At 65.7% G+C, this 230686-nt stretch carries 216 protein-coding genes and 2 pseudogenes (1 of these 218 running past the window's edge); 102 read left to right on the forward strand and 116 right to left on the reverse strand.

What is annotated here, in order from left to right:
- Positions 1 to 155 precede the first annotated feature (155 nt).
- Positions 156 to 1103, forward strand: a complete 948-nt coding sequence (locus tag OIE68_RS32945; protein WP_327094870.1) for a DNA-3-methyladenine glycosylase 2 family protein — start codon at positions 156 to 158, stop codon at positions 1101 to 1103.
- 152 nt (positions 1104 to 1255) lie between these two features.
- Here OIE68_RS32945 and OIE68_RS32950 read toward each other — a convergent pair whose 3' ends face one another.
- Together OIE68_RS32950 and OIE68_RS32955 are read right to left on the reverse strand one after the other, a co-directional pair.
- A complete protein-coding gene (locus tag OIE68_RS32950; RefSeq protein ID WP_327094871.1) occupies positions 1256 to 1462 on the reverse strand; it encodes a hypothetical protein in 207 nt (68 codons plus the stop codon).
- Positions 1462 to 1752 carry a hypothetical protein gene (locus tag OIE68_RS32955; RefSeq protein WP_327094872.1) on the reverse strand — a complete coding sequence of 97 codons (291 nt, stop codon included), beginning with the start codon at positions 1750 to 1752 and terminating at the stop codon, positions 1462 to 1464. The genes OIE68_RS32950 and OIE68_RS32955 overlap by 1 nt, the downstream gene beginning before the upstream one ends.
- A gap of 570 nt (positions 1753 to 2322) precedes the next feature.
- On the opposite strand from OIE68_RS32955, the gene OIE68_RS32960 reads away from it, so the two are divergent.
- From OIE68_RS32960 to OIE68_RS32975, 4 genes are all read left to right on the forward strand, one after another.
- Positions 2323 to 3231, forward strand: a complete 909-nt coding sequence (locus OIE68_RS32960; protein WP_327101904.1) for a helix-turn-helix transcriptional regulator — start codon at positions 2323 to 2325, stop codon at positions 3229 to 3231.
- Entirely contained in the window at positions 3228 to 3425 is a 198-nt protein-coding gene (locus OIE68_RS32965) for a DUF397 domain-containing protein (RefSeq protein ID WP_327094873.1), read from the forward strand. The genes OIE68_RS32960 and OIE68_RS32965 overlap by 4 nt, the downstream gene beginning before the upstream one ends.
- Before the next feature lie 12 nt (positions 3426 to 3437).
- Complete coding sequence (locus OIE68_RS32970; protein ID WP_327094874.1) at positions 3438 to 3665, forward strand: DUF397 domain-containing protein; 228 nt, start codon at positions 3438 to 3440, stop codon at positions 3663 to 3665.
- Between the two features lie 239 nt (positions 3666 to 3904).
- On the forward strand, positions 3905 to 4027 hold the full coding sequence (locus OIE68_RS32975) for a hypothetical protein (protein ID WP_281005320.1): 123 nt from the start codon (positions 3905 to 3907) through the stop codon (positions 4025 to 4027).
- 56 nt (positions 4028 to 4083) lie between these two features.
- Here the strand turns inward: OIE68_RS32975 and OIE68_RS32980 are convergent, their stop codons facing one another.
- The 6 genes from OIE68_RS32980 to OIE68_RS33005 all read right to left on the reverse strand — a co-directional run bounded on the left by OIE68_RS32980 (position 4084) and on the right by OIE68_RS33005 (position 11906).
- Entirely contained in the window at positions 4084 to 4830 is a 747-nt protein-coding gene (locus OIE68_RS32980) for a succinate dehydrogenase/fumarate reductase iron-sulfur subunit (protein WP_327094875.1), read from the reverse strand.
- A 2-nt stretch (positions 4831 to 4832) separates the two neighbouring features.
- Positions 4833 to 6773, reverse strand: coding sequence for a fumarate reductase/succinate dehydrogenase flavoprotein subunit (locus OIE68_RS32985; protein ID WP_327094876.1), 1941 nt, complete (start codon positions 6771 to 6773; stop codon positions 4833 to 4835).
- Positions 6774 to 6803: 30 nt separating this feature from the next.
- Complete coding sequence (locus OIE68_RS32990) at positions 6804 to 7634, reverse strand: hypothetical protein (protein ID WP_327094877.1); 831 nt, start codon at positions 7632 to 7634, stop codon at positions 6804 to 6806.
- A 377-nt stretch (positions 7635 to 8011) separates the two neighbouring features.
- Complete coding sequence (locus OIE68_RS32995; protein ID WP_327094878.1) at positions 8012 to 8299, reverse strand: hypothetical protein; 288 nt, start codon at positions 8297 to 8299, stop codon at positions 8012 to 8014.
- 233 nt (positions 8300 to 8532) lie between these two features.
- Positions 8533 to 9540 (reverse strand): alpha/beta hydrolase, encoded by a 1008-nt coding sequence (locus OIE68_RS33000; protein ID WP_327094879.1) that lies wholly within the window; start codon positions 9538 to 9540, stop codon positions 8533 to 8535.
- A 425-nt stretch (positions 9541 to 9965) separates the two neighbouring features.
- Entirely contained in the window at positions 9966 to 11906 is a 1941-nt protein-coding gene (locus OIE68_RS33005) for an acyl-CoA dehydrogenase family protein (protein WP_327094880.1), read from the reverse strand.
- A 275-nt stretch (positions 11907 to 12181) separates the two neighbouring features.
- Between OIE68_RS33005 and OIE68_RS33010 the strand changes: the two genes are divergently transcribed.
- The 3 genes from OIE68_RS33010 (at position 12182) to OIE68_RS33020 (ending at position 15202) form a co-directional block, all read left to right on the forward strand.
- Entirely contained in the window at positions 12182 to 13552 is a 1371-nt protein-coding gene (locus OIE68_RS33010) for a serine/threonine-protein kinase (RefSeq protein WP_327094881.1), read from the forward strand.
- Positions 13549 to 14679 carry a BTAD domain-containing putative transcriptional regulator gene (locus OIE68_RS33015; protein ID WP_327094882.1) on the forward strand — a complete coding sequence of 377 codons (1131 nt, stop codon included), beginning with the start codon at positions 13549 to 13551 and terminating at the stop codon, positions 14677 to 14679. The genes OIE68_RS33010 and OIE68_RS33015 overlap by 4 nt, the downstream gene beginning before the upstream one ends.
- A 106-nt stretch (positions 14680 to 14785) precedes the next feature.
- Positions 14786 to 15202, forward strand: coding sequence for a peptidoglycan-binding domain-containing protein (locus OIE68_RS33020; RefSeq protein ID WP_327094883.1), 417 nt, complete (start codon positions 14786 to 14788; stop codon positions 15200 to 15202).
- Positions 15203 to 15210: 8 nt separating this feature from the next.
- Here OIE68_RS33020 and OIE68_RS33025 read toward each other — a convergent pair whose 3' ends face one another.
- Positions 15211 to 16392, reverse strand: a complete 1182-nt coding sequence (locus tag OIE68_RS33025) for an ATP-binding protein (RefSeq protein WP_327094884.1) — start codon at positions 16390 to 16392, stop codon at positions 15211 to 15213.
- 93 nt (positions 16393 to 16485) lie between these two features.
- Here OIE68_RS33025 and OIE68_RS33030 point away from each other — a divergent pair, with 93 nt between their 5' ends.
- The 3 genes from OIE68_RS33030 to OIE68_RS33040 all read left to right on the forward strand — a co-directional run bounded on the left by OIE68_RS33030 (position 16486) and on the right by OIE68_RS33040 (position 18226).
- Positions 16486 to 16752 (forward strand): hypothetical protein, encoded by a 267-nt coding sequence (locus tag OIE68_RS33030; RefSeq protein ID WP_327094885.1) that lies wholly within the window; start codon positions 16486 to 16488, stop codon positions 16750 to 16752.
- Positions 16753 to 17150: 398 nt separating this feature from the next.
- Positions 17151 to 17816, forward strand: a complete 666-nt coding sequence (locus OIE68_RS33035; protein ID WP_327094886.1) for a C40 family peptidase — start codon at positions 17151 to 17153, stop codon at positions 17814 to 17816.
- A 2-nt stretch (positions 17817 to 17818) separates the two neighbouring features.
- Positions 17819 to 18226 carry an RNA-binding S4 domain-containing protein gene (locus OIE68_RS33040; protein WP_327094887.1) on the forward strand — a complete coding sequence of 136 codons (408 nt, stop codon included), beginning with the start codon at positions 17819 to 17821 and terminating at the stop codon, positions 18224 to 18226.
- 4 nt (positions 18227 to 18230) lie between these two features.
- On the opposite strand, the gene OIE68_RS33045 is transcribed toward OIE68_RS33040, so the two are convergent.
- From OIE68_RS33045 to OIE68_RS33060, 4 genes are all read right to left on the reverse strand, one after another.
- On the reverse strand, positions 18231 to 19373 hold the full coding sequence (locus OIE68_RS33045; RefSeq protein ID WP_327094888.1) for a cation:proton antiporter: 1143 nt from the start codon (positions 19371 to 19373) through the stop codon (positions 18231 to 18233).
- Between the two features lie 157 nt (positions 19374 to 19530).
- The gene (locus tag OIE68_RS33050; RefSeq protein ID WP_327094889.1) at positions 19531 to 21210 is read right to left on the reverse strand and encodes a fatty acyl-AMP ligase; all 1680 of its coding nucleotides are present in this window, start codon (positions 21208 to 21210) and stop codon (positions 19531 to 19533) included.
- On the reverse strand, positions 21207 to 27122 hold the full coding sequence (locus OIE68_RS33055; RefSeq protein WP_327094890.1) for an SDR family NAD(P)-dependent oxidoreductase: 5916 nt from the start codon (positions 27120 to 27122) through the stop codon (positions 21207 to 21209). The genes OIE68_RS33050 and OIE68_RS33055 overlap by 4 nt, the downstream gene beginning before the upstream one ends.
- Before the next feature lie 5 nt (positions 27123 to 27127).
- The gene (locus tag OIE68_RS33060) at positions 27128 to 27445 is read right to left on the reverse strand and encodes an acyl carrier protein (protein ID WP_327094891.1); all 318 of its coding nucleotides are present in this window, start codon (positions 27443 to 27445) and stop codon (positions 27128 to 27130) included.
- Between the two features lie 172 nt (positions 27446 to 27617).
- Here OIE68_RS33060 and OIE68_RS33065 point away from each other — a divergent pair, with 172 nt between their 5' ends.
- The gene (locus tag OIE68_RS33065; RefSeq protein ID WP_327094892.1) at positions 27618 to 28577 is read left to right on the forward strand and encodes an MBL fold metallo-hydrolase; all 960 of its coding nucleotides are present in this window, start codon (positions 27618 to 27620) and stop codon (positions 28575 to 28577) included.
- Between the two features lie 119 nt (positions 28578 to 28696).
- Here OIE68_RS33065 and OIE68_RS33070 read toward each other — a convergent pair whose 3' ends face one another.
- The gene (locus OIE68_RS33070; RefSeq protein ID WP_327094893.1) at positions 28697 to 29671 is read right to left on the reverse strand and encodes a nitronate monooxygenase; all 975 of its coding nucleotides are present in this window, start codon (positions 29669 to 29671) and stop codon (positions 28697 to 28699) included.
- Positions 29672 to 30007: 336 nt separating this feature from the next.
- On the opposite strand from OIE68_RS33070, the gene fadD5 reads away from it, so the two are divergent.
- Positions 30008 to 31579 (forward strand): fatty-acid--CoA ligase FadD5, encoded by a 1572-nt coding sequence (fadD5, locus tag OIE68_RS33075; protein WP_327094894.1) that lies wholly within the window; start codon positions 30008 to 30010, stop codon positions 31577 to 31579.
- A gap of 51 nt (positions 31580 to 31630) precedes the next feature.
- Positions 31631 to 32239, forward strand: coding sequence for a cysteine hydrolase (locus tag OIE68_RS33080; RefSeq protein ID WP_327094895.1), 609 nt, complete (start codon positions 31631 to 31633; stop codon positions 32237 to 32239).
- Between the two features lie 30 nt (positions 32240 to 32269).
- Here the strand turns inward: OIE68_RS33080 and OIE68_RS33085 are convergent, their stop codons facing one another.
- A complete protein-coding gene (locus OIE68_RS33085; RefSeq protein WP_327094896.1) occupies positions 32270 to 32878 on the reverse strand; it encodes a TetR/AcrR family transcriptional regulator in 609 nt (202 codons plus the stop codon).
- Between the two features lie 121 nt (positions 32879 to 32999).
- Between OIE68_RS33085 and OIE68_RS33090 the strand changes: the two genes are divergently transcribed.
- Positions 33000 to 33704, forward strand: a complete 705-nt coding sequence (locus OIE68_RS33090; RefSeq protein WP_327094897.1) for a methyltransferase domain-containing protein — start codon at positions 33000 to 33002, stop codon at positions 33702 to 33704.
- A 1-nt stretch (position 33705) separates the two neighbouring features.
- On the opposite strand, the gene OIE68_RS33095 is transcribed toward OIE68_RS33090, so the two are convergent.
- A complete protein-coding gene (locus OIE68_RS33095) occupies positions 33706 to 36078 on the reverse strand; it encodes a lysylphosphatidylglycerol synthase transmembrane domain-containing protein (protein WP_327094898.1) in 2373 nt (790 codons plus the stop codon).
- A 266-nt stretch (positions 36079 to 36344) separates the two neighbouring features.
- Between OIE68_RS33095 and OIE68_RS33100 the strand changes: the two genes are divergently transcribed.
- Complete coding sequence (locus tag OIE68_RS33100; RefSeq protein WP_327094899.1) at positions 36345 to 37181, forward strand: SDR family NAD(P)-dependent oxidoreductase; 837 nt, start codon at positions 36345 to 36347, stop codon at positions 37179 to 37181.
- 1 nt (position 37182) lies between these two features.
- On the opposite strand, the gene OIE68_RS33105 is transcribed toward OIE68_RS33100, so the two are convergent.
- Positions 37183 to 37950, reverse strand: coding sequence for an SDR family oxidoreductase (locus OIE68_RS33105; protein ID WP_327094900.1), 768 nt, complete (start codon positions 37948 to 37950; stop codon positions 37183 to 37185).
- Complete coding sequence (locus OIE68_RS33110) at positions 37934 to 38722, reverse strand: 2OG-Fe(II) oxygenase (RefSeq protein WP_327094901.1); 789 nt, start codon at positions 38720 to 38722, stop codon at positions 37934 to 37936. Before OIE68_RS33110 ends, OIE68_RS33105 begins: the two co-directional genes overlap by 17 nt.
- Positions 38723 to 38830: 108 nt before the next feature.
- On the opposite strand from OIE68_RS33110, the gene OIE68_RS33115 reads away from it, so the two are divergent.
- Entirely contained in the window at positions 38831 to 39424 is a 594-nt protein-coding gene (locus OIE68_RS33115; protein ID WP_327094902.1) for a GDSL-type esterase/lipase family protein, read from the forward strand.
- Between the two features lie 235 nt (positions 39425 to 39659).
- Here the strand turns inward: OIE68_RS33115 and OIE68_RS33120 are convergent, their stop codons facing one another.
- Positions 39660 to 41075 carry an AarF/ABC1/UbiB kinase family protein gene (locus tag OIE68_RS33120; RefSeq protein WP_327094903.1) on the reverse strand — a complete coding sequence of 472 codons (1416 nt, stop codon included), beginning with the start codon at positions 41073 to 41075 and terminating at the stop codon, positions 39660 to 39662.
- A 178-nt stretch (positions 41076 to 41253) separates the two neighbouring features.
- Here OIE68_RS33120 and OIE68_RS33125 point away from each other — a divergent pair, with 178 nt between their 5' ends.
- From OIE68_RS33125 to OIE68_RS33135, 3 genes are all read left to right on the forward strand, one after another.
- On the forward strand, positions 41254 to 42033 hold the full coding sequence (locus OIE68_RS33125) for a GntR family transcriptional regulator (RefSeq protein ID WP_327094904.1): 780 nt from the start codon (positions 41254 to 41256) through the stop codon (positions 42031 to 42033).
- A 188-nt stretch (positions 42034 to 42221) separates the two neighbouring features.
- A complete protein-coding gene (locus OIE68_RS33130; protein WP_327094905.1) occupies positions 42222 to 42599 on the forward strand; it encodes a hypothetical protein in 378 nt (125 codons plus the stop codon).
- Positions 42600 to 42613: 14 nt separating this feature from the next.
- Positions 42614 to 43564: an oxidoreductase gene (locus tag OIE68_RS33135; RefSeq protein WP_419150597.1), complete on the forward strand. Its 951-nt coding sequence runs from the start codon at positions 42614 to 42616 to the stop codon at positions 43562 to 43564.
- A gap of 7 nt (positions 43565 to 43571) precedes the next feature.
- Here OIE68_RS33135 and OIE68_RS33140 read toward each other — a convergent pair whose 3' ends face one another.
- From OIE68_RS33140 to OIE68_RS33170, 7 genes are all read right to left on the reverse strand, one after another.
- Positions 43572 to 43745 carry a hypothetical protein gene (locus OIE68_RS33140; RefSeq protein ID WP_327094908.1) on the reverse strand — a complete coding sequence of 58 codons (174 nt, stop codon included), beginning with the start codon at positions 43743 to 43745 and terminating at the stop codon, positions 43572 to 43574.
- A 142-nt stretch (positions 43746 to 43887) separates the two neighbouring features.
- On the reverse strand, positions 43888 to 45012 hold the full coding sequence (locus OIE68_RS33145) for a nitronate monooxygenase family protein (RefSeq protein ID WP_327094909.1): 1125 nt from the start codon (positions 45010 to 45012) through the stop codon (positions 43888 to 43890).
- Positions 45013 to 45193: 181 nt separating this feature from the next.
- A complete protein-coding gene (locus OIE68_RS33150) occupies positions 45194 to 45970 on the reverse strand; it encodes a class I SAM-dependent methyltransferase (protein ID WP_327094910.1) in 777 nt (258 codons plus the stop codon).
- Positions 45971 to 46034: 64 nt separating this feature from the next.
- A complete protein-coding gene (locus OIE68_RS33155; RefSeq protein ID WP_327094911.1) occupies positions 46035 to 47390 on the reverse strand; it encodes a wax ester/triacylglycerol synthase family O-acyltransferase in 1356 nt (451 codons plus the stop codon).
- Between the two features lie 145 nt (positions 47391 to 47535).
- Entirely contained in the window at positions 47536 to 48183 is a 648-nt protein-coding gene (locus tag OIE68_RS33160; protein ID WP_327094912.1) for a class I SAM-dependent DNA methyltransferase, read from the reverse strand.
- Positions 48184 to 48286: 103 nt separating this feature from the next.
- Positions 48287 to 48466 carry a hypothetical protein gene (locus tag OIE68_RS33165; RefSeq protein WP_327094913.1) on the reverse strand — a complete coding sequence of 60 codons (180 nt, stop codon included), beginning with the start codon at positions 48464 to 48466 and terminating at the stop codon, positions 48287 to 48289.
- A gap of 127 nt (positions 48467 to 48593) precedes the next feature.
- On the reverse strand, positions 48594 to 49523 hold the full coding sequence (locus OIE68_RS33170; RefSeq protein WP_327094914.1) for a DMT family transporter: 930 nt from the start codon (positions 49521 to 49523) through the stop codon (positions 48594 to 48596).
- Positions 49524 to 49677: 154 nt separating this feature from the next.
- Between OIE68_RS33170 and OIE68_RS33175 the strand changes: the two genes are divergently transcribed.
- Entirely contained in the window at positions 49678 to 50094 is a 417-nt protein-coding gene (locus tag OIE68_RS33175; RefSeq protein ID WP_327094915.1) for a DoxX family protein, read from the forward strand.
- A 99-nt stretch (positions 50095 to 50193) separates the two neighbouring features.
- Here the strand turns inward: OIE68_RS33175 and OIE68_RS33180 are convergent, their stop codons facing one another.
- Positions 50194 to 51840 (reverse strand): cutinase family protein, encoded by a 1647-nt coding sequence (locus tag OIE68_RS33180; RefSeq protein WP_327094916.1) that lies wholly within the window; start codon positions 51838 to 51840, stop codon positions 50194 to 50196.
- 194 nt (positions 51841 to 52034) lie between these two features.
- On the opposite strand from OIE68_RS33180, the gene OIE68_RS33185 reads away from it, so the two are divergent.
- Positions 52035 to 52160: a hypothetical protein gene (locus tag OIE68_RS33185; RefSeq protein WP_327094917.1), complete on the forward strand. Its 126-nt coding sequence runs from the start codon at positions 52035 to 52037 to the stop codon at positions 52158 to 52160.
- 13 nt (positions 52161 to 52173) lie between these two features.
- Here OIE68_RS33185 and OIE68_RS33190 read toward each other — a convergent pair whose 3' ends face one another.
- From OIE68_RS33190 to OIE68_RS33200, 3 genes are all read right to left on the reverse strand, one after another.
- The gene (locus OIE68_RS33190) at positions 52174 to 53985 is read right to left on the reverse strand and encodes an alpha/beta fold hydrolase (protein WP_327094918.1); all 1812 of its coding nucleotides are present in this window, start codon (positions 53983 to 53985) and stop codon (positions 52174 to 52176) included.
- Positions 53985 to 54575: a TetR/AcrR family transcriptional regulator gene (locus tag OIE68_RS33195; RefSeq protein WP_327094919.1), complete on the reverse strand. Its 591-nt coding sequence runs from the start codon at positions 54573 to 54575 to the stop codon at positions 53985 to 53987. Before OIE68_RS33195 ends, OIE68_RS33190 begins: the two co-directional genes overlap by 1 nt.
- Positions 54576 to 54698: 123 nt before the next feature.
- Positions 54699 to 55964, reverse strand: coding sequence for an MFS transporter (locus tag OIE68_RS33200; RefSeq protein ID WP_327094920.1), 1266 nt, complete (start codon positions 55962 to 55964; stop codon positions 54699 to 54701).
- A 111-nt stretch (positions 55965 to 56075) separates the two neighbouring features.
- Here OIE68_RS33200 and OIE68_RS33205 point away from each other — a divergent pair, with 111 nt between their 5' ends.
- On the forward strand, positions 56076 to 57023 hold the full coding sequence (locus OIE68_RS33205) for a LysR family transcriptional regulator (RefSeq protein ID WP_327094921.1): 948 nt from the start codon (positions 56076 to 56078) through the stop codon (positions 57021 to 57023).
- Positions 57024 to 57068: 45 nt separating this feature from the next.
- On the opposite strand, the gene OIE68_RS33210 is transcribed toward OIE68_RS33205, so the two are convergent.
- The 6 genes and pseudogenes from OIE68_RS33210 to OIE68_RS33235 all read right to left on the reverse strand — a co-directional run bounded on the left by OIE68_RS33210 (position 57069) and on the right by OIE68_RS33235 (position 61031).
- The gene (locus OIE68_RS33210; RefSeq protein ID WP_327094922.1) at positions 57069 to 58211 is read right to left on the reverse strand and encodes a DUF2306 domain-containing protein; all 1143 of its coding nucleotides are present in this window, start codon (positions 58209 to 58211) and stop codon (positions 57069 to 57071) included.
- A 239-nt stretch (positions 58212 to 58450) separates the two neighbouring features.
- A complete protein-coding gene (locus OIE68_RS33215; protein WP_327094923.1) occupies positions 58451 to 58591 on the reverse strand; it encodes a hypothetical protein in 141 nt (46 codons plus the stop codon).
- Between the two features lie 112 nt (positions 58592 to 58703).
- Positions 58704 to 58925, reverse strand: a complete 222-nt coding sequence (locus OIE68_RS33220; RefSeq protein ID WP_327094924.1) for a hypothetical protein — start codon at positions 58923 to 58925, stop codon at positions 58704 to 58706.
- 124 nt (positions 58926 to 59049) lie between these two features.
- A pseudogene (locus tag OIE68_RS33225) lies at positions 59050 to 59253 on the reverse strand (histidine phosphatase family protein); the annotation flags it as partial.
- A 55-nt stretch (positions 59254 to 59308) separates the two neighbouring features.
- Complete coding sequence (locus OIE68_RS33230; protein WP_327094925.1) at positions 59309 to 60232, reverse strand: NADP-dependent oxidoreductase; 924 nt, start codon at positions 60230 to 60232, stop codon at positions 59309 to 59311.
- Between the two features lie 73 nt (positions 60233 to 60305).
- Positions 60306 to 61031, reverse strand: coding sequence for an SDR family oxidoreductase (locus OIE68_RS33235; protein WP_327094926.1), 726 nt, complete (start codon positions 61029 to 61031; stop codon positions 60306 to 60308).
- A gap of 105 nt (positions 61032 to 61136) precedes the next feature.
- Here OIE68_RS33235 and OIE68_RS33240 point away from each other — a divergent pair, with 105 nt between their 5' ends.
- From OIE68_RS33240 to OIE68_RS33250, 3 genes are all read left to right on the forward strand, one after another.
- Complete coding sequence (locus OIE68_RS33240; protein ID WP_327094927.1) at positions 61137 to 61976, forward strand: LysR family transcriptional regulator; 840 nt, start codon at positions 61137 to 61139, stop codon at positions 61974 to 61976.
- Positions 61977 to 62490: 514 nt separating this feature from the next.
- Entirely contained in the window at positions 62491 to 62883 is a 393-nt protein-coding gene (locus tag OIE68_RS33245) for a VOC family protein (RefSeq protein ID WP_327094928.1), read from the forward strand.
- Positions 62880 to 63752 (forward strand): sigma-70 family RNA polymerase sigma factor, encoded by an 873-nt coding sequence (locus OIE68_RS33250; RefSeq protein ID WP_327094929.1) that lies wholly within the window; start codon positions 62880 to 62882, stop codon positions 63750 to 63752. The genes OIE68_RS33245 and OIE68_RS33250 overlap by 4 nt, the downstream gene beginning before the upstream one ends.
- Before the next feature lie 188 nt (positions 63753 to 63940).
- Here OIE68_RS33250 and dnaB read toward each other — a convergent pair whose 3' ends face one another.
- The 5 genes from dnaB to rpsF form a co-directional block, all read right to left on the reverse strand.
- Entirely contained in the window at positions 63941 to 65680 is a 1740-nt protein-coding gene (gene dnaB / locus OIE68_RS33255) for a replicative DNA helicase (protein WP_419150829.1), read from the reverse strand.
- 788 nt (positions 65681 to 66468) lie between these two features.
- On the reverse strand, positions 66469 to 66921 hold the full coding sequence (gene rplI / locus OIE68_RS33260) for a 50S ribosomal protein L9 (RefSeq protein ID WP_327094931.1): 453 nt from the start codon (positions 66919 to 66921) through the stop codon (positions 66469 to 66471).
- Between the two features lie 16 nt (positions 66922 to 66937).
- Positions 66938 to 67189 (reverse strand): 30S ribosomal protein S18, encoded by a 252-nt coding sequence (gene rpsR, locus OIE68_RS33265; protein WP_040697505.1) that lies wholly within the window; start codon positions 67187 to 67189, stop codon positions 66938 to 66940.
- Between the two features lie 89 nt (positions 67190 to 67278).
- Positions 67279 to 67815, reverse strand: coding sequence for a single-stranded DNA-binding protein (locus tag OIE68_RS33270; RefSeq protein WP_327094932.1), 537 nt, complete (start codon positions 67813 to 67815; stop codon positions 67279 to 67281).
- 83 nt (positions 67816 to 67898) lie between these two features.
- Positions 67899 to 68186: a 30S ribosomal protein S6 gene (gene rpsF / locus OIE68_RS33275; protein WP_040697500.1), complete on the reverse strand. Its 288-nt coding sequence runs from the start codon at positions 68184 to 68186 to the stop codon at positions 67899 to 67901.
- A gap of 193 nt (positions 68187 to 68379) precedes the next feature.
- Between rpsF and OIE68_RS33280 the strand changes: the two genes are divergently transcribed.
- Positions 68380 to 69771 (forward strand): hypothetical protein, encoded by a 1392-nt coding sequence (locus tag OIE68_RS33280; protein ID WP_327094933.1) that lies wholly within the window; start codon positions 68380 to 68382, stop codon positions 69769 to 69771.
- 12 nt (positions 69772 to 69783) lie between these two features.
- Here the strand turns inward: OIE68_RS33280 and OIE68_RS33285 are convergent, their stop codons facing one another.
- Positions 69784 to 70320 carry a CGNR zinc finger domain-containing protein gene (locus tag OIE68_RS33285; protein WP_327094934.1) on the reverse strand — a complete coding sequence of 179 codons (537 nt, stop codon included), beginning with the start codon at positions 70318 to 70320 and terminating at the stop codon, positions 69784 to 69786.
- A gap of 101 nt (positions 70321 to 70421) precedes the next feature.
- Here OIE68_RS33285 and OIE68_RS33290 point away from each other — a divergent pair, with 101 nt between their 5' ends.
- Positions 70422 to 71351, forward strand: a complete 930-nt coding sequence (locus OIE68_RS33290; protein ID WP_327094935.1) for a DMT family transporter — start codon at positions 70422 to 70424, stop codon at positions 71349 to 71351.
- 97 nt (positions 71352 to 71448) lie between these two features.
- Here the strand turns inward: OIE68_RS33290 and OIE68_RS33295 are convergent, their stop codons facing one another.
- Both OIE68_RS33295 and OIE68_RS33300 read right to left on the reverse strand, forming a co-directional pair.
- Positions 71449 to 72558, reverse strand: coding sequence for a DUF475 domain-containing protein (locus tag OIE68_RS33295; protein WP_327094936.1), 1110 nt, complete (start codon positions 72556 to 72558; stop codon positions 71449 to 71451).
- A 209-nt stretch (positions 72559 to 72767) separates the two neighbouring features.
- Positions 72768 to 73343, reverse strand: a complete 576-nt coding sequence (locus tag OIE68_RS33300) for a TerD family protein (protein WP_327094937.1) — start codon at positions 73341 to 73343, stop codon at positions 72768 to 72770.
- Between the two features lie 179 nt (positions 73344 to 73522).
- Between OIE68_RS33300 and OIE68_RS33305 the strand changes: the two genes are divergently transcribed.
- The 7 genes from OIE68_RS33305 (at position 73523) to OIE68_RS33335 (ending at position 80897) form a co-directional block, all read left to right on the forward strand.
- Entirely contained in the window at positions 73523 to 74740 is a 1218-nt protein-coding gene (locus tag OIE68_RS33305; protein ID WP_327094938.1) for a hypothetical protein, read from the forward strand.
- A gap of 49 nt (positions 74741 to 74789) precedes the next feature.
- Entirely contained in the window at positions 74790 to 76001 is a 1212-nt protein-coding gene (locus tag OIE68_RS33310; RefSeq protein ID WP_327094939.1) for an HpcH/HpaI aldolase/citrate lyase family protein, read from the forward strand.
- A complete protein-coding gene (locus OIE68_RS33315; RefSeq protein ID WP_327094940.1) occupies positions 75998 to 77614 on the forward strand; it encodes a phosphoribosyltransferase family protein in 1617 nt (538 codons plus the stop codon). Before OIE68_RS33310 ends, OIE68_RS33315 begins: the two co-directional genes overlap by 4 nt.
- Positions 77611 to 78774, forward strand: coding sequence for a cysteine protease StiP family protein (locus tag OIE68_RS33320; RefSeq protein WP_327094941.1), 1164 nt, complete (start codon positions 77611 to 77613; stop codon positions 78772 to 78774). The genes OIE68_RS33315 and OIE68_RS33320 overlap by 4 nt, the downstream gene beginning before the upstream one ends.
- Entirely contained in the window at positions 78774 to 79616 is an 843-nt protein-coding gene (locus tag OIE68_RS33325; RefSeq protein WP_327094942.1) for an HAD family hydrolase, read from the forward strand. The genes OIE68_RS33320 and OIE68_RS33325 overlap by 1 nt, the downstream gene beginning before the upstream one ends.
- A 64-nt stretch (positions 79617 to 79680) precedes the next feature.
- Positions 79681 to 80037 (forward strand): MerR family transcriptional regulator, encoded by a 357-nt coding sequence (locus OIE68_RS33330; RefSeq protein WP_327094943.1) that lies wholly within the window; start codon positions 79681 to 79683, stop codon positions 80035 to 80037.
- Positions 80034 to 80897: an LLM class F420-dependent oxidoreductase gene (locus OIE68_RS33335; protein ID WP_327094944.1), complete on the forward strand. Its 864-nt coding sequence runs from the start codon at positions 80034 to 80036 to the stop codon at positions 80895 to 80897. The genes OIE68_RS33330 and OIE68_RS33335 overlap by 4 nt, the downstream gene beginning before the upstream one ends.
- A 193-nt stretch (positions 80898 to 81090) precedes the next feature.
- On the opposite strand, the gene OIE68_RS33340 is transcribed toward OIE68_RS33335, so the two are convergent.
- The 3 genes from OIE68_RS33340 to OIE68_RS33350 are packed head-to-tail and all read right to left on the reverse strand — an operon-like array spanning position 81091 to position 83196.
- Positions 81091 to 81858, reverse strand: coding sequence for an AIM24 family protein (locus tag OIE68_RS33340; RefSeq protein ID WP_327094945.1), 768 nt, complete (start codon positions 81856 to 81858; stop codon positions 81091 to 81093).
- A gap of 4 nt (positions 81859 to 81862) precedes the next feature.
- Positions 81863 to 82561: an AIM24 family protein gene (locus OIE68_RS33345; protein ID WP_040697472.1), complete on the reverse strand. Its 699-nt coding sequence runs from the start codon at positions 82559 to 82561 to the stop codon at positions 81863 to 81865.
- 11 nt (positions 82562 to 82572) lie between these two features.
- Complete coding sequence (locus OIE68_RS33350) at positions 82573 to 83196, reverse strand: AIM24 family protein (RefSeq protein WP_327101905.1); 624 nt, start codon at positions 83194 to 83196, stop codon at positions 82573 to 82575.
- A 182-nt stretch (positions 83197 to 83378) separates the two neighbouring features.
- On the opposite strand from OIE68_RS33350, the gene OIE68_RS33355 reads away from it, so the two are divergent.
- Together OIE68_RS33355 and OIE68_RS33360 are read left to right on the forward strand one after the other, a co-directional pair.
- On the forward strand, positions 83379 to 84779 hold the full coding sequence (locus OIE68_RS33355; RefSeq protein ID WP_327094946.1) for a TerD family protein: 1401 nt from the start codon (positions 83379 to 83381) through the stop codon (positions 84777 to 84779).
- A gap of 214 nt (positions 84780 to 84993) precedes the next feature.
- A complete protein-coding gene (locus OIE68_RS33360) occupies positions 84994 to 86610 on the forward strand; it encodes a TerD family protein (protein WP_327094947.1) in 1617 nt (538 codons plus the stop codon).
- 32 nt (positions 86611 to 86642) lie between these two features.
- On the opposite strand, the gene OIE68_RS33365 is transcribed toward OIE68_RS33360, so the two are convergent.
- The 3 genes from OIE68_RS33365 to OIE68_RS33375 form a co-directional block, all read right to left on the reverse strand.
- Entirely contained in the window at positions 86643 to 88334 is a 1692-nt protein-coding gene (locus OIE68_RS33365) for a glycosyltransferase family 87 protein (protein WP_327101906.1), read from the reverse strand.
- A gap of 71 nt (positions 88335 to 88405) precedes the next feature.
- The gene (locus tag OIE68_RS33370; protein WP_419150830.1) at positions 88406 to 90550 is read right to left on the reverse strand and encodes a transglycosylase domain-containing protein; all 2145 of its coding nucleotides are present in this window, start codon (positions 90548 to 90550) and stop codon (positions 88406 to 88408) included.
- Between the two features lie 730 nt (positions 90551 to 91280).
- A complete protein-coding gene (locus tag OIE68_RS33375; protein WP_327094948.1) occupies positions 91281 to 91697 on the reverse strand; it encodes a DUF5318 domain-containing protein in 417 nt (138 codons plus the stop codon).
- Positions 91698 to 91856: 159 nt separating this feature from the next.
- Between OIE68_RS33375 and OIE68_RS33380 the strand changes: the two genes are divergently transcribed.
- The 5 genes from OIE68_RS33380 (at position 91857) to OIE68_RS33400 (ending at position 96500) form a co-directional block, all read left to right on the forward strand.
- Positions 91857 to 92951 (forward strand): DUF1707 domain-containing protein, encoded by a 1095-nt coding sequence (locus OIE68_RS33380; protein ID WP_327094949.1) that lies wholly within the window; start codon positions 91857 to 91859, stop codon positions 92949 to 92951.
- A 6-nt stretch (positions 92952 to 92957) separates the two neighbouring features.
- Positions 92958 to 93764 (forward strand): DUF1707 domain-containing protein, encoded by an 807-nt coding sequence (locus OIE68_RS33385; protein WP_327094950.1) that lies wholly within the window; start codon positions 92958 to 92960, stop codon positions 93762 to 93764.
- A 282-nt stretch (positions 93765 to 94046) separates the two neighbouring features.
- Positions 94047 to 94565 (forward strand): N-acetyltransferase, encoded by a 519-nt coding sequence (locus OIE68_RS33390; protein WP_327101908.1) that lies wholly within the window; start codon positions 94047 to 94049, stop codon positions 94563 to 94565.
- Positions 94566 to 94852: 287 nt separating this feature from the next.
- Entirely contained in the window at positions 94853 to 95407 is a 555-nt protein-coding gene (locus OIE68_RS33395; protein ID WP_327094951.1) for a PadR family transcriptional regulator, read from the forward strand.
- Positions 95400 to 96500, forward strand: a complete 1101-nt coding sequence (locus OIE68_RS33400) for an inositol-3-phosphate synthase (RefSeq protein ID WP_327094952.1) — start codon at positions 95400 to 95402, stop codon at positions 96498 to 96500. The genes OIE68_RS33395 and OIE68_RS33400 overlap by 8 nt, the downstream gene beginning before the upstream one ends.
- A 126-nt stretch (positions 96501 to 96626) precedes the next feature.
- On the opposite strand, the gene OIE68_RS33405 is transcribed toward OIE68_RS33400, so the two are convergent.
- The 6 genes from OIE68_RS33405 to OIE68_RS33430 all read right to left on the reverse strand — a co-directional run bounded on the left by OIE68_RS33405 (position 96627) and on the right by OIE68_RS33430 (position 103507).
- A complete protein-coding gene (locus OIE68_RS33405; protein ID WP_040697421.1) occupies positions 96627 to 97052 on the reverse strand; it encodes a GyrI-like domain-containing protein in 426 nt (141 codons plus the stop codon).
- Positions 97053 to 97060: 8 nt separating this feature from the next.
- Positions 97061 to 97519 (reverse strand): GyrI-like domain-containing protein, encoded by a 459-nt coding sequence (locus OIE68_RS33410; protein WP_327094953.1) that lies wholly within the window; start codon positions 97517 to 97519, stop codon positions 97061 to 97063.
- Positions 97520 to 97887: 368 nt separating this feature from the next.
- Complete coding sequence (locus OIE68_RS33415; protein ID WP_327094954.1) at positions 97888 to 100149, reverse strand: transglycosylase domain-containing protein; 2262 nt, start codon at positions 100147 to 100149, stop codon at positions 97888 to 97890.
- Positions 100150 to 100263: 114 nt separating this feature from the next.
- The gene (locus tag OIE68_RS33420; protein ID WP_327094955.1) at positions 100264 to 101139 is read right to left on the reverse strand and encodes a carbohydrate ABC transporter permease; all 876 of its coding nucleotides are present in this window, start codon (positions 101137 to 101139) and stop codon (positions 100264 to 100266) included.
- A complete protein-coding gene (locus OIE68_RS33425) occupies positions 101139 to 102161 on the reverse strand; it encodes a carbohydrate ABC transporter permease (protein WP_419150598.1) in 1023 nt (340 codons plus the stop codon). The genes OIE68_RS33420 and OIE68_RS33425 overlap by 1 nt, the downstream gene beginning before the upstream one ends.
- A gap of 44 nt (positions 102162 to 102205) precedes the next feature.
- Entirely contained in the window at positions 102206 to 103507 is a 1302-nt protein-coding gene (locus OIE68_RS33430; RefSeq protein ID WP_327094956.1) for an ABC transporter substrate-binding protein, read from the reverse strand.
- A 171-nt stretch (positions 103508 to 103678) separates the two neighbouring features.
- On the opposite strand from OIE68_RS33430, the gene OIE68_RS33435 reads away from it, so the two are divergent.
- Both OIE68_RS33435 and OIE68_RS33440 read left to right on the forward strand, forming a co-directional pair.
- Complete coding sequence (locus tag OIE68_RS33435; RefSeq protein ID WP_327094957.1) at positions 103679 to 104521, forward strand: DUF2786 domain-containing protein; 843 nt, start codon at positions 103679 to 103681, stop codon at positions 104519 to 104521.
- 130 nt (positions 104522 to 104651) lie between these two features.
- Entirely contained in the window at positions 104652 to 105164 is a 513-nt protein-coding gene (locus tag OIE68_RS33440; protein ID WP_327094958.1) for a TIGR04338 family metallohydrolase, read from the forward strand.
- A 319-nt stretch (positions 105165 to 105483) separates the two neighbouring features.
- On the opposite strand, the gene OIE68_RS33445 is transcribed toward OIE68_RS33440, so the two are convergent.
- Both OIE68_RS33445 and OIE68_RS33450 read right to left on the reverse strand, forming a co-directional pair.
- The gene (locus OIE68_RS33445) at positions 105484 to 106446 is read right to left on the reverse strand and encodes an o-succinylbenzoate synthase (protein ID WP_327094959.1); all 963 of its coding nucleotides are present in this window, start codon (positions 106444 to 106446) and stop codon (positions 105484 to 105486) included.
- A gap of 59 nt (positions 106447 to 106505) precedes the next feature.
- Entirely contained in the window at positions 106506 to 106985 is a 480-nt protein-coding gene (locus OIE68_RS33450; RefSeq protein WP_327094960.1) for a MarR family winged helix-turn-helix transcriptional regulator, read from the reverse strand.
- A 93-nt stretch (positions 106986 to 107078) separates the two neighbouring features.
- On the opposite strand from OIE68_RS33450, the gene OIE68_RS33455 reads away from it, so the two are divergent.
- Positions 107079 to 107975 carry an alpha/beta fold hydrolase gene (locus tag OIE68_RS33455; RefSeq protein WP_327094961.1) on the forward strand — a complete coding sequence of 299 codons (897 nt, stop codon included), beginning with the start codon at positions 107079 to 107081 and terminating at the stop codon, positions 107973 to 107975.
- Positions 107976 to 108130: 155 nt separating this feature from the next.
- On the opposite strand, the gene OIE68_RS33460 is transcribed toward OIE68_RS33455, so the two are convergent.
- The gene (locus OIE68_RS33460; RefSeq protein ID WP_327094962.1) at positions 108131 to 109300 is read right to left on the reverse strand and encodes a thiolase family protein; all 1170 of its coding nucleotides are present in this window, start codon (positions 109298 to 109300) and stop codon (positions 108131 to 108133) included.
- 101 nt (positions 109301 to 109401) lie between these two features.
- On the opposite strand from OIE68_RS33460, the gene OIE68_RS33465 reads away from it, so the two are divergent.
- A complete protein-coding gene (locus tag OIE68_RS33465) occupies positions 109402 to 109914 on the forward strand; it encodes a helix-turn-helix domain-containing protein (protein ID WP_327094963.1) in 513 nt (170 codons plus the stop codon).
- A 149-nt stretch (positions 109915 to 110063) separates the two neighbouring features.
- Positions 110064 to 110666, forward strand: a complete 603-nt coding sequence (locus OIE68_RS33470; protein WP_327094964.1) for a hypothetical protein — start codon at positions 110064 to 110066, stop codon at positions 110664 to 110666.
- Between the two features lie 85 nt (positions 110667 to 110751).
- Here OIE68_RS33470 and OIE68_RS33475 read toward each other — a convergent pair whose 3' ends face one another.
- On the reverse strand, positions 110752 to 111846 hold the full coding sequence (locus OIE68_RS33475; RefSeq protein WP_327094965.1) for a sn-glycerol-3-phosphate ABC transporter ATP-binding protein UgpC: 1095 nt from the start codon (positions 111844 to 111846) through the stop codon (positions 110752 to 110754).
- A 183-nt stretch (positions 111847 to 112029) separates the two neighbouring features.
- Between OIE68_RS33475 and OIE68_RS33480 the strand changes: the two genes are divergently transcribed.
- From OIE68_RS33480 to OIE68_RS33520, 9 genes are all read left to right on the forward strand, one after another.
- The gene (locus OIE68_RS33480) at positions 112030 to 112824 is read left to right on the forward strand and encodes an LLM class F420-dependent oxidoreductase (RefSeq protein WP_327094966.1); all 795 of its coding nucleotides are present in this window, start codon (positions 112030 to 112032) and stop codon (positions 112822 to 112824) included.
- A 226-nt stretch (positions 112825 to 113050) separates the two neighbouring features.
- On the forward strand, positions 113051 to 114841 hold the full coding sequence (locus OIE68_RS33485) for an ABC transporter substrate-binding protein/permease (RefSeq protein WP_327094967.1): 1791 nt from the start codon (positions 113051 to 113053) through the stop codon (positions 114839 to 114841).
- 3 nt (positions 114842 to 114844) lie between these two features.
- Positions 114845 to 115570, forward strand: coding sequence for an amino acid ABC transporter ATP-binding protein (locus tag OIE68_RS33490; RefSeq protein WP_327094968.1), 726 nt, complete (start codon positions 114845 to 114847; stop codon positions 115568 to 115570).
- 98 nt (positions 115571 to 115668) lie between these two features.
- Positions 115669 to 115965 carry a hypothetical protein gene (locus OIE68_RS33495; RefSeq protein WP_327094969.1) on the forward strand — a complete coding sequence of 99 codons (297 nt, stop codon included), beginning with the start codon at positions 115669 to 115671 and terminating at the stop codon, positions 115963 to 115965.
- Between the two features lie 249 nt (positions 115966 to 116214).
- Entirely contained in the window at positions 116215 to 117573 is a 1359-nt protein-coding gene (locus OIE68_RS33500) for an IS110 family transposase (RefSeq protein WP_327094970.1), read from the forward strand.
- Positions 117574 to 117839: 266 nt separating this feature from the next.
- Positions 117840 to 118217: a GNAT family N-acetyltransferase gene (locus OIE68_RS33505; RefSeq protein WP_327101910.1), complete on the forward strand. Its 378-nt coding sequence runs from the start codon at positions 117840 to 117842 to the stop codon at positions 118215 to 118217.
- 155 nt (positions 118218 to 118372) lie between these two features.
- Complete coding sequence (locus OIE68_RS33510) at positions 118373 to 118729, forward strand: nuclear transport factor 2 family protein (RefSeq protein ID WP_327094971.1); 357 nt, start codon at positions 118373 to 118375, stop codon at positions 118727 to 118729.
- Between the two features lie 97 nt (positions 118730 to 118826).
- On the forward strand, positions 118827 to 119246 hold the full coding sequence (locus tag OIE68_RS33515; protein ID WP_327094972.1) for a hypothetical protein: 420 nt from the start codon (positions 118827 to 118829) through the stop codon (positions 119244 to 119246).
- 140 nt (positions 119247 to 119386) lie between these two features.
- Positions 119387 to 120226, forward strand: a complete 840-nt coding sequence (locus OIE68_RS33520) for an alpha/beta hydrolase (RefSeq protein WP_327094973.1) — start codon at positions 119387 to 119389, stop codon at positions 120224 to 120226.
- A 90-nt stretch (positions 120227 to 120316) separates the two neighbouring features.
- Here OIE68_RS33520 and OIE68_RS33525 read toward each other — a convergent pair whose 3' ends face one another.
- Positions 120317 to 120571, reverse strand: coding sequence for a MerR family transcriptional regulator (locus tag OIE68_RS33525; RefSeq protein WP_327094974.1), 255 nt, complete (start codon positions 120569 to 120571; stop codon positions 120317 to 120319).
- A gap of 480 nt (positions 120572 to 121051) precedes the next feature.
- Here OIE68_RS33525 and OIE68_RS47230 point away from each other — a divergent pair.
- Positions 121052 to 121138: pseudogene (locus OIE68_RS47230) on the forward strand (cold shock domain-containing protein); the annotation flags it as partial.
- A 66-nt stretch (positions 121139 to 121204) separates the two neighbouring features.
- Here OIE68_RS47230 and OIE68_RS33530 read toward each other — a convergent pair.
- From OIE68_RS33530 to OIE68_RS33545, 4 genes are read right to left on the reverse strand one after another with little or no spacing between them, the layout of a single operon-like run.
- Complete coding sequence (locus tag OIE68_RS33530; RefSeq protein ID WP_327094975.1) at positions 121205 to 122470, reverse strand: CHAT domain-containing protein; 1266 nt, start codon at positions 122468 to 122470, stop codon at positions 121205 to 121207.
- Entirely contained in the window at positions 122467 to 124002 is a 1536-nt protein-coding gene (locus OIE68_RS33535; RefSeq protein WP_327094976.1) for a tetratricopeptide repeat protein, read from the reverse strand. The genes OIE68_RS33530 and OIE68_RS33535 overlap by 4 nt, the downstream gene beginning before the upstream one ends.
- Positions 124002 to 125051, reverse strand: a complete 1050-nt coding sequence (locus tag OIE68_RS33540) for a hypothetical protein (RefSeq protein WP_327094977.1) — start codon at positions 125049 to 125051, stop codon at positions 124002 to 124004. Before OIE68_RS33540 ends, OIE68_RS33535 begins: the two co-directional genes overlap by 1 nt.
- Positions 125051 to 126370 (reverse strand): hypothetical protein, encoded by a 1320-nt coding sequence (locus OIE68_RS33545; protein WP_327101911.1) that lies wholly within the window; start codon positions 126368 to 126370, stop codon positions 125051 to 125053. Before OIE68_RS33545 ends, OIE68_RS33540 begins: the two co-directional genes overlap by 1 nt.
- Before the next feature lie 145 nt (positions 126371 to 126515).
- Here OIE68_RS33545 and OIE68_RS33550 point away from each other — a divergent pair, with 145 nt between their 5' ends.
- Complete coding sequence (locus tag OIE68_RS33550) at positions 126516 to 127058, forward strand: lipoprotein LpqH (RefSeq protein ID WP_327094978.1); 543 nt, start codon at positions 126516 to 126518, stop codon at positions 127056 to 127058.
- 90 nt (positions 127059 to 127148) lie between these two features.
- The gene (locus OIE68_RS33555; protein ID WP_327094979.1) at positions 127149 to 127952 is read left to right on the forward strand and encodes a hypothetical protein; all 804 of its coding nucleotides are present in this window, start codon (positions 127149 to 127151) and stop codon (positions 127950 to 127952) included.
- Between the two features lie 58 nt (positions 127953 to 128010).
- Here OIE68_RS33555 and OIE68_RS33560 read toward each other — a convergent pair whose 3' ends face one another.
- Positions 128011 to 128256, reverse strand: coding sequence for a hypothetical protein (locus OIE68_RS33560; RefSeq protein ID WP_327094980.1), 246 nt, complete (start codon positions 128254 to 128256; stop codon positions 128011 to 128013).
- A 360-nt stretch (positions 128257 to 128616) separates the two neighbouring features.
- Here OIE68_RS33560 and OIE68_RS33565 point away from each other — a divergent pair, with 360 nt between their 5' ends.
- A complete protein-coding gene (locus tag OIE68_RS33565; protein WP_327094981.1) occupies positions 128617 to 130677 on the forward strand; it encodes a PhoX family phosphatase in 2061 nt (686 codons plus the stop codon).
- An 86-nt stretch (positions 130678 to 130763) separates the two neighbouring features.
- On the opposite strand, the gene OIE68_RS33570 is transcribed toward OIE68_RS33565, so the two are convergent.
- Together OIE68_RS33570 and ggh are read right to left on the reverse strand one after the other, a co-directional pair.
- Positions 130764 to 131420 (reverse strand): glycoside hydrolase family 25 protein, encoded by a 657-nt coding sequence (locus OIE68_RS33570; protein WP_327094982.1) that lies wholly within the window; start codon positions 131418 to 131420, stop codon positions 130764 to 130766.
- 203 nt (positions 131421 to 131623) lie between these two features.
- The gene (ggh, locus tag OIE68_RS33575; RefSeq protein ID WP_327094983.1) at positions 131624 to 132961 is read right to left on the reverse strand and encodes a glucosylglycerate hydrolase; all 1338 of its coding nucleotides are present in this window, start codon (positions 132959 to 132961) and stop codon (positions 131624 to 131626) included.
- Between the two features lie 202 nt (positions 132962 to 133163).
- On the opposite strand from ggh, the gene OIE68_RS33580 reads away from it, so the two are divergent.
- Together OIE68_RS33580 and OIE68_RS33585 are read left to right on the forward strand one after the other, a co-directional pair.
- Positions 133164 to 133859, forward strand: coding sequence for an SDR family oxidoreductase (locus OIE68_RS33580; RefSeq protein WP_327094984.1), 696 nt, complete (start codon positions 133164 to 133166; stop codon positions 133857 to 133859).
- A 46-nt stretch (positions 133860 to 133905) separates the two neighbouring features.
- Positions 133906 to 134097, forward strand: a complete 192-nt coding sequence (locus tag OIE68_RS33585) for a hypothetical protein (RefSeq protein ID WP_327094985.1) — start codon at positions 133906 to 133908, stop codon at positions 134095 to 134097.
- A gap of 154 nt (positions 134098 to 134251) precedes the next feature.
- Here the strand turns inward: OIE68_RS33585 and leuS are convergent, their stop codons facing one another.
- The gene (gene leuS, locus OIE68_RS33590; RefSeq protein ID WP_327094986.1) at positions 134252 to 137101 is read right to left on the reverse strand and encodes a leucine--tRNA ligase; all 2850 of its coding nucleotides are present in this window, start codon (positions 137099 to 137101) and stop codon (positions 134252 to 134254) included.
- 128 nt (positions 137102 to 137229) lie between these two features.
- Between leuS and OIE68_RS33595 the strand changes: the two genes are divergently transcribed.
- On the forward strand, positions 137230 to 137637 hold the full coding sequence (locus OIE68_RS33595; protein WP_327094987.1) for an SdpI family protein: 408 nt from the start codon (positions 137230 to 137232) through the stop codon (positions 137635 to 137637).
- 43 nt (positions 137638 to 137680) lie between these two features.
- Here OIE68_RS33595 and OIE68_RS33600 read toward each other — a convergent pair whose 3' ends face one another.
- From OIE68_RS33600 to OIE68_RS33630, 7 genes are all read right to left on the reverse strand, one after another.
- Complete coding sequence (locus OIE68_RS33600) at positions 137681 to 138052, reverse strand: type II toxin-antitoxin system death-on-curing family toxin (RefSeq protein ID WP_327094988.1); 372 nt, start codon at positions 138050 to 138052, stop codon at positions 137681 to 137683.
- Positions 138049 to 138237 carry a CopG family transcriptional regulator gene (locus OIE68_RS33605; protein WP_327094989.1) on the reverse strand — a complete coding sequence of 63 codons (189 nt, stop codon included), beginning with the start codon at positions 138235 to 138237 and terminating at the stop codon, positions 138049 to 138051. The genes OIE68_RS33600 and OIE68_RS33605 overlap by 4 nt, the downstream gene beginning before the upstream one ends.
- A 102-nt stretch (positions 138238 to 138339) precedes the next feature.
- On the reverse strand, positions 138340 to 138612 hold the full coding sequence (locus OIE68_RS33610) for a cupin domain-containing protein (RefSeq protein ID WP_327094990.1): 273 nt from the start codon (positions 138610 to 138612) through the stop codon (positions 138340 to 138342).
- A 317-nt stretch (positions 138613 to 138929) separates the two neighbouring features.
- Entirely contained in the window at positions 138930 to 139964 is a 1035-nt protein-coding gene (locus tag OIE68_RS33615; RefSeq protein WP_327094991.1) for an aminotransferase class I/II-fold pyridoxal phosphate-dependent enzyme, read from the reverse strand.
- Complete coding sequence (locus OIE68_RS33620; RefSeq protein ID WP_327094992.1) at positions 139961 to 141019, reverse strand: 3-oxoacyl-ACP synthase III family protein; 1059 nt, start codon at positions 141017 to 141019, stop codon at positions 139961 to 139963. Before OIE68_RS33620 ends, OIE68_RS33615 begins: the two co-directional genes overlap by 4 nt.
- Before the next feature lie 9 nt (positions 141020 to 141028).
- Entirely contained in the window at positions 141029 to 141688 is a 660-nt protein-coding gene (locus OIE68_RS33625; protein ID WP_327094993.1) for an SRPBCC family protein, read from the reverse strand.
- Positions 141685 to 143361 carry a thiamine pyrophosphate-binding protein gene (locus tag OIE68_RS33630; protein ID WP_327094994.1) on the reverse strand — a complete coding sequence of 559 codons (1677 nt, stop codon included), beginning with the start codon at positions 143359 to 143361 and terminating at the stop codon, positions 141685 to 141687. Before OIE68_RS33630 ends, OIE68_RS33625 begins: the two co-directional genes overlap by 4 nt.
- Positions 143362 to 143562: 201 nt before the next feature.
- On the opposite strand from OIE68_RS33630, the gene OIE68_RS33635 reads away from it, so the two are divergent.
- The 3 genes from OIE68_RS33635 (at position 143563) to OIE68_RS33645 (ending at position 145960) form a co-directional block, all read left to right on the forward strand.
- A complete protein-coding gene (locus OIE68_RS33635; RefSeq protein WP_327094995.1) occupies positions 143563 to 144078 on the forward strand; it encodes an EXLDI protein in 516 nt (171 codons plus the stop codon).
- Positions 144079 to 144212: 134 nt separating this feature from the next.
- A complete protein-coding gene (locus OIE68_RS33640; RefSeq protein ID WP_327094996.1) occupies positions 144213 to 145190 on the forward strand; it encodes an ATP-binding cassette domain-containing protein in 978 nt (325 codons plus the stop codon).
- Positions 145187 to 145960, forward strand: a complete 774-nt coding sequence (locus tag OIE68_RS33645) for an ABC transporter permease (protein ID WP_327094997.1) — start codon at positions 145187 to 145189, stop codon at positions 145958 to 145960. The genes OIE68_RS33640 and OIE68_RS33645 overlap by 4 nt, the downstream gene beginning before the upstream one ends.
- A gap of 53 nt (positions 145961 to 146013) precedes the next feature.
- On the opposite strand, the gene OIE68_RS33650 is transcribed toward OIE68_RS33645, so the two are convergent.
- From OIE68_RS33650 to OIE68_RS33660, 3 genes are all read right to left on the reverse strand, one after another.
- Positions 146014 to 146721 (reverse strand): zf-HC2 domain-containing protein, encoded by a 708-nt coding sequence (locus tag OIE68_RS33650; RefSeq protein WP_327094998.1) that lies wholly within the window; start codon positions 146719 to 146721, stop codon positions 146014 to 146016.
- On the reverse strand, positions 146718 to 147227 hold the full coding sequence (locus OIE68_RS33655) for a sigma-70 family RNA polymerase sigma factor (protein WP_327094999.1): 510 nt from the start codon (positions 147225 to 147227) through the stop codon (positions 146718 to 146720). The genes OIE68_RS33650 and OIE68_RS33655 overlap by 4 nt, the downstream gene beginning before the upstream one ends.
- A 62-nt stretch (positions 147228 to 147289) precedes the next feature.
- On the reverse strand, positions 147290 to 147934 hold the full coding sequence (locus OIE68_RS33660; RefSeq protein WP_327095000.1) for a YqgE/AlgH family protein: 645 nt from the start codon (positions 147932 to 147934) through the stop codon (positions 147290 to 147292).
- A gap of 149 nt (positions 147935 to 148083) precedes the next feature.
- Between OIE68_RS33660 and OIE68_RS33665 the strand changes: the two genes are divergently transcribed.
- Positions 148084 to 148845 (forward strand): 1-acyl-sn-glycerol-3-phosphate acyltransferase, encoded by a 762-nt coding sequence (locus OIE68_RS33665; RefSeq protein ID WP_327095001.1) that lies wholly within the window; start codon positions 148084 to 148086, stop codon positions 148843 to 148845.
- Between the two features lies 1 nt (position 148846).
- Here OIE68_RS33665 and OIE68_RS33670 read toward each other — a convergent pair whose 3' ends face one another.
- A complete protein-coding gene (locus OIE68_RS33670) occupies positions 148847 to 149158 on the reverse strand; it encodes a GNAT family N-acetyltransferase (RefSeq protein WP_327095002.1) in 312 nt (103 codons plus the stop codon).
- A 150-nt stretch (positions 149159 to 149308) separates the two neighbouring features.
- On the opposite strand from OIE68_RS33670, the gene OIE68_RS33675 reads away from it, so the two are divergent.
- The gene (locus OIE68_RS33675; RefSeq protein ID WP_327095003.1) at positions 149309 to 150907 is read left to right on the forward strand and encodes an alpha/beta hydrolase; all 1599 of its coding nucleotides are present in this window, start codon (positions 149309 to 149311) and stop codon (positions 150905 to 150907) included.
- 56 nt (positions 150908 to 150963) lie between these two features.
- Positions 150964 to 152079, forward strand: coding sequence for a glycerate kinase (locus OIE68_RS33680; protein WP_327095004.1), 1116 nt, complete (start codon positions 150964 to 150966; stop codon positions 152077 to 152079).
- Positions 152080 to 152086: 7 nt separating this feature from the next.
- On the opposite strand, the gene OIE68_RS33685 is transcribed toward OIE68_RS33680, so the two are convergent.
- Positions 152087 to 152437, reverse strand: coding sequence for a winged helix-turn-helix transcriptional regulator (locus OIE68_RS33685; protein WP_419150599.1), 351 nt, complete (start codon positions 152435 to 152437; stop codon positions 152087 to 152089).
- A 180-nt stretch (positions 152438 to 152617) separates the two neighbouring features.
- On the opposite strand from OIE68_RS33685, the gene OIE68_RS33690 reads away from it, so the two are divergent.
- Positions 152618 to 153499, forward strand: coding sequence for an NAD(P)-dependent oxidoreductase (locus tag OIE68_RS33690; protein ID WP_327095006.1), 882 nt, complete (start codon positions 152618 to 152620; stop codon positions 153497 to 153499).
- Between the two features lie 219 nt (positions 153500 to 153718).
- Here OIE68_RS33690 and OIE68_RS33695 read toward each other — a convergent pair whose 3' ends face one another.
- Both OIE68_RS33695 and OIE68_RS33700 read right to left on the reverse strand, forming a co-directional pair.
- A complete protein-coding gene (locus tag OIE68_RS33695; protein ID WP_327095007.1) occupies positions 153719 to 153973 on the reverse strand; it encodes a helix-turn-helix transcriptional regulator in 255 nt (84 codons plus the stop codon).
- Positions 153963 to 154271 (reverse strand): ABC transporter permease, encoded by a 309-nt coding sequence (locus tag OIE68_RS33700; RefSeq protein ID WP_327095008.1) that lies wholly within the window; start codon positions 154269 to 154271, stop codon positions 153963 to 153965. The genes OIE68_RS33695 and OIE68_RS33700 overlap by 11 nt, the downstream gene beginning before the upstream one ends.
- A 102-nt stretch (positions 154272 to 154373) precedes the next feature.
- Between OIE68_RS33700 and OIE68_RS33705 the strand changes: the two genes are divergently transcribed.
- Entirely contained in the window at positions 154374 to 155168 is a 795-nt protein-coding gene (locus OIE68_RS33705; RefSeq protein WP_327095009.1) for a metalloregulator ArsR/SmtB family transcription factor, read from the forward strand.
- Positions 155169 to 155309: 141 nt separating this feature from the next.
- Here the strand turns inward: OIE68_RS33705 and OIE68_RS33710 are convergent, their stop codons facing one another.
- Positions 155310 to 155897: a TetR/AcrR family transcriptional regulator gene (locus tag OIE68_RS33710; RefSeq protein WP_327095010.1), complete on the reverse strand. Its 588-nt coding sequence runs from the start codon at positions 155895 to 155897 to the stop codon at positions 155310 to 155312.
- A 141-nt stretch (positions 155898 to 156038) separates the two neighbouring features.
- Here OIE68_RS33710 and OIE68_RS33715 point away from each other — a divergent pair, with 141 nt between their 5' ends.
- The gene (locus OIE68_RS33715) at positions 156039 to 157088 is read left to right on the forward strand and encodes an aldo/keto reductase (RefSeq protein WP_327095011.1); all 1050 of its coding nucleotides are present in this window, start codon (positions 156039 to 156041) and stop codon (positions 157086 to 157088) included.
- Positions 157089 to 157234: 146 nt separating this feature from the next.
- On the opposite strand, the gene OIE68_RS33720 is transcribed toward OIE68_RS33715, so the two are convergent.
- The 4 genes from OIE68_RS33720 to OIE68_RS33735 form a co-directional block, all read right to left on the reverse strand.
- Positions 157235 to 157648, reverse strand: coding sequence for an arsenate reductase ArsC (locus OIE68_RS33720; RefSeq protein WP_327095012.1), 414 nt, complete (start codon positions 157646 to 157648; stop codon positions 157235 to 157237).
- A gap of 16 nt (positions 157649 to 157664) precedes the next feature.
- Complete coding sequence (locus tag OIE68_RS33725) at positions 157665 to 158390, reverse strand: MIP/aquaporin family protein (protein WP_327095013.1); 726 nt, start codon at positions 158388 to 158390, stop codon at positions 157665 to 157667.
- A complete protein-coding gene (locus tag OIE68_RS33730) occupies positions 158387 to 158764 on the reverse strand; it encodes a metalloregulator ArsR/SmtB family transcription factor (protein WP_327095014.1) in 378 nt (125 codons plus the stop codon). Before OIE68_RS33730 ends, OIE68_RS33725 begins: the two co-directional genes overlap by 4 nt.
- 66 nt (positions 158765 to 158830) lie before the next feature.
- Complete coding sequence (locus OIE68_RS33735) at positions 158831 to 159361, reverse strand: ArsI/CadI family heavy metal resistance metalloenzyme (RefSeq protein ID WP_327095015.1); 531 nt, start codon at positions 159359 to 159361, stop codon at positions 158831 to 158833.
- A 100-nt stretch (positions 159362 to 159461) separates the two neighbouring features.
- On the opposite strand from OIE68_RS33735, the gene OIE68_RS33740 reads away from it, so the two are divergent.
- Complete coding sequence (locus OIE68_RS33740) at positions 159462 to 159821, forward strand: Rv2640c family ArsR-like transcriptional regulator (protein ID WP_040697241.1); 360 nt, start codon at positions 159462 to 159464, stop codon at positions 159819 to 159821.
- 176 nt (positions 159822 to 159997) lie between these two features.
- Complete coding sequence (locus OIE68_RS33745) at positions 159998 to 160444, forward strand: nitroreductase family deazaflavin-dependent oxidoreductase (protein ID WP_327095016.1); 447 nt, start codon at positions 159998 to 160000, stop codon at positions 160442 to 160444.
- 88 nt (positions 160445 to 160532) lie between these two features.
- Here OIE68_RS33745 and aroQ read toward each other — a convergent pair whose 3' ends face one another.
- Together aroQ and OIE68_RS33755 are read right to left on the reverse strand one after the other, a co-directional pair.
- Entirely contained in the window at positions 160533 to 160970 is a 438-nt protein-coding gene (aroQ, locus tag OIE68_RS33750; RefSeq protein ID WP_327095017.1) for a type II 3-dehydroquinate dehydratase, read from the reverse strand.
- Positions 160971 to 160994: 24 nt separating this feature from the next.
- On the reverse strand, positions 160995 to 161576 hold the full coding sequence (locus OIE68_RS33755) for a hypothetical protein (RefSeq protein WP_327095018.1): 582 nt from the start codon (positions 161574 to 161576) through the stop codon (positions 160995 to 160997).
- Between the two features lie 415 nt (positions 161577 to 161991).
- Here OIE68_RS33755 and OIE68_RS33760 point away from each other — a divergent pair, with 415 nt between their 5' ends.
- Positions 161992 to 163671: an NTF2-like N-terminal transpeptidase domain-containing protein gene (locus OIE68_RS33760; protein ID WP_327095019.1), complete on the forward strand. Its 1680-nt coding sequence runs from the start codon at positions 161992 to 161994 to the stop codon at positions 163669 to 163671.
- Here the strand turns inward: OIE68_RS33760 and OIE68_RS33765 are convergent, their stop codons facing one another.
- From OIE68_RS33765 to OIE68_RS33775, 3 genes are all read right to left on the reverse strand, one after another.
- Positions 163672 to 164049, reverse strand: a complete 378-nt coding sequence (locus OIE68_RS33765; RefSeq protein ID WP_327095020.1) for a DUF3054 domain-containing protein — start codon at positions 164047 to 164049, stop codon at positions 163672 to 163674.
- Between the two features lie 419 nt (positions 164050 to 164468).
- A complete protein-coding gene (locus OIE68_RS33770; protein ID WP_327095021.1) occupies positions 164469 to 165581 on the reverse strand; it encodes a YbhN family protein in 1113 nt (370 codons plus the stop codon).
- A 121-nt stretch (positions 165582 to 165702) separates the two neighbouring features.
- Complete coding sequence (locus OIE68_RS33775; protein WP_327101912.1) at positions 165703 to 167220, reverse strand: adenylate/guanylate cyclase domain-containing protein; 1518 nt, start codon at positions 167218 to 167220, stop codon at positions 165703 to 165705.
- A 102-nt stretch (positions 167221 to 167322) separates the two neighbouring features.
- Between OIE68_RS33775 and OIE68_RS33780 the strand changes: the two genes are divergently transcribed.
- The 4 genes from OIE68_RS33780 to OIE68_RS33795 all read left to right on the forward strand — a co-directional run bounded on the left by OIE68_RS33780 (position 167323) and on the right by OIE68_RS33795 (position 172128).
- Positions 167323 to 168567, forward strand: coding sequence for an AI-2E family transporter (locus tag OIE68_RS33780; protein WP_327095022.1), 1245 nt, complete (start codon positions 167323 to 167325; stop codon positions 168565 to 168567).
- Complete coding sequence (gene macS / locus OIE68_RS33785) at positions 168545 to 169750, forward strand: MacS family sensor histidine kinase (protein WP_327095023.1); 1206 nt, start codon at positions 168545 to 168547, stop codon at positions 169748 to 169750. The genes OIE68_RS33780 and macS overlap by 23 nt, the downstream gene beginning before the upstream one ends.
- A 341-nt stretch (positions 169751 to 170091) precedes the next feature.
- Positions 170092 to 170724, forward strand: a complete 633-nt coding sequence (locus OIE68_RS33790; RefSeq protein ID WP_327101913.1) for a response regulator transcription factor — start codon at positions 170092 to 170094, stop codon at positions 170722 to 170724.
- Between the two features lie 705 nt (positions 170725 to 171429).
- On the forward strand, positions 171430 to 172128 hold the full coding sequence (locus OIE68_RS33795; protein WP_327095024.1) for a DUF1707 domain-containing protein: 699 nt from the start codon (positions 171430 to 171432) through the stop codon (positions 172126 to 172128).
- A gap of 288 nt (positions 172129 to 172416) precedes the next feature.
- On the opposite strand, the gene OIE68_RS33800 is transcribed toward OIE68_RS33795, so the two are convergent.
- Positions 172417 to 173607: a helix-turn-helix transcriptional regulator gene (locus OIE68_RS33800; RefSeq protein WP_327095025.1), complete on the reverse strand. Its 1191-nt coding sequence runs from the start codon at positions 173605 to 173607 to the stop codon at positions 172417 to 172419.
- Positions 173608 to 173924: 317 nt separating this feature from the next.
- Between OIE68_RS33800 and OIE68_RS33805 the strand changes: the two genes are divergently transcribed.
- Positions 173925 to 174383, forward strand: coding sequence for a hypothetical protein (locus OIE68_RS33805; protein ID WP_327095026.1), 459 nt, complete (start codon positions 173925 to 173927; stop codon positions 174381 to 174383).
- Between the two features lie 1132 nt (positions 174384 to 175515).
- A complete protein-coding gene (locus OIE68_RS33810) occupies positions 175516 to 177093 on the forward strand; it encodes a DUF2339 domain-containing protein (RefSeq protein ID WP_327095027.1) in 1578 nt (525 codons plus the stop codon).
- A 297-nt stretch (positions 177094 to 177390) separates the two neighbouring features.
- Here OIE68_RS33810 and OIE68_RS33815 read toward each other — a convergent pair whose 3' ends face one another.
- Positions 177391 to 177987 carry a TetR/AcrR family transcriptional regulator gene (locus OIE68_RS33815; protein ID WP_327095028.1) on the reverse strand — a complete coding sequence of 199 codons (597 nt, stop codon included), beginning with the start codon at positions 177985 to 177987 and terminating at the stop codon, positions 177391 to 177393.
- Between the two features lie 88 nt (positions 177988 to 178075).
- On the opposite strand from OIE68_RS33815, the gene OIE68_RS33820 reads away from it, so the two are divergent.
- The gene (locus tag OIE68_RS33820; RefSeq protein WP_327095029.1) at positions 178076 to 179281 is read left to right on the forward strand and encodes an alpha/beta fold hydrolase; all 1206 of its coding nucleotides are present in this window, start codon (positions 178076 to 178078) and stop codon (positions 179279 to 179281) included.
- Between the two features lie 292 nt (positions 179282 to 179573).
- Here the strand turns inward: OIE68_RS33820 and OIE68_RS33825 are convergent, their stop codons facing one another.
- The 4 genes from OIE68_RS33825 to OIE68_RS33840 form a co-directional block, all read right to left on the reverse strand.
- Entirely contained in the window at positions 179574 to 182426 is a 2853-nt protein-coding gene (locus OIE68_RS33825; protein WP_327095030.1) for an MMPL family transporter, read from the reverse strand.
- Positions 182426 to 183154: an NYN domain-containing protein gene (locus OIE68_RS33830; protein ID WP_327095031.1), complete on the reverse strand. Its 729-nt coding sequence runs from the start codon at positions 183152 to 183154 to the stop codon at positions 182426 to 182428. Before OIE68_RS33830 ends, OIE68_RS33825 begins: the two co-directional genes overlap by 1 nt.
- On the reverse strand, positions 183154 to 183963 hold the full coding sequence (gene trmB / locus OIE68_RS33835; RefSeq protein ID WP_327095032.1) for a tRNA (guanosine(46)-N7)-methyltransferase TrmB: 810 nt from the start codon (positions 183961 to 183963) through the stop codon (positions 183154 to 183156). The genes OIE68_RS33830 and trmB overlap by 1 nt, the downstream gene beginning before the upstream one ends.
- 71 nt (positions 183964 to 184034) lie before the next feature.
- Positions 184035 to 185372, reverse strand: coding sequence for a lipase family protein (locus OIE68_RS33840; protein ID WP_327095033.1), 1338 nt, complete (start codon positions 185370 to 185372; stop codon positions 184035 to 184037).
- Positions 185373 to 185543: 171 nt separating this feature from the next.
- Here OIE68_RS33840 and OIE68_RS33845 point away from each other — a divergent pair, with 171 nt between their 5' ends.
- From OIE68_RS33845 to OIE68_RS33860, 4 genes are all read left to right on the forward strand, one after another.
- A complete protein-coding gene (locus OIE68_RS33845) occupies positions 185544 to 186326 on the forward strand; it encodes an SDR family oxidoreductase (RefSeq protein ID WP_327095034.1) in 783 nt (260 codons plus the stop codon).
- Positions 186327 to 186449: 123 nt separating this feature from the next.
- The gene (locus OIE68_RS33850; RefSeq protein ID WP_327095035.1) at positions 186450 to 187583 is read left to right on the forward strand and encodes a hypothetical protein; all 1134 of its coding nucleotides are present in this window, start codon (positions 186450 to 186452) and stop codon (positions 187581 to 187583) included.
- The gene (locus tag OIE68_RS33855; RefSeq protein ID WP_327095036.1) at positions 187570 to 189306 is read left to right on the forward strand and encodes a hypothetical protein; all 1737 of its coding nucleotides are present in this window, start codon (positions 187570 to 187572) and stop codon (positions 189304 to 189306) included. The genes OIE68_RS33850 and OIE68_RS33855 overlap by 14 nt, the downstream gene beginning before the upstream one ends.
- A 274-nt stretch (positions 189307 to 189580) precedes the next feature.
- On the forward strand, positions 189581 to 191419 hold the full coding sequence (locus OIE68_RS33860; protein ID WP_327095037.1) for a phosphoenolpyruvate carboxykinase (GTP): 1839 nt from the start codon (positions 189581 to 189583) through the stop codon (positions 191417 to 191419).
- Positions 191420 to 191949: 530 nt separating this feature from the next.
- On the opposite strand, the gene OIE68_RS33865 is transcribed toward OIE68_RS33860, so the two are convergent.
- Positions 191950 to 192735: a phosphohydrolase gene (locus OIE68_RS33865; RefSeq protein ID WP_327095038.1), complete on the reverse strand. Its 786-nt coding sequence runs from the start codon at positions 192733 to 192735 to the stop codon at positions 191950 to 191952.
- 169 nt (positions 192736 to 192904) lie between these two features.
- Positions 192905 to 193744, reverse strand: a complete 840-nt coding sequence (locus OIE68_RS33870) for an SDR family oxidoreductase (protein ID WP_327095039.1) — start codon at positions 193742 to 193744, stop codon at positions 192905 to 192907.
- Between the two features lie 63 nt (positions 193745 to 193807).
- Here OIE68_RS33870 and OIE68_RS33875 point away from each other — a divergent pair, with 63 nt between their 5' ends.
- The 3 genes from OIE68_RS33875 to OIE68_RS33885 all read left to right on the forward strand — a co-directional run bounded on the left by OIE68_RS33875 (position 193808) and on the right by OIE68_RS33885 (position 195867).
- Entirely contained in the window at positions 193808 to 194206 is a 399-nt protein-coding gene (locus OIE68_RS33875; RefSeq protein ID WP_327095040.1) for a helix-turn-helix domain-containing protein, read from the forward strand.
- Between the two features lie 210 nt (positions 194207 to 194416).
- On the forward strand, positions 194417 to 195367 hold the full coding sequence (locus OIE68_RS33880) for a GlxA family transcriptional regulator (protein ID WP_327095041.1): 951 nt from the start codon (positions 194417 to 194419) through the stop codon (positions 195365 to 195367).
- A 296-nt stretch (positions 195368 to 195663) separates the two neighbouring features.
- Positions 195664 to 195867, forward strand: a complete 204-nt coding sequence (locus OIE68_RS33885; RefSeq protein ID WP_327095042.1) for a hypothetical protein — start codon at positions 195664 to 195666, stop codon at positions 195865 to 195867.
- Here OIE68_RS33885 and OIE68_RS33890 read toward each other — a convergent pair whose 3' ends face one another.
- Complete coding sequence (locus OIE68_RS33890; protein ID WP_327095043.1) at positions 195868 to 197310, reverse strand: aldehyde dehydrogenase; 1443 nt, start codon at positions 197308 to 197310, stop codon at positions 195868 to 195870.
- 208 nt (positions 197311 to 197518) lie between these two features.
- Between OIE68_RS33890 and OIE68_RS33895 the strand changes: the two genes are divergently transcribed.
- A complete protein-coding gene (locus OIE68_RS33895; RefSeq protein ID WP_327095044.1) occupies positions 197519 to 197818 on the forward strand; it encodes a hypothetical protein in 300 nt (99 codons plus the stop codon).
- A 2-nt stretch (positions 197819 to 197820) separates the two neighbouring features.
- On the opposite strand, the gene OIE68_RS33900 is transcribed toward OIE68_RS33895, so the two are convergent.
- On the reverse strand, positions 197821 to 198570 hold the full coding sequence (locus OIE68_RS33900) for a class I SAM-dependent methyltransferase (RefSeq protein ID WP_327095045.1): 750 nt from the start codon (positions 198568 to 198570) through the stop codon (positions 197821 to 197823).
- Between the two features lie 216 nt (positions 198571 to 198786).
- On the opposite strand from OIE68_RS33900, the gene OIE68_RS33905 reads away from it, so the two are divergent.
- A complete protein-coding gene (locus tag OIE68_RS33905) occupies positions 198787 to 199953 on the forward strand; it encodes a glycosyltransferase family 4 protein (protein WP_327101914.1) in 1167 nt (388 codons plus the stop codon).
- 277 nt (positions 199954 to 200230) lie between these two features.
- Here OIE68_RS33905 and OIE68_RS33910 read toward each other — a convergent pair whose 3' ends face one another.
- Together OIE68_RS33910 and OIE68_RS33915 are read right to left on the reverse strand one after the other, a co-directional pair.
- Positions 200231 to 202402 carry a hypothetical protein gene (locus OIE68_RS33910; protein WP_327095046.1) on the reverse strand — a complete coding sequence of 724 codons (2172 nt, stop codon included), beginning with the start codon at positions 202400 to 202402 and terminating at the stop codon, positions 200231 to 200233.
- An 82-nt stretch (positions 202403 to 202484) separates the two neighbouring features.
- Positions 202485 to 202730, reverse strand: coding sequence for a hypothetical protein (locus OIE68_RS33915; protein ID WP_327095047.1), 246 nt, complete (start codon positions 202728 to 202730; stop codon positions 202485 to 202487).
- 222 nt (positions 202731 to 202952) lie between these two features.
- Here OIE68_RS33915 and OIE68_RS33920 point away from each other — a divergent pair, with 222 nt between their 5' ends.
- Together OIE68_RS33920 and OIE68_RS33925 are read left to right on the forward strand one after the other, a co-directional pair.
- Complete coding sequence (locus OIE68_RS33920) at positions 202953 to 204227, forward strand: polysaccharide biosynthesis protein (RefSeq protein WP_327101915.1); 1275 nt, start codon at positions 202953 to 202955, stop codon at positions 204225 to 204227.
- Positions 204224 to 204589: a VOC family protein gene (locus tag OIE68_RS33925; RefSeq protein WP_327095048.1), complete on the forward strand. Its 366-nt coding sequence runs from the start codon at positions 204224 to 204226 to the stop codon at positions 204587 to 204589. Before OIE68_RS33920 ends, OIE68_RS33925 begins: the two co-directional genes overlap by 4 nt.
- 69 nt (positions 204590 to 204658) lie before the next feature.
- Here OIE68_RS33925 and OIE68_RS33930 read toward each other — a convergent pair whose 3' ends face one another.
- Positions 204659 to 205765: a DUF3068 domain-containing protein gene (locus OIE68_RS33930; RefSeq protein ID WP_327095049.1), complete on the reverse strand. Its 1107-nt coding sequence runs from the start codon at positions 205763 to 205765 to the stop codon at positions 204659 to 204661.
- Between the two features lie 238 nt (positions 205766 to 206003).
- Between OIE68_RS33930 and OIE68_RS33935 the strand changes: the two genes are divergently transcribed.
- The gene (locus tag OIE68_RS33935; protein WP_327095050.1) at positions 206004 to 207218 is read left to right on the forward strand and encodes an acyltransferase; all 1215 of its coding nucleotides are present in this window, start codon (positions 206004 to 206006) and stop codon (positions 207216 to 207218) included.
- 165 nt (positions 207219 to 207383) lie between these two features.
- Here the strand turns inward: OIE68_RS33935 and OIE68_RS33940 are convergent, their stop codons facing one another.
- From OIE68_RS33940 to OIE68_RS33960, 5 genes are all read right to left on the reverse strand, one after another.
- Positions 207384 to 207884 (reverse strand): DinB family protein, encoded by a 501-nt coding sequence (locus OIE68_RS33940; protein WP_419150600.1) that lies wholly within the window; start codon positions 207882 to 207884, stop codon positions 207384 to 207386.
- Positions 207885 to 207902: 18 nt separating this feature from the next.
- On the reverse strand, positions 207903 to 212342 hold the full coding sequence (locus OIE68_RS33945; protein ID WP_419150601.1) for an alpha-(1->3)-arabinofuranosyltransferase: 4440 nt from the start codon (positions 212340 to 212342) through the stop codon (positions 207903 to 207905).
- Between the two features lie 59 nt (positions 212343 to 212401).
- On the reverse strand, positions 212402 to 212569 hold the full coding sequence (locus tag OIE68_RS33950; RefSeq protein WP_327095051.1) for a DUF2613 domain-containing protein: 168 nt from the start codon (positions 212567 to 212569) through the stop codon (positions 212402 to 212404).
- A gap of 114 nt (positions 212570 to 212683) precedes the next feature.
- The gene (locus tag OIE68_RS33955; RefSeq protein WP_327095052.1) at positions 212684 to 213775 is read right to left on the reverse strand and encodes an isochorismate synthase; all 1092 of its coding nucleotides are present in this window, start codon (positions 213773 to 213775) and stop codon (positions 212684 to 212686) included.
- A 57-nt stretch (positions 213776 to 213832) separates the two neighbouring features.
- Positions 213833 to 214312, reverse strand: a complete 480-nt coding sequence (locus tag OIE68_RS33960; RefSeq protein WP_040697136.1) for a universal stress protein — start codon at positions 214310 to 214312, stop codon at positions 213833 to 213835.
- Positions 214313 to 214460: 148 nt separating this feature from the next.
- On the opposite strand from OIE68_RS33960, the gene OIE68_RS33965 reads away from it, so the two are divergent.
- The 4 genes from OIE68_RS33965 to OIE68_RS33980 all read left to right on the forward strand — a co-directional run bounded on the left by OIE68_RS33965 (position 214461) and on the right by OIE68_RS33980 (position 219446).
- The gene (locus OIE68_RS33965) at positions 214461 to 215789 is read left to right on the forward strand and encodes an ADP-ribosylglycohydrolase family protein (RefSeq protein ID WP_327095053.1); all 1329 of its coding nucleotides are present in this window, start codon (positions 214461 to 214463) and stop codon (positions 215787 to 215789) included.
- A 39-nt stretch (positions 215790 to 215828) separates the two neighbouring features.
- On the forward strand, positions 215829 to 216989 hold the full coding sequence (locus OIE68_RS33970) for a glycoside hydrolase family 3 N-terminal domain-containing protein (protein ID WP_327095054.1): 1161 nt from the start codon (positions 215829 to 215831) through the stop codon (positions 216987 to 216989).
- A gap of 252 nt (positions 216990 to 217241) precedes the next feature.
- A complete protein-coding gene (locus OIE68_RS33975; protein WP_062992537.1) occupies positions 217242 to 217841 on the forward strand; it encodes a TetR/AcrR family transcriptional regulator in 600 nt (199 codons plus the stop codon).
- 324 nt (positions 217842 to 218165) lie between these two features.
- Positions 218166 to 219446 (forward strand): DUF5685 family protein, encoded by a 1281-nt coding sequence (locus OIE68_RS33980; RefSeq protein ID WP_419150602.1) that lies wholly within the window; start codon positions 218166 to 218168, stop codon positions 219444 to 219446.
- A 255-nt stretch (positions 219447 to 219701) separates the two neighbouring features.
- On the opposite strand, the gene OIE68_RS33985 is transcribed toward OIE68_RS33980, so the two are convergent.
- The gene (locus tag OIE68_RS33985) at positions 219702 to 220568 is read right to left on the reverse strand and encodes a MaoC/PaaZ C-terminal domain-containing protein (protein WP_327095056.1); all 867 of its coding nucleotides are present in this window, start codon (positions 220566 to 220568) and stop codon (positions 219702 to 219704) included.
- Positions 220568 to 221926 (reverse strand): 3-oxoacyl-ACP reductase, encoded by a 1359-nt coding sequence (locus OIE68_RS33990; protein ID WP_327095057.1) that lies wholly within the window; start codon positions 221924 to 221926, stop codon positions 220568 to 220570. The genes OIE68_RS33985 and OIE68_RS33990 overlap by 1 nt, the downstream gene beginning before the upstream one ends.
- A gap of 229 nt (positions 221927 to 222155) precedes the next feature.
- Here OIE68_RS33990 and OIE68_RS33995 point away from each other — a divergent pair, with 229 nt between their 5' ends.
- Together OIE68_RS33995 and OIE68_RS34000 are read left to right on the forward strand one after the other, a co-directional pair.
- Positions 222156 to 223472: an acetyl-CoA C-acetyltransferase gene (locus OIE68_RS33995; protein ID WP_327095058.1), complete on the forward strand. Its 1317-nt coding sequence runs from the start codon at positions 222156 to 222158 to the stop codon at positions 223470 to 223472.
- Positions 223473 to 223658: 186 nt separating this feature from the next.
- Entirely contained in the window at positions 223659 to 224204 is a 546-nt protein-coding gene (locus OIE68_RS34000) for a hypothetical protein (protein ID WP_327095059.1), read from the forward strand.
- Between the two features lie 4 nt (positions 224205 to 224208).
- Here the strand turns inward: OIE68_RS34000 and prcB are convergent, their stop codons facing one another.
- Both prcB and gnd read right to left on the reverse strand, forming a co-directional pair.
- On the reverse strand, positions 224209 to 225009 hold the full coding sequence (prcB, locus tag OIE68_RS34005) for a proteasome subunit beta (protein WP_327095060.1): 801 nt from the start codon (positions 225007 to 225009) through the stop codon (positions 224209 to 224211).
- A gap of 111 nt (positions 225010 to 225120) precedes the next feature.
- Positions 225121 to 226152, reverse strand: coding sequence for a phosphogluconate dehydrogenase (NAD(+)-dependent, decarboxylating) (gene gnd / locus OIE68_RS34010; RefSeq protein ID WP_327095061.1), 1032 nt, complete (start codon positions 226150 to 226152; stop codon positions 225121 to 225123).
- Between the two features lie 583 nt (positions 226153 to 226735).
- Here gnd and OIE68_RS34015 point away from each other — a divergent pair.
- Complete coding sequence (locus OIE68_RS34015) at positions 226736 to 228511, forward strand: VanW family protein (protein WP_327095062.1); 1776 nt, start codon at positions 226736 to 226738, stop codon at positions 228509 to 228511.
- A gap of 7 nt (positions 228512 to 228518) precedes the next feature.
- On the opposite strand, the gene OIE68_RS34020 is transcribed toward OIE68_RS34015, so the two are convergent.
- A complete protein-coding gene (locus tag OIE68_RS34020) occupies positions 228519 to 229622 on the reverse strand; it encodes a DUF4185 domain-containing protein (RefSeq protein ID WP_327095063.1) in 1104 nt (367 codons plus the stop codon).
- 232 nt (positions 229623 to 229854) lie between these two features.
- On the opposite strand from OIE68_RS34020, the gene OIE68_RS34025 reads away from it, so the two are divergent.
- A protein-coding gene (locus tag OIE68_RS34025; protein ID WP_327095064.1) for a GGDEF domain-containing protein crosses the window boundary here: on the forward strand, positions 229855 to 230686 show its 5' portion. Its footprint extends 293 nt past the window's final position; 832 of the gene's 1125 nt are visible here — the first part of the coding sequence; the start codon lies at positions 229855 to 229857; its stop codon lies off the right edge, out of view.

Below are 230686 nucleotides of genomic sequence, written 5' to 3' on the forward strand. Positions count from 1 at the left end.
TCGCCACACTAATTCTTCGCGTTACAAAATAGCGGCGATCTGCGGTTATGCCGAATCTGTATGGCAAATCGCGCATTCGGACCGAAACAATTGTGAGCCGGGCAACATTCGAGACCCGCGCGCCCGCCGCCCACCTACCGGGGCACAATGAGGCGGTGCGCAATCAGACGGCCGCGCCGGACCTGAACCGGACCGGCCTGACCAGGACGATCACGGCCGCGCGGCCGATCGATCTCGCGATCACCCTCGCGCCACTGTCCCGCGGCCGCGGCGACCCGTGTCACCAGGTCACCCATGACCGCGCGCACTGGCACGCCTCTCGAATGCCGACCGGCCCGGTCACCTACCGCCTTATCCAAGCCGATCGCCAAACCGTCGACGCCCGCGCCTGGGGCCCAGGAGCGGCCGAATTCCTCGGCGGCCTCGACCACATGCTGTGCCTGGACGAGGACGTTTCCGACTTCGCCCCCGAACATCCGAAGATCGTCGACGCGCACCGCCGCTTTCCCGGACTGCGCATGCTGCGCACGGGTCTGGTCTTCGAGGCATTGGTTCCCGCCGTGCTGGAACAGAAGGTGCACACCGTCTCCGCCCGCGCGTCCTGGCGAAAGCTGTTGCGACAGTTCGGCTCTCCCGCACCCGGCCCAGCACCCGCCGGACTGCTGCTGCCACCCGACGCCGATACCTGGCGCAAGATCCCGTCCTGGACCTGGCACCGCGCCAATGTCGGGCCGCAGCGCGCGCAGACCATCGTGCGCGCGGCCCGGGTGGCGGACGCACTGGAGCGGGCGGCGGCCGAAAGTCCGGCCGAAGCCGCCCGCCGCCTGCGCACGGTGCCCGGTATCGGGGTGTGGACCGCCGCCGAGATCGGGCAGCGCGCCTTCGGTGACGCGGATGCCCTCTCGGTCGGCGACTACCACCTGGCGGCCATCGTCGGCTGGACGCTGCTCGGTGAACCCATCGACGACGACGCGATGGTCGAATATCTGGAACCGCTACGGCCACATCGCTATCGGGCCGTCCGCCTGCTGGAGATCAGCGGTTACGCGCACAAGCCGAAGTTCGGCCCGCGCACCCCGCTCACCGATCACACCTGGCACTGAGCGGATCCGCCGGACAATTCGTTTCGGCAGGCCGTATTTCGTCTGCGCGACAGCGTGACGTCGATGTGTCAGGGACTCGGCGGTCACCCAGCGCAGCACCCGAATGCAGTCGGCAAGCACCTCCGGGACACCCGGTGGCTCGGCAGCGGGCCTCATAACGGCAGGGCGCGCTCGTCCAGCACACATTTGCCCGCCTCGACCAGCGTGGTCCGCGCCGCACGGCGGACCCGGCACCGGTCGACGGTGCAGTCGATATGCAACTGCATTGCGGCGTGGGCTTGTTCGATTGTCAGCACACCAGGGTCGTTTCCGCAGGCCAATAGGGATGCGACCGGCATGTGCAGGTTGGTGAGTTGCATCAGGCGACCTCCGCCCGGCGGCGCACCGCCCGGACTTGTCGGGTGTACCGAGAGATCGGTCCCTGGTCCCACGGGGCCTGTCGAACCGCCATACCCAGCGCCTCGAGTACGGTCAGGCCGACCTCGTCCGCGAGATCGCCGACCGCGGCGAACAGCGATGGCACCACCTCAGCAACCTTCAGCGCGGCAACCGCCTGGTCGCAGGTCAGCGTGCGTCCGGGCAAATAAGAAACCACCCAGTTCTCCTGCCCGACGCTGCGGGCACGATGCGGGGTCAAATCGCTGGTCATCAAGGACGACGCTATGACACTTACAGCCATGACTCCTCGTTCCTACGTGCGATTCCTGCGACGTTCGGAGGCGGTAGCTTGCGTGACCACGGAGGGCGCCGCGAGCGCCGCCATCGAATACTGTGCGCGCCCGGAGGTTTCACAGGAGGAGGGAAAGGCGCCTGTTCCGCTCCGGGCACACTCCCAGCACACCATCGCGGCAGGTCGCGAACAGTGTCCTTCGTGGATATCCAAAGATTTGAGGCGAATTCCCAGCACAAAACCCAGCAGGGAAGGGAGGATTCTCCATAGTGGACGAAAAAGCCCTCTGCCCAAGCGAAGTGCCGGGGAACCGAGCTTGTGGGGTCGCCCCGGAGCAACCGTTGGGTTTGCATCCGAGCCCGCGGCGTGAGCGAGCGCAGCGAGCGAACCATGTCTCAGGGCGCATCGCGCACGCCGGAGCCGAGCGTCAGCGAGGCGTAGGCGTGAGCGACGGGCACTGAGGCGGAAGCCTGCGTAGCCATGTAGGGACCCGAGAATGTCGCAATTGAATACAGAACGGAGCGTGCTGTGTCAGCGAATTCGGTAAGAGTGTCGGAAACCCCGGACCGGCTATCCCCTGAGAACGCCGCCTCCACTCTACCCAGACGCCAGCTCGGCAGGTATCTCCGGGACTGGCGCACCCAGTCGGGTCTCACCATCGCGGAGGCATCCCGGCTGATGGAGTGGGGCGCAAGCACGTTGCAGCGCTTGGAAAAAGGCCAGGCCGACCGCATCCGAACGATCGATATCCAAGAACTTTGTCGTATCTACGGCATACCGGACGAATTGTCCGATGGTCTGAAGGGCCTGGCCCAACAAGCCGCCGTCAAGAGTTGGTGGCATGCCTACGGCGATCTCATCCCCGAAAACTTCGACGTCTATGTCGGTTTGGAGGCATCGGCTCAGAAACTCACCTCCTACCAATCCGAAATCGTACTCGGCCTACTTCAGATTGCGGACTACGCCAGGGCGCTCAATCGTCTTGGCTACCCGGATGATTCGGACGCGGAGATCGAGCGCCGGGTCCAATTGCGTATGCAGCGGCAGGCTTTGATCACCCGCAAGGTCGCACCGGCGACGGTGAACGTGATCCTGCACGAGTCGGTTTTGCGCCGGGTAGTCGGTGGCGCCAAAGTGATGGCGGCGCAGCTACGTCATCTTGCCGATATCAGCACCCAACCCAATATCTCCCTGCGTATTCTGCCGTTCGCGGCCGGTGTTCCGCTCGGAGTGTCCACCGGACCGTTCACAGTTCTCGAATTCGGTATCGATAGCAAAGGCCAGCCGGTCGAGCCGCCGGTGGTGTACGCAGAGGGCTTCACGGGGGATCTCTACCTCGAAAGACATGCTGATGTACGGCGGTACGATCGTGCGCACGAGTGCCTCCAGCGCTGCGCGCTGGATATTCAACCCAGTAGACATCTGCTCCGGCAGATAGCGAAGGAGTATGTGGCATGAGTATGGATTTGGTTGGCGCGCAATGGTTCAAGAGCACGCGCAGCGGTGCGGGCAAGGACTGCGTCGAGGTCGCCTTTCTCGCGGGCAGCCGGGTCGGCGTACGCGACAGCAAAAATCCCGGTGGACCTGCCCTCGTCTTCGGTACGGGCGCATGGGACGCTTTCACCGCAGGTGTTGCGGGCGGCGAGTTCTGAGGAGTTGCGGGCGTGAGCATCAATGAGGGCGCGAAAGTCGATTTGACCGGTGCGGTCTGGCGTAAAGCCGGCGAGGGCGCGGGTAAGGACAGCGTCGAGGTGGCGCTATTGGATGCCGGGCATGTGGCGCTGCGCGACGGTAAGGACCCGGACGGGCCGGTTCTGGTCTTCACTCCCGGTGAATGGTCCGCCTTCACAGCGGGTGTGCACGATGGTGAGTTCGACCGGCCCGAGTCGTAGGGCGACGGACCCGGCGGGCGTTGTGCCGGCCGCCGGGTCCAGTCATGTGACGTCAGACTGGGTCCCGCCGTATTGATCGGATGTGCTCGGGAAGATCACGAAATAGCGCAGATTCGACAACGAAATCGCGTTTGCCGAGGGTCATTACGGGTAGCCCACATCTTGTGGACCGTGGGCTCAAGAGTTCCCATCCCCGGTACAAGAAATTGCGGCCGGGCGATTGGGTTGAATGGCTGATCGTGGCACTGCTTTTCGCGGTGTCCGCGGTCGGCGTATTTGTCCTGACCGGCTCGTTCCTCTCGGCACTCTTCGTCGGGGTGCTGGTATGGGTCGTCGCCGTCGGGGTTGTCGCGTTGTTATAAGGGTGCGCCGACCGGCCGGGTATTCCTACCCCGGCCGGTGGTCCAGTATCGGTTGATCAGCGCCGGAAGAGCTTGTTGCCCAACCAGACCAGCGGATCGTACTTCTTGTCCGCCACCCGCTCCTTCATCGGAATCAGAGCATTATCGGTGATCTTGATGTGCTCGGGGCAGACCTCGGTACAGCATTTGGTGATATTGCAGAGCCCGAGCCCCTGCTCTTCCTGAGCCAGATCGCGACGATCGGCCACATCGAGCGGATGCATCTCCAATTCGGCGATTCGCATCAGGAAGCGCGGACCGGCGAACGACTCCTTGTTCTCCTCGTGGTCGCGGACCACATGACAAGTGTCCTGGCACAGGAAACATTCGATGCACTTGCGGAACTCCTGGGAACGCTCCACATCGACCTGCTGCATCCGGTAGTCGCCCGGCTTCAGATCCTCCGGCGGCGTGAAAGACGGTATCTCCCTTGCCTTCTGGTAGTTGAACGACACATCGGTCACCAGATCGCGGATCACCGGGAAGGTGCGCATCGGCGTGACGGTGATCAGCTCGTCCGGCTGGAAGGTCGACATCCGGGTCATGCACAGCAGCCGCGGCCGTCCGTTCACCTCGGCCGAACACGAACCGCATTTGCCCGCTTTGCAATTCCACCGCACCGCGAGATCCGGCGCCTGGGTGGCCTGCAGCCGGTGGATGATGTCGAGCACCACCTCGCCCTCGTTCACCTGGACGGTGAAGTCGTGCAGTTCCCCGCCGTCGATATCACCGCGCCACACGCGGAATTTGGCGTCGTAACCCATTCTTACGCCTCGCCTTCCGTGGCCGAAACCGAACCTGCCGGATGGGAGGCGAGATCGGCTGAGTTGTAATACTTTTCGAGCTCACCCAGATCGAAGAGCGCGAGCAGATCGTCCCGCATCGGGATCTGGTCCTCCGGGGTGACCCGCACGCCGGGCACCGGTCCGTCCGCATCGGCGGAATCGATCGCGCACACCAGCAGCTTGTTGCGCCACTCCGGATCCATCGCGGGGAAGTCGTCGCGGGTGTGTCCACCACGACTCTCGGTGCGCAGTAGTGCCGCTTGGGCGACACATTCGCTGATCAGCAGCATATTGCGCAGGTCGAGGGCGAGATGCCAGCCCGGGTTGAACTGCCGATGCCCCTCGACGGTCACACTGTTGAAGCGGGTCCGCAATTCGGCGAGGCGCTCGATGGCCTCCTGCAACTCGTGTTCCTTGCGGATGATGCCGACCAGATCGTTCATGGCCTGCTGCAGATCGGTGTGCAGGGTGTACGGGTTCTCCCCGGTACCTTCGGCGGGCGGATCGAACGGTGCCACAGCGGCTTTCGCGGCCGCGTCGATATCGGCATCGGCCACGGCTGGTCGCGCGGAAAGCTGTTCGACGTAGGTCGCGGCGCCGAGCCCGGCCCGCCGGCCGAATACCAGCAGATCGGACAGCGAATTGCCGCCGAGCCGGTTCGAGCCGTGCATACCACCGGAACACTCACCCGCGGCGAACAAGCCGGGCACGGTCGCCGCGCCGGTATCCGGATCGACCTCGATTCCGCCCATCACGTAGTGGCACGTCGGGCCGACCTCCATCGGCTCTTTCGTAATGTCCACGTCCGCGAGCTCTTTGAACTGATGGTGCATCGAGGGCAGCCGCCGCCGGATCTCCTCGGCGGGCAGTCGCGAGGCGATATCCAGGTACACACCACCGTGTTCGGTGCCGCGTCCCGCCTTCACCTCCGAGTTGATGGCGCGGGCGACTTCGTCGCGCGGCAGCAGATCCGGTGTTCGGCGCGCGGAGTCGTTATCGCGCAACCACTGATCGGCCTCTTCCTCGGTCTCGGCATACTGCCCCTTGAAGACCGGCGGAATGTACTCGAACATGAACCGCTTGCCTTCGGTGTTCTTGAGCACCCCACCGTCACCGCGCACACCCTCGGTGACCAGAATGCCCTTCACACTGGGCGGCCAGACCATGCCGGTCGGATGGAACTGCAGGAACTCCATATTGATCAGCGTCGCGCCGGCCCGCAGGGCCAGCGCGTGGCCGTCACCGGTGTACTCCCACGAGTTCGAGGTGACCTTGTAGGACTTGCCGATGCCGCCGGTCGCGACCACCACGGCGGGCGCCTCGAACAGCACGAACCGGCCGGACTCGCGCCAGTATCCGAACGCACCGGCGATCCGGTCGCCGTCCTTGAGCAATTCGGTGATGGTGCATTCGGCGAAAACCTTGATGCGTGACTCGTAGTCGCCGGTCTCCGCGAAATCCTCCTGCTGCAGCGAAACGATCTTCTGCTGCATGGTCCGGATGATCTCGAGTCCGGTGCGGTCGCCGACGTGCGCCAGGCGTGGGTAGGTGTGGCCACCGAAGTTGCGCTGGCTGATCCGGCCGTCGGCGGTCCGATCGAACAGCGCCCCATAGGTTTCCAGTTCCCACACCCGGTCGGGCGCCTCCTGGGCGTGCAGTTCGGCCATACGCCAGTTGTTGAGGAACTTGCCACCGCGCATGGTGTCCTTGAAATGGACTTGCCAGTTGTCCTTTTCATTGGCATTACCCATCGAGGCGGCGCATCCGCCCTCGGCCATCACGGTGTGCGCCTTGCCGAACAACGACTTGCACACCACCGCGACGGAAAGACCGTGTTCGCGTGCTTCGATCACCGCGCGCAGTCCGGCGCCCCCGGCACCGATGACGACGACGTCGTACTTGTGCCGTTCCACTTCTGGCATGGCCGCGAAACTCCTGGTTTGTGAGGGCGGTTAGTTGATGAACCGCAGGTCCGAAATCGTGTCGCTGGCAACCAACATCACGTAGAAGTCGGTCAACGCCAGCGTGCCGAGGGTGGTCCAGGCCAGCGCCATATGGCGGGTATTGAGCTTGGAGATCTGGGTCCAGAACCAGTACCGCACCGGGTGGGCGGAGAAGTGCTTGAGCTTGCCGCCCATGATGTGCCGGCAGGAATGGCACGACAGCGTGTAGGCCCACAGCAGCACCACATTGCCGACCAACACGATATTGCCGAGACCGAAGCCGAAGCCGCCGGTCTTGCCGTGGAACGCGGTGATCGCGTCATAGGTGTTGATCAGCGAAACCAGCACGGCCACATAGAAGAAGTAGCGGTGCGCGTTCTGGATGATCAGCGGCAGTTTGGTCTCGCCGGTGTATTTGGCGTGCGGTTCGGCGACCGCGCACGCGGGCGGGGAGAACCACACCGCGCGGTAGTAGGCCTTGCGGTAGTAGTAGCAGGTGAGCCGGAATCCGAGCAGGAACGGCAGCACCAGGAAGCCCAGCGGCAGGATCGCCGGGATGTGTCCGAACCACGCGCCGAAATGGCTGGAGCCCTCGACGCAGTCGCTGCTCACGCACGGTGAGTAGAACGGGGTCAGGTAGTGGTACTCCGGAACCCAATATGCCGTTCGCACATACGATCTGATCGTCGCGTATATGACGAAAGCGGCTAGTCCGACGGCGGTTACTAGCGGTGGGACCCACCACCGGTCGGTGCGCAGTGTGCGCGCGGAGATGGCGGCCCTGGTCTTGCTGAAGACGCCGGTGCCCGTTTCCGGGGCGGCGGTCGGTGCGGCACTCACAGGTGGATGCCTCGCTGATCTGCTGTGCGGATGGTCCCCGTGACCTCCGCAATCGAATGTGATGCTGAGCACCATACGACACCCCCGCTATGGCTCGAGCGGGGTCCCGGCAAAGCCGACCCGCCTAGGGGGCCGTGATTTCTGCCACATTCGATCCAGGTTTGGTCGCCACACAGGGTGGTCGATCCCGACCTTTGCGCAGGTCAGCTCAGAGCTGCGCTCGACGTAACGACTGATTTCGCAAGGACATGGGTACTCGTCGGGCACGCCCAAGGGTCACCATGTGCTCGACCGCTGGCCCGGTCGCGAACTCCCCACGCACTTACGACCGGCAAAAGGCGCGGAGAGGCGGAGGAGCGCCGGGTCCGCGAACCGGATTACTTTGTGCGCGGGCGGGAATGGAAGCCGAGACCCTCGTCCTGTGCGCCCATCCACGCAGCTTCGTCGGATTTGCTGTCCGGTACGTAGATGGTCTCTTGCGGACGGCGCGTGATCTCCTGCGGCGGCGACTGCTCCAGTTCGTCGGCATCGATGGCGAGCCGCTCGAGGTCGTTTTCCAGTCGTCGCACCGAATTGGCGTCGCCGTAGTGGGAGCGCAGTGCGCCGATGGATTGCCGGAGCTGGCCGACCGCGTAGCGCAGGTCCGCAATGTCGCTGCGTGTCATCGATACCTCCTGTGTTCCTTGGCGGGCAGACGAACTCGATGGGTAGCGATTGATTCCCTGGTCTGCCTGGAAACGCGCTCTACCGAGTCGTGTGACTCACCACACAACGTGATCTTTAACACAGTACGTGAGAAATTCGATTTTGGCTCGTGGTGCCCGCAAATTTCGGTGGTTCGCCCGAATGTTGCCGAGGGTTGGCTACCCGGACTGTTGTGAGTTCCGACGAACGGTCGTCAGCTGGCGGTGGCGTATTCGGGGCCGTGCCCGTGCATGGCGGTGATGGCCCGGTCGACCAGCGCGACGATGGACAACGCCACCTCCTCGGCCCGCTCCAGATGCACGCTGTGCCCCGCACCCTCGAGCCGGACCAACTCCGAGCCCGCCAGTTGCGAGGCGAGTACCACCGAATGTGCGAAGGGCACAACGATGTCGGCCGAACCGGCCAGCACCAGCGCCGGAATGCCGCCGAGGTGGTGCAGCGACGCGGACTCGTCGAAGGTCATCAGCGAGGCAAGGAAGCTCGACATAGTGAGCAGCGGGGTGTCGTTCATCATCGCCGCGGCCACCGCCACCATGCGCGGATTCGTCCGCCTGGTGCCCATATTCGCCTCGCGGGCGATCGGTTCGAAGATCCGGCGGGAAAGACGCTTCGAGGCCTGCATGAATCGGGGCGCCCGCAGCACCGCGAGCTGCAACGAGTTCACCGCTCGCCGATTCAGGAAACGGCCGAGCCCGACCTCGGTGATGCCATTGGCCGCACCTGCGATGAGGCCGACGCCGACCACTCGGGTGCCGATGGTCGCCGGGAACAGCCGGGCATAGGCGAGGGTGACCATCGCGCCCATCGAATGTCCGATGAGGATGATCGGGCCGGTCGGCACGACCGACCGCAGCACGGCGTCGAGGTCGTGGCCGAGTTGATCGATGGTGTAGGTCGAGGGATGGGCAACACCGGATTCACCATGTCCGCGGTGGTCGTAAAAAACCATCCGTATGTCCGAGCTGCTGTACTTACCCGGTCCGCCGGCTTCGTCGGCCGCCATCCCCAATTGCCGCAACAGCTGATCGCGCAGGAATGACCAGGACTCGGCCCGCAGGCAGTGACCGTGCGCGAAAACGACGGTCAGTTGAGCATCGTCGGCGCCGAAGGTGCGGACCGCGATCGAGGTGCCGTCGTCGGCCGATACCGTGATCCGGTGGCCGTCGTAGTCGGCGGCTCGGCGGGCAGTCGTCGTGGACATGACGATTCTCCTGTGTCTGGTAGGACACCCGGTTCGGAGCGTTCTTGCCCGGTTGTCGGGCGGAATTCCCGACCCGTTAGCGCGCCATACCGTCCGTTATGTACGCGTTGTCCAACTGACGCCGCTGATCGACCTGTCCCGGGCGCGCGAGCCCGTGGATCGGTAAATCTATGAATGGATAGGTCAGGCGCTAGATTCCGGTAGACGTCCATGATCAACCCGTGGCATTGCCGTCTATCGGGTAATCGATCGGATCTCCTAGAGTCCGCTATAAATAGTTATAGGACCGTTACCGTACGCCGAGTATCGGAATTATGTCTATATCTAGAAATTTTCCGAGATATGTGGATACTCCTCACGGAACGAGCCGCCACCCACACATGAGTGACGGCTCGTAGCGGCGCCGCGCCTAGCTGCCCGCGTGGCTACCGGGTCGACGGGAGGAACGGTCGCAGCAGGTTGGCCTCGGTCGACGGACCCGTCTGCCATTCGGCGATCCACGGTCCGGTGCCCTCGCTCGGATCGAAGATGCCATCCTCGAGCCACTCGTAGCGGCCGTCGAGGACGTGGCGGGTGAGGGTGCGATCGTCGTCATCGGTGTTGTCCCACAGCGCGTCGAACAACTTCTTCACCCGGATCCGCGACTGCCTGCTGAAGGTATCGGCTAGTTCCTCGGCGGCCTTGGCCTCCGGCGCGCCCGCGGTCCGCAGTGCTTGCGCGCGCACGCAGGCGGCCGAGATCGCGAACAACTCCGCGCCGATATCGACGATGCGACCGAGGAAGTTCTGCCGGTATTCCAGCCCGGCCTGCCAGCGCGCCATTGCGTACATCAGCGATCTGGCCTGCTTGCGGGCGCTGCGCTCGACGAAGCGCAAATGCCGTGCCAGCGGCCCGAATTCGGCATAGGTCGCGGGCACCGTGCCCGCGCCGACCGCCAGTTGCGGGAACCACTTGGCATAGAAACCACCCGCGCCGACCGCGGCCTTGGCCTTGTCCTTGAACTCCGCATTCCGATCGACCAGCGCACCGGCGGCCGCCATGTGGGCATCGGCCATCTCCCTGGCGACCAGCAGCCGCATGATTTCGCTGGACCCCTCGAAAATGCGGTTGATCCGTAGATCGCGGACCAGTTGTTCGGCCCCGACCGCGCGCTCACCGCGGGCCCGCAGCGACGCCGCCGTCTCGTATCCCCGACCGCCGCGGATCTGCACGAGTTCGTCGGCGATCTGGCAGCTCATTTCGCTGGCCCAGAGCTTGGCCAGGGCAGCTTCGATGCGGATATCGTTGCGGGCCTCGTCGCACATGGTGGCCGAAAGGTCGAGCGCGGCCTCGAGTGCGTAGGTGGTGGCCGCGATGAAGGAGATCTTCTCCCCGACCGCCGCGTGCTCGCCGACCGGTCGACCCCACTGCACCCGCTGGGTGCACCACTGCCTGGCGATCTTCAGCGACCATTTCGATGCGGCCGTACACAGCGCCGGGATGGCGAGGCGGCCGGCATTCAGCGTGGTCAGCGCGATTTTCAGGCCGTCGCCCTCGCGACCGACCAGATTGCGCTTGGGTACCCGGACGTTGTGCAGCCGCGTGACACCGTTCTCGATGCCGCGCAGGCCCATGAACGAATTGCGCCGCTCCACCGTGATGCCGGGCGAATCGGCCTCCACGATGAAGGCCGAGATGCCGCCGCGGTGGCCCTCGCTCTTGGGAATCCGGGCCATGACCACCAGCAGTTCGGCGACCACGCCATTGGTGGTCCACAGCTTCACACCGTTGATCTCATAGGCCTCGCCGTCCGCGGTCGGAATCGCGGTGCTGGCCATGCGGGCCGGGTCGGAGCCGACATCGGGCTCGGTGAGCAGGAACGCGCTGACCGCGCCCGCCGCGCAGCGGGGCAGGAATTCGGCCTTCTGCTCCGGGGTGCCCGCCAGCTTCAGCGGTTCGGGCACGCCGATCGACTGGTGTGCCGAAAGCAAGACCCCGAGGCTCGGGTGCGCGGACCCGACCAGCATCAGGGCCCGGTTGTAGCCGACCTGGGACAGGCCTTGGCCGCCGTACTCTTCCGGGATCTTCAGGCCGAAGCAGCCGAGTTCGGCCAGACCCTTGACGTACTCGTCCGGAATCTTGGACTCCGCCTCGATGATGCTGCCGTCGAGCGATTCGCAGAACGGCCGCAGCCGGGCCAGATAGGCCTCGGTGCGCGCGGCGTCCTCGTCGTTGGGCTGGGGATAGGGGTGGATCAGATCGAGCCGGAATCGTCCCAGAAACATCTCCTTGGCGAACGATGGTTTGACCCAACTGGTTTCGCGGGACTCCTCGACCAGTGCGCGGGCCTGTTCTTCGGTGGCGTCGACTTTCGCGGTAGTCGCCATGATGTCCTCCTCGGACGTGATCAGGATCACATAAGAGTGTAGGAGGGTTTGTTACCAGCCGGTAGATGTCGAGGTAGAGCGTTATCTACCAATCTCTAATGATCTTGATAGGCAGGCAAATGGGCGTAGCGATTGCTTGCAGGTCGCTCGAAAGGGTCAGCTAGCCCTTGCCGTGCGCCGGGGTGCCGGAGTTTTCTTGAAACCGAGCCGCGGATGTGGCGCAGTGGGCTGGAACGCGCCAGACGACGTGGCCTGTATTCCCTTGGAGGGGAGGGGTGTTGTTACGGCCCGGGCAGGTGTTCGCGGAGTATTCGATCGTGCGGCCACTCGGTTCCGGTGGGATGGGCGCGGTCTATCTCGCCGAGGATCCGGTATTGCCGCGGCAGGTGGCGCTGAAGGTGCTGGCCGAGCAACTCGGCGCCAACCATCGTTATCGGAGCATTTTCCGGCGTGAGGCCGATCTGGTGTGTCGCCTGGACCATCCGAATGTCGTCTCAGTCTACAACCGGGGCGAGGAGAGCGAAGCCCTGTGGATGGCGATGCAGTACGTCGACGGCACCGATGCGGGCGAACTCATGCACAAAGAACCCGGCGGATTGGCGCCGAACCGGGCGGCGCACATCGTGTGCGAGGCCGCGAAGGGGCTGCATCACGCGCATGAGCAGAATCTGCTGCACCGCGATGTCAAACCGTCGAACATCCTGGTCGCCGACGGTGCCGACGGTGAACGCGTGCTGGTGGCCGATTTCGGGCTTGCCCGCACCGTCGAGGATGCCGCGACGGTCACCGAAACGGGTTGGCGCGCTTGCACTCCCGCATTCGCCGCACCGGAGGTGCTGCGCGGTCTCGCGGTCGATCGTCGGGCGGACATCTATTCCCTCGGCGCCACCCTGTTGGCGCTGCTGACCGGCGCGAATCCGAATGGGGGTGCACCGTCGCCCGCAGGCACCCGAACGGTGCGGGATACGCTCGCGCCGACTCGAGTGCGTCCGGATGTGCCGCCGGCGCTGGAAGAGGTCATCGCGCGGGCGATGGCGGTGGAGCCGGAGCGGCGGTATCAGACCTGTGTGGAATTCGCGCGGGCCGTCGAACTGGCGGTCAGCGATACCGAACGCTGGTCATACCGGTGGGGGTTGTCCGGCCTGGTTCGTCGTCCGCGCAGTCGCATCGCCGCGCTCGGAGCGATCGCTGTCGTTGTCGTGGCAGCAGTGATGACCGCTGTCTGGCCGACTCCGCATCGATCCGATGGCGCGAACCCCACGACAGTGCCGCAGACGAGCGCTGCGAAGCCGGGCCTGCTGCGGTGCTATTGGCGCGTTCGGGTACCGATCGGCACCGACTTCTATCTCGAATTACCCAGCGGGGCAGCCGATCACGACGATTCGCGCTGCGCGCTCAATGACGGCGATCGGGGCGATTCAGTGCTGGCCTTGCGGCAGGGGCTGACGATGTGCCACGGCATCGAACTGGATGCGACGACGGTGTACGACACCCCGATGATGCGCGCCATTCGGCATCTGCAGGTCGACCACGGCGCCGCGGTCGACGGCATCTACGGACCGGAGACGAGGGCAAAAGCCATCCAGTGGCCGGTATTTCGGGTCGCCGACGGTGCCTTCGACGGCCGATGCGTACCGGCGCCATGACACCCGGAGCCGGCACGCCGGTGGATGTGCGCATCCTCGGTCCGGTCCGGTGGTACGTCGCGGGTCGCCCGCTCGCCGTCGGCGGACCGCTGACCAGGGTGATGCTCGCGGTTCTGGTCGTCAACCGGCGCAATGCCATCTCGCCGACGCGGTTGGCGAACACCATCTGGGATGGTGATCCGCCGCCCAGTTTTCGCGCGAACCTGCACAATCGCATCGCCGAACTGCGGGCCACGCTGCAGGCCGCGGATCTGGTCGCGACCGCGATATTGCGCACCGACAGTTCCGGCAACTACTGCCTCGACATTCACGACGAGCAATGCGATCTCGGCCGTTTCGAACAGGCCAGGACCTCGGCGATGGCCGCATTCGACAGCGGTGATCACGAGCACGCGGCCGAGGACTTCCTACAGGCACTCGGGGAATGGAGCGGAGCGGCGCTGGACGGTTTGCCGATGTCCACCTTCGTCGAGGCGTTCTGCGCACATATGGACGAGGAACGACAGCGCACGCTGGAGGCGCGGCTGGATCTGGAGATCGCCGCCGGCCGTGCCGCCGAGGTCATCGGGGAGCTGCGCGCGCTGACCGCACGTCATCCGCTGCGCGAAACCCTATGGGCCCAACTGATCACGGCGCTGTACGAAGCGGGGCGCGACGGCGATGCGCTCGAAGCATGTCGGGCCGTGCGCCGAATATTGCGGGATCAGGGCATGGATCCGAGTGACCGGTTGACCGGGCTCGAACAGCGGATCCTGCGCCGTGAGCCGGTGCCGAGCCGAGGCCGAATTCGCTTGCGTCTCAATGTGGATACCGATGGATCGACGCTGCTGGATACGCTCGGCCATGTGCTGTTGTGTGTCGATGACGGCAGGCGCTTCGAGGTGACCGGGGCGGGTATGACGATCGGTCGCAGTGCGGATAACGACATCCGGCTCGAGGATGCGAAGACCAGTCGGCATCACGCGAGCGTTGTGTTGGACGGTGATGCGGTCCGGATCGAGGATTGTGGGTCGGCCAATGGCGTGTACGTCAATGACCAGCGCATTCGGGGTCGGGTCGCGCTGGTGCACGGGGACCGCATCCGGATCGGGTCGGTGACACTCGAGGTGCGGCGGCCGCTGGCCTGAGCTGTGTCGTGAGTACTTCGTTGGTCGGTCGTTGGTCGCGGTTCCTAACTTGGCGCTACCAGCTTCGCCAGCAGGGGTGAAGCTTTCGCGCACCACGAGGAACATCATGTACGCAGCACAGCTTTCCGGCGCTCATCGGATTCGCCGGGCGATTGCCGCAGCGGCCATCGGGGTCGCCGTGGTCGCCGGAACCGCCGCCATCGCGACGCCCGCACATGCCGAGGTCCAGTACCCGGCGTCGATCGATCAGTGTTTGGCGGCCAGGCCGACACTGCAGGAGGGGGTGCGCAACCAGGGGCCGTGTGTCGCGGCAGTCCAGGCCTTTCTGACCTTCAGCTATGGCAACGGCAAGGTCGATGTCGACGGTAAGTTCGGGCCGAAGACCAAGGCTGCGGTGCGCAACTTCCAACGGGCCGTTGGCATTTACGACGACGGGGTGGTCGGCCCGGCTACTTGGCGGTCGCTGCAGAATGCGTGTACGTCGCAGGGAAATTGCGACTACCGCTATCCCCTGCCGTTCTGAGCTTTCGACTACACGCTGCGCAGATAGCGACCGAAGTGCGGCACCGTGAACCCGATGGTGCCGCGCTCGGCCGAATAGATCAGTCCCTTCTTGATCAAACCGTCGCGGGCCGGTGACAGTGAGGCGGGTTTGCGGCCGAGTTCATTGGCCACCGCCGCGGTCGGCACCGGACCGTCATCGCCCGCCAAATCGGCCATGGCGCGCATATATTCGCGTTCGGCGGGGGTGGCTCGCTCGTATCGGGAGCCGAAGAATCCGACGGCCAGTTCCTCTTCGGCGCTCGGTGCCGCCACCTCGACATCCTCAGCCGTGATCGGGCTCTCCGGCGCCTGATCCCAGGCGGCCTTGCCGTAGGCCTGCACGAAATACGGATAGCCATCCGCCCTCTGGTACAGGGCATCCAGCGCTTCCTCGGTGAACTTCACCTCTTCGCGCTCGGCCGGTGCGATGAGGGCTTGATCCGCCGATTCGCGGTCCAGCCGGTCGATGCGGTGGTAGCTGAACAGTCGCTCGGAGTAGCTCTTCGAGGCGGACAGCACTGCGGGCAGGTGCGGTAGCCCGGCGCCGACCACGATCAAAGGTGCGGTGTCCTGGCTCAATTCGTGACAGGCGCCGCAGATCGCGGAGATATCGGCGGGACCGAGATCCTGCATTTCGTCGATGAAGACCGCGATGCCGACGTTGATATCGCTGGCCAGTGCGGCCGCCTCCTTGAGCAGTTCGATCAGATCGATCTCGATATCGCCGGAGTCGGCGCGACCGGTGACCGCGGGCACGTCGATACCGGGCTGCCAGCGCTCCCGCATGCCCTTATCGGCGGTGGAGCGCAGCGCGAAAGCCTTGAGTATGCCGAGGAAGTCGTCGACGCGCTCCTGGTTGCGGTGTGCCATGGCGATGGCGCGGACGGCCATATGCAGTGCGGACGACAGCGGGCGGCGCAGTTCCTGATCCGGGCGGGCCTCGATTTTGCCTGTGCCCCAACCGCGCGAGCCCGCGGCAGAGCGAAGTTGGTTGAGCAGCACGGTTTTTCCGACACCGCGCAATCCGGTGAGCATGACGCTGCGTTCCGGCCGACCGCGCGCGATCCGCTCCAGCACAATGTCGAAGGCCTTGAGTTGCTTATCGCGCCCGGCCAATTCGGGTGGGCGCTGTCCGGCTCCGGGAGCATACGGATTCCGCACGGGGTCCATGCCCAGACACCGTAGCGCGTTTCGTCAGCCGAATCTGGCCATATATACGGCGTGTCCTAGATATTGCTAGCAAACTATCGCATGCTGAGGGGCATGCCGACGGAACCACTCCCCACCCTCGCCGAGTTGGTCGAATCCTGGAAAGTCCCCGCCGAAGCCCCTGTGGCCGGCCACATCCGGTCCAACATTCTGGAGGCGATCGAAGGCGGTCTCGACGATCCGCAACTCGTCGCGGATCTCGCGGTGGGGCCGCTGGTGGTGGCGCTCGGTCGGCTGGAAGTCGGCTTGGCCGATGCGTGGCGGCGGATCGATGAGCTGGAGCGGGCACTCGGTCAGCGGAGTGCCGGATCCGACGGGTAGCAGTCGGTGGATGGCGAATCCGGTGGGCGCAGTGTTACTCCCGATTGGGACTTCGATTCGATAACACGCGGTGCGCCGCCGATACCGTGTCGTGACCATCTGGGCGTGTCGCAATTGCGCCGCTCGTCCTGGGATTTTTCGATCATCCGCGAAGAGGCTGGTCTGTGCGCTGGACAACACCGCGTCCTGGCCGTAATCTCTTCGTGACCCAGTGGAGTCTGTCGGTTCGGAAGAGAAGCGGCGCCACTGAGTTACCGCCAAAACGGCTGTCGGGGCCACCAATTCCGACCGCCGTGCCGGGACCCAGAGATTCAACTGGGAGTTGGGGCCGTTCTGCCGGTCCGAACCGACAGCTGACCCGGTCGGCGGGAGAGCAGAAAGATCGGAGACTCGGCTCGGTGGGTAAACACAGCTTGCAGCGGGAATCGCGGCTACCGAATTCCGTCAAGGGTGCGCTCGTCATGGGCGCGGTCGCCGCATCTACTGGTGCGATGCCCGCGATCCCCGCGATGGCAGCCACCATCAATATTCCGGGAATCGGCGATTTCGACGTCCCGGTTCCGCAGGAATTCGACCAGCAGGCCCAGGATCTGGGTCAGCAGCTCACCCAGGCACTCGCCTCGATGCCCGCCGCGCCCGCCCCGGAGGCCGTTGCCCCGCAGGCCGCGCCGTCGCTCCCCGGCTTGTTCGCCCCGGCCATGCCGCAGATGTTCCACAACACCGCCAGTGACATCGCGCTGGACGCCGCCAAGTCCAAGGTCGGCGCGCAGTACTCCTGGGGTGCCTCCGGACCGTTCAGCTTCGACTGCTCGGGTCTGGTCCAGTGGGCCTACAAGCAGGCCGGAGTCGAACTGCCGCGCACCAGCTTCGAACAGTCGCACGTCGGCGCTCCGGTCGCCTTCGAGGACCTGCAGCCCGGCGATATCGTGGTGACCAACGGTGGCGGCCACGTCGGCCTCTACGCGGGCGACGGCAAGCTGCTCAATGCGGTCCAGTCCGGTCAGCCGGTCTCCTACACCACCCTGCGCCCCGACATGGTTGTGACGGCACGCCGTATGGTCTAAGGGTGGCACCCGCCCAACCGACCACCAAGAACACCGCCCCGAACCAGGCCCGCGTGGACTCCTGGACGTGGGCGGTGCGTCTTTTCAAGACCAGGTCCGCGGCTGCGGAAGCCTGCCGCGGCGGACACGTCCGGGTGAATGGTGTTGCGGCCAAACCGGCCCAACCGGTTCGCCCCGGTGACGAGGTCCGTGTCCGAGCCGGTGGCATCGAACGCATTGTCATCGTTGAGCGCGTTATCACCAAGCGTGTCGGCCCTCCGATCGCCGCACAGTGTTTGATCGACCGCAGCCCTCCGCCGCCGCCTCAGGAGATTCTGGTGGCCGCGCCGCGCCGCGACCGCGGCTCTGGTCGACCCACCAAGCGGGAACGTCGCGAGACGGACCGTCTACTCGGCCGCACCGATAACTGAGGCGCTAATTCACGCCGGATTTTGTGGTGCGGGTTGCGATTCGGCCGGCCGCTAGTGCGGCGGCGGCGATGGTGCACAGGGCGCCGAGCATCATCGCGGATGCTTCGCCGGGCACCAGGACGTGTAGCTGCGAGCCGACGGTGACGGCAGCGACCGGGACGCCGACCTGGGCCGCCGCGAGGGTGCCGAAGGCGATCGGCTGTCCCGCGACACGGGTGCTCAGGTGCACCAGCACCGCGCCGATGCCGAGTGCGATACCGAGTCCGATCAGCCGTGGGTGGTCGCCGAATTCACGCAGGTTGAGTCGGGCGCCCAGCCAGACGAAGAATAGCGGGCCGAGGAAGCCGTCATTGATCGCGAAGAGTTGCCGGGCCACGCGCCGCGGCTCCCCGATTCCGGCGACCGCGAGTCCGGCGGCGAATCCGGCGAGCATGATCGACACCCGGGTCTGGGTTGCCAATGCGCACAAGGCGAACAGCACCGCGAGACTGACCCGCAGTTCCAGGGCGAATGCGCGCTTCTCGGACAGTCGATGCACTCGCCGCCGCCGACCCGACAGCTCCAGCTTGCGCAGCATCAGGAACAGCACAGTGGCGGCGGCCGCCACCGCGACGGCGCCGAGTGCCGCGCGGCCAGCATTCGACGGATCGATCACCAGCGGCAGCGCCACCACGCAGGCGGTATCGGCTATCGCGACCTGGGCGGTGAGGGCAAGTACCGGCTTTCCCCGCAGACCGAGCGAGTCGATGATCGGCAGCACCAGCGCCGCCGATGAGGACGCCATCAGCACCGCATAGATCGCACCGTGTCCGGTTCCGAACCCGCGGGCCAGCCCGAATCCGGCCGCGACGGAAAGCAATCCGACCAGGACGGCCCGGACCGCGCCCTTACCGAGTGCGGAGCGAACCGCCGGATCACGCACCGGGACATGGGTGCCCGCGACGAACATGACGACCGCGAAACCCATATCGGCGAGAAAGGTGAAGATCGGGTCGGCGGGGTGCAGGAAGCCGAATCCGGTGGTGCCGAAGACAATGCCCGCGGCCAGTTCACCCAGGATCACCGGGATGTGCCAGTTCTGCCGCAGTGCGAGCAGCGGTCCGCACAGTCCGAGCATGATGACCAAGGCGAGGGTTGCGAAGGTCATTGCGGCATGGCGGCTATCTTCGCCGGGATGGCGATATTCTCATCGGCCCAGTGGACTTCCGGCTGATCTTTCCATGTCACGGGGATGATTGCGGTCGCCATTCGCCCATCATCGCGCCCGATGTCGGCGAGCTGCGGGAGGTCGGCAGGTGTTTCCGCTATGGCTGGGTAAGGTGGCCCGCGCGGTAGAGCGCTCGGCATTCGCCGCGGCGCAGTTTGCCACTCGAGGTCTTGGGGATCCGGCCCGGTTCGACCAGGACGACGGCCCCCGGTGTCACCTCGTGGGCGGCCGCGACGGCATTGCGGATGCGGCGGGCCAGTTCCGCTGATCCGGTGGCCGCCGTGTCGGCGAGTTCGGCGACGACCACCAGATCCTCGCGGTGGCCGTCATCGTGGCCGAATGCGGTTACGTGGCCGACGCGCAGCTCGGGCGCGCAGTCCGAAACCGTGGATTCGATATCGGCCGGATAGTGGTTGCGGCCGTCGATGACGATGAGGTCCTCGAGCCTGCCCGCGATATAGAGCTGGCCCTCGTGCCAGAAGCCGAGATCGCCGGTGCGCAGCCAGGATTCGTCACTTCCGGACAGGGTGGCCCAGAACGTCGCCGCGGTGGCGATCGGATTGTTGTAGTAACCGGCGCAGACGTTGGGGCCACAGACCCAGATCTCGCCGACGGTGCCCGCCGCGACCTCGGTGTGCTCGTCGGGCTCCACCACCGCAACTCGCTGGCCCGCGGGTACGCCGCAGCCGACGAGTGGAACACCCTCCTGTGCGGTCTGTGCGCGGCCCTGTGCCAAGGCTGTTCGGTCGAATCGATGTGTGACGGGTTCGGTCGACTGATCGCATACGGTGACCGAGAGTGTGGCCTCGGCCAGGCCGAAACCCGGTGTGTGGGCGTGGTGTCGGAATCCGTAAGGGGCAAAGGTTTCGGTGAAGGCTCTCAGGGCCTCGGTGCGGATCGGTTCGGCTCCGTTGAGTAGTGCGTCGAGGTGGGACAGGTCCAGGCCCGCGCGTTCGTCGCGGGTGGTTGCCGAGACCGCGAGGGTCAGGCCGAAATTGGGGCTTCCGGTGGTGCCGGCACGGTAGTCGCTGAGGGCACGCAGCCAGCGGATGGGGCGTTTCACGAATTCGGCCGGCGCCATGGTCACGCCGTGCACGCCGGAGTAGAGCGGTAGTGAAAGGGCCAGGAGCAGGCCCATATCGTGGAAAAACGGGAGCCAGGAGACGATGGGTTCGGCGCGAACCGCGGGCACTGCGGTCCACAATTGGTCCAGTGCCGCAGCGAGATTCGCGTGGGTTACTTCGACACCGGCCGGGGTCTTGGTCGATCCGGACGTGTACTGGAGATAGGCCGTCTCTGTTCGATCGATAATCGGGTCGGCTGCTGGGGTGGTTTCCGGTGCCGGTATCAGCACTCGGCCCAGGGCTGGACCGAAGATCTCGCTGGTAGTGGTGTCGGTCGCCGAGATCAGGCTCAACGCGGGTCGAGCATCGGCGAGTACACCTTCGAGTCGGATGCGGTTTGTATTGCTTGTCGGCGGAAATAATGGCACCGCAATGCGATTGCTGTAGAGGCAGGCGAGAAAGGCTATGACGTAGTCGATTCCGTGGGCACACAGGATCGCCACGCGATCACCGGGATCGGTTGTTGCCCTGAGTCTTTCAGCCTGGGCGCCTGCCGCGTCGTGCAGTTGTTCGTAGGTCAGTGTGACCGGAGTGCAATCCTGTCCGCGATAACGCAATTCGGTGTACGCGTTGTCGTTGGGCTTGGTTCGTGCCCACTCGGCAACCCGGGCGGCCAGTGCATTGGTCCACCGCGTCGTGTTCGGAGAAGTCACAGCACCCCATCGGATTTCGCGGCGACTCGGTCGGCCAGGACTGCGCCGAGTGCGGTGATGGTGGGGTGTTGGAACAGTTCGGCGGTCGAGATGCGGATATTCAGGCGGGTTTCGAGGTATCGGCGCATTTCTATGCCGAGCAGGGAGGTCAGGCCCAATTCGTTGAAATCGGCGTCCGGATCGACGTGGTCGGAGGTCAGGTCGAGGGTGGCGGCGAGAGCGGTGCGGATGGTCGTGGTGAGTGGTTCGGTCGGATGCGGCGATATCGGGATCGGCGGCGCGGGGACTGTTGCCGCTTGGTCGGTGAGCAGGTTCCGCAGGCGGGTGGCGACCGGGTCGGGATCAGTGGTCGGCGTGTAGTCCAAGGCGAGCAGGTAGGGCTCGTTGTAATACATGGTCTGGGCGATTAATTCGGTGCCGCGTGGAATATCGAATGCGGAAATTCCCGCACGCCGCAGATGTACCGCATCACCCGCGCTCTCGGCGAGGCCCGAATCCCACACGCCCCAGCCGATGCTCAGTACCCGCCGACCCGGGTGTCTGCGGGCGAGTGCGTCCATTGCGGCATTCGCGCTGGCGTAGGCGGCCTGTCCGGGTGCGCCCAGTGCACCGGTGGCCGAGGAGAACAGCAGCACGAAGTCGGTGGGATCGGTGGCGGTGAGTTCGATGAGGTTGTTCGCGGCGATCGGTTTCGGCGCGAACATGCGGGAGAGTTGGCGGGCGGTTACGGCTTCGAAGGTGGCGTCTTCGAGTGCGCCCGCTGCATGGACGACGCCCCGGATGGTGGAACCGCATTCGCGAACATCGTCGAGCGCGTTGGCGAGATCGCTGCGGTCGGCGGCGTCGCAGCGCACCACGACGATCCGGTCCTCGAGTCCGTCCAGGAGTGCGGGCACCGGTCTGGGTGCGCGGGTGAGCACCACGACATCGTGGGCACCGGCATCGAGCAGCCAGCGCACCGCGACCGAACCGAGCGCACCCAAGCCGCCGGTAACCACATAGGTGCCGTTGGGGTCGATCGGCGTTGGGGTGGTCGATCGGGGACGGGTGGGGATGAAACGGCGTGCCGTGATGGCGTCGGCGGAGATGCGGAGCTCATCGGGGAGTGTGTGGGTGGTGGCGATGAGTTCTTGCAGTCGGGACACTGCGGACGGTGATGCATCGGTCCAAACGAGCCGCACTTCGCGGCCCGATTCGAGTTGCATAGATCGCACCAAACCGGCTACCGCCATCGGCGTGATCGTTTTGTCCGGTGCGCTGTGCTGTCGACTCCTAGCGGACGGTTGGCCATCGGTCGCAGTGGGTTCTGGGAGGACGATCGTAAAAGATGCTGTGGTGTCCTCGGATTGGACGCGTTGAAGCAGATCCAGCACGCGTCCGGTTGTGGCGGTGGCACTGATCGCGGACTCGGTGTCGTGGCCGGTGTGAATCGCGCCGGATTCGGTGGGCCAGACCACGACGACTGCCGTGTTCCCGGTGCCGGTGCGACCGGCGAGTACGGCGGAGACGATCGGACCGGCGGCATCCGGTTCGCGGGCGACGCGTTCGGTGGGCAGGGTGCGGTCGAGTTCTCTGGCGAGCCGGATGGCGAGCTGGGACTCGCCGATAACCAAGGCGCGCTGCGGATTCGTGGTTCTGTTGCGCTGGCCGTTGCTCTCGGCGTGGCGAAGGTACGGGATCCATGTTTCACGGCGGAAAGGGCCGACCTGCGTTGTGGATTCGACCGTCGCGAAACGTATGCGGACACCCGACAGCGCGAGCACGGGGACGCCGTGCTGATCGGTGCCGATGATGTCACCGGTCAATCCGGTCATCGATCGATTGCGCACGAGCGCATGGGCTTCCAACAGAACCAGGTCCGGTTCGGCGGACAGCCAGGCGGATTCGATGCCGATCGGCAGCGGAATGGCATCGGCGGGCAGGTGGTCCCAACTCGCGGCGGCGAGCAGATGCAGGCAGCTGTCGAGCGTCGCCGAGCGCTGCAGCGGGGCGGAATCGAACGACCCCACCGCACAATCGGGTCCGGCCTCGATATCGCGCAGCGCGCGGAAGCCGGGACCGTAGTCGAGTTGCCGCACACGCAACGAGTCGTAGAAAACACCTGGCATGAGCACTCGCATCCGCCGACGCGCGGCCCGATTTGCATCGACCACCCGCATCCATGCAACGATATCCCCGGGTGTGGGGTCACCGGCCAACCGTGCCGAAGCCAGCGTCCCGGCGCCTGTGACCTCCGCCTGCAACCTTCCAGCACCACCGGCTCGATAAGTGACAGCGGACAGCGCGGCAAGCCCGGTTCGCTCATTCACTACGAAATCGGCGATCGCCTGCCCCGCCCCAGCCAGGTCGATGAGCCTGAGCAGCCAGAAGACCGCGGGGACAGTCGGGACACCCTGCACCACATGATCGTGGAGATCGTCTGCGGGGAATTCGGATTCAGCGATGAAGACGCTGGATGCGCTCGAATCGACGGCATCTCGGCTGCGACTGATGTTGAAACCGCTGGTTGTGTTCGCGTCCTGGGCATTTCGGCCGCGCGGAGCCTCGAACTGGGTGGCGGCGTTCAGGTCGTGCGTCTCTCGACCGCTGCGGACGACATCGACTCCGATCCCTGTGCCGAATTCGGAGACCGAGGAGTCGTTGACAGTGTGGCCGTTGATAGCGGGATCGGCAGCACTGCGATGGGTGGTACCTGGTTCGGTTGCAGCGCCGTGGGTGGTGTCGGGTTCGGTGGCAGCGACGTGAATGGCGCCGGGATCGAGGGTGGTGATCAGGGGGAACCGGCGGTGGGACCATTGGCGTGCGGGCGGGGGTGCGTTGAAGGGGCCGTTTGCGGCCCAATTCAACGGGCGGCCTTCGAGGTAGAGCTTGGCGAGGCAGGTCAGGAAGGTTCCGGCCTCGTTGTCGCGGGTGGTCACCGTGTGGGTGGCGTCGGCGAATTCGGGGAACTCACGGATCGCGGGTGTCAGGACCGGATGGGGTGCGATTTCGAGCACCGTCGCGAATCCGTCGTCGGCGGCTTGTTGGAGTGCAGCGGCTAGTTCGACGGTTCTCGAGGCATTTTCGGCCCAGTAGTCGGCATCCATCGCGGCCGTGGTGATCGTTTCGCGTCGACGCGCCGTGGAGTACACCGGGACACGCGGCATCTGCGCGGTGAGTCCGCCGAGCCTGTCGACGAATTCGGGGAGGAGCGCGCCTACCTGTGGACTGTGTGCGGCGAAGTCGACGGCGATCCGTTGCGCGAATATCTGCCTGCGTTTGGCCCGGCGGACGAGCGCATCGATGTAGCGCGGCGCACCGGAGATCACCACCGAACGCGGTCCATTGATCGCCGCGACCGCTACCGTGGCGTGCAGTGGCTCGACCAGCCGTGCCGCCTCATCCGCTGTCGCCTCCAGCACTGCCATCGCACCGTGCCCGTCGAGGCGCGCCAGAATCCGGCTGCGCTGCACCACGACTCGGGCCGCGTCGGAAAGCGACAATGCACCGCTCACCGCGGCCCCGGCCACCTCGCCGAGACTGTGCCCCACCACCGCATCCGGTTCGATCCCCCACGCGGCGAGCAGTTCGGCGAGCGCCACCTGGAATGCGAAGATTGCCGGTTGCACGAGTTCCGTCGCACTGCTTCCGTTGTGCGCCGCACCGCTGAGCGTGAACCCGTTGCGCGGCGTCCATACTCGCCCGCCACCCGCCGCCGCAATCGCATCCGCGGCAGCGGTCACCGCCTGCGCGAATACCGGATAACGAGCCGCCAGACCTCGCCCCATCTTGGAATACTGCCCACCCTGCCCAGAAAACAGGAACAGCACACCACCCCGCCGCCGCACCGAACCAGCGCCGATCACTCCACTCCCGGACTCCCCACCCGCCAACGCCCGCAACTGATCCACCGCATCGTCCAGATCCCGCGCAACCACTGCGGCCCGGGCATTCTCAGGTATCAACCGCGCCGCAGCAGCCGCGAATTGCCGAAGAATTTCGCGATCGCCACCTTCCGCGCCCGAGTAGCTCGTCACAATCGCGTCGGTCGCTGCGCCCATGTCCGCGCATGAACCGCCACTAGCGCCCTCACCCGAAGTGCCGCTCGTTCGCTCGCGTGAATCACCACTAGAACCCTGGTGGGAACCACGACTCGTGCCCTCGCGCCGAGGGTTACCGGTGTCGTCATGCGAGGCGCTGCTTGCGCCGCTACCCAAAGCGGTGCCCATGCGCTCGCGCGTGCCGCTGTTGGACATGCCGTGGGAATCGCCGCTCGTGCCCTCGCCCGCTTCGCTCGTGCCCTCGCGCGAAATGCGCCCGGTGCCCTCGCGCCGAAGGTTTCCGGTGTCATCTCGCGAGGCGCTGCTTGCGCCGGTGTACGAAGGGGCACTGATGTTGTCGCGCGATGCGCAGCTGGTGTCGTTGCCCGAAGCGGTGCTCATGCCATCGTGCGACGGGCTGCTGGTGCTGCCGCGTGAGGCGCTGATCATGCCATCGCGCGTGCCGCTGTTGGGCATGCCGTGGGAATCGGCGCTCGTGCCGTCTGACGACATGCCGACATCCTCGAGCAGCCCGGCCCACCGCGACGCGTGCGACCGCAGCTCCGCAATGTCGCGACCGGTGACCGGAAGCAATACGGGCGGTTCGTAACTCCGGTGCTGCGCGGCCTCGAGACCGCGCAGCACCACGTGCGCATTCGTCCCGCCGAATCCGAATGAGCTGACGCCGGCACGTCGCGCACCCACCGGTGTATCGGTCCAGTCAACAGGCTCGGTCGGTACCCGCAGTCCGTGTTCGGTGAGCTTCAGCAGCGGGTTCTCGGTGTGGAAATTGATGGTCGGCGGGATTACACCGTGTCGAATGGACAGCGCCGCCTTGACCATTCCGGTGATTCCGGCGGCCGCCTCCAGATGTCCGATATTGGATTTGAGGGAGCCGATCCAGGTTGGTTCGGCATTGCTTCCGACTACCGCGGCGAGCGCACCCACCTCCACCGCATCACCCAATGGCGTTCCGGTGCCGTGGCATTCGACGTACTCGACATCATGTGGATCGAGTCCGGCCCGTACCCAGGCAGTACGAATAATCTCCTGCTGGGCCCGGCCGTTCGGCGCGTACAGGCCATTGGACCGCCCGTCCGAACCGACTGCCGTGCCGAGGATTTCCGCGTACACCCGATGCCCGTCGCGCAGCGCATCGGTGGTGCGCCGCAGCACCACCACGGTGCATCCGTCACCGCGGGCATATCCATCGGCAGCGGCATCGAACGGTTTGCACCGCCCGTCGGGCGCGAGGAAACCTCCCTCGGCCAGGTACTCCGAGGTATGCGGCAGCAGCGTGAGATTCACCCCGCCGACGATCGCGAACGGCACCGCCTCATCGGCCAGCAGCCGCACCGCGAGATCCACCGCGGCCAGCGACGACGAGCAGGCGCTGTCCACCACCAGACTCGGTCCGTGCAGGTCGAGGACATAGGACAGCCGGTTGGCGATGATGCTGAGCGCCGATCCGGTGACCGCGTACGGCGCATCGTGCCCGTCGCGGCCCAACACCGCGATGCCGTGATCGTAGGCGCACGCACCGAATACCACCGCCGCCCCGGAACCCCTGGTGCGATAGCCGATTCCGGCATCGTCGAGCGCCTCGACCGCGACCTCGAGTGCCAGCCGCTGCTGCGGATCCATCAGCGCGGCCTCGCGACCGGAGATCGCGAACCAGTCGTTGTCGAACGCGTCGACATCGGTGAGATATCCGGCGTGGCGCGTGCCCGGTCGACCAGGCGGCGGTGCACCGGTGGCATCGCGGCCATCGCACAGCATCCGCCAGAACTCGGATACATTCGGCGCGCCGGGTACCCGGCAGCCGATGCCCACGATCGATACCGGCAAATTCGGCCGGACGGAGGCGGGCTGGCCCTTCCTCTTGGTGGTCAAGGTGCTCATCGCATCGCGAGATACTCGACAAGCTGCTCGATGTCCGGATGGTCGTAGAGGGTGGAGAGCGAAACCTCGACTCCCATGGCATCTTCCAGATGCGCCGTCAGCCGTGCCAGTTGCAGCGAGCTGAGGCCGAGATCGCTGAACGGCGCATCGGTCGAAACCTTTGCGGCATCGACATTCAGCAGGTCGGCGACGGCGGCGGTGGCAGCGCTCAGTAGCGCGGCACGTCGCGAACCGGTTTTGTTCGAAACACCGTCGGCGACTGTTCGCAGGTCGCTCGAGACAACACCCTGCCCGTCCGGAAGATCAGGCCCCATCCGTCCTCCTCCCGTCGCCGGAGGGCTGGTGCCCCCACGCCGGTACCCCCTGCGATTATGCCGTAGATATCGGCGCGATCAAGGTGTCCCTGAGGCGGGTGGATTGTCCGGAATTGTCCTGCATACCCGGCTCTTTCGTCGTTTACCGTGATCGATCGCCTACGGTGGCACCGTGCCCGAATCCGGAACCGAGCGGACGCCCACCCTGCCGACCGTGCTGCGATGCTGCGCCGCACTGGCGGCCACGCCTGGTCGATTGCTGCGCCCGCGTCGCCCCGATACCGCGTTGCTGGCCGGTCTGGAGCCGGTCCCGCTGCCGCAGACCAAGGCGACGGTCGGGCTCACTGTCCTGATGCAGGCCCGTATGGCCGCGCCGACCACGATCGTCGCGGAGGGCGTGCGCAGCCTGCGCGAACTGCCGATGACCATGTCGGCCTATCTGATCGAACATCCCAAGGCGCGCTTCCTGGTCGATCCGGCCCTGTGCGCGGGTGTGCACGATCGGGTGCTGCCCGAGCTGCCGTTCCCGATTCCGCTCCTGGTCGCGCCGGATAAGCCGGTGCTCGGGCTCTCCGACGCGCTGGCCGCCCGCGATATCGCCGTCGACGCGATCGATTTCGTCTTGCCGACCCACCTGCACTGGGATCACATCTCCGGCATGCTGGAACTGCCCGATTCCGTGACCATCCGACTACCCGCCGTCGAACGCGCCTGGGCCCTCGACGGCCCACACGCCCCGGTCGGCGTTGCCCGAGGCCCACTGCGCGGGCGCGCCTTCGACACCTTCGAACTCGACGGCCCGCCGGTGCTCACCTTCCCGCGCAGCCTGGACCTGTTCGGTGACGGTTCGGTGCTACTCGTCGACCTCGCCGGACATACCCCGGGCAGCATCGGCGTCCTGCTCGCGGTCGACGATGGCACCCGGGTACTACTCGCGGGCGACGCGGTGTGGAACAAACTCCAGGTCGAGCTGATCCGCGAGAAGGCACCCATGCCGGGCCAACTCTTCGATGCCGACCGCGACGCCACCTTCGCCACCATCCACCGCCTACACGCCCTACCCGACGGCATCGAAATCGTCGCCGCCCACGACTACGCGGCCGTCGAGGCGCTCGCAGCCCGGAAGCGGTAACCCGCCTTATCGGGTCAGAATTCAGTCGATGCCCTCGTCGAGCTGCTGCCAAGTGGCGTGCACCTCGAACGGCACCAGCGAATCGATCGCACTGGCAGAACGGGGCTCACAACGAATCGCTAGGCGACCACTTTCTCCGCGAGTCGCGCGGTGATGAGCTCCTCCGCCTCGGCGACCATCCGGCCGATCAGTTCGGCGCAGGACGGAATGTCGTGGATGAGCCCCTGGGCCAGGCCGGCCGACCAGATGCCCGCGTCGAGATCGCCCTCGTCGAAGACGCGTCGTCCGCGCGCACCCGCGACCAGATCGCGGACATCGTCGAAAGTGCCGCCGGCCTTTTCGATTTCGACGACCTTGCGGCTGATCTCGTTATCCGCGACGCGCGCGGTATTGCGCATGGTCCGGAAGATCAGCTGGGTGTCGAGTTCGGAATTGGCGACGATCTGTTCCTTGACCTTCTGGTCGATCGCCGATTCCTGCGTGCACAGGAAGCGGGTGCCCATGTTCACACCGTCGGCACCGAGTGCGAGCGCGGCCACCAGACCGCGGGCATCGGCGATGCCGCCCGAAGCGACCATCGGAATGTCGAGCACCCGTGCGGCGGCGGGGATCAGGATCAGGCCGGGAATGTCGTCCTCACCGGGATGTCCCGCGCATTCGAAACCATCGATGCTGACGCCGTCGACGCCGATCCTCTGCGCCTTCAAGGCATGCCGCACGCTGGTGCACTTGTGCAGCACCTTGATACCGGCCTCGCGGTAGTACGGCAGGAAGGGTTCCGGATTGCTGCCAGCGGTCTCGACGATCTTGATACCGCTGTCGATGATCGCCTGCACGTATTCGGCGTACGGCGGCGGATTGATCGAGGGCAGGATCGTGACGTTCACGCCGAACGGCTTATCGGTCAGCTCCCTGGTGCGCGCGATCTCCTTGCGCAGGTCGTCGGGGGTTGGCTGGGTCAGCGCGGTGATGAAGCCGAGGCCGCCCGCGTTGGCGACGGCCGCGACGAGCCCGGCACGGCCGACATGCATCATGCCGCCCTGCACGATCGGGTGTTCGACGCCGAATGTCTCGGTGAACCTGGTACGCAGCATTGCGCTACTCCTATGCGTTGCGGGGCGTGCCAGTGGCGCCCTTATTCAGTGATGGTGACACGGGGGCGGTCCGCTGTTCAACTTGTAAGTGAGCGGTGATTCGCATCGTATTGCCCTCTGAACATGCGCGCAGATTCGAAGCAACTTCCGAGACGCTCGATGAACATGCAGCTAGAAACATTTTCTGGTCCAAGATTGGTATGGTTAAGCGCTTAACAGCAACCTCTGTAGCGCGCCCTTGCTGGCACAAGAAGTTAGTTGTTATTCTGCTCTCAGTTCAGCCCGTCGACGCCGTCGGATACACCGGCGCACGGTTGGCGGTTCGAGAGGAGTGGCATGACCACCGGTGCACAGGCGCTCGACGAGCCGATCAGGTCGCGGCGCAACCACTGGAATAACCAGATCGCATCACATGCGCAGATGCGCCCGGACGCGGTCGCCGTGCGGTTCCGTGGTGTGGACACCACCTGGCGGCAGTTGCACGAGCGTTCGCTGAAGTTCGCCGACGCGCTCGCCCGACGTGGCATCGGCTTCGGCGACCGGGTGCTGATCCTGGCGCTGAACTATCCCGAATACCTCGAGGCCGTCTTCGGTATCAACGCACTCGGCGCCATCGCGGTCCCGGTGAACTTCCGGCTCACCCCGCCCGAGGTCGCCTATATCGTCAGTGACTCCGGCGCCAAGGCGATCGTCACCGATGCCATGCTGCAGCCGTTGGCCACCGCCGTGCAGGGACAGGCGCCCGAGTTGGCGACCTGCGTCGTGATCGGCGGCCAGACCACCGATTCGGTACTCGGCTATGACGATGTGCTGGCCGAGGGCGGCGAACCGCATACGCCGCTGGACATTCCCGAGGACACCCCCTCGCTGATCATGTACACCTCGGGCACCACCGGCAGCCCGAAGGGCGCGGTGCTTTCCCACGCGAATATGAATGCCCAAGCGGTGACCAGTATTCGGGCCACGGATATCGGTCCCGATTCGGTCGGCTTCTGCACCTCACCGCTGTTCCATATCGCCGGACTCGGCAGTCTCGCACCGTATTTCATGCTCGGCGGCAAAATCGTGCTGCATCCGCTCGGTGCCTTCGATCCCACCGAATTCCTCGATGCCGTCGAGCGTGAGCAGGCCACCACCGCCTTCTGTGTGCCCGCGCAGTGGCAGCTGATCTGCGAGGAGCCGACGGTCGAACAGCGCAAGCTCGCGCTGAAGGTGCTCAGCTGGGGTGCGGCTCCGGCCTCCGATTCCGTGCTGCGGGCCATGGCCGACTGCTTCCCGGACGCGGTCAATGTCGCGGTCTTCGGCCAGACCGAGATGTCGCCCATCACCTGTGTGCTCGACGGTAAGGACGCGATCCGCAAGCTCGGTTCCGTCGGCAAGCCCATTCCGACCATCCAGGCCCGCGTCGTCGACGATGAGATGAACGATGTCGCGCCCGGTGAGATCGGCGAAATCGTCTATCGCGGACCAAATCTCATGCAGGGCTACTGGAACAAGCCGGAGGCGACCGCCGAAGCCTTCGCCGGTGGCTGGTTCCACTCCGGTGACCTGGTCCGCGCGGACGAGGAGGGCTTCCTCTGGGTGGTCGACCGCAAGAAGGACATGATCATTTCCGGCGGCGAGAACATCTACTGCGCCGAGGTGGAGAATGTGCTCTTCGCACATCCGAAGATCCGCGAGGCCGCGGTGGTCGGGCGGGCGCACGAGAAGTGGGGCGAGGTGCCGGTTGCCGTTGTCGCTCTCGCCGATCCGGACGCCGAGCTCACCCTCGACGAGCTGGCACCGTTCCTCAACGAGAACCTGGCGCGCTACAAGCACCCCAAGGATCTGGTGATCGTGGCCGAGCTGCCGCGCAATGCCAGCGGCAAGGTCGTGAAAGTACAGCTGCGCAAGGACTATTCGTCCTGAGCATTCGCTGAATCGAAGACATCGGCGGCGCCGATGCGTCACGATCACCGCATGGCGATCCCACGCATCCGCGCCGCCGTGTTGGCGGTGCACTGGCAGGTGAATGTCATTCGGCCCGAGGGGTTCTTCGGGCCGATGCTGGCCGGTCCGGTCGCGGCGAGCGGGGTGGTGCCGCGGGCGGTGCGCTTCCACGACGCGGTGGCACGATCCGGATTACCGGTTGTCTTCGTGCGGTTCGTCATTCCGGTCGGTGACGGCGGGTTGGTCCGCAATACCGGATTCATGCGCTCGGTGGCCGCGGCGCAAACCGAATTTCGGCCCGAAGCGCCTGGCTCCAGGCTGATTCCGGAGATGGTCGAACAGCCGACCATGGTGTTCGACAATCAGAAGCTCTCCGCGCTCGCGGGCTGTGCCTTGTCCGAATGGTTCGACGAACAGGGCGTCGATACCTTGTTCGTCACCGGTGTCGCGACCAATCTGGCGGTTGAACAAACCGCCAGGAACGGAACGGATCTCAGCTTCACCGTATATCCGATCGCGGACTGCGTCACCGCGGCCGACCCGCAAGCCCACGCTGCCTCGCTGGCGAATCTCGAACTGACCACGGCAGGCTGCCGCACCGCCGAGCAGGCGCTGGAGCTGATCGGCACATCGGTGTGAAGGTTATGCCCTCAGGCCGACCTGCGTGGATCATCGGCCCGCGCGGCTGACCCGTTCGGTGTGCGACACCCTGCTCGTCAGTCCGGGCCCGACCAGAACTTCGAGCCGACGGTAGGTTTCGGCCGCGGGCAGCGGCGGCTCCGCATCCGCGATCGAGCCGAGCAGGCCGACGACGCCCCAGGACAGAAACGTCATCGTCACCGCGAATTCGTCGTCGTCCATCTCCAGGCGACCCGAAAGTTGTTCGGTGAGAATCTCTTCCACCATACGACGCGTCGAGCGCAACAGCACTCCGGTCGCCCTGCGACCCAGCAGCGCTCGGTAGACCTCCGGATTCGCCGATGCCAGCCGGAACAGCGCGTACAGCGGTGCGAGCGGTTCCGAATGTTCCGGTGCATCAGGGTCATTCGCGGCCGATTCGACATCGGCGACGGCCGCGCGCAGGTACTCGGTACTGCTGACCAGTAGCAGATCGTCCTTGTCGCGGAAGTGCGCGTAGAAGGTGGAGCGTCCGACGTCGGCGCGATTCAGAATGTCCTGCAATGTGATCCGGTCATAGCCGCATTCGATCATCAGCTCGATCAACGCACGGTGCAGCAGGCTCTTGGTGCGCCGCACCCGGCGATCGGTGCTGGTCATCGGCATCCCTCCGAACGCGAATACCGCGTTTCCGTACAGATAGTGCGAATCCGTTCGGAATGGCACGATATCCGCACTTTTGCTTCTGGTCGATCCGGTCATCTGGTCCGATTATGAACTCATGACCGGAAACACACAACAGTCCACTAACACACATGGTGACCGGAACTCCGAGATCGGCATTCTCATCACCAAACCGCGCGGCTATCTCGCCGTGAAATCAGCCTTCTTGCTCGGCCGGGTCGGCAGCCTGAACACTCGACTCGTCGAGCTGACCGGTGCGGCTGCGGGCGATCATGTCGTCGATATCGGTTGCGGCCCAGGCCAACTTGTCGGGGCATTCGCCGATCGAGTCGGACCGGCCGGTCGAGTAATCGGTATCGACCCGTCCCGGGCGATGATCGACTACGCGACCGGCCGTGCCGCCGCCAACTGCCGTTTCGAAGTCGGCGCCGCACAGTCGCTGACCCTGCCCGATGCGTCGGTCGATGTGGTCACCTCGACCTTCGTCATGCATCACATTCCGGAGGCGCAGCGCACAGCGGCGCTCGGACAAATGTTCCGGGTGCTCCGCCCCGGTGGGAGATTGCTGCTCGCCGATACCCACCCAACCGGAAGGGTGCTACCCGCGGCGGTTCGCATCATGTCCCGGTTCGCCGCGCGCCGCACCGACGACCCGCACGCGCCAGGTCACCACCCGGACCCATTGGCGGCCATCGATATTCGCCGCTATCGAGAAGCGTTGCGGGCAGCCGGATTCGGGACGGTGGACTTCACCACGATCCCACCGACCACCGGCGTACTGCTGGCGACCAAGGACGTGTGACTCAGATCATGTCCTTCGATGTCATCCAGCGCATGGTGAACCAGCCGCAGAACACCGGCAGCCAGCAGGTGAGCACGCGGTAGAGCAGTACCGACGGCACGGCGATGGTCGCGGGCAGGCCGAAGGCGGCGAGACCACCGATCAGCGCGGCCTCGACCGCCCCGACGCCACCGGGTGTCGGCGCGGCCGAGGCCAGCGTGCCGCCGATCATGGTGACGATGGTGACGGTGATGAATGACGCGCCACCGCCGAACGCCTCGACGCTGGCCCACAGCGCAAGCGCCTGGCCGATCGTGATGGCGCCACAGCCGAGCACGATCACCAGGAAGCGCTTCGGATCCCGGGCCAGTTCGCCGAGTTCGCCGAGCACCTCCTGCAACTGCGGGCGCACCGAATTGTTCAGCCAGCGACGCAGTTTCGGCACGAACATAAAGGTGCCGATAATGCCGACACCCACGCCGGCGGCCAGATAGAGCACGGTGGCGTCGGGTACGAAATGCGAAAGATTCGCCGAGGTGCCCGCCGCCACGCTGAACAGGATCAACAGGCTGATATGGGTGATCACCTGCACGGCCTGCTGCAATGCGACGGCGGCGGTGGCGCGCACCGCGCCGAGGCCGCCCTTCTGCAGGAAGCGCACGCTCAAGGCCAGTCCGCCGACCCGTGCCGGGGTGGTCGTGGCGGCGAAGGTATTGGCGATCTGCATGATCACCAGATTGCGGAAGCTGACCAGGCGCGTGGCGCAGGCCCAGAGTGCCGCCGCCGCACCGACATACGTCAGCCCCGAGACCGCCAGCCCGAGCAGCGCCCACCACCAGTTGGCGGTCCGCAGCTGTGAGAAGAAGGTCGGCACCGCGCTGATGAACGGATAGGCGACATAGACCAACCCGATCAGCAGCACCAGCTGGATGATCTGATTGCGGCTGAACCGGGTGATCTGCTCGGCCTCGATCTTGTCCTGCCCGGTCTGCTTGCGCACCTCGTCGCGGGCCGCGGCGACCACCTCGCCCCATTCCGGAATCGACTTCTTGATGCCGGCGGGCATGGCGGACTTGGTGAGTCGGCTCGCCGCGGTCAGTACCGTCTGCTCGCCGAGCGTTTCGATGGCGGTGCGCACCGCGGCTTCCTTGCCGAAGACCGCGGTGGTCGCGACCAGCAACTGCGCGACATCGGACTGTCGCTGCTTATCGGACGCGCCGAATTCCGCGTTGACGAATCCGCTGAACAGCGTGGCGCCGTTCTCGATTCGGATCTCGGCGGGCCGCAGATCGCCGTGCGAGATCTGGCCGCAGTGCAGTGCGGCGAGCGATTTCCATACGCCGGCAAGGTCGTCATCGGAGGTTTCGTCGAGCGGCTTACCCCGAGGCATGGTGTGCGCGTACAGCATCCAGCCGCGTTCCAGCGCCGCGACGGCGACCTGCTGCACGGCGGCCAGCCCCATTTCGCCGACGGCGATGGCCACCAGCGCTCGGTGCTCGACGGCGCGGTGCATGGAGCCGTGCAGTGCCGCGGTTTCGCTGCTGCGGAAGGTGAGCCAGCGCCACAGCTGGCGCAGCGCACCGAAGCTGCGCTGATTCTTGCCGAACAGCTCGATGGTCAACTCGCGCTCCGGACCGTCGATGGCCGCGGCGAGCACCAGCGGACCGCGTCCGGCCGGATGCACCACGGTGAACGCGGTGACGGTATGTCCGCGCCTGGCCAGCACCCGCACCGCCGCATCCAGCGGCACCTCCAGCGCCGGTGTGCCGACAACCAGCACGATCACCGCGCCGACCAACCAGCCGACCGCGAGCCCGAACATGGCCCGCGCGGGCACCACCGTGCTGACCACCAGGTGGATCGGTGCGAAGGCCAGCAACAGCAACCACAGCCAGCGCCGCGGCCGGGTCGGCAGCCACGGACTGGATACGGTCAGCACCGCAGCCAGCATGGCGATCCAGCGCGGATCGTCCAGGAACTGCGACAGGAAGGTATCGAGCCGATCCGGTACCTGCAGATGCCATTGTGGCGCGGACAATCCCGTGCCGGTGATCGATAGCAACAGGCCCGCGACCAATCCCGCGGCCGCGTAGCCCGCGAGCAGCTTCCACTGCCTGCTGATGATCAATTCGATGAGTATCGCGAACGGCAGGGCCAGAATCGCCGTGCCGTAGACCAGGTACACCAGATTGGACTGGTCCGGATTGAGGAAGCCGACGATATTCGAGACCGAACGTTCCAGCGCCAGCCACTCCGGCCGGGTGATCAGCGAGGCGGCGACGACCACGCCGACCCATAGTGCCGCGAGGACGACACGGATGATGTCACTGGTCCGCCGGATCAGCGGTTGCAGCAGGCTCCCCGTGACCGGGATATCCCGCCCATCAACTCGCATCTCGTGGCCCTCCGCTCCTCCGCCTCCCCGGGCCTTTTGCCGGTCGTAGGTGGGTCCTAACGTACCGTCGCGGGCCGGAGGTTCCCGGAGTGGCTGAGCTCTGGGCGTCCCCGGCGAGTTACCCGTGTTCGTACTAGATCAACTGTTGCGTTGGCAGCACGATACACAGCAGTCGGTTCCCGCCGACCTACCGGTCAGTAGGCGGTCTTGCCGAATCTGTCCCGGCCGATGAGGATCAGGACGAATCAGCTGACGGAAGGCAGGACATGGCAGCACAGGATCTAACCGGGAAGACGGTGGTGGTAACCGGCGCCAGCTCCGGCATCGGCGCCGAGGCGGCGGCGAAGCTGGTGGCGCGCGGCGCGAGCGTCGCGGTGGTCGGGCGCTCGCCGGAGCGCACCGCCGAGGTAGCGACGCGGGTCGGCGCGGAGCCGTTCATCGCCGATTTCGCCCGCTTCGACGAGGTGCGCAAACTCGCCGATCAGCTCCTCGATCGCTATCCGCGCATCGATGTGCTCGCCAATAACGCCGGTGGCGCGTGGGCGAAACGCACCGTCACCGATGACGGTAATGAGCTGACCTTCCAGGTCAATCACCTGTCGCCGTTCCTGCTGACCGCCCTGCTGCTGGATCGGCTGGTGCAGTCGCAGGCCAGGGTGGTCAATACCGCGAGCATGACCTACCGGATGGCGAAGCTGGACCTCGACACCGTCAACGCTTCGACCGGCTCGTTCAACCAGCTGGGCGCCTACGGCACCTCCAAGCTCGCCAACATCATCTTCACCAGGGAACTGGCCCGCCGCACCGAGGGCACCGGGCTGGTCACCGCCGCATTCCATCCGGGCGCGGTCGCCACCCACGTCTACGACAATGCTCCGCTCGGGCTCGGCGCGTTCATCCGCTCGCCGCTATCGCGGCCCTTCTTCATCAGGGCAGACAAAGGCGCGGATCCGTTGGTGCACTTGGCGGCAACGTCGGACGAGATCAACGGCAAGTACTTCCACCGGTTCGAGGTGGAGGAGCCGCGGAACAAGCAGGCGGTGGATGCCGAACTCGCGCAACGGCTCTGGAGGATGTCCGAAGCGGTCACCGGAACGGCGTAGGTCAATGGGCGTCAGCACCCAGTGCGTGACGCCCACCCTCGGCCGCCACTCCGACGGTGAACACTTCGCCGCTCATCGCGCCTCGATCGAGTTCGACAATGGCCCGCACCACCTGTTCGGTGGACACTGTCGCGGGAAAACCATTGGGCGCGATGGCATTAGCCCGCACCCCGAACTCCTCGAATTCGGCCGCGATATGCCTGGTCAGGTGGTTGAGCGCCGCCTTGGACGACGCGTAGAGCGCCTGTCCGCCGGGGTATACCCGCGAGCCCGAAATGCTGGAGACATTCACGATATTGCGATTGCGGGCCCGGTTCTCGTCCCCGGCGTGCACCCAGCTCCGCTGCGCCAGGCGCGCCGACAATCGCAGCGGCACACCGACATTGACCGCGAAATGCGGATCGAATTCGTCGAGCGCGGTATCGCCGTCGACGATGCCGCGCGGCTGGAATCGGCTGTGCGCGGCATTGTTGACCAGCAGATCGATCTGCCCGAAGCGGGCAAGTGCGATATCGACGACGCGCTCGACTTCACCCGCTTCGGCCAGGTCGGCCTTGATCACGAAGATCCGCGAATCGTTCTCCGGCACCGGCATTTCCGGTTCGAAAGGATCGACGAACCATTCGAGCTGTGACGGTGCGGCCGGGGTGCGATTGCGGCAGACCGCGATGATGTCGTAGTCGGTGTACAGACCCCGGCAGAAGGTGTCGCCGAGGACACCTCCGGCTCCGGTGAGCAGACATACCCGGCGTTCAGTGCCACTGCGCAATGCTGTCTCCTCCCCAGCGCCGCACCACATCTTCCTTCGGCCGGTGCAGCCACATCACCAGGCTGTTGCGCGCGGCGGCTGTATTGCCGACGAACGTATGCCATGAGCGCGGTGTGCACTCGAACAGCAGCAGCGAATTGTCCAGTGGCGGAACCGTCAGTGCGGGAACCGGATTCGCGCCGATATGCGCATACAGGGCAGTCTCGCCGCCATCGCCCGGCCGCCAGTCCGGATTGCCGAAATAGAACAGCACCGCGACGGCGCGCACCGTCTCCCGCGCGAAGACCTCGGGCGTCCGCGGGCCGGACTTCAGATCAACCTCCGGATCCACGGTCCTGACCTCGCCCGGTCCGGGCACCGAACCCTTGAACCAGGCCGGATTCAGATCATTGTGCGGTGACCCCGACGGACTACCCGGCGGATGATGGTGCACCGACCCCTCGACATCACCGGTCGTCGCCACCCCCGCGACCCGTGCGATCAGGTCATGCCATTCCCGCGAGAGGAACAGCGCCAACGGACCGTCCCGCAGCCCCGCCAGCGAGGCCCCGACCGCACCGTAATCCGCCGCCACCGCTCCGAAGGCCTCCGGCCGCTCCCGGCGCACTCGCGTCAGCTCATCGGCCAGGCGCCCGTAGAACTCTGGCACGAACACATCTCTGGCATAGATATGCGGAAACGGTTCGACCCGGCGAATCCAGCGCCGATGCGCGAACAAATCCGTGAACCACGGCGGCGCCGCGGTCACCGCGGATTCGGCTACCCCTGTCAACTTCAATCCCTCCCGAATGACCACAGCGATCCTAACGGGCACGACCGGAATCCGTGCCCGCCGGTAGCCGGGCCCTGATCCACTGCGAGCAGTTGCGAAGATCGCCGGGTGTGGAACGACCTACGTGTGTGCTTCATCGGTGATTCCTTTGTCGCGGGTGTCGGTGACCCGCAGTGTCTCGGCTGGGTCGGCCGCCTGGCCGCCCAGATGTACGCGAACGGCCAGCCGCTCACCGCATACAACCTGGGTGTGCGGATGCAGACCTCGACCGAGATCCTCGGCCGCTGGCAGACCGAATGCGCGCCACGATTTCCGGACGGCTCCGATGCTCGTTTGGTCGTCTCGTTCGGCGTCAACGACACCACGTTCATCGATGGACGGCCCCGAGTCGCGCCCGAGCAGTCGGCGGCCAATCTGTCCGAACTGCTCACACAGGCCGCCGAGATTCCGGTCCTGGTCGTCGCGCCGCCGCCCATCGATGACGCCGAGCAGAATGCCAGGACCGCCGCGCTCGACGAACACTTCGCCGAAATCTGCGCTGCCGCAGCGGTCCACTATGTGCGTGTCCATCAACCGCTGCGCGACAACGCGGTATGGATGCGCGAGGTGCGCGCGGGTGACGGCGCACATCCCGGCGCGGCTGGTTACGACGAATTGGCCGCGCTCATCCACCCGTACTGGCGAGAGTGGTTGGCGCGCTGATCAATCCGGGCGAATGGCCGACAGTCGAGTGGCGATGAGCTGATCGAGCGGCGCGATGATCGGCATCCACCCACCGCCGAGAAGTCGAAATCGTCGGAGGTGCACAGGTGCGCCGCGAACTCAGGGAGCGCCGGAAGTTCATCGACGCCGGCCGCGAGCTACGGCCACACTGTCTGAGACATGATGTCTCGGGTAGTCCCGTCTGCGGTGTCCGAGCAGGCCAGCGCAGTTGTGCTCAGCCGACAGACATCCGGCGCGCATCCGCTTCGGCACGCTTGTGCCGAGCCACCGCCAGATCGACCGGCACCGCGCCGTCCTCGACGGGCCGAGTCACCAACTCGTGCAGCGTCGGATGCCAGCGTCCGACCTCGTCGCGGAACGAACCCTCGGTCTCCAACTGACCGATCGCACCGATCAGCGTCAGCATCGATCGCGCGAACGGTGTGAAGCGCGCGGGCATGGTGCCCTGACGCAGGGCATTCGACAGCCGCGGATTCGTCACTCGCAGTACCTGTTTGCGCAGCCAGCGCATGGTGAACCGGTAATTCGCGTGCCGGAAGGGTTCGACGCACGGCGCGACCACATGGAACAGATCCTCGGCATCGAGTACCCGGCCCGGTTCGCAGAAGCCGTGCCGGCGTGCCGCCGCCTCCAATTCCGCAGGGCCGCCGTTGAACAGCGCATCGCAGTAGTCGAAGGCGAATTCCTCGAAACCCTCGGTCGGCCACGGTGTGCAGGCCCCGAAGTCGACAACGCCGAGTCGCCCATCCGGCAGCACCCGGAAATTGCCCGGATGCGGATCGCCGTAGAGCAGACCGCTACGGATCCAACTGGAGGCCATGAAGCGAACCAACTGCATGCCGACCCGATCCCGTTCGGCGCGCGTACCGGCGGCGATGACACGCGGCAGCGGCGTACCGTCCAGCCATTCGGTGACGAGCACATCGCCGCGCTGTTCGATCACCCGCGGAATGTAGAAATCCGGATCGTCGGCATAGGCCGCCGCGAAGATCCGCTGAGATTCCGCCTCGGCCGCGTAGTCGAGTTCGTCGAGCACACAGGCGCAAATCGCCTCCGTTACGCCCTTGACGTCCGCGCCCGGCACGAAAACCGTTGCCAGCATGGAGATCCGGCGCAGCTGATCCAGCTCGTTCGCGACCGCCTGTTTACCGCCGGGATACATCACCTTCACCGCGACGGGCGTACCGTCGCGCCATACCGCGCGATGCACTTGGCCGAGCGAGGCCGCGGCCGCGCGCCGATCGTCGAATTCCCGGAAATGCCAACGCCAGTTCTCCCCCATGCTGGCGGCCATCGCCGCGTGCACCGAGCGCGGGAGCATCGCGGGCGCGGAATCCTGTAGCCGACTCAGCGCGATCTTGTACGGCTCGGCGAGATCCGGCGGAAGTGCGAGTTCGTAAATGGCAAGCAGCTGACCGAGTTTGACGGCACAGCCCTTCAGCTCGCCGAGTACCTCGAAGATGTGCTGTGCGGTGCGCATCTGGATTTCGCGATTGACCTCACCGGCCGGTCGGCCCAGCGCGCGCTTACCCACGCCCGCGGCCTGACGGCCCGCGAAGGCGACCGGCAGCGCCGCTAATTTCGCATTGCGAACCGCCGTGCGAACTGGAGGTTTACCGTTCGACCTCATCGCGAAAATGCGTGCACGTCTAGGTGTCGAACTCTCGGCTGATCGACCCTCGCCACGCGGAATTGTCATGACTCACCTCACACTGCACGCGGACCAGTGTTACACAGGTGCAGTCTCGCACAGGAGGGCATAGACTGTCTGGGACGTATTCGGAACCGAGTCGAAAGGTGGCATCTCGATGGGATCCCAAACGGTAGTCGCCGACGTTGCCGATGAGCTGGCACGCCGGGTTGCCGCAGGGGAATATCAGCCGGGGGATTTGATGCCGTCGGTCCGTCAGGTCGCGGAGGAGTTCGATATGAACCGCGCGACCGCGCAGTTGACCCTGGGTCGGCTGGAATCGTACGGATTCGTCGAGGCGCGTCGCGGCAAGGGGTTCACGATCCGCGATGTCCGTGAGGCGGGCGGCATCGATGTGTATCGGCACCTGTTCCGGTTCTCGGTTCCGATGCCGGATGTGGCCATCGAGATGTTCCACGACATCGTCGAGGTGGAGCGCGGCATCGTCATGGAGGCGCTGCTCGCCTACACCAGCAGCGAGCAGGAGATCGACCCGGCCGAACTCAAGGCCGAAATCGATGAACTGGAATCGCTTGCCCGACAGGATGTTCCCGACTTCCGGCAGATCCTCGCCATCGAGATCGGGCTGGTCCGCCGACTGCTCACCGCACTCGGGCTGAGCATGCAGCGCGCGATCATGAACTCCATCGGCGAGATGGTGCTCGAGGTCCCCGAGGCCATCGAGGCCTTCTTCGCGGGCGCGGCGGATCTGCATGTTCTGGTATGGCGTGCGCTGGTCGCGGTGTGGGATTCCGGTTCCGGCCCGTCCGATGCGCAGCTCGCGCTGTTCGAGGATCTGTTCGGGCTGTATCACGACAAGGTGATCGCCCGGTTCGAGGAATTGCTCGATGCCGGGGCCGAGGGCCATGAGGATGCGGAGCACGCGGCGACCGCCTGATCGCTCCTCGATTCTTCCGAATTCACTGTCTGGGCCATCAATGACTCCGTGCTGCTCAACATTGCCCGAGAGGTGCGGTGTTGCGGTCGTCGGACAAGATCGCGCCGATTGACCAGCTGACTGGGACACTTTGTGGGTAGACGGCATGCGCCCAATGACCAGCGCGGCTCCGCAGACAGGGGAACACCATGGCCGGTAGCAGGCGCAAGGAATTGGCGCGCTCGGCGAAGCTCGCCGGTCTGCCGATGGGCATCATGGCGCGCCGGGCTACCGCGACCGGGCGGGCCATCGTGACCGGCGTGCCGCGGGATGAACTCGACGACGCGGTGATCGACCGGGCCGCCGACGAGGTGTTCGCAGTACTCGGCGAATTCGAGGGCGGCACCATGCAGCTCGGGCGAGCGCTGAGCGTCGCCGAAGGGGCTCCCAGAGCTGGCCATGCACGGCCGGGTAGTTCGGTGGCATCGTCGGGGTCTGCGCGCAGCTCGATGCGGAAGGGTCGTTCGTCGAGTGGGTCGAGGGATGGCTGCCCGGCTTCGCGCGCGATGACGAAGCGGCCTAGATGAACCAGGAGTTCTCTGTGAAATCGGTACCAATCCTGCCGCGCCGCTGGACCATTGCGGATATCGCGGATCAATCCGGCAAGACCGTCGTGGTCACCGGCGCCAATAGCGGCCTCGGCCTGCGCACCGCCGAGGCATTGGCGAGCAAAGGCGCGCACCTGCTGCTGGCCTGCCGCAATCCGCAGAAGGCCGCGACGGCACTGGATGCGGTCACCGTGGTGGCCACGGGGCCGAAACCCGAAGTGCTGCAGCTGGATCTGGCCGATCTGGCCTCGGTCGGCCGAGCGGCCGAACAGATCAACGACACCGTTGGGCGGATCGATCTGCTGATCAATAATGCGGGCGTGATGGCGGTGCCGCGCTCACGCACGGCCGACGGGTTCGATGCCCAATTCGGCACGAATCACCTCGGGCACTTCGCATTCACCGGCGGTGTGCTGCCCGCACTCCTGCGCGCCGAACGGCCGAGAGTGGTGACCGTATCGTCGGTGGCCGCGTGGGTTGGCGTGATCAACTGGCTCGACCCGAATTGGCAGCGGCTCTATCTGCGCTGGCCCGCCTACAGTCAGTCCAAGTTGGCCAATCTGCTGTTCACCGCCGAACTCGAGCGCCGGTCCCGCGCGGCCGGTTCGGATCTGCGCGCGGTGGCCGCGCATCCCGGAGTGTCGGCGACCCATCTCTACGACCGCAACGGTGAGAAGGGTGTGAGTGGCGTCTTGGCGGCGATCCCGCAGGCGATCCTGTTCGCGCTGGCCCAGTCCGACCGCATGGGTGCGTTGCCGCAGCTGTACGCCGCCACGGTTCCGGAGGTGCGCGGAAACTCCTATGTGGGACCGGGTTTCGAGTTCGCCGGATATCCGCGGCGGACACTGCGCAATCCGCTCGCCTACCGTCGCTCCACCGCGCGCAAACTGTGGGAGCTCAGCGAGCAGCTGACCGGTGTGCGTTACGACTTCTCGGTGACCTAGATAGATATCAATGCGGTGCCGCGGCGAAAGCGGCGAGCACGAGCGAGCTGACGATCGTGACGGCAAGTACGGCCAGCACCACCAGATTTCGCCGCTGCGGCAGATCGGCATGTACCAGATTCGGACATCCCGGCTCATTATGTCCGCGACTTCCGCACCGAGGGTTGGTGCAGGGATACATGCCGACCTCCCAAAACTGACGCGAGCGCTCGCACTGTAGCAATGCGAATCATCTGTATACCGCGTGCGCCGACGAACGGCTACCCAGCCACGGGAGGACGAAAACGCCGCCCCGACCGGTCGGGGCGGCGTAGAAGAGCCTGCTACAGGGCACTATTGAGCTTGTTCAGGCGGTCGCACGCCTCCACGTACTCGTTGATCAGCCGGGCGATCACATCGGCGGAGCGCTCCACCTTGTTCATCATGCCGACGACCTGACCGACCGGATTGAAGTTCACATCCTTGGCGGCTTCCGGATAGCGGTGCCCGCGCTTGACGCCGTCCAGGGCCACCATCATCTGTAGCGGCATGGGCAGCGGATCCGGATTCTCCGGCGCCTCCCAGGCCTCGGTCCAGTCGTTCTTCAGCATGCGGCACGGCTTACCGGTCCAGGACCGCGAGCGCACGGTGTCCTGGCTGGTGGCGTCGATGTAGGTCTGCATCTGCGCGGGGGGCACATTCGCCTCCTCGACGGTGAGCCACAGTGAGCCGGTCCACGCACCCGCCGCGCCCATCGCCATGGCCGCGGCGACCTGCCGACCGTTGCCGATACCGCCGGCGGCCAGCAGCGGCATATCGCCGATGGCATCGACCACCTGCGGCCACAGCACCATCGAGGAGATCTCACCGCAGTGCCCGCCGCCCTCGGTGCCTTGGCAGACAACGAAATCCAGGCCCGCGCGCTTGTGGTTGAGCGCATGCTTCACCGAACCGCACAGCGCGCCGATGAGCCGACCGGAGCTCTGGATCTGCTCGACCACATCCGGCGGCGGGGTGCCGAGGGCATTGGCGACCAGCTTGGCCTTGGGATGGCGCAGGATCACCTCGATCTGCGGTGCGACAGTGGTCGCGGTCCAGCCGAGAAGTTGGTTGTGGTGCTCACCGTCGGGCAGATGCGGGACATTGTGGTCTTCGAGGAGCTTCTCCGCGAAGTCCCGGTGCCCCTGCGGAACCAGTTCCGCCAGTTTGGCTTCCAGCTGTTCGGGGGTCAGGTCATCGATTCCCTTGCCCTCGTACTTCGACGGAATGACGAGGTCGACGCCGTACACGCCGTGCACATGGTCGTCGAGCCAGGCCAGTTCGACCTCCAATTCCTCGGGGGTGAAGCCCACCGCACCGAGCACGCCGAGTCCGCCGGCATTGCTGACCGCGGCCGCCACATCGCGGCAATGGGTGAAGGCGAAGATGGGGAATTCGATCCCCAGCCGGTCGCAGATTTCGGTACGCATGGCGTGCTGGTCTCCCTACTTGCTCAGCAGCCGGATCACAACGGCTGACGAGTGCTGGAACGGGTTGCATATTTGGTCACCGGCCCGCGCTGCCGATTCGGCCGACTGCCGCAGATATCGCCATGACGCGGCGGTAGCTTCGTCGACAGGCGCGGACGCCTGACTTCGAATGTAACACGTTCTAGTTTTCTCGGGGTAGCCGTTTCCGCCGACCGGATCGGAGTTCCGCCGTGACGAGCCGGTAGCCCAGGTCGAGGTGGGATTTGTCGAGCAGCTCGGCATGCCGTGTGGACCACGCGTCGGTGGCGAGATCGTCGCGGAGTCGGTTCAGTCCGTCCGGTAGTAAGGCCGCCGGTGTCATCGCCAGCATCGACATTCCCGCGCGCACGGTTTCGTCCAGATAGGCCTCGGGTCGCCGCCAGTACGCGCCGCCGAAGCCGTCGACGCAATCATGCGGGACCGGGATCGGGGTGATCGATACCTCGCCGAGTAGGGCGGTGAGGCGCGGGAGGGGGACGGCAAGGCGCGCATCAGTTACGGCCGCGGCGGGCAGATAGTCACGGACCAGCCAGAATTCGCGGTAGACGGTGTGGTCCCAGGTGAGGATGACGATGCGGCGGCGGGCGATCCGCTTCAGTTCGGCGATGCCGCGATCGAGGTCGTACCAGTGGTGCACGGTCAGGATGGCCAGGGCGGCATCGACAGCATCGGTGTGGATCGGCAGCTGCTCGGCGACCGCCTGTACCACGGGTGCGGCGGCGGGTGGGCGTTGCGCGATCATCACCTCGCTCGGCTCGACCGCGATCACGGTGTCGGTCGGCTCGTACGATCCGCTGCCGGCGCCGATATTGGCGACGGAGTCCATACCGCGCACCGCGTCATCGATGACCGCGGCGATGCGCGGATCCGGTTGCCTGGTCCGGGCGTACGTCTGTCCGGTGTGGTCGTAAAGAGCCATCGTCGCCCGCCCGTCGCCAGTCGATCGTCTCAGCTTATCGACCGGCGGGCGGGCTATTCGAGGGTCAGCTGGCGGACTGCTCCAACTCGGCCAGCGAATCTTCCAAGTGGTCGAGCAGGCTTTGCAGTCGCGGCACGCTGCGGCGGCAGCCCACGAGCCCGAAGTCCAGACTGTCGACATTGGTGGTGAGGGTGATGTTGACGGCCTGCCCGTCGAACGGAATCGACATCGGGTAAGAGGCGTCCAGGCGCGCGCCGTTCCAGTACTGCGGTTCCTTGGGGCCGGGGACATTCGAGATGACGATATTGAACGGCGGGTTCGTGAACGACAGCATGCCGGGCAGCAGGGTCAGGGCAAGCGGGCTGAGCATCAATCCGGATAGCGCCATGGTCTGGATGGGCGAGAGTGAGTTGTAGACCTCTTTGCTGCGGCGCATCGATTCGCTCACCACGCGCAGCCGTTCGATCGGATCGGCGATATCGGTGCCGAGATTGCACAGGATCGCGCCGACCTTGACGCCACTGGCCTCGGAATCGTCCTCGTCGGCCCGTAGCGAGACCGGGACCATGGCGATCAACGGCTTATCGGGCAATGCATTCTGTTCGATCAGATACGCGCGCAACGCGCCCGCCGACATCGCGAGCACCACATCGTTGACGGTCGTGCCGGTCGCCTTCTTGACCTGCTTGACCCGCTCCAGCGGCCAGGACCGGACCGCGCACCGGCGGGCGCCGCCGATCGGCACATTGAACATCGAGCGCGGCGCCTCGAAGGGCATGGTCAACTGTTGCTGCACCAATGCGGCGCGCGCGACCCGCAGCGCGGCTGGCCCGGAATTGGCCGCCGACAAGAGATTTCGCGCGAGCCCGCCCAGCAGCGAGCCCGATGGCTCGGTCTTGCGCTTCGACCGAGGCAGGTTCCATGGCACGCGTGTTTCGCTCGCCGTGGGATCGTTGGTGAGCGTTCGCTGCAGCACTCGCTGCGCGGTGACGCCATCGATCAGCGCGTGATGCATCTTCGAGTAGAGCGCGAAGCGGCCGTCGTTCAGGCCCTCCACCACGTGGATCTCCCATAGCGGGCGGTGCCGGTCGAGCAGGGCGCTGTGCAGGTCGGAGGCGAGTTCGAGCAGTTGATCGAAGCTGCCGGGACTCGGCAGCGCCGATCGACGCAGGTGATACCCGAGTTCGACGTCCTCGGCCTGAGTCCACGCCAACTGCGGTGCGCCGAGCCAGGTTGCCGGGCGCTTGCGGAAGGTGGGGTGGAATTCGTTGTCCGCCAACAACTTCTCGTGGGTCAGCCGCGCGAAATCGGGCCCGGCGTCCTCCGGTGCCTCGAATAGTTGTAGCGAACCGACGTGCATCGGATGCTCGCGGGATTCGGCGAGCAGAAATACGGCATCGATCGGAGAAATGAGCTCCATGGTGTGTCGCCCCCTGACGACGGTGTGGTGCTTAGGTCTTTGGTGAAAAGGAAAACGACCACGATGTCGATAAGGGCCCGCACAGCCATGTCCCCTGTGCGCTGTCCTCAACCCTACTGAAAGGTGCGGATTCGCGTTCGCCGAATCAGCGATCCTTGACCAGGAGCAGGTACGCCTGGCGGCCCCGCTCGCCGGGATCCGGTTCTCGGACCAACCGGGCGGTCGGCGTGAAGCCGGCCTGTTCGGCCAGCGTGGCGAGCCGAGCCGGTGACCATAGGTAGGCGGTTATCACCTTGTGGTCGAACGGTTCCGCATCCTGGACATCTGGTGCCTGGAAGAACGCGAGCAGTGCGTGCCCTCCTGCCTCGAGTACCCGATGAAACTCTGCCAGCACAGCGGGCATTCGTTCGGGCGGCAGATGGATGAACGAGTACCACACGAGAATTCCCGCGAGAGTGGCGTCGCCGATATCGAGGCGCTCGAGCGAGCCCTCCTCGAAGTCGAGAGTCGGATACTGAGCCCGCGCCAATTCGAGCAGCCGCGGTGACAGGTCGATCCCGAAGATATCCAGGCCGAGCTCGGACAGATGCGCGGTCAATCGGCCTTCACCGCACCCGATATCGGCCACTCGACCGTCGTGCACCAGTTCCGCGAATATACCGAGCATGGCGCGGTCGAACGGCTGTGTTGCCAGGTGATCTTTGGCGAATTCGGCGTAGCGGATGGCGATATCGTCATAGGCGGCGCGGGTGTGCGCCACGTCCGCGGGATCGGTTCGACTGTTCGCTGTCACTCCGACATCATTCCACTGCGAAGCCCCGCGACTGGTATGCGGCGCAACGGTTTTTCGAGGTGCAGGGCCGTATCGCAGGTGCCGAGAAGGGTGGCGCCGCTCGCTACGACAAGGACGCCGTAGGAACACATTTCGTCGAAACCCACCAGGTCCACATCGCCGCCGCGAAGGCGATCAACACCACGGCCGCGGCGCGTGCGGTGAGTTTCGCGGCGATACCGAGGATCAAGCCGATGGCCAGGAGGGTTTCCGATGCGGTCGCGATGGCGGCGAGCGCGGGCACCGACCAATCCGGGGGGCGCCGGGCGCGGACGGTGTGTCGAGGTGACGTCCGACTCGGCCGATCAGCGGGCCCGGCTGGTTCGCCTCACGCCGCTCGGCTGGTCCGTGGTCGAGGCGGGGTTGGATGCTCAGGACTGGGTGACCGGCGTCGCGGCCGGTTCCTCGGCGGCGCGGGCGCGGGTGGTGCCGAGGATCGAGCCGAGAATGACCAGCGGGAAGCCGATGCCCATGCCGACGGTCAGCGGTTCGTCCAGCAGGGTCACGCCGAGCAGGATGGCCACCGCCGGATTGATGTAGGTGATGACCGTGGCGCGGGCCGGGCCGACCTCGCTGATCAGTGCGAAGAACACCAGGAAAGCTGCGGCGGTGCAGATTGCGGCCAGCCCGAGCACCGACCACGACGCGTCGGCGGTGAAATGTGTCGGCCGGCGCAATGCGGCGAACGGTGTGTAGATCACCGCGGCCAGAATCAGTGATCCGGTGACAACACCGAGCGGCGGCAGGTCGGCGAGTGCGCGGTTGATGATGATCGGGCCGACGGCGTAGCCGATGGTGGTCAGCCCGATGGCGCCGATGGCGGCGGGCTGGGTCAGATCGATATCGAAGCCGACCAGCGCAGCGACCCCCGCGAATCCGATGATCAAGCCGATGGTCCGGCGTGCGTCGAAGCGATCGTGTGCGAAGGAGTACTTGGGCCACATTTTTGCACCGAGACCCTGAATGGGTTTGGCCAGGATCACCACTCCGACCAGCGGAACCGCGGCGATCAGTAGCCCGACGGTCGAGCTGTTCAATGTGGTCTCCGCGTACCCGATCAGAAACCACGGTCCGGTGATCTCGACCAGTGTGTACAGCAGCAGCGGGCGCCAGCGCTCGAGTACCGGGGCGAGTGTCTTGGTGTAGAGCGCGATCGGCAGCAGGATCAGCGCGCCGAGGGCGGTCCGGCCGAATGCCACCACGATCGGGTCGAAATCCTCGACCGCGATCCGGATCATCGCGTAGGGCACGCCCCAGATGACGCCCATCGCCAAGAACAGCACCCACCCGCGCTGCGTCATCGCTTCACCATCTCGCCCCGCTCGCTTCCGATCGAATCGGAGCCTATACGAAAACATCCCATCACGGGATGGTTGGCAGCGCGATGAATTCGGCGATCAGATCTCGTCTGTACCGGTACAAGATCCGATACACGTCCTCGGAAGGACTCATACCATGACCGCTGAGAACACCGCCGAGGTCGGCGCGGGGCCCGGCCGTTCCCTCAACATCAGCTTGTGGGTGCTGCAGGGCCTGCTTGCCGCGTTCTTCGCATTCGCCTCCGCTACGCCGAAGCTCATCGGCGAGTCCAGCGCCGTCGAAGGCTTCGACTTGATCGGGGCCGGCGACTGGTTCCGCTACTTCGTCGGCGCCGTCGAACTGGCCGGTGCGATCGGCCTGGTCATCCCGCGCCTGTCGGGACTGGCCGCCATCGGCCTGAGCCTCACGATGATCGGCGCCGCCTACACCAACGCCTTCGTCGTCGACGGCTACTGGCCGGTCTACACCCCGCTGATCCTGCTGGTGCTGTTCGTCTTCATCGCCTGGGGGCGTCGGGATGAGACCAAGCGGCTGTTCGGTCGAGATGCCTAGGGCTACCGGCAGGCGCCATCCGACGTCTCGACCGCTGAAAAGGATGCCGGTGCAGGTCCGCGACGGCGCCGGCCGTGCGGACCTGCGCTCCTGGCCGGGTCAGGGGCGACTCGACCCGCTGGTGGTGGTCGGTGCCGTGGATTGCGTTGTCGTGGTGGTGGATTCGGTGGTGGTCGGCTTCGGGGGCTGAGTGGTCGTGGTGGTCGAGGCCGGTGGTGTCGTCACTGCCGGGGTGCTCGGCGGCGGCGGTGTGGTGGTCGTCGGCTGACTGCTGACTTCCGTCTTCGCGGGGGCGGCTGTGGTGGTCGTCGGTGACGTGGTCGTGGTCTTGCTCGGCTCGGGTGTCTTGGTCGTCGAGGTCGCTGCCTGGTAGGCGGCGGCGAGATCGGCCGACTCCGGCTTGGCGGTCGTGTCGACCGGCTGACCCGCCTGGGCCTGCTTCGCCAGATGGGTGAGCCAGGCGGCCGCGTACTCGGCGGATGTCAGCGGCTTGCCGTTGTCCGGGTCGGCATCGCGCCAGTAGTCGAAGTGGTGACCGGTCGCATTGGGACCGAGTGTCTGCTGGTAGGGGTCGCTCATGATCACCGGGATGGTGTTCTGGTTCGTCACGATGAGGCCGATGATTTCGTTGAACACCTTCTGCGGCAGATAGGCCAGCGGCGACATCTGATTGGTCGAGATCGCTTCCGCCTCGGCCGACGTCTGCGGCGTCTGTCCCGGCTTGTATCCCGGATCCGAAACCCTCAGCAGCACTTGCAGAAACGTCTCATCGCTCTGCATCCAGTTCGGCTGCGACTGGATATCCGCGAATGCCGCCAACGCGATTCGGCCGAGGACAACGGCTACGTCCTGCCCGGTCGCCGGGGTGAGCCCGTCGCGTTCCAGTGCGTCGACATTCAACTGCCGACCCACATTCACCACCAACTGCAGCAGTGAAATGTTCTGCGGTGCCGAGCACGTGAGGTCGCCATCGGAGCAGAACGACGCGATCTTGCCGTTCAGCGCACCGAAGTCACCGCTGGTGCCGGGCAGCGCACCCTGGCCCGACGTGGCTTTCGTGCCGTTCTGATACGTCTGGTCGAAGCCGTCGGGGTTGCTGTACGGATCCTTCGAACCTGGGAACGGACCGTCGCCCGCCGAACGTCCGGCGTCGGCGAGGATGACGACACCGACGACATCGGCCGGATCGACGATGCCGTAGCCGCCGTCCTGATCGGCGGTCTGATGCCCGATCGTCATGGCGACGCGGCGCACCACATCGGCGCCCTCGCTGTAGCCGACGATCGAGAACTTGGTATCCGGGCAGGCCTGCGCGATTTCCCGCATCACCTGTTCGGTATTCGCGACACCCGTGTTGACGGCATCCTCGTAGCTGTCCATATTCGCCGGATACGCGATGTAGACCGCGGCATACGAGCCGGGATCGACATCGTCGGCCGGTGCGTTGACGACCGGATCGACCCATTCGCTGCTGTGATCACCGGACAGCGCCGCGGGCAACGCGTTGCCATTGGCATCGACCAGCATTTTCGTGGTCGCGGCGTCCGGCGTATCCCGACGTCCGGCGACCGAAATGGTCACCATGTCGTGACACTCCGTGACGGACGCCCGCAGACGCGTATCGACCGTTTCGTGCGTCGATGTGATTGCCATGGACGCGGCGACAATCGCCACCACCCCCAGTGATGCGGGCGCGACGATGGCCGAAGCCATTCGATGGCGCGCGAAGAACTCCCGAAGAGCCATGTCCCGTTCCCCAATCCAAAACCGACAAGTGGACGGACAGGCCCCCCGACAGGCCGTGTGTCACGAAGAACGTCGGGCTCGAAGGCCGAATCGTTACGCGGGCGGAGAAATGGTCACGCTCGAGCGGCCGAGAACTGTCCGCCGGAATGGGCGACGCTGGCGACCGCGACCACAGATTTCGCAGGGACCGGCCCATGGCTGGAGACCATGGGGCCGTGCTGCCGGGGCAGCCACGCTGGCTGATCGGCAGTGTCGACGGCAGTCCGCAGGTCGGGTTGCCCGGTTGCTGGAAACCGCACTTTCCGGGCACCGTGCACTAGAGGTTCTGATCGCTCATCGCGTGAAACGGACGGCCTCGCTCGATACGGCTCCGGCGATGATATCCGCCAATTCATCGGGGTGTGTCAGTTGCGGGTGATGGGCGGCTCCGTCGATGGTGCTGAATTCGGTTCCCGGCGAAAGTGATTCGACCAGGGCGGGAGTGAGTGGGTCCGCGCTTCCGGTGATCACGTGGACCGGGCCGGGATATAGCGCGAGCTTGGTGGTGAGTTCGCTGCGCCAGCCTGCGTTCGTCGTTGCGGCGAATAGTGTGGCGACGTTGGCCGCGACCTTCGCGCGACGCAGATCCTGGACGCTCGATTGCAGCACCGCCGCGTGGTCGGGCGAACCGGTGAGCTTGTCGGACAACGTGTTCGGACGCTGTCGACGCAGATACCAGCGAGTCAGGGGTGTGACCCGTGCCGAAATTCCGGCACTCGGCTGGAGAAAGAAGGGGGCGACCAGCGTGATCGACCCGACCCTGTCGGGATGCGCGGCCGCGGCCTCGACCACTGCGGCGGCGCCGATGGAGTGACCGACCAAGTGCGCGCCGGGTGTTCGTTCGAGCAGTGCCTCGACCCAGGCGTGCCAGTCACCTCGACCGCCCGCGGACAGACCGAGCCCGGGTAGGTCCAGAACCTGGGCGTGGCCGATGGTCGCCGCGACCGGAGCCCAGGTGTCGGCATTGACCGGCAGGCCGGGCAGCAGCACGGTGGGCGCGTCCGGCTCGCCGATCCGGAACGTTCGCACACCGGCGTATTCGTCGAAAGTCCTTGCGGCACAACCGGTTGGCGCAGTACCGAACCGGTGCGCGGCGAGGTGGTCGGCCCATCGCAGGATGCTTCGTGTGGTGTCGGGCAGGTCCAGACCGTGCTTGCGGGCGAGTTCGTGCGCCGAGTCCGTGGGATACCGGTCGGTGGACAGGAAGGTCAGGGTCTCCGGATCGGCCTTCGTCAACCACTGCGGAAGGCGCTGCACCAGCGCGACCGGAATGCGCGTGCGCGGCACCGGTACTCGATAGTGTCGACCGACTTGTGACAGCAGGGTCGGCAGTGCGGGCGTAGCGTCGTCGAGCACCCAGTACGCCGCACCGGCGGTGGCCGGATCGGTTGGGAGCAGGGTCATGAAGCGGGTCAGATAGTCGACCGGGATCACCGGCACGAAGGTGCGGGAGTTGCCCGGCAATGCCGCCACCGTGCCTTGCCAAATCTCTTTCATGCTCGCCGCGAGACCCAGTTGCTGATCGGATTCGCCGGTGTCGCTCGGCCCGATGACGGTGGGCGGGTTGACGATCGACCACGGCACGCCGAGTTCATCGGCGGCGGACTGGAATACCGCATCGCTCTCCACCTTCGACGCCTCATAAGCGCCCAGACGACGATGGGTTCGTTCCACCCGCTCTGGGCTCCACGGAACGGTGGTCGGGTCCTGACCGCCAACTCGGTAGCCGGAGACGTATACGAGCCGGGACAGATGTGGCAGCCGCGCGGCGAAGGACGCCACCGAGCGGACGCTGTCGACATTGCCGTGCCGCGCCTCGTCCTTCGTCATCCCGAATCGGTAAGCGCCAGCGCAGTTGTAGATCTCGGTGACATCCGTCCACGCCGAATCCTCGCCCTGGACAAAGGGATCGGCGTCGAAGTCGACAATCAGCTCGGCCGGAGCCGTCCCGCAGCCGTGATCGGCCAGCCACGCAGCCAGCCGCGTGAACGATTCACGGCTCCGTACCGCGGCGGTGACGTGGATCCCGGCCTGGTCCAAGGTGAGGATCAAATTGCGGCCGACAAAGCCGGTGGCGCCGAATACGAGTGCGTGGCGGGTGGTCATCACGCCACCGTCCCGGGCTGGTCGAGCAGGGCAGCCAGCAGCTGTGCCGTGCTGTGCAACGGCTCCACATCGCGTTTGGCGCGCGCCACGATCACCGCACCCTCGACCGCACTGACCGTCGCCGTCGCCAGCGTGCGCGCCGTCGCCTCCGAATGCCCTGCCGCGACGAGGTATTCACGCACCGGCCCGATCCACGATTCGAACGCCGCCGCACACGCGGCCCGCAGTCGTTCGCTGTGCGCGCCCATCTCCAACGTGACCACCGAAACAGGGCAACCGAGCTGAAAATCGCTGTCCGCGACCAACCCGGCCAGCACCTCCACAACCCGCCGAATCACCTCCCCCGGCGAAGCCCCCGCCCCCGCCGTCTCGTCCAGCAAGCCCCGAAACCGCTCGGCCGCCAACTCGATCGCCTTCTCCCCGAGCTGCTCCTTCCCCTCCGGAAAGTGGAAGTACAACGACCCTTTCGGCGCCCCCGCATGGTCCACAACCGTGTTCAACCCCGTACCGCTATACCCCCGAGCCTGGATCAACTCCAGCATCGACTCCACCAACTGCCCACTCGTCTGAGCACCTTTGGACGTAACCATGGATCCCAGAATAGACCGGTCTATAGATTTTGCAACCGAGCGCGAATCGGCCTCGCCAACCGGGCGGCGATGTCATCACGAGCCCTGAAGCTGCCGTCCAGCTTCCCGGACCACGTTGTCGGGTCATGCTCGCGCGCTGTCGTTGGAGCGAACCGGCTCTTCACGCGGCGGAATCGGTTCGGGTGTGGCGACTTGCCGCGGCAGCAGGAAGGGCGTGGCGAGCAGGAGAACTCCAGCCAGCGCGATTGCCGCACGCGGGTTGGTGAGCTGTGCCAGCAGACCCCATGTCACGGTGATTGCCGCGATGCTGATGCTGCTGGTGATCGACCACGCGGCGAGGACCCGGGCGTGGCGATCGGTTTCGGTGTTGTTCAACCGATAAGCGGCGAAGACGGCGTTGAAAATGCTGATGCAGACGATGAGCCCGAACTCGGTGACCATCACGATCACCAGCCCGGCCAGGCCCGGCCGGATGAACGCCAGCCCGAGGGGCCAGCAGGCGCGTAGCGTGCCGAAGACCCGCAGCACCGTCTGTTCGCCCCAGCGGGAAGCGATGCGACGAGCGAATCGTGACCCGATCAGGCCACCGATACACGGAACAGCGAAGGCCAGCCCGTACTCCCAGACCGGGAACTGTAGGTGGGCGAGCATCAGCACCGACAACAGCGGTTCCCCGGCCATGATCAGCCCGTTGACCAGCATGGTGTTGACGAAGAACCGACGCAGCGTGTGGTGGGTGAGGATATAGCGCCACCCCTCGGCGATGGCGCTCCACCGACGCGTTCGGGTCTTCCGCAGCGGCGGTGGCTGCTCGGGTTCCCTGATCGCGGTGATGCCGAGCGCCGAGAGTAGGTAGCTCACCGCATCGATAACGACGGTGGTCACCGGCCCCAGCAGCCCGATAGCCGCGCCACCCACCGGCGGTCCGATGACCGTGGCCGACCAAGTAGTGGACTCGAAACGACTGGTGGCGACCAGCAGCCCGTCGGCGGGGACGACGGTCTTGAGGTATGCGCCACTGGCCGCGGTGAACGCGATCTTCGCTGCCGCAGTGACGATGGAGACCACCCAGAGCTGTGCAAAGGACAATCCACCCAGGCAGTAGGCGACCGGTATGGATGCCAGCGCTGCGAAGCGGATCAGGTCCGTGGCGATCATGACCGGCCGCTTGGCACGAAATTCCATCCACGGCCCGAGCGGAACCGCCAGCAGCGCCCCGATCGCGAGCCCGGATGCCGACAAAGCCGCCACTTCCGCCGAACTGGCGTTCAGGACGGTGACGGCGACAACCGAAAATGCTCCGAATCCGAGTCCGGTCCCGTAGGCGCTGACCGCGTAGGCGGCCCACAACCACCCGAACGTCCGACCCAGTTTCGCGCTCCGCCACATATCGGCACTCCCTCTGTTGTCAGGAGATTGAAGCCGGTCGATGGGTGCTGTCACCAACAACGAATCGAGTGGAGTGTCACAACTTTTCGTTGTGGGAGTAGGTTTTCGCTCGTGGATCTCGATGCAATTCGTACCTTCGTCGCGGTTGCCGAGACCGGCCAAATCCAAGCCGCAGCCGACGATCTGGGAATCACTCAGCAGGCCGCGTCGAAACGAGTAGCCACACTGGAGCGAGAACTCGGGGTTCAGCTTTTCGCGCGAATCGCCAGGGGTGTGCGGCCGACCGTCGACGGGCAAGCATTGCTACCGCATGCCCGTGAACTGCTCCGTGCCGCCGAACGCGTCACTGCGGCTGTGACACCTGGACGCAGGGCCCTGCGGATCGACGTCGTGGCCCGCCGGATCGCACCCTCCACCCTCCTTCATGCCTTCTACCAGCAACACCCCGATATCGAGCTCGATGTCGTCACCCTGATCAACTTCGACGCGGAGTCGGCGCTGGCCGAGATCGGTGCCGGCACTGTTGATGCCACCTTCAGATCCCTACGGGGCCGCAAAGTTCCGAACGGACTACGGTCCGCGCGAGTGATCGACGACCGGCACGAACTGCTGGTCGGCCCACAACACCCATTGGCGAAGGCCAAGACCGTGACATTGGCCGAACTCACCGATCACCCCATCTGGATGCCCGGCATGTCCGACGCCGAACCGATCGGCTACTACGACGATCTGGCGACCGCATTCGGACTCACCATCGATACGATCGGCCCGAGCTTCGGCATCGAAGCGCTCCTCGCCGAACTCGCGGATTCCACCCAACTCGCCACCTTCGTCGGCGAAGGTTCCCGATACCTCTGGCCGGAAAGCTACGACCTCCGCCGCATCCCCGTCGTCGACCCGACCCCGGTCTACCCACTTTCCGTGATCTGGCGAGCAGACAATGCACATCCCGTCCTCGCAAACTTCCTCGAGTACCTACACACCAGATACAGGACGACTTTCGACGACGACGTATGGACCCCGGACTGGGCGCCCTATCCGAAGAAGTCGCACAGGTGAGCTGCGACGAGATCGGGCTGTTCCTCGGCGAGTATCGGCGACGTACTACGTTGCGCCGACCGGACGGAGGGTGCTCGGGGCTTCGACCGCGTGGGTCCGCCGCAACAAAGCGAGCGGGAAGTAGCCGATGGACAGGGCGACCACCGGTGCGGCGAGCACCGCACAGTAGAACGCCATCGCCGCTGGCCAGAACAATGCGTAGATGGTGAACAAGGCGAGACAGACAACCGGCGTGGCGAAGATCGCCGATTCGAGGATGGCCCAGTCCTTCGCCCCTTGATCCTCGCCGGCGGCACGGGATCGAAGACGCAGGGCCTTACACGCGAGGAGCAGAACTACTGTCTCGGTGGTTACCGCCGCAATGGGTAGGTCGACCCGATCGACGAGTTTTGCGCCGACAAGGATTGCGACGAGCAACCCGAGCGCACCCGCCAGGCGCGCGCCCATGGCCATCGCGGGCCGGTCGAGAATCGATGACCTCGTTGTGCCCTTGCCCGTGAAGTAGCGCGCCGCAACGGTGGCACCGAATACCGCCAACGGCCCAGCCACGGCCGCGCCGATCATGAAATCGGCGTCGAAGCTTTCGCCGGACACCGTCAACAAGAGCGTTATCACGATGATCCGGATCATCGGGGCGGTCAACAGCATCGCGAACATGTAGGCCATAAGCGCCTGGTGCAGACGAACCTGCCCATTGATGATCGCCAGAAACGCCAGCACCGCAGCTGCGAGCACGCATATCGCAAAGATCAGGAGGATGTTGTAGAACGGCGGGCCGCTGGTCGTCTCCGCCGAGTCTGTCCGGAACAGGTAAGCCAGTGCGGTGACCATGGAAGCCGCAACCACGATGAGCAGCAACCGCCCCGAAAGACGGTGCACCATCGGCCAGTTCCGGCGCACCCGCTTCGAGAATTGCAGAACTCCGAGAAGAATCGCGACACCCGCGCCAGCCGTGTGCACCGCCATGATCCACCGGCTGCGCTCGTAGGTCGGCTGTTGGTGGTGAACCAGCGATCCAACCGTCGATTCGGGGTTGAGACTCACCACGGCGGAGATGGAACGCAAGTACAGCTCCGGCGATTTCGCGGTGAAGTATTGCCCCATATATTCGATTGCCATCGGGGCGTAGATCAGGCACACCGCACCGATCGCCGCCCATACTGCAACACCGACTGATTTCGAAGACATCTTCATGTGAAACCTGCCTGCCTCAATCAGGGGCTCACCCGACCGAGAGAGCCTCGGCTGCTCAGCGACAACTCATTGCGACAGCAACTCACACCAGATTGCTCGACAACAGCTCGACCTGCGGGTCAGCTGCCGTTATCGCTGGCTATCCTTCCAGAGTTCAATCGCGCTTACGCGGATTGAACGTACTCACCTCGATTTCGTGATCTTGCTTCATCCACACCGCGCTCCGCTGGGGTTCAGGTTCGGAGGATGGGGAACAGTGCCTCGATGAGCCGGTCGGCGTAGGCCGGGTCGACTCGTGCGCCGCTGATCAGGAGCCGGTAGTGTTCGGCTCGCTCAATGTCATTCGCGCGGCGCTGCCGGTGTTGCGCGGGCATTTCTGGCTTGTCTCACGTGGTGGCCAGCGGTTGTTGTCTCATCGTGATGGCATTTCTTCAGTCCGGTCCGGGTTGTTCGGCCGGAGATCGGACAACCCGGACGGCCTGTGCGTCAGTCGTTTTGGTCCATCGTCAGGTGGGAGATGTCGGCGAGGCTGAGCAGGGTTCGGTTGCGCCAATAGTCGTCGAGTCGCAAGTGGGTGATCGCGCCCGGCGATGTGGCGAAAGATGCGAATCCGACTGTGTCGACGGGGATCTGCATCCAAGTGGTGTTGACGAAGGTCAACGCGTATCCGTGAGTGATCACGACATGGTCGTGAGCGGTGTCGGCCATCAGTTCGCGTATGCAGGCTCCGACTCGGGTTGCCGCGGCGGGTCTCTGCGCCGCGGATGGGGCCGCGGTGGTCGAGTCGGTCGGGTGCTGCGGGGACTTGCCGTTGTGTGAGCCAGTTGTTCGGCCGACCTTCGGCCTCGCCGAAGCTGATCTCGCGAAGGCGAGGGTCTGCGGTGACGGGTGCGTCGAGTGTTGTGGCCAGGATTGCGACGGTCTCGGCGCATCGGGCCAGGTCGGATGTCGTGATTTGGATCGGCCGGCCAGTGTCGCGGCGGTGCTTCAACTCCTCGGCAATCAGCTGTGCGTCACGCCGACCGCGCTCTGTCAGGGGATCATCCTGCGGTTGAGCAGAGCCTCGAGCGCGCTGCGTTGCATGGTGCCGGTTAGGGTCTGAGCACGATTTTGCCGTGGGTGTGTCGGCGTTCGAGTTCGGTGTAGGCCTGGCGGACCTGCGTCAGCGGGTAGACGTTGGCGATCGGGACTTCGAGGTGTCCGTTGGCAATAAGGGCGGCCAGTTCGGCAAGTACCTCGGCGCCCGGTCTGGCGTTGGTTCCGGGTTCGGTCTTGACTCCGTACTTTGCTGCTGCGGCGAAATCGGCGATGGTGTCGATCCGTTCGGTCCCGACGCCGAGAGTGAGGGCCAATTCGACGTACCCACCGCCGTGGGTGTCGATGAAGGCATCGATGCCGCTCGGTGCGGCGGCTTTGATCCGGTCGGTGACGCCTTCACCGTATGCGACCGGGATCACGCCGTGGGTTTGCAGCCACTCGTGGTTGTACTCGCTCGCCAGGCCGATGACCGTGGCTCCGGCACGGCGAGCGAGCTGAACGGCGAGCGAGCCGACTCCTCCGGCTGCTGCGGAGACGACAACGGTCTCCCCCTTGTCGAGTTGTACGGAATGTACTGCCCCCCAGGCAGTCCCCCCGGCGATGTAGAGGCCACCCGCCACCTCCCAAGGGACGCCGTTCGGTTTGGGTGTGAGGTTGTCGACGTCGACCAGGACCAACTCGGCCTGGGCGGCCCGCTTCTCGGAGAACCCGATCACCTCGTCGCCGACCGAGAATCGGTCGACTCCGGCACCGACCTCTGCGACAACCCCGGCGAGATCGCTGCCTTGCCCGGACGGAAACGTCGAGGGAAAGATGCCGGCCATCGCGCCGGTGCGGATGGCCGCCTCACCGGGGTTGATGCCTGCCGCTTTTACCTGCACGAGGACCTGCCCGTACTCGGGCACGGGGCGGGCGACATCGTCGACCCGCAACACCTCGACTCCGCCGAACTCGTCGTATCTGACTGCCTTTGTCATTGTCTTGCTTCTCCTGCGGCGCGCGATACGCGGCTGACTTCGAGAACGGGAATGGTTCGCACCGGTGTGGCTATCACCAGGGCACCGTTCCGGCATCGTCGAAGAATCCGCCGGTCGGTCCGTCGTCAGGCAGGGTCGCGAGGTGAATCGCGATGGCCGCGCCCTGTTGTGGTGTGCGGACGCCGCGGAAACCGTTGAGGTCGGTGGCGGTGAAACCGGGACAGCCGGAGTTGATCAGGATGTTGGTGTCGCCCAGTTCCTTGACGTATTGGATGGTGAGGGCGTTGAGGAAGGTCTTCGACGCCAAGTACGCGGCGGGAACCGGGCCCATGTCGATGCCGGGGGTGGTTTGCAGGGCGAGCGAGCCCACGCTGCTGGACATGTTGACGATCCGCGGTGAGGCCGAGGCGCGCAGCATCGGCAGCATCGCGTTGGTGACCCGGACGACCCCGATCACGTTGGTTTCCACGACAGCTCGTACGATCGCGGGATCGACCGTGGTGGGTGTCTGTGGCACGCCGCCGGTGATCGCGGCATTGTTGACCAGGACGTCGAGCCCTCCGGCATGGCTGGCGATCAGCTCGGCCGCCGCGGCCACACTTGCGTCGTCGGTGACGTCGAGCGGCACACCGAACGCATCGGTGCCGGCCGCGCGTAGCTTCTCGACGGCGGTGTCGCGGCGTTGTCGATCCCTCGCGCCCACACCGATTCGCCAGCCGAGGGCGCCCAGGCCTGCGGCGATCTCGTATCCGATTCCTTTGTTCGCGCCGGTCACCAGCGCGATCGTCTGTTCACTCACACCGCCGATCCTGCTGTGGCTCCGGGTACAGCGTCCAAGACCGGTCGGGTGGGCGGCGATACCGCACGGGTATTGATCTTGGTCAGCGCCGGATACCATGACCTGGTGGAGACGCGAGAGTTGCGATACTTCGTCGCCGTCGCCGAGGAGTTGCACTTCGGGCGGGCGGCGCAGCGGCTCGCGATGGCGCAACCACCGCTGTCGCGGGCCATCCAGCAGCTCGAACGGCGGCTTGGAGTGGTGTTACTGCACCGCACTTCTCGCGCTATCGCGTTGACCGAGGCCGGGTCGGTGCTGCTGCGGGAGGCCCGGGCCGCGCTCGACGCAATCGCCGCCGCCGAGCGCCGTACCCGCCGCGCTGCGGCCGATCACCCCGGTGTGGTGCTGGCTACCAAGGCCGGCGCGTCAAGCGAATTGCTATCGAAGCTGCTCGACGCCTACGCCGCCGAACCGGGCGCTGTCGCGGTCGAGGTGATGCTGTGTGGGCCCGGCCAGCCGGAAAGCCTGCTGCGCAATGGGCGTGCCGACGTTGCTCTGCTCCAGCGGCCCTACGACACGACGGCCGGATTCGACGCCGAGGACCTACACACCGAACAGCAGGTCGCGGTCCTGCCTGCAGGGCACCCCCTCGCCAACCGACCCCACATATCGATGACTGAGGTCGAGGCCTTGACGGACCTGCCCCTGCCGCGCTGGCCTCGACGAGATGGCAGCTACCCGGACGGCCCCGGTCCGCAGGTCCGCGACCATACGCAACTGTTCCAACTGATCGCGCTCGGACTGGCCTGTGCGGTCGTGCCCGAGTCGCTGCAAACCCAGCTACGCGACGTTCACGCCATCGTGCCCGTTCCAGACGCACCAGCCGTCACGACCGTCATCGCCTGGCCACCACACAGCAGATCCAAAGTCGTCGCCGACATCGTCCGCACCGCGATACGCCTCTAGGTGCGAGTCGTGCCACCCGCCAACAAGATTGCGTTGGGTGTGCTCAGCGTGTGGGTGGCTCACCGCATAGACATTCTGCATTAGGTTCTCCTGGTACGGCTGTTCAGAGTTGTTGGCGGACCGCTATTTCGATGGCGGCGAGTGTCTCCTCGCCGAGAGGCGTGAGGGTCATCGAGCGCCCCGTGTCTCGAGTCCTGGCGGGCGTCGCCAGTCTCAATTCGGTGGCATTTCCTCACACTTCCGTTGCCACGACATCCCGTCGCGAGCCAGGCCACTCCGCTGGCCGACCAACTTTCCGCCGGGTGATCACTCGATAAGCGGCCATGAGGGTGTGTTCCGTTTCGATCAGCTGAATCATGGACTGGGGCTGGAAGCGTGCTGCCGAGCCATACCGCGATCGCCCGGTAAACCATTTCGGCGGACGGTCCTGTTACCTTCTGCCGTCGGCACTCGTCATAGGTGCGACGACCGAATACGAATGGTCGTCGCGCCATCGACTGAAGTGGAGAACAGGATGCTGACCAACATCATGTACGTGACGATCTACGTCACCGATCAGGACCGCGCGCTGGAGTTCTACACCGAAGGGCTCGGCCTGGAAAAGCGGATCGACTTCCCGGGGCCCGACGGACGCTTCCTCACCGTCGGCGTTCCCGATAGCCCGGTGCAGATCATCCTGTGGTCACATGCGGCGGCCGCGGGACAGCCCGCCGACGTGGGCCGGCATGCCGCGCCCGGTCCGCTCATCCTCGAATCCGACGACCTACGAAAGGATTTCGCGGTCCTGCGGCAGCGTGGCGTCACCTTCACAGAGTCCGAACCCGAGGACTACCCGTTCGGGATCCGCATCGAGGCGATAGACCCGGACGGCAACCGGATCTCGCTCCGTCAGCAGCGGAAGCCGTGACCGCCCACCCGTCCAGCCTCGTGACCGAGGCGTTCGAAGCCCAGCGCGATCGGCTGCGCGCTGTCGCGTACCGCGTGCTGGGCTCGCACGCCGACGCCGAGGACATGGTCCAGGAAGCCTGGATGCGCCTCGTCCGCCAGGACGCGGCGACTATCGGCAATCTGGAGGGCTGGCTGACCACTGTGGTCGGCCGAATCGGTCTGGACCTCCTGCGCTCCCGTCAGGACCACCCCGAAACCCCCTATGGTCAGGAGTTTTCGGACTTCGTGGTGACGCCCGACGACCCCACGCCGGACGAGCAAGTGGCGCTGGCCGATTCGGTCGGCCTCGCCCTGCTCGTCGTGCTCGATTCGCTCACCCCGAGCGAGCGCCTGGCGTTCGTCCTGCACGACATGTTCGCGGTCCCATTCCACGAAATCGGCCAGATCCTGGGCAAATCCGCCGACGCCAGCAAAATGATCGCCAGCCGCGCCCGCCGCAAGGTGCAAACCGTGGATCGGCCGACAGACTCCAGCCGCGAGCACCGAGAGGTCGTCCAAGCCTTCCGCGCCGCCGCCCTCGGCGGCGACTTCGAAGCGCTCCTGCGCGTCCTCGACCCGAACGTGAAGCTGACCGTCGACACCCCCGACGGCGTAGTCGTCACACTCGGCGCCACCGAGGTCGCCGCCGGCGCCCGCATGTTCTCCGGCGAAGTCGCCCGCCACCGACCCGTGCTGGTCAACGGCATCCCCGGCCACATGTCCTGGCGCCCCGACGGAACCCCCCTCTCCGTCATCGCGTTCACGGTCACCGAAGGCCGGATCACCGCCATCCACATCGTCGTCGACCCGGCCAAACTCGCCTCGTTCCAGCTGCCGGACCCGGCCTGAGCCGGTGTCGTCAGGGTCGGCCCATGCAAGTGCAAGTCATCCAGGCCGACCAACCGGGTTCCTCAGCGCTGTGGCGGGTTCGGACAACGCGTTCTTCGGGCGGAATCTCAGAATCGTGGCGGATCCGCCATGTCACCGCCAAACATTCTGAGATTCCGCCACGAGTTTTGAGACCCTACAACCGGATATCAGCCACGGGCCATATCGACAAACCGAGACAAATGCAGTTGGTGCGCAACGGTAATCGTGGCAGTTGGACCATTTCGGTGCTTGCCTACGATAAGGTCGGCTTCCCCACCACGCGGGTCGTCGCGTTCGAATGCGTCGGGTCGATGCAACAGGATAACCATGTCCGCATCCTGTTCTAGTGATCCGGATTCGCGCAGGTCAGACACCATCGGGCGCTTATCTGTTCGCTGTTCGGGGCCACGGTTCAGCTGACTGATGGCGATGACCGGAACTTCGAGTTCCTTGGCCAACAGCTTCAGGTTTCGGGAGAAATCGGAGACTTCCTGCTGGCGGGATTCGACCTTCTTACCCGAGGTCATCAGCTGGAGGTAGTCCACCACAACGAGTTTCAGGTCGTGGCGCTGCTTGAGCCGACGCGCTTTCGCGCGGATCTCCATCATGGTCAAGTTCGGCGAATCGTCCACGAACAGCGGCGCCTCGCTGATCTCGCTCATACGGCGAGCCAGTTTGGTCCAGTCGTCGTCGCTCATGCGGCCCGAACGCATATCGCCCAACTTGATTTTCGCCTCTGCGGAGAGCAAACGCATGACGATTTCGGTGCGGCTCATCTCCAGCGAGAAGATGACGCTCGCGAGACCGTGTTTGATCGAGCAACTGCGCATGAAGTCCATACCGAGCGTCGAGTTATGCGTCGGCACCATCGACTCCCCGGCGAGGTACAGATGGTCGGCGTTGTCCACCTCGACACATCGCACGGGAACGGTGTCGATCTTTCGCACGTCCACGATGTGCCGGGCGGCCGAACGAGCGGTGGTCGGCACGAGATGGTTCGGGCTGTCGTCGGCGAGATGCACGCTGTGGACGATTTCGCCAGTTGTGCGTACGGCGGCGACACGAGCACCCGCTGCCCCGGCAATGGTGAGCCACTGATGTTGTTCGTCGGCGACGATCACTGTGCCGTCGGAGAATTCGACCTCGTAGCACGGCCGTTCGGTCAGCACCTCGGTCGCGGCGAGGACACGAGTGGGACGGCCCTCGGCGTCGAGAAGTTCGTCGCCGACGTGGACCTCTCCCATGGTGGTCCAGCCGGTGGGGGTGGGCAGGGGCGTGTCCAGGGCCAGGGCCTTGCCGACACCGGGGCGCGCCGCGACGATGATCATTTGGCCGGGGTGCAGGCCGTTGGTGAGTTCGTCGAGTTCGGTGAAGCCGGTGGGGACGCCGAGGGAGATGCCGCCGCGGGAGGCGATGGAGTCGATTTCGTCCATCGTCGGCTGCAGGAGTTCCTCGAGGGGGAGGAAGTCTTCTGTGGTGCGGCGTTCGGTGACCTCGTAGACCTCGGCCTGGGCGCGGTCGACGACCTCGGCGATATCCTGGCCGTCGGCGCCCGCGTAGCCGTATTGGACGATGCGGGTGCCTGCCTCGACAAGGCGGCGCAGAATCGCCTTCTCGGCAACGATTTCGGCGTAGTAGCCCGCATTGGCGGCGGTGGGGACAGTCTGGGTGAGGGTGACCAGATAGGGCGGGCCGCCGATGCGCTTGAGTTCTCCGCGGCGGTCCAGACCCGCGGAGACGGTGACCGGGTCGGCGGGTTCGCCGCGGCCGTAGAGATCGAGAATGGTGTCGTAGACCGCTTGGTGGGCGGGACGGTAGAAATCGCCGGGGCGTAGCACCTCGACGACGTCGGCGATCGCGTCCTTGCTCAGCAGCATGCCGCCGAGCACGGACTGCTCGGCCGCCATATCGTGCGGGGGCTGCCTGCCGAAGTCCTCACCGGGCGGTTCGGGCGGATAGTCCGTCTGCCCGCGGTCATCGGTGGTGGTCACCAGACTCGACCGTCCTCTCTCGCCACTTGCAGGCCGCTCGAAAACGCCTACCCGCCTACCCTATTGATCACTCGTTGTACTCCCGGGTTCCGACACATTCGGCAGCGCACCGCGGTCGAGCGACCTCAGTAGAGGGTCTCACCTGCGGTTCCAGCAAACCGCCGCGGTAGGTGCCGAATCATGCCGTTCCGGGTGGTGCGTGCATGATGTTGCGACGAACCTAGGCGACCCGGTGGGCAGTCGCCAAACCGCAATGTGCACACACCTGTGGATAAGTTGGGGACTGTTTACCTGGCGTTGTGCACCCCCTGTGTACAACTTGGGGAAAACCCAGGTCACACCGTTCAAACACGCTGATAGATATCGATTTCTTGATCTATCCACGTGTGGATGAATCAAGTGCGGCGTGTCGGTCTAGTTGAACAGCCGGGCGTGTTGTTGGTAAACAGCGTGTTCTGCGGTTATGGCGTAGATCACATTGCGGCCGGTTGGTTTTCTTGGCGATCCACAAGCTGAATAACCGGTGGTAGAGCCGATGGCAGTGGGTTGCCGAGAATGGTCCAGATCACCGTTCCGGCCTTTCGCAAACAATTGGCTATTTCACCGAACGGCATAGCTCACCTAGGCCCCAACCAACATGGGTCGATGCCGCACAGTCGAAAGCCACCCTTGTGCCGAAACACAAGAGTGGCCTTCGAATGAACTCAGTTCGCCGCGACCTGCAGGTCGAACTTCGCGACCACATCGGGGTGCAGGTGCACCACGACGTTGTGCTTGCCGACCGTCTTGATGTGCGACTTCGGCAGCTCGATGCTGCGCTTGTCGACGACCGGACCACCGGCCGACTTGATGGCGGCGGCGACGTCCGACTGGGTGACCGAACCGAACAGCTTGCCGGTGCCTGCGGTCTTGACCGACAGCGAAACCGCCGCCAAGCCCTCGATGGCCTGCTTCAGCTCGTTGGCGTGATCCAGGTTGCGCACCTTGCGCGCGTCCTGCGCCCGACGGATGCCCTCGACCTGCTTCTGCGCGCCACGGGTGGCCACGATCGCCAGGCCGCGGGGCAGCAGGTAGTTGCGGCCGTAGCCGTCCTTGACCTCCACGGTGTCACCGGGGGCACCGAGGTTGTCCACATCAGCAGTAAGAATCAACTTCATTGCGATGCCTCCCTTCTCAGCGAGCCGTCGACACGTAGGGCAGCAGGGCCACCTCACGCGAGTTCTTCACGGCAACGGCGACGTCGCGCTGGTGCTGCACGCAGTTGCCGGTGACCCGGCGAGCGCGGATCTTGCCGCGATCACTGACGTACTTCCGCAGCAGGGCGGTGTCTTTGTAATCGATATTGACGGTGCCGGACTTGGCTTCCTTGCAGAAGGTGCAAGCCTTCTTCTTCAGCACCTTTTCGCGCGCGGGCGCTTTAGGCATGGTTACTCCGTAATCAATGATGGGCTGATCGTTTCGAGCGACCGGCAAGCAGTCGCGACGGAATCAATTCAGGCCGATGTGAGCCGTTCTCAGAACGGCGGTTCGTCGTCTACGCGGCCGCCCCCGAAGGAGCCCGCCGCGGGTGCGCTGCCCCACGGGTCGTCGTCGGCGCCGCCGGAACGGCTGCCGCCACCACCACCGGCCGGAGCGAAGTTGCCCCCGCTGCCACCGGAACCGAAGCCGCCGCCACCCCCGCCGCCGCGACTGGCCTTGGCGACCTTCGCGGTGGCGTAGCGCAGCGAGGGACCGACCTCGTCGACCTCGAGCTCGACGACTGTGCGCTTCTCACCCTCGCGGGTTTCATAGGAGCGCTGCTTCAGTCGTCCGCTCACGATCACACGGGCGCCTCGGGTCAGGCTTTCGGCGACATTCTCCGCAGCTTCACGCCAGATGTTGCAGCGCAGGAAAAGCGCTTCGCCGTCTTTCCATTCATTCGAATTACGGTCGAACACGCGGGGTGTCGATGCGACGGTGAAATTCGCCACCGCCGCGCCCGCGGGCGTGAATCGAAGTTCGGGATCGGCCGTCAAGTTTCCGATGACGGTGATGACCGTGTCGCCTGCCATGTGGTTCCTCCTGCTCGGTATGCAGTCCGCAGTGCACTCGCTTTGCGCTAGAGCCTAGAGACAGGCACCGACGCAATCGAGGGTCACTTGCCGTGGCGCAGAACCTTGGTGCGCAGCACCGACTCGTTGAGACCCAGCTGGCGGTCGAGCTCGCTCACCGTGGCGGGCTCGGCGGTCAGATCGACCACGGCGTAGATGCCTTCGGCCTGCTTGGCGATCTCGTAGGCGAGCCGGCGGCGGCCCCAGATGTCGACCTTGTCGACCTTGCCGCCATCGGTCTTGACGACGCTCAACATGTTGTCCAGCGACGGACCAACAGTGCGCTCGTCCAGGCTCGGATCGAGGATGACCATCACTTCGTAATGACGCACGGACCAATCACCTCCTGTGGACTAGGAAACGGCCACGGACGGTCCGTGGCAGGAGGGTCGTTGCGTCAGCAACCCGACAAGGCTACATGAGCGCCCGTTGAGCAGCGAAATCGATGCCTGAGACAGTGCCCGTATGGTCATTGGTGGGGGTAAGCACGGGCGTCGTCGCACGGTGCGGCCTAGGGTGGTGCCCATGCCGACCGGACTCGCCACCCGCGACAGGATCGTCGGGGGAGTGACGCGCAGCGCGGCCTTGGCCGCGGTGGTGGTGTTGCTGTGCGGGCTCACATTGGCGCTCGCATATGCGAACAAGGCGAGGTGCGCGGGTGCGCCGTTCGCCGAGAACGGTCGCAGTGCGGTCTTCGATGTGATCAAGGATTCGGACGTCTGTTATTCCGATATCCAATTCCTGTGGCTCGGTCGCGATATTGATCAACACGTCTTTCCGTATATCGACGGCGGCATCACCGAGGACGGCATGCTGACCGGTGGCGCGGTCGAATATCCGGTGCTCAGCGGCGTGCTGATGTGGCTCGGTGCGGTCGGCGCGGATAACGACGCGGAATTCCTGCTGCATTCGGCATTGCTGTTGGCGCCGTTCGCCTTGTTGACCGCCTGGCTGCTGGTCCGGCTGGCGGGGCGGGCGGCGCTGCTGTGGGCGGCCGGTCCGCCGCTGGTGCTCTACGCATTCCACAACTGGGAGCTACCCGTGGTCTGCATGGCGGTCGCGGCCGTGTACGTGGTGACCGCGCTGACCCGATATTCGTTGCGTACCAGGGGAATTCTGGCCGCTGTGCTGCTCGGTATCGGGTTCTGTCTCAAGCTGTATCCGGGCATCTTCGTGCTGCCGTTGCTGGCTTATGTACTCACCGGCGGTCAGCGCGATATGGATGATCCGACGCCGACTCGATTCGATGTGCGCGGTGCGCTGCTGACCGCCGCCGCGGCCGTCGGCACGGTGGTTGTGGTGAATCTGCCATTCGCACTTGCCGGTTACGAAGGCTGGCGCGCGTCGATCACCTTCCAACAATTGCGCCAGGCCGATATCACCACGAATTCCATTTGGTACTGGGGACTTCGGCAGCTGTTCGGCCAGGATGTCGACGGCGAGAGCGCCTTTCAGCATGTGGTCTCGATCGCCTCGCCGACTCTGGTACTGACCTCCTTCGTGCTGGCAATGTGGTTGGGCTGGAAGCGATTCACGATGACCGGTACCTTCCCGTGGATCGGGGTCAGCGGCGCGATGCTGTGCGGATTCCTGCTGTTCCACAAGGTGCACTCGCCGCAGTACACGCTGTGGTTGGTGCCGTTCATGGTTCTGCTCGAGGTGCCGTGGGCGGCGATCGGCGCGTATCTGGTCGCTGACGCCGCGATCGGAATCGGCGTATTCCGGTATTTCTATTCGATCGGATCCGGCAATTCGGTGGATTCGATGGAGAATGTGGTGCAATTCGGCGTGTGGGGGCGTGCCACGCTGCTGGTGGTGTTCTTCTTCCTGTTCGTGCGGGCGAGGCGGCGCGGGTACCGACCCGAACCACCGCGGATACCGCGGTTCGAACCCGGCAGCCTGGTACCGGTGGGCTAGTACGAACCGGGGTCAGTCGACGTGTCGGGCGCGGAAGGCGGCGCTCTTGGCGCGGTTGCCGCAGATGGTCATATCGCACCAGCGTCGCGACTTTCCGCGTGAGGTATCGAGATACAGCCGTGTGCACTCGTCGCGCCCGCATTCCTTGATCAACCCCCGCTCCGGCCCGCCGAGCATTTCGATCGCGGAGCGGGCGATCGCGGCGAGTGCTGCGTCCGGATCGCCGTGGCGGGTGATCGTCGCATCGGATCGCAAAGTGAGCCTGGGGAGTTGGCCCCCGGCCAGCTCGTTGACGATCTTGCGGTCCGCGTCCGCGAACGGCTCGTCGCGGGCCGCGGCCAGGGCCAGTCGGTAGCCTGCCTCGCGCAGCCGAACGGCCTGGTCGAGGGTCGTCGCATCGCAGTGCGGGGTGGTGTCGAGCAGGTCGGCGGCGAGCAGCCACTCGTCGAGGTCCGCCGGGGTGGTGAGGAAGTCGTCGAACGTCGTGGCACGGGCCTTGACCGTGCCTGCGAAGTCCAGGGCGAGGTTACCGCTCACGAAAGCGAACACCTCTTCATAATAACCGCCTTGACAGGTTACACGGGAGAATGGGACCTTAGTAACCGACTTAGGTGGTTATCCGGCCTGTCGTGCTGGATCGAGGAGGGCACATGCAGACGCAACTCTTGGACCCGCTGTTCCGAGCGACCGGCAAGCCATCCCTTGCGGCCGGCATGCAACCACTGTTCGTCGTGCTGTGGAGCAGCGCCTTCATCGCCGGAGTCATCGGTGTCGGCGCGGCACCGCCGATGATGGTGCTGTTCGCCCGCTTCGCCATCGCCGCGGTCCTGCTCGCGGTGTACGCCACCGTGATTCGTGCGAGCTGGCCGAGCGCAGGCCAGCTCAAACATGTCGTCATCGCGGGTCTGCTGATGCAGATCGTGCAGTTCGGCGCGTTCTACACCGCGATGAGCCTGCATGTTTCGGCCGCCATCATCGCCCTGGTACAGGGACTCAATCCGGTCGTCATCGCTTTGCTGGCCGGATTCATCGGCGAAACCGTCACGGCGCGACAGTGGTTCGGCTTCGGCATCGGTGGCGTCGGCGTCGGCTTGGCCGTAATCGACCAATCGAGCATGTCACTGGTCGGTCTGCTGCTGTGCGTGATCGGCTTGCTCGGCCTCAGCGTCGGCACGATCTACCAGAAACGCTTTGTACCGCAGGTCGATTCGCGCGCCACCACCGCTATTCACATGGCCGCGAGCGCGCCGATTGCGGGCGTATTGGCTTGGAACACCGGCCAATTGCACATCTGGGATGCGACGCGATTCGCGGAATCGCTCACCTGGATGGTGCTGGTCAATTCGATGGTCGCATTCCTGCTGCTGAACGCGATGCTGAAGCGTTGGGAGGCAACGCGAGTCGGGCGTCTGTTCTTCGCGACGCCCGCGGTCACGGCCGTACTGGCCTGGCTGTTCATCGATCAGCCGCTGCGGCCCCTCGCCGCGGCCGGACTCGGCGTCGGACTGATCGGCATGGTGTTCGCCTCGCGCCGCCCGACGCCCGCAATCGATCAGCGGCAGCCGGTGCCCGTCCGCTGAAAAGAGAAGCGGCAGCGGCTGGAAGCCGCCGCTAGCGACTGCTTGCAGGTCGCTCGAAAAGATCGGCCGCTCGAATTCTTCGGCTACTCGCTGGAACTCAGGCCACCGGGGTGACTTCTCGTTCGCTCTCCACTTCGTCGGCGTCATCGCGCCGATTCTGAATGATGCTGGTGATGAATGCCGCGCCGATGAACGCCACGCCGACGAGACCGGTGATGATGTCGTTGATGTGCACGCCGATCGAGACGAACAGGATGACCGCCAGCGCGCCGATCGCCCAGTGCGCGCCGTGCTCCAGGTACACGTACTCCGACAGCGTGCCCTTGCGCACCAGGTACACGGTGATCGAACGGACGAACATGGCGCCGATCAGACCGAGGCCGAGCGCGATGATGATCGGGTCGGAGGTGATGGCGAAGGCGCCGATGACACCGTCGAAGGAGAACGACGCGTCGAGCACCTCGAGGTACAGGAACAGGAAGAACGCCGCCTTGCCCGCGGCCTTGACCAGCTGGGACGGACCGCCGTCCGCGGATTCCTCGAACTCCTCGGTATGGAACAGCGAACCGAGTCCGTCGACCACGATGTAGGTGATCATGCCGAGCAGACCGGCGACCAGGACCGTGGCGCGCTCTTCGTCGGTCGCGATCAATTCCGCGGTGAGCACCAGGCCGACGCTCGCGACGACCACCGAGAGCATATCGAGCTTGCCGAGCTGGGCCAGCGGCTTCTCCAGCCAGGACAGCCAGGTGGTTTCGCGTTCCTCGAAGATGAAGTTCAGGAACAGCAGCAGCAGGAACATGCCACCGAATGCGGCGATCTGCGGATGTGCGTCGGTGAGCAACTTCTCGTAGCTCGGGCTGCCGTCCGGGAAGGTCAGCGCGTCACCTTCGGGCGGGTTCAGCGCCAGGTCGAACGCCTTCACCGGGGTCAGGCCCGCGGTGATCCAGACGATCGCCAATGGGAAGACCAACCGCATGCCGAATACGGCGATGACCACGCCGACGGTGAGGAAGATCCGCTGCCAGAACTCGTTCATCCGCTCGAGCACGGTGGCGTTGATGACCGCGTTGTCGAACGACAGCGAGACCTCGAGGATGCCGAGGATGGCGGCCAACGCCAGCGCGGTCGGCCCGCCGTACAGGAATGCCACGACGAGTGATACCACCGTAACAACGATGGACATGCCGAATATGCGCAGGACCACGCGGAGACCCTTTCCGTGCGGCGGTCGAATGTCTGTCCGAGCGCGCCATTGCCGATGTAACCCGAGGGCCGTACCAACCCGCGGTCGCGATGATGGTTCCAGCGTGGGCGCGGAACCGTCGATTGTCCAACGGAGCGGCGAGGCAAATCGTTCCGTGGACATGCGAGCAGGGGGCCCGTCACCGAGCCCCCTGCCTTGACCAGTACGTCTTAGACGTTCACGCCGTAGTCACGGGCGATACCCGCCAGACCCGAGGCGTAGCCCTGCCCGACGGCGCGGAACTTCCACTCGGCGCCGTTGCGGTACAGCTCGCCGAAGACCATGGCCGTCTCGGTCGAGGCGTCCTCGGACAGGTCGTAGCGTGCCAGCTCGGTGCCGTTGGCCTGGTCGACGACGCGGATGTAGGCGTTGCGCACCTGGCCGAAGGACTGCTGCCGGGTGTCCGCGTCGTAGATCGAGACCGGGAAGAAGATGCTCTCGATGGTCGGCGGGGTGTTGGCGAGGTCAACCTTGATGACCTCGTCATCGCCTTCGCCCTCACCGGTGAGGTTGTCGCCGAGGTGCTCGATGCTGCCCTCGGGCGACTTGAGGTTGTTGAAGAAGATGAAGTGCTTGTCGGACACGACCTTCTTGTCCGCACCGGTCGCGATCGCACTGGCATCCAGATCGAAGTCGGTGCCGGTGGTCGTACGAATATCCCACCCGAGCCCGACGGAGACAGCGGTAAGGTTCGGCGCTGCCTTCGTCAACGAGACATTGCCGCCCTTGGACAAACTGACACCCATGCGGGGTTCCCTTTCAATAGACGTCTGTGGTTCCCAGCACTGTCCGAATCGCCGGGTACGTCCTACGACAGTAGTAGGTTTCGGCAATCTTGCGTAGGAACTGGTGCATCCACCGGCGAACTGGAACATCTGATTCGCTTGGGCCGAGCCGAGGCGAGTACACCGCCTAACATCGGGGCGTGGCAGGCCGTAGGCGTGGATGGTTCCGGTCGTCCGGGAACAATGAATGGATTGCACAGGCCCGGTCGACGCTGGCGGCCGCGTTCCTGGATATGGATCGGCGGCAGAGCGCCGCCGAGGCGGCGGTGCACGCCAGTGAACAGGTGTTCCCGGAGCGACGGATGAGCGCGAAATGGGAACCCGCGCGCAGCAGGTGCTATGACGCCGCGGGCGCATATCTGACGTTCACCGAGGAACTGGATAATGCCGAGCGCGACGACACGCCGATACCGCAGGGGCAGGCGCGGGTGGACACCCTGGTGCGGCAGCTGACCGATGCGGCTCGGGCCGTCGACGAGTTCTATCGCGGTAATCAGTCCCAGCTCGAGAACGCCGTCGCGGTACTCGGCACGGTGCCGCAATTCGCGCAGCAAGTGAAGATCGCGGCGGCCGGTGTGCGCAGGCAGGCCGCCGAATCCGAATACGCTGGCTACCCCTCGATGCGGCAGTACGCGGCGGCGGTGGATGAGTCGCTGCTCACACTCGAGGGGCTCGGTTCCGAGGTGCCCGCCGCGAGTGTCCGGGAGGCGGCCAACCGCCTGGAATCGGCGACGAAATTGCTGGCAGAAGCTTTGGCGCAGGCACCATCTCGGGCCGCGGCGGCGGCCAACGCCATTACCTCGGTGGCCACGAGATCTGCCGCGGTACGCACCCGTGGCGAACGGGTGGCACCGGCTTACTCGGAGTTGCTCCGCGAGTTCAATGCTGCGAGTTCGGCGGATCTGGCTAACAATGGGCAGGAAAGCATAAAGGCCATCGATGCCGCGGATGCCGCCCTGGTGCGGGCGCGTGCGGCGGCAGCCGAAAACAATCCGGAGTCCGCACTTGATCTGACCACATCCGCACGCGGGTACCTCACCGAGGCCGAACACTTGATCGACGCCGTCACCAAACGGCTGACATTGCTGCGCGAAGTCCGTGAGAATCCGCAAGAGAAGGCCAAGGCCGTACGATTTCGGCTGCGGGACGCACAAATGCTCGCGGTGAGCCGCGGGCTCGTCGGCGAATGGGGATCTGTGCTCGATGCACAGGTGGACCGGATCGATCGAATCACCGAAAACCTGTCGGGGCGCCATCCCGACTACTGGGCCTATGTGGCCGAATTGGATACCGTCGCGGAGTTCGTAGCCGGGGTAGTGGATCGAATGAGAAAACAAGCAGGACCACGACGAGAATGAGGCCAGGGGTTATGCGGCCACCGCAATTAGGGATGAGGACAGCGAAGCGATGACTGCGGGCATCGTCGTCCAGCAACAGGTCTCCCTGCGAAAGCAATTGCCGCTGCGCCATTTTCGCCAGCTGCACGGCCCGGAGGCGCGGCACCTGTTCCATCGACAACCGGAACCGTTCGGCGATGACGCCGACCGGGAAATTCTGGCGTTCGCGCTCGGCGCCACGCTGTATGCGCCGGCAACCCGCACCGACCTCGCCTTGACGATCAGTAAGCGGGCCGCGCGCGGCGTGTGTTCGATGGTCATCGATCTCGAGGACGCCGTCGCCGATCACGAGGTGGAATTCGCCAAACGACAGACCGTCGCGACGCTGAATCTGCTTGCCGACAGCGAGGATCCGAATCCGCTGCTGTTCGTCCGGGTTCGCGATGCCGATACCGTGGCCGAAATCGTCGAACAACTCGGCACCGGGGCGGTGGCACTGACCGGCTTCGTCTTTCCGAAATTCGACCGTGCGAGCGGTCCGAAATATCTCGCCGCGCTCGAGGCGGCTGCCGAGCGGTGGGGCAGACCTGTGTACGGCATGCCGGTGCTCGAATCGCCCGCGCTGGTGCATCGCGAGACCCGGGATCAGGAGCTGACCCAGATCGCGGCGCTGTTGGCCGAGCACCGGGAGCGGATACTCGCGGTGCGCATCGGTGCGACGGATATGTGCTCGACCTTCGGCATTCGGCGGGACCGGGATCTGACCATCTACGACGTGCGGGTGGTCGCAGATGTCATCGCCGATATCGTGAACTACCTGGGACGTTCGGACGGTACGGGTTTCGTGATCACCGGACCGGTCTGGGAATACTTCGCCGACCACGAGCGGATGTTTCGGCCGCTGCTGCGGACCGCGCCGTTCGAGGAATCCGATGCGGTGCCGTTCCGGCGCTATCTGGTCAGTCGCGATCTGGACGGGCTACTACGCGAGATCACACTCGACCGGGCCAATGGGATCCAGGGCAAAACGGTGATCCACCCGTCGCATGTCGCGGCCGTGCATGCGCTATCGGTGGTGACGCACGAGGAGTATTCGGATGCGCTGGACATTCTGCAGGTCGATGTCGGCGGGGTGGCGGCATCCGGATATCGGAACAAGATGAACGAGATGCGGCCGCATCGCAGTTGGGCGCGTCAGACGCTGCTGCGGGCTCGTGTTTTCGGTGTCGCGAATAAGGGTGTTTCGTTCGTGGATCTATTGACGGCGTTGGTGACCGAGTGAGCATTGATCCTTGGGCAACAACGAATTTGGGTATCGAGTTGCGGCACGAGCGATCGCACGGTGGCGGATCAGTGGATGTGCTGCCCGCCGAATTGCCCATCGCCACATTGATTCAGCCGGGGTTGCGGCGTAATCCACGTCGCGCGCACCTACTGGTTTCGACCGTGCTCGGCAAGCATCTGCCGACGGATCCGCGGGTGGTTCTCGGTGCGGGCAATCGACTGGGCGATCTGGTGCGTGACGTATTGGGGGAACGTGCGGCCGTGGTACTCGGATTCGCCGAGACCGCGACGGGCTTGGGGCATTGTGTGGCGGCACGGATCGGGGCCGGATGCTATCTGCATTCGACCCGTCGCGAGGTGCCCGACGCGACCACCTTGACCGGCTTCGAGGAAGGCCATTCGCACGCAACCTCACATCTGCTGCAACCCGCACCCGCGGATATCTTCGTCAACGATCTGCCGCTGGTGCTCGTAGACGATGAAATATCCACTGGTGACACGGCAATCGATGCGGTTCGGGCATTGCACGCGTTTTCGCCGCGTGCGCATTATGTGCTGGCGTCGCTGGTGGATATGCGGACCGAGCACGATCGGGCGCGGTTCCAGTCGGCGGCCGAGTCGTTGGGCGCGCGGATCGACACCGTGTGTCTGGCGGCCGGGCGCACCTTGCTGCCCGATGACCTGGTCGCGACGGTGTCGTCGATGCCTGATCCGGTACTGAATCCGACTGCGGCGCAGCGTGGTTCGTTCGATCGAGTCGAGTTGCCGTGGCCTGCGTCGGTTCCCGAGGGCGGTCGGCACGGGATTCTGCGCTCCGATACCGATGCGTTCGAGGCTGCGCTCGCGAAGGCCGCCGAGGCGCTGCGGGTACGGCTTGCCGATGATTTCGCCGGACGGCCCGCGATTGTGCTCGGGCACGAAGAGCTGATGTATCTGCCGCTGCGGTTGGCGGCCGAGCTCGCCGACGCCGGGATTGCGACCCGATTCCAGACGACGACCCGGTCGCCCGCGTATGTGCTGGATGAGCCGGGGTATCCGTTGCGGCGCGGGTTTCGGTTCATCGCACCCGAACCCGGTGAGGTGCAGCCGCGGTATCTGTACAACGCGCACTGGATCGAGGATGCGCTGTCCGAACTCGCGGTGCTGGGTGCTGGCGCGGACTCGAGTGAGGACACGGCGCTGGGTGGGGACGTGCCGCTGGGTGGGGACGTGGCATTGGGTGGGGACGTGGCATTGGGTGGGGATGTCGCGCTCGACGAGGGCGTGGCGCTGAGTGGGGACGTCGCGTTCGACGAGGACGTGGCGGCGCGCGACGAGGGCGCGGTGCGGTGCGATCGTGCTCGCGCGGGCGAGGAGGCGGTGGATGATCCGGGGCCGACCGGGGCCGCCGGTGTGCGGTCGGTCGGCGTCGAGCCAGTTCTGGTCGTTGTCATCGATACACCGGCCGATACCGATGAACTGCTGGTCGAGGGCGGTCTGATCGATGTGCTGACCGCATCTGGTGACGATGTCGTATTGGCAGTCCTGCCGGGTGCGGATCCGCGGTTGTTGCATGCAGAACGGACCGATGTCCGGTCGTCCGCCGTAGGGGCCGAACCGAGGGTGTTATGAGGTCGAACGCTGTGCCGGAATCGAATATCTCTCCGCAATCGGCCTTGGAACTTCCCGTTCCACTGCGCGGCCCGGCATTCGGATCGTATGCGCCCGAGGAGGTTTCCTGGCTGCTGAAGGATCTGTCCGATGTCGACCTCGAGGCCGATGTGGCCGAGCGGGAACGCCGGATCCAGTCCGGTGCCGCGCATTACGCGGAATCGCTGCCGATCGAATATCAGCCCGATGCCGCTTATCGCTTGCTGTTCGACGAGGTGTTGACCGAGAGTGCCGAGCGGCTCGCGCTCGCCGTGGCGACGGTATCCGAACTCGTTGTCGCCGAACGCGGTACCGATATCGTGCTGGTTTCACTGGCGCGGGCGGGTACGCCGATCGGGGTTCTCATGCGGCGCTGGTTGCGGTCTCGAAGTCTCGATGTGCCGCACTATGCGGTATCGATCGTGCGTGATCGCGGTATCGATGCCGTCGCACTGGATTATCTTGCTCGCAACCATGATCCGGCCTCGGTCGTGTTCGTCGACGGCTGGACCGGCAAGGGTGCCATCACTCGCGAACTCACCGAAGCGCTGGACGCCTATCGCGCCGCGGGCGGTGCCCGATTCAATGACGAGCTCGCCGTGCTCGCCGACCCGGGACATTGCGTGCGCACCTACGGCACCCGAGACGACTTCCTGATTGCCTCGGCCTGCCTGAATTCGACAGTTTCCGGACTGATTTCGCGCACCGTACTCAATGACACGCTGATCGGACCCGGCGATTTCCACGGCGCGAAGTTCTATCGCGAACTGGCAGCCGACGATGTCTCCGGTCGTCTGCTCGACACCGTGACCACCGCCTTCGACGCGGTCCGGGATCGCGTGCCCGCCGAACTGGCCGCCGTGCGCGCCGACGACCGGACACCGACCTGGACCGGCTGGGCCTCGGTCGACAAGGTGCGCGAGGAATACGGCGTGGCCAGTGTGAATTTCGTGAAACCGGGTGTCGGTGAGACGACCCGGGTGTTGCTGCGGCGGCTGCCGTGGCGGGTGCTGGTGCGTGAGGCGGACGCACCGGAACACGCGCATATCCGTCTGCTCGCCGCGGCCCGCGGTGTTCCGGTCGAGGTCGTACCCGACCTGGCCTATTCGTGCATGGGATTGATCAAGGACGTACAGCAGTAATGCATCTGAGAAAACTACGAAGACAGGCTCTGATCGCTACCGATCTCGACCGAACGATGATCTACTCGCGCAACGCTTTCCACGCCACCACCGACGTGCCGACGGTTTGTGTGGAACACCTCGAGGGCGCGCCACTGTCGTTCATGACAACCACCGCCGCCCTGCGCATGCAGACCCTGACCGAACCCGCCGCCGTCATTCCCACCACCACGCGGACCATCAAGCAGTTCGAACGTATCCAATTACCCGGCGCTCCTTGGCGATACGCGATTACCAGCAATGGCGGGAACATCCTGGTCGACGGTGTGCCGGATATGCGCTGGCGCATCGATATCGACGCGCAGATGCGGGCAGGCGGCGCGACGCTGTCGGAGGTGAATACCGAACTGCGTGCGCGGATCGACGATTCCTGGGTCACCAAATTCCGGGTCGCCGATCATCTGTTCACCTACCTGGTGGTGAAGCCCAAGGAAGTACCCGACGGCTTCCTCGCCGAATGGGATGCCTGGTGCCGCCCGCGCGGCTGGTCCGTCTCCCAGCAGGGCCGCAAGATCTACACGATGCCCCTGGCCGTCTGTAAGAGTCATGCGGTACGTGAAGTCCGTCGCCGCCTGGTCGAAAACGGTGAACTCACTACTGCGGCGATGACACTCGCCGCAGGTGACGGCGCTCTCGACGCCGAAATGCTGCGTACCGCGGACTCCGCCATCCGTCCGCGCCACGGCGAACTCGAACAACTCAACTGGACCCACCCCAACCTCACCATCACCCGCGCCTCCGGAATTCTCGCGGGCGAGGAGATCATCAACTGGTTCATCAAGGCCGCACCGGACGCCGCGTAACCGACCTTGCCTTGACACCGGCGACAAGGTTTAGCGTTGCCCTGACGGTGATGAAGGAGGTCGAATGCTGATCGGTGAGCTGGCCGAGCGCGTCGGAACGAGTACCAGGACGCTGCGCTACTACGAGGAGCACGGTTTGGTGCGGGCGCGGCGCTCGACCAGTGGCTATCGCGTCTATGACGAGTCGGAGTTGCAGGTCGTCAGCAAGATCCGGACGTTGCTCGACGTCGGCTTCGATCTCGACGATATCCGACCGTTCGTCGCCTGTATCCGTGCCGGAAATACCTCAGGGGATGTCTGCCCGGATTCGGTGGCGACATTGCGGCGCAAACTCGACGAAGTCGAGGCGGCCATCGATCGGTTACATGCGGTGCGATCGCAACTGCGCGACCAGCTCGACGCGGCGGCGGTGTCGCGGTGAAATTCGGAATCAATTACAGCACACCGTATTACGGTACGGATCCGGACCGGCTGATGGCGTTCGCGCAACATGCCGAAGCGTGCGGTTTCGAGTCGATCCTCTTGCCGGATCATATTGCGCTCTATCCGGGTGCGGCGATCGGAGCGTACGAAATGCCACCGACAACGCCGTTTCCCGATCCGCTCGATTGCTTGAGCTTCGTCGCCGCGGCCACGGAGCGGATTCTGTTGGGCACCGGTGTGCTGCTGCTGCCGTATCGGCATCCGGTGGTTCTCGCCAAGCGGCTCGCTACCATCGACCTGCTGTCCAAGGGCCGAATGCGGCTGCTGACAGTGGGACTCGGCACCTTGCCGGGTGAGGCCGCCGCGGTGGGGGTGGACTTCGCATCCCGTGGCCGTCGGGCCGATGAGGCGATCGATGTAATGCGCCTGCTGTGGGCCGGTGATGCGGATGGTGTCGACTACCACGGCGAGTTCTTCTCGTTCGACAAGCTGTGCCTATACCCGAAACCCCGTGGGGGAGACCAGTTGCCGATCCATATCGGCGGATCGAGTCGGGCCGCGGCGCGGCGGGTGGGACGACGTGGCGATGGGTATTTCGCGGGCGGGATGCTGATGCCCGCCGAACGTGCGGAGCAGTGGGATCTCGCCAGGTCCACCGCCGACGCGGCGGGCCGAGATTCGGGCGCGCTGGAATACACCCGCTGGGGGTCGATAGATATGCCGCAGGATCGGGTAGACGGATTCGCCGCACAAGGCGTGACCCGGATCATTGTCGGCGCTACCGCCTCGGACCAGGCCGTGCAGCTCGACGAAATGTCGGCCTTCGCGGCGCGTTTCGGGCTGGCGTCGAAGTCCTGACGGCACTGAGCAATACAACCGAGGCCATCTGCTCAGGACGGTCTCGGTTGTATTGCTCGGTGTCGACGTCAGAGCGGCGGCCAGGCGTCGTGCCTCCCGACACGATGTCTGCTGTTTGGGAAGGCTATTCGCCGGTCCCGGCGTGCCGAGCCGCCGAAGGTAGGACCTCGGGACGATCCTCAGGTCATCCGGTTCAGTATCCGGACTGCTGAGCGCCCAATTGCTGGGTAATGACACCGTGCAACCGCTGCAGGCCGCCGACGGTCATACCGCTCTGCAATTGCCCCTCGATGGTGCGGACCAGCGCGGAATCGCTGAGGATCTTCTCACTGGATTGGATGAGAACCGTTCCGGCGCCGGTGAAGTCGAACTGGCGCTCCTCACCGGAGTTCACCCCGAAGCGCGCCGCACCGGCGGCCAGGAAATTGGAGACCCAGCGCTGGTCGTAGTGGTGGCTCGGCGACGGGCAATCCGCCCAGCCGACAAGAGCTTCCGGATCGACGCGCAGCGGCGGTTCGGCGAACATGACCGGGCCATTGGAGGAGGCCAGGAACTTGCCGGTGCCGATGAGGGTGAGAAATCCGGGGACGATGGACTGATTCAGCGACAGTCCCGGCTCGAAGGCGAGCAGGTTGGCGGCGCGGATGGTGAGGTTGCCGTTGTCCTCGAGGTCATAGGAATTGATGTCGTAACCGCGGTCGCCGATGATCAGCTTGCCGTGGCCCTCGGCGATCACATAGTCGCCGGTGAACAGCGGTGCGGAGAACTGCTGCGAGACCATGTGCAGCAGTCCGCCCTGCAATCCGTGGGTGAGCATCTGGAACCGCATATCGCCGTAGTAGGCGATCATCGCGCCCTTCCGCATGAACCACGGTTTGTTCAGGTCGATGCAATAGGCGTAGCTGTTGCCCGGAAGGTTGTCGCTCTCACCGAGATTCAGCGGATTCAAAATATCGGTCATGGGTTCACAACTTCTCTTCCGAGGCCTGTACGTACACGACACCCTGTCCGACGCAATGCAATTGCATCGCCTCACCGGAACCGCGACCGACCGCATCGCGCCAGCTCAACGCCGTCTTCAACTCGGTCTGCACATTGCCGTAGGCGGCGACGAAGGCCTGCGGATCCACCACGATCGGATTCGGCCCGCCCACCGGCAGTTCCAGGAATCCGCCGTGGGCGAGCAGCACCGCCGCGCCCTGTCCGGACAGCTGCGTGGTGAACATGCCCTGACCGGTCAGCGCACCGCTCGCGGCACCGCGCAACGCGCCCATCAATCCGCCGCCGCCGCCACCGCCGCCCGAACTCATCACGGACACAATCGAACTCTGCAGCGCGGCGGTATTGGCCAGCAGCCGCGAGGCCTCGACGCGCAGCACCGCGCCCGGCTGCATCTGCACCACATGCACTTCCAGCCCGGCGAATCCGTAGTGCACCTCGCCGTTACCGGAGGCCAGCATGGTGCGCTCGTGCTCACCGGCCATCATCCGGCCCGCCATCCGCATAATGCCGCCACCGCCCATACCGGGCGCCGCCCCCGGAATCTGGTGTGGCGCAAAGGAAATATCGCCGGTGTAGAACAGCATCGCGCCGTTGCGCGCGACCACGCCGCCCGCCATCCCGACGTTGACCTTGACGACCTTGCCGTTGACCTTCTCGAACATCGCTGGCTCCCTTACCGTTCCGCCGGCTGGATCAACACCAGGCCCTGACCGTCGAAGCGCAGCGAGAACGCCTCCCCGGCATCCTGGCCGACGAGGGTGCGCCACGAAACATCGGTCACGAAGGACTGATTCAGATTGCCCCGGCAGGCCACGAAGGCATCCGGATCGACGACCAGCGGATACTGCGGTGAAACCTCCAGGTGGATCAGCGGCCCGCCCGCCGAGAGCAGTGCGACCTGACCCTGTCCGGTCACCGTGGTGGTGAACAGACCGGCACCCGACGACGCACCACGTACACCGGCGAAACGCACGTCCGTGCGCAGATTTCCGGCGAAGCACAGCAGCTGCTGCGATTCGACCTGCAGCGTCTCGTTATTCAGATTCACCACGGTCACGTGCTGACCGTTGACCGCGAAGAAGACCCGGCCGTTGCCGCTGCATTCCATCAGCGACAGTTTCTCGCCGGTGGCACGCCGCTTGAGCCCGGCGAGTACGCCGTCGCCGCCGCCGAAACCGGCCGACTTGAACTGCACATTTCCTTCGTAGGCGACCATCGAGCCGGAAATCGCCCGGATACTCGATCCGGCGAGGTGTGCCTCGATCACCTTTTTCGACTGCTCGAACAGTTGCACCATAAGGAGTTTGCCTGCTGTCTCGTAGGGGAACACGGGTTTATCGCCCGCCATTCCGACCGCGTTTCGCCACCCTAACCGATCTTGGAGTACCTGTATGGGCCACGGCGACGGATACTTCGGATCGTGTTCGGCACGTTTCTCGTAGAGTGGCACCGTACGCACCGACAAGCGAAGGGTCGAACTTGTCCGCAACACTCGCCAAGGGTCAGAATGGCCCGCTGGCCACCAATGACGTGGTGATCTCCGTCCAGCTGTCCGCGCCCGCGGATCTGTCCGCGCTATTGGTCACCGAGTCGGGGAAGGTCCGTTCCGATGCGGACTTCGTCTTCTTCAATCAGCTCAATGGTCCCGGGGTGAATCTGCAGCCCGCGCCGGCCGGGCAGCCCGCGTCGCTGGCAGTATCGCTGAATGCTGTGCCCGCGGAGATCGCGCAGATCCGTGCGGTGATCACCCTGGACGACGCGACCAGCAATTTCGGCCGCTTTCCCGCGCCGACGGCGATCGTGTCGGATTCGGCGGGCAATCAGCTGTACGAGTACCGCATCGATGGTTTGAACACCGAGTCGATCGTGATCGCACTCGAGCTGTACCGGCGCCAGAGCGAGTGGAAGGTGCGCGCGGTCGGCCAGGGCTACGCCGGTGGTTTCGCGGCGCTGGTCACCGATCACGGCGTCACCGTCGACGAGTCTCCGGCCGCGACGCAGGTCCCGCCGCCACCGGCCTACCAGCCCGCCCAGCCTGCACAGCCCGGACCGGGCTACCCGCCGCCGCCACAGCCCGCGCCTCCGACGCAGCAGCAGCCGCAGTACCCGCCGCCACAGCAGGGCTACCCCCAGGGCGCACCCGGCTACCCGCCGCCCGGCCAGGGCTACCCGCCCCCGCCCGCACCCGGTGGTTACCCGCCGCCCGCACCCGGCCAGCCCGGCCCGGGCCAGGGCTATCCGCCGCCCGCCCAGCCCGCCGCGCAACAACGGCCGCCCAGCGAAGTCAGCCTGAGCAAGGATCGTCCAGTCAGCCTCGTCAAGGGCCAGCGGGTCACCCTGCGCAAGGAGGGCGGCACCTCACTGACCTTCGTGAAGATGGGTCTCGGCTGGGATCCGGTACGCAGCCGCGGCATGTTCGGCAACCGGACCGTCGATATCGACCTCGACGGGTCGGTGGTGATGTTCGCCGATATGAACGTGGTGGATGTCGCCTACTACGGCCAGCTGACCTCCAAGGACGGTTCGATCCGGCACCAGGGCGACAATCTCACCGGTGAGGGTGAGGGCGACGACGAGGTGATCCTGGTCGACCTGACCCGCATCCCGGCGCATGTCAGCACGCTGGTGTTCATCGTGACCTCGTATAAGGGCCACACCTTCGAACAAGTCCAGAATGCGTTCTGCCGCTTGGTCGATGGCTCCAACAATGCCGAGCTGGCCAGGTACACCCTCGCCGGTGGCATGCCGTTCACCGCGATGGCGATGGCCAAGCTGTTCCGGGTCGGCAGCGATTGGAAGTTGCAGGCGCTCGGCGAAGGCTTCCAGGCCAAACATCCCGGTGAGGCGGTGCCACAGCTGGGCCGGTTCCTGGGTAATTGAGTTAGCGTAGCGACTGCTTGCAGGTCGCTCGAAAAGACCTAGCGTAGCGACTGCTTGCAGGTCGCTCGAAAAGACCTAGCGTAGCGACTGCTTGCAGGTCGCTCGAAAAGACCTAGCGTAGCGACTGCTTGCAGGTCGCTCGAAAAGACCTAGCGTAGCGACTGCTTGCAGGTCGCTCGAAAAGATCAGTGCACGAAACAACGGGGCGGACAACGTGATTCAGCTGAAGGCCGGTCAGAATATGGTGCTGACCGGCGATATCGTTCAATTCAGCGCGAAAGCCGGGGCTGCCCTGGATGTTTCGGCGCTCGTCGTGGCGGAGAACATGCGGGTCTTCGATACCGGCGATTTCGTGTTCTACAACCAGGCCGAGACCGCGGGGGTGACGCTGTCCGAGGACGGCGTCACCATCCGGCTCGCCGAGGTGCGCGCCGACGCCAAGGCGGTGCTGCTGGTGGTCAGCGCCGATCCGGCCGCGCCCGCGCAGGAGCACGGGCTCGGTGCGGTGACCGCCGAACTCGCCGTGCACGATATCGCTACAGCGGAATTCGCGATCAGTCCGTCCGCGGGGGAGACCGCGCTGATCTGCCTCGAGGTGTATCGGCGCGGAACCGACTGGAAGCTGCGCGCGGTCGGTCAGGGCTATGCGGGTGGGCTCGCCGTGCTGCTCACCGCGCACGGCGTCGAGGTCGACGAACCGGCTACGTCGCAGTCCGGGCAACACAGCGCGGCCGATCTGCGGGAAGCCGAACCGGTCGGCAGTGTGGGCCGGGCCGGCGGCCAAGACACCATCAGCGGTCCCGGCGACTCCAGTGCCGCCGGCCCCGCGCCGCTCGAGGTCGCGCACGGACTCGAACGCCTGTGGATGATCTTCGAGGATGCCGCGCGCTCGGCCGCCGCGCTCATCTCCGCGCGTGATTACGCCATGCAGCGGCTGGATCAGGAACTGTCCGCGGCGGTTTCGGATCCGGCGACCAGGAACACCCCCGCCGCCGAGGAGGCCAGGCAGACCGCACAGCGTCGCTGTGACGATCTGATCGCCACTGCGGAAGGTAGTCACCTGCGCGATAGCGAAGCGCTCATGCGCGAACTCGCCGACGCCGATCGGCAATTGCCGCCGTCACTCGCGTCCTGGGATTCGCCCGCCTGGGACGGGGCGCCGACGCCAAGCGACGGCATCCGACTCGGCGAGCTCTATGCGAATGAGCGTGGGCCGCTACGGATTCCGTACTGCGTGCCGGTGCCGCTGACCCGTCCGCTGTGGATCGATACCGAATCCACGGCTGCGGCGGCCCCGGTCGTCGGCGCGGTGCTCGCGCGCCTGCTCGCGGCCGACCCCGGCCGGCGCACGCTGGTCGACATGATCGACCTGACCGGCGCGTTCGGCCAGCTCGTCGGTCCGCTGACCCCGGTGCTGAACGGGCCACCGATCACCGATTTCGGCGATATCTCGGCGCGGCTGCAGACTCTGGTCGAGGCCGCCGACCTGGCCGAATTGGCTTATTCCAGTGGGAATTTCACGCCGTCGACCGAGCATCGGGTATTGCTCGCAGCGGACTTCCCGCACGGGTACCAGACCGCGGACGCACAGCGCATCGCGACGCTGCTGGTGCGCGGCGATCTGATCGGGCTGTCCACGGTGATCGTCGGCACCGACGAATCCGAGTCCAGTGACGGGACGGTGGCGATGCTGTCCCAGGCCTGCCGTCATCTGCCGACGGTGGACGGCACCCCGCTGTTCGATCCGTGGACCGGCAGCGCATGGCAGCTGGATCTGGACCTGCTGCCACGGGAACCGGCCAGGCAGGCGCGCTTCCTGCGCACCAGCTGAGCCGACCTTTTCGAGCGACCTGCAAGCAGTCGCTAGCGGCCGAGCACAGCCCTGGGCCGCAGTGCCTCCGGCAGCCAGGGCAGCAGCGGGTCCGGTGCGCGGTCGACGACGCCGCCGACCGGATCGTCGACGAAATCGCGCCGGACCAGATCTTCCTCGGGTCGGTAGATCTGTCGAATGATCAAGGCGCACAGCGCGAGTACCGCGATATCTCGTAGCAGTACGGTGCCGGTGAACCACTGCTCGGGCAAACCCTTGCGGTCCAGGCCGAGGTAGTAGAACATCCGCGGCACCCAGACCAGCGCGTCGATGGTCATCCAGGCCAACAGAATTCGGCGGTGCGGCAGCGCGAGCGCGGCCAGCGGCACCAGCCACAGCGAATACTGCGGGCTCCACACTTTGTTGGTGATCAGGAAGGCGGCGACGACCAGGAAGCACAGCTGGGCCAGGCGCGGTCGGCGCGGGGCCGTGAGTGCGATGTAGGCGATCGCCGCACAGGCGGCGACGAATACCAGCAGCGACACCAGATTCAGGATGGTCGGCTGTTCGGCATGTCCGATCTCGCCGTCGAATCCGGCCCAGCCGGTGAACGAGGTGATGACGTTGTAGATGGAATCCGGGTCGGCGTGCCGAGTGGTGTTGAGCCGGAAGAACTCCCGCCAGCCATTCGGGTACAGCAGCGCGATCGGCAGATTCACCACCAGCCAGGTGCCGGCGGCGGCTGCGACGGTCAAGGCGGCCGCGCCCAGCGGTCGGGCGCTGAGAAACTGCATGCGATACGGGGTTTCGCGCAGCCAGGTCATCGCGGTGCGCCCGCTGTTGATATCACTCAACCGGAGCCCGAGCCGTGCGCTCGGCACCCGCTGCAGTGGGTCGGCGCGCAGGCACAACACCACGATCGGCCCGAGCAGCAGCAGCGGATAGAGCTTTGCCGCGCCGCCCAGTCCGAGCAGCAGGCCCGCGAGCAATGGTCGTCGGCGGGCCCAGGCGAGTAAGCCGGTGGCGGCGAAAGCCGTTGCGAGCGCGTCGAAATTGGTGAACGCGTGCACGATCACCAGTGGCGAACAGGCGACCAGCGCGGCATCCCAGATCCGCCGCCCCGCCAGTTGCGCCGAGGCCCACACCGTGACCAGCCAGGCGAAGGCCAGACCGACCGCGACCACATTGAAATAGATGACCACCTGCAGCGCACCGGGCAGCGGGGAGGCATCCCAGGTCTTGGCGACCTGCATCGACGCGTACTGGTAGAGCCCGGACAGCACCGGGTACTCCATGTACCTGGTCTCGCGGCCGCCGTCCGGGGTCTGCTCGGTCCATTCCTTCTTGTACGGGAAGGCACCCTCGTTCAACCGCTCCGCGCCGTAGAGCGGCACGGTATCCGAGTAGCACATGGCGATGTACTGGCGGCCGTTGTTCCAGTCGAGGGTGAGCGAACCGTCGGACGTGCTCGTCTGCTGGATGCAGCCCGCCTTGCTCGCCCAGCCGAGTGCGAGGAAGACCAGTGCGAAGGCGAGCAGCACCCGCATCGGGGTCCAGAACCGGACCCGGCCGATGAGCGCGTGGTCACCGACCGGGCCGCCGACGACCGTACTCAGCTGCGCGGTCAGGGAGTCGTTGCGGCTGGGCCGATCTCGGCCGTCGGCCGAGCGCAGATCCGGCGCCAGCGGCGCGGGCGCGACGTAGTGCGTCGCGCCGCCGACGGATTGCGTTGCACCGGACGGCATCCCATCGGGCTGCGGAGCGCTTGCGTTCGTCCGCTCGTCCACGAGTTGCGGTTCGGTCACGGCACCCGAGGCTACCGGGTGCGGGTCGGTTGACTGCCGTTGCCGTTGCCGGTGCCACCGGATTGGGGCGATCCGGTGGTCGTCGGCATCGAACCGTCCGAGTTCGCCGTCGGCTGTCCGGGCATCGGCGTCGACTCCGGCTGCTGCTGTTGTTGTTGCGGCTGGCGCTGCTGCGTCTGCGGTTGTACGCCGGGAACCTGGATCGGTCCGAACGGAGTGTCGATCGTATTCGGGACGATCTGGATCGGCGGCAGAATCGGTGCCTCCGTGGTCGATGGCGGGGTGAACGGTGCGGACCACGCGGGCACACCGGCTTGGCCCTTGATCGGGGGAGGCTTCGGGAAGGTTTCCTTGGGGGTGCCGTCCAAGGCGCCGTCCATGGTGGCCTTCCAGATATCCGAGGGCAGACCTGAGCCGTAGACCATGCCGCCGCTGTAGTTGCGCAGCGCCGAGTTATCGATGGAGCCGACCCACACCGCGGTGGACAGCGACGGGGTGTAGCCGACCATCCAGGCGTCCTTGTTCTCGCCGGTGTCGCCGAGCTGGGCGGTACCGGTCTTGGTCGCCGACTCGCGACCGTTGGCCAGGTTGTGATTGCGCGACCACGCTGCGATCGGCTTCATCGCGTCGGTGACGTTGTCCGCGACCGCCGCCGAGACCCGCTGTTCACCGGCCACATCACCACGGTCGAGCAGCACCTGTCCGTCGGCGCTCACCACCTTGGTGACGAAGTGCGGTGCGCGGTAGACGCCGGAGGCGGCCAGCGTCGCGTAGGCCGACGCCATATCGAGCACCCTGGACTGGTACTGACCGAGCACGATGCCGTTGTTCGGCGCGGAACCGTCCGGCTCGACCAGGCTCTTGCCGACGCCCGGAATGGTCTCCGGAATGCCGAGCTTGTGCGCCATATCGGCGATCTTCGCCGGACCGTTCTGCATATCCAGCTCCATGCGGTAGAAGCTGGTGTTCAGCGACCGCTTGAGCGCCTCGGCGATGGTGCAGGTGCCGCACTGCTCGCCTTCCACGTTCGTGATCTTGATGCCGTTCACGGTGATCGGCGAACTGTCGTACATCTCCGACAGCGGTTTGCCCAATTCCAGGTTCTCCGCGAGACCGAAGACCTTGAACGAGGAGCCCGGCTGCAGACCGGCATTGGCGAAGTCGTAGCCCTGACCGTCGTCGCCGCCGTAGTAGGCGCGCACCGCACCGGTCTTCGGATCCACCGAAACCACCGCGGCGCGCAGCTTTTCCGGCTCGCCCTGCATCTTCTTCTGCGCGGCGTCGACGGCGGCCTGCTGTGCCTTCGGATCGATCGTGGTGGTGATCGACAGACCGGCGGTGTTGAGCTGCTGTTCGCTGATGCCCGCGGCCGCCAACTCCTTGAGCACCTGGGTCTTGATCAGGCCCTCGGGCCCGGCGTCCAGGCCTTTGTCCTTGTTGGAGGCCACGGGGGCCACCTGTGGGAACTGCTGGGTCTGGCGCTCTTCGGCCTTCAGATTGCCGCCGGAGACCATGCCGTCGAGCACATAATTCCAGCGGAACTTCGCGCCCTCGGGATTCTTCTCCGGATCCAGGCCGGAGGGCTGCTGGATAGTGGCAGCGAGCACGGCGCCCTCGGCCACGGTCAGGTCCTGGACCGGCTTGGCGAAGTAGGCCTTGGCGGCGGCATCGATGCCGTACGCACCGCGACCGAAGTAGATGGTGTTCAGGTAGGCGGCGAGGATTTCGTCCTTGCTCCACTGGCGCGCCATCTTCGCCGAGATGACCAGCTCGTGCAGCTTGCGAGACAGCGAGTGTTCGTCACCGACGAGCGCGTTCTTCACGTACTGCTGGGTAATGGTCGAGCCACCGCCCGCGCTCTCCCTGTTGAGGGCTTGATCCCGGGCGGCGCGCATGAAGCCGGAAACCGAGAAGCCCGGGTTGGTGTAGAAGTCCCGGTCCTCGGCGGCGATCACGGCATTGCGCACATGCGGCGGAATCTGGTCGATGGTGACGTCGGTGCGGTTGCCCTCGGGCGGTACCACCTTGCTGATCACCGTGGTGCCGTCGCTGGCGAGGATATTCGCGACCTGGTTGGTTTTGAGGTCACCCGGCTGGGGTACCGAAACCGTGGTGTAGGCGATCAGGAAGACTGTGCTCGGCAAAATGATGGACAGGGCTAGCAGGACGTAGATAACCCGGCGCACGATCCGCCACGGCGACTTCTTCTTCGCACCGGGACGACGACCGCCCGGCCCGCCCGGACCACCGCTACCGCCATTGCGGCGCGGCGGCGGTCCCGAGGGCGGCGCGCCCGCGGTCGCCCGCCGCTCGCCGGTGGTGGGGCCGGAGCCGTTGGGGCGCCGGGCGCCGGGTCGATCCTGACCGGGTCGATCCTGACCGGGCCGCGGGCTGGCCGGGCGGGGACCGGTGGGCGGGGCCGTGCGACGGTTGCGTTCGGCGACGGAGTCGGTCGGCGAACCGGGCTGCCGATTCGGGCGCTCGATCTTCTGCGTGGACTGCGCGCCGGGCGGGGCGTTATCGGGTAGTGGCCTGCCCTGCGGCGGACGGCCCTGCGGCGGCGGACCCGGTCGACGCGGCGGCGGCTGCGGGCCACGCGGCTCGCCCGGATACCCACCCTGCGGCGGCCGCGGACCACCGGGAGCGGGCCGACCGGGTGGGGGACCGGCCGGTCGCTGACCGGGATACGGGTTCGGAGGCTGAGGTGAACTTCGCTGAGTGCGGCCGCCGTGCGGTTCATCGCCGTAGGGGGAAGTCTCGTAGGGCGAATTCACTGACAAGATCTCCATAACTCGTAAGGGTCTGCGGGGCGCGGTGCGACGATTATCGCCGCGGCGGACACGTCGAGGCTCCGCGTGTCACCCGACGGGCAGATGACCTGGCACATCATTCGGCTGCGGTGCGCCGGTTCCTGGTGCCCGTGCGCCGCCGCGTGGGCGACGGAGCGGTACCGAGCACATAGGACTGCACCAGATGATTCCAGCTGCAGCTCCGGCATACCTCGACGACATGGACCGAGAACTCCTCGCGAGTCTCGGCGAGGCGTATCAATTCCTCTGGTGTGCGAGCCGAACCCGCCATCGGGCCGAGGCCGTCGCCGTAGACCCAGGATACGAGCGTCAATTGCTCTTTCCGGCAGATCGGGCATGTGACCTCGCTCCCCCGACCGTGGAACTTCGCCGCACGTAAAAGGTAGGGATTGGCATCGCAAACCTCGGCGACATCGACACGGCCCGCATAGACGTCAGCGAGCAGCGACCGACGCTTGAGAGCGTAGTCGACCACCTGTCGCTGAATTCGCACGAGAACCAGAGTAGCGGGGCCGCGCGCGGACCGCGCTGGGCTGTGCGGGATCGACCGACCGGTATTCATTGTTGAACTGGGGCGTTACCGGCGTCGGCGGATTACGATTCTCCCGTGTCCCCCGCTACATCCGGGCGGTCAACGGCAGCATCCGGACGTATGCGCGCGCGTGACCTCGACCGTGCCAACGTGTCCAGTGTGCTGGATGCCGCCTACGCCGAAGGGCAGCTCGGCGCCGATGAATATCGCGACCGTACTGCGCGGGCCGAGACCGCCAAGACCATCGCCGATCTCGACCGGCTCACCCGCGATCTCCAGGTCCCTTCGGCGGTGCGCGATCTGGTACCGGGTGCGCCGACACCGACGCGAAACCCCTTGCGCCGCCCTGGATCCACGGGCCGTTATCCCGATCACACCCGAGCCCGCGCCGCCGATCGCGACACAACCGGGCAGCTACTCGACAGTGCCCGCCGGGATGGTCAGCTCACCGAAGAGGAGCATCAGACTCTCAGTGAATTGGCGCAAGGGGCCAAGACACTCGGCGATTTGGCCGATCTGGTCGATGACTTGCAACGGCCGACCGATGCGCCGTTGCCGCCGGCGCCACCTCGATCGAATCGCCGACGCTGGTATGTGATCGGTGTGACCGCCGCGTCGGTCTGTGCCGCCGTCGCCGCTTTCGCGCTGACCAGCGGTGCCGCGACATCGGATGCGCCACCCGTCGCACATGTCGGCGCCGCGGTGCCCGATCTCGGTGCGGTGCAACCGGTGGTGGTCGCGACGCCGAATCTGCTCACCCGCGAAGGGGTTACGCACTTCCTGGCGAAGTACCTGGAGAAGTTCGGTGATCTGCAGGCCGACGAGCTGACCCTGTTCGGCGATCACGCCACGGTTGAGCGTGCGGTATCCGGTCAGCCGAATCGGCAGGTCCGTTACGACTACCGCGGCGGATTCGTGCAGAGCAGTGCCCCCGTCAGTCGCAAGACCGATACGCCCGCCGTCGATCTAGCGCAGCTGAACGTCGCCGCCGTGTCGGACTTACTGGCAACCGCGCCCACCACGTTGAAGGTGCCGAACGGAGTTGTCACGCATATGGATGTGGAAGTCGACGCCACCGGTACCTATAGCTCTTTCGGCATCGCGAAGGGCGCGACCATCGTGCAGATCTTCGCGGGCAACCAATTCAACGAATCCGGGTACTACCTGCTCACTCCGGCGGGGCAGGTTCTTCGCGCCTGGGCGTTCGAAGGGTGATGGTCGATGGCGACGACGCGCTATGGCGGAATCCGGGCCCGCGATACCGATCGGGCCGATGTCTGCGGACTGCTCGACGCGGCACTGGCCGACGGTCAGCTCACCGATGACGAACACGCCGAACGCACCGCGCAGGCCATGCGCGCCAAGGCATTCGGTGAGCTGGACGTGCTGATCGGCGATCTGCAGATTCCGCGGAATCTAGTGGACGCCCCGGTGATTCGAGTCGATCGCCGTCGACCGCGGCGCTGGCTCGCGCCGGTGGCGTTCATCGCCGGTGCGGCGGTCATCGGTGCGGCGGTGGGCGGCATCGCGAGCTGTGCTTCGGGCGCATCCGGACCGTTCGGGTGGTCGGAACATGTGCCGGTGCTCACCACCGGTAGCGGCCTCGCGTACTTCATCGATGAATATCGCGCCGAGTTCGGCGATACGAAGGTCGACGAGGTCACCCTGTATCCCGACTACGCGCTCTTCGAGCGGCAGGCGGCAGGCGATCCGACCGAGACCGTGCGATATCGCTACGACGGCAGATTCCACGACTACACCACCAGCAATGGGCGCAAGGCCGATGTGCGCACCTTCGATCTCGCGAGCATCGATCTGCGTGCCATCGCCGGGCTGCTGGCCGGTGCGCCGCAGTCGATCAAGACGCCGGGCGGCGCCATCACGCACGCCTCGATCGAATTCCCGCCGGGCCGCGGTGATTCGGACGCCGCTGTCTCGATCTACGCGAAGAACCAAGCGGGTGCGACGGGTTATCTGACAGCGACGGTAACCGGGGAGCCATTGCAAGTCTTCCCGCCCAGTCGCTGACGAGGCGCCGCGACCCGGTGCGGAAATAATTCGATGGCCCGCCGCAATCGGGCGCGCTAGCATCCCTTGTTCGAATTCGACCTGATGTACAGCCCGAGGAGGTGGGGCGGGATGACCGCGCCGAAGACCGCCGTCACGCGCGACGCCTGGATCGTTCAGTTGTCCCGGGTCCCGGTCTGATCTCTCTTCGTCCGGCGTTCGTGCCGCGAGCCGCATGGTTCGCGTGACGGTGGTGTCGTGTCCGAAACCGGGCCCGAACCATACGAATACGGAGAATCCGAGTTGAATTCCCCTATCGATTGGCGCACGCGCGCCGAAACCGATGCCGATATTCCCGCGGTCCACGCGATCAACCAGGCGGCCTTCGATCGAGTCGATGAGGCCGATCTGGTCGACGCACTGCGCGCCGATCCGGCCTGGATCGACGGACTGTCCATCGTCAGCACACTGCCGGACGACAGTCCGGTCGGCTACGCGCTGTTGACCCGCTGCCACGTCGACACCACGCCTGCGCTGTGTCTCGGACCGTGCGCGGTGCTGCCCGAATATCAGAAGTCCGGCGCGGGCGCCGCCGCGATCCGGGCGGCGCTCGCGGCGGCGGGGCAATTGGGCGAAGCATTTGTCATCGTGCTCGGGCATCCGACCTACTACCCGCGTTTCGGCTTCGGGAGGGCATCCGAGTACGGCATCGGCCTGAGCATCGAGGTGCCGGACGAGGCGTTGATGGCATTGACGCTCGATCCGGCTCAACCGGTACCGCACGGCATGGTTCGCTACGCCGCGCCATTCGGTATCGACTAGCGAGAACGGTCAGCGCCCAGCGCTGACGGCGCCGAGGTGGGGCGAGTCGAGTTTCGTCCCACCGTCGGCAGCCGGTACCGGACGAACCGGCCACAGCTACATCCGCGCCCGCAAACGGGGCAATGGTGGTGTTGTCTGCTGTCCGGGGCGGGCGTGGGGTAGTTGCCTCTACCTGCGCAAATAGTGGTATGTATCGCCGACGACTATGCATGTTTATATCGCTCCGATATAGTGGGAAGTCGCATCCATCGGTTAGGTCTGCATACACAGTCAGGGGGTGAAGCTCGATGCTCGAGCTGGCAATCCTCGGGCTGCTCCTCGAAGCGCCCATGCACGGATACGAGCTGCGCAAGCGGCTGACCGGATTGCTCGGGCCGTTTCGGGCCTTCTCCTACGGATCGCTCTATCCGACGCTGCGTCGCATGCAGACCGATGGGCTGATCGCCGAGGAGAACGTCGCGGGCGTCACCCGTCGTGCGCGACGGGTCTATCAACTGACTGCGACCGGGCGGGAGCGGTTCACCGAACTGCTCGCCGATACCGGACCGCAGAACTACACCGACGACGGCTTCGGCGTCCACCTGGCGTTCTTCAGCCGCACCCCCGCAGAAGCGCGGATGCGGATTCTGGAGGGCAGGCGACGGCAGGTCGAGGAGCGCCGAGAGGGTCTGCGGGAGGCGATCAAGAAGGCCAGTGGCTCGCTGGATCGCTACACCCGCCAGCTCCACCAGCTCGGTCTGGAATCAAGCGAGCGCGAAGTGCGCTGGCTCAACGAGTTGATTGCGGCGGAGCAATCGACGAAGGCGGCACCACAGAAAGAGGGAAATATCGGCCATGAGTGAAGACAAGAAGGCTGAAACTGCCACAGAAGTTCGCGTCGCCATCGTCGGCGTTGGTAACTGCGCTTCCTCGCTGGTCCAGGGCGTGCAGTACTACAAGGACGCGGACGAGACCGCGACCGTGCCCGGCCTCATGCACGTCAAATTCGGCAAGTACCACGTGCGCGACGTGAAGTTCGTCGCCGCATTCGACGTCGACGCCAAGAAGGTCGGCTTCGACCTGGCCGAGGCGATCTTCGCCAGCGAGAACAACACCATCAAGATCTCCGATGTGCCGCCGAGCGATGTTGTCGTGCAGCGTGGTCCGACGCTGGACGGTATCGGCAAGTACTACGCCGAGACCATCGAGCTGTCCGAGGCGCAGCCCGTCGACGTCGTGAAGGTGCTGAAGGACAACAAGGTCGACGTCCTGGTCTCCTACCTGCCCGTCGGCTCCGAAGAGGCGGACAAGTTCTACGCCCAGTGCGCCATCGATGCCGACGTGGCCTTCGTCAACGCGCTGCCGGTGTTCATCGCCTCCGACCCGGTGTGGGCCGAAAAGTTCACCAAGGCAGGCGTTCCGATCGTCGGTGACGACATCAAGAGCCAGGTCGGCGCGACCATCACCCACCGTGTGATGGCCAAGCTGTTCGAGGACCGCGGCGTGCAGCTCGACCGCACCATGCAGCTCAATGTCGGCGGCAATATGGACTTCAAGAACATGCTCGAGCGCGAGCGGCTGGAGTCGAAGAAGATCTCCAAGACCCAGGCCGTCACCAGCAACCTGAAGAAGGAACTGGGCGCCAACGATGTGCACATCGGCCCGTCCGATCACGTCGGCTGGCTCGACGACCGCAAGTGGGCCTACGTGCGCCTCGAGGGTCGCGCCTTCGGTGATGTGCCGCTGAACCTGGAGTACAAGCTCGAGGTGTGGGATTCGCCGAACTCGGCGGGCATCATCATCGACGCGGTGCGCGCCGCGAAGATCGCCAAGGACCGCGGCATCGGCGGCCCCGTCCTCCCGGCCTCGGCCTACCTGATGAAGTCCCCGCCGAAGCAGCTGGCCGACGACATCGCACGTGAGCAGCTGGAAGCGTTCATCATCGGCGCTGAGTAACCATGTTCGCTTGACAAGGGAAGCCGGGCCGGAGAAACATCCGGCCCGGCTTTGCTGTATTCACCGCCGCGTCGAATAGGTTGCAGCCGCAACCCGTTCTCGTCCGCGCGATGGGGCAGTGGCTGGTCAGTCGAGGGAGACGTAGACCTCGACGGAAGTCGGTCCTGTGTAGCGCTCGAGTTCCGCGGTGTGCGAGCGGGTGATGGTGCCCGCGCTCTCGGCCTTGCGGACCTGTGCCCATGCGGTGCGCAGCAGATCGTAGGGCTTATCGGAGACAACGAATTTCGCGTAGCGCCCGGTCGGGACCCGGGTCAGCACATCACCGGCATCCATGTCGTCCATCTCGGCGACCTCGTAGCCCAGAATCGCGACGGCGTGATCGTTCTGGCCGATATAGGCCGCAACCCGCGGCACATTCTTTTCCCGCGCCAGATACCGGTCCCAGGTGAAGTTCACCAGGTCCAGGTCGCGGGCGGTCACCTCGCGTCCGGCCAGCGGGACGGTGAGTCCGGCGACCAGGCTTTCGTCCAATGTGACAATTTCGAAGTCCACAGCTGTTCCTAACCGTCGACCGGTTCGTTTGCCAGCGCCACGAATACTTCGGCCGTGCGCGCGTCCGGATAATGTTCCACGTCACCGGTATAGGCGCGGACCAACCTTCCGGCGGCCTCGGCATCCCATACCGCCCGCCAGATGGTCACGATGGTGTCGCCGAGATTGTCGCCGCTGAGCGTGAATCGGGCGAACCGTCCCGCGGGTACTCGGGCGAGCACATCGCCCGGTAGCAGATCCGCGAGGGTGTGGCAGCGGTAGCCGACGATATGCGTCAGGTAGGAGTTGATCTCCGGCGCGTGGTCCACATACGCGGTCGTCGGCGGGCCGGGCAGCTTGCGGGCCAGATTGCGTTTCCACGCCTCCTCGACCTTGGCGCGGCGCGGTCCCTCGACCGCGAGCGCCGGGCTGCGCAACACTGTGCCCGCCACGAGCGTCTCGGGACGGTCAACGACATTGAAATCCACCGGCGTGCCCCTATGTCTAGTCTGTCTCCAATTGGCGGCGCTCCCGGGTCCCCGTGGCCGCGGAAGCTACTTCCGGGCCTGCCGCTCGCGCCGCGTGTCGTCGCTCGAGCGCATATCCTTCCTCATCGATCTCGCGACGTCGGCGTCGGCCTGGTTTCGGTTCCGGCGCGCGCGCTCACTTCACTCTGGCAAACGATGCTGCCACGTCATCCGTTCCCATGGCCCCGGTCGACGCACATTCATAGCGAACCGAGTACGAGCATGTTGTCAGCTCGACACAACCCCGACGGAGCGAGTCTTACGAGCGAGGAGTTCGCGGCCCGTCTCGCGTCCGCGCCGAAGGCGTGGCCATCGAACTGCCAAAAGATTCAGCCGGGCACCGGAATGCTCAGTCCGGGGAAGATTTCGATTTCCTTGGATGGCTGTGGGGCGGGTGGGATGACGATGACCGGTTCTGGCGTGGTGCTGGTCGGCGGGTTCAGGATGTCGTAGCTGCCACCGGAGGGTTTGCTCGCGGTCGGCGGGCTGCCTTGCGGTCCGGCCGCCGGGAACTGCTCGATCGGTGTGCCGTCGAGCGCGCCGTCCATCACCTGCTTCCAGATATCGGCGGGCAGGCCGGAGCCGTAGATGTCGGCGCCGCGCGCGGTTTCGATGGGCTGGGACTGTTCGGTGCCGACCCAGACCGCCGTGGACAGCGACGGAGTGAAGCCGATCATCCACGCGTCTTTGTTCGCTGTCGACTCACCGAGTTGGGTGGTGCCGGTCTTGGCGGCGGAGGGGCGACCGCCGGACAGGCTGTGCCCGTTGGAATATGCCGCGATCGGGATCATCGCCCCGGCGGTACTGTCGGCGATGCCGCGCGGTATGCGCTGCTGGCCGGGCGGGAGTTGCTTGCCGACCTGTTTGTCGGGTCCGCCCCGATCCAGCAGGACGCGGCCGTCGCCCGCGACCACTCGCTGCACAAAATAGGGCTGGTGGTAGACACCGGAATTGGCGATCGTCGCGTAGGCGGAGGCCATATCGATGGGGCGAACCAGATACTGGCCCAACACGATTCCGTTCAGCGGGTGCCCGCCGTCCTCGGTGAGCGTCTTACCGGCCGCGCCCGGAATCTCTTCGGGGATACCGGCCTGGTGGGCGGCATCGGCAATGGCCCCGGGGCCGTCGAACATCGACATCGTCAGTCGATAGAAACTGGTGTTCAGCGAGCGCTTCAGGGCCTCGGCCATGGTGCATTTGCCGCACGATTCGCCGTCCACATTGGTGACCTTGGTGCCGCGATCGGTCACCGGTGAACTGTCGAGCATCCGGGTGAGCGGAATGCTCTGCTGCAGTGCCGCGATCACCGCGAAGACCTTGAAGGCGGAGCCGGTCTGCAGCGGCGCCTGCGCGAAGTCGAAGCCGATACCGTCGGCGCCGCCGTAGTAGGCGCGCACCGCACCGGAACGCGGGTCGATCGAAACCACCGCGCCTCGCAGTTCCGGCGGCTGCGGGTCGAGTCGATCGTGGATCGCGTCGAGTGCGGCCTGCTGTGCCTTGGCATCGATGGTGGTGGTGATCTGCAATGCCCCGGTATTCAGTTCTCGCTCGCTGATGCCCGCGTCGCGCAATTCCCGCAGCACCTGGCTGCGGATCAGGCCCTCCGGGCCGCGGGCCGCGTTCACGTCCGGGATTTCGGTGATCGGGACGATCTGCGGGAATACCGTCGCATCACGGTTACCCGGCGCGAGCGCACCCATCTCGACCATGCCGTCGAGCACGTACTTCCAGCGCGCGGTCAGATCGGAGAGATGGGTTTCCGGATCCAGGATCGATGGGGTGCGGATGACCGAGGCCAGTACAACGCCTTCGGCGAGCGTCAGTTCCGGCACCGACTTGTTGAAATATGCCTTCGCGGCCGCCGAGATCCCGTACGCGCCGCGCCCGTAATAGATGGTGTTGAGGTAGGCGGCGAGGATGTCGTCTTTACTCCATTGCCGCGCCATTTTGGCGGCGATGATCAGCTCGCGCATCTTCCTGGTCAGGGTGCGTTCGGACCCGAGGAAAGCATTCTTCACATACTGCTGAGTGATCGTGGACCCGCCGCCGGCATCGTCTTTGCCGAGGATATTGTCCCGCACGGCGCGCAGGAATCCGCTGGTCGAGTAGCCGGGATTGGTATAGAAGTTGCGGTCCTCGGCCGAAAGTACCGCTTCACGCACTGGTTTCGGCACCTCCGACAGCGGTACCGGAATCCGATTGCCATGCGGCGGAACCACCTTCGCGATCACTGTGGTTCCGTCGGCCGTGAGGATGGTGGCGATCTGATTGGTCTGCACTGAATCGGGATCCGGGATTTCGGCGCTCCAGTAGACCAGTACGAACAGCAGCGACGGCACCGCGACGAAGGTGATGAACAGGGCGAGCAGTAGCCGTCGGAAGCGTTCGCCCCTGGTGCGCTGTGGTCGATTCGCCGGAGTCGGTTGCGGCCTGGACGGTTTCGAAGAGTCGGGCGGTCGGGGCTTGTCCTTGCGTCGTGACGTCCCGGTGTTGTGCTCGCTGAACCCCGCGACGGAGGCATAGGGTGCCGGCATCGATTTGCCCCGGCGACCACCTCCGCGTCGCCGCTTGCCGAACGAGCTCACGATCATCTCCTCCCGGAGCGTCGGTAAAACTCACCTGCACGGACACGATCGGAAATGACCAGAGATCGTATACACCGAGTATTACCGCCGCAACGGGATTCAACCCATGCGACAGGCGTACTAGCTCTTCACGCCACCCGCCGTGAGACCGGAGATGATGCGGCGCTGGAACAGCAGCACCATGATGACCAGCGGAATCGTGACCATCGTGCCCGCGGCCATGATTGCGGCGTACGGCTGCACGAGCGGGTTGTTACCGGAGAAGCGCGCGATCGCGACGGTCACCGGTTCGGTCTTATCGCTGGAGAGCAGCCGGGCCAGCAGATATTCGTTGACCGAGGCAATGAATGCCAGGATCGCGGTGGTGAAAACCGCTGGCGCCGCCAACGGCAGCATGACCAGCCGGAATGCCTGCGTCTTGGTCGCGCCATCGATGCGGGCAGCCTCCTCGAGTTCCCACGGCAGTTCGGCGAAGAACGAGGCCAGGATGTAGACGGTCATCGGCAGCACGAACGAGATGTTCGGGATGATCATCGCCTGGTATTCGCCGATCCAGCCGAGGTTGGTGAACAGCTGGAACAGCGGAGTGACCAGCACGACCACCGGGAACATCGACGCGGACAGGATGAGCCCGGAAACCAGGTACTTGCCCTTGAAGGTCAGCCGTGCCAGCGCGTAGGCGGCGAGCACGCCGAGCACCAGCGCGACCGCTGTGGTCACCGCGCCGATGATGACGCTGTTGAGCAGTGCCTTGCCGAAGTCGTTGCCGCGGCTGGTGTCGAAGGCGTTGTGGAAGTTCTCCAGGGTGACGTGGGTGGGCCACGGGGTGTTGTCGAAGGTGTAGTCCGGATCGCGGAATGCGGTGACGGCCATCCAATAGAACGGGGCCAGACCCCACACCAGCACGATCAGCGCACCCAGATACAGCCGCACAGGACCCAGGCGCTTGGTCCAAGGCGTCTGTGCCGCAGGATTTTTGGTGGTCACGGTGGTCATCAGTGCGCCTCCCGCTGTTCTTCCTGGGTCCGAACGGCATTGGCGCCCAAGACCTTTACCAGCAGGAACGCCACCGCGAAGATCAGCAGGAAGGTGATCGTCGACAGTGCCGCCGCGCTATTGGGACCCTGGCGGACCTGTTCGACCACCAGCGCCGAAATCGGGCGGGTGGACGGGTTGCCGAGCGTCATGATCGCGGGCAGGTCGTACAGGCGCAGCCCGTCCATGGTGCGGAACAGGACCGCGACCAACAGCGCGGGCTTGAGCAGCGGCAGCGTGATCTGGGTGAAGCGCTGCCAGGCCGACGCACCGTCGACCTTCGCGGCCTCGTACACATCGGCCGGAATCACCTGCAGACCGGCCAGCAGCAGCAATGCCATGAACGGCGTGGTCTTCCAGACATCGGCGGCGATGACCGCGAACCGCGCCGGCCAGGCCTCCGATGTCCACAGGATGTGGGTGCCGAAGACCCGGTTCACCACACCGTCGTACTGGAACATGAACTCCCACAACCGGGCGGTGACCGCGGTCGGAATCGCCCACGGCACCAGCACCGCCGCGCGCAGCAGGGCCCGGCCCTTGAAGGTCTTGCCCATGACCATGGCCATGCCGAGGCCGAGGGTGGCCTCCAGCGTCACCGTGATCACCGTGAAGAACAGCGTCACGCCGATGGCCAGCCAGAACTGCGAGCCGAGGTTGCCGGTCGGGCAGGAGACCGTCTCGCCGGCCGCCTGACACTGCTGCAGCAGCCAGTGCGTGTAGTTCGAGACGCCGGCGCTGCGGCCCTCGACGAACATGCCGGTCGCCGGGTCGAGTCCAGGATCCTTCTGGAACGACATGTACAACGCGCGGAAGACCGGATAGCCGACGACCACCGCGAGGGTGATCAGCACGGGCGTGACGAATAACCACGCCTTACCGGAACGCCGCAACTCCAACGCCAAGGTGCCACCGAATCCGCGCTTTGTCGGCTGATCGCCGTCGCTCGGCACGCGAGTGGCCGTTCCCGAAGGATCCGACACCGTTTCTCTCTCCTACGGGGTGGTCGGGTCCGCTCTTGTACTCGCTACGACCCGGCTGTCTCGATGCCTTTTTGCATACCGGTGATCGCGTCGTCGACGGACTTGGTTCCGTTCAACGCAGCATAAGCGTTGTCCTGGATGGCCTTCGACACCGCCGGGTAGAACGGGGTGACCGGACGCGGCACCGCGTTGGCGATCGAATCCTTCAGCGCGGGCAGGTACGGCATCTTCGCGATCAGTGCCGGATCGTCGTACATCGACGCGCGCACCGAGGGCAGCGCACCCGCCGCGACGATGTGCTGGGCGTCCTCGCTGATCAGGTAGCGCAGGAAGTCCAGCGCGGTCGCCTTGTTCTTGGAGAAGGCGCTGATGGCCGCGTTGTAGCCGCCGAGGGTCGAGGCGCCGACACCGTTCTCGCCGGGCAGCGGCGCGACCCCGAACTTGTCCTTGACCGCGGAGGATTCCCCGCCCGCGTCACCGAAGGTGGACGGCCAGTTGCGCATGAAAAGCAGCTTGCCGGTGTTGAAGGCGTTCGCGCTCTCCGGCTCCTTGAAGGTGATGGCTTCCTTCGGGATATCGCCGTTCTTGTAGGCATCGACGAGCACCTTGAGCCCGGCGCGCGCCTGCGCGGTGTTCACGGTCGGGGTCTTGCCGTCCGCGCCGACGAAGGTGCCGCCGTAGGCGTTGATGGCCTCGGCCGCGTTCACCGTCAGGCCCTCGTACGGTGCGAGCTGACCCGCGTAGCAACCGATATTGTTCTGCTTGGCGATCGGGCACTGCGCCAGCATCTCGCTCCACGTCTTGGGCGGATTCGGCACCAGATCCTTGCGGTAGAACAGCAAGCCGCCGTTGGTGTTTCGCGGCGCGGCGTAGAGGGTGTTGTTGTAGGTGGCGCTGGCGACCGTCGGGGACAGCAGCGCCGAGGTGTCGATGTTGAAGGTGTCCTTCAGCGGCTGGATCCAGCCCTTCGCGGCGAATTCCGCGGTCCACGGCACGTCCAGGGCGACCACGTCATAGGTGGACTGCTTGGAGCGCATGTGCTCGACCAGATCGTCGTACTGCTGCGAGGCGTCGTTGGACTGCTCTTTGAACGTGACCTGCTCATCCGGGTGCGAGGCGTTCCAGCGCTCGATCAGCTGCTTGACCGCACCGGTTTCGGTGGTGTCCTTGCCCTCCACATAGGTGATCGGGCCGCGGCCGGTGAGGTTCTGGCTGGATGGATTGCCGCCGTTATCGCTGGAGCAGGCACTGGTGAACGTCGCCGTCAGCAGCGCAACAGAGGCGGCCGCCAACGCCGCTCGTGGTACGAGCGACGAACGTAGGGACGTCACCTTTTTCAAAGCCATCGCGAACACTCCAAGGTCGAGACGTGAGCAGCAGCACACCCTGCAGGTGCACAAGGCAAGATACATGGTTGTTATAGGCGACGCAGCGATTGTGCCCGCAACAGGGGCACTCTCCAGCCGGTTCCGATGTCATCGTTTCGATGTCAGAGTCGCTCGATAGGCTGGCGGTCGATGACTTCGCCGAATGCGGTTCCCGACCGGATGCTCACCCGGATCGGTGGGTTGCTGCGCCAAGCCGAATCAACCGATAACGAACACGAGGCCGAGGCGTTTCTGGCCGCGGCCCAACGCTTGGCGACCAGGTCCTCGATCGATCTGACGATCGCCCGCGCGCATATCGCCGGACGTGAGCGCAGGCCGACGCCGCTGCAGCGGATGATTCCGATCGGCGAACCCGGCAAGAAGGGGTTGCGCACCTACGTGCAGTTGTTCGTGGCGATCGCCGCGGCCAATGATGTGCGCTGCGATGTTGCGCGCACGTCGACGCAGGTCTACGCGTATGGCTTCGATTCCGATATCGAAACTTGTGAAGCCCTCTACGCCAGTCTGCTGGTGCAGATGGTGCGTGCGTCGGATCAGTACATCAAATCCGGACAGTATCGTTCGGCCACCGTCGAAAAGATCGTCATGGAGAAACACTGGGGCCGAAAGGTGCAGCGGCGCGTGCAGGCACCGGTTGCGGCGGTTACCGCGCGGCTGAACTTTCAGATGGCATTCGCCGCGCGGATCGGCCGCCGCCTGGCCGAGGTGAAGGCGGAGGTCGAGGCCGAGGTGGTGCCCGAAACCGTCGCGACGAGTACGGCATTGGCCCTGCGCAATAAGGAAATCGAGCTCACCGACTTCTATAAGAAGACCTCCGATGCTCGCGGTACCTGGCGCGGTCCACAGGCGTCCGCCGGACATTCCGCAGCCGCCCGGCGCGCGGGTGATCGGGCAGGGCGAGCCGCGCGGTTGGGTGCCTCCCCCGAACTCGGTGCCGCGCGTGGGCAATTGCCCGGAGGCGGAGCGACGTGAGCGAGTCGGGTGAGTTGGCGGGGGTTTCGTCGCGCGTGTATTCGCGAGCTGAGCCGATCGAAGTTTCGGCGCTCTCGGGTGGCATCGGATCATCCCAGTTCGCGGGGTACGAGCGAATGAGCTCGGTCCGGTGAGTGCGCGAGATAGCCAGCGCGCCAAGGTATATGACGCCGAGCAACTGGTGCGGAGGGTATTCGATCGAGCTGACGAAAACGGTAATCGCACAGTAGAGCTCTACGGTTCCCACCTCACGCTGCCGATCGAGCGCCGCTTCGCCTCGGTCGAATCGGTGCAGACCTACACCGATAAGGTGCTGAGCCTCAATTGGGTTCGGGGGCTATGGGACCGCGCCGCGACACCCGTCCGGGTCCGCTCCCGCGCCGGAACCGCCGCCGCCCACTACGAGGCCGCGGACGCGGTGCTGGCCGTCCCCTTGCACACCGGCGCGACCGCATGGGCCCTGCGCGAATTGGTGATCCTGCACGAACTGGCACACCACCTCGAGCCCGCCGCCGCATCCGTGGCTCCACACGGCCCCGAATTCTGCAGTCGCTACTTGGAACTCGTCGACGGCATTGTCGGGCCGGAAGCCGGGCTGGTCCTGCGGTCGAGCATGCTCGGCTGTGGTGTCCGCTTGAGCTGAGGCCGCTGCTTCGCTCGCCGTGTTTACAGTTGCGCCCGTGGGTAGTTGATCGTTGGGCAGCGAGCTCGCGGTATCTGTCTGACGGCAAGCCTCGTCCTGTGGTCGCGCGTGTTCGGCTGTGGTGTCCGCTCGAGCTGAGGCCGCTGCGTCGCTCGACCGCGTCGTGTTTGCGGGCAGTTGACCGTTGGGCAGCCCGCCGTGTCCGGCTGCGGTCTGATGTCTGGCCGAGTTCGTGCGTCGTGTCCGCGGTTGCGCTACGCCGACCCGTTGGGCCGACATGCCGAGTTCGTACTGGTTGCGTACTACTTTCGCGACTCGGTCACCGGGGTGGGGGCATTGCGCGGACGCGGGTCAGGCGGCCTTCCCACCAGCGGGTTCGTGCAGGGTCGGGGTGGCGGTACTGCTTCAGTAGTGCCGGGTCGGGTGTGGGCGGGGTCTTCGGGACCGGCATGAAGCCGTCGACCGGGCGCAGTGATTCGGATACCAGGTCGCCGTCGAGGAGTGACAAAGTGCCCAGGCCGCAGGCGAATTCGAGGTCAGGGAGGGCACCTGCGAGGGCGAGTTGGGCGGCCAGGCCGACGCTGGTTTCCAGGGCGGAGGAGACCACGCACGGCAGGCCGGCGGCCTCGGCGACCTGTAGTGCGCGGCGGACACCACCCAATGGGGTGCATTTGAGTACCGCGATATCCGCGGCTCCCGCTACCGCGACGCGCAGGGGATCCTCGGCGCGGCGAATGGATTCGTCGGCGGCGATTCGGACATCGACACGGCGGCGCACCGCGGCCAGTTCCTCGATGGTGCGGCACGGTTGCTCGACGTATTCCAAACCGCCTGCGGCACGGTCGATCTGCTTGATGTGTGTGACGGCGGTCTCGACATCCCAGACCGCATTGGCATCGACGCGCACCGATCCGTTCGGCCCCAGCGCATCCCGGACCGCCTCGACCCGCGCCAGATCCTCGGCCAGCGAATCGGGATGATCGGCGATCTTCACCTTCGCGGTACGGCATCCGGATCCGGCCACGATCGCATGCGCCCGATCCGGACCCACCGCGGGCACCGTGCAATTGATCGGAATCCTGTCCCGCACCGGCTCCGGCCAGCCCACCGTCGTCTGCTCCACCGCGGTCGCCAACCATCCGGCGGCCTCCCGATCGTCGTACTCGGGAAACGGGCAGAACTCCCCCCAGCCGAGCGGGCCCCTGATCAACATCCCCTCACGCACCGTGATGCCGCGGAACCGAGTCCGCATCGGAATGGCGTACACGAAGGTTTCGGTCATCACCTTGCAGCCTAGCGAGCCCGCTGTCGCCGGCTGCCCGCCGCAGCCGGCAAGGGATTTCAATCGGTCGGTGCGGCAGTGTCCGATAGCGGCGGTGCTGGTTTCGTCAGTTTCCCGTGCAGCGCTTTCAGGGTGCGTATCGCAGCCTCGACGTCGGCCGGCGGTAGGTCGTCGAATGCCAGTGACTCGGACTGCTCGATCAGCGACTTCGCCTCGCTGAGCAGTTGCCGGCCAGTCGGTGTGAGCGTGAGGGTGTTCTGTCTGCGGGAGTGGGCCGAGCTCTCGACTCGGATCCAGCCTCGTTGTCGTGCGATGTCGATCTGCCTGCTGACCGCGCTCTTCGCGATGCCGAGGCGTTCGGCGATGAGTTGTTGGGACGGCACGGTGGGGCCGACGTCGAACAGCCGCAACAGCGTGAACTGTCGCAGGCTGATGCCGAGGTCGCGTCGGAACATCGCATCGCCGCGTTTATCGATCAAGGCGACGACCTGATGAATGTAGAAACCGAACTCGCTGTAGAGGTCCGTCGGGGGCGGCATGCCGACATCATACCTTGACTGTTCACATGAGAACTGTTCTCATGTGAACGTTGGCTGCGTTGGTCGATACCGCTCCACCGAAAGGATCAGCAGATGACTCGCGAAGTAACGCGCCGGCAGGCGCGCAATGGGGATGTCTCACTTGCCTACGAGGTGTTCGGACCGGACACGGGCAAGCCGTTGTTGCTGATCATGGGCGTAAGCGCGCAAATGCTGCTCTGGCACGATGACTTCTGCCTCGAGCTGGTGCGGCGAGGGTTCCGGGTGGCGCGGATGGACAATCGCGACGCCGGACTCTCGACGCACTTGACTCACCTCGGTGAACCGAGCCCATTCACCATGTTCGTGCGTCCGAAGGCCGCGGCACGGTACTCGCTCGGCGACATGGCCCGCGACGCGATCGCGGTCCTCGACGACCTCGGGTTGCGGTCGGCCAACGTGGTCGGCGGCTCGCTCGGCGGCATGATCGCGCAAACGATGGCGATCGAACATCCCGAACGACTACGTTCGCTGACCTCGATCATGTCGTCACCGTCCGCGCGGATCGGACGCGCCACGATCGGGACAAGCGTGAAAGTCGCTGCGTTGCTGCGAAAACCAGTGAACTCCGCACAGGAGAGCGGACAACAACTCGTCGACCTCTACAACCTCATCGGCACACCGTCCGGCAAGTACCCACGCGACGACAAATGGCTCGCCGAAATCGGCGCGATGAGCTTCGAACGGGCCTACGACCCCGCGGGCAAGCTCCGGCAACAAGCAGCCATGCTGGCGGCACCGGACCGAACCGCAGCGCTGGCCGCGGTTCGACTGCCGACACTTGTTCTGCACGGCACGGCCGACCCGATGATCAGACCGGCAGGCGGCCGAGCAACCGCCGAAGCCATCCCCGGAGCGAAACTCGCCATGCTCGAAGGGATCGGGCATGGAGCGTTCCCACGAGATATCTGGCCCGTCATGATCGAAAACATCTGCGCTATCGCCAGATGACCGCCGAATCGGCGATGGCTGCGGCCGACATCGCGGACCCCACCGGCAGAACGAGTTCGACAACCTGAGTCCGATCTACCGGTCATGCTGGGGGTGTGGGGTCGAGTCGGTGGAAGCTGCGGCTGGCGAATGCGGTTCGGGTGGTACTCGGCGACTCAGAGCCGTTCGATGATGGTGGCGTTGGCCAAACCGCCTGCCTCACACATGGTTTGCAGACCGTAGCGCGCACCGCGCTCCTGCATGGCGTGCACCAGCGTGGTCATCAGGCGCGCGCCGGAAGCGCCGAGCGGATGACCGATGGCGATCGCGCCGCCGTTCACATTCACCTTCGACATATCCGCACCGGTGTCGTGCGCCCAGGCCAGCACCACCGGTGAGAATGCCTCGTTGATCTCGACCAGATCGATATCCGACAGCTGAAGTCCGGCGCGCTGCAATACCCTTTGCGTCGCGGGGATTACGGCGGTCAGCATGAGCAGCGGATCGTCACCGGCCACCGCGAAGCTGTGCAGCCGGGCCAGCGGCTTCAGTCCGAGCTCCTCGGCGCGTTCACTGGTCATGATCAGCACCGCGGCGCTGCCGTCGCTGACCTGGCTCGCGGTTGCGGCCGTGATCTGCCAGCCGATTTCCGGGAAACGCGCGGACATGGCCTCGTCGTAGTAGGCGGGACGCAGTTTGCCGAGGGTTTCCAGGGTGCTGCCGACCCGGATGCCCTCATCGGTTTCCAGTCCGGCGATGGGGGCGAGCTGACCGGCGAACGAGCCGTTCTTCGTTGCCAGCGCAGCCTTTTCGTGGCTACCGAGGGCGAATTCGTCGAGCTGGTTGCGGGTCAGTCCCCAGCGGGCCGCGATCAGTTCGGCGCTGATGCCCTGGGATACCAGACCCTCCGGATAACGCTCGGCGAAGCCGACACCGGAGAAGTCGTCGGATCCGATCATGCTTGCGCCCATGGGAACTCGTCCCATCGACTCGACACCCGCCGCGACCACAATGTCGTACGCACCGGCGATCACGCCCTGTGCGGCGAAATGAATGGCCTGCTGGCTGCTGCCGCACTGGCGATCGACAGTCGTCGCCGGTACCGATTCCGGATAGCCCGCGGCCAGCGCCGCCCGCCGGGTCATATTGGCGCCCTGTTCACCGATCTGGGTGACGATGCCGCCGATCACATCGTCGATGAGCGCCGGATCGATGCCGCTGCGGTCGATTACCGCGCGCAGGCTGTGTGCGAGCAGGTCCACCGCGTTGACGTTGTGCAGTGCTCCATTCGGCTTCCCCTTGCCGATCGGCGTGCGTACCGCTTCGACAATCACCGCGTCTCTCATGGTGGTTCCTTTCGAACCGCGAGTCGAGCTCCTGCGCCTGACTCTATTTGCTTATAGTCAGATTAACGCCTGGGTATAGTCGACTCAAGCCAGATATTGCTATGATGTTCGTCATGGCAGCCGTGATGGAAGGACCGTTGGCAGATCTGAGCGCGTGGAAACCCACGGAATGCTCGATCGCGAAGGCGATGGACCTCATCGGCACCCGCTCGGCGATCCTGATCCTGCGCGAGGCCTACTACGGCACCACCCGCTTCGACGGTTTCGCCGCCCGGGTCGGCATCACCGACGCCGCGGCATCCGGCCAGCTCCGCAAGCTCACCGAGGCGGGTCTGCTCGCCAAGCGGCCGTATCAGGAGGCGGGCAAGCGGACTCGCCACGAGTACGTGCTGACGGACATGGGTCGCGATCTACTGCCCGTGGTGCTCGCGCTCATGCAGTGGGGTGATTCGTACCTGCAGCCGGGACCCGTGCCTCTGCTGCTGGTCGAGGAGTCCAGCGGTGCGCCGGTTCGGGTGGAGGTGCGCAGCGAAACAGGTCGCGAGATCGACCTCGAAGAACTCGGCGTCCGGCTCAACCCCGAATATTCGCGTGCTATCCGCTCAGCGAAGTAATCCGCGCACGACTGCACCTCGCTGACGCTCGGCTCCCTCGTGCGCGATGGCGCACTGTGTCTTTGGTTCACTCGCCGCTGGATCGCCTCGGCGAGGGCAGTGAATCCGCGCGCAGCGCCTACACTCGCTCGAAAGTCCGAGGGGGAGATATGTCGTCGACATCGTCGCGCCGGTGGGGCTGCCTGCTGCCACTGGCTGCTGTGGTTCTCATGTTCGGAGGTTTCGCGCTCTACCTGAAACTCGGGTCCATGTACGAGGAGTCGCGTCCGGCCGCAGCTGCCCCGCCCGACTTGTGCGCGGCGATCGGTGCCGGACTTTTCGAGCGTTTGGTACCGGATGGCACGCCCGAGCCCAGGGCGATCTACTCGTCGGGTTCTGATGCGGCGTGCCAGTACTACACCGCCAAGAGCCGTCCGATCGGCTCCGATGGGTATGGCTTCTTGGGGGTGCGGCTGCTGCGCTATGGCCAGGTCGGCTGGGACTCGGGTGTCGACCGTGCCGCCGACGCGCTCGTCTCATCCTGTGCGAACAGCGCGCTCGCCGGGCAGTTCCACACTGCGAGCGGTCTCGGGGACGCGGCCTGCGGTGTCTACAACGACGAGGGCAAGGACGGCACCGCACACGGTTCGGCCGTAGTCCGCCGCGGTGCGGACCTGCTCTGGGTGGACTACTACACACACCCCGGCACCGCGACACAAGCCCAGCAGGCGGTCACCGAGATAACGCTCGCCGCCCTGGCAGGAGTCCATTGACCGGACCGCTGAATGCTCGGAATCGGTTCTGCGCGTGCACTTTCGCAGGAAGTTTCGGATTGGCGAAAGTGCACGCGCAGCGGTCTCAGGACAGGCGGCGACCGTCGACGGCGGAGAAGAAGTAGGTGTGTTCCGGTGTGGGCGTCAACTGCACCCGGGTGCCCTTCTCCGGCGGGTTGCGCCAATCCGCCCGCGCCACAATGGTTTCGCCCGCACCGTTCGTCGCGCCCTCGGCAATCGTGCGGCCGTAGATGTACGCGTCCGAGCCCAGCTCCTCGACGACGTCGACCTCCATCTGGATACCCGACTTGTCCACCGCCCCACCGATCTCCAGATGCTCGGGCCGCACGCCGACCACCACCGAACCCTCGGCGGAATCGGCAACCGACCGCGGTACCGGCAGCGTGGCGCCGCCGAGCTCCACCGCACCGTCGGCGACCGGCAGCGTGAACAGATTCATTGCGGGCGACCCCATGAATCCGGCGACGAACACATTCGCCGGATCCCGGTACAGATCGCGCGGTGTCGCGCACTGCTGCAGCAGGCCGTCCTTGAGCACCGCGACCCGATCGCCCATGGTCATCGCCTCGACCTGGTCGTGCGTGACGTACACGGTGGTGGTGCCGAGACGGCGCTGCAGCTGGGCGATCTGCGTGCGGGTCTGCACCCGCAGCTTGGCGTCCAGATTCGACAGCGGCTCGTCCATCAGGAATACCTGCGGCTGGCGCACGATCGCCCGGCCCATCGCGACGCGCTGACGCTGACCGCCGGACAGCGCCTTCGGCTTGCGGGCCAGATACGGCTCGAGGTCGAGCAGTTTGGCCGCCTCCAGCACCCGGCGCTCCTTCTCCGCCTTGGCGACCTTGGCGAGTTTGAGCGCGAAGCCCATATTCTCGGCGACGGTCATATGCGGGTAGAGCGCGTAGTTCTGGAACACCATGGCGATATCGCGTTCCTTGGGTTCGGCGTGCGTGACGTCGTTGGCGCCGATCAGAATGCGCCCGTCGTCGACATCCTCGAGTCCGGCGAGCATCCGCAGCGAGGTCGACTTACCGCAGCCGGACGGACCGACCAGCACGAGGAATTCCCCGTCGGCGATCTCCAGATCCAGCTTGTCGACGGCGGGTTTGGACGAGCCGGGGTAGAGCCGGGTCGCGCTATCGAAGGTCACGGTGGCCATGACAAATCACATCCCATCACCGGCAGGAACGTGCCGGACGATCCGAGTAAGGGTTGACCGGCGATATTACTGGATGTGCTCGCTTCGCACACGATGCGCTCGAGTTCGCGCAACTAATCCGGAAGATCGATTGCGCCGGTAGCCTCGATCGAGGAACCAGATCGAGCGACGAGGAGCAGGCTCATGACCCGACCGGTTCGAATCGGTGTACAGCTACAGCCCCAGCACGCCCCCGACTACGGACTCCTGCGCGACGCCGTGCTGCGTGCGGAGGATGCGGGCGTCGATATCGCCTTCAACTGGGATCACTTCTATCCGCTGACCGGCGACCACAACGGCGCGCATTTCGAATGCTGGACCATGCTCGGCGCCTGGGCCGAGCAGACCGAACGGATCGAGATCGGCGCGCTGGTCACCGGCGGCGGTTACCGCAATCCCGATCTGCTCGCCGATATGGCGCGCACGGTGGACCACATCAGCAATGGCCGACTCATTCTCGGCATCGGCGCGGGGTGGTTCCAGAAGGACTACGACGAATACGGCTATGAATTCGGTACGCCGGGAACCAGGCTCGCGCTGCTGAAGGCGAATATGGCCCGGCTGACCGCCCGGCTGAAGAAGCTGAATCCGCAGCCGACCCGCGATATCCCGATCCTGATCGGCGGTGGTGGCGAGAAGAAGACGCTGCGGCTGGTCGCGCAATACGCCGATATCTGGCACACCTTCGCCGACCTCGACGCGATCGCGCACAAGAACAAGGTGCTCACCGACCACTGCGCGGACGTCGGCACCGATCAGGCGAAGATCGAGCGCTCGGTGCAGTGGCCGGGTGCGGAGCGGGCGGCGACGTTCGTCGAGGCCGGGGTGAGTCTGTTCACCATCGGTGTGAGCGGGCCGAAGTTCGACCTGAGTGAGGTCGAGCAGGCGGTCCGTTGGCGTGACGAAGTGAATCCGGAGCCGGTCAGGGGTCTGGCCTAGCCCTGGGCCGCACCGCCGCCGATCTCGAGAATCATGCTCTGTCGGCGGCGTAACGCCGGTCGGAGATCGGGTTCGAATCAGGGTGATTCGAATTCCGGGATCGGGCCATGGCGCCGCGTCCGCGCACGCCTGGCGGCCGAAAGCCTTGACGGCGAGGTGTGGCCGACTGCACGCGCCACGGGGTAGCTGCCCTTCAGCGCTGAATCGGACGTTAGGGTTCCTCACCATGGCTGGTCTGCCCGCTGTGCGGTCTCGTGCGTTGATCGCCGTGCTATTGCTTGCCGTCGGCCTCGCCGCCACGGCCTGCGGTTCCGGCGACGATTCCTCCGATCGAGACCAGTGCGCGCCGCCCGGATTGAGCGCCGCATCGGCCGCACCGACGAACCTCGGCTCGGCGGCCTCGGCGGGTGCGGACAAGTACACCACCGCGAGCACGTTGCCGGTGTCGGCGATCGACACCAGCAAGCTGCGGCTCATCACGCCGGGCAAGCTCACGGTGGGCACGCTCTCGGATGCACCGCCGAGCATCTGCTTGAACTCGGCGGGCTCGTTCACCGGCTTCGACAATGAGCTGCTGCAGGCGATCGGTGCGAAACTCGGTCTCCAGGTGGAGTTCTCGGGCACCGAATTCGCACCGCTGCTCTCGCAGGTCTCCGGCGGTCGCTTCGACGTCGGTTCGTCGAATATCACCACCACCGCGGAGCGGCGCGAACGCGTCGGATTCACCAACGGTTACGACTTCGGCTACTTCTCGCTCGTTGTCCCGAACGGCAGTGGCATCAAGGGCTTTTCGGATCTGGGGCGCGGTAACCGGATCGCCGTCGTGCAGGGCACGGTGCAGGACGATTACGTGGTCAACCAGCTGCATCTGGATCCGGTGAAGTTCCCGGACTACGCCACCGCGTACGCGAATCTGAAGTCTGGTCAGGTCGATGCCTGGGTCGCGCCGTCGGCGCAGGCCGAGGGGCAGGTGAAGTCGGGGGACGGCACCACGATCATCCAGAACACCTTCAGCCTGGACAATTTCGTCGGCTACGCGGTCGCCAAGAACAACCAGCCGCTGATCGACGCGCTCAACAGCGGTCTCGATGCCGTGATCGCCGATGGCACCTACGCCAAGCTCTACGCCGACTGGGTGCCGAGGCAGTTGCCGCCCGGTTGGAAGCCGGGCTCGAAAGCCGCACCCGCACCGCAACTCCCGGACTTCGCCGCCATAGCCGCGGAGAAGAAGACCACCGACAGCGGACAGGATGCGCCGAAATCGACGCTGCAGCAGTTGCGGGAGACGTTCTTCGACTGGTCGCTGTACCGCAAGGCATTTCCCGATCTGTTCCAGACCGGTCTGCCGAATACCCTGATCCTGGCGCTGGTTTCGGGTGTGCTCGGCACCATCCTCGGCATGCTGCTCGCGGTCGCGGGCATCTCCCGGACGCGCTGGTTGCGCTGGCCCGCAAGGGTTTACACCGATATCTTCCGCGGCCTGCCCGCCGTGGTGATCATCCTGATCATCGGACTCGGCATCGGCCCGGTCGCGCGCAATATCACCGGCAATAACCCGTATTGGCTCGGTGCGATCGCGCTGGCATTGCTGGCCTCGGCCTATATCGGTGAAATCTTCCGCTCCGGCATCCAATCCGTGGAGGCGGGTCAGCTGGAGGCCGCGCGTGCCATCGGCTTCGGCTACCGCCAGGCCATGACGCTGGTGGTGATTCCGCAGGGTGTGCGCCGGGTGCTACCCGCGCTGATGAACCAGTTCATCGCGCTGATCAAGGATTCCTCGCTGATCTACTTCCTCGGCCTGCTCGCGACCCAGCGCGAACTGTTCGCGGTCGGGCGAGATCTCAACGCGCAGACCGGAAATCTCTCCCCGCTGGTCGCCGCCGGCCTGGTCTACCTACTGCTGACCATCCCGCTGACGCACCTGGTGAACTACATCGACCACCGGATGCGCACCGGCCGACCCGACCAGCCCATCGACCAGGTCGAGGCGGCCACGATCACGGAAGGGCGCGGATAGCTGATGAGTGCCTCTCTCACCGGAACCGGTCTGCATCTGACGCTGGGCCACAACCATGTGCTGCGCGGCGTCGATATCCATGTCGACGCGGGCAAGACCACCACCGTCATCGGGCCGTCCGGCTCCGGTAAGTCGACACTGCTGCGGGTGCTGAACCGCCTGCACGAACCCGATCAGGGTGATGTGCTGCTGGACGGCAAGTCGGTGCTCACCGAGGATCCGGATAGGCTGCGCCAGCGCATCGGCATGGTGTTCCAGCACTTCAACCTGTTCCCGCACAAGACGGTCGCGGAGAATGTGGCGCTCGGGCCCCGCAAGCTGCGCGGGCTGTCCAGGGATGCCGCTCGCGCGCTGGCCGTCGAGCAGCTCGAGGTGGTCGGGCTGGCCGAGAAGGCCGATTCGCGGCCGGAGAATCTGTCCGGTGGGCAGCAGCAGCGCGTGGCGATCGCCCGAGCGCTGGCCATGCAGCCGGAGATCATGTTCTTCGACGAAGCCACCTCGGCGCTGGATCCGGAGTTGGTGAAGGGCATTCTCGCGCTGATGGCCGATCTGGCTACCAAGGGAATGTCGATGATCGTGGTGACCCACGAAATGGGTTTCGCGCGTAGCGTCTCTGACAGCGTGCTGTTCATGGACGCTGGTCAGGTGGTCGAAACCGGCACCCCCGACGCCCTGTTCGACAACCCGCGGACGCCGCGCCTGCAGCGCTTCCTCTCCCAGGTTTTGTGATAGCCAGCACACTTCTAGTAAACTCGATAGATGCGCACCTGTTAATGTGTCGTCACGCTCGGCGCCGCATATCCAGCAATGGGAAACGAGGAGGTCCGATGACCACAGCGCATCACGAGCACACCGAACACCAGCACACCCACGGCCCCGGCTGCGGCCACACCGAAGTCCCGCACGGCGACCACGCCGACTACGCCCACAATGGCCACCTGCACCGCGAACACAACGGGCACTGGGACGAATGCGAACCCGCCGGCCACACCGAACATGTAGGCCACGACCACATCCACGGTCCCAATTGCGGCCACGAAGCCGTCCAACACGGCGACCACGTCGACTACCTCCACGACGGCCATCGCCACGCCGCGCACAACGGCCACTACGACGACCACTGAACTCGCCGCGCCGAGCTGCCGACCGACTCGGCCGCAGCTCGGCAACCCGGAAATCGACTCGCCGGGTGACTCGGATTCGAGTAGAGATGGCGGGATGGGGATTGGCGTTCCACGGGTTCGGTTGCTGACGCCCGAGGACTGGGCGGCATAGAAAGACGTTTAGTGCGTCGGTTTCCTGGACGTGGGGAACGTCCTCCTGATGCGCTTGTCGGGCTTGGTGTCCCATCGCAAAGAGCAGGAGGACGTTGCATGAGTAACGGTAGCGGTGTGTCCCGGGGTGATCGCAACCGCAACATGCGTATGAGCGGGCTGCGGGCGTTGGTGCCGCCCGAGAACGCGATCGTCGGGATTGATCTGGCCGACCGCAAACAGATGGTCGTGGTCTGTGACCATGACTCGAAAGTGCTGGCCCGCAAGACGTTCCGTTGCCGTGCCTGGGATATGGGTGCTGCTTTGGACTGGGCCGGCGCCCGTGCCGGGGCCGCGGGATTCACCGGGGCGACGGTGGCGTGTGAGCCGACCGGACATCGGTGGCGAGTGCTGGGACAGCTGGCCGCCGACCGGAACATGTTGTTCGTGTGTGTGCAGCCAGCGATGACCGCTTGGTCGCGTCGTGCTGAGGATCTCACCACCGACAAAACCGACGACAAAGACGCGGTGCTGATCGCGCGGTTGACCGCGCAATTGCGCTGCTATGCACCTGAGCCGGTCGATGAAACCTGGGGTCGGCTGCGGCATCTGGGTGCCCGTCGCGAACGACTGCTGGTCGAGCTGGTAGCGCAAGTCCAGCAGATCCGGGCCCTGCTCGAATGCGTGTGGCCGACCGCGCTCGAAGCCGCCCAGCAGCCGTTCAAATCCCGGACCTGGATGGCAGCACTGCGAGTGATCTGCGGCCGCGGCGGCGCCGACTTCGCCCGCACCCGCCGGTTGGGCCGAGACCGGCTCGAACGCCTCGTCCGCGGCGAGGTCACCCGCGCGGGCGCGAAGCGACCGTGCTTTCGGATCACCAGCAAACTCTTTGCGGCACTGGATGATCCGGCCGGAGTGCTCGCCCACCGGCGCGGTGCGCTGGAACGAGTGCACCTGCTGCTCGAAGACTGGGCAGACACTAAGCGACGCCTGACCGACACCGAAACCCGCATGGTTAGCGTGCTCGACGAGCTCCGGCTCACCGAGCTGGTCACCTCGATCGTCGGACTGTCCGCAGTGGGGGCCGCAGCGATCCTGGCCGAAACCGGCGACCCCGCACGGTTTCGGACCGCGCGAGCGGTAGTCAAACACGCCGGTCTTGCACCCCGGGAGAAGAAATCCGGGAGCTTCACCGGCCGCGCCCGGCTCACCGGAGCCGGGCGCCCAGGACTGCGGCTGGCTGCCTGGCGAGGCGTGTGGGGCACCCAACGCGCCAACCCCGTCTATGCCGCCCGCTACCGGCATCTGACCACCCGAGAGACGAACCCGCTCACTCCCACCCAGGCTCAGGCCGTGATCGCCGCGGCGATCCTGCGCCAACTCCACGCCGTGGTCACCACCAGACAACCCTGGAACCCGCACATCGCCACCCACGGCACCACCACAACCGAGGCCGCCATGATCTCGACCGCCGCCTGAACAGGCGGATCGTCGAGCGGTCGGTCGGGGCGAGCCCCACGCGGCATCGAGACACCTGGTGATCTCGCCGGAAATCATGGGCAGCCCCGACCTGTCGTCACACAACCCGATTACACGCTGCCGGGATCAACCCCATTACCGCTATGCCGGGACGACGACAGACCACAGGGCACCGACCGGACCGCTTGACACAAAACGACTTACGCTGATTTCGGAGCATTCGCCTGCGCGCCCTGGCCGATGCGCCGCAGGCCTTCGGCTCGACGCTGGAGCAGGCGCGTAGCAGGTCCGATCAGGACTGGTCGGACCTACTGACGCAGCGGGCGCAGTTCGTGGCGAGCGTCGACGGCATCGACGTCGGGACGGCTGCTGGGCTGGACGATCCCGAACGGCCCGGGGCGCACCTGATTTCGATGTGGGTTGCTGAAAAGTCCCGTGGGACCGGGATTTCGGATCGTCTCGTGCGATCGGTGGTCGACTGGGCGGTCGATGCCGGGCATTACAAAGTGTGGTTGGAGGTCGCCGCGGGCAACGCGGCGGCCGAGCGGTTATATCTGCGGCACGGCTTCGTGCGGACCGGGGTTCAAGGGACGATCGCGCCCGACGATCCACGGCCGGAATTCGAGATGCTCTTGAACCTGTGAACCGCGCACGGTCCTCGGCACGCCGGCCGCATACGTATACGTCGGCGAAAAGTACTTATAGGTGACTGATTCGGCACCCCTGGCTCTGCTCATAACGTAGTTCCTGTCAGTAGGAACGACAGCGAAACCCCAGATCAGAAGCCTAGGAGGCCATCATGAACGAGCTCGTCGCACAGTACCTGGAAGTCTGGAACACCACCGACACCGCCGCCCGCAAGGCCGGAATCGAAGCCGTGTTCACCGCCGACGCCACATACACCGACCCGCTGGCCGCGGTTGCCGGACACGATCAGCTCGACGCAGCCATCGCCGGAGTCCAGGCCCAGTTCCCCGGTTGGGTGTTCACCCTCGCCGGACCGGTCGACGCCCACCACGACCAGGTGCGCTTCGCCTGGGAGCTCGGGCCGGCCGACGCACCCGCCGTCGTGATCGGCTTCGATGTCGCGGTTGTCGAGGACGGGCGCATCGCCAACGTCTACGGCTTCCTCGACAAGGTGCCCGCCGCCGCCTGACCCGCCCTCGCCTCACCAACCCCGCCGCAGCCACCGCGCTTCCGGTGGCGGCGGCCCTACTCGTCCAAAATCGTTATCCCAGAAGGAAATACCAGCCATGACCACCACCGCCCCCACCTACATGTCCACCCTGCTCGCCCCCGGCCAGAACCTGCTGCGCACCTCGCTGCGCCTGGACTCGGTCGTCACCACCGTCAACGGCCTTGCCTACCTGGGGCTTTCGGGCCCACTGGAATCCCTGCTCGGCCTGGACAGCAAGATCGGCATCCCGATCGGAATCTTCTTGACCCTCTACGGCATCGGTGTCGCCTTGGTCGGCATGACCAAGACCATCAATACCAAGGCCGCCGCCGTGGTCGCCGCGGGTAATGCCGCCTGGGTCGTGGTGAGCCTGGCCGCCCTCGTCGAGGGCGCACTCGAGCTGAACCTGGTCGGCTCGATTTGGACCGTCATGCAGGCAGCGACCGTCGGCGGATTCGCGGCCCTGCAGTACCTCGGCATCCGCAAGGCCCGCTGAAGATTGGATCCACAATCGACCAACTCCGCAAACGCGGCATCGGCAGTGCTTACCCACCCCGCCGGCTCCGCCGGCTGCCGTCCCCACCGCCGACGCCGCGTTCGGCGTTTGTGGTCGGTGGCTGCCTCTAGAGTCGTGCTGTGCTCGAGGCAACCAAGATCCCGACCGAGTTCGGCACCTTCGACGCCCTGACCAGCGGCGAACCCGGTGGCCGGGAAGTCATGCTGTTGCACGGCTTTCCGGAGTCCGCCATCGCATGGGAGTTCCAGCTCACCGCTCTCGGTGGCGGCGGCTGCCATGTGGTCGCCCTTGACCAGCGCGGTTATTCGCCCGGCGCGCGCCCCAACAAGGTCGCCGACTATCGCGTTGAGGAGCTGGTCGGCGATGTCATCGCCATCGCCGACCAATTGGGTTGGCAGCGGTTCGATCTCGTCGGCCACGACATCGGCGCCCACGTCGGGTGGACGGTAGCAGCCGAGCACCCAGCGCGAATCCGCACTCTGACCGCCGTATCGCAGCCGCACCCCACCGCCTTCCTGCAGGCCATGGCCGAGGACGAAGATCAGGCCCAGCGAGCCCAACACTTCACCTACTTCCGCCAGCCCCGCACCCCTGAGCGCGCCCTACTCGCCGATGACGCCGCCGCCCTCCGCAAGATCTTCGACTGGAAGATTCCCGAAGAGCGCATCGACGACTACATTCACCGCCTCACCCGCCCCGACGCCCTCACCGCGGCCCTGAACTGGTACCGAGCGTTCCCGCTCGCCGGTCCGACCGCCCCGATCACCGTCCCGACCCTCTACGTCTGGGGCTCCGAAGACCCCACCATCGGCTCCACTGCCGCCCTGGCCACCGCCGAACACGTCACCGCCCCCTACCGCTTCGAAATGCTCGAGGACACCTCGCACTGGATCCCCGAGGAAGCCCCCGAATCCCTCACCCGCCTCCTCATGCAACACCTCCTGGCTCATCGGTCCTGAGTCCGAAAACCGCTGCCTCATCCAGCTCGCCAGCCCTACGGACTGGCGCTTGGGGGCCTTTCGCGGCGGCCGAAGGTGGCAAGGACCTGGTCAGTCCCGCTGGGTGAGTTTGGCGTTGAGTTCGAGCGCTTCGCTGAGTTGGTCTTCGAGGATGATGATGCGACACGCTGCTTCCAGGGGGGTGCCGTTGTCGATGAGTTCGCGGGCGCGTGCGGCGATACGCAGTTGGTAGCGCGAGTAGCGGCGGTGCCCGCCGACAGAGCGTTGCGGGGTGATCAGTTTCGCTTCGTCCAGGCTGCGCAGGAATGCTTGGGTGGTGCCGAGCATTTCCGCGGCCCGGCCCATGGTGTAAGCGGGGTAGTCGTCATCGTCGAATTTCTCGTTCGCGGTTGTGGGTCCAGAAATCGTGAGGCCTCCATACGCCGAAGTGCCCCGGCGCCTGCGGCGCCGGGGCACTGAAAGGGGGAATTACTTCGTCTTCCGACATGTAACCGAAACGTCGGCGATCACCCGAATCGCATATCTTCGCGGGTGACCCGACGGGCAATGCCTCCTTTCTCCTCACAGGGTTACTTCATCTTCCGGTGCAACTTCATCTTCCTGTCCGGCGGGCCGGTGGGACCGTTGTACCTGCTGGTCCCGTAGCCGCGTCCGCCGTCTTACCATCACGGGCAGTTCATCATCTCCCGTGCCGTCTGATATTTCCTTCTCTTCCGACGACACAGAAATTATCGCACTTCGTGTCGAATGTCTACTGTTGTCGCTGTAGATTTTTTTTCGGGTCGCCGAGGGGCCAGGTCATCGCCGATGAGCTGGCCCGATCTTCAAGTCCTCGACGTGGGCCGGCGTGTCGAGTTCGAGATCGGCGAAGGCCAGAAGGGCCCGCAGGCCCCAAACGTCCGCGCCATTTAGGCCAGGCTCGCAGGCGGTCACCGTCGTCGTGGCGAAGCGATCCGACGCATACCGGCAGCCGGGTGGTCAGGTGCGGACGGTGGCGAAGGCGGACCAGAGCAGGGGGGAGTGTTCGATGGCGCGGGTGGTGCGCCAGGCGGTCAGGCAAGATCGTTGCCAGGTGGCGAGGGCGGTTACCGGGTCCGGGTGTTCGTGAGCGGCGTCGATGGCGCAGATGGCGTGTTGGAGGGGACGGGCATCAGGGGGTGCGCCGGCGAGGCGTTGAAAGGCGAAATCGGTGGGGAGCGGCCAGCGGCTGGCGGTCACCAATTCGGCACCGCCGTTGATCATGGCGGCGACCAGGCCGAGGGCCTCACTGAAGCGCATATCGCCGCCGCTTTCGCAGGCGATCAGGGCGACTCGGCTCGGAATCGGCCAGAGTTGTGGTCCGGCAACGGGTTCGGTGGTCAGGGTATGGGTGCCGAGCAGTAGGTCCTTGGCCGAGAGGGGGCGGTGCGCTCGGACGGGGGTGGCGAAGCCGATGGATTCAGCGTCGCAGGCGAGGTGTAGTTCGGAGGCTTCGCTCTGGCCGGATTCGGGGGCTGCCGCGGTCACATGCCCCACATAGGTCAAACGGCTGGCACCGCCGCGTAGCGCTTCGCTCAACCAGCTTCGATCGATATCCGTGCGGCGGAACGCGTCGATCGGATCGTCGACCGCGGGCAGTAGTCGGCCCTGGGACGAATATTCGGCGACCCGTTGGGTGAGTGGGGCTTTGGGGTCCATGCGGCCGAGGACGGAGCCGAGCGCGGAATCGGCGCGAAAGCCCGGGACGCGCGGGTCCAGTACGGCCACCACCGGCAATGCACCCGTCTCGGACCAGGTGCGAGCCGTGCGGTCCGGACCGTGCACGATGCTGGTGGGAGCGAGCAGGCTGATATCGGCGATATCCACCAGGCGCAGTTCCGGGCTGGGCGCGATGATCTCCCACGGGATCTGAGCTACCCGGGGCGAGGGTTGCAGTCGAATATGTGGACGCACACCGCGCACGTGCAGGTCGTACAACTGTGCCGCCAGGCCATAGGGCAGCAAAGCGCGGGAAAGCGACTGCGCAAGAAGATATTCCGCGTCGTATGAGGCGAAAGCGCCAGTGGTCATGGCACGTTCGAGGCCGCCGGGCACCGCCGGATCGGGCAACGCCTGCGCGAACTGCTCGACGGCGTCGGTGATCGCATCCCCGGGCAGCATGCTCGCACCCTGGTCGTATTCGTTGCGCAACCAGCGCCACGACATGTAGAGATCGCCCGCATCCGCCATCCGCACAATGACGGTCGGTTGTTCCGAGATGGTCATGCGGGCAGCACCCGGCTGTCCCGCACCGGATGCCCGTACCGCAGCTCGGCGGCCTCGATATACCCGGCCAACGCGATATGTCCGTCCGGTGCGACGGCCACCCGCGGCGGTGGCACCACCGGCAGTCCGGCGCTCGCCGCGACCGAGGCCAGCGCCGTGCCCAACTGCGGGGCCGACCCACTCTGCGGCCCGGTCCCGACCTGCACTGTGGGTTGCGCCGGCTCAGCTGGTGGATCGAATAGTTCGAGAGGCAGCCGCGGCGGCCCGCCGCCTGCCGATCTGGCGATATCCAATGTCGTACCCGCGCACTGTGTTTCGATGAGGTCCACGATCAGCGGACCATTGCCGGACAGATAGGCGAACCGGAATGCCATCCGCATCGCCGGATCGGCGATCTGGCGGTTCCATTTCTCGCGTTGATTGCCATTGGGCAGGGTGTAGCGCACGGCATCGATGGCCAGCGCCGACGGCACCGCGAGATCGATTGCCCGCCCCAATAGTTCGGCATCCGGCGTTTCGGCCGCCTCGATGACCGACTCCAGCAGTGCCGCATGCCAGAAATCGATTTGGGCACAGTGCAATCCGAGACCGCGCTCGGCATACGCGGCGAAAGCCTCGCCGATGAGGATTTCGCCCTCGTCGTATTGTCCGTTCGAGTACGCCACGGTCGCCAGGCGCACTCGCACATCGGCGGCATCGAGCACCGCACCGGATTCTTGAAAATAGTCGAGGCTGCGGCCATAGAGCTGATGCGCCGCATCGGTATCGCCGCGGCCCTCGGCGAGAAATCCCATGGTCTTCAGCCCGACGCCCGCGCGATATCCGAGTTCGGCGCGCTCGAAGTACTCCTGGCTGGATCGCAGCGGCGGTTCGGCCTCGTCGAACCGATCCAACCTGACGTGCATGACGGCCAGATTCTGTTCCGTCTCCGCGACGGCATTGCGATCACCGGCGGCATCGAAGGCCGTCAGGGCCTGGCCCATGAAGTCGACGGCGAGTTCGCGCCGTCCGGTCTCGAAGTAGATCCCGCCGAGTGTCGAGAGCGGATGTCCGGCCAGGTGCGGTGCGAAACGCACTGCCGCATCCAACGATTCGGTGGCGAGTTCGATGGCGTAGGCCCAGCTCTGGCGATGGAATGCCACCGCGGTCAGCGATAGCAGACAGGCCACGCGCTGCATGCTCTCGTCGTTGTGTGCGGTGAGCAGCGCCCGCGCCTGTTCCAGCGCCTGCTGCGCACCATCGAGATCGCCGACGTGCTGCAATGCCTGGGAGAGGTTGATCAGTGCGGCGGGTCGCTTTTCGATCGCGTCCGCGGGCATCTCCGCGAGCGCCTCGCGGAACCTGACGATCGCCCCGGCATGATCGCCGAGTTCATCGCACATGCTCGCGGCGTTGACCAGCGCGCTCACCCGCAGGCCATCTGTGCTGGTCCGGGCGATTTCCTCGAACAGCCGCCTGGCCTCGGCGACATCGCCACGCTGATAGGCGGCGGCTCCCTCGGCGAGCCGTTCGCGACCGTCATCGGCTGGCATCAGAAGTCCGAATCCGATGCGGCGGCCGCGATTTCGGCAAGAAGGGGTGCATCGAGCGCATCATCCGCGGCAGTAGCCCGACGCAGCCGTGCGGTCGCGAGTTCACGAATCTGTCGCCGGACCTCGGGACCACCCAGCCCGGGTTCGCCGGGCGCACCGATACCGGGCACGTAGACATCCACCGTCGAAACGGAATCCGACGGCGTGGTGGCCGCGCCGGTCCACAGATCGCCGACCAGGTCCAGCTCGGCCTCGGCCGTGCCGACGGGTGTGGTGATGAAGGCGCGCGGGTGCAGGTGTGCCGGTGCGTCCGAGCCCAATTGGGGTGCGGCTACCGCGGTGACGCGCACTGTCGTGGTTCCCGAACTACGCGTCGATTCCCAGGACACCGCCCGCTCGGACGCATCGATGAGTCCCGGCGGGCACCGCCGCCAGTCCCATCCACCGGTGCCCCGCCCGAGCGACAGCGCACCTGTCGGCCGGTCGGCTCCGCTGCCTGCGGCAAGCGCGTAATCGGCTGCGCGAGCGGTGGTTGCGATTACTTCAGTCGGCGCGGGCTCTTCGTCCGGAGTCGGCTCGTCGTCACCGATGAGTAGATCGCATTCCACGCGCAATGCGGTGATCTCCTGGTCGAGCAGTCGTTCGTCGAGCGCGGTGATGCCGTCGATTGAAGAGGCAGGCCACCAGCGCGTGGCCCAGTACGCGAAACCGAGCCGCCAGGCAGTGGCGACCAGATCGGGTATCGCGGGTTCGGCTGGGAATTCGCTCCCGCCGGTGAGTTCGGCATCGCCGCTGTCGAAATCGGCAACGGTGACGGCAATCCGCTCGCCGTATACCGCCCACAACCAGTCCTGGGCAAGTTCGACATCATCGATCACCGCCGCCGGAATCGTCTGTCCGGCAAGAAGACTCCAGGAAAGATGACCGCCGATAACTTCCAATACCATCGCATCGATCGCCGCGGCACCGTCCAACACCGTCGGGGCTCCTTCGGGCGCAATGATCCAGATCCCGTCCCCGGCCGGTTCGATACGCACGGTCCCGCTCATCAGCTCGCCCTCGATTCCGCCGGATCCGACTCGGTGACAAGGGAACTCACACTCAGTGCCTGTTTGATCCGCATGCGATGGTCCAGCATGACCGACCGCGCCACCCCATCGAGCAGATCCCACAGCTCGTCCGGCTCGGAGACGCCGAACTCCCGGACATCGCGTCCGTGTAGGCGAACCCACAGCCGCCGCAGATATGGCCGCCACGGTGTGCGCAGCTCGGTGGCGATGGCCGACAGTGGGCCACTTGGCATTTCGATATCGGTGCGCACCGCGAGCCGCCGCGCCTGCAGGACGTACGCCTCCCGCTGCCAGCGGCTATTGATCACTCGATGCGCCGCCGTTTCGGCCGCTGCCGACTGCGCGCCATGCAATACGATCGGCCGCAACCCGAGCGCGAGCGCGGCTCCGGCAGTCGCCGCGACGCGTAGTGATTCATCCAAAAGTGCCCAGGGCGAACAACTTCGGGCGATCTCCGTGGTTACCAATTCCGGAATGGGCGGCAGTTCGGCCCGTTCACTCGACGCTTGCAGCACGGTGAATACGCGCTCGTAGATGGTGCGATCGAACGGCAGTCCGAGACTGGCCTTCGAGGCCGACGAACCGAGCGCAGGTGGCTGCGGAATCGGCACTGCGGTCAGCCCTAGCCGATGTGCCGTAGGCTCGAAGCTGTTGTCCCATAGTCGGATTCCGCCGTGCGTCCCGGCATGGGTGGCGACGAGCTGATCGAATGTCCGCTGCCCCTCGGCGCTCCGACCGTCACGAGCCGCGGCTGCATCGAGCAGCGCCGCGAACAGCTCGGCGCGCTCTCCGGTTGGACCGCCCACCGGACGTCGTCCCCACGCGATATCGATCAACGAGTCGAGTTCGGCAGTCCGCGCACCCGCGGTGATGTACTCCTTGAGCGCCTGTGTGGTGCGCCCCGCCGCGAATTCGTGGACGTCGTGCAGTGTCGCCTCGGCGGTCGCCCGGTCCCGGGCCGGATCCGGCATACCCGATGTGGTGGCGAGTTCGAAGGCGCGCTGGAAATACAGATCCTGCGGATTGCCCTCGGTGATCCGCAGCGCCCGCCGGACCTGTTTGAGCAGCGAAAACCAGGCCGCCGTCGCGCGCAGCACATCGGCGGCGGCGTGGATTCGGGTGGCGAGCAGAACCGTGCCGTCGGCGGTGAGGATCGGTCCCGCGCACAGCGGATTCTGCACAGGGCGAATGACCAGTGGATCCAGGATGAGCTTCACGGTCCGCCGCAGCGGGCCGCCGTGGGGTCCACTGAGCGGTTCGACGCCCTCGAGTCGGCGCCAAACCTCGTCCAGCACCATCGCGCGCGGCCGTCGCATTCGACCAGGTTAACGGAACTTCCTCCGTTTCAGACTCCGAGAAACCTGGGATCGGTAGGGCGCGTTCGATTCCTACCTTTCTCGTATCGGCCCAACACCGGAGCCGAACGAAGCAAAGGAACAGATCATGAACACCAAGCCGGTCCGCATCTCCGCCGCAGCCCTCGCCGCCTCGGCCGCCGCCTTCGCCCTCTTCGTCACCGGATGCAGTGACGACTCGGGCAACTCGTCGACCACCTCGGCCAAGCCGGGCACCTCGGCCGCCCCGGCGCCGGCGTCGGGCAAGTCGACCGCCTCGGTCGACGGTAAGGCGCTCGACGGCAAGTTCGACACCACCTGCGCCAAGCAGGGCGACACCGTCGCCCTCGCGCTCAGCGACACCAATAACGCCACCTACGGCACCCTGAGCGTGAGCGCCTCCATCACCGGCACCGACAACGTCCAGGCCGTCGCGGTCGCGGGCAGCAAGGGCGGTGCCAACGGCCTGCCCTACGCCCTCGGCTTCGGCAACGGCATGCCCGGCGGTTCGGCCAAGGTCGTCAAGGACGGCAACACCTACAAGGTCACCGGTGAAGGCGTCGGCGCGCCCGACCTCACCAATCCGACCGCAAGCCCGAAGAGCTCGAAATTCGATATCACCTTCGCCTGCTCCACCGTGGTCGGCGGCTGACCCGAACGACCATGACCTGGCACTCGCTCACGCCCCTTGATGCAAAGGGGGCGTGAGCGGGGCAAACCGCTTCATACACAAGGGAAAACCATGAAAAACATCGCCCGCTCGCTCGCCGCCGCCTTCTTCGTCCTCTCGATCGGCTACTACCTCTGGCACGGTTTCACCTACACCAGCTCCGGCCCCTTCGACGACAGCATGCTCGCCTGGGTCGGGCCGCAGATGGCGCTGCCGATCATCGCCCTGACCATCGTCCCGATCGTCTTCGCTTTCACCGGCGAGGGCATGCTGGCGGCCTTCACCGGCAACAACAGCTCGGCCTTCCGTGACGGTCTGGTCGGCATCGGCACCATCAAGTCCTTCCGCCAGACCGGGCTGACCGTCAATGATCAGCCGCAGATCCGTATCGACTTCAGCGTCGAGGGCGTCGACGGCAAGATATTCGACTCGCACGCCAAAATGATCGTTCCGCTCACCGAACTCGCCCTGCTGCAGCCCGGTGTCGTGCTGCCGGTGCGCTATCTGCCCGATCGCACCGACAAGGTCGAGGTCGACCGCTCCGGCGATATGTCGGTGGCCCAGCGCGCCATGAACGAATCCATGATCCGAAAGGGCTTCACCACCAAGGCCAAACTCGATATCGCCGAGCGCGGCATTACCGCTCAGGCCGTCGTGCAATCGCTTGCGGTGCCCGGCGAAATCCGCAACGGGTATTCCAAGATCGAGCTCGGCCTGGTCGTGACCCGGCCCGACGGAACGACCTTCACCACGAGCGTGGACAAGTTTCTGCCGCCCGCCAGCGTGGCCCAGGTGCAGGTCGGTCGGATCATCCAGGTCCACTATCTGCCGGAGCACGAACAAGAGGTCGTGATCGCACTGCAAGTCAATGCGTAGCCCCGGATCAGAATGTTGCTCTCGTTCACCAGGAACGGGAGCAACATTTGTTTGTGCGTCAGAAGACGCGGTGGCTGAAGAAGCTGTGATGGCAGGTGGGGCGTTTGCAGACCGCACCACCGCCCGGGATGAAGCCGACACAGGTGGGGTGGGTACATCTGTTGCAGCCGCCATCGCCGTCTTCACCCATATGTTCGTGGTCGACTAGTACGATCCGGGCCTCCGCCACCGCGCCCGCGAGGATCGAGTCGAGATAGTCCAGCGCCTGTGGGGTGAGCTGGGATTTTCCTTCGGACATAGTCATCGCACTACTCCTGACTCGGTACTCATGTCCTTGTGACCGATCCTCCTCCTGGGAGGGGAGACGCACATGAGTAGCGCGTTACGTGACTCAACCGAAATCCAGGGGGTTCGACCAGGTAAAAGCGGTAGCGCGCGGTCGGTGCCAGGATAGCGGGCGGGTGCGGCCCGAGGGCTTCCCAAATTGAGGGTTACCTAATTGGTCGCACGTTCATCTGACTGTTTCCTGTGGATCGCCTGAGCGGCTTACGGTGCGCCGGTCAGCACTATGTCAGGAGTTCATCGTGAGCGAGCGAAGCGAGCGAACCATCAACACCGGCCACCCGGGTGGCACGACGGTGCCGAGCGCCAGCGAGGTGCGGTTGTGACACCGAAGCCCCTCGCCCTGTTCGTGAAGCACGACGGCGCCTCGTCGCGTTCTTTGGTTACCTGCCAATACAAGTGCGGCAATGCGTGTGCCCACGAGGTTCCGAACACCTCGCCCGGCGAGTACTTCGGCGATATCGTCGCCGCCATGTCGCGGCGGCGACTGTTCCAGGGCAGCGCCGCGGTGGTGCTGGCGGTCGGCGCGGGTGGCTTGCTCGCGGCCTGCGGTGACGATAAGGCCACCGAGGCGGCGAATCCGGGCACGGGCGTCGGTACCGGCTTCGATGCGGTCACGCCTAATAAGGAGGACGCGCTCGTCGTCCCGACCGACTATGAGCAGGGCGTGGTGATCCGCTGGGGCGATCCGGTGCTGCCGGACGCGCCGAAGTTCGACTTCGCCAATCAGACGGCGGCGGCGCAGGCCAAGCAGTTCGGTTTCAACAACGACTTCGCGGCGCTGCTGTCCATCGAGGGCAAACAGCACGAGTACCTGCTCGTGGTCAACCACGAGTACACCACCGAGCCGTTCATGTTCCTCGGCTACAACCCGGATGCGCCGACCCGCGAGCAGTTCGAGATCGCCATTGCCGCGCACGGACTTTCGGTGGTGCAGGTCAATGGCGAAGCGGATTCCGGCAAGCTTTCCCCGGTCCTGGGTCGATACAACCGGCGCATCACCGGAACCACCGAATTCAAGGTCACCGGGCCCGCTGCGGGCAGCGATCTGCTGAAGACCTCCGCCGACCCGTCCGGCGCCCGGGTGCTCGGTACGTTCAACAATTGCTCCGGTGGTGTAACTCCGTGGGGCACTGTGCTTTCCGGTGAAGAGAATTTCAACCAGTACTTCGCCGGCGTGCTGGTCGATCCGGTCGCTCAGCAGCGCGGAAAGCGCTACGGTCTCGGCCATCCAGGAGCCGGTCAGGGTGAGATGCCGCGTCGCTGGGAGACATTCGACAAGCGTTTCGATGTGGCGCAGGAACCGAATGAATCCAACCGCTTCGGATATGTGATCGAGGTGGATCCGTGGGATCCCGCGTCCACCCCGGTGAAGCACACCGCGCTCGGCCGGTTCAAACACGAGTCCGCCAACATCTACGTCACCGACGACGGCACCGTGGTCGCCTATAGCGGCGACGATGAGCGGTTCGAGTACATGTACAAGTTCATCTCGGCCAAGAAGATTCAGTCGGGCAACACCGCCGCCAGTCGCAAAGCGAATATGACCATCCTCGATGAGGGCACGTTGTACGTCGCGAAACTGACCGGCGATCACCCGGAACAGATCGACGGGACCGGAAAGTCGCCGTCGGACAAGGGGTTCACCGGCAAGGGGCAATGGCTTCCGATCCTGCAGACCGGCGCGGATGGTAAGGGCAAGTCGCTGGTCGACGGAATGACCGCCGAAGAGGTCGCGGTGTTCACCCGGCTCGCCGGCGATAAGGTCGGCGCTACCAAGATGGACCGGCCCGAGGATTTCGAACCGAATCCGAAGACCGGCAAGGTGTACGTCGCGCTGACCAACAACAGCAACCGCGGTACCGAGGGCAAACCCGGTGTGGACGAGGCGAATCCGCGCAATCAGAACAAGAACGGTCAGGTGCTCGAGCTCGTCGACGACCACAAGGGCACCGCGTTCACGTGGTCTCTGCTACTGGTGTGCGGCGATCCGAAGACTGCCGACACGTACTTTTCGGGCTTCGACAAGACCAAGGTCAGCCCGATCTCCTGCCCGGACAACCTGGCCTTCGACCCGCACGGCAACCTGTGGATCGCCACCGACGGCAATGCGCTGAAGTCCAACGACGGCCTGTTCTCGGTGGTGCTGGAGGGCGAAAGGCGCGGTGAGACAAAGCAGTTCCTCACCGTTCCGCTCGGAGCGGAAACCTGTGGGCCGGTCGTCACCGAGGAGCGGGTGCTGGTGTGCGTACAGCATCCGGGCGAAGTGGATGGGGCCAACGCCGACAAGCCGGCCTCGCATTGGCCGGACGGCGGCACATCGCAGCCGCGCCCCTCGGTCGTCGCGGTATGGAAGGGTAAGGGCGGCCGCATCGGCGTGTAGCCGAGGAGCAGACGGCGAAACCGCTACTCGAACCTGCAGGGAGTAGCGGTTTCGCCGTTTCTACGTCAGCTGCCACCCAGCAGGCCCTACATATTGGCGTAGCGCGCGAATTCGCCTTGGGCGCCGCTGTATACGTTGACATCGGTGCCGCCCGCGATACCGGGAATGCGGCCGCTGTCGGTGGTCTGCCAGAACGTCCATGTCGGCCAGCCACCCGGTACTTCGGGTTGTTCGTTGCCGCGATAGTCGGCGATCCAGAGCGGATACCTGGTGAATTCATTGGTATTCGCCATGGCCGACTTCCAGAAATTCGGATAGGTGTAGATGATCGGCACCCGTCCGGTCAGGGCCTGCACGGTATTCAGATACCGATGCGTCCAGTCGATCAGTCCGGCCGGACCGAGTCCGCCCGCATTCTCCAGATCGAGCACCGGCGGCAGATCCAGCGGCCCGTTCTGTCCGAGCACGACCGCCGCGTACAGCGCCGCCTGCGGCTCCGGCGGCAGGTTCGGTCGCGCGTAGTGATACGTCCCGCGCGCGACCCCCGCCGCCCGCATCAGAATGCTGTCCGGCACGAAATACGGATTGACGTAACTCACGCCCTCCGTCGCCTTCACCATGGCGAAAGCGTGCCCGGCCCCTCGCACCGCGAACCAGTCGATGAACCGGCCGTCGACGTGCTGCCACGACGACACATCGGGTCCGCTCGGGTCGGCCGCCGCCGTTCCCGTCGAAGTAGCCATCAGGATGCTGCCCACCGTAATCGCGGACAACGCCACGGCGCGAGTCGATCTCCAACGAGTGCTATCCATGCTTTTCGACGATAGCGACAACCATCGCTTGTGACCAGAGTTACATCTGAGGCATTTGCGCAGTGTTCACTTGCCGCCCGCTGGGGCCGCTCACATCACCAGCGGCTCCCATTGCTGCGACCGGGCCGGATGCGTCAGCCGAGCCAGTCCAGGACAGAGGCCGCGGTCCAGGACTGCTGCATGCTGCCGAGGGGTTCGCCGGTGAAGGGTTCGTAGTATTCGGCGAAGCTGCCGTCGCTGGCTTGGCGCAGACCTTCGGCGCGGAGCATGAAGGAGCGTTCGGCCCAGCCACGGCGGGCGAAGACCCAGGAGAACAGCCAGCTCATCACCGGCCAGACCGGGCCGCGCCAGTATTCGCGGGAGCGGAAGTCCTTGGAGACCGGTGAGGTGGACGGCGGCAGGGCATAGCGCAGGTCTGGATGACCGCAGAAGCGCGGGCCCTCGAACAGGCGCAACAGGCTGCGTTCGGTGTCGCGGGGCAGTCCGCCGGACAGTAGTGGGGCGAACATCGAGAGGGTTTCGGTATTGATCCAGCGCTTGAGGCGCACGTCGAAATCCCGGGCCGCACCGGTGCGTGCGTCGGTAGTCGCGACCACGCCCGCGCGGAAGCGTTCCGCCCACGAATACAGTTCGCGGACATCGGCATGGGGCTGCTTGTACTCCTCGCCGATATTGGCGAGAACCTCACACGCCAGCGCGAAGATCGCGGTGACGAAGACATCCTCCACCGCGAAGCTCATCGTCGAGGCGAGCTGGTAGTCGTCGTATCCGGCACGACGCATCTGCTCGACCAGCCACAGATAACGGTCGTATTCGCGATCGCTCGGCCGCTGCGATGTGTCCGAGACCACCAGCAGATCCTCGCGCTGATACGGCGGCAGATCGCCGGGCGTCACATTCGCATAGGCCCGATCCCAGCGCGGCGAATTGTCCATCCCGGATTCCCAGCCGTGATACAGCGTGATCCGGCCGCTTTCCTTGGGGTCGCGGGCATGGGCCAGCCAGCGATGCCAGCGCACCAGATCGGGCCAGCGCCGATTCAGGAATTCCTCGGCCACCGCCCTGGTGCTGCGGCCGTGGCGACGGGAATGGTCGAGGATGCGCTGCACCGCGATGGCGTGCACCGGCGGCTGGGTTATGCCGGAGGTGTCCGGACCATCCGGGGCATTGGCGGCCAGCTTCTTGCACTCCCAGCGGGCCGGGCCGGGGAAGTAACCGTCCACACCATTGGCGAAGACGATGTGCGGGATCATCCCGTTCTTCCACTGCGCCGAAAGCAGGGTGTCCAGTTCGATGACCGCGCGCTCGACACTCAGCGGGGCGAGACCGACCGCGACGAAGGCGGCATCCCAGCTCCACATGTGCGGATACAGCCGGGGCGCGGCACTGGTCATGGTGCCCAGGTCATTGCCCCGTAGCAGGTAGGCGGCGCGAGCCGCGAGCTGTGTTGGGGTGAAGCCTGGGTGTGCCATCCCCCTATTTTGCGATGACACTCGCAAGTACGCCCGCTCAGTGACTCGTGTCTCGTCCTGGTGCGCCCTGGTGGCCAGCTGTTGTGCGCCGGATCTCACTCTGCATGCCCCGTCCGTGAATTCCACTTATTCGCTTTATGCATCCATCGCCGCGCATGCGGGTAGTGCTACTGCCCGTTTCGGTGGCCGATACGGTGACTCCATGACCACCGCCGTGACCAGCACACCGAAGCCGACCGCGCTGATCACCGGCGCCAGCCGCGGGCTCGGCGCCGCGATCGCTCGCGAACTCGCACCGACCCACGATCTGTTGCTCGGCGCCCGCTCGGCCGAGGCGCTGCGCGCGATACTAGGCGAACTGCCCGGCGCCACCGGATGGCCGGTCGAGTTGACCGACTATTCCGCAGTGGCGGAAGCGGTTTCGCCGATTAAGCACCTGGATGTGTTGGTACACAACGCCGGTATCGCGGACCTGGGTTCGATCGCCGAATCCTCGGTGCAGCAGTGGCGAAATACCTTGGAAGCCAACGTGATTGCCGTCGTCGAGTTGACTCGGCTGCTGCTGCCCGCGTTGCGCGCGGCCAACGGTCATGTGGTGCTGATCAATTCGGGTGCCGGATTGCGGGCGAATGCGGGGTGGGCGTCTTACGCGGCAAGCAAGTTCGGTTTGCGGGCCTTCGGTGACGCGCTGCGGTTGGAGGAGCCGACGCTGCGGGTGACCTCGATCCATCCCGGCCGCATCGATACCGATATGCAGCGGGAGATCATCGCGGGTGAGGGTCGCGAGTATCGCGCGGAGGAATTCCTGAGGCCGGAGACGGTTGCGGGGACCGTGCGTTCGGCCATCGACACACCGCGTGACGGCCATCCGACCGAGATCGTGCTGCGGCCGTTCTGACCTGCCTCGACTGCGATGGACGCTATCCCGAGTACGAGTCGAGCCGGTGGACCAGGCCGCCGCGACGGCGGCCGCCGAACTCCTGAAACAGGCGGGACTGCACGGCGACAAGTACGCCATAGATGCGACTGTCGCCGAAATGGCGCTGCGTCAGCCTGGTCCGGTCGCCATGGTGACATCCGATATTGATGATATGCGGCGGCTGTGTAGTAGCCGGGTCCGGATGATCGCGGTATAGGGCGCCGGGAGTCATCGCGGCGGTGCGGCAGCAGAACGCCGTCTCCCGCCGCGCTGACAGTGGTGTGCCGCGCACGGATTTGCCCGCCGGACACGAAATAACCGGACAAATGCGTGCGCGGCGCCCGAATCCGTAACGCGGGATGGGCGCGCGGTCAGGCGACGATATTGATGAGCCGCCCAGGCACCACGATCAGCTTGCGCGGCGCATTCTCGCCGAGCAGTGCCGCGATCTTCTCATCGGCCAGCGCGGTCGCCTCGATGGTCGCGTTATCGGCGTCGGCTGGCACCTGAATTCGGCTGCGCACCTTGCCGTTCACCTGAATCGGATACTCCACCGACTCCTCGACCAGCAGCGCCGGATCCGCCACCGGGAACGGGCCGTGGGCCAGGGATTCCTTGTGCCCCAACCGTTCCCACAGTTCCTCGGCGATATGCGGTGCCATCGGCGCGAGCATCAGCACCACCGGCTCCACCACCTCGCGCGGTGCGCCCGCAGGGTAGCTCTTGGTCAGATGGTTGGTCAGCTCGATCAGCTTGGCGCCCGCGGTGTTATCGCGCAGCGCGGCGTAATCCTCGTCTACACCCGCGATCGTCTTGTGCAGCAGGCGCAGCGTCTCCTCCGACGGCGCGGCATCGGTGACCCGGACCGCGCCGGACTCCTCGTCGACGACCAGGCGCCACACCCGCTGCAGGAACCGGTGCGCACCGACGACATCCTTGGTCGCCCACGGCCGCGAGGTATCCAGCGGACCCATCGACATCTCGTACAGACGGAAGGTATCGGCGCCGTACATATCGCACATCTCGTCCGGCGAGATGGCGTTCTTCAGCGACTTTCCGATCTTGCCGTACTCCTGGAACGCCTCGATCTCGATGCCGGTGGTCGGATCGGGGAAGTAGTGCTTGCCGTCGCGCTCGATGATCTCGGCGGCGGGCAGATACGCACCGCGCGCGTCGGTGTAGGCGTGCGCCTGGATGTAGCCCTGGTTGAACAGGCGGCGGTACGGTTCGTAACCGCTCACATCACCAAGATCGAACAGCACCTTCTGCCAGAACCGTGCGTACAGCAGATGCAGCACCGCATGTTCGACACCGCCGACGTACAGATCGACGCCGCCCGGATCGTTCTGGCCGTGCTCCGCGGTACGCGGGCCCAGCCAATACTGCTCGTTCTCCTTGGCGCAGAACGCATCCGCGTTCGTCGGGTCCGCATAGCGCAGCTGGTACCAGGAGCTGCCCGCCCAGTTCGGCATGACATTGGTATCGCGGCGGTACTGCTTGGGGCCGTCGCCCAGATCCAGTTCGACATTCACCCAGTCGGTGGCCTTGGCCAGCGGCGGCGAAGGTTCGGAGTCGGCGTCGTTCGGATCGAAGGTGACCGGTGCGAAATCGTCCAGCTCCGGAAGTTCGACCGGCAGCATGGATTCCGGCAGTGCGTGCGGTGCACCGTCCTCGTCGTAGACGATCGGGAACGGCTCACCCCAGTAGCGCTGGCGGGCGAACAGCCAGTCGCGCAGCTTGTACTGAACGGTGCCCGTGCCGTGGCCGTCGGCCTCCAGCCGCGCGATCACAGTGGCCTTGGCCTCCTCGACCGCCAGCCCGTTCAGGTAATCGGAGTTCACCAGCGCGCCGTCACCGGAGTAGGCCGCGGCCGAAATGTCCCCGCCGGAAATGACTTCCACGATCGGGAGGCCGAATACCGAGGCGAATTCCCAGTCGCGCTGATCGTGTCCCGGCACCGCCATGATCGCGCCGGTGCCGTAACCCGCCAGCACGTAGTCGGCGATGAAGATCGGCACCTGCGCGCCGTTCACCGGGTTCGTCGCATAGGAACCCAGGAAGACGCCGGACTTCTCCTTGTTCTCCTGCCGCTCCAGATCCGATTTGGCCGCAATCGCCTTGCGGTATCCGGCAACGGCTTCCCGAGGGTCACCGGCGTCCTCGAAAGTCCAGCGCGGATCGACGCCCGCGGGCCAGGCCTCCGCGGTCAGCCTGTCGACCAGCTCGTGCTCGGGCGCCAGCACCACGTAAGTGGAACCGAACAGGGTGTCCGGCCGCGTCGTGAAGACCTCGATTTGCTGACCATCGGCGTCGAATTTCACCTGCGCGCCACGGGATCGCCCGATCCAGTTGCGCTGCATGGCCTTTACGTTCTCCGGCCAGTCCAGGCGGTCCAGATCGTCGACCAGCCGGTCGGAGTAGGCGGTGATGCGCATCATCCACTGCCACAGCCGCTTCCGGAATACCGGGAAGTTGCCGCGCTCACTGCGGCCGTCGGCGGTAACCTCTTCGTTGGACAGCACCGTGCCCAGACCGGGACACCAGTTGACCACCGAATCCGTTTGGTACACCAGACGATACGAGTCCAGCACCTCGGCGCGTTCGGCCGCGGTCAGATCATTCCAGGCGCGGCCGTCGGGCGTGGGCCGGGCACCCGAATCGAACTGTGCCTGCAGTTCCGCGATCGGGCGGGCGCGGTCCAGATCCTTGTCGTACCAAGCGTTGTAAATGCGCAGGAAGATCCACTGCGTCCACTTGTAGTACTCCGGATCGGTGGTCGCGAACGAACGCCGACGGTCGTGGCCCAGGCCGAGCCGGTCCAGCTGACGCTGCATGGTGGCGATATTCGACTCGGTGGTCTGGCGCGGATGCGCACCGGTCTGCACCGCGTACTGCTCGGCGGGCAGGCCGAATGCGTCATAGCCCAGCGCGTGCAGCACATTGCGGCCGTGCATCCGGTGATAGCGCGCGAAGACGTCGGTGGCGATGTAGCCCAGCGGATGCCCGACATGCAGACCCGCGCCCGATGGGTACGGAAACATGTCCTGGACGAACAGCTTGTCCGTCGGCGTCGCACCCGCGAGCGGGCCTACCGGGTTCGGCGCGTGGAAGGTCCCGCGCTCGTCCCAGGTCCGCTGCCATCGGCGCTCGATGCGGCCGGCGAGGCCAGCGCTGTACCTGTGCTCCGGTACATCGCTTTCGGTTGCACGAGTGTCCGCCACGGTCCTGCCTTCTTGTTCTCGCCGATCCCCGTCATAGATGTGTCTATCAGGGTAGAACGTCCGGGCTTATACACCGAAAATCGGGCCGGGCTGGATCCGGCGTGGCGGCGGTGCGCTAGCCTTCTCGGGTGTTCGTCGTCGCTCTCACCCTGTTCGTGCTGGCCATGGTCGCCATCGCAACCGGTGTGCTCGGACTGACCGGCCGGCTGCCACGCAACCGCTTCGTCGGGGTGCACACCGAGGCGGCACTGCACGACGAGGAAACCTTCCGCATCGCCAACCGCGTCGCCGCCCCCACCTCGGTGGCCGCAGGCGCACTGCTTTTCGCGGGCAGCCTCGTCGCCCTCGCCGCAGGTGGTTTTCCGGCGCTGATCGTTGCGGTGGTCACAGCGACGGTCGCGCTGTTCACCCTCGGCGCGGGCGCGAATGCCGCAGCTCGTGCGGTCGAGGAGTTGGTTCCCGCCCAACAGATCGGTGGCTGCGGTTCCTCCTGCGGTGCGTGCTCGTTGCGCGATACCTGCGCCCCGACGAACTGACGCGCGGTCGCGACCGGACCCCATCGCGACGTCGTGCGCGTTGCTATTCGCTCCATTTCCGGAGGTGCTCGGCGATCTCCGGCACGTCCATGTCCCCGACTGCGACGGCGACCATGATCGGCTCCTGTTCGTCCGGAAGCGCGGCCAGTATCACGCCGTTACGTTCGAGCATGAGCGCCGCGGCGAGGAACGCGGTGCGTTTGTTGCCGTCGATCAGGGCACGCCTGCGAGCAAGCGAATGCAGCAATGCGGCGGCCTTTTCGAACAATTCCGGATACGGATCGACGCCGAACACCCTGGTGGACGGACGCGCTGCGGCGTAGGCGAGTAACCCGCAATCCCGGATCGCGTCGGTCCCGCGGTTCACGGCCCGCGCGATCAAAAGAAGTTCGTGGACCGTCAGGTATCGGATCACGCGAGCCGTTCGAGCAATTCGGCGTGCCGTTGCATGCTGCGCACCAGCATCGCCTCGAACACCTCCTCGTTCGCGGTGAGATGCAGCTGGATCGCTTCCTTCGAGATCTCTTGCTTGGAGCGGCCGGTGCGCGCGGCTTCCATGGTCAGCATGCGGTCGTCGTCATCATCGAGTCGCAAAGTCATCGCCATAACCTTCCTGATACCTGTCAGATACCACGGCTTGGGGCGGCAGCGCGGCCGAAACCGCATGGGGCCCGCGAATGCCGCTGCTACGTCGGGAAGCGGCTATCGGTCGGCGCACGCAGGCGGGTCGACGTGATGTGACAGCGGGCTGCCGACCGGGTTCAGGTACAGCACGAACAGGGTCACCGGGGTCGTCCCGAGATTGCGTGCCACATGTGGATAGTTCGGGCCGCTGGGTTCCCGGAAGGTTCGGCCGCGCCGGTAGGTGACCGGGGCACAGTCGCCACCGGGGTGGTCGAGGGTGCCGCGGGCGACCAGCACGAACAGCGTGCCGTCGTGGTAGTGCCAGCCGCTTGTCCCCCCAGGTTCGATCACAGTCTGCCGAACGATGACCTCCCGCCGCCCCAACATGAACCGAAACAGCACCCGACTCGCTGTCCCGCGTGCTGGCGCCGCATTCACCTGCCACCTCCGCCACCTCACCACCACCCCATGGAACCACCGCGCGATCAAGATCAGGTGGAACCCATGGCGGCATCGCCCGAGAAGCCCCCGCCACCATTGCCACCTGATCTTGATCCGCTGGCGCCGACTGCGTCCGCCGCATCCGACGGCGCTGACTGCGTCGCTGGTGCTGACCGCATCCGCGAGCACGGGCCGCCCCGGGGCCAGGGCGACCCGGGGCGGTCTGGTTAGCGCAGTGATTCCAGCGCCTTCAGCACCGCGTGGTCTGCCTCGGTGTCCCCGACTGCGACGCGCGCGCTGCCGTCGGGATACACCTTGGCCGCGATGCCGGCCCGGCGTAGCGCCGTTGCTATGCCCGGGCCCGGGAGGTAGAGGAAGTTGGCGTAGCTGCGCGGCACGGCGATGTGTCGGTGCAGCAGCGCACTGCGCAGGGTCTCGCGGGCGGTGGTGATGCGCAGGATGCGCGCGGCCAATTCGGGTTCGGCGGCGTACGACGCGGCGACCGCGGCCACCGCCGCTGAACCCACCCCGAACGGCAGCTGCAGCCTGTGTACGCGGCTGATCAACTCGCTGCGGCCGAAGGTGTAGCCGATGCGCAGACCGGCCAGTCCGTAGGCCTTCGAAAAGGTGCGCAGGACCAGCAGATTCGGATGTCGATTGAGCAGCTCCAGAGTGTCGACCCGATCGGCGGGACCGAGGAATTCGGCATACGCCTCGTCCAGGATGACCGGCACCCGGCACGGCACCGAGCACAAGAACGACTTCAGCTCACCGGCCGAGATCACGGTGCCGGTCGGATTGTGCGGACGGCAGACCACCACCAAACCGGTCTGCTTGTCGATGGCCTTCGTCATCGCCCAGAGATCCTGATTGCCCGCGGCATCCAGGGGCACCGGAACGACCTCGAGATCGGCCATCTCCGCCATGATCGGATAACCATCGAAAGTTGGTGCACCGTATACGATTCCGTCACCCGGCTTGGTCAATGCCTGGATGATTTGCATGGCCACCCCGGTCGCGCCGGAACCGACGACGACCTGATCCGAATGCACCCCGACGTGCCCCGCGATCAACCTCGGCAGCCGACGCGGAAGGAACTCCGGATAGCGATTGGCTTGCGCCAGTACGCTGTTCACCGCGATAAGTACCGAAGGCAGTGGGGGGAACGGATTTTCGCTCAGGCTGAGATCGAACCGAGCCTGCGTCCGCTGACTTCGGTGCTGTTGCGAGGGCCGAGATTCATCGGCCACCCGCATGCTCATCTGGCCGCACCCCAGCGTACCGCCGCGGCACCGGCGAAATCACCGGCGTGCGCGAATGCCGACAACAGCACCACCGAGCCGTTGCGCAGCCGACCGGCCCGATTCTCGGTATCGAGGGTGACCGGAATGCCTGCGGCGAACAGATTTCCGCACTGCTCGAAGGTGTCCGGATGCCGCTCCGGCGGCAGTTCCAGCGCATCGTGCCAGTTGCGCAGGAACAGTCGGTTCGGCTGATTGGTGACGAACGTGTCGATATCGCGGCCCTTCACCCCGATCCGATCGCACACCGCCAATGCCACCTCCGGCACCAGCCGATTGCCGCGTGCGAACACCTTGGTGATCTTCGATTCGGTGAAACTGACGCAGCCCTGCCCCTCGCCAGGCTCCCAGTATTTGCGCTCGCCATTCGTCGAGAACTCCATATCCCCGGCGAATTCGGGATAGGTGCGGCATTCGATATCCAGGATCGGCGCGGAATCGTCCTTGACCAGCAGTCCGACACCGCAGGCGTCGCCGGGCACCGGTGCCTGGGCGAGTTTGCGGATTTCGGTCTGGGTGAACACCGGGCCCGCGCAGTTCTGGCTGGCCGCGATGAGCGCGGTGCGGGCGTCGGTGGTCTGCAGGATCATCCTGGCCATCGCCATCATGTGCACGAAGGCCGCGCAGCCGCCGTTGTGCACGTCGTAGACGAAGCGGGGCTTCATCCCGAGGCGGCGGGCTGTCTCGGGTCCACAGCCCATCACCGGATTGTCCGGCAGCTGGGTATGCGTGATCAGCACATCGATATCCGAGATCGCCTGTGCACCATGGCGTTCGATCAGCGGTGCGACGGCGCGCTCGACCATATCCACCGCGGTCTCGTCCCTGGCCACATGGTGGCGCGCCTTGGGCGAGCGGAACATGACGTTCTTGGCCATCCGATCGGATCGGCTGTACTGCGTGAAGTATTCGGTGCCGACCGGCTCACCCGGCAGATAGCTCGCCACGTCGACAAGGCTGACCGTCGGCAGTCCTGGGGCGCCCGGGTTGGCGGGGGCTTCGGAGTTCGAGTTCATGGTGCGGCCTCACTTCATCCAGTCGGGCTTGATCGGAAGACCGTTTGCCGCTCGGTATTCGCAGATCGCCTTGAGGTTGTCCATCTCGAGCTGGTGCCCGGCGGAGAACATCTCCCAGAAGTCGCCCACCCATACCGGCCGCTTCTCGGGAGCCGTTTCGGGATAGGGATTCTCGTCATAGAACGGGTGACGGCAGTTGACCCACAGCACCACCGAACCCGGCTTGTTGAACACCACCTGGGCATCGATCACCCGCAGCAGGTAGATCATCCACAGGTGCTGGCTCTGATCCCAGGCGCAGTGGTAGTCGACGGTCATGCCCTCGCGGTGCGCGACAGTGCGGGTGAAGATCTTGGTCCCCGGGCCGAGCCGGTCCCAGGCCAGCCACAGACCCGGTTCCTCGGTCTCGACGAAGCCGCGCAGGCTATAGGTCCACTCCTCCAGGCTGCGGGTATCGGCCAGGTATTCCCACACCTCATCCGGCGGCGCGGCGATATACGCCTGCACCGGACAGTATTCGCCGAAGATCTGGTCGTGCGGATACACCGACCGCAGCATGTCCATGATGATCGGAGTGGTTGCGTCCTTATCTGAGTTCTCGATCCGCAGCACGCCGGGGATTACGTCTTCCGGAATGTCGCTGAGGGCGGGGAGGGCGCTTGTTGTCACGGCTTCTTCTCCAATGTCGCGAGAAACGGGATGAAGGGTGGAACTTCGTCGGGGTCGACGTCGATCGAGATGAACGCTGGCCCTTCGGATTCGACGCATCGCCCCAGTGCGATGGCCAGGTCTGCGGTAGTACGGACGGAGTAGGCAGACAGTTCAGGGAACATGGCATCGATGCCCGCTCCCAGGTGCGTGGGCCGAAATCGGTTGAAGCTGTAGCGATCTTGGTAATAGAGCTGTTCGCGAGTGACACACATGGCGTGCGCGTTGTTGTTGAGCACGATGAAGATGATCGGCAGCTGATGTTCGATCGCGGTGTGCAATTCCATGCCGTGCATGTAGAACGCGCCGTCACCTGCGACGACGACGGTGTGTCTCGTTCCGGACGGCCCACGATGGCGTGCGAATGCGGAACCTATTGCGGCGCCGAACGCATAGCCCATCCCGCCCATTCCGAGCGCGACCACGAATCGGCCGCCGCGCGGCACCCTCAAATGGTGCACCACCGCGGCCCCGGTATTGCCCGCATCCGCGAAAACGTCTGTGCCCTCGGGCAATAATGCCTCGATCGTCTCGACCAATTCGCGGTAGCGCAGACCGGGACCGGTCGACTCGGGCACCCGCAAGGGTGTCAGAGCATGCGGAGGATACGGATGACTCTCTTCGATGCCGTCGGTGAATTCATCCGTGAGTTCGGCCAGATCCCGCGCGAGATCCGTGCTGGTGGCGTGGATCGCGGACAGATACGGCGCAGCGACACCGATATGCGCGACGGTGCGGTCGGCCAACAGCTCGTCCAACCCGGTGCGCGCGGTAATCGGCATCGGTGTGCCGATGATCAGGCACAGGGTCGCCGAGCGCAGTGCCGCCGACAACTCCGGATGTCCCATACTCCCGGCGACACCGCAGAACGCCGGGTCGGCATTGTCGTAGGTGTCCTTCGCATCCGGGGCGACCCCCACCGACGCATCCAATGCGCGTGCCAGGCGAGCGAGTTCGGTGCGGGCGTCGTCGCGCGCGATTTGGTCGCCCGCGATGATCACGATCTTGCCGACCTTGCGTGCCGCGGTCAGCGCGCCGCGCACCCGAGCCAGGCCGCTTTCATCGCGCCGATGCGTCGGCGGTGTCGGCCGGAACGGCGGGGTATCGCCGATATCGCTCTGCTGTACATCCTTGGGCAGCAGTAGGACCGCGGGGCCGCCACGCCGGGCGGCGTCGACTGCCCTGGACAACTTGTCGGGCAGGTCGGCGGCGGTCTCCACTCGTGCGCAGTACTGGGTGATCTCGCCGAACATCCGGGCCGCGTCGATGGTGCCGGCGAGCCCGCTGGAGTCCTGGAATGCGCCGTTGCCCTCCAGAGCGGTCGGCGGCTGCCCGACCAATGCCAACACCGGCACCCGGGACGCGAACGATTCGGCAAGTCCGGCAACGAGATTCATCGCGCCGCCGCCGGAGGTGGCGGCGACGACGCCGAGTCGGCCGGTCGAGCGGGCATAGCCGTCGGCCATGGTCGCCGCCGAAAACTCGTGCTTGGCAACGATTCCCGCGACGTCGTAGGGCGCATCGAATAGCGCGTCGTATAGATCCTCGATATTCGCGCCGTCGACACCGAAGATGTGCCGCACCCCCAGGGTTGAAACCGCTCGAACCAGATAATCTACGACCCTGCTCGGCATCGGCCCTCCTCTCGCAGTGACCGGCCGCGCGCCTGAGGCGAGCACGGGCGCGGTCACAAATTGCGTACACGTGAACTACGAGTTGGACTGCTCAGCGGTTCAATCCCTCGCGCACGATGTACTTCGCGCATGACGCGCTCGGGAGATTCTTGTGAGCGGCCACAGCTTGCGTGTACGTATACATCTACGTATAGTGAGTTCATGCCCAACAAAACGATCTACGTTGCCGACGACGACCTGCCACTGTTCCAGCGCGCGCAGGAGCTGGTCGGCGGCAACCTTTCGGGGGCGGTGACCACCGCGCTGCGACGGTTCATCGAGCTGGAAGAGGGCAGGCTGGAGGGCTACGACGAAGTAGTGCTGCGGGTCGGCCACAACGGCGTGCGTCAGGTCCGCTTCTCCGGCGCCCTGCTCGGCGAGCACCGCGACGTGAACGAAGAGCGCATGGAACACGTCCGGGTGTATCGCAGCCGGAAGGGCAAGTTCGTCATGCATGCCCAGTATTCGAACTGGGACGAATACCCGCAGAGCGTCAACTGGGTCAAAGATCTGACGAACTGGCGTCGCATGCTCGGCGTCGGTGATCAGGACTGGGGTGACTTCATTTTCGAGATCGTCGATTCGCTCGGCGAATTGAAGGGAAAACTTCCGGACAAGCTCTACGAGCGAGTGGCCCAGATCGCCGACCGTCCGCCGGTCGAGGAACTCGACATCTAGGGGGATGGCAGTCGGCGGAGCCGACGATCAACCGAATACCACCTGTTATAACGCCGCACCGGACTCCGGGCGCGGTGCGGCTGAATCATGCTGTCATTCGCATTTATCTATGAAAATCTCTCGAAAGGAAGACCATGTCCAACGGTCATCGCGCCCCCGCCATTTCGGCGCTGGGCCTGCGTAAATCGTTTGGTGAGCAGGTGGTGCTCGACGGCATCGACATCACGGTCCAGGAGGGCACGATCTTCTCCCTCCTCGGCCCGAACGGTGCGGGCAAGACCACCACCGTGCAGATCCTCACCACGCTGCTGCGCCCCGATGCGGGTGAGATCCGCGTCGACGGCCACGATCTGGTCACCGAATCCGATGCCGTGCGCACCGCGATCGGTGTCACCGGCCAGTTCTCCGCGGTCGACGAATTGCTGACCGGTCGCGAAAACCTGGTCCTGATGGGCGATCTGCACCATCTGCCGCGCCGCGAGAGCAAGCGTTTGGCCGCGGACCTCCTGGAGCGCTTCGATCTGGTCGAGGCCGGAGACAAGACCGCGGCCACCTACTCCGGCGGTATGGTGCGGCGCCTGGATCTGGCCATGACGCTGGTCGGTGATCCGCGCATCATTTTTCTAGATGAGCCCACCACCGGCCTGGATCCGCGCAGTAGGCGAACCATTTGGGAAATGATCCGCACACTGGTCGACGACTACAGCGTCACCGTCTTCCTCACCACCCAGTACCTGGAGGAGGCCGATCAACTGGCCGACCGGATCGCGGTACTCGACCACGGCCGGATCGTCGCCGAGGGCACGGCCGCCGAATTGAAGCGGCGGATCCCTGGCGGACATATCCGCCTGGAATTCGCAGATCAGCTCGGACTCGCTGCCGCGGCAACGGCATTAGGACCGGAGGCGCGCGTCGTCGATGACGCGGCCGAGGAGGAATTCACCCTCGCGGTCCCCAGCGACGGCGGTGTCAAGTCGCTGCGCGCGGTGCTCGACCGGCTCGATTACGAGCAGATCGAGGTCGCCGGACTCTCGGTGCACACCCCCACCCTCGACGACGTATTCCTCACCCTCACCGGACATCCCACCGCCGAAAAGGAGACCGTGCGATGAGCATGATGACCTACGCGCTCGCCGACTCGAAGACGATGTTGCGGCGCAACCTGCTTCATGCGAAGCGGTACCCGAGCTTGACCGTCAGCATCATCATCATGCCGATCATCCTGCTGCTCACCTTCAACTTCGTTTTCGGTGGCGCACTGGAGAAGTCCTCCGGGGGCAACTACATCGACTACCTGACTCCGGGCATGCTGTTGATGATCCCGGCCTATATGACCGCGGGCGTGGCGGTCTCGGTCTGCACCGATACCACCAAGGGCATTGTGAATCGCTTTCGCACGATGGCGATTTCGCAGTCCTCGTTCCTGGCCGGACATGTAGTCGGCGCTTTGATCGTGGCCCTGCTCGGCATCGCCGCCATGGTCGGTGTCGCGGTGCTCGTCGGTTTCCGGCCGTCGGCGAATGTCGTCGAGTGGATCGGCGCGTTCGGACTGCTCGCCATGCTCGTCTTCGCACTCACCTGGCTCGCGGTCGGTATGGGTTTGGTCGCGTCGAGTCCGGAGAGCGCGAGCAATATGCCCTTCCCGCTCATCATGCTGCCGTTTCTCGGCAGCGGCCTGGTCGGCACCGACACCATGCCGGTCGTGATGCGTCAGTTCGCCGAGTACCAGCCGTTCACCCCGCTCACCGAAACCATCCGCGGCCTGCTCATGGGTACGGAGATCGGCAATAACGGCATCATCTCCATCGCCTGGTGTGTCGGCCTGGGGCTGGTCGGATACTTCTGGTCGACCTCGGTCTTCCGCAAGCAGGCCCAGCGCTGAATCACCGAAACCTTCGATCCCCCCACCGAATTCGGCGGGGGGATCGAAACGTGTCAGACCGTGCCGGACAGCAGCGTCTCGCCGGTCGCCGCCTTCCGGATCTGCACCGCCTGGATCTGACCCGGCGCCTTGTCGATGGTCCGGTCGATCGTCAGCTCGGTGCCGGGTCCGGCGGGCCACCGGTCGAGTTTGGCCTGGCTGCCGTCGGTGCCGATGACATACAGGTCGAGATCCCAGTCATATTTCTGGTCGCTCGGTCCATAGCTGCAGGTCATCACGATCCGAGTCTTTCCATCGGCCTGCACGACCTTGAAGCTGGCCGTCACCGGATTCGGTGTGATCGGTTCCATACTGCGTTCGGCCACAACCTGTTCGGCGCTCGGCTTATCCGCCGCAGTGACCGCGGTGACAACCGGAACCGCGATGGCCACCGCCGCGGCAGCCGACGCGACTGCGGCGCCGACGGTCGCCCACCGACTGCGCCGCCTACGCCTCTCGGCCGCATCGGCGAGCCGGGGCAGCAGCCGTGCGGGGGGATCCGCCTCGGCCGCAGTCTTTTCCGGCGGCTCGATCATGGCGAACGCGGTGTCGGGATCGACCATGGAGAGCAGACCAGGGAGTCCGGCGAGATCGGCTACCGCCGCCCGGCAAACCGGGCAGCCCGCCAGATGCTCTTCGTACTCCCGCCGTTCGGCGCGAGACAGGGAGCCGAGAATGTACGGTGCATCCCACGTCGAGTAGTCGTCGGCGATGTCCGTCATTGATTCGTCACCCCCATCTCCTGTAGTGCCAGCCGTAGCGCGCGCATGCCGTAGTGCATGCGAGATTTCACCGTGCCCGCCGGGATATCGAGTTCCTCGGCGATCTGGTGGGTGGAAAGGCCTCGATAGTAGGCCCGCACGATCACCTCGCGATGATCGCCGCTGAGCCTGCTCAATGCGTCCGCGATCAGCCAGCCGTCCAGTGCCCGGTCGGCCTGATCCGGAGCGGCCTGCTCCGGCGGGTTGTCGGTGCGGAATTCGCGCCGATTGCGGGCGCTGCGGTGCTCATCCACGGCGAGATTGCGCGCGACCGTGAACAACCACGCTCGCGCCGATGTCGTCGATTGATCGAGCACGTTCGGGCGCTGCCACGCCCGCAATAACGTCTCTTGCACGATGTCCTCGGCCCGACCTGGATCGCGAACCAAACCGAGCGTGTACCGCCATAGCGCCGAAGCATGTTCCTGATACAGAACCCGCATGAGCTCGGCTTGTTCTTCGGGCATTTGTCACCTCCCGCTCATCCCACGAATCAGGAGGGCCAAAAGGTTCAATGCGCGCCGGCATGTCAATTACGTTCTAGTTCGATCGGATGTGTCGCGAGCAGAGACAGGGGCAGTGGCTGGCGGCGCAGCACGTGGGCCCACAGGTCGGGGCGGCCGGTGCTGATCGGATCCGAGGGCAGCGCCGAAAGGACGATCCAGTCGTTGTTCTGCAGTTCGCCCTCGAGTTGACCGAAGGTCCAGCCCGCATAGCCCGCGAAGATCCGCAGACCCTCGATCAGCGGGGTGATCTGATCCGGGTCGGCGTCGAGGTCGACGAGCACCACGCGGCCATCGATGCGGCGCAGTCCACGGACGCCCGCGACCGACGCGCCGACCCGGATGGTGCCCAGACACAGCGCCGCGTCCCGTTTGACCGGGCCGCCGATGAAGAGCGTGCGCGGCGCGGCGGCCGCCTCGGACCAGCGCGGCAGCACGTCGTGCACCGCGGTATCGCTCGGTCGGTTGAGTACGACCCCGAGGCTGCCCGCCTCGTTGTGTTCGATGATGTACACGACGGTGCGCCGGAAGGTCGGCTCGACCAGTTCGGTCGCCGACACCAGCAGGGTGCCTGCGCGAACCACCTGCTCGCCCTGCCGGAAATCGCGTCGCTTGCGGTCACCGTGTCCGCCGCGAGTTTTCCGATCGTCCGGGTCATCTCCGCGTGCCACTCCGACATCATCGCACTGGCGCGGGTGGTTCGTCGGTCAAGCGGCGTGGCGGATTCTCGGACCCGCGGCCGGGACCCTTTCGAGCGACCTGCAAACAGTCGCTAGCGGCACCTCGATCACTCCTGAAACAGACCGGTTAGGGTGTGGCAATGGAACGGCCCGAGGTCCTCCTCGACAACGCTGACACTGTGTACGACTTCTATCGCGACCACCGGCAGAACCGGCTGAAGGCATGGGGGGCCTACGCCATTCTCGGACGTCGATACCATCCGCGCGTCACCTATGCCGAGGGTGCGCAAAAGCTGCTGCACCAGGTGATTCGCCAGCGCAGGCCGTTGCTCGTCGCGCTCAACCACCTCTCCGAATCCGACCCGTTCACCGTCGCCGCTGCGGCCTGGCGCAGCGAACTGCGTCGGGTGATCGGCCGGGTGCGGGTACTGGCCAAGGACGAGCTGTTCCTCGATCCCGACCAGCGTCGCAAGATCGACATGATGGGCGGGATCCCGGTATTCCGCGGTAAGGACCACGGCCTGCGGGCGGTGAATGCGGCCGGGCAGCGGATGATGGATATCTGCGCGGAGCGGATGGCAAACGGTGACGGCATCGCGGTCTTTCCGGAGGGCACCTGCAACGAGGTCGACCACACCGAGGTGCAGCCGGTCGGCAGCGGGATCGGCCACATCGCATTCCGCGCGATGAAGTTGGGTGCGCAGCCGGTGCTGCTCAGCCTGGGTTTGAGCTATGGGCCGCGACCCGATCCGAGCGTGCCGGTCACCAAGGAGGAGGCCAAGGCCGCCAGCTTCTATTTCGGGGTGCCGATCACCGAACTGCCGACCAAACCCGCGGAAATCGCCCGACTGGTCCGCACGGATCTACAGCTGGCACTCGACGGAGCCGTCGCCGCGTACTGATCTACAGCGGCAGGCCGAGCTTCTCGCGGGCCCACTGCGGAACCATCGCGATGTATTCCGGCCTCGACTCGACGACGTGACGCACCATCGGGCACATCGGCAGAATGCCGAAACCCTCCTGACGTGAGGCGTTCAATGCCGCCTGCACCAGTACCCGGCCGCATCCCCGGCCTTCGTACTCTGAGTCGATCTCGGTGTGGATGAAGGCCCGCTCGGCAGCGGTGTCCTGATATTCGGCGTAGCCGGCGATGGCACCGTCGACGTAGATCTCGAAGCGTTCCAGCGCGAAGTTGTTGCGGACCTCAGTCGACATGGCTCGACGCTACTCCGGTGGGTGTGGATGGCTGTGCACCGCAATACCGATCGCACCCGATCGCCCGCTCGACTTGTCTACCGGTGCCCGGCTGACCAGAATGCTGATGGTCGCGCCGAATCGGCGATAGGCCCGGCGGAGGTACGAAACATGATGAGGACGCCAGGTTTTCCACGAGCGCTGGTCGCTGTCGCCGCCGCGAGCCTGATCAGCGGATCGATCGTGACGGGTCAGGCCGAGGCCGCACCCGCGGCATCCTTCGGCGCCTGCCCGGACTCATCGGTCACCGAGGGGCGCGGTGTGCAGTGCGCGGTGATCTCCGTCCCGATGAATTACGCCGACCCCGGCGGCGCGCGTATCGAACTCACCGTCAGCCGGATCGCCGCCACCGGGGAGCGTCGCGGCGTCATTGCCGCGAATCCGGGCGGACCGGGCGCGGATGCCCTCGACTACTGGGCTCGTCGGATCGATTCGATGCCTGCCGAACTCAACGAGCATTACGACCGGATCGCGGTGCAGCCGCGCGGACTGCGCTGGGCCACCCCACTGCGCTGCGATTCCCAGACCATCAGTGCGTCGTCGAAATCCGCTGAGGGCGAACAAGTTTCGCTGGGCGGCGGTAACCGCGACGATATCAAGAAGGCCTGCGACGCGGCACTGCCCGGCTACCTCGACAGCATCACCACCGAGAGCACGGCCCGCGATCTGGACGAGGTGCGCGCCGCGCTCGGCGTGGATCGGATCAGTTACCTCGGTACCTCATACGGCACCTACCTAGGCGCGGTGTACGCGTCGTTGTTCCCGAGCCGGGTGGATCGAATGGTGTTGGACTCCAACGTCAATCCCGATTGGGTGTGGACCGAGGAGTTCGCGCAACAGCAGGTCGCGGGCAAGCAGCGGCTCGACGATCTGTTCGCCTGGATCGCCGAACACAGCGGCGACTACGGGCTCGGTGATACCGCGCTGCAGGTCTACCAGAACTGGGTGCGGCTGGTCGCCGACCAGGGCGGCGGCTGGTACGCCAACCTGACCCCGCCACCCGCGAGCGTCGCCGACCTGCCCGGCGCGTTGCCCGAACCGCTCGGCGAAATCGCCCGCGACGGTTTCAACGACAGCGTCGAGCAAGCGGGCAAGGTGCAGAATCTGGTGCGCCTGCTGGTCACCGGCGGCGCGTCCGCACAGGTGCCGCTGGTCGGTGCGACCGCGGTCGCCACCTACACCCGCACCTTCTGGCCGACCTTCGCCAGGGCGATGGCCGACGCCAACATCGATCCGAAGAATGTCCGCCAGCTACTCGCCATCGAGGGCGCGACCAGCACCGATCCCACCGGACGCTTCGTCTTCTCGGCCATCACCTGCAACGAGAACAATGTGTCCGGCCGCTCCGAGCTGATCGGCTCGGCCATCGCCACCATCGCCACCGGCGGCAATGCCATGGACGCCCGCGCCGATCTGGTCCGCTCCGGAACCGCCTGCGGCAGTTGGAAACCGGTGACCAAGCCGGTGCCGATCACCGGAAAGGATCTGCACACCCGCCCGCTACTGCTGCAGAGCCGCTGGGATGCGCTGACCGCCTACGCGGGCGGCCCGGCCATGGCACAGGCGCTCGGCGGATCGCTGATCACGGTCGAGGGCGGCGACCACGGCGCATTCGGTCGCGGCAATACCGTCGTCGACGATGCCGTGATGACGTATCTGCGGACCGGTCAGGTCACCATCGACCACGCCGACCAGGCGCCGTTGCAGTAGGGGTGCCGCGCATTGCCCGACGTGCGCCCATTGGAACCACCCCTGACAATGTGGGGATGACATCCGCGCCCCGGGTGGTGATCGCCCCGGACAAGTACAAGGGTTCGCTGACCGCCCCCGAGGTGGCGGGCGCCCTGGCCGCGGGCATTACGCGCGCCCGTCCGGATGCGGAGATCTGCCAGGTGCCGGTCGCGGACGGTGGTGACGGAACCGTCGACGCATTCGTGGCCGCGGGCTGGGAGCGGATCGAGGTCGATGCGCCGGGGCCGACGGGAGCGCCCGACACCGCCGCCTATGCGGTGCATGGAACCACGGCCGTGATCGAATTGGCCGCTGCGGTCGGCCTGACGAAACTGCCAGGGGGACAATCCGATCCGCTCGGCGCGCACACCTATGGGCTCGGAGTCGTCATCGCGCACGCGCTGGATCGTGGGGCAACCGATATCGTCCTCGGCTTGGGCGGCAGCGCTTCCACGGATGGTGGGGCGGGTATGCTGCAGGCCCTCGGTGCCCGGATCCTGGATGCGGACGGCGCTGAATTATCCACAGGCGGAGCGACTTTGGCACGGGCTACGCAATTGGATCGCACCGGATTGCATCCACGGATCGCGACGGTGAGCTTCACCCTGGCCTGCGATGTCGACAACCCGCTACTCGGCCCGACCGGCGCGGTCGCGGTATATGCGCCACAGAAGGGTGCGACACCGTCGGATTTGCCGATTCTCGAAGCGGCACTGACGAATTGGGCCGTTGTCGTCGCACCGGAATTCGCGGAGGTATCCGGCGCGGGCGCGGCGGGCGGCACCGGGTTCGGCGCACTCGCGGTGCTCGGCGCGCAGGTTCGCAGCGGCATCGAGGTCGTACTCGAACTCCTCGATTTCCCGACACTTCTCGACGGAGCCACGCTGGTCGTCACCGGCGAGGGCGCTCTCGATAGCCAGAGCTTGCACGGCAAGGCCCCGATCGGTGTCTGCGAGGCCGCGCGCAAGGCGGCGGTCCCGGTGGTTGCCGCCGTCGGCCGAACGCAATTGACGCCCAACGAGATCCGAGCCGCGGGCTTCACCGCCTGCTACACCCTGGCCGACCTGGAGCCGGACCCCGCCCGTTCCATCGCCGATGCGGCACAGCTGCTCGCTCGCGTCGGCGAACAAATAGGTGTCGACAACCTGTGAAATGCGCCTAGCCTGCGGCGGCGAGCAGATTGCCGAGCAGTTCGTCGCGGTGCTTATCGCCCCAGGCTTCGAGCGGGCGTAGGGCAACTTCGAGCTCTTCGCCGAGTGGGGTGAGGGAGTATTCGACGCGCGGCGGAACCTCGGGGAAGACCTCGCGGTGCACAACACCGCCGGCCTCCAGGTGGCGCAGATTCTCCGCGAGCACCTTTTCGCTGACGCCGGTGAGCAGCTTGCGGATCTGACCGAAACGCTGCGGGCCGGCGGCGAGCACCCACATCAGGTGCAGCTTCCATTTGCCACCGACGACGTCGATTGCCACCGACATTCCGCACGCATTGTGATCCGCGTCACTTGCCATGTCCACCGCACTCCTTCTGACCTGAATTCGAACCTCGAGGTAAGCAACCACACCTCAACGTTCGGTCTTCCCGACCCTACCTGCGACAACGACCATGGGTTCCTGGCCGTAGCGACTGCTTGCAGGTCGCTCGAAAGGGTCAGCCGACAACCAATCGAACGAGAACCGAAGGGGCACAAAATGTCCGAGCACACCACCGCTGGCTCCGTCTCCGTCGTCGGCCTTGGGCCGATGGGCCAGGCCATGGTCCGGGCCTTCCTGGACGCCGGTATCGAGGTGACGGTCTGGAATCGCAGCACCGAGAAGGTCGACGCCATGGTCGAACTCGGCGCGAAGCGGGCCGCGACGGTCGCCGAGGCGCTGGACGCCAATGCGGTGACCGTGCTGAGCCTCACCCACTACGCCGCCATGTACGACGTACTCGGTCCGGCGACCGAGCACTTGAAGGGCAAGGTGATCGCGAATCTGTCCTCGGATTCGCCGGAAAAGGCGCGCAAAGGTGCGGCCTGGGTCCGCGATCACGGTGCGGAGTTCATCTCCGGCGGCGTCATGTCGGCGGGCGACAATATCGTCCATCCGGCGTCGTACATCTTCTACAGCGGCCCGAAACAGGTCTTCGATGCGCACGCCGAACTGCTGCGTCCGCTGAGCCCGCAGGAATATCTCGGTGCGGATGACGGTCTCGCGCAGGTCTTCTACCAGGCGCTTCTAACCATCTTCCATCCTTGGCTGCTAGCTTTCGATCAGGCGACCGCGGTCATCGAGCGTTCCGGCCTCAGCGTCGCCCAGTTCATCCCGTTCGCCATCCGCTCGAACGCCGCATTCCCCTACTTCATGGAGCAGCATTCGGTCGCCAATCAGAACGGCGGCTGGGCGACCCTGGCCAGTCTCAAAATGATGGACGCGGGTGCACAGCACATCATCGACGCCAGCGAGGAAGTCGGCGTCGACGCGACGTTCTCGCACACCGCACAGGCCTTCTGGCGCAGGGCCGTTGCGGCCAGCGAGCAGAAGGGCGAGGCCGTGTCCACGTACGCGTTGCTGCTCGGCGACCGTTCGTGACACGGTGCGCGCCCGGCGTCCGTCGAACCTGAGCATTCGCGCGACGGGTGGCGGCGCGGTGGCCGCCGTCGACGATCGTGTGCTCGATGGCGCCGCCGTGCTCGAAATCGGCGCCGGATCCCGCTACATATCTGGCCGCCGTGCTCGATGCCGTCCCGGCCATTGGGGTCGCGACCGTCGAATCGACTGTGGCGCCGTATGTGTCGAATCGCGGTGGTTCTAATCCCCGGTGGCCCTGGCCGATTCGTCCGAGCCGAGGCGCGGGAACGGGTTGACGGCGAATACGACCTCCACCGCCACTTCGAAATACGCCGCGATCCGCAATGCCAGGTGCAGGCTCGGGCTGTATTCGCCGCGCTCGAGGTAGCCGATCGTCTGATAGTGCACGCCGAGCGCCTCGGCAAGCTCCCGCCGGGAGATGCCGCGCTCGGCCCGCAACATGGCGATGCGGTTGTAGATGACCTCAGTAGGCACGCTGAATCGCCTTCTCGCGGCGCGCGGCCACGTTCGACCCGGACTCGCGACGTGCCATCCTACGCAGCACGATCGGCGCGAGCAGCAGCCCGGCGACCGCCCAGACACCCAGCACGGCAATGGTTTCCAGATGTCGCCAGGAATGGCCGAGTTCGATGGCGACCGCATCGCCCGGCAACATCGCCGAACGCATGCCGAGCCCGACCCAGTAGACAGGGAACACCTGCGCAACGCCCTGCAACCAGCCCGGCATCGAGGTGATCGGGTAGAAGACGCCGGAGATCGCGACGATGCCCATGATCGGCAGCGAGACGAACCCGCGTCGCGGTTGACATGCAGCTAATTAGCTGCCTATTTTGAGATGTGCAGCCAAATGGCTGCTTATCCGGAAGAAGGTGGCATGGACGAGGTATTCCGAGCGCTCGCCGATCCGAGCCGCCGAAGGCTGCTCGACAGCCTCAACGCGCGCAACGGCCAGACTCTGCGCGAACTGTGCGCCGAACTGGATATGGCCCGCCAATCGGTGAGCAAGCACCTCGCGGTCCTGGAGTCCGCCAACTTGATCACCACCCGCCGCAGCGGTCGCGAAAAACTGCACTACCTCAACGCCGAACCCATCAACGCCATCGCCGACCGCTGGATAACCCGCTACGACCGCGCCCGCGTCCACGCGCTGGCCGACCTGAAACAAGCTTTGGAGGCAAATCCCGTGAGTGACAACGCATTCGTCTACACCACCTACATCAAGACGACGCCGGAGCGACTCTGGCAAGCCCTTACCGATCCGGCCTTCACCAACCGCTACTGGGGCGCCAGCTTCGACACCGATTGGCAGCCCGGCTCGGAAATGGTTTGGCACCAACGGGATTGGGTCAGCAAAGATTCGGAACAGGTTGTCCTGGAGTCGGATCCGTACACCCGGCTCTCCTACACCTGGCACACCTTCGATCCCGCCTTCGCCACCACCTTCGAAATGAATCCGGAAGACGTGGCGGCCTGGGCGCGCGAGCCCCGCTCGAAGGTGACCTTCGAAATCGAACCCCAGGGCGAAACCGTGAAACTGATTGTCATCCACGACGGTTTCGAGCCGGGGAGCGCTGTCCTGGCCGGAATCAGCGGTGGTTGGCCGAGTATTTTGTCGAGCCTCAAGACCCTGCTGGAGACGGGCGAGTCCCTGCCGGAACCGGTGGCGTAGCTGTAACCAGATGCCTCTGGCGCAAAGGGAACTCGGCTGGACCTAGCGGTGCCCGGGCCATCCGGAGAACGAAAGTCGTTCTCGCCCAAGGCAAGATGGTTCGACTTCACCGGTGTGGACATGTACACGCTGCGTGGAGACCTACTGGTGGCGCAGTCCTGCGATGAGGAGTTCGACCATGCGGCGAGCGTCGTAGCGGGGTGTGTTGCCTGCGCCGATGCAGAGGTTGCCGACGCCGCGTAGGAGTTCGTAGGGATCCATGTCGGGGCGAATCTCGCCCGCTGCGGCAGCGGCGGCGAGCAGCTGGGCGCATACCGGGACGAGGCGGTCGAGGAAGTAGGCGTGCAGGGTCTGGAAGGTGGGATCGTCGGACTGAAGTGCCTCGGCGAGGCCGTGTTTGGTGATCAGGAAGTCGACGAAGAGGTTGATCCACTGCCCCAGGGCGGCATGCGGTGTGCGGCTGTCCGCCAGCAGTGTCGGACCGGCCTCGGCGCATGCCTCGACCTGGTGCCGGTAGACGGCGACGATGAGATCGGCCCGGGTCGGGAAGTGGCGGTAGATCGTGCCGATGCCGACGCCCGCCTTGGCGGCGATATCGCGCACGGGCACATCGACGCCGGACTCGACGAAAGCCGTAGCGGCCGCGTCGAGCAGTGTCTTCTGGTTGCGCCGGGCGTCGGCCCGTTTTCGTGGGGCCGACGACCCCGATCCGCTGTCGATGTCAACCACCTCCGGCACTCCGCTTGTCAAACGGAACAATGTTCCGTATGTTGGTTATCGGAACAACGTTCCGTTTGTTCAGGATGCCAGAGCACCCGAGCCGGAACCAATTCACGCATCGCGAACTCGCCTCTCATGGAGGAACACCTCATGCAGTACCGCACTTTGGGCCGCACCGGTGTGCAGGTCAGCACCCTCGCGCTCGGCGCGATGAACTTCGGCCGGATCGGGCGCACCACCCAGGACGAGGCCACGGCTATGGTCGACGCCGCCCTGGAGGCCGGGATCAACCTCATCGACACCGCCGATATGTACAGCGACGGCGAGTCGGAGGAGATGGTCGGCAAGGCCATCGCGGACCGCCGCGAAGACATTGTGCTGGCCACGAAGGCGAGCATGCCGATGGGTGCGGAGCGCAACCATCAGGGTGGTTCGCGCCGCTGGTTGGTCACCGAGCTGGACAACAGCCTGCGTCGGCTGGGCGTCGACCACGTCGATCTGTATCAGATCCACCGGTGGGACCCGAATACCAGCGACGAGGAGACACTGTCGGCCCTGACCGACCTGCAGCGGGCCGGAAAGATTCGCTACTTCGGTTCGTCGACATTTCCCGCATACCGCATCGTGCAGGCCCAGTGGGCCGCTCGCGAAAACCACCTGCGCCCGTACGTCACCGAACAGCCCGGCTACTCGATCCTGCAGCGCGGCATCGAATCCCACGTGCTGCCCGTGACCGAGCAGTACGGACTCGGCGTGCTGGTCTGGAGCCCGTTGGCCTCGGGGTGGCTGTCGGGTGCGGTCCGCGCGGGTCGGGAGATCAGCACCAGCCGCTCGAAGTTCATGCCGCAACGCTTCGACATCACTGTCCCGGCCAACCAGGCGAAAATGGATGCTGTCGAGCAGTTGGCCAAGGTCGCGGAGCAGGCCGGTTTGACGATGATCCAGCTGGCGCTCGGTTTCGTGACCGCACACCCCGGCGTGACCAGCGCCATCATCGGCCCCCGCACGATGGACCACTTGCACTCGCAGCTCGCCGCCGCAGACACCGTGCTCTCCGCCGACATACTCGATGCGATCGACGCGGTCGTCGCGCCCGGCGTCGACCTCGCCCCGGATGAGAAGTACGACACGCCACCCGCCCTGCTCGACGCGACTCTGCGACGTCGCTCGTCTCCGGTCACGTCGGTAGGTGGCCGGTAGCCATGCCCAGTTTCGGAATCATGACCGCCCCGATGTAGGTCGACTACCACGACATCCTGCGCGTCTGGCGCGAAGCGGACACGATCCCGCAGATCGAACACGCGTGGCTGTTCGACCTAGTCGGACACGGATGGCCGGTGCGGTGGTCATGGTCGTGCGGGGATGCCTAGTTCGTCGAGCAGGCCACGGACGCGCTTTTCGATGCCGTCGCGGATAGGGCGGACGGCGTCGATGCCTTGGCCTGCGGGGTCGTCGAGCTTCCAGTCCAGGTACTGCTTGCCGGGGAAGTATGGGCAGGCGTCGCCGCAGCCCATAGTGATGACCACATCGGATCCCCGCACGGCGTCGACGGTGAGGATTTTGGGGATCTCGGCGGATATGTCGATCCCGATCTCGCGCATGGCGGCGATGGCGGCAGGGTTGACCTGGTCGGCGGGCGCGGATCCGGCGGAGCGGACTTCGACCCGGTCACCGGCGAGGTGGGTGAGGAATGCTGCGGCCATCTGGGAGCGTCCGGCATTGTGGACGCAGACGAACAGCACGCTGGGTTTGGATGTCATTGGCGGAGTGCGTCTTTCAGGCGGGACCGGTGACGGGGTGCGGTGTGACGATGTTTTCGGCGGGTACCGGGTCGGGGTAGAGCAGCCCGATCAGGGCGAATCCGATACCGGCGCCGAGGATTTGGGCAACGATGAACGCGGGCACCGAGGCAGGGGCGATACCGGCAAAGGTGTCGGAGAAGATTCGGCCGATCGTGACCGCAGGGTTGGCGAAGGACGTGGAACTGGTGAACCAGTAGGCCGCACCGATGTAGGCGGCCACCGCCGCAGCCGACATCGCGGCGCGGCCGGTGCGGGCGAGGGCGAAGATGACCGCGATCAGCCCGGCCGTGGCCACCACCTCCCCGACCAGGTGCCCGGTGGTAACGCGGTGGTGGTTGGAGATCTGGACGGCACGCTGATCGAACATGATGTTGGCCAGTACCGCCCCCACCATCCCGCCGAGGACTTGCGCGCCGACGTAAGCGGCGAGGTCGGTAGCGGTGAGTCCGGTACCACGGCGGCGTCCGGCCCACCAATCCGCTATCGAGACAACGGGATTGAAGTGCGCGCCGGATACCGGACCGAGCATCAGGATCAAAACGCCGAGCCCGAAAACGGTCGCGGTCGAGTTCTCCAGCAACTGCACGCCGCTGTCGTGCGGCGAGAGCTGTTGGGCGGCGATTCCGGAGCCGACGACCGCGCATACCAGCAACGCGGTACCCATGAACTCGGCCAGCAGCCGCCGCGCCAGCACACTCATCGAGCGAGCGCCTCGGGCAGCGCGATGTCCAGCAACTGCGAAAGTTGCTGCAGGGCGGCGGGTTCGACCCGGTAGTACACCCACGACCCGCGCCGTTCGCTCGACAACAACCCGGCCTCCCGCAGCACCTTCAGGTGGTGGGAGATGGTGGGCTGGGAGACGTCGAAGCCCGCGGAGACATCGCACACGCAGGCTTCCTGGCCGGTGTGGCTGGCCACCACCGACAGCAGGCGCAGCCGGACCGGATCCGACAATGCCTTGAACACCGCCGCCAGATCGGCGGCGGCCCGCGCGGTCAAGGGTTGCCGAGCCAGGGGCGTGACCTCACACCCGGGTGAGGTCACGTCGGTCAGCGGGAGCTCTCGATTAGACACGCATCGATATTGATGGTTATCGAATCCGAGGGCAAGCGAATAGCGGATGAACGAACCCATGAACGGTTAGTTGCAGCAGGATGCGCCGGAGGTGATGGCGTCCTTCTTGGCGTCGCCAGCGCAGCACGCACCCTCGGCGGCAGCATCCTCGGCAGTGCCGCAGCATACCGACACCGCCTGCTCGTCATCGATCGTCGCACCGGTGGCGAGTTGCGGTGCGGTGCCGAAGGTCTCGCTGTCGGCGAGCACGGTGTAGACCTCCCAGCGTTCGGCATCCGGGGCGGTGACCCACACCTTGTCCTGGGTGGCGAAGCAACACGTGGTCGCGATCTGCTCCTCGGTGAACAGCCCCGCCGTCGACAGCCGCGCGATCTCGGCATGCACCTGATCGCTGGATTCCACCTCGACACCGAGGTGATTGAGACTGCCGCCCTGGCCGGGATTCTCGATCAATACGAGCTTGACCGGTGGCTCGGTGATGGCGAAGTTGGCGTAACCCGGCTTGCGCTTGGCGGGTTCGGCATTGAACAGGGTCGCGTAAAACTGCACCGCCTGATCGAGGTCGTCGACGTTGAGGGCGAGCTGGATGCGGGACATGAGACTTACCTCCACTTGTGAGACATATGTCGAAAAGCTGACAGGGTCGAGTGTGCACACCTTTTCGACATATGTCAACAAGGTGGGTAGAGTTGATCCCATGCCCAAGGCGCTACCAGTGATCGACATGTCCGCCCCCGTCTGCTGCGCACCCGTCGCGGCCGCACCGATCGACGACACCGCCGCGCTGGAAATCGCGTTGCGGCTCAAAGCCATCGCGGAACCCGTCCGCGTCAAACTGCTGTCCCTGCTGCTCACCAGCCCAGCTGGTGCGGAGAACACCGGCGATCTCGCCCAGGCGATCGGACTGGCCGAATCCACCACCAGCCACCACCTCGGCCAGCTGAGAAAGGCGGGCCTGGTCGAGACCGAACGTCGCGGCATGAACACCTATCACCGCGCGCTACGTGAATCCCTGGCGGCGCTGTGCCTCGTCCTGGACCCCAACTGCTGCCGCTGAACCCTGGCCCCGCTGGTGAGCGGATTGGTTCGAGCGCGAACGCTACGAGAAGCCTGTCGTCGAGCTGACCTCCGCCCGAGGGCGGTCAAGAAAAAGAGAGCAGTGCTCTTGACTTGACGAGAACCGGTGTGGAACACTGATCTCAACAGAGAGCAGTGCTCACAAAGGAGTAGGAAATGAACGCCAGCACCCGCTACCTCGGCCCGACCGGCATGGACCTGATCATGAACAAGGTTGCCAACTGGCTGCCTCGCCTCGGCATCAGCGTGATGGGGTCGCGGCTGTTGGCGGTGCGCGGTCGTAAGAGTGGCGAATGGCGCACCACCATGGTCAATTTGATGACCGATTCCGATGGCACGCGCTACCTGGTGGCGCCGCGCGGCCACACGCAGTGGGTGCGCAACCTGCGCGTCGCGGGTGATGGTGAGCTGCGGCTGGGGCGCAAGGTCGAGGTATTCACGGCGACCGAAGTGGCCGATGCAGACAAGGTTCCGCTGCTGCGGCTCTACCTGCAGAAGTGGGGCTGGGAGGTCGGCAAATTCTTCGAGGGTGTCACCAAGGATGCCACTGATGCGGAGTTGGCCGAGATTGCCCCGGGATTCCCGGTCTTCCGACTCGCCTAGTGCGACAAGCCGATCCGGTCAGCCGACCCTTTCGAGCGACCTGCAAGCAGTCGCTAGCTGATCCTTTCGAGCGACCTGCAAGCAGTCGCTAGCGGTGGATCAGGAATTCGATGGCCGCGGCATAACCCTGAATCCCCATCCCGGCCACCACCGCGGTGGCGATGGGGGAGATGTAGGAGTGATGCCGGAACTCCTCGCGCGCATGCACATTGCTGATGTGCACCTCGACAATCGGGAGTTCCGGAATCACCAGCGCATCACGCAGCGCGACCGAAGTGTGCGTGAGCCCACCGGGATTTATGACAATGCCCGACTCGATGCCGCGCGCCCGGTGGATCCGATCGATCAGCGCTCCTTCGGAATTCGACTGGAACGCATCGATCTCGCGGCCGTACCGGGCGGCGGTCTGTCGGCACAATTGGACGACATCATCGAGCGTGGCCGACCCGTAGACCTCCGGCTGGCGGGTGCCGAGCATATTGAGGTTCGGGCCGTTGAGAACCAGGATCGGGCCAGGTGTCGACATGGCTTAGACACTAGCCCGCCCTGTTCAGAGTCCCTGCGGACCTTCCGAACGCAGGTCGTCCACCTTCTGCATGGCGGTGCGCAACTCCTCGAGCCAGGCCTCGGCATGTTTGCCCGCCAACTTCACCGTCCACGCCAGCGCATCCGCGCGCGAGCGCGCCACACCGGAATCGACGAGCGTGTCGAGCACCTTGCGCTCCGGCTGTCGCAGTCGCGTCATCACCGGAACCGCCAAGTGCGTGAACATGATTCGTTCGCCGTCCACCGAGACGCCCCACGCGACGCTGCGTCCGTAGCGCCGCTGGGCCTCGTTCGCGATCTGCATGCGGGCCGGGCGGGTGGTCTCGCGGAAGCGGGCGACGGCGCCCTCCTTCGTCGCGGCTGGGACCTCCTCTGCGGGAGCCTCGTCCTTTTCCGATACCGGGGCCGGGAGCTCACCGATAACCACGATCTCGTCCCGGTCGATTTCGATGACGGGCGGCCCGGCGAACCAGTCGCTCGGCAACCTTCCGGCGAACCAGTCCGGGGCGTCCGCGGGATCCGGTAGATCGGCCTGCTGCCAGCCGCCCGGTCGTCCGAAGCCCCGTCCCCGATGCTCGTGCCTCATTGGGAATCACCTACTTACTGTGGTGCCTGTATTTCATTGATTACAAGATTACGTCGCAAAGCATGCGCGTGGTTCTGCTCTGTGCGAACGGTTTCGGCCACCGGCCGTTCGGGTACGCCAGATAAAGGTGTGTGCTGGTCAACGAGGCCCTGTGCGATCGAAACGCCAACGCGGGCCGCCGAAACGCCGACGTGGGCCGTTTTCTGACAAGTTCGTGTTCCTGCCGGTACGGTTGCGGCGCCGGGTGTCGCAACGGGACCGGGGAACGTCCATGATCGACCAACCGGAGCACGGGCTTCGGGAACAATCGGAGATACTGAGCATGGGTAACGTCCGGCCGGTGTGGCTCGGCGGGCAGCTAATTTCAGGTACGGTGGTCTTGTTACTGGAGTGACAAGAGTAAAGAGTGGGCGACATGGATGTGTGGGGATCCCGCCGCTATCGCGTCCGGGGCGCAATCGCACTCTCGGGGGTGGTGGCGCTGGCTATCGCGATCGGGGCGTGTGGTTCCGATGCGAAGCGCAATGAAGCCGAGTACGTCGTCGATCGCTTCACCGCACTGCTCGACGAGCAGAACTATGCGAAGGCCGCGGAGCTCACCTCCTATCCCACGGCCGCATCCGCAACGCTGAAACAGATGTTCGCCGGATTGCAGCCGGGCAAGGTCGACTACCAGAAAACCCAATTCATCGGCCTGGACCGCGAGGCGGGCCTGTTCAGCATGGATGTCGCCTGGAACTTCGGCGAGAACAAGACCTGGAGGTACAGCCTGCAGGGCAACGTGCGGAAGTTGGCGATCGGCTGGCGCATCTCCTGGGAACCCGCCGTCGTCATGCCGCAGCTGGACCACAATCGCACGGTCCGGCTCCTGCGCACCATGCCCACCCCGCCGCCGCGGGTCAAGGACATCGTCGGCGACGCGCTGATGACCGAGCAGGTCATCAATGTGGTCAAACTCGATCCCGCCAAGACGACCGATCTGGTGGCCTCGACCAACGCGCTGGCCAAGGCCATCGAACCGGTCGCGCCGCTGATCACTGGTCCGTCGCTGATGCAGCAGCTGTCGACCTCACAGGGCAAGCCGATCATCGCGGTGAATCTGCGCGAACCCGATTTCGCGATCCTGGAATCCGCGCTGGCCCGGGTGCCCGGCGTGGTGACGGAGAAGCAACCGCGGCTGATCTCTGCCGACCGCCGGACCTGGTCGCCGATGCTGGACGCGCTGCGCAAGGTGTGGCAGGACAGCCAGGATCTGCACGCCGGTTGGGGTGTGCAGATTTTCGAACAGGACGGACGTTTCGTCGGCCAGATCGCCGGTTACCAGGGCCCTCCCGGTCCGGATATCGCGGCCACCATGGATCAGCGCCTGCAGCGCGCCGCCGAGGATGCGGTGGTGAGCGTCGGGACGCCCGCCTCGATCGTGGCGATCCAGCCGTCCAGCGGCGCGGTCGTCGCGGTCGCGCAGAATACGCAGGCCAGTGAGCACGGTTCGGTCGCGTTCACCGGGCTCTATCCGGTCGGCACCAATATCGATCTGTTCCGCAATGTCGCCGCGGTGCTGAAGAACAAGGCACCGCAGGACGTTTCGGTGCAGGACGCGGCCGAATCCGCGCCGAATCTCGGCGTCGGCGTCGATTACAAGGTGCCGGGACTGGACGAGGTCACCGGCCGGGTCGCGGTCGCGGGGCGCAGTGCCGAGCAGGTGCGCCAAGGCGGTGGTACGGATGCGGTGCTGGCCAGCCCATTCGGGATGGCGATCGCCGCGGCTGCCATCGCGCGCGGGCAGGTGCCGCCGCCGATGATCGAGGCCGGACACCCCAGCGCCACGGACGCACAGGTCCCCGAGATGTCACCGCAACTCACCGATCGGCTGCGCGCGATGTTGCGCGACGGCGCGGGCCGACCGGAGTTCGCGCCGCTGCGGCCCTACCGCGATGTCATCGGATTCATGGCCACTGCGGGCAATGACGGCTGGCTCATCGCGAATGCCGGGGATCTGGCCCTCGCGATTCACATCAATGACGCCGACAGCGGCGACGCGACCGCGCGGATGGCGGCCAGGTTGTTCCAATCGCTGGCCACCCCTGAGCCGTGATCAGTTGATGGCTCTGATGGCCGCGCGCCAGCCGAGCAGGAACAGCGCGAGCACACACGCCGCGACGATGATGAAACTGAATGCGGTGCCCTGACCGCTGATCACGCGCAACAGCATGCCGCCGCAGAGAGTGCCGAGCCAGACCAGAACACCGACGGGCCATGGTGCGGCTCCGTCGAATCGCGCCGCTCCCTTTTCGCCGGATACCCGGCTGGCCACGGCGGCCGCAACGACCCAGCCGATCGCCAGCCCGATCGCGAACGGCCACACCGTCTTCAGCAGTCCGGTGAGTACCGCCTCGTCATGGCTGCGCCGCCCGATCGCGCAGAACAAGATCACCAGCAGCGCATCCACCACCAACGGGACCAATTTCCTCACGCGGCCAGCGTAGTAGTGCCCGCATCCGCTCCTGCTACGTGACACCTGCTGATCAGGTCCGGGCCCCTTGCTCGCCCACTAACATCTCGCCGCCGTACGTCGGGTATTGAACCGTTCGCACACTGGTGACCCCAACGGAGCGAGTCCTACGAGCGACCCCGTTCGCGGCCCGTCTCGCGTCCGAGTCGTCGAAGCGCGTGTGCCGCACGCGCGGGGCTTGACCATCCGTTGCGTGTGCATTGGGTGCTGAACGATCCGCTATCAGCGACCGCAACGGAGCGAGTCTTACGAGCGACCCCGTTCGTGGCCCGTCTCGCGTCCGAGTCGTCGAAGCGCATGCGACGAAGTCGCGAGTCTCGACGGCTCGGACGCGAGACACAGGGGGCCGCGAACACGCCGCGCCGAAGGCGCGGCCAAAATTACAGCGTGCGGCGCTGTTCGAACTCCTTCTTGAATTCGGCATCATCGGCTTGCGGAGTGCGGAAGAGGAAGGCGAAGACGATCCAGCCGATGATCGCGACCAGGACGAAGCTCACCAGGCGGTAGAGGAAGGCGGCGGCGACGGCCTGGGATGCGGGGAGGGCCGCGCCCGCAGTCAGGCCGTAGATGAGAGTCGCGTCGACGTAGACGATGCCGCCGGGTGCGAACGGGATCGAGCCGACGGCCTTGCCCGCGGTGAATGCGATCAGTAGACCGGCCAGCTTCGGATCGGCACCGATCGCGTAGCAGGCGGCGCCGAGACAGGCCACATCGGCGAAGCGGTGCACCAGCGCCCAACCCGCGACCATTGCCCCGTCGCGCTTGCCGAGATCCACCGATTCCAGTTGCGAGAGCACATCGGCGATCTTGTTCATTCCCTGCTTGGCGGGGCGTTTGCGGATCCGGTTGAGCAGCGCGAGCCCGCGGCGCAGCACGGCCTCCAGTGCGCCCGGATTCTTCGACAGGTGGTTGCCCGCCCACACCAGCGCGATCACACCGGCCACTGACACTATGAGCTTGAACGGCCCGACCCGGTCGCCCACCAGCAGCGCACCACCGACGCCGAGCAGTGCCAGTCCGGCGGTCGCGATCACACCGGACATCACCAACTGCCAGGAGGCGACGATCGGACTCGCACCCCACCGGCGGGTCTGGCGATAAGTGAAGGCGGTGGAGAACACCTGTCCGGCAGGCAGTGTCACCGACATGGCGGTGGCGCCGTAGACGACGGCGGCGGATTTGTGCTGACGGACCTCGACACCGCCCGCATGCAGCAGTTGCTTCTGCACCCGGCTGAATCCGCTCATCGACAGTGCCTGCAACCAGATACAGGCGGCGACCCAGCCCCAATGAATTTCGGTGAGGTTATTCCAGGAATCGTGTAGTCGTGGCCAGAGGTAGTAACCCTCGCCGATCAGCAATGCGAGTAGGGCGATGCCTGCGACCCATTTGACCCACCAGAATTTGCTCCGGCGACCACGTTTCGCCGGTCTATCGGGGTCGTCGGACGGCTGCGGCGCAGGCTCGCCGGCTAGTTCCCCATCGGCCGTCACTCGGTCAGCCTAACGAACCGACTGTTTCGCTGTCTGCATCGACGTGCGGAGCACGTATCTGATCGGCGGTGATCCCGGGGCCCTCCGTGGTTACGCAGGCTGCCTTCTCCGTGCCCGGCCGCTAGCGACTGCTTGCAGGTCGCTCGAAAAAACCAGCTCGCACCGCGGCCCCATCCTTCGGCCAGGCCAACCTGGTCTTTCGTCGCCGGCCGCGCAGCTGGACTTCCTCGCCCATCAGCCAAAAGTCCTGCTCACTTTCATCGGCGAAATACAGCGCGCTGCCCGAGGCGAGTACGCGGCCGGGTTGATCCTTGGCCAGTTCGGTCAGGCGTGATGCCTCGTTCACCGGGTCGCCGATCACGGTGTATTCGAAACGGTTTGCGGCGCCGATATTTCCGGCGACCGCCAGGCCCGCCGAAACTCCGATACCGATATCGAGTCCGGGCACCTCGCGCAGGACTTCGCGCAGTTCACGGGCGGCGGCAAGGGCGGCGGTCGGTGCGTCCGGGCGGTCCAGCGGGGCGCCGAAGATCGCCAGTGCGGCGTCGCCGACGAATTTATTGACGAAGCCGTGGTGCCGGTCGATGACGTCGACCACGATGCGGAAGAACTCGTTGAGCAGGCTGACCACCTCGGTCGGCGGTCGCTCCGCGGCGGCCGCGGTGGACCCGACCATATCGACGAACAGCACGGCCACGAATCGGGTCTCGCCGCCGAGTTCGGTGCCGTAGTCGAGTGCGCGCTGCGCCACCTCCTCGCCGACATGCTGGCCGAAGAGTTCCTGCAGCTGGCGGCGCTTGGCGGCCTCTTCCATCATGCGGTTGAAGCCGACCTGCAACAGGCCGATCTCACTGCCGTCGAACACCTCGACCTGCACGTCGCGAGCGCCCTCCTGTACCCGGTCGATGGCCTGGCTGAGCTGGCGCACCGGGTCGGAGATGCTCGATCCGGTCAGCATCGACAGCGCCAGCGCCTGCATGATCACCACACCGCACAGCAGCAGAATCGAGATGGCCAGCGATTGCGCGGAGAACTTCACATCCGACGAGATCTGGGTGACGCACAGCAGCACGATGGCGATGGTGGGCGCGAAGGTGCCCATACCCCAGGTCATCCCCATCCTGGTGCCGACGCCCGGCGTCAGCGTGTGGTCGAACGAGCCCTCGGTGAGGGCCTGCGCGGCGACCGGGCGCAGAATCCGTTCGCCGAGCATGTAGGTGAAACCGAAGACGATCGTCGCGGCCATACATTCGGTGACGATGACCGCACCGGCCAGCTCCGGCGCGTCCACGATGATGGTGGCCGCCAGGATGGCGCCGCCGATCAACCACAGCACCAGATGCAGGATTGCCTGGCGCAGCGGCGCGTGCAGTGCGGCCATCTGCTCTTGGTGGCTGGGCGGCCCACCGCGCATCTGCCAGCGCATGACCGGACGCAGCATGAGCGCCGAAGCGGCCAGGCTCAGCAAACCACCGGTGGTGAAAACCAGACCGGGAATCAGCAGGCCGGTGCGTCGCGCACCGGCCGCCTCACCTTCGGGAACCGGGAGTCCATATTGGATGAACGCCCACACCAGGACCGCGCCGAACGCATTGGCCAACAGCATCGATGTCAGGTACAGCGGCCAGCGCGTTCGCATGGTCTGTTTGACCGCTTCCAAGGGCGCTGACACGGTGACCAATCTAGCGTTTCGATCATCCGAGCATGTCCGCGGCGCTCTGCGGCCATTAGGCTCGCGGAGGTGACCGACCAGAAGGTTAGTGCTCTCGGAAAAGCCACTGCTGCGCGGTCGGCTGCTGATTCTGTACATCCGTTCGTCCGAGTTTCCGCCGAGTGGGCGTGGCGGCTGCTGGTGATGTTCGCCGCGCTGATCGCGATCACGATGGTGGTGCAGAAGCTGGCGGCGGTGGCGATACCGCTCGCCATCGGCCTACTGGCCGCCGCATTGCTGGCGCCGCTGGTGGATTGGATGCAGCGGCTCGGGGTGCCGAGGTCGGTGGGGGTCTTCGTCGCGCTGCTCGGATCGCTCGGAGTGGTCGCGGGAATCATGACCTTCGTCATCGAGCAGTTCATCGAGGGCGTACCGCAGCTGTCCGACGAAATCACCCACAGCGTCCACGAGGTTCAGGACTGGCTGATCAATGGTCCGCTGCATCTGAGTAATGAGCAGATTCGGAATGCGGGCGACACGATCGTCAAAACGATCCAATCGAACAGGGAAGGTCTCACCAGCGGGGCCTTGACCACCGCGACGGTGATCGGGCATGTTCTCACCGGTGCGTTCTTGACGCTTTTCATTCTCATTTTCTTCCTTTACGGCGGCGATCAGATCTGGCATTTCGTGACCCGGATCGTGCCGACCCCGCACCGGGAAAAGGTGCGCACCGCAGGGCAACTCGGCTTCGGCACGCTGGTCGGCTTCGTCCGCGCGACGGTAGTGGTGGCGCTTGTCGATGCCATCGGCATCGGTGCCGGTCTAGCGATTCTCGGGGTGCCGCTGGCATTGCCGTTGGCCTCGCTGGTATTCATCAGCGCGTTCATCCCGATCGTCGGTGCATTCCTCGCCGGGACCATCGCGGTATTCATCGCATTGGTGACCAAGGGCTGGGTGACCGCGGTGATCGTGCTCGGCATCATCATCGCGGTGATGCAGCTGGAAAGCCATGTGCTGCAACCATTGCTGCTCGGTCGGGCGGTGAGCATCCATCCGCTCGCGGTGGTGCTGGCCATTGCCGCCGGCCTCGTGCTCGGCGGCATCGCGGGCGCTCTGTTGGCGGTGCCGTTCGTCGCGGTGATGAATACCGCGATTCGGTCGCTGCTGTCGGAGAGTCCGGAGGAGGCGTTCGAGGAACTGCACACCGGCGACGGAGGTCGATTCGCGGTGGAGCCGGATAAACCGGAGCCCGGCCGGTTCGATGTGGATGCGGTGCTGGCCAAGGAGATGCATCGGGAGGACCGGTCGGATGACTCGGCCGGGCCCAGGTGAGGTCGGCGCAGCCGAGCTGAGTGCGGACGATGCGGCAACCGCGCCGCTGTGGCGTGCAGTGCAGGCATTGCGGCTGGTCACGCTGCTCTATGCGGTCGGTCAGCAGATCGCCTCGGTGCAGTACTACCAGAATCAGCAGCTGAGCTGGGTATTGATCGCCGTGATGGCGGTGTGGTCCGGTGCGTCGGCATTCATGTTGTCGCAGTGGCACTTTCCCGATGTGGCGCGGCTGCGGGCGTGGGTGGTGATCGGGGATCACGTGGTGGTGATCGCGCTGATCGCCTCGACCCGGTTGGTCGCCGATTACGGCTGGTACCACGGACATCAGACGCTGCCGACCACGCTGTGGGTCGCCAATGCCGTTGTGTCCGCGGCGATTCTGCGCGGGCCGCTCGCCGGGGTGCTCTCCGCGCTTCTGATAGCGGCGGTCATCGTGACGGTGCGCGAGCAGTGGGGCCAGGATGTGTGGGCCGATGCGACCGCGCCGGTGCTCGTCTCCATCGGGCTGGCGCTCGGACTGGCCGCCAATACCGCGCGTCGGGCGCAGGGGCAGCTGGAACGGGCCGTTCGGTTGACCGCGGCGGCCGAGGAGCGGGAGCGGCTGGCTCGTGAGGTGCACGATGGAGTGCTGCAGGTGCTCAGCTATATCAAGCGGCGTGGTAACGAGATCGGCGGTTCCACCGAGGAATTGGCGCAGCGGGCGGCGGAACAGGAAGTGGCGCTGCGGGTTTTGATCTCCGAGCAGGGTAGGCACGGGGATACCGGTGGTGCGGATGTCGATCTGCGGCCGCTGCTGACCGTGCATGCGACGCCATCGGTCTTCGTTTCGACGCCGGGTGAGCCGGTGCGGGTCGGGCGGTGGACGGCGGGTGAGATCGCGGCGGCGGTGGCGAACGCACTGTCCAATGTCGCGGTGCATGCCGGTCCGGATGCGAAAGCTTATGTGCTGCTGGAGGATACCGGTGACGAGCTGATCATCAGCGTGCGCGATGACGGTGTCGGGATTGCGCCGGGGCGTTTGGAAGAGGCGGAAGCCGAGGGGCGCATGGGGGTTTCGCGATCCATTATCGGTCGCATCGAGACGTTGGGGGGAACGGCGGTATTGCTTACCGAGGAGGCTGGTGGGGTTGGGTTCGGTACCGAGTGGGAGTTTCGGGTGCCGCGTTCGGGAGGTGTGGCGTGAGTGCTTGCGCGACGAGATCTTGCCGGCGCAGGTTTTCGTCGTGAATGACGACAGGCGTGCGGACGCTGCCGCGTGAACTCCCGCAGCCGTGCGGCCAGAGGTCGGTGCATACCGGCGTTTCGAGTGTGGAGGAGGACACTGTGACCAGTGGTAAGGCTTCCGAAGCGATTGGGTCATCGATCGCCCCTAGCTGCCAGGAGTTCGAGCATGCAGGAGGACCTTGTGGCCAGCGATGATGTGGCCGAGGCGATCGGGTCATCGGTTACCCCTAGCTGCCTGGGTGCCCGAGCGTGCAGGGGGACCTTGTGAGCAGTGATGATGCGGCCGAGGCGATTTCGGTGATGGTGGTGGACGACCATCCCATGTGGCGCGACGGGGTTTCTCGCGATCTGGCCGAGGCCGGGTTCGTGGTTGCCGCGACGGCGGATGGGGTGGGGTCGGCTACTCGGCGGGCGGCGGCGGTGCGGCCTGCGGTGGTGTTGATGGATATGCAGTTGCCCGATGGGAATGGGGCGCAGGCGACTGCGGAGGTACTGCGGGTGTCGCCGGAGAGCCGGGTGCTCGTGTTGTCGGCGTCGGCGGAGCGCGACGATGTGCTGGATGCGATCAAGGCGGGGGCCTCGGGTTATCTGGTCAAGAGTGCGTCCGCGGGCGAGTTGATCGAGGCGGTGCGAGCCACTGCGGCTGGGCAACCGGTGTTCACGCCGGGGTTGGCCGGGCTGGTGCTCGGTGAGTATCGGCGGATGGCGACCGCGCCGGTCGAACCGGATGAACCGCATCGGCCCGCGCTGACCGAGCGGGAGACCGAAGTCTTGCGGATGGTGGCGAAAGGCTTGTCCGCCAAGCAGATTGCGTCGCGGCTCGGGCTCAGCCATCGAACTGTGGAGAACCATGTGCAGGCGACCTTGCGGAAGTTGCAGTTGGCCAACCGGGTTGAACTGACTCGCTATGCGATCGAGCAGGGGCTGGAGTAGGTGGGTTCTCGAGCAGGTGCGCAACGGTTGTGAATACGTGGCCGTAACGGGTTCTCGAGTAGGCGGGAAATGGTTCTCGATTAGGTGGCGCAACGGCTCTCGGGCTCCTGCGCGGCGGTTTCGGTCCCCAAAGGTTCCATTCGTGGCCCGATCATCCTGCGGGGGTCCATGTGCCGGGCGCAGTAGGAACATTCGCCGTCCTACACCGGGCACCCAGTCGCGCTAGTGGGCACCTTGTACACGAGGTGCCCGGTGGTGAGCCGGGGTGCCCGGGGTGCGTCCTCCGCCGCCGGTTCGGCGTATTGGTGCCCGGTGGTGCAATGGAGTGCCCCGGTGGCTCGAGGTGCTGTGCGGGCCTGGCTCGCCGACGTGCCTGTGTGATGGGCGGGAAACGGTCCGGATTTGTGTGGAAATCGGTGGGTGTGGAGCGGGGTGCCCCGTGGCTCGGGGGATGTGCGGGCCTGGCTCGCCGACGTGCCTGTGTGATGAGCGGGAAACGGTCCGGATTTGTGTGGAAATCGGTGGGTGTGGAGCGGGGTGCCCCGTGGCTCCGGGGATGTGCGGGCCCGGCTCGCCGACGGACCAGCGTGATGCGCGGGAAACAGTCTCGATCTGCGCGGAAATCGGCGGGATCGGGGCTGGGGGGGCGGGACTCGGGGATTGCCCTGATGCGTGGCGGGTGCTGGGCTCGGTAATCTCGGATTCATGGGTGGCCCCGAATCGGTATCCAACGGTGTCGGCTCCGGTGACGTGGTCGGCGATCGTGAGTTGCGTGTTTCCGATGCCGAACGCGAACATGTCGGTCAACTGCTCCAGCGGGCCGTCGGGCTCGGCATGCTCTCCCTCGGGGAGTTCACCGAGCGGATGGATACCGCGCTGGCTGCCAAGACCCGCGGTGAACTGAATTCCGTGCTTGTCGACCTGCCGGGCGTGCGACTCGTCGGCCAGCCTGCCGCGCCCTCGACATTCGTGAATTCCTCGCCCGCCTTCACAAAGCGGGTCTCACCGCCGCCCTCGGTCCCGTCGCAGGTCACGCCGGGGAATGTGATCCGCAGCCGCCTGTCCGGGGTCAATCGCCGCGGTCGGTGGCAGGTGGCGCCCGCACTGCATCTGAACAACTGGCTCTCCGGTGTCACCCTCGATTTCACCGAGGCGATCATGTCCACCCAGGTCGTAGAGGTGCACGTCGACGACTACCTCAGCTCACTCACCCTCATCGTCCCCGCCGAGGCCACCGTCGACCTCAACGCCGTCGACCTGATCGGCTCCAGCGTCAACAACAAGGTCCGCACCGGCCCGCCCCTCGGCCCACTGCACGTCGTCGTAGAAGGGCGAATCCGCTTCGGCTCGATAACCGCCAAACACTCCCTGCGCGCCCAATGGCGCAAGTTGATGGGTAGCTAGCGCGGACCGACTCGGTGCGGTCGGTCGCCGGGCAGCTCGGGGCGCGGAAGCTCGAACGGCGCAGGCGCGTTGCGGGCAGCAAATTCCGTGCGTTCGGCGGTCTAGCAGCGCGGATCGCGCAAGTCCGATGAGTGAGGCGCAATTGCTCGGTGCGGCGGCTAGGTCTTCGCTGCACACTGGTCAGCAGTGGCCGCTGTGGCACAACTCGCCGATAGCGCCCGCGGCGATGCGGCAAAGCACCTGCGGCTGACGCTGAACTGCCGTGATCGAGCGGGATCTCGACGCCGATCAGGTGTTGACGCCGATGCGGCGGGCGAAGGCGCGCAACGGGACTCGGCGGTCGTGATCCAGTAGTTCGGAGACGATGTGCCGGGGCAGGGACTGGTATTTGATCCAGTCGGCGCCGCCGACGCGTTCGGCGTCGAGCAGGGCGGCGAGGGCGCGCTTGTGCTGACCGGTGCGGGTCAGGGCGACGGCCGTATCGGTGAGGTGGCGGGCGCGGGAGGCCTGGGGCAGACCGCAGTTCGCGGGCATATCCTGGGCGGCGGTCAGTGCCTCCGGATAGCGTTCGGAGCTGATATTCACATCGACCGTCTGCATGACGACTTGTGAAGGGCCGAAATAGGTTTCGTAATCGTGACGATCTACGCCGATGCGCAGCGCGACTTCACCCGCCGCTTGGACCAGCGACAATGCTTCGGGAACATCCTGCGATCGACCGGCCGCGGTCGCGCCCTGCAGTACCAGCGATCCGTACGCGGACAGGTGTGCCGGAGCTTCATCACCCTCGGGCTCCAGATCCGCCGCCGCACGCAGCGCGACCTTGCGCGACTCCTCGTAGCGGCCCTGCACCAGCAGCTGCCAGGCGACCGAGCCGCGCACGGTGGCCAGCAGCAGCGGATCATTGCCGAGCTCGGCGGCGGCCAGTGCCTGCCGGATCGCGAGGAACGCCGGATCGGTCTGCCCGAGATGGACCAGGGTGCAGCCGGTGACCCAATACATCCGTGCGAGTAGTTCATTCGCGGATGCGACCGCGCCGTTGCGAGCGGCGTGCACTGTTGCCCGCAACTGGGTGAGCCCGGTCGGCAGGATCGAGGTCAGCAGTTCGTAGCGGCCGGTCCAGTAGGCGCCCCACGCGTAATCGACTGCGCGACTGCCCTCGTCGAGGCCGACCGCATCCTCATCCGGAATCTCACCGAGCAGATCGTCGACCGGGGTCAGGGCGCGCCGGATCGCGACGATACCGGCATCGGGATTGCCGGAGGGAATGCCGTGTCGCTTGCCCACGAGGTCGGAGATGTCGACATCCAGTGCGCGCGCGAGTTTTTGCAGACTGGCGATCGACGCGGTCTGGCGGCCACCCTGTTCCAGTTTGCGCACCAGATCCACGCTGACACCGGCTTGGTCGGCGAGTTGGCGCTGGGTGAGCGCCTTTCCACGGAAGAGCCTTATCCGCACGCCGATCGACGAATCGTCCATTTAGCCAAGTCCTTTGTTACATCCTTGTTTCAGGGTACGACGTTAAGTGATCGCGCTCACTCGAAGTGGGACATTACGTACGACTCGTTCCTGCTCAATTGGAATACCGTTGCCTTTCTGCAACTTTGAGAATGCAAAGGGCGGCGGCAATGACGACAATGCCGAATACCACCGTGCGAGCTCTCCGCGCCGATCGCGCGTTCGAGCCGGGTGTCCAGACCAGTCGATCCGCGCGCCACACCCAGCGCGGGCGCGAACAGCACGGTCCGCTACGCAGCGGGGGCTGCCCGGCCTGCGGACGGGGGGAGGAGTAAGCCATGTTCGAGCGCTGTCACTCGCCCCACGAAATCGCGCATCTGCTGCGACATCGGTACGGACTGCCGGTTCAACTGTTGGCGGGTCGCCCGATGATCACCACTGGCTCCATCCTCGGCGCCCTGGTGCTGCCGCCGGATCTCGGCCGCAAAGTTCTGGGCACCCTCGACCGGACCTACACGGCCCCGGTGGTCGCCGACCCCGGCGAACGCACCTGGACCTTCCTCGTCGCACCACCGAGCCCGGCCACCCCGGTCGAGATCAGCGTGCGCCGCTGCCTGGCCGGACATCACGTGACCGTCATTCCCCCTGGCCGCCATGTCCTGCTCCCCACCACCGATTCCCAACTCGGCTGGCACTGGGCAGGCGAACCAACCCCCGGCGTCCTGCGCATGCCACCCCGGTCCGCGGTAATCAATGCGGTCTACCAGGTCACCAACATGCGCTCCCACACCCTGTAGTCAGCGCCTACCCCCACCCGCCACGACCGGGTGGGGGTTCCGGTGGACGGCCGCGTATAGCGCTGCGGCGGTACGCATCTTCGTACTGGGTGACTCGGTCGCGCAGATGGGATTCGAGTAGATCCCGGATGAGTACCAGTGGTTTCTACTCATGTTCCGGTGCGCTCGGGAAATCAGCATTGGAGACATGACTACGTCTATCGATCCCGCGCTGATTTCGCGGTTGTCCGGGGAGTTCGCTGTGTTGGGAACGCAGATGGGCGTCCTCGGCCGAGATCTGGATCTGTTACGAGCGCAGGTTGTCGCTGATTCGGTTGCCGCATCTGCGGTTTCGCAGGAGTCGACCGGCTTCTCGGTTCGCGGAGAGTACCCGCTCGGTCCGATCCCGGTGCCGCCCGGTGCCAGCGGCGAGCCTGCGTCCGGAGCCGCAGGGGCGGCCGGTGGCCAGACGGCGTTGCCGGATGCACCTGCAGCTCCTTCGGCCGAGCCGACGCGCGACGCTGGGCATACCTCGGCCGCGGCGGCAGTGGGGGAGTCGGCGGCTGGCCGGACATCGACGGCACAGTCGGAAGCTGCGAGTGCTCCGATGACCCCGAGACCCGAAGCGATCTCTGGTGCTTCCGGTGTGCCTGGCGCGGCGCCGGGTGCTCCGACCATGCCTGCAGGGGGTGCGGTCTCAGATGTGCCTACAGCAGGAGAGGCCCCCGGTCTTCCGGTCGTGCCTGCAGCGGGTACGGCACCACAGCAGCCAGCTTCTGCTGATGGTGCGGGCGCTCCCGCTATGCCCGCGCCGGGGGTACCCGCCGCATGGACGGTGCCCGGCGCGCCGATGGCGGGTGCGGTGCCGTCGGCACCAGTTCCTGGCGGGGTGGGGCGGATTCCGATGCCGCCGGCCGGGCCTCCGGGGTGGTCGCGGCCGGTGCCTGGGTATGGCGCGCCGGGCGGTGCCGGGATGTCCGGGTGGGCCGTGGGGCCGGGTGGGGTGCCAGGGCTTTCGGGTATGCCCGGCGGGTTTGTGCCGCCAGGACCGCGAGGGCCGGGGATTCCGGCGGTTCCGCCAGGGGTGCCGCCGCGGCCGCCGAGGTGGGTTGGGGCGGGTGCGCCGAAGACTCCGTGGTGGCAGCAGGAGGGGATGATCAGTCGGGTGCTGGCGGTGGCCGGGGTGGGGGTGACGCTGATCGGGGTGGTGATGCTGTTGGTGCTTGCCGCGCAGGCCGGGTTCTTCGGGCCGGTGCCGAGAGTTGTTGCCGGGGCGGTGTTCTCGGCGGCGCTGGTGGGAGCGGGGGTCAGGGTGTTCGGGCGGCCCGGTGGGCGGGTCGGTGGAATTTCCTTGGCTGCCACCGGTATTGCCGGGGCGTATCTGGATGTGGTTGCGGTGACGGCGATCTACGAGTGGTTGCATCCGGTGGTCGGGCTCGCGGTGGCGCTTGGTGTTGCGGCGGGTGGGGTCGGGTTGGCGATGCGGTGGCAGTCGCAGCCGCTCGCGGTGCTCGTTGTCGCGGGTGCGGCGTTGTTGTCGCCGTTCGTCACTTCGGAACTGGTGCTGCTCGCATTCCTGATCATGTTGCAGTTGACCTGTGTGCCGGTGCAATTGGTCCGTGATTGGCCGTTCCTGCATGTGGTGCGCACCGTGCCGGCGACATTGGCGACCTTGCTCGCCATTGCCGTCGCCGTCGTCGACGATCCGGCGCAGGGCCGGGTGTACTGGCTGCTCACCGCTGCGGTGGCGATTGCGGCGATCGGGTTGGTCGGCGGTGTTCTGGTGGTGCGCAGGCGATCCGGCGATATCGTCGCCGCGCTGAGCTTCGCGCTCTCGACGGTTCCACTCTTGGCCGCCCCCGCGATGTTCGAGCGGCACTCGGCCACCTTGGTCGCGGCTGTTTATGCGGCGGTCCTGTTGGCCGTGGCGACATTGCCTATGGTGCCGAAATTGCGTGAGCTGGTCCAGATTCCGGGTTCGATCGCATTCGTCTCCGCGATCGCCGGTTCGTTCGCGCTGCTCGAAGCGTGTGTCGGCGTGACACGACTGCAGACCCTGCCGATCGCACTGTTCCTGGTGGCGCTCTGCTACCTCGGCTTGGCCGGACAGCGGCGCTCCCGCATTACTGCCGCCATCGGCGCGGCATTCACCCTGGTCGGATCGGTAGTGTACTTCACCACCGTGACTCCGGAAGCGCTTGCGACACAACGGCTTGCGCACTCGCACCTGGGTATCGCGACCGCGCTGGGAGCTGTCCTCGCGCTCGCAGTCCTCGCCGTGGGCGTCTGGTGCGCCCGGAGACTCCCCGGCATGACCAAGGGCGGAACCGACGAGTCCACGCTGTTCGTCGTCGCGAGCATCGCGGGCCTGTATGCGGTAACCGCCGCGGCGGTCTCGATCGGCATCGCGACCGGCAGCGCCGACGGTTTCATCATCGGCCACAGCGCCGCCACCATCCTGTGGATGGCCGCCGCCACGGCCGCGCTGTTCTTCGGCCTGCGCAACCTGTCCCGCTCGGCCGCCGTCGCCAAACTGGCACTCGGCTCCGGGCTGCTCGTCACCGCAGCCGCCCTGGCCAAACTGTTCCTCTTCGATCTCGCCACCCTCGATGGCCTGGTCCGAGTAGCAGCCTTCTTGGTAGTCGGCGTCCTCCTGCTCCTGGCAGGGACCCGCTACGCCCGTGCCTTCGCCGAAGCTGGTGCCACAAACCCGGATTCAGCAGAACGCTGACAACTGCAGTGCTGGCTGCTCCGCAAAGGCAGCCCACTGACACCTGCGGCTCCTCCTGGCCGGTACCCGCTGTGGCGGGGCTTCGCTGAAGCCTGTGCCGCAAACCAGGATTCAGCAGCGGCACTCGCCGATGCAGGCAGCGACTGTGCCGCTCGGCGCACCACAACGCCCGAATCCATTGCCGAAGCCTTTGTTAGGTAACAAGATTCAGCAGACGCAACCCGGCGAGTCGGCGGGCGCTCAGATCCCCGACATCGTTGGGCTGGGGGCAACCTCGTTGAACCGACTCGGTGTGTGTCATGCACCTGGTTGCTCGAGCCCGGCGCAGATCAGGTCGACGATGCGTTCGGGTAGCGTCTCGTCGATCGGCTCGTGGGTCAGCAGGACTCGCATGTGGAACGGGGCGATGACGGTCTCCAGTACCAGGCGGGCATCGGTGGTCTGCGGCAATTCGCCTCGCTGAATACCGCGTTCGATGATGACCGAAGCCAGGCTGAGTCGTGATTCCCAGAACCTGCGGCGCGCTGCTGCGACGGACTCGTCGTCGACGTGCACGGCCGCCGCGCGGGTGAAGGTCGCTCCGGTGGGTTGGGACAGGAATGCCGCTACCGAGCGGGTCAGTGCGAGGAGGTCGCCGCGCACCGAGCCGGTGTCGGGCGCTGGGATGCCCTCGCCGCTGGTGGCTAGCATCGCATCGACGATGAGGTTCTCTCGGGTGCGCCACCGGCGGTAAATCGAGGTCTCGTGGACACCGGCACGGGCCGCGACCTCGCCGACACTGAAGTTGTTCGGGCCATGTTCGAGCAGCACGCTGACTGCGGCCTCGACGACCGCTCCACGTACGCGTGCGCTGCGACCGCCGGTACGCCGCGGCCGATCTACTGACTCGGTCACCCAGTCACTTTAACGCAAGAATCCTTGCGTTCGAGTTCGCTGCGCGTTAGCGTACTTATCGCATTATTACTTGCGTTAAGGAGTGGATATGGTCAACTGGGATGCGCCGACCATCGACATCGCGCCCACTGCGGACCCAGTCGGCTACCACAGACTGCATCCGGACCGGGGCATGGAATTCCAGCTCAACCGATTCCTGCAGTGGATCGGACCCGACGCCCTGGCCGAGGTCCGCGCGGCCGCCGAGCGGATCAGCTCCTACTCCGAGTGGATCACGGTGTTCCTCGAGCTGGCACAGCAGGCACGGGCCGACGGTCGCGTGCTGCCCGCCGCGTACTACGACCGGGCAGCAGAATTCTTCATGCCCGTCGATGACCCGCGTCGCGTCCCCGCTCGCGACCGGTTCGTCGGTGCGATGCGCGATCTTTACCGGCTGTCTCCGGTCGACGTGCCCTACGGTGCGGCCACTTTGCCGACATACGAGGTGCGGCCCGAGGGGCCTTCGCGAGGCGTCCTCGTCGTCTGCGGTGGATTCGACGAGTACACCGAGGAAATCTTCCCCCTGCTACTGACCGGAGCCCGCGCCGGATACCGCGTCATCGCCTTCGACGGCCCCGGCCAGGGCGGCGCTCTCGAAGACCACGGACTACCCCTCACGGCAACCTGGGAACACCCGGTCGCAGCCGTTCTCGACCACTACGACCTCGACGACGTCACCTTGATCGGCATCTCACTCGGCGGCGGACTCGCCATCCGCGCGGCCGCCTTCGAGGCCCGCATCCGTCGCGTCGTCGCGCTCGACGTTCTCGACGACTTCCTCGAATGCCTTGGCGGACAAGCCTTTCCCGGCGCAACCCCGGCACTGCGCCTAGCCGACACTGCCCGCGCTCGCCCCATCGTCAACCTCACCGCACGCCTGGCCGCCGCCCGCAAACCGATCGCCGCCTGGGGCCTGCGCCAGGGCATGCACGTCACCGGCACCGCGGACGCCTACACCTTCTTCCGCGTCGCCCGCACCCTGTCCACCCGCACCATCTCCGACCGCGTCACCGCCGACGTCCTCCTACTCGCCGGAGCCGACGACCACTACGTGCCCGCACACCAACTCCACCGCCAAGCCGCCGCGCTGACCCACGCCCGCTCCGTCACCACGCGCTTGTTCACCGCCGCCGAACAAGCCCAAAACCACTGCCAGATCGGCAATATCGGCATCTGCCTGCACACCATCCTCACCTGGCTCGACGATCATCAGCCCGCAACGGACGAAAACCTGAGCCCGACACCGATCCAGTGAGCTATCGGGTTCGCACCGAGCGGCCCGCAAAAACCGCTGGCACCGAAGCCGCTCAGTGTCGTTCAGCCGTCACCGACGATCCGCCACCGGCACCCGGGTAGGAACAGGTGTGGCTCGAGCCGCACGCACGACCGGCCTAGTGGACCACCCACGTCGCCGCACCCGGCCTACTCGTCCGCCAGAATGCGCGCGACATCACTTATGCCATCAGCGTCTGGAGAAGCAAAACCTACCTGCGCCTGTTGCTGCTTTCGGGGATGTGCTGAAACGAAAGCCGCAGCCGCGCAAGGCGTTACTCGCGATCCCGCCGCCGCAGCAGCTCGTTCACGCTGACCGTCCGCCCGTCCGCGCTGTGGTGCCGACCTTCGTCGGGCTGGCCGATGCGGCGACGATTGGACCGCAACTCGGCCATCCAGTTTTCGATGCTGCTCCGGTTCTCATCCGAGGCATCGTCATTCGACGGGGCGTGGCTTTCCGACGCTGCGTGGTGGGTCGGATGGTCCGGAGCAGGGATCGGCGTCTGCTGGACCGGTGGCGGGGGAGGCGTCGGTGCGGGCGCAGGCGGAATCGGACGAGTCGGTTCGGACGCTCCCGAAATCGTCGGAATCGGCCGCGGCCGAATGGGCTCGGGTGCCGACGGCGCCGACTGGCCGAGCGGCGCGGCTGGCAACCCCGGCGCAGGCGATGCCTGTCCGGAAGGCGGCACGGGCGGCCCAGGCGGTGGTGTATGCAGCGGCGAATTCGCCCGCGGCCGAGTCGGATCGTGCGGCGCGACAACCGGCCGCGGCGGCACCGGTGGTTCGGGCGGGAGCTTCGCGAAATGCTGCGTCGGCGCCTCCGCCTCGATCTCCTCGACGGTGCGCGGCCGCCGCGGTGACCGCGTCCGAGTACTGACGTTATCGGTGAGCGCGGGCATCTGCATCGTCACCGGATCGGTGATGGGCGTGGTCTTCACCAGGTCGACGACCTCGCCCCCGCCGGGACGCTCGTCGTCCAGAATGGGTTCGCCGAGCCCGACCTTCTGCTGCACCTTCTTCATCCACGCCGGCGCCCACCAGCAGTCGTCGCCGAGCAGCTTCATGGTGGCCGGGACGAGCAGCATGCGCAGAATCGTCGCGTCGATGAACAGCGCCGCGATCATGCCGTAGGCCAGATACTGCATCATGACCAGATCGGAGAATGCGAACGCGCCGGTCACCACGAGCAGGATGAGCGCGGCGGCGGTGATGATGCGCCCGGTCTGCGCGGTACCGATGCGCACTGCCTCGGTCGTCGAAGCGCCCTGCGTACGAGCTTCGACCATGCGCGACAACAGGAATACCTCGTAGTCGGTCGAAAGACCGTAGATAACCGCGATGATCAGCACCAATACCGGCGACATGATCGGCTGCGGCGTGAAGTTCAACAGGCTCGCACCGTGTCCGTCGATGAAGATCCACGTCAAAATGCCGAGCGTGGAACCCAATCCGAGCGCGCTCATCAACGCGGCCTTGATGGGCAGCACCAGTGAGCCGAAGGTGAGGAACATCAGCAGCGTGGTCACGAACAGCACCAGCGCGATCATCAACGGCATCCGGTGCAGCAGCGCGTCGATGCTGTCCTTCTGGATCGCCGGCTGTCCACCGACATACATCTGCACGTCGTCCGGAATTTCTAGGGAGCGCAGATAGTCGATGGTCGGATCGAAATTCTCCGAATCCGCGAGCGTCGCGCTGGTGCGGAACACTTCCTTGTCCGTGTTGGACTGAGCAGGCACGTCGAAGGTGCCGTTCAAGCCGGGCGCCTGCTTGGCCGCGGCCCACAGCTTGCCGACGGCATTGCTGTTACCGGAGACGAAAACCAGCTGGATCGGATCGGACTTGCGTAGCGGGAAGATCGAGTCGAACTTCGCCTGTGCGAGTCGGGTCGCGTTATCCGGCGGCAGGTACCGCTCGTTGATACCGCCGAAGGCCAGATTCTTGACCGGAATGATCAGCAGCAGCAACAGGATGCAGATCGGGATCGCGATCTTGAGCGGATGCTGCATCACCCAGCGGGTCGACTTGCCCCAGAAACCGGTCTCGACTTCCTCGGCGGTCTTGGTCTTGCGGAATCGTTTGAGGCCGAGCATATCCACCCGCGCCCCGAGAATGCTGAGCATCGCGGGCAGGATGGTGATGGCGGTCAGCGCGGCCAGCGAGACGGTCGCGATCGAGCCGTAGGCGATCGATTTGAGGAAGCCCTGCGGGAACAGCAGCATGCCGCCGAGGCTGGCGATGATCATGGTCGCGGAGAACACCACGGTGCGACCCGCGGTCATCACCGAGCGGCGCACGGCCGCACGCGTGTCGTAGCCCTCGGCGAGTTCCTCTCGGAACCGACTCACGATGAACAGGCCGTAGTCGATGGCCAGACCGAGACCGATCATCGAAACGACCGGCGAGACAAACGAGTTGACCTCGGTGAACTCGGTCGCGAACCGCACGATGCCCCAGGCGCCGATCACCGTGAGACCACCGACGATCAATGGCAGCGCCGCCGCGACCACACCGCCGAAGATGAAGAACAGCAGCACCGCGACCGCGGGGATGGCCAGGATCTCCATCCGCTTCTGGTCGGCGGCCATGGTGTCGTTCAGCGTGCCCGCCACCGCCTGCAGACCCGCGACCTGTACGTCGATGCCCGGAATGGCGAAGACGCCGTTCACTTTCCGGAAGTTGCGCACCATGGCGGTGTCGTTATCGCCTTGGATGGCGATCGAGGCGAAGGTGTACTTCTTATCCTTCGAGCCGAACGTCAATGGTGATGCCGGGCCGGTTTCGGTCTGCCAGTAGGCGCCGTTGATCTTGGCGATCTCATCCGGATGGTCGCGCGGCAGCATATTGAGGCTGTCGACGACTTTCTGCCGGAATTCGGGATCATCGATCGTCTTACCGTCCGGTGCGGTGTAGAGCACGATCACATCGCTGTTGTGATCACGTCCGAACGCCTCGTCGGACAACTTGGCCGCTTTGGCCGATTGCGACGTGGGGTCATCCCACCCGCTGGAGCTGAGATGGTCTTCCAGGCCGAGGCCGTAACCGCCGAGTGCCAAGAGTGCGGCCGCGACAATGCCGATGACGGCGAAGCGCAGCCGATAGACCAGATCGCCCCAGCGTGTGAACACTAAGCGACTCCTTGGGCAGGGCGAGAGGTGAGCAGCGCCGACAGCGGCCGGAACGGCTGCAGCCAAGCACCCTCGTCGGGCAGCGAGTCGAGGCTGACCCTGGGCAGCGGTTCACGGAACACGCCCGGGATGTCCTCGAGATCTACGAACTCGAGGGTATCGGATGTTACGGCCCAACTCGCATGCTCACGGAAGCCGAGTATCTGAACGGGGATTCCGTTGGCGGCCAATCGTTCGAGCGGTTCGCGGAATGCCTGGCCATCGGCGGAGGCGACCATGATGCCCGCCAGCCCGGCACCGCGGCTGCGTAGCTCGATGTGCGCGAGCATATCCGCGTCGACATCGGAGTCCTCATCGATCTTGGGCTTGGCGAAGACCGCGTAGCCGACATTGCGCAGCGCCTCCACCCACGGCCGCACCACATCGGCGGTGCCGGACGCGATATTGGTGAAGACGGTCGCTTCCGGTTCGACTCGGGTCACGCTGCCCACCGATAGTTCGGCGGTGCGCGCGAGCAGCCAGCGGCCGAGCGCGTCGAAGCGCGGTCGATAGGCGGCGGTCGGGCGGCCGCCGAGGATCGCGCCCAGTCCCATATCGAGGTTCGGGGCGTCCCAGACCAATAGCACTCGACGCACATCGGGCGTAACCGCGCCGATCACCTCGGATCCGGTTCCGTGCACCTCCCCGGCAACATCCACGACCTCACGGGCCATCTCACCGACACTCATCATTCGATCTTCCCCCATATGAACTCGTTGATGGCGCTTCCGGCGCGATGTGCCTTGCCTTCGAATTTCGTGACGGGCCTTTCGAAGCCGATCGGCGCGCTGTCGCGATGCTCGGCGCTGACCCCGCCCGCGGCCTCGTTCAGGCCGATGAGCTGCGATTCTGCCGCGCCGACTTCGGCGATGAATTCGGCGTAGTCGGCGTGGTCGGTCGCGACGTGCAACACACCGCCGGGCCGCAGGCGATTGGCGATCAATGCGAATGTCGCGGGCTGCAACAGCCGCCGCTTATGGTGTCGCGCCTTCGGCCACGGGTCAGGAAAGAAGACTCGAACGCCCGTGAGCGACTGCTCAGCAATCATGTTTTCCAACACGTCCACAGCGTCACCGCGCAGCAGTCGAATGTTGCCGATCTGCTCGCGTTCGATGCGCTGCACCAGCTGCGCGAGACCGGGCTGATAGACCTCGATGCCGATGAGATTCAGATGCGGTTCCGCCTGTGCCATCGCGGCGGTGGCGGTGCCTGTCCCACAACCGATCTCGATGACGAGCGGGGCCTCGCGGCCGAACCAGGCGGCGGCGTCGAGTGATTCGTCGGCCACATCTCGACCGATCTCGGGCCAGGTGCGATCCCAGGATTGCTGCTGGGTCGCGGTGAGTGCCCCCCGGCGCGAGCGGAAGCTCGTCACGCGGGGGTACAGGCGAGAGCCCGAGCCCTTTCGGGATCCACCGTCCGCCGGAGCCGGAGCTGTGGACGGCGGTCCGGGAACTGACTCGGCAGTATGGTTCGCGGCGTCGTTCACGCGCTCCATTGTCCAGCATCGCAGGATGCGGGCAGCAAGCGGTCGTAGCGGATCGCTTGCGGGGCACCCGAGACGAACAGTTACGCGGCGCGTACGCGGGGGATTCGAGCCGCGGGCTCGGTCTCCTGACGCAGCGGCTTGCCCAGCGCCACCTTGAGCGCGGTGCCGAGCATTTCCCACAATCCGCGCACCCCCGTGGGCGAGGCCGCGACCGACCACACCGTGCTGTCGCCGACTTCGTGTACCGGTTTTCCCGCGAGCCGATCGCCGAGCCAGTCCAGGCTGATCGGGGTGGCCAGCGGGAGCAGGGAGAAGTGCTCGCTGAGCCGGTCGCGCACATAGGTGACCTGTGCCCCGCCGCGGCGATACCGCTCGACTTGGCCGTCGACGCCGTCCATGTGGATGATCTGGTCGTGCACCGGCTGCACCACCAGCAGCGGGCAGGTCGGGATGGAGTGGCCGAGGCGCAGGTCGTCGAGCATGGCCTGCATATCGGGCGCGGCGAGCACCTCCGCGAGCGGACGGCTCAGATGGTGGCCGACATCTCTTTTGACGAGCCCGAGAATCGCCGCGAACGGTGTCGACCGTTCGGCGCGTTCGATGAGCCGGAGCCCCTCGGCATCGCAATCGCTGTCGAATACCGCGGCCAGTGCCGGGTAGAGCCTGCGCAGCGCCGCGATCACGATCGCGGGCAATCCGGCGTAATGCCCGCCGTTGAGTCGGGTGAATACCTGGCCGGGATCGCCGACCGGTGCGCCGAGCACCGCGCCGACGATATCGAGCTCCGGTGCGTAGGTCGGCGCCATCTCGACCAACCACGAACTGGCCATACCGCCACCGGAATAACCCCAGACCGCGATCCGGGTATCGGGGCGCAGACCCAGCGGCGCGAAGCGCAGCGCCGCGCGGATCCCGTCGAGTCCGCGGTAACCGGGCTCGCGCGGTGCGCCGAAATTCCCGTGCGGGCCCTCGTGATCGGCGATGCTCACCGCCCAACCCCGGCGCAGCGCGTTGGCCACCAGCATCCATTCGAATTGGGTGACCGAGCCGAGTGCGTGGGAACCGCGACGCAATGCGTAGGAGGGGGAACATCGCTCCGCCACCGCGTCCATGGCGGTCTGGAAGGCCAGCAGCGGGCGGTCTTCGTTCGGGTCGGCGTCGAGCGGCAGCAGCACCGTGGTGACCGCCGCTTCCGGGGTGCCGTGCATGTCACAGCTGCGGTAGAGCAGCTGCCAGGCCGAGACCTGCTGCGGTACAAGTCCGAACAGTGCGAGTTCGACGCGACGGCTGCGCAGGATGGTCCCCGCCGGACGGGCCGCGAACCCCTTCGGTGGACGGAGGAATGGATCGCTACTGGGTAGCAGTGGCTTCCGATCGCCGGACGCGTCCGGCTCAGCACCGATGACATCAACGGTCACGGCAACCTCCTCATCGAGACCAGCGGAACGGATTCCGCCTGGTCGGCTTGCCGTGTTCGAAAAGCGAAGCTGCGCACCGACTATGGTGCCGACCATCCCGCCAGATTAAGTGACCATGGCATCTGTGGGAACCCCGAGGTAGGGGGCTTGCTGCCGCATTAGACTGCGCGCATGAGCAGACCGACTGTGTTCATCACCGGTGCGGCGGCGGGTATCGGCCGGGCCACCGCCCTACTTTTCGCAGCACAGGGGTATCACGTCGGTGCATACGATATCGATGAGGTGGGGCTGACCAGGCTCGCGGCCGATATCCACGCCGCCGACGGCAGTGTGCGCACCGGGGTGCTGGATGTGACGAACAACACTCACTGGGTCGAGCGTCTCGCGGAGTTCAACGGTGACGAGAACCGGCTCGACATCCTCGTCAACAATGCGGGCGTCCTGCGCGCGGGTCCGTTCGAATCGATCGATCTGGCCGCCCACCAGACAATCATCGACGTCAATCTCGGCGGGGTCATAGCGGGTACGCATGCTGCGTTCAGCTATCTGCGCGATACGCCCGGTGCTCAGGTGGTGAATCTGTGCTCGGCGTCGGCGATCTACGGTCAACCCGAACTCGCCAGCTACGGCGCGACCAAGTCCGCGGTCAAAAACCTCACCGAGGCACTCGATCTCGAATGGGAGCACCACGATATCCGGGTGATCGCGGTGTGGCCGCTGTTCGTGGCCACCGCAATGGTGGACGGGGTCGAAACCGGTTCGACCAAGTCGCTTGGCGTGCGCCTGACCGCCGAGGATGTCGCGCAGGGGATCTGGGACGCGACCAGCAAGCGCGGACGGCTGCCGCGCGTGCACTACGAAATCGGCGCGCAGGCAAAGGTACTGGCGGCCGCCGCGAAATACGCGCCGAACTGGGCCGTGCGGACCGCGAACAAATACTTCAGCGGCAGCTGATCCTTTTGAGCGACCTGCAAGCAGTCGCTAGCTGACCCTTTCGAGCGACCTGCAAGCAGTCGCTACGGCCCGTCCGCGCGGTATGTCTGCAAGAATGGCGCACCGAAAAGGGGGTGCGAAGCTTTGCCGACAGCAACCGAATCCGACGGGCCCCAGATCCGACCGGGCGGACCCGCACGGGAACTGGACCAACTCGACCACCTGCTCGCGACGCTGCGCTCGGGTGCCGATCCGCGGATCGTGGGCCAGGTGGGGACCGCCATCGCGCGGTGGCGTCGGCCGCCGCGCATTCAGGTGACCGGGCGGGCGCATACCGGGCGGACCACCGTGCTGCACGCGCTGGCGTTGATGTCGGCGGTGGAGACAGCGCCGATCGATGAACCGGGCGTGGCCGATCCTGAACTCGACGCCGACATCGTCGTCTACGTGCTCTCCGGTGCGCCGCAGCCAGCGGACCGGCGGATGCTGTCGGACTTGCCGCCGGAGCGCACGGTCGCGGTGCTGAACAAGGCCGATGCCATCGGATCCCGGTGGGGTGATGCGGTCGTCGCCGCCGAGCAGTACAGCGGCGGCCTCGGGACCGTCACGCTGCCGGTGGTCGCCTCGCTGGCCGTGCGCACCAGGGCCGGTGCGGTGAGCGAGGCCGATATGGTCACGCTGCGCCGCCTGGCCGAAACCGCGGATCCGGCGCTCACGCTTTCGCCCGACCTGTTCGTCTCGGCATCGGCCGGACCGGATGTCGCTGAGCGCGAAGAACTGCTGCAGCGCTGGGATCTGTACGGCGTAACGTGCGCGCTGTCGGCGTTGCGGCAAGACCCCGAACTGGGTCCGCACGCACTGCTGCAGATCATGCACGCGGCCAGCGGTATCGATCCGCTGCACCGCTTATTGCATCGCCGCTACGAACAGGTCTCCGCACTGCGCGGCGGCGAAATCCTCGACGAACTGGCCCGTCTCGCCGCCCGCGCCGTCCCTGCCGACGGCGCGAACGCACGGGACATGCTGGAGGACTACCTCTTCGGCGACGACGCCCTCTGGCTCGGCCTCTGCGCGGGCCTCGCCTACCCGGAGGTCGCCCACCTGGCCGCCGGATATCGTTCACCCGCACCGTCCGACGCCGACGACGCCCTCGCCCGCGCCGCCCGCTGGCGCGCGGTCGTCTCCAGCGATATGTCCCCTGCGGCTCGCCGCGCCGCCCTCCGCGTACACAACGGTTACATCCGGCTATGGGAACGGATGAGCAGTGCCGGACTCTGAGCAACCGGATTCCGCGGGCACGGAGCCGTCGGCCTCGGGTGCGCCCGAGCGTGATGAAACCGCCACTGCTCCACGCCGATCCGCGAGTCGTCCGGCGGCACAGGTATCGCCGCCGAGCGGATCGCCGACGAGTGCGGATGAATCGGCTGGGCCAGCCGAGGGACCGGGCACCGCGCCCGGTCGGTCAGCGGGTGCGTCACGCGGGGCTCCTCATGGAGCGCCCGAACCCGAGAAGGGCTCGCTGGCTCCGGAGGTCGAAGCGGTCATCGCGCGGTGGAATCCGCAGGGGACGGCGCTGTTGCGCGCGGTGCGGGGGACCGGGGTGGCGTCGGCGGTGTCGTTGATCGGGCCCGATGACGCCAATACCAGCCTGCTGCGCACCGAGCTGGCTCGGTTCGAGCCGCGGATCCCGCTCTCGGATCCGGTGCCCGATGCGAGCGCAGCGGTGGAGACCACATCGCCGTCGGGTAATGCGCCATCGGCGGTCGCACTCATGCTGTTGGACGCGGGTAGTGCCCTCGGCGCGGACACCCTGCACATGGTGCGGCGCCTGCGCGCCGACGGCACCCGGATCCTGCTCGCCATGAACGGCATCCACGCCTACCAGGACTGGCGCGCGGTACAGGCGCACAACCTCGAACTGCTCGCCGCCCAGGGCATCGACGATCTGGAGATCGTGCCGGTATCGGCCCGGCTCGCGGTGGCGGGCCGGGCGGCGGGGGATGCCGGCCTGCTCGATCGCTCCGGCCTCGGCGCGCTGCACGCGGAACTCGCGGCGGCGACGGCCGGCGCCGAATCCGACGACCGGGTCGCCGCCGTCACCACCCGGGTGTTGACCGATACCCGCCGACGGGTCGCCGAACAGGTCGTGGTGCTGCGCTCCGGCGCGGAACCGATCCAGTGGCGCGAGGAACGCGCCGTACTGCTCGCCGGACGTGACGGCGGCCGCGCCACCGCCATGTCAACGCTGCGCAGCCAACTGCATCTGGCCAGGGTCGATCTGATGACCGATGCCGGGGCCAGGGTCCGCGCACTGCACGCCGCCGCCCGGGGCGAACTCGACCGTTTGCGCCGCGCCGAATTCGGCGGCTATCCCGAACGCTTACAGCAGGCGGTCAACGAGCTGACCAATGCCGTGGACGGAACCATCGACCAGCGGCTGTCCGAGCTCACCGACCGCGTCGGCGCAGCACCGGAACACGACCGCGACATGCCACCTCGTTGGCGCGATCCGGCCCCGCGTGTCGGTCCGGATCCGGAGCCGAGGCACCGAGGTGTCGAAGATCACCTCATGATCGCGCTGGGCGCATCCGCGGGGGTCGGCATCGGGCGCCTACTGGTCGCCCCGTTCTCGCTCGTGCAAGCCCTCAATTTCGCGGTCCTACCCGTGACGCTGCTGCTCGGAGCGGGTGCGGCGGCCTGGGTGGTGCGGGCCCGCGGCCAGGTCGCCGACCGGGCGCACCTCCGTCAATGGGTCTCCGACGCGCTGGTCAATGTGAAGGCCCAATTGGAGCAGCGGGTCGCCACCGCACTGGTGGAATCGGAGACCGCGCTATCGGACCGCGTCATGCGCGCGAGCACCGAGCGAATCGTCGAAATCGACCGTCAGGTGGCCGAATTGGAGGCCAAACTGCGCCGTGCCGCGGCCGAGCAACCGGGACAGCTCGCCGCCTGCGAACGCGATATCGCCATCCTCGACCGGTATCGGACTTCTTTTGACTAGGTAACTTAGTGGGTACTCCTGGGGGAACCCGATTCCGTACTGGTCGTCACATCGCGTTAACCTCTTAAGCAGGAACCTGGGCGTCCGCTTCGTCCTTGTACGCGGTCCAGCCATGACGCGCTTTCGACTGGTCGTAGCGGGTGCCTTCCCGCCAACGGTGGCGCTCGGTGTGTTCGCGCTGGTCATGGGCCTTACGTAGCGACTGCTCGCAGGTCGCTCGAAAAGGTCAGCCTAGGCGGCTACACCTTGAACCGCCCATCTCAGGAGAGTTTTCATGACCTCAGCGACCATTCCTGGTCTTCGGAATTCCGACGGCAAGCAGCCGACCGAGCACAGCGAACTACTCGCCTGGGTACAGGAAGTCGCAGAACTCACTCAGCCAGAGCGAGTGGTCTGGGCGGACGGTTCCGACGAAGAGTGGGACCGGCTGACCACCCAGCTTGTTGCGGCGGGCACCTTCCATAAGCTCAACGAGGATAAGAAGCCGAACTCGTTCCTCGCCCTCTCCGACCCCTCCGATGTGGCGCGTGTCGAATCCCGCACCTACATCTGTTCGAAGACCGAGGCCGACGCGGGCCCGACCAACAACTGGGTCGACCCCGCCGAGATGCGCGCCACCATGACCGAGCTGTACCGCGGCTCGATGAAGGGCCGCACCATGTACGTGGTGCCGTTCTGCATGGGCCCGCTCGGCGCCGAGGACCCCAAGCTGGGCGTTGAGCTCACCGACTCCGAATACGTCGTGGTCTCGATGCGCGTGATGACCCGCATGGGCACCGCCGCGCTGGAGAAGCTCGGCACCGATAAGCCCTTCGTGAAGGCGCTGCACTCCGTCGGCGCACCGCTGGCCGACGGCGAGGCCGATGTGCCGTGGCCGTGCAACGACACCAAGTACATCACCCACTTCCCCGAGGACCGCGAGATCTGGAGCTACGGCTCCGGCTACGGCGGCAACGCGCTGCTCGGCAAGAAGTGCTACTCGCTACGCATCGCCTCGGCCATGGCCCACGACGAGGGCTGGCTGGCCGAGCACATGCTGATCCTCAAGCTGATCTCCCCTGAGAACAAGGCGTACTACATCGCCGCGGCATTCCCGAGCGCCTGTGGTAAGACCAACCTCGCGATGATCCAGCCGACGGTTCCCGGCTGGCGAGCGGAGACCCTGGGCGACGATATCGCCTGGATGCGTTTCGGCAAGGACGGCCGCCTGTACGCGGTGAATCCGGAGTACGGATTCTTCGGCGTCGCGCCGGGCACCAACCGCAGCTCGAACCCGAACGCCATGGCGACCGTCGAAGCGGGCAACACGGTCTACACCAATGTCGCGCTCACCGATCACGGCGATGTCTGGTGGGAGGGCCTGGAGGGCGAGCCCGATCACCTGATCGACTGGAAGGGCAACGACTGGTACCTGCGGGAGACCGAAACCCTTGCCGCGCACCCGAACTCGCGGTACTGCACGCCGATGTCGCAGTGCCCGACCCTGGCTCCCGAATGGGACGACCCGCAGGGTGTGCCGATCTCGGCCATTCTGTTCGGCGGCCGCCGCAAGACCACGGTCCCGCTGGTGACCGAATCCTTCGACTGGCAGCACGGCGTCTTCATGGGCGCGACCCTGTCGTCCGAGCAGACCGCCGCCGCCGAGGGCAAGGTCGGTACCGTGCGCCGCGACCCGATGGCGATGCTGCCGTTCATGGGCTACCACGTCGGTGACTACCTGAACCACTGGATCAACGTCGGCAAGAACGCCGATGCGAACAAGCTGCCGAAGATCTTCTACGTGAACTGGTTCCGTCGCGGTGGCGACGGCCGCTTCCTGTGGCCCGGATTCGGTGAGAACTCCCGCGTGCTGGAGTGGATCGTCGGCCGCATCGAGGGTTCGGCACAGGCCGAGCCGACCGCGATCGGCAATGTGCCCACCGCCGCCCAGATGGACCTCGATGGTCTGAATGTCGACCCAGTCGATGTCGACGAGGCACTCGCCGTCGATGCCGACGAATGGCGCAAGGAGATCCCGCTCATCGAGGAGTGGTTCGAATTCGTCGGCGACAAGCTGCCCTCCGGCGTGCGCGACGAGTTCGAAGCACTGAAGGAACGCCTGGGCTCTGTCTAATTGCAGCGCCTGCGGCGCTGCGTGTTCGCGGCCCCTGGTGTCTCGCGTCCGAGCCGTCGAGACTCGCGCCTGCGGCGCATGCGCTTCGACGACTCGGACGCGAGACGGGCCGCGAACGGGTCGCTCGTAAGACTCGCTCCGTGGTGGCTGAGTAGTCGTCAAACTTGCGGTCTGCGGCGTTTGTGCTTCGGCCGCTTGGAGGCGAGGCGGGTCGTGAACGGTTGCTCGTAAGGCTCGCTTTGTGGTGGCTGGGTTGTCGCTGATACTTGCGGTCTGCGGTGCTTGTGCTTCGGCCGCTTGGAGGCGAGGCGGGTCGTGAACGGTTGCTCGTAAGGCTCGCTCCGTGGTGGCTGGGTTGTCGCTGATACTTGCGGTCTGCGGCGCTTGTGCTTCGGCCGCTTGGAGGCGAGGCGGGTCGTGAACGGTTGCTCGTAAGGCTCGCTCCGTGGGGGCTGAGTAGTCGCCGATACTCGCGGGACCGCCCGCACCGTCTTTCGTGACGGTGCGGGCGGTTTCGTTTGCGGCGGAGGTTATTCGGAGAACGGGGCGCGGCCGATCAGTTGACGGAAGCCCGCGGTTCGTATGAGCCATCGGGTGCGGCCGTCCGGCACTGCGGCCGCCTCGTTCGTGAGCGCTTCCGTCATGTGCTGTTTGAAGTTGTGCCGCGGATGACGCCGCAGTAGTTCCTCGACCCAGCGCGGATCGAGCTCGGACATCCGCGCCCCGAACACGTCCACGGCCGCACCGGCGGAAACGAAGCCGAGATCGTCGACATTGTCGGCCACCCCGATGGTGAGATGCGCGGCGATCGCGGCGCCGACCGTCTCCGCCTGCTCCGGTGTCGCACCTGCGCCGAGAACGAATCCGACGGCGCGCTCCGCGCCGGTCACCGCGAAACACCTTCCGGGCGTTGGATGTTCGAGCTGCAAATCGTGCAGTAGGCAGGAGACGTAGGCCAGTTCGTCGTCGTATTTCGTGCCGTCGAATTCAGCGAGCGCGCGCCCGAAGAAATAACTCCGATACGAGTGCTCCAGCACGTGCACCGAAAGGCACTCCCGCGCTTCCTCTTCCGCGGCCTTGGCCAGCTTCGAATCGGGCAGTCGGAGTTCCGCGAAATCCACCCGCCCGCGCCCGCCTCTCCCAAGTGCCAACGCGGCCTGCCCGGCAACGAGCCGAGGCGCACCCGCAACGAGCTTGGCCGTCAGCTGCCTGCGCTGACCACCGGAAAGTGCCCCACCGGTACGCCTCGCCCATTCCCAATCCATCCCCACCGGCGCACCCACATCGATCTCCTTCTCCTCGAACACGTCTCGCATCCAGTGAAGCCCCCAAATCCCCCACCGACGAGTGGCACAAATGCCACTAACCCTCGAATTCCCGCCAATCCCCCCACCCAAGTGGTCGGACTGGACAGGCGATCACGTGGAAACGATGGCGGCAAAACGCGAGAAGCCTCCGCCATCAGGTCCACCTGATCTTGATCGGTCAGCGGAAGTCGGGAGCGTGATCTTGTGCCCACTGGGCGAAGGTGTGGGCGGGGCGGCCGGTGATGTCTTGGATGATGGTTGATACCAGTGGTGGGGTGGTGACTCCGGCTTTCCAGCCGGCCAGGACGGCCTCGACGCCGATCTCCGGCATGGTCTTGCGCAACTCCACACGGGCCTGTTCATCGGAAATCACCTCGAAAGCGATCTCGCGATCGATGGCCGCACCGATCTGCTGTACCTGCTCGCGCAGGGTAAGTGACTCCGGGCCCCAAACGGTATAGGCCTGGCCATGGTGACCGGGCTCGGTCAGCGCGGTCACCGCGAGTGCTGCCAGATCCTTCTCGTGGATGGGTGCGGTCCTGGCGTCGGGATACGGCATCCGGACCGCGCCCTCGTCCCGGATGGATTGCTGCCACCACCAGAGGGCGTTCGTGGCGAACATACCGGGGCGGATGAAGGTCCAATTCAGACCGGACTTCTCGATGGCGGACTCGATGACGCTGTGCATCAAGGCAATTGGATTGCTCGACGCATTGCTCTGCAGCACGGCCCCTGACGAGAGGAACACCACGTGCCGCACCCCGGCGGCCTCGGCCGCTGCCACGAAACCGTCGATCCCCTCGGGCTTGGCGTAGAGGAAGACGCGCTGCGCGCCTTCGAGTGTGGCGGGCAGCGTTTCGGGCTGCTCGAGATCGGTCGCGACGACCTCCGTGCCCGGCGGGAAGCCTGCGGTGGCGGGTGCCCTGCTCGTCGAACGGACCTGTTCCCCTCTCGAAATCAGGCCCTCCACTACGTGGCGACCGACATTGCCTCTGGCTCCGAAAACGACTGTGACCATGGCGGCAGCGTAGGCCGCAGGACTTACCTGTGGTAAGGACATACCTCCAGGTAAGCTCCAGAAATGGCAGTACGTTCGCAGGTCGAGCCCACTACCTGGCAGGGCATGAGTGACGCATTCAACAGTGAGTGTCCGGCGCGCGAGGTGCTCGACCACATCACGAGTCGCTGGGGCATGCTGATCCTGACCGCGCTGACCGACGGGCCGCTACGGTTCTCCGAGTTGCATGCCAAAATCGGTGGTATCAGCGAGAAAATGCTGTCGCAGACGTTGCGCACGCTCGGGCGTGACGGGCTGATCGCGCGCACCGTCGAGCCCACCACGCCACCGCGGGTCAGCTACGAACTCACCGAACTCGGCCTGGGGCTCACCGAGTCGCTGCACCAGTTCCTCGGCTGGATCCGTCAGCACACGGTCGAGGTGATGGCCGCCCAGCGCCGCCACGACCGCCAGCGCCAATGACCTCTCGGTGCTGTCCGAATAGCATGCGTCGCATAGTGATCGGCCATTGCGCATAGGGTATGCGCGGTTCGTGATGGCCAGAGCCTGTGCGGTCACCCCAGGAGTCGGGGCATCTGATCAACAAGTGCGCAAGGCGAGTGCCGCACCGTCGCGGCGCACCGCTGGTGGCAGGGATTCCGGTGATACTCGGATTCGTGCCAAACTGAGGGCGTGAAGCAGGTAGTCGCGCTGGCGCTGGATAGCGTCATGACCTACGACCTGGCCTGCGCGGTCCAGGCATTCCGCCACGGGCCGGGCAAGACAGGGGAATCGGTGGGGTTCGAGATGCGGACCTGCGGAGTGCGGCCGGGGCCGGTGTGGACCCCGAACGGTTTCGAACTCCGCGTCGACGAGGGGCTCGAGGCGTTGGCGAGCGCCGACATCGTGGTGGTTCCGGGAATCGGGTTGCCCACGCTGCCGCCGGCCGACGAGGTGCTCGATGCGCTGCGGGCCGCGTCGGAGCGAGGCGCGACCATGGTGAGCATTTGCGTCGGCGCGTTCATCCTGGCGCGGGCAGGACTCCTGGACGGGCGGCCGGCCACCACCCACTGGGCGTATTGCGATGAATTCGCTGAACTGTTCCCAGCGGTAAAGCTCGACCCCGCCGCACTTTACGTGGACGACGGAGATGTGCTCACCTCGGCGGGGTTGTCCGCGGGAATGGACCTATGCCTGCATATCGTGCGTCGTGAGCTGGGTGCGGGTGTGGCGGCCGATTTGGCCCGCTGGAATGTGACACCACCGCACCGCGAGGGCGGTCAGGCGCAATACATTCCGGATGCCTTGGGCGACAATGACTTCCCCGGCGTCCTGGCCGCGACCATGGCCTGGGCGGCGGCGAATCCGGCGGCAGTGCCGGATGTTTCTGCGCTTGCTGGACATGCGCTGATGAGTGAACGCACGTTTATCCGCCGATTCAAAGCTGAGGTGGGCACCACGCCGCGGCGCTGGTTGGAGGCGCAGCGCACCGTGCACGCTAGAGAATTGCTGGAGACTACCGAACTGCCCGTCGAAGTTGTTGCGGCACAGTCCGGATTCGGTAGCGTCACCGCGTTGCGGGTGCATCTGCGCGCGGCGACCGGTACGACGCCCGCCGGTTATCGCCGGTCGCTGCGCCGCTAGCGGATTTCGTCGGCGAATGCGCGTACCAGGCGGTATCGATCGGCCGATGTTCTCGGATTGTCGGATCTGAAGCCGTCGGTGCGCTACGGTTGATTTGCCCGGAGGTGCTTCGTATTAATAAGAAGTCTGTCCGGGAGGGGCTTATGCTTCGCGTGTTTTCCGTCTCATGACCGACCAGTTCGATTGCCAATTGTTAACTATCTGACTTAGATCGACTGAACTACTTCCCTTTCGACTCGCGAGTCCGCCTACCTGCGGTCAGCGATGAGATCGACGCGTGAGAGGTGGTTGGAAACATGACCGATCTGGAAATCGGCCCGTTGGCGGTGCCGCAGGTCGAGCTGGCGACCGCGAGCACCCCGCTGCGGCGCGCTGCCGGACGTTTGCAGGATGCGCTGCCGTCGGGTTGGCAGGTCGAAATCGTCGACGCCGGTGCGCCGAGCATCGTCGACGCACCGGACCGTCAGCCGGTAGTCCGGGTGGTTATGTCGGGGGCTTGACTACCCCGTCCATCCCATCGGCATCAGCAGGGACTTCTGCTCGCAGAATGCGTCCAGACCCTCTGGTCCGTTCTCCCGGCCGAGGCCGGAGTTCTTGTAACCGCCGAACGGCGAGCTCGGGTCGAATGCGTACCAATTGATCGCGTAGGTTCCGGTGCGCACCCGCGCCGCGATTTCCGCGCCGTGCTCGATATCGGCGGTCCAGACCGAGCCGGCCAGGCCGTATACGGAATCGTTCGCGATGGCTACCGCTTCGTCCTCGGTCTCGTATGGGATGACCGACAGGACCGGGCCGAAAATCTCCTCCTGCGCAATCGTCGACTTGTTGTCGACATCGGCGAAGATGGTCGGCTCGACGAACCAGCCGCGGTCCACATCCGCCGGGCGGCCGCCGCCGAGCACCAGTCGCGCGCCCTCCTCCTTGCCCTTGGCGATATAGCCCTCGACACGGTCGCGCTGACGTTCGGAGATCAGTGGGCCGAAGGTTGTCGCCGGATCGGTGGGATCGCCGGTCTTCAGCGTCTGCACGTGCTCGACCAGCGCGTCCAGGATCTCGTCGTAGCGGCCGCGCGGCGCGAGAATGCGGGTCTGCGCGACGCAACCCTGGCCGCTGTTCATCAGACCGGAGAAGGCGAGCACCGGGATATTGGCGATATCCATATCCGGCAACAGGATTGCCGCCGATTTACCACCGAGCTCGAGCGAGACGCTCTTGAGCTGTCCGGTCGCAATGGCACCGATCTTGCGACCGACCGCGGTGCTGCCGGTGAAGGTGACCTTGTCGACGCCCGGATGCGAGACCAGATACTCCGCGGCATCCGCCTCGGCGGGCAGGATCGACAGCACACCCTCGGGCAGGCCCGCCTCGGTGAAGATTTCCCCGATCTTGTTGGCGGTCAACGGAGTCAGCGGCGCGGGCTTGAGCACCACCGTGCATCCGGCGAGCAATGCGGGCGCGAGCTTATTGGCCGCGAGGAAAAGCGGGACATTCCATGCCGTGACGGCCGCGACCACACCGCGCGGCTCCCGCGAGACCCGTGCGGTGCCGAACAGGCCGGTGCGGGTTTCGTTCCAGGGAAAGGACTCGGCCAGTCCGGCGTACGCGTCGAGCGCGGCCACCGCCGGAATCTGGTTGAGCGTCATGGCGATCATCTGCGGCGCGCCCATTTCCGCGGTGAGCGTGGCGAGCAGATCGGCCGAACGCTCCTCGATCAGGCGCGCGGCGCGCGTCAGTACCTGGGCGCGCTCCGCGGGCGGTGTGGACGGCCACGGACCGTTGTCGAAGGCGTGCCGGGCGGCGGCTACAGCGGCGTCGACGTCGGCGCGACCGACCACCGGGACGCTGCCCACCGGCTCGACCGTCGCGGGCGAGATGACCTGGAGGCGCTCGGTGGCGGCGGGTGCGGTCCAGCGGCCGCCGATGAACAGGCTGTCGTAATGCATGAGAACACGTTACAGTTTTGTGGCCCGATTGTCTGTAACGTGTTCCAGTTTTCCGTCCGTCCGTCCGTCTGAACAGCGCGAATTCCAACCTGTCGGTTCGCTTTTCAGAGAACGCACTATTGCGTTCCGTTGTTGCACCGGTCATGCTGTAGCTACTGATCAGCTCGCTCGATTCATGAACCGATTACGCAATTGGGGAGTCAGAGTCATGGCGGTGCAAGTGATCGGTCAGTCGCGGATGACCAGCGACCAGACCGAGCATCAAGCTAAAAGTGTCGGCGCAGGTGGATGGGTGGTTTCCTTCCTACCGGGCCGGACGCTGACCATCGAGCAGGCAACCGCCGCGATGCAGGCCGCCGAGGCGGTCGCCGTCGTCGGAATGCTGGCTGATCAGGTCGGCCTGACCACCCTGGAGACGGTCGGCTTGGCCATTCAGGAATCGCCATGGGCAGTGACGATCAACGCATGCGGGCGCAGGAGCTGGCGCCGGGGCTGGCTGGAGAAGTAGCACTACGGCTTGGTGGCCACTACCACCAGATTGCTCACCAGTAACTCTCGTAGCACGGGTACGCGAACCACCCACCATGCCCAACGCGGGTGATAGCGGGGGAAGACGATGCGCACATCTGCGGAAGTGCCCGCCGCCCAACGCAACCCGGCGGCAGCGCCGACCGCGAACAGCGACTTGCCGAAGCGGTTCTTCGGTTCCCGGCCGGTCTTGCGACGGTATCGGCGCGCTGCGTACTCACCACCGACGTAGTGCCACGGCCCTGTTTCGTGGCCGCCGAACGGGCCGTGCCACACCGTGTACGAGAGCACGATCAAGCCGCCTGGACGGGTCACGCGGACCATTTCGTCGGCCATGACCCACGGCTGCGGCACATGCTCGGCGACGTTCGAGGAGAAGCAGATGTCGACCGCGTTATCCCGGAACGGCAGCGCCATACCGGACCCGCGGACCGCGCCCGCTACCGAGAGTCCGGCGGCGTGCATCTCCGATGGGTCGGGTTCGACGGGGATGTAGCGGGCACCCGTCTTGACGAATTCGTCGGCGAAGTAGCCGGGGCCGCCGCCCACATCCAGGATGGTCGCGCCCGCGAGGCCGTGTCCGGTGACATCTGCGTAGAAATCGCCGATCATCGCCGCACTGTCGCCGGCCAGACCGCCGTAGAACAGTGCGGGATCGGTCTGCTCGAACCGGAAACTGCCGAGCAGTCGCAGCGACCGGCGCAAGGTCGCCCGCCGCGCGAACCGGGACATGGCTCGTCCACGCCGTGGGGCAGGCGCCGCCACGGCCCCGGCTGGCTCGGTTTCAGCACTCGGCACGGCGCAGAGTCTCGCATAGTGCGGGCAATGCGCCGCAGTCCCGCCTGCCTGGGGTGGGAATTCCCGCGCGGTGCGGATTGGCCGGTTGGTCGCGCGGGTTAGGGTGTACGGCGATAATCCGTGACCCTGCTGACCGAGAGAAGCTCCACCGTGCGCGAAGTCCTCCTGCTGTGCTGGCGTGACACCGGGCACCCGCAGGGCGGCGGCAGCGAACGATACCTGGAACAGGTCGGCGCGCAGCTCGCCGCGCGCGGGGTCAAGGTAACCCTGCGCACCGCGCGTTATCCGGGCGCGCCTAAGCGGGAGCGGATCGACGGCATCGATATCAGCCGGGCGGGCGGCCGATTTTCCGTCTATCCGCGGGCGCTGGCCGCTATCGCATTCGGACGGCTCGGCATCGGGCCGCTGCGGGGTCTGCGGCCCGATGCGGTGATCGATACGCAGAACGGGATCCCGTTTTTCGCGGGTGCGGCGACGCAGGCACCGTCGGTGGTGCTGGTGCATCACGGACATCGGGAGCAGTGGCCGGTCGCCGGACGGTTCGTCGGGCGGATCGGCTGGTGGATCGAATCGCGGCTCTCGCCGCGGCTGCATCGGCACAACCAATACCTGACCGTTTCGCTGCCCTCGGCCGAGGAACTGGCCACGCTGGGGGTGGACGGTTCCCGGATCGCGGTGGTCCGCAACGGCGCCGAACCCGTTCCAGTGGACGCGCCGACCGGCTGCGCGGAGACGCGCACCGAAGAGCCGCGCATCGTGGTGCTCTCGCGGTTGGTGCCGCACAAGCAGATCGAAGACGCGTTGGCGGTTGTCGCGCGACTACGCGGTCGGATTCCCGGCCTGCGGCTCGATGTGATCGGCGACGGCTGGTGGGCGGACAATCTGAAGGCCGACGCCCGCCACCTCGGCATCGCCGATGCGGTCACCTTCCACGGCCACGTCGACGAGCGACGCAAACACGAATTGCTCGCACGCGCTTGGGTACATGTGCTGCCCTCGCGCAAGGAGGGCTGGGGCCTCGCGGTCATCGAGGCGGCGCAACACGGGGTACCGACGATCGGCTACCGCAGTTCGCGCGGACTCACCGATTCCATTGTCGACGGGGTGACCGGGGTGCTCGTCGACGATGTGAGCCAGCTCTGCGAGTCCGTCGGTGAACTCGTCGACGACACCGAGGCGCGCGCTGTCATGGGGGAGAAGGCGCGTGCCCGCGCGCGTGAATTCTCTTGGGAGCAAACCGGGAACGGCGTGTACGCCGTGCTCGCGGCCGCGGCCCGAGGTGAGCACAGCTCGGGTCTTATCCCGCCCGGGCCCTGATCGGTTGTGGGTCGCGGTCATACGACGAACTCGTCGTTGACCGGCAATGCGTATGCGGGCGTTCGGGATGTCGTGGCCCGTTGAATCGATCTCCGAAGTCGGTGCGCAGTGCGGTCTGTTGCTCCTGTTCGGCTGACAGTGCGCGGCGTGCTCCCGGCGGGTGCCAGCTGGGGAGGTCGCCGATGTCGAATGTCATAGGCGTTGTAGGCCTGCCGATCCGCGCCCTGCCCTGAGTGTGCGTTGTGGTCTTATTTGTGTGCGTGCGCTGCCGCTCGGGTCAACAGCGTGGGCGCAATATGGCCGCGAGCAGCAGACCACCGACTAGAAGGGCGGCCCAGAGGATGTGGGCGGCGCAGGCGATCACGCGGTGCGCGGACTGTGATTCTTCGAAATGGTCGGTGGCGTCGGGGACTCGGTACAGCGCCAGTTGGGAGTCGGCGTAGACCGAGTCCAACTGGGCGAGTGTTGTTTTCGACTCGCCGAGCGGTCCGGGTGTCGTGCGTTCGACGAGGACCCAGCCGACCCCGAGCTCACCCAACCGCCGGGCCGAATCACCATGCAGCAGTGCGGTTTCCACCTCCCGCGCCCGGGTGCCCTCACCAGCTACGGTGCGCCCGTGCACCGGAAGCTCGCCGGTCTGCAGCACATCACGCGGCAACATTCGCGGCGCCGGATCCAACACCGCCACCCTGCCGCTGTACGGAAACTTCCGAAACATCCCACCGGGCAACACCGCGACATCCCCAGGCCCATCGATCCGCTCCGCGACCCGCTGCCAGCCGACCGGATAATGCACCGGCTTCAGTGCCCCACCCACACCCCAGGCCAAATCGAACAGTGGCAGCACCAGCAGCGCGATGAATACCGTTGCGGCCAAGGCCATTCCGGGCGGGCGGGCGGACTCCTTCGGTGCGGCGCTATGCGCTGCGAAGCGCACTGCGACCGCTCGACACCCAGCGGCGGCGCACAGCACGTACGCAGGCATGGCAAGCGCCACATACTTCTGCGTATCCCGCAACAACCCCGCCCCGGGCACATGACCGACAAGCCACTCCAAGCCGCTCATACCCCACGACGTCGCCCCCAATGCGGGCAGTAGGACGGCGAGAGCCGCAAGTGTCAGCAGTGCGCGACCGACTCGCAAGCTCTCACGATCGATACCGCTGGTCGTGGCACTGTCGCCAGCGGCAGTCGCGTCGTTGCCGGTGGTCGATGCGGCGATTGTCGCGGCCTCGGGGTGCGTCGAGTTTGTGGCGTCGCCGACGGGCGTTGCGTCGACGCTGGATGTCTCGGCCGCCTCGCGATTCGAACTCGCGTCGCCTATGTCGGATTCGACGGCATCGAGGCGGCAGGTTCCGGTATCGCCTGACGTTTCGGCAGCCGAGGCCGGCGAACGGGTTGTGGCGGTGTCGGATTCATCGGCAAGTGCAGTGCTGGTCGAGGGCGTGGACCGATCAGCGGTATGGCCGTTTGTAGCGCCTGTCTTGATACCCGCGGTGGTGCGGATGCCGATGGCTACGAGGGTCAGGAGTATTGCGGTGGCGATCAGAGAGAGGGGGGTGGTGCGGGAGTCGGGGACCGAGTCGGCGTTCCAGATTCCGCCGAGTCCGGCCAGGGAGCCGAGGGTGCCGAGGGCGGGTTCGGCGCGGGCGGCGAAGGCGGCGATTCCTGCCGGGTCGGAGGGTTCGGAGCCTGCGCCGGACAGTGCCGTCGCGGTCAACCACGGTGCGGACGTGGCCAGCAGCAGCGCAAGCGCTCCAAGTAGATTTCGGCGCCCGACCAGGACCATGGCGGTGCAGCCCGCCAGCAGCGCACCCGTCGGGGTCAGTCCCGCGGCCGCGAAGCATCCAGCCAGAGCCGCCCACGAACTCACGGCACTACTGCGCGCAGCGGACTTTCCGCTTCGGCTCGGGGCCGCCTCGGCGGTCGGCTCGAGTGGCGGCTTCTTGCGGGAAGCGGCGTCCGGGTTGACCGAACAGCGGATTCGGTAGGCGGCCAATGCGGTCCAGGGCAGGGCTGCATATCCGGTCAGGAGGCTCCAGTGGCCTTGTAGGAGACGTTCGGCGACGTATGGGTTCCACATGGCGACCGTCACGGCGACCAGTTGCGGGCCGGTCGATACCCGGAGCAATTCGCGGGACAGGACTGCGGCGCCGAATCCGGCAGCCCACAATGCGACGAGCAGTATTGCCTTGACGATCGAACCGCCATCGATGAGCGGTGAGAGCGCTGCCAGCAGCGCATCCTGAGGGACTGCGCGTGGGGCCGCGGCGCCGAGACCGAGCGCGGAGTCCGTCAGGTAGGAACGCGGTGTGCTCACTGCGTCGCGCAGCAGAAGGTAGCCCGGCCCGAGCAGTGGGCCTGCGATGAGAAGCGCCAGCAGACCGCTGTAACCGGCGGGGACGAACCTTGCCCACCGGGTGCGTCGAGCCAGGCCGCTGCCACTCACGCCTGTGCACCTTACGTACCGACGAGCAAACCGCCACCTTCCGGTCCCGAGCGCCTGTTATGGGCATCCCCTGCAGGGCGACTCAATGCCGCCCTTGCAGAGCCGCACGACGTTCGACCGCCCGCACTGCGGGAAAGTCGGCGGCGAAGCCGCGCAACAGTTGCAGTGTCTCGTCGACGGGGCGACCCGTGGTCGCTGTGTCGATCGCGCCGTACAAGCGTTCTTCCACCTGCGCCACCTCCACGGCGAGCCGGCGTCCGGCGGATGTGAGGCCGAGGGTGATCTGGCGTCGGTCGATTGAGCCGGCCTGCTTATCGATCAGGTCCATAGCGACGAGTCGGTCGACGAGTCGGCTCGGGCTGCCACCGGTCTCGGCCTTGCTCCACGGGATCTGCCCCTCGTGATCATGCGGTGAGGCCAGATTGTGGGCGTGAGCGCGCAGGGCCGGGCGCGTGCGGGGTGCGGGGTGGTGGGGTGGGACGATTGCCGCGTGCCTGTCGTCCGTCGTCTCCCCGTCGTGGCGGATCTGACGTTGGTCACGGCAGGGGCGATGACGGCCAATGTGGCGGGATATCTGCTGCAGATGCTGGCCAGCCGGTGGTTGGGGATCACCGGATACAGCGAATTCGCCAGCCTGCTCGCGGTGCAGCTGTTGTGTGCGGTACCCGCACTGGCGTTGCAGAACGTGGTTGCCAGGGAACTGGTGCGCGGGTCGAGTGTGGCGGCACTGCGCGGGTTGCAGTGGCGGTGTGCGGTGATCGTTGCTGTGGTCGCCGCGGTACTGGTACCGGTTGTGACGGCAGTGCTGAACGTCGGCGTACTCGCGAGCGCGGCCGCCCTCGGCGCGGCCCCCGCCTTGGTCCTGCTATCCGGTGAACAGGGAATCCTGCAGGGCAGCAGACGCTTCCGAGCCCTGGCCGTAGTCCTGGGCGCGGCCGGTGTAGCGCGCGTGGTCCCGGCGTTGGTGGTCCTCGCGGCGGGCGGCGGCACAGCTCCCGCATTGTGTGCGGCCGCCACCGGAATCGTTGCCGCCGCCGCGTTCGCCCGCTCGACCGCAGGCTCGCCCCCATCACGCGTTCGCCCCGCGACGGAACGATCGCCGGATGTTACCTCCGAAGGGCTGCCAGGTCGCGCTGCCGCCGAAGGACCGATGTCCGGATTCGCAGTCGAAGATGTGGGAACTCGAGATGACGGTCGGTCGCCATCTCGGGGTGTGCGTTCCGCCGGGGTGTTGCCGGTGTTGCGGGCGGCGCAGGTGCAGGCGGCGTTGATGGCATTGTCGTCGGCGGATTTGATCGTTGCGCGAATAGTTTTGGACGAGGCGGATGCGAGCCGGTACGCGCTGGGGGCGATCGCGGCGAAGATCGCGTTCTGGCTGCCGCAGGCCGTGGGAGTCGTGCTGTATCCGCGGATGGCGCAGCCGACGCATTCGGCGCGTGCGATCCGGGATGCACTGGCGGTGCTGTCGGGCATCGGAATCGTGGCGGTATCGGGCGCTGCCCTGGCGGCACCGGTCGCGCCATTGTTCGCGGGACAGGATTACGCGCCGATCCAAGGCTTGCTGTGGTTGTTCGCCCTGCAAGGAGCCATCCTCGCGGTGCTGCAGGGTGCACTGCTTTCGGCGATCGCGGTGGACCGCACCGCCCTCGCCGCGGTGACCTGGCTCGGCCTGGTGGTCGAGGTGGTCCTCATGGCCTGCTTCGCCCGCTCGGTACCGACGCTGATCATCACCGCGGTCGGTGTCGCGGCCGCTACCACCATGTTCGTGGCGGTGATCGTATTGCGTACCGCGGAGCCGTCTGCTCACCTAGCATCACCAGCATGATCACCGCCGTGCACACGCTTGTCTACGCGGAGGATCCGGACGCGGCCCGCGCCTTCTTCCGTGACGTTCTCGGCTGGCCGAATATCGACGCCCACGCCGGGTGGCTGATTTTCGGGACGGGGCCGAGTGAGCTCGGGGTGCATCCGGCGGATGGGCCGCCGCGTCACGAGATTTCGTTGATGTGTGATGACATCGAGCAGACGATGGCGGAATTGGGCGGGCGTGGGGCGGAATTCGTGGGTGAGATCGCCGAGCGGGGTTTCGGGCGCTGCATCGATATGAAGATTCCCGGCGCGGGAGTGATGCTGCTGTATCAGCCGTCGCATCCCGTTGCCTACCCGCTGGGTCCGTCCGCGCCCTGAACAGACCTACGCGAAAACGAACTCGGCTCCCCGACATAACGCCGGGGAGCCGAGTAGGCGGACTAACCGTCAGAGATTCTTCTGGATCCTGATCTGCTCGGTCGGAGCATCATCCCCACGGCGACCCGGCCCACGTCGACCCGCACCGGCCGGAGCGGCCCCGCCGCGGATTCCGAGGAACACACCGCCGACCACGGCGATCACACCGAGCACACCGAGCACGATCGGCATGATCCGGCCGTACAGCGACAGCTTGTCGATGTTCTCCTTGGCCACCGAGATCTGCGATTCGACGGTGTTCTCGTCGAAGACGAGGTGCGACTTCAGCGCGGTGACGTCCGGGTGGTCGCCGCTGCGCGCGTAGTACAGGTGGATCTGCTCGCCACCCTTGATCACCGTGCCGGTCTGCGGCTCGACCCACAGGTCGCGGGTGTCGGTGTAGAAGCGGGTCATGGTGACCGGGTCGTCGCCCTCGAGGCCCCACTTCGAGGCGGGCAGGCTCAGCTTGTTGGACGGCGACTGGATCACGTCCCACAAGTTGGTCACCGGGACCGACATCTGGAAGTGGTAGACCTTCATGTCGTTGATCTCGGACTCTTCGATGAACTTGGCGTCGTAGGACTTACGCGCATTGACATCGAAGTACGGGTAGCTCTTCTTCTCGGTGTCGATCGGGAAGCGGTACTGCAGACCGGTGTGCTGGACCGGGTCGGCGATGCTCTGCATGTCCTTGTTCACCGTGACAGCGATGGAGCCGTTGGGGTCCTTGGCCACCGGATCGCCGGTCTTGCGGTCGATGGTGACCCGGTCGACGGTCGCGGTGAGCAGACCGGTGTCGCCCTGCTTATCGATGCGCCGCAGGGTCTGACCGGCCTGGACGGTCATCTCGGTGGCGTCGGAGGGCTCTTCGACGGTGAGGAACCGCTGCGAGATCAGCGGCACATTCGTGTCGATCTTGGCCGCGCCCTCCGGTGCGGTGAGCGACTTGGAGTCCAGGACCAGGCTGTCCTCGCCCGGCTGGTTCGTCGCGATGGTGGTGATCTCGAGGTCGAGCGGAGTTTTCGCCAGTTTGCTGACGGTGTAGGTCGGGATCATCACCGCTGCGACGATCAGCAACGCACCCAGACCCACGAGCAGGCAGGCCACCGTCCTTCTGGTTCCGGCACTCAGTGCCATGCAAACTCTCCTCGTCGTAGAACACAGGTCTGTACGGCGAGTACTGCGGGCACGCCGCGGCACTCGTGAGCCCCGACACTAACAGCCCGATGGCGTACCATGCGGTGCCGAGGCCGGATTCGACCCAGAAATCGCCCGAGTTTAGCGCGAAATCTGAAACGTTGGGTTACCAGCTGGTAGAGGATACTCGTAGCGACTGCTTGCAGGTCGCTCGAAAGGACCTGCAGACTGGAGTTCGATGACCGCCACCCTACCTGCGCCGACCACCGACGCACCCGCGCGTACACGCGGTTTCGTGCCCGCCTTGGAAGGTATGCGCGGAATGGCCGCACTCGGTGTGCTGCTGACCCACGTCGCATTCCAGACCGGCGCCGCGAATACACCTGTGCTCGGGCGGATTTGGGGACGGTTCGATATGGCGGTCGCGGTGTTCTTCGCGCTGTCCGGATTCCTGCTGTGGCGTCCGCATGCGGCGGTCGCGCGTGGGCTGGGGACCGCGCCGTCGGTCGGCCATTACTTCCGGCATCGGGCGGCGCGCATTCTGCCCGCGTATTGGGTTGTGGTCGCCGCGGTGCTGATCCTGGTGCCGAGTGCGGCTGATACCGCTGGCCTGCGGGTATGGGCTTCGAATCTGGCGTTGACGCAGGTATTCGTGCCGCTCACGCTCACCGATGGACTCACCCAGATGTGGAGTCTGTCCGTCGAAGTGGCCTTCTATGTCGTGCTGCCGCTGCTGGCATTCGCGGCGGTGCGGTTGCGTGGCGATGCCGCGCGCTGGCGCATCCCGGCGATCCTCGCGCTCGCGGTGGTGTGTCTGGGCTGGAACTTCATTCCGGTGCCGACTCCCGACGCCATTCACGCCGATAATTGGCTGCCCGGATATCTGCCGTGGTTCGCGGGCGGCATGTTGCTCGCCGAGCTCGTCGACAATAGCGATCAGCTATCACCGCGGCTTCGGCTGCTCGCCAATCAGCCGGTGATGTGGAGCATCGCGCTGGTCGCGTTCCTGATCTCCGCCACCGACCTGGGCGGTCCCGCCGGGCTGACGCGAGCCGAGCCCTGGCAGTACGCGGCGAAGATGGGTTTCGGCACGATCATCGGTTTCGCGCTGCTCGCTCCGCTGGTGCTGCGCCCGCCCGGCGCGCGTCCACATCGCTGGTTGGAATCCGGGGTCGGCGCGATGATCGGGCGCTGGTCCTACGGCATCTTCCTCTGGCATCTCGCGGTGCTCTCGGTGGTGTTCCCGATTTTCGGAATCCTGCCGTTCGGTGGCAACTTCGGCAAGGTGCTCATCCTGACGATCGCGATCACCCTCCCGATCGCCGCGGCCAGCTATGCGCTCATCGAGGAACCGGCGCGCCGGTTCGCGCGTGATCGCGATCGCGCCAAGGCGGCGCGCTCGGCTACGGCTGATGCGACCGTGACGGAAGCGCGCGACGAGACGATTGGCTGACCGATTCGGGCCCGCGGCAAGTGAATTGTTCACGCTCGGTGACTGTCAGCGGGTGACTGCGGGGCTCGGCGTCGCGCCTGTGGCAAGTGAATTGTTCACGCTCGGTGACTGTGAGCGGGTGGCCGCAGGGCTCGGTGTCGCGCAATCGGGCGGTTGTGGGAGTGATCAGCTGTCGAGCTGGCGGCGGATGTCGAGCAGATGGTGCCGGAGCTCGTGCAGCGTGTGCAGGGCGAGCCAACGCAGTGGACGTTCCTGGCGCTGCGGGAAGTTGTAGATGATGCTCCGGTCCCAGTCCGCGCGTGTCAGCCGATCGAGGACGTTGGCGAAGAGCAGGGCCGCATCGTCGAGTTGTCGGGCGACATCGGCCGGCTGCTGCTCGTTGTACCCGTCGTGCTCGACGCGTTCATCGCGACCCATCGGCTCGAGCGCCGGAGTATCGACCCGGCGCGCGAGCAACACCCGTTCCCGTTGGGCGAGTAGGACATCCCGCACATGGCAGGCATACTCCAACGGCGACCACACATCCGGCGCGGTGCGCTGCCGAAGCACCCGACCGCCACCGGCGAGCAGTGCCGCGTATTCCGCTGCGTGGCCCCTGGTCAGCGCCGACACCTCGGGAACCAAGGCCGGGTGGTACTCGAATCCGCACTCCGCGCAGTCCGTCACCTATTCGAGGCTATTCCCTCAGCGATGGTCACGCCGGACGGGCAGCGCGGCAATGCCGACGGCGATCACGGCGAGCAGTGCGGGTATTTGCACCCACAGCGAGCCGCCCATGTATCCGCCTGCGGCGCGCCATGGTCCGGTGGACAGGGCTGCCGCCGCGGTGGCGGTGCCGAGGCCCGCGACGGCGGTGAGGACTTTCGGCTTCATCCGTGCGGAGAACCGAGTGGCGGCGAGCGCGACCACCGTCAGTACGGTGCCGACCGGTCCGGCGATGACTGTGGCGACAGCAGCGATTCCGACCGCGCCGAGAATGCGATTGCCCCAGGTGGTCGGAGGCGATGCGCCGTCGCCGGTTTGATCGGCTGCGCGCACGTTGGAGTCGGCACGGCTGCGCGTACCAGGCGGATTTCGAGTGGCGTCTGTGCCCGCGGGTGAATTCGGCTCCGGCCCAACTTTTACCGGGATCCGGCGCTTGCGGGGGATGGCGATCAGGATCAGCGGGATGAGCAGCAGCAGGCCGCCGAAGATACTGAGGCGGTACCAGCGGTCGATGGGGAATGAGACGGTGATGGGATTCGATCCGGCGGCGTAGTCGTCCGGGAGCAGCCAGCCTTGCTGCCAGCCGTTGACCACGACCGGATCGAGTTCTTTGCCGTCGGCGGTGCGCGCTTGCCAACCGACATTGGTACTGAGCGGCAGGACGAGGAGCTGTCCCGGTGTCGTCGTCGGCGCGGCGGGGTCGAAATCGGCGCGGTTCAGGCGAAGTCGGTCTACGAAGAATAGATCCGTCGGTGCGACCGTGACGTCCGCGCGCCCCGCAGCCACCGGGATCGTGTCGGTGGATTCGAGACCGCTGTCGGCCGCATCCGGTGTGCCAGCTGCACTCGGGCCATTACCGCCTGCGGTGTCGGCTGAACCGAGACGGGTATTCCCGGTGTCGGCCAACTCGGGAGGGAGTTCCGAATCCGCGCAAATGCGGGCGGGAACCGGTGCACCAGAACGCAATTCATCAGCAGTCGCGGTGACGGACGTATGCACGAAACGTCCACCGAGTGCAATCGTCGGCCCCTGCGCACACGGGACGGTGATCAGCCGATTCCCTGGGGCGGGCGCTGGGTAATCGGGACCGAGTACCGCTACCTCGGCGAGACCGGGCGGCTGCGTCTGGGCGAATCCGAGGGCGGTGCGGTCGAGTACCGGCTTCCAGGTCTGAATGCTCAGTTCGATGCGATCGGTCACGGTGGGCTGCAATGAGACTCGGGTCGACTCGCCCGGTTCGATCTCGCGAACCTGTGGGCCGTTGCCGAGATTTACGACTATCGAAAGAGGTGCGGCGGGCAGTTCGCCGAGCGACGGTGTCACGTCCAAACCTGTCACCAGCGCCGGTTCGGGCAATTCCAATGTGAGTGTCGGTTTGCCGCCCGCCAGATTCCGCACCGAATCCTCCGGCGCGGTCCAACTCGTGCGCGGATCCCCATCGGTGGCCGCGAAGGCGGAACCACGGAGGTCGCCGACGTCTGCCTTACCCCGGGCGACGGGATGCGTATGGTCGGTGAGCAGCGCCTCGAGCGCCGGACCCGGTCGAGTCCGCACGGTCAACTGCGGCGTCACACTCACCGGTTCCGGTACCGACAGCGTGCGTTCGAACGTGCCGGGTTCCTCGGGTGCCAGGGCGAGTCCCTTACTGCACCGCACCCGGTCCGGCGCATCGAAACACGCACTACGCCCGGGAAATTCCTGGCCGAGATCCCAGCCCCGCACCTGCGCGCCGGCCGAGGTGGGCGGCAGCACGGTCCGATGCCGAATATCGACCCGCACCGGCGCATTCCGGTTGGTGTAGTCGTCCAGAGTCAGCTCGCTGATTCCGAATTGCCCACCGCGCGTACCGTCCTCGGTGCGGATGGCGGTGATGGTGAGCCAGTCCGTCTTGCCCGCTGGCAGCGAAATCGATACCGGCATACCAGGTTCGGGAATCCGCGCGGACACACTCCCGTTCGCGGTCCGTACCTCGACCCACTTCACCGGATCGCCGATCGCGGCCGCGCTGGTGGTCAGCTGCAGCAGCCCGGAGCTGATCGGATGGTCGAGATCGAGCCGAAGCCATTGTCCCAGTGCGTGTTCGGCGCCATTGCTGATCCACGCGGTCGACGGATCACCATCGACAACCGCGGCCGTCGAACTGCCGGGCGCGGAGCCGCCCAACTGTGTGGCGTCGGCGGCGGAACTCGATGCGGTGACCGTCGCCCCCGACCATTCCCCGCGCACCAATTCCGCACCGGGTACGGGATAGTCGGGCACTAGATTGTGCGTGCGGCGCGCATCGTCGGGCGCGCGCAGCGCGGAATTGTGATTGTCCACCCGACCGAAGTCGGCCTCCCGGTCCATCGGCGTATCCGTCACCGTCAACGGCCCGATCGGCAATCCGGCCGCCGCCGCATCGGATGCGAGAAGTGTCGGCGCGGTTGCGGGATCACGACGCAATCGTTCGAGCACTTCTGGCCCGCCCTGAACCGTCCCAACCGAGGTCATGGGCACCGTGTAGGCACCGGGGAATGATGTCGGCGCGCCTGTGCCGCTGTGAATCTTTATCGGAGTGCCCGCAGGCGATGCCTCGACGCGATAGATCTCGACCGCCGGATACGCGGGGCGCAGATCACCATCGGCGACCAGACCATCGGGTCTGACAGTCTCGATCGGGTTGCCGAATTCGGCCACCCTGTGCAATCCCGGCGACCCGTTGATCGCCTGATGTGCCAACATCGGCCGGGTCGAACGTGACGTCTCCGGATCGAGATCGTTGCGCAACACCAGAATTCCGATGCCCTGCTCGGCCAGCGTCGCGGCGAGTCCGGTCGACGGCCTACCGTCGGCGATCAACCGCTGCACCGAATCCATGGCCCGGATGGTGCCCGGCGGGTTCAGCGGCACCGCATCCCGGATGGCCCACGGCGCACTCGCGAGTGCCTGCAGCGGTTCGTCGCGGGTGAGGCCCCACACCTGACTGCCGAAAGGGGCGCCGGGCACAACCAGCGCTCGGGTATCGGAGGCATTGTGGGACAACCACTCCGCCGTCTGCTTCCAGTACCCCGGCACCTCGTCATAAGCGCCGCGCGGTGCCAGCTTCCCGGTCCAAGCCAAGGAGGTGGACAGTGCGAGCGCGGTGAGGATCAAGGCGGCGACGGCGACCGACTTATCGCGCTCGGGATGGGCGAAAGCGCTGCGCCACACCGGCATCGGGACGGACGCCGGAAACGGCACCTTGCTCAACATATGAGCGAGACCGAGCACCAGCGGAATTCGGATCAGCGGTTCCAGCTTGTGCACATTGCGCAGCGGCGCACCCCCGGCATCCAGGAATACCCGCACCGAATCCGCGAACGGCCCGCTCAGTTCACCGACAAATCCGGCACAGATTCCGACCAGCCCGACCAGCAGGATAAGCGCGAGACGCCCGCGATACGGCATGGACCGCATCGCCAATCCGGCCATACCCGCCGCCGCGAGCAGTCCGGTGGCCAGCACCGCGGCGGGCTGGGTCACCAGCACCGCGCCCGCGATCCGCTCCGGCGAGACGAACGGCGTCCAACTGTCCGTGCCGCGCAGCACTTCACCCAGCGACGCCCATTGCGTGGTCACCCCCGAGGATTCGATGTAGTCCAGGAACGGCGGACTCACCTTGCCGAGCACCAGCAACGGCACCGCCCACCAGAATGTGGCGAGCACCAGCAGCGGTATCCAGGCCCGGGTGAACCGCCACCAGCGCCGGTTCGGCCGGTACGACGCCCACCACAGCAGCGCGGGCAGAAATGCGGCGACCGTCGCCACCGCATTGACCGCACCCATCAATGCCAAGGCCAGCGCACTACCGGCGGGCGACGCCGCGCCGCCGCGCCGGTTCCGATAGGCGGTGCCCAGCGCGGCGGGCGCGAGTAGCACCCACGGTGCGAGCACCATCGGCAGCGTCTCCGAGGAGATCGAACCGAGCGTGGTCAGCACCCGCGGTGACAGTGCGAATGCGGCCGCCGCCACGATCCGCGATCCGCGTGAGCCGATGCCGAGCGCTTCGCAGAGCCGCACGATGCCCCAGAATCCGGCGAGCAGCAGCAACGCCCACCAGATCCGCTGCGTCACCCAGGCAGGCAGACCGAGGACATGTCCGGCCGAGAAGAACGCGCCGTGCGGGAAGAAATACCCGTAGGCCTGGTTCTGCACCTGCCCCATCGGAGCCTGACTACTCCACAGGTGGGCGGCGCGTTCGAGGAAACCCAGCGGATTCTGCGTCAGGTCGTATTTGGTGTCGGCGACCGTCAGGCCGGGCGCCTGGAGAAAGGTGAGCAGGAACGCCGCGACCACGGTCCCGACGAACCAGCCTCTGCCCAGCGGGGCGCTCGCCGCGCCGGAGGTACCGAGCGAGTCGGTTGGTGAAGCGGGAGGCGGTGTCGAATCTGCGGTGCTCACCGGCCCTCCGTGCTTATGCGGGCCGCCGCCTACGGGCCTGCCGCTCGCACCGCGTGGGATCAGCGGCTGCCGTACTCAACGTTGTTGAGTAGCGAGGAGGTGGAGTCGGTGCGCTCGATATCGGGCCGCGTGTTCTGCTGCACTGCCATCGTGATGACGAACACCGCGATCACGCCCAACACGGCGCCGGCGACCGCACTCGCAACACCAGGGACAGCAAACTTCATCGCGGCACTCCAATACATCGATGCAGGCACATTCTGGGCCAACCTAGCAGGGCCGAGCACGATCACCTACGTTCAGGCCACCGATAGCGGAACCGAATAGCGGGCGCGGGTCGCTCAGCTCGGGATGGCGCAGTGCAAACTGCCGAGCAATGTGCGCAGTTTGGCGGTGGTCTCGTCCAGCTCGGCATGCGGATCCGAAGCGGCCACGATGCCGCCGCCGGCGAAGGCGCGGATCGAGCGCCCGTCGGCGGCGATTTCCGCACTGCGAATAGCGACCACCCATTCGCCGTCGCCGTACGCGTCGCACCAGCCGACCGCGCCGCCGTAGAAGCCGCGTTCCTCTTCTATATGCGCGATGGTGTCGAGGGCGAGATCGGTCGGCGTGCCACAGACCGCGGGGGTGGGATGCAGCCGGAGCGCCAAGTCGAGCGCGGTCGTCGCGGGATCGCGTAGGCGACCGGTGATCGGAGTGGCCAGATGCCAGACCTCGTGCGTATTGATCAGCTGCGGGCCGTCCGGAATGGTTAGTTCCGCGCACACCGGCGCGAGCACCTCCCGAATCCACTCGATGACGAACGCATGCTCATCACGATTCTTGGTGCTGGCCAACAACTCTCGCGCCTGCGCGGCATCGGCATCCGGATCGGCGAGGCGCGGCAACGTCCCCGCGAGCGGATGCAGCGTGACGGTCGCGCCATGCCGTGCGACCAGTACCTCCGGGGTGGCGCCGACCAGCGTCGCACCCGGCCGGCCCGCGGCCGTCAGGTCGACGGCGAAAACATTCGCATGCGGATGCCTGGTCAGCAGATGTCCCGCGACCAACTCCGGTTCCAGCGCGCTATCGGCTTCGGCCAGCACCGATCGAGCGGCCACGACCTTGCGCAGCGGCTGCGCCGGATCGTTCAGCTGCTCGACCAATTTCGTCACCCGCGCGACATGCTCTGCCGGACTCGGTATTTCGGTGATGACCCGAACGGCGGGCAAGTCCGGCAGTGCCGCGGGCCGCCATGGCCCGACAGTGCGCTGTGCCTGCTCGGGCACGCAAAGCGCGGCCGAATTCCGGGGATCGAACGGCAGGGCGCCGACGATCAGCTCGGCGGCCCCGTCCCGCAGCGCCGCCACCGCCCGTGCCGCTTCGTCGAAGGCGACCCGGGTCCCCGACGCGCGGATCACCCCACCGGGCTGAGCGAGCAAGAAACCGTTCATGATCCCTCGACCCTAACCCCGCAAACCCGGGGCAGAGCCACCCGAGCGACCCAAATCTCAGCGACTCGGTTCCTTACCCGGCGGCACCATGAGCACCGGACGGTGGCAATGCTTGAGTACGGCGTCGGCGACGCTGCTGTGCATCAGCGCTCGAATACCGGTGGCGCCGCGCGTTCCTGCCACGATGATGTCGACGTCCAGGTCGTCGGCGGTTTCGACGATGGCGTTCCAGATCGTCGACGTGCACTCCGCGGTACGTGCCTCGGCGTTGAGACCGGCGAGTTTGGCCAGGCGGACGCCCTCGATATTGATATTGCGGGCGTCGACATAGGCGACGTCCTCGATCTCCTCGTCGGGCACCCATTCCGGCTGCATCACACCGGAAAGTCCGGACAGCCGAGCGGCCTGGCGCACCATCGGTTCCCAGGCGGTGAGCACCACCGCTCGGTTCGCCGCGAGGAACCGGCCGGCGTATTCGATGGCCCGCTTGGCATTTTCGGAACCGTCATAGGCAATGAGCATGAGATCGCACGGCACGATGACCTCCAGGTAGGAGTCATTTGGCTACGCCACAACATTACTCCGGACAACCCCGTCACGAGGTATTGCCGCGCGCGGATAATCTGCTGCGGGAACGGATTGAACGGCGGAAAAACCGACTGGGCGACACGGACCAGGAGCGGATATGCCCGATGCGAACGAACTGGTGTTCTTCGGCAGGCACGAGATCGACCCGCGGACGCTGCTGTTCTATGAATGGCGGCAGCGGCTCGAATCGGGCTATCCGGTGGCCGACTTCGAGTCCAGGGTGCGCGCACTCGTCGCCGCCGATCACGTCGAACCGGCCGAATACTGGGCGGTTTTCGATCGACTGGAAAGCGTCGAACGCGATCCCGACTGGGGTTATGACGAATCCGAAACCGCGGCACCGCAGTCGGTAATCCGGCCGGTCGCGCCGATATCCGAACTGTTCGAGCGGATCCACGGCGGATGGCTCGGGCGCTGCGTCGGCTGCACGCTCGGTAAACCCCTGGAAAACGGATTCGTATGGACGCCCGCGCGAATCCGCGCCTATCTCGAGCGGGCCGACGCCTATCCGCTGACCGACTATGTGCCCGCATTATTGCCACCGTCGCCGGAATATCCGTTGAATCCGACCTGGCCGGTATCGGCGAAGGGCCGCATCGACGGTGCACCGCGCGATGACGATGTCGATTACACCGTGCTGGGTTTGCACCTACTGGAAACGTGCGGAACGAATTTCACACAATCCGATGTCGCGGATGCCTGGTTGGCACATCTGCCATTTCTGCAGACCTACACCGCGGAGCGGGTCGCTTACCGCAATCTGATCGCGGGTCGGAAACCGCCGGAGGTAGCCAGGTATCGAAATCCATACCGCGAGTGGATAGGTGCGATGATCCGCGCGGATATCTACGGTTACGTCAACCCGGGTAATCCGGTGCGCGCCGCCGAGCTCGCCGCCCGCGATGCCGGGCTTTCACATACCGGCAACGGCGTGTACGCGGCGATGTGGGCTGGCGCATTGGTAGCGGCGGCTTTCACCGCCGAAGGCATACCGGATGCGCTTTCCGTTGCCCAGCAATGCATTCCGGAACGTTCGAGGTTGCACATCGCGGTCGCCGAAGTGATCGCGGACCATGACGGCGGCATGTCATGGGAGCAGGCTCTGGAAGCCATTCACCGCCGCCACGACCATTACAACTGGGTGCACGCCATTCCGAACGCCTGCCTCGTCACCGCCGGTTTACTCTGGGGCGCAGGCGATTTCACCCGCACCATCGCGCTGACCGTGCAGGGCGGTTGCGATACCGACTCCAATGGCGCGACGGCGGGTTCGGTCGCTGGTATCCGCGCTGGTGACCGCGGAATCCCGACCCACTGGACCGATCCGTTCCACGACCGACTGCACAGCGCGGTCTTCGGTCACGACGGCAGCCGAATCTCCGACCTGGCCCGCCGGACGCTGCGACTGGCCGCTAGCCATACCTGAGTCGGACCGCCCGGAGCGTGCCGATTACCGTGGACTCTTATGCGGAAGACGCCTCTCGTCCTGCTCGCAATCCTCGCCGCCGTCGCGACGGCGTGCTCGAACGGCGACTCCAGCCCCGCGCCGTCGAAATCCGCGATTCCCGCCGCGACGGCCGGTTCCGCGGCTCCCGCCACCACCACCGCCAAAGGTGACTGCGGTGCCGACTACCTCGCGAAACTCACCCTGCGCGAGAAACTGGGGCAACTGCTGACGGTCGGTGTCACCGGTGCCGACGACGCCACGAATGTGGTGCGCAATTCACAGGTCGGCGGCATTTTCGTCGGTGGCTGGACCGATAAGTCGCTGCTTGCCGACGGCCTGATCAAACAGGTCAAGGCCGCCGCCAAAGTGCCGCTGCTGGTGACCATCGATGAGGAGGGCGGCCGGGTCTCCCGGGTCAAGGATCTGATCGGTCCGGCCCCGTCGGCCCGGGTGACCGCCCAGACCATGACCGCGGAGCAGTTCCACGACGCCACCGTGACCCGCGGCCGCGCATTGAAGGATCTGGGCGTCACGGTGGACTTCGCCCCGGACGTCGATGTGAGCAGTCAGCCAGACGACTCCGTCATCGGTGACCGGTCCTTCTCCGACGATCCCGCGGTGGTCACCGAATACGCCGACGCCTATATCCGTGCCATGAACGAGGTCGGCGTCGGCACGGTAATGAAGCACTTCCCCGGCCACGGCTCCGGATCGGGCGATTCGCACACCGGCGCCGTCCGTACTCCGCCGTTGACGCAGCTGCAGAGTGTCGACCTCGTGCCGTTCCGCAATCTGGTCGACTCCGGCGCCGCTGCCATGGTCGGCCACCTCGACGTACCCGGCCTGACCACCCCCGATGTCCCTGCCAGCATCAGCCCGCAGGCCATGGCGCTGCTGCGCGATGGCACCGGCTACGGCGCGGCCCCGTTCCAGGGTCCGATCTTTACCGACGACCTCGGCGGCATGGCCGCCATCACCAGCCGGATGAGCATCGAGGACGCGGTCGAGGCGGCGCTCATCGCCGGTGCCGACAATGCCTTGTGGATCACCACCGATGCGGTGCCGCAGGTGCTGGATCGCCTCGAGCAGGCGGTATCGAGTGGACGCCTGTCCGCCGACCGGGTCGACGCGTCGGTGCTGCGGATGGCTCGGTACAAGGGTGCGCTGCAGCCTTGCTGACGTTCGGCCTTTCCAGCGGCCCCGCAAGCAGTCGCTAGCGGCCGTCGTATGTTGTACAGCCGCCTTGTCGCCGTACACCCGTAGTATTCCTCTGCTGGACAGCTGAACAGCTGCGCCCGCGAATCCAAGGACATCGCGGTCCGAAGGATGGGAGCCGAGTGCCGATAGTTCGCCGAACTTACGAACGCGCAATCCGACCCGCCGAACTTACCTTGGAGTAATATAAGAGTTTCACCATGTGGTAGGAGAGTGATGGCGGGCGGAACGAAGCGACTTCCTCGGGCGGTTCGTGAGCAGCAGATGCTCGACGCCGCGGTCGAGGTGTTCTCGCGTAAAGGGTTCCACGACACCTCGATGGACGCGATCGCCGCCGAGGCGAAAATCTCCAAGCCGATGCTGTACCTCTACTACGGCTCCAAGGATGAATTGTTCCGCGCCTGCATCCAGCGCGAGGGACTGCGCTTCATCGAATCGGTGGCGCCCGCAGGCAATCCGCAACTGTCCCCGCACGAACAGGTCCGCACGGCGCTCGAGGGTTTCCTCGGATTCGTCGACCGCAACCGCAACTCCTGGCAGGTGCTCTACCGCCAGGCGATCGGCCAGCAAGCCTTCGCCTCGGAAATCGAAAACGCCCGCGAACGCGTCATCGAACTGACCGCCAAACTGCTCGAATCCAGTGCCAAGCACGCTGAACCCGGCACCAATTTCGATGTTGTCGCGGTGGCCGTCATCGGCGCCGGCGAGGCCATCGCCGACCGCGTAGCCAGCGGCCGCATCGAAGTCTCCGAGGCGGTCGACCTCCTGGACGATCTCGCCTGGCGCGGTCTCGCGGGGCGCAAGAAGGCGGAGTAGCTCCCCGGCCCGGTCTGCACCCAGGCCCCCAGTGCGCGCAATGTTTGTCCCAGCTGCAAACCCCGTATAGCGGTGTTCGGTAGAGACATAGGGCGGGGCACGTGCCTGAGTAGTCCTGTGGGTTCGGCTGTTCTGGCGCCATTGTCGAAGCAGCGCACCCCTATTCGCGGCTCCAGGCCGCGTATAGGGGGTGTGGGGTTCACGCACAGGGTTTGTGCCGCACGCGGGGGCGGTGGCTCGGCTTGCGGCGGCGTTAACGGACTGCCAGAGTGCGGGAGATCAAGAGAGTGGACCGGCACAAAGTGGTCGGGGAACGGGGCGGAATTGTTCGGGATGTTGCGGCCGTGTTCGCATGGGGCCGAGAAGTACGGGATCGATGCGAGCACGTGGCGCACACATATGTGTGGGCTGTGTTTGGGGCTGCGGGATGGGCACGGGCAGTTGGCGCGGGCGGCGACCAATACCGATGCGATCGTCTTGAGCGTGCTGACCGAGGCGCAGATGTCCGGCTCGATCGGGCGGACCAAGGCGGGGCCGTGCGCGCTGCGGGGGATGCGTCGCGCCGAGGTCGCGAGTGCGGATTCACCGGGCGTACTGCTGGCTGCCACCGCATCACTGTTGCTGGGATCGGCCAAGATTCGCGATCACGTCGACGATGGTGACGGTTCCGTCCTCACCCGGCATCCGATGACGAAGGTATCGAGCCGCTGGGCAGACCGCGCGCGATCGCAGGCATCCCTGATCGGCCTCGATGTGGAACCGCTTGTCGCCGCGATCAATTCGCAATCGCACTTGGAAGCTCTCGCCACGGTAGGCGCCGAATGCCCAGGTGTGGGCGACTCGAACCGCGCTCGATCGGCCGACGCCCCAGCGTTGCTCGACGGTGCGCGCGACACGTCGGAGAATTCGTCTCGCACAATCTCTCTCGATGATCTGACCGTACCGACGCAGATTTGCGCGGCGGAATTCTTCGCTCATACCGCGGTTTTGGCCGACCGCCCGGACAACGTCGCCGCTTTACGCGAGGCGGGCAGGCATTTCGGGCGCATCGCGCACCTCGCCGATGCCGTCGCGGACTTCGAGGACGACCGGACCCGCGGCCGCTTCAACCCGCTCGCGGCCACCGGAACGACCATGCCCGAGGCATACGACATACTGCGGCAATCGGATTCGCACCTGCGTCAGGCGGTCGCGGAGGCGAAACTGGACCAGGTCCCCACCATCCGCTGGATGCTGCTCGACCCATTACGCGGACTCGTGCGCAATATCGGCCGCGGCGTCGGTGCAACCGCCCACGCCTGCAACATATCCCGGGATACCGCGACAACGCAGCCACTGCCGCTGGGCGGCGCGACGATGCAGCACCCCCTGCCGCCGGATATCGATTTCCGGAGACCGCCACGCCGCCCCGGAATCGGCGAGGCGCTCGCCATCGTCTTCGGCGTCTACTGCACCGGCTACGCCTGCTGTGCCGACCACACCAATCCGTGCAACGGTGAGCGCAAGGACGCCTGGATCAAGAACTGCGACTGCGGCGATTGCTGTGATTGCGGCGACTGCGACTGTGACGGCTGCTGCTGCGACGGTTGCGGCTGCGACTGCTGACCCCGCCGTCGGCGAGCCTTGCCATTGCGGCACCTGTTTGTCGTGGCGCGCACTGATTCGCCGGGCGATTCGTGTCCCGTGAAGCGAATTCATGCGCGGCATGACCCCGCACCGATCGGTTTTTCGGTGGCGCGCATATGTCGCGGCGTGCACTGATTTGCCCGCCGTTTCCATGCGCGAGAGGCGAACTCCTGCACGGCAGCCTGAAAACGTCGAAGCCGCACTCCGAACCAGGAGTGCGGCTTCGACGTCGGGTCAGCGTAGGGTGGCCGTCAGATGCGGATACCCCTTCTTCGGGTTCAGCAATGCCAGGTCCCAACCGCCGTCGACCTGATCGGCGTACACATTCACCGTGGACGGCAGCAGAATCGGCTTACCGAATTTGACCGCGTAGCTGGCCTTTTCGGGAATCCGCCCCTCCACATTCGAGAGGATGTTCGCGGCCGACCACATGCCGTGCGCGATCGCCTTCGGGAAGCCGAATGCCTTGGCGCCCAATGCCGAAGTGTGGATCGGGTTGTGGTCACCGGAGGCGGCCGCGTAGCGGGTGATCGTCTTCTGATCCACCCGAAGGGTGCGCATCGGCGGCGGCGGAACCTCTTCCGGCTTCGGCTCACCCTTCGGTTCGCCCGAGAGCGAGGTGCGCTGCTGGTGCAGGAAGGTAGTGACCTGACGCCACACCAGCTCCCTGCCGACATTCACCTCGGTGATCGCATCTACCAGCAGGCCCTTCGGGTGCTCGCGCAGATTCTCGATGTGCGTGGTGAAGTCCAGCGGCTCGCTGACCGAGATCTCGCGACCGCGCTCGATCAGATTCTGCGCGTGTACCGCACCCACCGCGACGAACGGAAAGTCCCGTGCCACAACGAGTTGCATCGCCAGCGGGAAGCTGAGGATGAACGGGTAGGTCAGCGGCAGCGAGTCGCCGAACCGCAGTCCGGTCGCCCGGCAGTACGCGGCCAGGTGATCCGGATCCACACGCAGGCCCTCCAGCCGGACGACACGGTCGGGCAGCGTCGATTTGCGCCCCGAGACCAGCGGCACCGGCACCGCACCGAGCGCGGCCTTGACGAAAAGGCCGCTGTTCTTGGGAGGTTCGGTGAGCGTGATCGTCTCGGTCATCATGCTCCGATCAGGCTCTGACCGCAGACCCGAACCACATTGCCGCTCACCGCATTCGACGCCGGGCTGGCAAAGTAGGCGATGGTCTCGGCGACGTCGACGGTCTGTCCGCCCTGCAGCAGCGAGCTCATCAGCCGACCGGCCTCACGAGTGGCCAGCGGAATGGCCGCGGTCATGGCGGTTTCGATAAAACCGGGCGCGACGGCGTTGATGGTGATGCCCTTCTCGGCCAGCTTCGGCGCCTCGGCATTGACCATGCCGATGACACCGGCCTTGGACGCGCCGTAGTTGGTCTGGCCGCGGTTACCGGCGATGCCCGCGATGGAGGACACGTCGATCACCCGGCCGCCCTCTTTGAGGGCGCCACGCGCTACCAGGCCCTCGGTAATGCGGTGCGGCGCGGCGAGATTCACGTTGATGACCGAATTCCAGCGGCCCTCGTCCATATTGGCGAGCAGCTTGTCGCGGGTGATGCCCGCGTTGTGCACGACGATATCGATGCCGCCGAAGCGTTCGGTGGCGAATTCGGCCAGCTTCTCGGCGGCGTCGGGTGCGGTGACATCGAGCGCGAGCGCGGTGCCGCCGACCTTGTTCGCGGTGGCCGAGAGCGCCTCACCGGCGGCCGGGATATCGGCGACGATCACGGTCGCGCCGTCGCGGGCGAATACCTCGGCGATGGTCGCGCCGATGCCGCGCGCGGCGCCGGTGACCACGGCGACCTTGCCGTCGAGCGGCTTGTCCCAAGCGGCCGGGGCCACCGCGTCGGCCTTGCCGACCCGGATGACCTGACCGTCGACGAAGGCCGACTTGGCCGAAAGCAGGAAGCGCAGTGTGGATTCCAGACCGGACGCCGTGGCGGAGGCCTCGGGGTGCAGGTAGACCAGCTGAGCGGTGGCGCCGCGCAGCAGCTCCTTGGCGACGCTGCGGGTGAAGCCCTCGAGCGCGCGCTGGGCGATCTGCTCGTCCACGCCCGCGGTCAGCTCGGGGGTGGTGCCGATGACGACGATGCGACCGGACGCCGCGACGCTGCGCATGGCGGGCTGGAAGAATTCGAACAGCTGCGAGAGATCCTCGACCGTGCCGATGCCGGTCGCGTCGAACACCAGTGCGCCGTACTTCTGACCCGAGGCCGGCGCGTCGGCAAAGGTGTAGTCCGAAAGCAGGGTACGCACCGGTTCGGCGACGCGGCCCTTGCCGCCGAGCAGCACCGGACCGGGCAGTGGCGGCTCACCGGCCCGGTAGCGGCGCAGGTTCTCCGGCTTCGGCAGGCCCAACTTGCTCGCCAGGAATTGGCCGGGAGCGGAGTGTACGAACGATCCGTAGAGGTTGGGAGCACCCTTGCTCTTGTTGGCTGCCACTGTTTCTCCCTTTTCTCGTGTGTCGTGGTTTCGGCCCGCCGGTGGCTGCGTTGCCGAATGGTCTGCATGCCCCGGCGCGAATTTACGCAGACTTGCGGGGTACGGTATCGACAACAAACTTACTCCAGAGTAAGTTTAAAGTAAACCAACCGCGACGGGGCGTCGATCTGCGCGGACATGTCCGTGTCGAACGGCCCACCGGGCACCCGACGAGACCTTGGAGACTCGAGTGACAACCAAAGCCCGTTCAGCGAAGAGCACGGCAAAGAAGGGCCCACGCCCGGTTGCGGTCGTGGGCGGCAACCGGATTCCGTTCGCCCGCTCCGATAAGGCCTATGCCCACGCCTCCAACCAGGACATGTTCACCGCCGCGCTGGACGGTCTGGTGAGCCGGTTCGGCCTGCAGGGCGAACGCCTGGGCATGGTCGTCGGCGGCGCGGTGCTCAAGCGTGTCGGCGAGCACGGCATGGTCCGCGAGAGCGTGCTCGGCAGCAAGCTCAGCCCCTACACCCCGGCCCACGACCTCCAATTGGCCTGCGGCACCGGCCTGCAGGCGATCGTCACCGTCGGTGACGCGATCGCCGCCGGTCGCATCGATGCCGGTGTCGGTGGCGGCACCGACACCACCTCCGATGCCCCGATCGGGGTCAGCGAGTCCATGCGTGAATGGATGCTCGACGCCAACCGCGCCAAGAGCAATAAGGACCGCCTCAAACTGGTCGGGCAGCTGCGTCCCGCCATGCTCGGTATCGAGATCCCGCGCAATGCCGAACCGCGCACCGGTCTGTCGATGGGTGAGCACGCCGCCATCACCGCCAAGGAATTCGGTATCGCGCGCGAGGCCCAGGACGAACTGGCCTACCTGTCGCACAAGAATATGGCCGCCGCCTACGACCGCGGCTTCTTCGACGATCTGATCACCCCGTTCCTCGGCCTGACCCGCGACGACAACCTGCGTCCCGGTTCGACGGTCGAGAAGTTGGCCACCCTCAAGCCGGTGTTCGGCAACAAACTGGGTGATGCCACCATGACCGCCGGTAACTCCACCCCGCTCACCGATGGCGCCTCCGCGGTGCTGCTGTCGAGCGAGGAATGGGCCACCGAGCGCAACCTGCCGGTGCTCGCGCATCTGGTCGACTCCGAGGTCGCCGCGGTCGATTACATCCACGGCCCCGACGGCCTGCTGATGGCGCCGACCTACGCGGTGCCGCGCCTGCTGGCCCGAAATGGCCTGACCCTGCAGGACTTCGACTACTACGAGATCCACGAGGCCTTCGCCTCGGTGGTGCTGGCCACCCTGCAGGCGTGGGAGTCGGATCAGTACTGCAAGGAGCGTCTGGGCCTGGACGGCGCGCTCGGTTCGATCGATCGCAGCAAGCTGAACGTCAACGGTTCCTCGCTCGCCGCGGGTCACCCGTTCGCCGCGACCGGCGGCCGCATCGTCGCCTCCACCGCGAAGATGCTGGCGGAGAAGGGATCCGGCCGCGCGCTGATCTCCATCTGTGCCGCGGGCGGACAGGGCGTCGTCGCGATCCTGGAGCGCTAGACAGCCGACAGGAGGTGGCGTCCGACTCGGCCGACGCCGCCTCCTGTTCGTGGCCGCACTTGCGAGTTCTATTCGACACCAACGGATTTCGCGGCGATATTTGCGAACTCCGGTATCTGCTCGGCTGACCGGGTAGGTTCCGTTCGGAACCGTTGTCCGAGACCGCTACGGGTACAGGAGCGATGGATGCCGACCGCGAGGACCCTGGCCGAAGCGCAGACCTACCTGGGCCTGCTCGCCGCAGCCGATGAGACAGCCGATGCGAGCCCGCCCCAGACTTCGCTGACCGAAGGTGAGCACGCATGGACGGTGCACTCGACGTTCGGTGATATCGAGGTCCCGTACGACTCCGAGGCGGCGTGCCGGCGTCTCGGCGTGTGGTTCGGTCTCGGCGTCTCCCCGCTGGTCGACGCCGGGCAGTGGATCATGATCGCGGGCACCTACGCTCGCCGTGCGCTCGACGCGGACCTGGTCTACCAGGGCAGACCCGAACAGGACCGCAATACCGTCGAGCTGAACTGGCAGTTCGCCGCCGAGGCGATCGGCGAGGCGATCAAATTCCTGCCGGAGGGTGCGGACCGCCTCCCGGCTGCCGCATTCTGGTCCGAACTGGGTGAACAGCTACGGCGCGACGAGCCCGAGCAGATCACGCGTGCCAAGCTCGCCGACGACCTGGAGTACTACACCGGCACACTCGAGGACTTCCGCGCGCTCTACGGCGAGGCCCCCTGAGGACTCATTCGCGGGCGAGTGCCGCACGATCCTCGACGAGTCCGCGAGTGATCTCCACGAGCCGTTGCGCCGGAACCTCCACGGCGCCTTCGGCATTGATGACGACCACGGTCGGATAGATGCCACGGGTGAGATCCGGCCCGCCGGTGGCGGTGTCGTCCTCGGCGGCGTCGAAGAGCGATTCGACGGTGATCCGCAGCGCCTGATCCTCATCGATGCCGCGGCTGTAGGTCTTCTTCAGCGAGGACTTCGCGAACAGCGAACCGGAACCGACCGCGGTGTAGCCGAAGCGCTCCTCACTGCGACCGCCGACGACATCGTAGGAGAAGATCCGGCCGACCTTCTCGGGATCGGTGGCGCTCAGGTCGTAGCCGACCAGCACCGGGACCACCGCCATATCCTGTAGTGCGGCAGGCAGATTGTCGCGCACCATCTTCGACAGCTTGTTGGCCTTGCCCTCGAAGGTCAGCCCGACACCCTCGATCTTCTCGTAGTGTTCGAGCTCGACCGCGAACAACCGGATCATCTCGATGGCCATGCCCACGGTGCCCGCGAAACCCGCCGCGGAGTAGGAGTCGGTGATGAACACCTTCTCCATATCCCGGCTGGCCAGCAGATTTCCCATGGTGCCGCGCCGGTCACCGGCGAGCAGCACGCCGCCGCGGTAGGCGACGGCCACGATTGTGGTGCCGTGCGGCGCGATGTCCTGCCCGTGCGCCGTGGCATTGCCGAAATCGCTGCCGGGCAGGAGTTCTGGGGCGTATCGGCGCAGGTTCTCCGAGAAGGAAGACGTCGCGTACTCCATAACGTCCACCGTAACGACTTCCCGCCCCGGGCGTCAGCGCACCGGACTTCCGCGGGTGGCGGCGCGACTGCTGCCCGCGCGCGAAGGCCGGCGCTGTCGCGCGCCCGATACCTATTTCGGGGGCAGCTCGATGTGACCGCCGAAGGCCTTGCGCATGGCCGAGAGCATCTTGTCCGCGTAGAGCGCCTCGCCACGCGAGGAGAATCGCGCGAACAGCGCCGCCGCGAGCACCGGGGCGGGGACGCCGGTATCGATCGCGGCGTCGAGAGTCCAGCGACCCTCACCGGAGTCCGATACCCGCCCGTCGAAGGATTCCAGGGTCGGATCGGCGTAGAGCTCGCTCGCGGTGAGGTCCAGCAACCACGAGGCAACCACCGAACCGCGCCGCCACACCTCGGTCACCTCGGGCACGTCGATGTCGTATCGGTACCACTCGGGATGTTCGAGCGGGGTCTCCTCGGCGGAGGCCACGGCATCGTGGGTCGCGCCGATATCGGCCTTGTGCAGGATGTTCAGGCCCTCGGCGTAGGCGGCCATGGCGCCGTATTCGATGCCGTTGTGCACCATCTTCACGAAATGGCCGGCTCCGGCCGGTCCGCAGTGCAGATAGCCCTGTTCGGCAGGTGACGGCTCGCCCGTGCGGCCCGGCGTCCGTTCGGCCGCCTCGACCCCCGGAGCGATGGACTTCAGCAGCGGATCCAAATGCGCCACCGGCTCGGCCTCGCCGCCGATCATCAGACAGAAGCCCCGGTCCAGTCCGAAAACGCCGCCCGAGGTGCCGATGTCCACATAGTGGATGCCCTTGGGCTGCAGCGTCGCGGCGCGCGCGATGTCGTCGTGATAGCGGCTGTTGCCGCCGTCGATGATGATGTCGCCGGGCTCGAGCAGCTCGGCGACCTGGTCGATCACCTGACCCGTCACCGCGGCCGGGATCATCACCCAGACCACCCGCGGGGTCTCCAGGCGGGATACGAAGTCCTTCAGATCGGTGGACCCCTGGAAACCATCACTGCCCAGTTCGGCGACGAGCGTGTCTATGGTCTTGGGTCTGCGTTCGTAGCCGATGGCGGTATGCCCGTCCTTGACTATGCGGCGCACGATATTGCCGCCCATCCGACCCAGGCCGATCATTCCCAGCTGCATTCCATCCATCTCCCTCGTCGCCTGTGGAGCCCTGGTGGTAGGAAGTTTCAGCTCGATTGTCTCGCGGATGTGTAACGCGCGGTGCGCCGGACCAGATAAACGTGTTGGCTCCGCGAAGTTGCCAGACCCCCGACCCGGCAACTTCGCGGGGCCCTTCCATGTGTGGCGTGGTCCGTTGCACGGGATTTGCTGATGGACCGCGCTGTGCTGACGATGTCGGTGGAGACCACTATCGTTGGCGGGGCTCGCACCGTGCGAGCTCCTTACAATCGAGCGGGGAGGACGGTTCGTGACGAGCGAATCGAATACCGGGCGGCACGGTCGAAACGAAGGCGGCCAGGTCGGACTACGACAGCTCCTCGACTCGGCTCGATCCGCGACACCGCAGCAGCCACCGCCGCCGCGCACGGTTTCGCAGCAGGCGTCGGGCGCGGATGAGACCCCGCAGCCGCCCAGGCCACGGTCGGCGCAGCAGCAACCGAGGGCGTACGAGGCGGCGGCCGAGTCAGCGGTACAGCCTCAGTCGGCCGCTCAGCAACCGACTCCGTCGGGACATCAGGCACCGGGGTGGGCTGGGGATTCCATGCCGACCGAGCCGCTGCGGACAACTCGGCGATCCAAAGCAACCGCGCCCACCGGCGCGCAGCGGGGTCGCGCACCCGAACAGCCGTCCAGACCGAGCGGGCTGAGATCGCCCATCGCCAAACGCATCGGCATCGGCGTCGGCGCACTGATAGCGGTTTGCGGTCTGGCTTACGTTGCGGATCTTGTACTTTCGTCGGGTCATGTACCGCGCGGCGTCGTCGTGGCCGGTATCGATATCGGCGGCAAGGACACCGCGGCCGCGGAGGCTCAGTTGCGCACCGCGGTGGATCCGCGCGCCGACCAGGAACTGCCGCTGCAAATCGGCGACGTGCAGACCAGGCTCACCCCCAAAACCGCTGGCCTGGGGGTGGATTGGGATGCCACCTGGGCCCGCGTCGGCGGCCAGCCGCTCAACCCGTTCACCAGACTGACTTCGCTGTTCGGCACGCACACGGTGCCGGTCGCGAGCACCGTCGACGACAAAGCACTCGATGCTCAGCTCACCGCCCTGCGCGTGCACGACCGCGCGACCGTCGAGGGCACCATCGCCTTCGACGGCGCCCGCCCGGTCGCCGTGCCGCCGGTACCCGGCCGCATCCTCGATGTTCCGGCCGCGCGCACCGCGCTCATCGAAAACTGGTATCTCGGGGCGCTGCTGGATCTTCCGGAGACTGCCGCGCCCATTGCCGTGCGCGTGGAAGCGGTCGAGCAGGCGCTGCACACCATTGCCGAACCGGCGGTGAGCGCGCCGATTGTCTTCGCGGGCAAGAACAATGCGGCGGGACGGCTGGAGCCGGAGCAGATCGCGTCCATACTGTCCTTCGCCCCCGATGGCCAGGGTGGTCTCGCCGCGACCTTCAAGCAGGATGTCGCGCTCGGGGTGCTCGGTCCGCAACTCGCGCCATCCGAGGTCGAGGCCAAGGATGCGACCTTCGCCGTGACCGGGTCGACCGCGACGGTGGTTCCGGCCGTGATCGGCGACAAGATCAATTGGGCGAAGACGTTCGAGCAGTTGCCGAATCTCGTCGTCGCCCCGCAGGAGCGCACCGCACAGGCCGTCTACGAGACGGTGGATCCCAAGCTCACCACGGAGGCTGCCAACGCACTCGGCGTCACCGAGGTTATGGGCCAATTCACCACGAGCGGCTTCAGCGGGCCGTCCGGTGTGAATATCCGCGTGGTCGCCAAGAAGGTGAACGGCGCCATCGTCAAGCCGGGAGAAACCTTCTCGCTCAACGATTTCACCGGACCGCGCGGCACCGCCGAGGGCTACGTCGAATCCGGCATCATCGACCACGGTCGCCCGAGTACCGCAGTCGGCGGCGGCATCAGCCAATTCGCGACCACGCTCTACAACGCCGCCTATTTCGCGGGCATGGAAGATGCCGGTCACACCGAGCACAGCTACTACATTTCCCGCTATCCGGCGGCGCGCGAGGCCACCGTCTTCGACGGCGCGATCGACCTCAAATTCCGCAATAACAGCCAATCCGGTGTCTACATCGAAACATCGACCACCGACTCCGAGGTCACGGTCCGCATCTGGGGCACCAAGACCGTCAATGTCGAATCCATCACCGGTGAGAAGACCAAGCCCACCGAGCCCAGCACGGTCAAACTCCCCAAGGGCAAGGACTGCATCGCCACCGAAGGTGCGCCGGGCTTCACTATCTCCGATACGCGAGTCATCACCGACCGCAAAACCAGTCGCGAAATTTCGCGCAGCACACGGACGGTGAAGTACGACCCGGTACCTGTCGTGAAATGCGAGTAGTCAACTCCTACAGCGGGGTTCGCATCAGCAGCACGTTGTACTGGTTCCATACCGACAGCAAGAAGTACAGGTCACTGCCGGTCTGATATGGGAAGATCATCGGCGCGTAGGCGCTCGGCAGCGCGGGGCCGTCGACGAGCACCTCCGGCTCGCTCCATGGTCCCTCCGGCGCCGACGCGGTGCGCAACACCACCGCATTCCGGGAGTCCGTGGTGAGCATGATGAATTTGCCGAGATGCTCGTTCCACATGACCGACAGTTCGCTGACATCTCCGACGATCGGTGTGGCGTCCTTGGCCTCGGGCTTCCACTCCTTGCCGTCCCAGTACTCGTAGCGATCGAGATCAGCGATATCGGATTCCATTGCCCGCGAGACGAATCCGGGATGCAGCCGACCCGCCGGGGTGCCGTAGCGGTAGACGTAACCGGCGTCCTTCAGGAAGGCGTTCTGCTGAAAGTTCTGATGGCCGTCCACATTCGCGCGCCGGGTCGTGGTCAGCGGGGCCCAGGTCTGCCCGCCGTCACCGGAGGCGGCGAGGGTGGAGAAGTTGGTCGTCCACTTGCCGTGCTGACCCCATTCGCGCACCGACATCAGGCTCATGTACTGCACCCCGCCGACCGAAATGCCCGCTGTTGGAATGAGACTGATCTCGATACCCGGAATCTTCGGGCTCGGCAGCGGATTGGTCACGGCGCCGTCGAAGGAAATCCCCTGCGACGGATCCTTGGTCGAGCTGTGGAAAAGTACCTGGCTGCTCCAGGCGAAGACGCTGCCTACGAGCAGGTTTGGGAAGCCGAGGCCCGCGCTGTCACCGAAGGCGGTGATCATCCGGCCGTTGCCGTCGTCCCACATGACGCCGAGGTCGGTGCCGAGCACATTGACATTCTGGGTGCGATTGGGGCTGTCCATACCGGTCATCTGGAAGACCGCCTGGGTCAGTCCGGGTAAGCGTGGCAGGCCGCGTGGCTGTCCGTTGATGCCGGGAATGGGGTTGATGCCGGGAATGGGGATCAAGAAATTCGAATCGGCGGCGGCCGGTCCGGCCAGCGCGACCGAGAGTACGGCGGCGAGTACACCGGCTCTGGTGAGTGCGGACAGCGATCGGTTCATCCGGACGATCCCTTCTTGCGCGCGGTCTGCCCGGTCATTGTGCCCCGTTTCGTGATCTATGTCCGGCTCGTGCTTGCTGGAGACGGACATGTGATCATCGCTACACTGAAGATCACCAGGAGACGGGGGTTCCGACAGGGGCTGGCCTGTCACCGCTGCTTAATGGTCGCTCGAAATGGCAAAGCTGTTCGGTACATCCAGCAGGATTTCGTGAACGCTAGGCGGTGGCTCCATGGGTGACAGTCGCGCGATACTTCGCAGTTGGTGGCGCGATCCGGCGCACTATCGCTGGTTCGTGCGAACACTCGAATCTCATTCCGGGCTGCACCTGATCAAGGCGATCATCGGCGCGGGCGGTGCGATCATGCTCGTGATCAACATCCTGATCTGGATGTCGCCCGCCGGTCCGAATGGCACGGTGAACCGCACCATCTTCGCAGCGGCCGGTGTGACAGCGGTGGTGTGGACGGTTCGCTGGTGGCTGTTCCCGTGGCCCCGCGCCATCACTTCACTGGCCCTGTTGACCTGGGCGGATGTCGCGATCACGGCATCGTGCCTGGTGGACAGCGATCGGGTGTACGGCGCATTGAGCGCGATGCTGCTCGTGGTTACCGGCGCCTACATCACGTTCTTCCACAGCCCGAAGGCGCTCGCCGCGCACGCCGGATGGTCGCTGCTCACGGTGGGTGCGTTGGCCGTATTGCTGGTGACCGATGCGCGGAGCAATGATCTCGCGCTGGCCGGCGCGATGGTCTTGATCATGGTCGCGGCCATCGTCGTGGTGCTGCCCGCGTTGCAGTTCTGCTATTGGGTGCTGCGCATCGATGTGCTCTCGGATCCGCTGACCACGCTGCTGAATCGCCGCGGACTCGACTACTACGTGCACCGTTCGCGATACCAGCGCCAACTGTGTGTGATCACCATCGACCTCGACCACTTCAAGGCGGTCAACGACACCTTCGGCCACACCATCGGTGACGAGGTGCTGGTCTCGACGGCCGCGCGGCTGCGCGCCGCGGCCGATCCCGATGCCGTGGTCGCCCGCACCGGCGGGGAGGAGTTCG

The organism is Nocardia vinacea (assembly GCF_035920345.1).
Lineage (GTDB): Bacteria > Actinomycetota > Actinomycetes > Mycobacteriales > Mycobacteriaceae > Nocardia > Nocardia vinacea_A.

Bases quoted from the DNA above. Each gene is read 5' to 3' on its own strand.
- OIE68_RS33805 (WP_327095026.1), top strand. From the start codon at position 173,925: ATGTTCGAGCGCTGTCACTCGCCCCACGAAATCGCGCATCTGCTGCGA.
- OIE68_RS33345 (WP_040697472.1), bottom strand. From the start codon at position 82,561: ATGTTCGAGAAGGTCAACGGCAAGGTCGTCAAGGTCAACGTCGGGATG.
- OIE68_RS33445 (WP_327094959.1), bottom strand. From the start codon at position 106,446: ATGACCGAAACCTTCGTGTACGCCATTCCGATGCGGACTCGGTTCCGC.
- OIE68_RS33030 (WP_327094885.1), top strand. From the start codon at position 16,486: ATGCCGACGGAACCACTCCCCACCCTCGCCGAGTTGGTCGAATCCTGG.
- OIE68_RS33420 (WP_327094955.1), bottom strand. From the start codon at position 101,139: ATGACCACCGTGACCACCAAAAATCCTGCGGCACAGACGCCTTGGACC.
- OIE68_RS33290 (WP_327094935.1), top strand. From the start codon at position 70,422: ATGCAGACGCAACTCTTGGACCCGCTGTTCCGAGCGACCGGCAAGCCA.
- OIE68_RS33950 (WP_327095051.1), bottom strand. From the start codon at position 212,569: ATGAAGTTTGCTGTCCCTGGTGTTGCGAGTGCGGTCGCCGGCGCCGTG.
- OIE68_RS33870 (WP_327095039.1), bottom strand. From the start codon at position 193,744: ATGGTCACAGTCGTTTTCGGAGCCAGAGGCAATGTCGGTCGCCACGTA.
- OIE68_RS33175 (WP_327094915.1), top strand. From the start codon at position 49,678: ATGACCGCTGAGAACACCGCCGAGGTCGGCGCGGGGCCCGGCCGTTCC.
- dnaB (WP_419150829.1), bottom strand. From the start codon at position 65,680: ATGGCGGCCGAGCAGTCCGTGCTCGGCGGCATGCTGCTGAGCAAGGAC.
- OIE68_RS33740 (WP_040697241.1), top strand. From the start codon at position 159,462: ATGCCCAAGGCGCTACCAGTGATCGACATGTCCGCCCCCGTCTGCTGC.
- OIE68_RS33755 (WP_327095018.1), bottom strand. From the start codon at position 161,576: ATGAGGCACGAGCATCGGGGACGGGGCTTCGGACGACCGGGCGGCTGG.
- OIE68_RS33920 (WP_327101915.1), top strand. From the start codon at position 202,953: ATGACGGCCAATGTGGCGGGATATCTGCTGCAGATGCTGGCCAGCCGG.
- OIE68_RS33215 (WP_327094923.1), bottom strand. From the start codon at position 58,591: ATGCCCGCGCAACACCGGCAGCGCCGCGCGAATGACATTGAGCGAGCC.
- OIE68_RS33095 (WP_327094898.1), bottom strand. From the start codon at position 36,078: ATGCGAGTTGATGGGCGGGATATCCCGGTCACGGGGAGCCTGCTGCAA.
- OIE68_RS33735 (WP_327095015.1), bottom strand. From the start codon at position 159,361: ATGTCCCGCATCCAGCTCGCCCTCAACGTCGACGACCTCGATCAGGCG.
- OIE68_RS33100 (WP_327094899.1), top strand. From the start codon at position 36,345: ATGGCAGCACAGGATCTAACCGGGAAGACGGTGGTGGTAACCGGCGCC.
- OIE68_RS33530 (WP_327094975.1), bottom strand. From the start codon at position 122,470: ATGACCATCTCGGAACAACCGACCGTCATTGTGCGGATGGCGGATGCG.
- OIE68_RS33665 (WP_327095001.1), top strand. From the start codon at position 148,084: ATGGAACGGCCCGAGGTCCTCCTCGACAACGCTGACACTGTGTACGAC.
- OIE68_RS33350 (WP_327101905.1), bottom strand. From the start codon at position 83,196: ATGGTGCAACTGTTCGAGCAGTCGAAAAAGGTGATCGAGGCACACCTC.
- OIE68_RS33475 (WP_327094965.1), bottom strand. From the start codon at position 111,846: ATGGCCACCGTGACCTTCGATAGCGCGACCCGGCTCTACCCCGGCTCG.
- OIE68_RS33155 (WP_327094911.1), bottom strand. From the start codon at position 47,390: ATGGAGCTCATTTCTCCGATCGATGCCGTATTTCTGCTCGCCGAATCC.
- OIE68_RS33465 (WP_327094963.1), top strand. From the start codon at position 109,402: ATGATGTTCGTCATGGCAGCCGTGATGGAAGGACCGTTGGCAGATCTG.
- OIE68_RS33515 (WP_327094972.1), top strand. From the start codon at position 118,827: ATGACCACCACCGCCCCCACCTACATGTCCACCCTGCTCGCCCCCGGC.
- OIE68_RS33455 (WP_327094961.1), top strand. From the start codon at position 107,079: ATGACTCGCGAAGTAACGCGCCGGCAGGCGCGCAATGGGGATGTCTCA.
- OIE68_RS33070 (WP_327094893.1), bottom strand. From the start codon at position 29,671: ATGCTGCGTACCAGGTTCACCGAGACATTCGGCGTCGAACACCCGATC.
- OIE68_RS33210 (WP_327094922.1), bottom strand. From the start codon at position 58,211: ATGTCTTCGAAATCAGTCGGTGTTGCAGTATGGGCGGCGATCGGTGCG.
- OIE68_RS33810 (WP_327095027.1), top strand. From the start codon at position 175,516: ATGATCAGTCGGGTGCTGGCGGTGGCCGGGGTGGGGGTGACGCTGATC.
- OIE68_RS33915 (WP_327095047.1), bottom strand. From the start codon at position 202,730: ATGGACCTGATCGATAAGCAGGCCGGCTCAATCGACCGACGCCAGATC.
- OIE68_RS33145 (WP_327094909.1), bottom strand. From the start codon at position 45,012: ATGCGTACCGAAATCTGCGACCGGCTGGGGATCGAATTCCCCATCTTC.
- prcB (WP_327095060.1), bottom strand. From the start codon at position 225,009: ATGGAGTACGCGACGTCTTCCTTCTCGGAGAACCTGCGCCGATACGCC.
- OIE68_RS33480 (WP_327094966.1), top strand. From the start codon at position 112,030: ATGACCCGACCGGTTCGAATCGGTGTACAGCTACAGCCCCAGCACGCC.
- OIE68_RS33015 (WP_327094882.1), top strand. From the start codon at position 13,549: ATGACACCCGGAGCCGGCACGCCGGTGGATGTGCGCATCCTCGGTCCG.
- OIE68_RS33170 (WP_327094914.1), bottom strand. From the start codon at position 49,523: ATGACGCAGCGCGGGTGGGTGCTGTTCTTGGCGATGGGCGTCATCTGG.
- OIE68_RS34015 (WP_327095062.1), top strand. From the start codon at position 226,736: ATGCCGACCGAGCCGCTGCGGACAACTCGGCGATCCAAAGCAACCGCG.
- OIE68_RS33485 (WP_327094967.1), top strand. From the start codon at position 113,051: ATGGCTGGTCTGCCCGCTGTGCGGTCTCGTGCGTTGATCGCCGTGCTA.
- OIE68_RS33365 (WP_327101906.1), bottom strand. From the start codon at position 88,334: ATGCCGTCCGGTGCAACGCAATCCGTCGGCGGCGCGACGCACTACGTC.
- OIE68_RS33675 (WP_327095003.1), top strand. From the start codon at position 149,309: ATGATGAGGACGCCAGGTTTTCCACGAGCGCTGGTCGCTGTCGCCGCC.
- OIE68_RS33005 (WP_327094880.1), bottom strand. From the start codon at position 11,906: ATGGCGACTACCGCGAAAGTCGACGCCACCGAAGAACAGGCCCGCGCA.
- OIE68_RS32980 (WP_327094875.1), bottom strand. From the start codon at position 4,830: ATGGGTTACGACGCCAAATTCCGCGTGTGGCGCGGTGATATCGACGGC.
- OIE68_RS33685 (WP_419150599.1), bottom strand. From the start codon at position 152,437: ATGGCAAGTGACGCGGATCACAATGCGTGCGGAATGTCGGTGGCAATC.
- aroQ (WP_327095017.1), bottom strand. From the start codon at position 160,970: ATGTCGACACCTGGCCCGATCCTGGTTCTCAACGGCCCGAACCTCAAT.
- OIE68_RS33415 (WP_327094954.1), bottom strand. From the start codon at position 100,149: ATGATCGTGAGCTCGTTCGGCAAGCGGCGACGCGGAGGTGGTCGCCGG.
- OIE68_RS33270 (WP_327094932.1), bottom strand. From the start codon at position 67,815: ATGGCAGGCGACACGGTCATCACCGTCATCGGAAACTTGACGGCCGAT.
- OIE68_RS33550 (WP_327094978.1), top strand. From the start codon at position 126,516: ATGAACACCAAGCCGGTCCGCATCTCCGCCGCAGCCCTCGCCGCCTCG.
- OIE68_RS33395 (WP_327094951.1), top strand. From the start codon at position 94,853: ATGCTCGAGCTGGCAATCCTCGGGCTGCTCCTCGAAGCGCCCATGCAC.
- OIE68_RS33400 (WP_327094952.1), top strand. From the start codon at position 95,400: ATGAGTGAAGACAAGAAGGCTGAAACTGCCACAGAAGTTCGCGTCGCC.
- OIE68_RS34000 (WP_327095059.1), top strand. From the start codon at position 223,659: ATGCCGACCGCGAGGACCCTGGCCGAAGCGCAGACCTACCTGGGCCTG.
- OIE68_RS33090 (WP_327094897.1), top strand. From the start codon at position 33,000: ATGACCGGAAACACACAACAGTCCACTAACACACATGGTGACCGGAAC.
- OIE68_RS33800 (WP_327095025.1), bottom strand. From the start codon at position 173,607: ATGGACGATTCGTCGATCGGCGTGCGGATAAGGCTCTTCCGTGGAAAG.
- OIE68_RS33555 (WP_327094979.1), top strand. From the start codon at position 127,149: ATGAAAAACATCGCCCGCTCGCTCGCCGCCGCCTTCTTCGTCCTCTCG.
- OIE68_RS33895 (WP_327095044.1), top strand. From the start codon at position 197,519: ATGGCGGTGCAAGTGATCGGTCAGTCGCGGATGACCAGCGACCAGACC.
- OIE68_RS33630 (WP_327094994.1), bottom strand. From the start codon at position 143,361: ATGCCGAGCAGGGTCGTAGATTATCTGGTTCGAGCGGTTTCAACCCTG.
- OIE68_RS33120 (WP_327094903.1), bottom strand. From the start codon at position 41,075: ATGAGGTCGAACGGTAAACCTCCAGTTCGCACGGCGGTTCGCAATGCG.
- OIE68_RS33435 (WP_327094957.1), top strand. From the start codon at position 103,679: ATGACTTCGCCGAATGCGGTTCCCGACCGGATGCTCACCCGGATCGGT.
- OIE68_RS33490 (WP_327094968.1), top strand. From the start codon at position 114,845: ATGAGTGCCTCTCTCACCGGAACCGGTCTGCATCTGACGCTGGGCCAC.
- OIE68_RS33720 (WP_327095012.1), bottom strand. From the start codon at position 157,648: ATGACATCCAAACCCAGCGTGCTGTTCGTCTGCGTCCACAATGCCGGA.
- OIE68_RS33535 (WP_327094976.1), bottom strand. From the start codon at position 124,002: ATGCCAGCCGATGACGGTCGCGAACGGCTCGCCGAGGGAGCCGCCGCC.
- OIE68_RS33650 (WP_327094998.1), bottom strand. From the start codon at position 146,721: ATGACGGACATCGCCGACGACTACTCGACGTGGGATGCACCGTACATT.
- OIE68_RS33180 (WP_327094916.1), bottom strand. From the start codon at position 51,840: ATGGCTCTTCGGGAGTTCTTCGCGCGCCATCGAATGGCTTCGGCCATC.
- OIE68_RS33700 (WP_327095008.1), bottom strand. From the start codon at position 154,271: ATGGGCATCGTCGCGATCTCCGGCGTCTTCTACCCGATCACCTCGATG.
- OIE68_RS33795 (WP_327095024.1), top strand. From the start codon at position 171,430: ATGGGTGGCCCCGAATCGGTATCCAACGGTGTCGGCTCCGGTGACGTG.
- OIE68_RS32955 (WP_327094872.1), bottom strand. From the start codon at position 1,752: ATGACCAGCGATTTGACCCCGCATCGTGCCCGCAGCGTCGGGCAGGAG.
- OIE68_RS33385 (WP_327094950.1), top strand. From the start codon at position 92,958: ATGGCGACGACGCGCTATGGCGGAATCCGGGCCCGCGATACCGATCGG.
- OIE68_RS33875 (WP_327095040.1), top strand. From the start codon at position 193,808: ATGGCAGTACGTTCGCAGGTCGAGCCCACTACCTGGCAGGGCATGAGT.
- OIE68_RS33150 (WP_327094910.1), bottom strand. From the start codon at position 45,970: ATGGCTCTTTACGACCACACCGGACAGACGTACGCCCGGACCAGGCAA.
- OIE68_RS33085 (WP_327094896.1), bottom strand. From the start codon at position 32,878: ATGACCAGCACCGATCGCCGGGTGCGGCGCACCAAGAGCCTGCTGCAC.
- OIE68_RS33615 (WP_327094991.1), bottom strand. From the start codon at position 139,964: ATGAGCATGCGGGTGGCCGATGAATCTCGGCCCTCGCAACAGCACCGA.
- OIE68_RS32965 (WP_327094873.1), top strand. From the start codon at position 3,228: ATGAGTATGGATTTGGTTGGCGCGCAATGGTTCAAGAGCACGCGCAGC.
- OIE68_RS33510 (WP_327094971.1), top strand. From the start codon at position 118,373: ATGAACGAGCTCGTCGCACAGTACCTGGAAGTCTGGAACACCACCGAC.
- trmB (WP_327095032.1), bottom strand. From the start codon at position 183,963: ATGGAGCGCGTGAACGACGCCGCGAACCATACTGCCGAGTCAGTTCCC.
- OIE68_RS33655 (WP_327094999.1), bottom strand. From the start codon at position 147,227: ATGCCCGAAGAACAAGCCGAGCTCATGCGGGTTCTGTATCAGGAACAT.
- fadD5 (WP_327094894.1), top strand. From the start codon at position 30,008: ATGACCACCGGTGCACAGGCGCTCGACGAGCCGATCAGGTCGCGGCGC.
- OIE68_RS33570 (WP_327094982.1), bottom strand. From the start codon at position 131,420: ATGGCTACTTCGACGGGAACGGCGGCGGCCGACCCGAGCGGACCCGAT.
- OIE68_RS33830 (WP_327095031.1), bottom strand. From the start codon at position 183,154: ATGAGTGTCGGTGAGATGGCCCGTGAGGTCGTGGATGTTGCCGGGGAG.
- OIE68_RS33020 (WP_327094883.1), top strand. From the start codon at position 14,786: ATGTACGCAGCACAGCTTTCCGGCGCTCATCGGATTCGCCGGGCGATT.
- OIE68_RS33310 (WP_327094939.1), top strand. From the start codon at position 74,790: ATGACTGCGGGCATCGTCGTCCAGCAACAGGTCTCCCTGCGAAAGCAA.
- OIE68_RS33545 (WP_327101911.1), bottom strand. From the start codon at position 126,370: ATGGTGCTGGACGAGGTTTGGCGCCGACTCGAGGGCGTCGAACCGCTC.
- OIE68_RS33745 (WP_327095016.1), top strand. From the start codon at position 159,998: ATGAACGCCAGCACCCGCTACCTCGGCCCGACCGGCATGGACCTGATC.
- OIE68_RS33975 (WP_062992537.1), top strand. From the start codon at position 217,242: ATGGCGGGCGGAACGAAGCGACTTCCTCGGGCGGTTCGTGAGCAGCAG.
- OIE68_RS33760 (WP_327095019.1), top strand. From the start codon at position 161,992: ATGGATGTGTGGGGATCCCGCCGCTATCGCGTCCGGGGCGCAATCGCA.
- OIE68_RS33000 (WP_327094879.1), bottom strand. From the start codon at position 9,540: ATGTCCACGACGACTGCCCGCCGAGCCGCCGACTACGACGGCCACCGG.
- OIE68_RS33540 (WP_327094977.1), bottom strand. From the start codon at position 125,051: ATGAGCGGGACCGTGCGTATCGAACCGGCCGGGGACGGGATCTGGATC.
- OIE68_RS33930 (WP_327095049.1), bottom strand. From the start codon at position 205,765: ATGGCACTGAGTGCCGGAACCAGAAGGACGGTGGCCTGCCTGCTCGTG.
- OIE68_RS33580 (WP_327094984.1), top strand. From the start codon at position 133,164: ATGACCACCGCCGTGACCAGCACACCGAAGCCGACCGCGCTGATCACC.
- OIE68_RS33130 (WP_327094905.1), top strand. From the start codon at position 42,222: ATGGCCGGTAGCAGGCGCAAGGAATTGGCGCGCTCGGCGAAGCTCGCC.
- OIE68_RS33680 (WP_327095004.1), top strand. From the start codon at position 150,964: ATGACATCCGCGCCCCGGGTGGTGATCGCCCCGGACAAGTACAAGGGT.
- OIE68_RS33845 (WP_327095034.1), top strand. From the start codon at position 185,544: ATGAGCAGACCGACTGTGTTCATCACCGGTGCGGCGGCGGGTATCGGC.
- gnd (WP_327095061.1), bottom strand. From the start codon at position 226,152: ATGCAGCTGGGAATGATCGGCCTGGGTCGGATGGGCGGCAATATCGTG.
- OIE68_RS33525 (WP_327094974.1), bottom strand. From the start codon at position 120,571: ATGGGCCGGGCCGCGGAAATGCTCGGCACCACCCAAGCATTCCTGCGC.
- OIE68_RS33340 (WP_327094945.1), bottom strand. From the start codon at position 81,858: ATGACCGATATTTTGAATCCGCTGAATCTCGGTGAGAGCGACAACCTT.
- OIE68_RS33925 (WP_327095048.1), top strand. From the start codon at position 204,224: ATGATCACCGCCGTGCACACGCTTGTCTACGCGGAGGATCCGGACGCG.
- OIE68_RS33775 (WP_327101912.1), bottom strand. From the start codon at position 167,220: ATGCGAACGCGCTGGCCGCTGTACCTGACATCGATGCTGTTGGCCAAT.
- OIE68_RS33190 (WP_327094918.1), bottom strand. From the start codon at position 53,985: ATGACCACCCGCCACGCACTCGTATTCGGCGCCACCGGCTTTGTCGGC.
- OIE68_RS33715 (WP_327095011.1), top strand. From the start codon at position 156,039: ATGCAGTACCGCACTTTGGGCCGCACCGGTGTGCAGGTCAGCACCCTC.
- OIE68_RS33470 (WP_327094964.1), top strand. From the start codon at position 110,064: ATGTCGTCGACATCGTCGCGCCGGTGGGGCTGCCTGCTGCCACTGGCT.
- OIE68_RS32950 (WP_327094871.1), bottom strand. From the start codon at position 1,462: ATGCAACTCACCAACCTGCACATGCCGGTCGCATCCCTATTGGCCTGC.
- OIE68_RS32985 (WP_327094876.1), bottom strand. From the start codon at position 6,773: ATGCCAGAAGTGGAACGGCACAAGTACGACGTCGTCGTCATCGGTGCC.
- OIE68_RS33890 (WP_327095043.1), bottom strand. From the start codon at position 197,310: ATGCATTACGACAGCCTGTTCATCGGCGGCCGCTGGACCGCACCCGCC.
- OIE68_RS34020 (WP_327095063.1), bottom strand. From the start codon at position 229,622: ATGAACCGATCGCTGTCCGCACTCACCAGAGCCGGTGTACTCGCCGCC.
- OIE68_RS33460 (WP_327094962.1), bottom strand. From the start codon at position 109,300: ATGAGAGACGCGGTGATTGTCGAAGCGGTACGCACGCCGATCGGCAAG.
- OIE68_RS33245 (WP_327094928.1), top strand. From the start codon at position 62,491: ATGCTGACCAACATCATGTACGTGACGATCTACGTCACCGATCAGGAC.
- OIE68_RS33230 (WP_327094925.1), bottom strand. From the start codon at position 60,232: ATGACAAAGGCAGTCAGATACGACGAGTTCGGCGGAGTCGAGGTGTTG.
- OIE68_RS33620 (WP_327094992.1), bottom strand. From the start codon at position 141,019: ATGAACTCGAACTCCGAAGCCCCCGCCAACCCGGGCGCCCCAGGACTG.
- OIE68_RS33325 (WP_327094942.1), top strand. From the start codon at position 78,774: ATGCATCTGAGAAAACTACGAAGACAGGCTCTGATCGCTACCGATCTC.
- OIE68_RS33080 (WP_327094895.1), top strand. From the start codon at position 31,631: ATGGCGATCCCACGCATCCGCGCCGCCGTGTTGGCGGTGCACTGGCAG.
- OIE68_RS33635 (WP_327094995.1), top strand. From the start codon at position 143,563: ATGCCCAACAAAACGATCTACGTTGCCGACGACGACCTGCCACTGTTC.
- OIE68_RS33865 (WP_327095038.1), bottom strand. From the start codon at position 192,735: ATGCGAGACGTGTTCGAGGAGAAGGAGATCGATGTGGGTGCGCCGGTG.
- OIE68_RS33725 (WP_327095013.1), bottom strand. From the start codon at position 158,390: ATGAGTGTGCTGGCGCGGCGGCTGCTGGCCGAGTTCATGGGTACCGCG.
- OIE68_RS33320 (WP_327094941.1), top strand. From the start codon at position 77,611: ATGAGGTCGAACGCTGTGCCGGAATCGAATATCTCTCCGCAATCGGCC.
- OIE68_RS33645 (WP_327094997.1), top strand. From the start codon at position 145,187: ATGAGCATGATGACCTACGCGCTCGCCGACTCGAAGACGATGTTGCGG.
- OIE68_RS32995 (WP_327094878.1), bottom strand. From the start codon at position 8,299: ATGACACGCAGCGACATTGCGGACCTGCGCTACGCGGTCGGCCAGCTC.
- OIE68_RS33200 (WP_327094920.1), bottom strand. From the start codon at position 55,964: ATGTGGCGGAGCGCGAAACTGGGTCGGACGTTCGGGTGGTTGTGGGCC.
- OIE68_RS33280 (WP_327094933.1), top strand. From the start codon at position 68,380: ATGCCGACCGGACTCGCCACCCGCGACAGGATCGTCGGGGGAGTGACG.
- OIE68_RS33885 (WP_327095042.1), top strand. From the start codon at position 195,664: ATGACCGATCTGGAAATCGGCCCGTTGGCGGTGCCGCAGGTCGAGCTG.
- OIE68_RS33705 (WP_327095009.1), top strand. From the start codon at position 154,374: ATGGACGAGGTATTCCGAGCGCTCGCCGATCCGAGCCGCCGAAGGCTG.
- OIE68_RS33970 (WP_327095054.1), top strand. From the start codon at position 215,829: ATGCGGAAGACGCCTCTCGTCCTGCTCGCAATCCTCGCCGCCGTCGCG.
- OIE68_RS33450 (WP_327094960.1), bottom strand. From the start codon at position 106,985: ATGCCGCCCCCGACGGACCTCTACAGCGAGTTCGGTTTCTACATTCAT.
- OIE68_RS33025 (WP_327094884.1), bottom strand. From the start codon at position 16,392: ATGGACCCCGTGCGGAATCCGTATGCTCCCGGAGCCGGACAGCGCCCA.
- OIE68_RS33820 (WP_327095029.1), top strand. From the start codon at position 178,076: ATGGTCAACTGGGATGCGCCGACCATCGACATCGCGCCCACTGCGGAC.
- OIE68_RS33605 (WP_327094989.1), bottom strand. From the start codon at position 138,237: ATGACTTTGCGACTCGATGATGACGACGACCGCATGCTGACCATGGAA.
- OIE68_RS33330 (WP_327094943.1), top strand. From the start codon at position 79,681: ATGCTGATCGGTGAGCTGGCCGAGCGCGTCGGAACGAGTACCAGGACG.
- OIE68_RS33690 (WP_327095006.1), top strand. From the start codon at position 152,618: ATGTCCGAGCACACCACCGCTGGCTCCGTCTCCGTCGTCGGCCTTGGG.
- OIE68_RS33900 (WP_327095045.1), bottom strand. From the start codon at position 198,570: ATGTCCCGGTTCGCGCGGCGGGCGACCTTGCGCCGGTCGCTGCGACTG.
- OIE68_RS33220 (WP_327094924.1), bottom strand. From the start codon at position 58,925: ATGGCCGACACCGCTCACGACCATGTCGTGATCACTCACGGATACGCG.
- ggh (WP_327094983.1), bottom strand. From the start codon at position 132,961: ATGGCACACCCAGGCTTCACCCCAACACAGCTCGCGGCTCGCGCCGCC.
- rpsR (WP_040697505.1), bottom strand. From the start codon at position 67,189: ATGCCTAAAGCGCCCGCGCGCGAAAAGGTGCTGAAGAAGAAGGCTTGC.
- OIE68_RS33790 (WP_327101913.1), top strand. From the start codon at position 170,092: ATGGTGGTGGACGACCATCCCATGTGGCGCGACGGGGTTTCTCGCGAT.
- OIE68_RS33640 (WP_327094996.1), top strand. From the start codon at position 144,213: ATGTCCAACGGTCATCGCGCCCCCGCCATTTCGGCGCTGGGCCTGCGT.
- rplI (WP_327094931.1), bottom strand. From the start codon at position 66,921: ATGAAGTTGATTCTTACTGCTGATGTGGACAACCTCGGTGCCCCCGGT.
- OIE68_RS33060 (WP_327094891.1), bottom strand. From the start codon at position 27,445: ATGGGGCCTGATCTTCCGGACGGGCAGGGTGTTGTCTCGAGCGACCTG.
- OIE68_RS33300 (WP_327094937.1), bottom strand. From the start codon at position 73,343: ATGGGTGTCAGTTTGTCCAAGGGCGGCAATGTCTCGTTGACGAAGGCA.
- OIE68_RS33140 (WP_327094908.1), bottom strand. From the start codon at position 43,745: ATGTATCCCTGCACCAACCCTCGGTGCGGAAGTCGCGGACATAATGAG.
- OIE68_RS33380 (WP_327094949.1), top strand. From the start codon at position 91,857: ATGCGCGCGCGTGACCTCGACCGTGCCAACGTGTCCAGTGTGCTGGAT.
- OIE68_RS33500 (WP_327094970.1), top strand. From the start codon at position 116,215: ATGAGTAACGGTAGCGGTGTGTCCCGGGGTGATCGCAACCGCAACATG.
- OIE68_RS33495 (WP_327094969.1), top strand. From the start codon at position 115,669: ATGACCACAGCGCATCACGAGCACACCGAACACCAGCACACCCACGGC.
- OIE68_RS33935 (WP_327095050.1), top strand. From the start codon at position 206,004: ATGACCGCCACCCTACCTGCGCCGACCACCGACGCACCCGCGCGTACA.
- OIE68_RS33125 (WP_327094904.1), top strand. From the start codon at position 41,254: ATGGGATCCCAAACGGTAGTCGCCGACGTTGCCGATGAGCTGGCACGC.
- OIE68_RS33860 (WP_327095037.1), top strand. From the start codon at position 189,581: ATGACCTCAGCGACCATTCCTGGTCTTCGGAATTCCGACGGCAAGCAG.
- OIE68_RS33955 (WP_327095052.1), bottom strand. From the start codon at position 213,775: ATGAACGGTTTCTTGCTCGCTCAGCCCGGTGGGGTGATCCGCGCGTCG.
- OIE68_RS33195 (WP_327094919.1), bottom strand. From the start codon at position 54,575: ATGGTTACGTCCAAAGGTGCTCAGACGAGTGGGCAGTTGGTGGAGTCG.
- OIE68_RS33670 (WP_327095002.1), bottom strand. From the start codon at position 149,158: ATGTCGACTGAGGTCCGCAACAACTTCGCGCTGGAACGCTTCGAGATC.
- OIE68_RS33560 (WP_327094980.1), bottom strand. From the start codon at position 128,256: ATGACTATGTCCGAAGGAAAATCCCAGCTCACCCCACAGGCGCTGGAC.
- OIE68_RS33185 (WP_327094917.1), top strand. From the start codon at position 52,035: ATGGCTGGAGACCATGGGGCCGTGCTGCCGGGGCAGCCACGCTGGCTG.
- OIE68_RS33985 (WP_327095056.1), bottom strand. From the start codon at position 220,568: ATGACCGAGACGATCACGCTCACCGAACCTCCCAAGAACAGCGGCCTT.
- OIE68_RS33045 (WP_327094888.1), bottom strand. From the start codon at position 19,373: ATGACCTTCGCAACCCTCGCCTTGGTCATCATGCTCGGACTGTGCGGA.
- macS (WP_327095023.1), top strand. From the start codon at position 168,545: ATGACTCGGCCGGGCCCAGGTGAGGTCGGCGCAGCCGAGCTGAGTGCG.
- OIE68_RS33965 (WP_327095053.1), top strand. From the start codon at position 214,461: ATGCCCGATGCGAACGAACTGGTGTTCTTCGGCAGGCACGAGATCGAC.
- OIE68_RS33430 (WP_327094956.1), bottom strand. From the start codon at position 103,507: ATGGCTTTGAAAAAGGTGACGTCCCTACGTTCGTCGCTCGTACCACGA.